The 230,686-nt window shown below is 54.2% G+C and carries 161 protein-coding genes and 3 tRNA genes; 66 read left to right on the top strand and 98 right to left on the bottom strand.

From position 1 onward, the window contains the following. The first annotated feature begins 537 nt into the window (after nucleotides 1-537). Complete coding sequence (locus tag PLIM_RS12955; RefSeq protein WP_013110771.1) at nucleotides 538-2,058, top strand: S41 family peptidase; 1,521 nt, start codon at nucleotides 538-540, stop codon at nucleotides 2,056-2,058. A gap of 49 nt (nucleotides 2,059-2,107) precedes the next feature. Then, nucleotides 2,108-3,250, top strand: a complete 1,143-nt coding sequence (tsaD, locus tag PLIM_RS12950; RefSeq protein WP_013110770.1) for a tRNA (adenosine(37)-N6)-threonylcarbamoyltransferase complex transferase subunit TsaD — start codon at nucleotides 2,108-2,110, stop codon at nucleotides 3,248-3,250. 67 nt (nucleotides 3,251-3,317) lie between these two features. Here tsaD and PLIM_RS12945 read toward each other — a convergent pair whose 3' ends face one another. Beyond that, nucleotides 3,318-4,499 (bottom strand): LptF/LptG family permease, encoded by a 1,182-nt coding sequence (locus tag PLIM_RS12945; protein WP_041401719.1) that lies wholly within the window; start codon nucleotides 4,497-4,499, stop codon nucleotides 3,318-3,320. 355 nt (nucleotides 4,500-4,854) lie between these two features. Here PLIM_RS12945 and PLIM_RS12935 point away from each other — a divergent pair, with 355 nt between their 5' ends. From PLIM_RS12935 to PLIM_RS12910, 6 genes are all read left to right on the top strand, one after another. Further along, nucleotides 4,855-5,085 carry a hypothetical protein gene (locus PLIM_RS12935; protein ID WP_013110768.1) on the top strand — a complete coding sequence of 77 codons (231 nt, stop codon included), beginning with the start codon at nucleotides 4,855-4,857 and terminating at the stop codon, nucleotides 5,083-5,085. A gap of 69 nt (nucleotides 5,086-5,154) precedes the next feature. Then, nucleotides 5,155-5,451 (top strand): Hpt domain-containing protein, encoded by a 297-nt coding sequence (locus PLIM_RS12930; protein ID WP_013110767.1) that lies wholly within the window; start codon nucleotides 5,155-5,157, stop codon nucleotides 5,449-5,451. Nucleotides 5,452-5,880: 429 nt separating this feature from the next. Then, nucleotides 5,881-6,384: a hypothetical protein gene (locus tag PLIM_RS12925; RefSeq protein ID WP_013110766.1), complete on the top strand. Its 504-nt coding sequence runs from the start codon at nucleotides 5,881-5,883 to the stop codon at nucleotides 6,382-6,384. A gap of 175 nt (nucleotides 6,385-6,559) precedes the next feature. Then, nucleotides 6,560-6,874: a hypothetical protein gene (locus PLIM_RS12920; RefSeq protein WP_013110765.1), complete on the top strand. Its 315-nt coding sequence runs from the start codon at nucleotides 6,560-6,562 to the stop codon at nucleotides 6,872-6,874. A 360-nt stretch (nucleotides 6,875-7,234) separates the two neighbouring features. Beyond that, a complete protein-coding gene (locus PLIM_RS12915; RefSeq protein WP_013110764.1) occupies nucleotides 7,235-9,739 on the top strand; it encodes a vWA domain-containing protein in 2,505 nt (834 codons plus the stop codon). A 56-nt stretch (nucleotides 9,740-9,795) separates the two neighbouring features. Beyond that, nucleotides 9,796-11,181: a hypothetical protein gene (locus PLIM_RS12910; protein ID WP_013110763.1), complete on the top strand. Its 1,386-nt coding sequence runs from the start codon at nucleotides 9,796-9,798 to the stop codon at nucleotides 11,179-11,181. Nucleotides 11,182-11,365: 184 nt separating this feature from the next. Here PLIM_RS12910 and pheS read toward each other — a convergent pair whose 3' ends face one another. The 6 genes from pheS to PLIM_RS12880 form a co-directional block, all read right to left on the bottom strand. After that, nucleotides 11,366-12,370, bottom strand: a complete 1,005-nt coding sequence (gene pheS, locus PLIM_RS12905; protein WP_013110762.1) for a phenylalanine--tRNA ligase subunit alpha — start codon at nucleotides 12,368-12,370, stop codon at nucleotides 11,366-11,368. 252 nt (nucleotides 12,371-12,622) lie between these two features. Then, nucleotides 12,623-13,015: a 50S ribosomal protein L20 gene (gene rplT, locus PLIM_RS12900; RefSeq protein WP_013110760.1), complete on the bottom strand. Its 393-nt coding sequence runs from the start codon at nucleotides 13,013-13,015 to the stop codon at nucleotides 12,623-12,625. 114 nt (nucleotides 13,016-13,129) lie between these two features. Then, nucleotides 13,130-13,330, bottom strand: coding sequence for a 50S ribosomal protein L35 (gene rpmI / locus PLIM_RS12895; RefSeq protein ID WP_013110759.1), 201 nt, complete (start codon nucleotides 13,328-13,330; stop codon nucleotides 13,130-13,132). A 308-nt stretch (nucleotides 13,331-13,638) separates the two neighbouring features. After that, a complete protein-coding gene (gene infC, locus PLIM_RS12890) occupies nucleotides 13,639-14,148 on the bottom strand; it encodes a translation initiation factor IF-3 (RefSeq protein ID WP_390416245.1) in 510 nt (169 codons plus the stop codon). A gap of 303 nt (nucleotides 14,149-14,451) precedes the next feature. Further along, nucleotides 14,452-15,579 (bottom strand): flagellar motor switch protein FliM, encoded by a 1,128-nt coding sequence (fliM, locus tag PLIM_RS12885; protein WP_013110757.1) that lies wholly within the window; start codon nucleotides 15,577-15,579, stop codon nucleotides 14,452-14,454. 137 nt (nucleotides 15,580-15,716) lie between these two features. Continuing rightward, on the bottom strand, nucleotides 15,717-16,973 hold the full coding sequence (locus PLIM_RS12880) for a glutamate-5-semialdehyde dehydrogenase (protein WP_013110756.1): 1,257 nt from the start codon (nucleotides 16,971-16,973) through the stop codon (nucleotides 15,717-15,719). Nucleotides 16,974-17,362: 389 nt separating this feature from the next. Here PLIM_RS12880 and PLIM_RS12870 point away from each other — a divergent pair, with 389 nt between their 5' ends. Continuing rightward, nucleotides 17,363-19,135 (top strand): proline--tRNA ligase, encoded by a 1,773-nt coding sequence (locus PLIM_RS12870; RefSeq protein ID WP_013110755.1) that lies wholly within the window; start codon nucleotides 17,363-17,365, stop codon nucleotides 19,133-19,135. 173 nt (nucleotides 19,136-19,308) lie between these two features. On the opposite strand, the gene PLIM_RS12865 is transcribed toward PLIM_RS12870, so the two are convergent. Next, entirely contained in the window at nucleotides 19,309-19,764 is a 456-nt protein-coding gene (locus PLIM_RS12865; RefSeq protein ID WP_041401712.1) for a hypothetical protein, read from the bottom strand. Between the two features lie 190 nt (nucleotides 19,765-19,954). Between PLIM_RS12865 and PLIM_RS22925 the strand changes: the two genes are divergently transcribed. Together PLIM_RS22925 and PLIM_RS12855 are read left to right on the top strand one after the other, a co-directional pair. After that, entirely contained in the window at nucleotides 19,955-20,599 is a 645-nt protein-coding gene (locus PLIM_RS22925; RefSeq protein WP_013110753.1) for a DUF4304 domain-containing protein, read from the top strand. Nucleotides 20,600-20,848: 249 nt separating this feature from the next. Further along, nucleotides 20,849-22,381: an RtcB family protein gene (locus PLIM_RS12855; RefSeq protein WP_230849302.1), complete on the top strand. Its 1,533-nt coding sequence runs from the start codon at nucleotides 20,849-20,851 to the stop codon at nucleotides 22,379-22,381. Between the two features lie 199 nt (nucleotides 22,382-22,580). Here PLIM_RS12855 and PLIM_RS12850 read toward each other — a convergent pair whose 3' ends face one another. Next, nucleotides 22,581-23,900: a DUF1552 domain-containing protein gene (locus tag PLIM_RS12850; RefSeq protein ID WP_013110751.1), complete on the bottom strand. Its 1,320-nt coding sequence runs from the start codon at nucleotides 23,898-23,900 to the stop codon at nucleotides 22,581-22,583. 444 nt (nucleotides 23,901-24,344) lie between these two features. On the opposite strand from PLIM_RS12850, the gene PLIM_RS12840 reads away from it, so the two are divergent. Beyond that, the gene (locus PLIM_RS12840) at nucleotides 24,345-27,110 is read left to right on the top strand and encodes a DUF2339 domain-containing protein (protein ID WP_013110750.1); all 2,766 of its coding nucleotides are present in this window, start codon (nucleotides 24,345-24,347) and stop codon (nucleotides 27,108-27,110) included. A 12-nt stretch (nucleotides 27,111-27,122) separates the two neighbouring features. On the opposite strand, the gene PLIM_RS22920 is transcribed toward PLIM_RS12840, so the two are convergent. The 3 genes from PLIM_RS22920 to PLIM_RS12825 are packed head-to-tail and all read right to left on the bottom strand — an operon-like array spanning nucleotide 27,123 to nucleotide 29,308. Beyond that, on the bottom strand, nucleotides 27,123-28,619 hold the full coding sequence (locus PLIM_RS22920) for a serine/threonine-protein kinase (RefSeq protein WP_052301573.1): 1,497 nt from the start codon (nucleotides 28,617-28,619) through the stop codon (nucleotides 27,123-27,125). Between the two features lie 54 nt (nucleotides 28,620-28,673). Next, entirely contained in the window at nucleotides 28,674-29,057 is a 384-nt protein-coding gene (locus tag PLIM_RS12830) for a type II toxin-antitoxin system RelE/ParE family toxin (protein WP_013110748.1), read from the bottom strand. Then, a complete protein-coding gene (locus tag PLIM_RS12825) occupies nucleotides 29,054-29,308 on the bottom strand; it encodes a ribbon-helix-helix domain-containing protein (protein ID WP_013110747.1) in 255 nt (84 codons plus the stop codon). The genes PLIM_RS12830 and PLIM_RS12825 overlap by 4 nt, the downstream gene beginning before the upstream one ends. 270 nt (nucleotides 29,309-29,578) lie before the next feature. Here PLIM_RS12825 and PLIM_RS12820 point away from each other — a divergent pair, with 270 nt between their 5' ends. Together PLIM_RS12820 and greA are read left to right on the top strand one after the other, a co-directional pair. Further along, nucleotides 29,579-30,715, top strand: coding sequence for a Gfo/Idh/MocA family protein (locus PLIM_RS12820; RefSeq protein ID WP_041403615.1), 1,137 nt, complete (start codon nucleotides 29,579-29,581; stop codon nucleotides 30,713-30,715). Between the two features lie 233 nt (nucleotides 30,716-30,948). Further along, nucleotides 30,949-31,434, top strand: a complete 486-nt coding sequence (gene greA, locus PLIM_RS12815) for a transcription elongation factor GreA (RefSeq protein WP_196349448.1) — start codon at nucleotides 30,949-30,951, stop codon at nucleotides 31,432-31,434. An 87-nt stretch (nucleotides 31,435-31,521) separates the two neighbouring features. On the opposite strand, the gene PLIM_RS12810 is transcribed toward greA, so the two are convergent. Together PLIM_RS12810 and PLIM_RS12805 are read right to left on the bottom strand one after the other, a co-directional pair. Further along, the gene (locus tag PLIM_RS12810) at nucleotides 31,522-32,991 is read right to left on the bottom strand and encodes a hypothetical protein (RefSeq protein WP_013110743.1); all 1,470 of its coding nucleotides are present in this window, start codon (nucleotides 32,989-32,991) and stop codon (nucleotides 31,522-31,524) included. A 331-nt stretch (nucleotides 32,992-33,322) separates the two neighbouring features. Then, complete coding sequence (locus tag PLIM_RS12805; RefSeq protein WP_196349447.1) at nucleotides 33,323-35,662, bottom strand: DUF1592 domain-containing protein; 2,340 nt, start codon at nucleotides 35,660-35,662, stop codon at nucleotides 33,323-33,325. A gap of 388 nt (nucleotides 35,663-36,050) precedes the next feature. Between PLIM_RS12805 and argC the strand changes: the two genes are divergently transcribed. Further along, nucleotides 36,051-37,058, top strand: coding sequence for an N-acetyl-gamma-glutamyl-phosphate reductase (gene argC / locus PLIM_RS12795; protein WP_013110741.1), 1,008 nt, complete (start codon nucleotides 36,051-36,053; stop codon nucleotides 37,056-37,058). Nucleotides 37,059-37,241: 183 nt separating this feature from the next. On the opposite strand, the gene PLIM_RS12790 is transcribed toward argC, so the two are convergent. From PLIM_RS12790 to PLIM_RS12775, 4 genes are all read right to left on the bottom strand, one after another. Continuing rightward, nucleotides 37,242-38,471: a GTPase family protein gene (locus PLIM_RS12790; protein WP_013110739.1), complete on the bottom strand. Its 1,230-nt coding sequence runs from the start codon at nucleotides 38,469-38,471 to the stop codon at nucleotides 37,242-37,244. Continuing rightward, a complete protein-coding gene (locus PLIM_RS12785) occupies nucleotides 38,471-39,052 on the bottom strand; it encodes an isochorismatase family protein (protein WP_013110738.1) in 582 nt (193 codons plus the stop codon). The genes PLIM_RS12790 and PLIM_RS12785 overlap by 1 nt, the downstream gene beginning before the upstream one ends. Nucleotides 39,053-39,065: 13 nt before the next feature. Beyond that, a complete protein-coding gene (locus tag PLIM_RS12780) occupies nucleotides 39,066-40,322 on the bottom strand; it encodes a M16 family metallopeptidase (protein ID WP_230849301.1) in 1,257 nt (418 codons plus the stop codon). An 82-nt stretch (nucleotides 40,323-40,404) separates the two neighbouring features. Next, nucleotides 40,405-41,646 carry a M16 family metallopeptidase gene (locus PLIM_RS12775; protein ID WP_013110736.1) on the bottom strand — a complete coding sequence of 414 codons (1,242 nt, stop codon included), beginning with the start codon at nucleotides 41,644-41,646 and terminating at the stop codon, nucleotides 40,405-40,407. A 394-nt stretch (nucleotides 41,647-42,040) separates the two neighbouring features. Here PLIM_RS12775 and PLIM_RS12760 point away from each other — a divergent pair, with 394 nt between their 5' ends. Further along, entirely contained in the window at nucleotides 42,041-42,592 is a 552-nt protein-coding gene (locus PLIM_RS12760; RefSeq protein ID WP_148227096.1) for a hypothetical protein, read from the top strand. 65 nt (nucleotides 42,593-42,657) lie between these two features. Here PLIM_RS12760 and PLIM_RS12755 read toward each other — a convergent pair whose 3' ends face one another. From PLIM_RS12755 to PLIM_RS12745, 3 genes are all read right to left on the bottom strand, one after another. Further along, nucleotides 42,658-43,794, bottom strand: a complete 1,137-nt coding sequence (locus PLIM_RS12755; RefSeq protein ID WP_148227095.1) for a dipeptidase — start codon at nucleotides 43,792-43,794, stop codon at nucleotides 42,658-42,660. A gap of 300 nt (nucleotides 43,795-44,094) precedes the next feature. After that, complete coding sequence (dps, locus tag PLIM_RS12750; protein WP_013110733.1) at nucleotides 44,095-44,571, bottom strand: DNA starvation/stationary phase protection protein Dps; 477 nt, start codon at nucleotides 44,569-44,571, stop codon at nucleotides 44,095-44,097. A gap of 173 nt (nucleotides 44,572-44,744) precedes the next feature. Then, on the bottom strand, nucleotides 44,745-46,082 hold the full coding sequence (locus PLIM_RS12745; protein ID WP_013110732.1) for a glycosyltransferase family 4 protein: 1,338 nt from the start codon (nucleotides 46,080-46,082) through the stop codon (nucleotides 44,745-44,747). Between the two features lie 264 nt (nucleotides 46,083-46,346). On the opposite strand from PLIM_RS12745, the gene PLIM_RS12740 reads away from it, so the two are divergent. Beyond that, nucleotides 46,347-48,986: a ComEC/Rec2 family competence protein gene (locus PLIM_RS12740; protein WP_013110731.1), complete on the top strand. Its 2,640-nt coding sequence runs from the start codon at nucleotides 46,347-46,349 to the stop codon at nucleotides 48,984-48,986. Nucleotides 48,987-49,488: 502 nt separating this feature from the next. Here the strand turns inward: PLIM_RS12740 and PLIM_RS12735 are convergent. Beyond that, the gene (locus PLIM_RS12735; protein WP_013110729.1) at nucleotides 49,489-50,304 is read right to left on the bottom strand and encodes an alpha/beta fold hydrolase; all 816 of its coding nucleotides are present in this window, start codon (nucleotides 50,302-50,304) and stop codon (nucleotides 49,489-49,491) included. A 1,004-nt stretch (nucleotides 50,305-51,308) separates the two neighbouring features. Between PLIM_RS12735 and PLIM_RS12725 the strand changes: the two genes are divergently transcribed. Then, on the top strand, nucleotides 51,309-52,325 hold the full coding sequence (locus PLIM_RS12725; protein WP_013110728.1) for a DUF1559 domain-containing protein: 1,017 nt from the start codon (nucleotides 51,309-51,311) through the stop codon (nucleotides 52,323-52,325). Between the two features lie 526 nt (nucleotides 52,326-52,851). Further along, nucleotides 52,852-53,217: a transthyretin-like family protein gene (locus tag PLIM_RS22915; RefSeq protein ID WP_013110726.1), complete on the top strand. Its 366-nt coding sequence runs from the start codon at nucleotides 52,852-52,854 to the stop codon at nucleotides 53,215-53,217. Nucleotides 53,218-53,483: 266 nt separating this feature from the next. On the opposite strand, the gene PLIM_RS12715 is transcribed toward PLIM_RS22915, so the two are convergent. After that, complete coding sequence (locus PLIM_RS12715; RefSeq protein WP_013110725.1) at nucleotides 53,484-54,527, bottom strand: DUF1573 domain-containing protein; 1,044 nt, start codon at nucleotides 54,525-54,527, stop codon at nucleotides 53,484-53,486. Between the two features lie 467 nt (nucleotides 54,528-54,994). On the opposite strand from PLIM_RS12715, the gene metH reads away from it, so the two are divergent. The 3 genes from metH (at nucleotide 54,995) to PLIM_RS12695 (ending at nucleotide 61,413) form a co-directional block, all read left to right on the top strand. Then, entirely contained in the window at nucleotides 54,995-58,780 is a 3,786-nt protein-coding gene (gene metH, locus PLIM_RS12705; protein WP_013110724.1) for a methionine synthase, read from the top strand. A gap of 175 nt (nucleotides 58,781-58,955) precedes the next feature. Continuing rightward, the gene (locus PLIM_RS12700) at nucleotides 58,956-59,942 is read left to right on the top strand and encodes a 3'-5' exoribonuclease YhaM family protein (protein WP_013110723.1); all 987 of its coding nucleotides are present in this window, start codon (nucleotides 58,956-58,958) and stop codon (nucleotides 59,940-59,942) included. Nucleotides 59,943-60,159: 217 nt separating this feature from the next. Beyond that, nucleotides 60,160-61,413, top strand: a complete 1,254-nt coding sequence (locus PLIM_RS12695) for an MFS transporter (protein ID WP_013110722.1) — start codon at nucleotides 60,160-60,162, stop codon at nucleotides 61,411-61,413. Nucleotides 61,414-61,624: 211 nt separating this feature from the next. Here the strand turns inward: PLIM_RS12695 and PLIM_RS12690 are convergent, their stop codons facing one another. Continuing rightward, nucleotides 61,625-62,323 carry a TIGR02117 family protein gene (locus PLIM_RS12690; protein ID WP_013110721.1) on the bottom strand — a complete coding sequence of 233 codons (699 nt, stop codon included), beginning with the start codon at nucleotides 62,321-62,323 and terminating at the stop codon, nucleotides 61,625-61,627. A 515-nt stretch (nucleotides 62,324-62,838) separates the two neighbouring features. Between PLIM_RS12690 and PLIM_RS12680 the strand changes: the two genes are divergently transcribed. Continuing rightward, nucleotides 62,839-65,301 (top strand): discoidin domain-containing protein, encoded by a 2,463-nt coding sequence (locus tag PLIM_RS12680; protein WP_013110719.1) that lies wholly within the window; start codon nucleotides 62,839-62,841, stop codon nucleotides 65,299-65,301. 122 nt (nucleotides 65,302-65,423) lie between these two features. Continuing rightward, on the top strand, nucleotides 65,424-66,731 hold the full coding sequence (locus PLIM_RS12675) for a thioredoxin domain-containing protein (RefSeq protein ID WP_013110718.1): 1,308 nt from the start codon (nucleotides 65,424-65,426) through the stop codon (nucleotides 66,729-66,731). A 199-nt stretch (nucleotides 66,732-66,930) separates the two neighbouring features. Here PLIM_RS12675 and PLIM_RS22910 read toward each other — a convergent pair whose 3' ends face one another. The 6 genes from PLIM_RS22910 to gcvT all read right to left on the bottom strand — a co-directional run bounded on the left by PLIM_RS22910 (nucleotide 66,931) and on the right by gcvT (nucleotide 71,764). Beyond that, the gene (locus PLIM_RS22910; protein ID WP_013110717.1) at nucleotides 66,931-67,398 is read right to left on the bottom strand and encodes a carboxypeptidase-like regulatory domain-containing protein; all 468 of its coding nucleotides are present in this window, start codon (nucleotides 67,396-67,398) and stop codon (nucleotides 66,931-66,933) included. A 1-nt stretch (nucleotide 67,399) separates the two neighbouring features. Next, a complete protein-coding gene (locus PLIM_RS12665; RefSeq protein ID WP_013110716.1) occupies nucleotides 67,400-68,416 on the bottom strand; it encodes a DUF1559 family PulG-like putative transporter in 1,017 nt (338 codons plus the stop codon). A gap of 568 nt (nucleotides 68,417-68,984) precedes the next feature. Next, nucleotides 68,985-69,524: an SMI1/KNR4 family protein gene (locus PLIM_RS12660; RefSeq protein WP_013110715.1), complete on the bottom strand. Its 540-nt coding sequence runs from the start codon at nucleotides 69,522-69,524 to the stop codon at nucleotides 68,985-68,987. 38 nt (nucleotides 69,525-69,562) lie between these two features. Further along, complete coding sequence (locus PLIM_RS12655) at nucleotides 69,563-69,976, bottom strand: hypothetical protein (RefSeq protein ID WP_148227094.1); 414 nt, start codon at nucleotides 69,974-69,976, stop codon at nucleotides 69,563-69,565. Nucleotides 69,977-70,113: 137 nt separating this feature from the next. Then, nucleotides 70,114-70,416 carry a hypothetical protein gene (locus tag PLIM_RS12650; RefSeq protein ID WP_013110713.1) on the bottom strand — a complete coding sequence of 101 codons (303 nt, stop codon included), beginning with the start codon at nucleotides 70,414-70,416 and terminating at the stop codon, nucleotides 70,114-70,116. A gap of 256 nt (nucleotides 70,417-70,672) precedes the next feature. Continuing rightward, nucleotides 70,673-71,764: a glycine cleavage system aminomethyltransferase GcvT gene (gcvT, locus tag PLIM_RS12645; RefSeq protein ID WP_013110712.1), complete on the bottom strand. Its 1,092-nt coding sequence runs from the start codon at nucleotides 71,762-71,764 to the stop codon at nucleotides 70,673-70,675. 262 nt (nucleotides 71,765-72,026) lie between these two features. Here gcvT and PLIM_RS12640 point away from each other — a divergent pair, with 262 nt between their 5' ends. Next, nucleotides 72,027-73,829, top strand: a complete 1,803-nt coding sequence (locus tag PLIM_RS12640) for an ArnT family glycosyltransferase (protein ID WP_013110711.1) — start codon at nucleotides 72,027-72,029, stop codon at nucleotides 73,827-73,829. Between the two features lie 213 nt (nucleotides 73,830-74,042). On the opposite strand, the gene PLIM_RS12635 is transcribed toward PLIM_RS12640, so the two are convergent. The 5 genes from PLIM_RS12635 to PLIM_RS12610 all read right to left on the bottom strand — a co-directional run bounded on the left by PLIM_RS12635 (nucleotide 74,043) and on the right by PLIM_RS12610 (nucleotide 81,360). Next, nucleotides 74,043-74,819, bottom strand: coding sequence for a succinate dehydrogenase/fumarate reductase iron-sulfur subunit (locus PLIM_RS12635; protein WP_013110710.1), 777 nt, complete (start codon nucleotides 74,817-74,819; stop codon nucleotides 74,043-74,045). Nucleotides 74,820-74,908: 89 nt separating this feature from the next. Then, nucleotides 74,909-76,843, bottom strand: a complete 1,935-nt coding sequence (locus PLIM_RS12630; RefSeq protein ID WP_013110709.1) for a fumarate reductase/succinate dehydrogenase flavoprotein subunit — start codon at nucleotides 76,841-76,843, stop codon at nucleotides 74,909-74,911. Nucleotides 76,844-76,972: 129 nt separating this feature from the next. After that, nucleotides 76,973-77,764 carry a succinate dehydrogenase cytochrome b subunit gene (locus PLIM_RS12625; RefSeq protein WP_013110708.1) on the bottom strand — a complete coding sequence of 264 codons (792 nt, stop codon included), beginning with the start codon at nucleotides 77,762-77,764 and terminating at the stop codon, nucleotides 76,973-76,975. Between the two features lie 552 nt (nucleotides 77,765-78,316). Next, on the bottom strand, nucleotides 78,317-80,743 hold the full coding sequence (gene rnr, locus PLIM_RS12615; RefSeq protein ID WP_013110706.1) for a ribonuclease R: 2,427 nt from the start codon (nucleotides 80,741-80,743) through the stop codon (nucleotides 78,317-78,319). 188 nt (nucleotides 80,744-80,931) lie between these two features. Then, complete coding sequence (locus PLIM_RS12610) at nucleotides 80,932-81,360, bottom strand: PEGA domain-containing protein (RefSeq protein WP_148227323.1); 429 nt, start codon at nucleotides 81,358-81,360, stop codon at nucleotides 80,932-80,934. A gap of 138 nt (nucleotides 81,361-81,498) precedes the next feature. On the opposite strand from PLIM_RS12610, the gene ispF reads away from it, so the two are divergent. Then, nucleotides 81,499-81,975 carry a 2-C-methyl-D-erythritol 2,4-cyclodiphosphate synthase gene (gene ispF / locus PLIM_RS12605; protein WP_013110704.1) on the top strand — a complete coding sequence of 159 codons (477 nt, stop codon included), beginning with the start codon at nucleotides 81,499-81,501 and terminating at the stop codon, nucleotides 81,973-81,975. A 48-nt stretch (nucleotides 81,976-82,023) separates the two neighbouring features. On the opposite strand, the gene ruvA is transcribed toward ispF, so the two are convergent. The 5 genes from ruvA to cysS form a co-directional block, all read right to left on the bottom strand. Continuing rightward, nucleotides 82,024-82,647 carry a Holliday junction branch migration protein RuvA gene (gene ruvA / locus PLIM_RS12600; RefSeq protein WP_013110703.1) on the bottom strand — a complete coding sequence of 208 codons (624 nt, stop codon included), beginning with the start codon at nucleotides 82,645-82,647 and terminating at the stop codon, nucleotides 82,024-82,026. 715 nt (nucleotides 82,648-83,362) lie between these two features. Continuing rightward, entirely contained in the window at nucleotides 83,363-86,053 is a 2,691-nt protein-coding gene (locus PLIM_RS22905; protein ID WP_013110702.1) for a bifunctional serine/threonine-protein kinase/formylglycine-generating enzyme family protein, read from the bottom strand. A 208-nt stretch (nucleotides 86,054-86,261) separates the two neighbouring features. Next, a complete protein-coding gene (gene ruvC / locus PLIM_RS12590) occupies nucleotides 86,262-86,774 on the bottom strand; it encodes a crossover junction endodeoxyribonuclease RuvC (protein ID WP_013110701.1) in 513 nt (170 codons plus the stop codon). 5 nt (nucleotides 86,775-86,779) lie between these two features. After that, entirely contained in the window at nucleotides 86,780-87,622 is an 843-nt protein-coding gene (locus PLIM_RS12585; protein ID WP_013110700.1) for a DUF4058 family protein, read from the bottom strand. Nucleotides 87,623-87,661: 39 nt separating this feature from the next. Next, nucleotides 87,662-89,215, bottom strand: coding sequence for a cysteine--tRNA ligase (gene cysS, locus PLIM_RS12580; protein ID WP_013110699.1), 1,554 nt, complete (start codon nucleotides 89,213-89,215; stop codon nucleotides 87,662-87,664). Between the two features lie 305 nt (nucleotides 89,216-89,520). Here cysS and PLIM_RS12575 point away from each other — a divergent pair, with 305 nt between their 5' ends. Further along, nucleotides 89,521-90,477, top strand: a complete 957-nt coding sequence (locus PLIM_RS12575; RefSeq protein ID WP_013110698.1) for a polyprenyl synthetase family protein — start codon at nucleotides 89,521-89,523, stop codon at nucleotides 90,475-90,477. Between the two features lie 225 nt (nucleotides 90,478-90,702). Continuing rightward, nucleotides 90,703-92,595 (top strand): 1-deoxy-D-xylulose-5-phosphate synthase, encoded by a 1,893-nt coding sequence (gene dxs / locus PLIM_RS12570; RefSeq protein ID WP_013110697.1) that lies wholly within the window; start codon nucleotides 90,703-90,705, stop codon nucleotides 92,593-92,595. A 386-nt stretch (nucleotides 92,596-92,981) separates the two neighbouring features. On the opposite strand, the gene PLIM_RS12565 is transcribed toward dxs, so the two are convergent. Together PLIM_RS12565 and PLIM_RS12560 are read right to left on the bottom strand one after the other, a co-directional pair. Continuing rightward, nucleotides 92,982-93,701, bottom strand: coding sequence for a DUF502 domain-containing protein (locus tag PLIM_RS12565; RefSeq protein ID WP_013110696.1), 720 nt, complete (start codon nucleotides 93,699-93,701; stop codon nucleotides 92,982-92,984). Between the two features lie 379 nt (nucleotides 93,702-94,080). Then, a complete protein-coding gene (locus PLIM_RS12560) occupies nucleotides 94,081-94,503 on the bottom strand; it encodes a tetratricopeptide repeat protein (RefSeq protein ID WP_013110695.1) in 423 nt (140 codons plus the stop codon). Nucleotides 94,504-95,301: 798 nt separating this feature from the next. Between PLIM_RS12560 and PLIM_RS12555 the strand changes: the two genes are divergently transcribed. The 9 genes from PLIM_RS12555 to PLIM_RS12515 all read left to right on the top strand — a co-directional run bounded on the left by PLIM_RS12555 (nucleotide 95,302) and on the right by PLIM_RS12515 (nucleotide 107,421). After that, nucleotides 95,302-96,615: an MraY family glycosyltransferase gene (locus PLIM_RS12555; RefSeq protein WP_013110694.1), complete on the top strand. Its 1,314-nt coding sequence runs from the start codon at nucleotides 95,302-95,304 to the stop codon at nucleotides 96,613-96,615. Continuing rightward, nucleotides 96,616-99,300: an O-antigen ligase family protein gene (locus tag PLIM_RS12550; RefSeq protein ID WP_013110693.1), complete on the top strand. Its 2,685-nt coding sequence runs from the start codon at nucleotides 96,616-96,618 to the stop codon at nucleotides 99,298-99,300. A 150-nt stretch (nucleotides 99,301-99,450) separates the two neighbouring features. Further along, nucleotides 99,451-100,602 (top strand): DUF1573 domain-containing protein, encoded by a 1,152-nt coding sequence (locus tag PLIM_RS12545; protein WP_013110692.1) that lies wholly within the window; start codon nucleotides 99,451-99,453, stop codon nucleotides 100,600-100,602. Between the two features lie 135 nt (nucleotides 100,603-100,737). After that, nucleotides 100,738-102,510: a multiheme c-type cytochrome gene (locus PLIM_RS12540; RefSeq protein ID WP_013110691.1), complete on the top strand. Its 1,773-nt coding sequence runs from the start codon at nucleotides 100,738-100,740 to the stop codon at nucleotides 102,508-102,510. A 118-nt stretch (nucleotides 102,511-102,628) separates the two neighbouring features. Beyond that, the gene (locus PLIM_RS24565; protein ID WP_013110690.1) at nucleotides 102,629-102,937 is read left to right on the top strand and encodes a DUF971 domain-containing protein; all 309 of its coding nucleotides are present in this window, start codon (nucleotides 102,629-102,631) and stop codon (nucleotides 102,935-102,937) included. Nucleotides 102,938-103,173: 236 nt separating this feature from the next. Further along, nucleotides 103,174-103,761 carry a class IV adenylate cyclase gene (gene cyaB / locus PLIM_RS12530; RefSeq protein WP_013110689.1) on the top strand — a complete coding sequence of 196 codons (588 nt, stop codon included), beginning with the start codon at nucleotides 103,174-103,176 and terminating at the stop codon, nucleotides 103,759-103,761. 293 nt (nucleotides 103,762-104,054) lie between these two features. Next, nucleotides 104,055-105,038 carry a DUF975 family protein gene (locus tag PLIM_RS22900; RefSeq protein ID WP_013110688.1) on the top strand — a complete coding sequence of 328 codons (984 nt, stop codon included), beginning with the start codon at nucleotides 104,055-104,057 and terminating at the stop codon, nucleotides 105,036-105,038. 221 nt (nucleotides 105,039-105,259) lie between these two features. Further along, nucleotides 105,260-106,309 (top strand): Holliday junction branch migration DNA helicase RuvB, encoded by a 1,050-nt coding sequence (ruvB, locus tag PLIM_RS12520; RefSeq protein ID WP_013110687.1) that lies wholly within the window; start codon nucleotides 105,260-105,262, stop codon nucleotides 106,307-106,309. Nucleotides 106,310-106,392: 83 nt separating this feature from the next. Continuing rightward, a complete protein-coding gene (locus PLIM_RS12515) occupies nucleotides 106,393-107,421 on the top strand; it encodes a hypothetical protein (RefSeq protein WP_148227093.1) in 1,029 nt (342 codons plus the stop codon). Between the two features lie 285 nt (nucleotides 107,422-107,706). Here PLIM_RS12515 and PLIM_RS12510 read toward each other — a convergent pair whose 3' ends face one another. The 4 genes from PLIM_RS12510 to PLIM_RS12495 all read right to left on the bottom strand — a co-directional run bounded on the left by PLIM_RS12510 (nucleotide 107,707) and on the right by PLIM_RS12495 (nucleotide 114,832). Then, on the bottom strand, nucleotides 107,707-108,729 hold the full coding sequence (locus PLIM_RS12510) for a hypothetical protein (RefSeq protein ID WP_013110685.1): 1,023 nt from the start codon (nucleotides 108,727-108,729) through the stop codon (nucleotides 107,707-107,709). 112 nt (nucleotides 108,730-108,841) lie between these two features. Beyond that, nucleotides 108,842-109,588 (bottom strand): type I methionyl aminopeptidase, encoded by a 747-nt coding sequence (gene map, locus PLIM_RS12505; protein ID WP_013110684.1) that lies wholly within the window; start codon nucleotides 109,586-109,588, stop codon nucleotides 108,842-108,844. A gap of 556 nt (nucleotides 109,589-110,144) precedes the next feature. Continuing rightward, nucleotides 110,145-114,323, bottom strand: coding sequence for a class I tRNA ligase family protein (locus tag PLIM_RS22895; protein WP_013110683.1), 4,179 nt, complete (start codon nucleotides 114,321-114,323; stop codon nucleotides 110,145-110,147). 68 nt (nucleotides 114,324-114,391) lie between these two features. Continuing rightward, nucleotides 114,392-114,832, bottom strand: a complete 441-nt coding sequence (locus tag PLIM_RS12495; RefSeq protein WP_013110682.1) for a Dabb family protein — start codon at nucleotides 114,830-114,832, stop codon at nucleotides 114,392-114,394. Between the two features lie 282 nt (nucleotides 114,833-115,114). Here PLIM_RS12495 and PLIM_RS12490 point away from each other — a divergent pair, with 282 nt between their 5' ends. Both PLIM_RS12490 and PLIM_RS12485 read left to right on the top strand, forming a co-directional pair. Next, nucleotides 115,115-115,720, top strand: a complete 606-nt coding sequence (locus tag PLIM_RS12490; protein WP_013110681.1) for a DUF447 domain-containing protein — start codon at nucleotides 115,115-115,117, stop codon at nucleotides 115,718-115,720. An 88-nt stretch (nucleotides 115,721-115,808) separates the two neighbouring features. Beyond that, the gene (locus tag PLIM_RS12485) at nucleotides 115,809-116,786 is read left to right on the top strand and encodes a GHMP family kinase ATP-binding protein (protein ID WP_013110680.1); all 978 of its coding nucleotides are present in this window, start codon (nucleotides 115,809-115,811) and stop codon (nucleotides 116,784-116,786) included. Nucleotides 116,787-116,978: 192 nt separating this feature from the next. Here PLIM_RS12485 and PLIM_RS24420 read toward each other — a convergent pair whose 3' ends face one another. The 4 genes from PLIM_RS24420 to PLIM_RS12470 all read right to left on the bottom strand — a co-directional run bounded on the left by PLIM_RS24420 (nucleotide 116,979) and on the right by PLIM_RS12470 (nucleotide 122,111). Further along, nucleotides 116,979-117,149: a hypothetical protein gene (locus PLIM_RS24420; RefSeq protein ID WP_013110679.1), complete on the bottom strand. Its 171-nt coding sequence runs from the start codon at nucleotides 117,147-117,149 to the stop codon at nucleotides 116,979-116,981. A gap of 117 nt (nucleotides 117,150-117,266) precedes the next feature. Further along, nucleotides 117,267-118,214 carry an alpha/beta hydrolase gene (locus PLIM_RS12480; protein WP_013110678.1) on the bottom strand — a complete coding sequence of 316 codons (948 nt, stop codon included), beginning with the start codon at nucleotides 118,212-118,214 and terminating at the stop codon, nucleotides 117,267-117,269. A 308-nt stretch (nucleotides 118,215-118,522) separates the two neighbouring features. Beyond that, nucleotides 118,523-121,246 (bottom strand): pyruvate, phosphate dikinase, encoded by a 2,724-nt coding sequence (ppdK, locus tag PLIM_RS12475; RefSeq protein WP_013110677.1) that lies wholly within the window; start codon nucleotides 121,244-121,246, stop codon nucleotides 118,523-118,525. A gap of 307 nt (nucleotides 121,247-121,553) precedes the next feature. Continuing rightward, the gene (locus PLIM_RS12470) at nucleotides 121,554-122,111 is read right to left on the bottom strand and encodes an HD domain-containing protein (RefSeq protein WP_013110676.1); all 558 of its coding nucleotides are present in this window, start codon (nucleotides 122,109-122,111) and stop codon (nucleotides 121,554-121,556) included. Between the two features lie 91 nt (nucleotides 122,112-122,202). Here PLIM_RS12470 and PLIM_RS12465 point away from each other — a divergent pair, with 91 nt between their 5' ends. Next, nucleotides 122,203-122,874 carry a DUF2306 domain-containing protein gene (locus PLIM_RS12465; RefSeq protein WP_013110675.1) on the top strand — a complete coding sequence of 224 codons (672 nt, stop codon included), beginning with the start codon at nucleotides 122,203-122,205 and terminating at the stop codon, nucleotides 122,872-122,874. A gap of 8 nt (nucleotides 122,875-122,882) precedes the next feature. Here the strand turns inward: PLIM_RS12465 and PLIM_RS12460 are convergent, their stop codons facing one another. Continuing rightward, a complete protein-coding gene (locus PLIM_RS12460) occupies nucleotides 122,883-123,620 on the bottom strand; it encodes a DUF1559 family PulG-like putative transporter (protein WP_013110674.1) in 738 nt (245 codons plus the stop codon). A gap of 90 nt (nucleotides 123,621-123,710) precedes the next feature. Then, a complete protein-coding gene (locus PLIM_RS12455) occupies nucleotides 123,711-124,691 on the bottom strand; it encodes an alpha/beta hydrolase family protein (RefSeq protein WP_013110673.1) in 981 nt (326 codons plus the stop codon). A 575-nt stretch (nucleotides 124,692-125,266) separates the two neighbouring features. On the opposite strand from PLIM_RS12455, the gene PLIM_RS22890 reads away from it, so the two are divergent. Then, nucleotides 125,267-127,699, top strand: coding sequence for a PAS domain-containing hybrid sensor histidine kinase/response regulator (locus tag PLIM_RS22890; RefSeq protein WP_013110672.1), 2,433 nt, complete (start codon nucleotides 125,267-125,269; stop codon nucleotides 127,697-127,699). A 320-nt stretch (nucleotides 127,700-128,019) separates the two neighbouring features. Here PLIM_RS22890 and PLIM_RS12445 read toward each other — a convergent pair whose 3' ends face one another. Together PLIM_RS12445 and PLIM_RS12440 are read right to left on the bottom strand one after the other, a co-directional pair. Further along, nucleotides 128,020-128,340, bottom strand: coding sequence for a hypothetical protein (locus tag PLIM_RS12445; RefSeq protein WP_148227092.1), 321 nt, complete (start codon nucleotides 128,338-128,340; stop codon nucleotides 128,020-128,022). A 425-nt stretch (nucleotides 128,341-128,765) separates the two neighbouring features. Further along, complete coding sequence (locus PLIM_RS12440) at nucleotides 128,766-130,976, bottom strand: Tex family protein (protein WP_013110670.1); 2,211 nt, start codon at nucleotides 130,974-130,976, stop codon at nucleotides 128,766-128,768. A gap of 551 nt (nucleotides 130,977-131,527) precedes the next feature. Between PLIM_RS12440 and PLIM_RS12435 the strand changes: the two genes are divergently transcribed. Beyond that, nucleotides 131,528-131,746 (top strand): hypothetical protein, encoded by a 219-nt coding sequence (locus PLIM_RS12435; protein ID WP_013110669.1) that lies wholly within the window; start codon nucleotides 131,528-131,530, stop codon nucleotides 131,744-131,746. Nucleotides 131,747-132,149: 403 nt separating this feature from the next. On the opposite strand, the gene PLIM_RS12425 is transcribed toward PLIM_RS12435, so the two are convergent. From PLIM_RS12425 to PLIM_RS12405, 5 genes are all read right to left on the bottom strand, one after another. Then, on the bottom strand, nucleotides 132,150-132,926 hold the full coding sequence (locus PLIM_RS12425; RefSeq protein ID WP_041401677.1) for a potassium channel family protein: 777 nt from the start codon (nucleotides 132,924-132,926) through the stop codon (nucleotides 132,150-132,152). A 142-nt stretch (nucleotides 132,927-133,068) separates the two neighbouring features. Beyond that, a complete protein-coding gene (locus tag PLIM_RS12420; RefSeq protein ID WP_013110667.1) occupies nucleotides 133,069-134,295 on the bottom strand; it encodes an FAD-dependent oxidoreductase in 1,227 nt (408 codons plus the stop codon). A gap of 391 nt (nucleotides 134,296-134,686) precedes the next feature. Beyond that, nucleotides 134,687-135,316 carry an SGNH/GDSL hydrolase family protein gene (locus tag PLIM_RS12415; RefSeq protein WP_013110666.1) on the bottom strand — a complete coding sequence of 210 codons (630 nt, stop codon included), beginning with the start codon at nucleotides 135,314-135,316 and terminating at the stop codon, nucleotides 134,687-134,689. A gap of 238 nt (nucleotides 135,317-135,554) precedes the next feature. Continuing rightward, on the bottom strand, nucleotides 135,555-136,040 hold the full coding sequence (locus tag PLIM_RS12410) for a 6-pyruvoyl trahydropterin synthase family protein (protein ID WP_013110665.1): 486 nt from the start codon (nucleotides 136,038-136,040) through the stop codon (nucleotides 135,555-135,557). Between the two features lie 186 nt (nucleotides 136,041-136,226). Then, nucleotides 136,227-137,255, bottom strand: coding sequence for a triphosphoribosyl-dephospho-CoA synthase (locus tag PLIM_RS12405; RefSeq protein WP_013110664.1), 1,029 nt, complete (start codon nucleotides 137,253-137,255; stop codon nucleotides 136,227-136,229). Nucleotides 137,256-137,541: 286 nt separating this feature from the next. Between PLIM_RS12405 and sucC the strand changes: the two genes are divergently transcribed. The 5 genes from sucC to ppk1 all read left to right on the top strand — a co-directional run bounded on the left by sucC (nucleotide 137,542) and on the right by ppk1 (nucleotide 144,971). After that, nucleotides 137,542-138,726, top strand: a complete 1,185-nt coding sequence (sucC, locus tag PLIM_RS12400; protein WP_013110663.1) for an ADP-forming succinate--CoA ligase subunit beta — start codon at nucleotides 137,542-137,544, stop codon at nucleotides 138,724-138,726. A gap of 82 nt (nucleotides 138,727-138,808) precedes the next feature. After that, on the top strand, nucleotides 138,809-139,711 hold the full coding sequence (sucD, locus tag PLIM_RS12395) for a succinate--CoA ligase subunit alpha (protein WP_013110662.1): 903 nt from the start codon (nucleotides 138,809-138,811) through the stop codon (nucleotides 139,709-139,711). A 262-nt stretch (nucleotides 139,712-139,973) separates the two neighbouring features. Further along, nucleotides 139,974-140,975: an ROK family protein gene (locus PLIM_RS12390; RefSeq protein ID WP_013110661.1), complete on the top strand. Its 1,002-nt coding sequence runs from the start codon at nucleotides 139,974-139,976 to the stop codon at nucleotides 140,973-140,975. A 124-nt stretch (nucleotides 140,976-141,099) separates the two neighbouring features. Then, nucleotides 141,100-142,701, top strand: a complete 1,602-nt coding sequence (locus PLIM_RS12385; protein ID WP_013110660.1) for a Ppx/GppA phosphatase family protein — start codon at nucleotides 141,100-141,102, stop codon at nucleotides 142,699-142,701. Nucleotides 142,702-142,808: 107 nt separating this feature from the next. Continuing rightward, the gene (gene ppk1 / locus PLIM_RS12380) at nucleotides 142,809-144,971 is read left to right on the top strand and encodes a polyphosphate kinase 1 (protein ID WP_013110659.1); all 2,163 of its coding nucleotides are present in this window, start codon (nucleotides 142,809-142,811) and stop codon (nucleotides 144,969-144,971) included. 475 nt (nucleotides 144,972-145,446) lie between these two features. Here the strand turns inward: ppk1 and PLIM_RS12375 are convergent, their stop codons facing one another. Continuing rightward, nucleotides 145,447-147,402, bottom strand: coding sequence for a c-type cytochrome domain-containing protein (locus PLIM_RS12375; RefSeq protein ID WP_013110658.1), 1,956 nt, complete (start codon nucleotides 147,400-147,402; stop codon nucleotides 145,447-145,449). 523 nt (nucleotides 147,403-147,925) lie between these two features. Continuing rightward, nucleotides 147,926-149,353, bottom strand: coding sequence for a nickel pincer cofactor biosynthesis protein LarC (larC, locus tag PLIM_RS12370; RefSeq protein ID WP_013110657.1), 1,428 nt, complete (start codon nucleotides 149,351-149,353; stop codon nucleotides 147,926-147,928). 181 nt (nucleotides 149,354-149,534) lie between these two features. Here larC and PLIM_RS22885 point away from each other — a divergent pair, with 181 nt between their 5' ends. Then, nucleotides 149,535-149,891 carry an STAS domain-containing protein gene (locus PLIM_RS22885; protein WP_013110656.1) on the top strand — a complete coding sequence of 119 codons (357 nt, stop codon included), beginning with the start codon at nucleotides 149,535-149,537 and terminating at the stop codon, nucleotides 149,889-149,891. Between the two features lie 281 nt (nucleotides 149,892-150,172). Here the strand turns inward: PLIM_RS22885 and PLIM_RS12360 are convergent, their stop codons facing one another. The 12 genes from PLIM_RS12360 to PLIM_RS12295 all read right to left on the bottom strand — a co-directional run bounded on the left by PLIM_RS12360 (nucleotide 150,173) and on the right by PLIM_RS12295 (nucleotide 165,261). Next, nucleotides 150,173-152,764: a zinc-dependent metalloprotease gene (locus tag PLIM_RS12360; protein WP_013110655.1), complete on the bottom strand. Its 2,592-nt coding sequence runs from the start codon at nucleotides 152,762-152,764 to the stop codon at nucleotides 150,173-150,175. 471 nt (nucleotides 152,765-153,235) lie between these two features. Continuing rightward, nucleotides 153,236-153,976 (bottom strand): PP2C family protein-serine/threonine phosphatase, encoded by a 741-nt coding sequence (locus PLIM_RS12350; RefSeq protein WP_013110654.1) that lies wholly within the window; start codon nucleotides 153,974-153,976, stop codon nucleotides 153,236-153,238. Nucleotides 153,977-154,370: 394 nt separating this feature from the next. After that, nucleotides 154,371-155,156 carry a PIG-L family deacetylase gene (locus PLIM_RS12345; protein ID WP_013110653.1) on the bottom strand — a complete coding sequence of 262 codons (786 nt, stop codon included), beginning with the start codon at nucleotides 155,154-155,156 and terminating at the stop codon, nucleotides 154,371-154,373. A gap of 132 nt (nucleotides 155,157-155,288) precedes the next feature. Next, nucleotides 155,289-155,996, bottom strand: a complete 708-nt coding sequence (locus PLIM_RS12340) for a PTS sugar transporter subunit IIA (protein WP_013110652.1) — start codon at nucleotides 155,994-155,996, stop codon at nucleotides 155,289-155,291. A 410-nt stretch (nucleotides 155,997-156,406) separates the two neighbouring features. After that, nucleotides 156,407-157,357 carry a sugar phosphate isomerase/epimerase family protein gene (locus tag PLIM_RS12335; RefSeq protein WP_013110651.1) on the bottom strand — a complete coding sequence of 317 codons (951 nt, stop codon included), beginning with the start codon at nucleotides 157,355-157,357 and terminating at the stop codon, nucleotides 156,407-156,409. A 341-nt stretch (nucleotides 157,358-157,698) separates the two neighbouring features. Beyond that, nucleotides 157,699-158,784, bottom strand: a complete 1,086-nt coding sequence (locus PLIM_RS12330; protein ID WP_013110650.1) for a DUF3500 domain-containing protein — start codon at nucleotides 158,782-158,784, stop codon at nucleotides 157,699-157,701. A 251-nt stretch (nucleotides 158,785-159,035) separates the two neighbouring features. Further along, entirely contained in the window at nucleotides 159,036-159,752 is a 717-nt protein-coding gene (locus PLIM_RS23695; protein WP_013110649.1) for an iron-sulfur cluster assembly protein, read from the bottom strand. 121 nt (nucleotides 159,753-159,873) lie between these two features. After that, on the bottom strand, nucleotides 159,874-161,241 hold the full coding sequence (sufD, locus tag PLIM_RS12315) for a Fe-S cluster assembly protein SufD (protein ID WP_013110648.1): 1,368 nt from the start codon (nucleotides 161,239-161,241) through the stop codon (nucleotides 159,874-159,876). Between the two features lie 106 nt (nucleotides 161,242-161,347). Continuing rightward, nucleotides 161,348-162,769: a Fe-S cluster assembly protein SufB gene (sufB, locus tag PLIM_RS12310; RefSeq protein ID WP_013110647.1), complete on the bottom strand. Its 1,422-nt coding sequence runs from the start codon at nucleotides 162,767-162,769 to the stop codon at nucleotides 161,348-161,350. Nucleotides 162,770-162,919: 150 nt separating this feature from the next. Beyond that, nucleotides 162,920-163,765 (bottom strand): Fe-S cluster assembly ATPase SufC, encoded by an 846-nt coding sequence (gene sufC / locus PLIM_RS12305; protein ID WP_013110646.1) that lies wholly within the window; start codon nucleotides 163,763-163,765, stop codon nucleotides 162,920-162,922. 69 nt (nucleotides 163,766-163,834) lie between these two features. Continuing rightward, nucleotides 163,835-164,512, bottom strand: coding sequence for an NADH-quinone oxidoreductase subunit B (locus PLIM_RS12300; RefSeq protein WP_013110645.1), 678 nt, complete (start codon nucleotides 164,510-164,512; stop codon nucleotides 163,835-163,837). Then, the gene (locus tag PLIM_RS12295; RefSeq protein WP_013110644.1) at nucleotides 164,509-165,261 is read right to left on the bottom strand and encodes a helix-turn-helix transcriptional regulator; all 753 of its coding nucleotides are present in this window, start codon (nucleotides 165,259-165,261) and stop codon (nucleotides 164,509-164,511) included. Before PLIM_RS12295 ends, PLIM_RS12300 begins: the two co-directional genes overlap by 4 nt. 457 nt (nucleotides 165,262-165,718) lie before the next feature. Here PLIM_RS12295 and PLIM_RS12290 point away from each other — a divergent pair, with 457 nt between their 5' ends. After that, the gene (locus PLIM_RS12290; protein WP_013110643.1) at nucleotides 165,719-166,045 is read left to right on the top strand and encodes a DUF971 domain-containing protein; all 327 of its coding nucleotides are present in this window, start codon (nucleotides 165,719-165,721) and stop codon (nucleotides 166,043-166,045) included. A gap of 835 nt (nucleotides 166,046-166,880) precedes the next feature. Here PLIM_RS12290 and PLIM_RS12280 read toward each other — a convergent pair. Beyond that, complete coding sequence (locus PLIM_RS12280) at nucleotides 166,881-167,534, bottom strand: 3-keto-disaccharide hydrolase (RefSeq protein ID WP_013110642.1); 654 nt, start codon at nucleotides 167,532-167,534, stop codon at nucleotides 166,881-166,883. Nucleotides 167,535-167,641: 107 nt separating this feature from the next. Then, entirely contained in the window at nucleotides 167,642-168,535 is an 894-nt protein-coding gene (locus PLIM_RS12275) for an alpha/beta hydrolase (RefSeq protein ID WP_013110641.1), read from the bottom strand. Nucleotides 168,536-168,750: 215 nt separating this feature from the next. On the opposite strand from PLIM_RS12275, the gene PLIM_RS12270 reads away from it, so the two are divergent. Then, nucleotides 168,751-170,217, top strand: coding sequence for an arylsulfatase (locus PLIM_RS12270; RefSeq protein ID WP_013110639.1), 1,467 nt, complete (start codon nucleotides 168,751-168,753; stop codon nucleotides 170,215-170,217). Between the two features lie 276 nt (nucleotides 170,218-170,493). Beyond that, nucleotides 170,494-171,984, top strand: a complete 1,491-nt coding sequence (locus PLIM_RS12265; RefSeq protein WP_013110638.1) for a flavin monoamine oxidase family protein — start codon at nucleotides 170,494-170,496, stop codon at nucleotides 171,982-171,984. Nucleotides 171,985-172,016: 32 nt separating this feature from the next. Here the strand turns inward: PLIM_RS12265 and PLIM_RS12260 are convergent, their stop codons facing one another. After that, nucleotides 172,017-172,559 carry a metal-dependent hydrolase gene (locus tag PLIM_RS12260; RefSeq protein WP_013110637.1) on the bottom strand — a complete coding sequence of 181 codons (543 nt, stop codon included), beginning with the start codon at nucleotides 172,557-172,559 and terminating at the stop codon, nucleotides 172,017-172,019. A 144-nt stretch (nucleotides 172,560-172,703) separates the two neighbouring features. On the opposite strand from PLIM_RS12260, the gene PLIM_RS12255 reads away from it, so the two are divergent. Together PLIM_RS12255 and PLIM_RS12250 are read left to right on the top strand one after the other, a co-directional pair. Continuing rightward, nucleotides 172,704-174,116, top strand: a complete 1,413-nt coding sequence (locus tag PLIM_RS12255; RefSeq protein ID WP_013110636.1) for a sulfatase — start codon at nucleotides 172,704-172,706, stop codon at nucleotides 174,114-174,116. A 138-nt stretch (nucleotides 174,117-174,254) separates the two neighbouring features. Further along, nucleotides 174,255-175,451, top strand: coding sequence for a YHYH protein (locus PLIM_RS12250; protein WP_013110635.1), 1,197 nt, complete (start codon nucleotides 174,255-174,257; stop codon nucleotides 175,449-175,451). Between the two features lie 131 nt (nucleotides 175,452-175,582). Here the strand turns inward: PLIM_RS12250 and PLIM_RS24415 are convergent, their stop codons facing one another. Then, the gene (locus tag PLIM_RS24415; RefSeq protein ID WP_155523248.1) at nucleotides 175,583-175,744 is read right to left on the bottom strand and encodes a hypothetical protein; all 162 of its coding nucleotides are present in this window, start codon (nucleotides 175,742-175,744) and stop codon (nucleotides 175,583-175,585) included. A 48-nt stretch (nucleotides 175,745-175,792) separates the two neighbouring features. Here PLIM_RS24415 and PLIM_RS12245 point away from each other — a divergent pair, with 48 nt between their 5' ends. Next, entirely contained in the window at nucleotides 175,793-177,103 is a 1,311-nt protein-coding gene (locus tag PLIM_RS12245) for an outer membrane protein assembly factor BamB family protein (protein WP_013110633.1), read from the top strand. Nucleotides 177,104-177,935: 832 nt separating this feature from the next. Here PLIM_RS12245 and PLIM_RS12235 read toward each other — a convergent pair. Genes PLIM_RS12235 through PLIM_RS12220 form a run of 4 tightly spaced genes read right to left on the bottom strand, consistent with a single transcriptional unit; the run spans nucleotide 177,936 to nucleotide 184,987 of the window. Beyond that, nucleotides 177,936-180,344: a sulfatase-like hydrolase/transferase gene (locus PLIM_RS12235; RefSeq protein WP_013110631.1), complete on the bottom strand. Its 2,409-nt coding sequence runs from the start codon at nucleotides 180,342-180,344 to the stop codon at nucleotides 177,936-177,938. Between the two features lie 30 nt (nucleotides 180,345-180,374). Continuing rightward, nucleotides 180,375-181,049, bottom strand: a complete 675-nt coding sequence (locus PLIM_RS12230; RefSeq protein WP_013110630.1) for a DUF502 domain-containing protein — start codon at nucleotides 181,047-181,049, stop codon at nucleotides 180,375-180,377. Between the two features lie 12 nt (nucleotides 181,050-181,061). After that, nucleotides 181,062-183,425: an arylsulfatase gene (locus PLIM_RS12225; protein ID WP_013110629.1), complete on the bottom strand. Its 2,364-nt coding sequence runs from the start codon at nucleotides 183,423-183,425 to the stop codon at nucleotides 181,062-181,064. A gap of 29 nt (nucleotides 183,426-183,454) precedes the next feature. Beyond that, on the bottom strand, nucleotides 183,455-184,987 hold the full coding sequence (locus PLIM_RS12220; protein ID WP_013110628.1) for an arylsulfatase: 1,533 nt from the start codon (nucleotides 184,985-184,987) through the stop codon (nucleotides 183,455-183,457). A gap of 189 nt (nucleotides 184,988-185,176) precedes the next feature. Here PLIM_RS12220 and PLIM_RS12215 point away from each other — a divergent pair, with 189 nt between their 5' ends. Continuing rightward, a complete protein-coding gene (locus PLIM_RS12215; protein ID WP_013110627.1) occupies nucleotides 185,177-186,706 on the top strand; it encodes a TolC family protein in 1,530 nt (509 codons plus the stop codon). Between the two features lie 193 nt (nucleotides 186,707-186,899). Here the strand turns inward: PLIM_RS12215 and PLIM_RS12210 are convergent. From PLIM_RS12210 to secA, 3 genes are all read right to left on the bottom strand, one after another. Then, nucleotides 186,900-186,972 (bottom strand) — tRNA-Ala (locus PLIM_RS12210). Nucleotides 186,973-187,228: 256 nt separating this feature from the next. Continuing rightward, nucleotides 187,229-190,786 (bottom strand): acyl-[ACP]--phospholipid O-acyltransferase, encoded by a 3,558-nt coding sequence (locus tag PLIM_RS12205; RefSeq protein WP_013110626.1) that lies wholly within the window; start codon nucleotides 190,784-190,786, stop codon nucleotides 187,229-187,231. A 280-nt stretch (nucleotides 190,787-191,066) separates the two neighbouring features. Beyond that, the gene (secA, locus tag PLIM_RS12200) at nucleotides 191,067-194,669 is read right to left on the bottom strand and encodes a preprotein translocase subunit SecA (protein WP_013110625.1); all 3,603 of its coding nucleotides are present in this window, start codon (nucleotides 194,667-194,669) and stop codon (nucleotides 191,067-191,069) included. A 590-nt stretch (nucleotides 194,670-195,259) separates the two neighbouring features. Here secA and PLIM_RS12195 point away from each other — a divergent pair. From PLIM_RS12195 to PLIM_RS12185, 3 genes are all read left to right on the top strand, one after another. Then, a complete protein-coding gene (locus PLIM_RS12195) occupies nucleotides 195,260-196,576 on the top strand; it encodes a chloride channel protein (RefSeq protein WP_013110624.1) in 1,317 nt (438 codons plus the stop codon). Nucleotides 196,577-196,705: 129 nt separating this feature from the next. After that, nucleotides 196,706-198,103, top strand: a complete 1,398-nt coding sequence (locus tag PLIM_RS12190; RefSeq protein ID WP_013110623.1) for a 3-deoxy-D-manno-octulosonic acid transferase — start codon at nucleotides 196,706-196,708, stop codon at nucleotides 198,101-198,103. Nucleotides 198,104-198,291: 188 nt separating this feature from the next. Next, on the top strand, nucleotides 198,292-201,615 hold the full coding sequence (locus tag PLIM_RS12185) for a BamA/OMP85 family outer membrane protein (RefSeq protein ID WP_013110622.1): 3,324 nt from the start codon (nucleotides 198,292-198,294) through the stop codon (nucleotides 201,613-201,615). A gap of 39 nt (nucleotides 201,616-201,654) precedes the next feature. On the opposite strand, the gene PLIM_RS12180 is transcribed toward PLIM_RS12185, so the two are convergent. The 3 genes from PLIM_RS12180 to PLIM_RS12170 all read right to left on the bottom strand — a co-directional run bounded on the left by PLIM_RS12180 (nucleotide 201,655) and on the right by PLIM_RS12170 (nucleotide 207,128). After that, on the bottom strand, nucleotides 201,655-202,587 hold the full coding sequence (locus PLIM_RS12180) for a hypothetical protein (RefSeq protein WP_013110621.1): 933 nt from the start codon (nucleotides 202,585-202,587) through the stop codon (nucleotides 201,655-201,657). A 272-nt stretch (nucleotides 202,588-202,859) separates the two neighbouring features. Then, nucleotides 202,860-203,723, bottom strand: a complete 864-nt coding sequence (locus PLIM_RS12175; RefSeq protein WP_013110619.1) for a hypothetical protein — start codon at nucleotides 203,721-203,723, stop codon at nucleotides 202,860-202,862. A gap of 63 nt (nucleotides 203,724-203,786) precedes the next feature. Next, the gene (locus PLIM_RS12170) at nucleotides 203,787-207,128 is read right to left on the bottom strand and encodes a PD-(D/E)XK nuclease family protein (protein WP_013110618.1); all 3,342 of its coding nucleotides are present in this window, start codon (nucleotides 207,126-207,128) and stop codon (nucleotides 203,787-203,789) included. A 196-nt stretch (nucleotides 207,129-207,324) separates the two neighbouring features. Here PLIM_RS12170 and lpxD point away from each other — a divergent pair, with 196 nt between their 5' ends. Together lpxD and PLIM_RS12160 are read left to right on the top strand one after the other, a co-directional pair. Then, nucleotides 207,325-208,425 carry a UDP-3-O-(3-hydroxymyristoyl)glucosamine N-acyltransferase gene (lpxD, locus tag PLIM_RS12165; RefSeq protein WP_013110617.1) on the top strand — a complete coding sequence of 367 codons (1,101 nt, stop codon included), beginning with the start codon at nucleotides 207,325-207,327 and terminating at the stop codon, nucleotides 208,423-208,425. A 77-nt stretch (nucleotides 208,426-208,502) separates the two neighbouring features. Continuing rightward, the gene (locus PLIM_RS12160) at nucleotides 208,503-209,387 is read left to right on the top strand and encodes an LpxI family protein (RefSeq protein ID WP_013110616.1); all 885 of its coding nucleotides are present in this window, start codon (nucleotides 208,503-208,505) and stop codon (nucleotides 209,385-209,387) included. A gap of 260 nt (nucleotides 209,388-209,647) precedes the next feature. Here PLIM_RS12160 and PLIM_RS12155 read toward each other — a convergent pair whose 3' ends face one another. The 6 genes from PLIM_RS12155 to PLIM_RS12130 all read right to left on the bottom strand — a co-directional run bounded on the left by PLIM_RS12155 (nucleotide 209,648) and on the right by PLIM_RS12130 (nucleotide 218,154). Further along, nucleotides 209,648-210,889 (bottom strand): tetratricopeptide repeat protein, encoded by a 1,242-nt coding sequence (locus PLIM_RS12155; RefSeq protein WP_196349446.1) that lies wholly within the window; start codon nucleotides 210,887-210,889, stop codon nucleotides 209,648-209,650. 456 nt (nucleotides 210,890-211,345) lie between these two features. Next, the gene (locus PLIM_RS12150) at nucleotides 211,346-212,707 is read right to left on the bottom strand and encodes a 3-keto-disaccharide hydrolase (protein ID WP_013110613.1); all 1,362 of its coding nucleotides are present in this window, start codon (nucleotides 212,705-212,707) and stop codon (nucleotides 211,346-211,348) included. A gap of 84 nt (nucleotides 212,708-212,791) precedes the next feature. Beyond that, nucleotides 212,792-213,274: a universal stress protein gene (locus PLIM_RS12145; RefSeq protein ID WP_052301569.1), complete on the bottom strand. Its 483-nt coding sequence runs from the start codon at nucleotides 213,272-213,274 to the stop codon at nucleotides 212,792-212,794. A gap of 160 nt (nucleotides 213,275-213,434) precedes the next feature. Next, nucleotides 213,435-214,554 (bottom strand): peptide chain release factor 2 gene (prfB, locus tag PLIM_RS12140; RefSeq protein WP_013110611.1). Its coding sequence is split into 2 segments (ribosomal slippage): nucleotides 213,435-214,484 and nucleotides 214,486-214,554, totalling 1,119 coding nucleotides; the frame shifts between segments, so codons are not numbered across the junction. A 211-nt stretch (nucleotides 214,555-214,765) separates the two neighbouring features. Next, nucleotides 214,766-217,165: a serine/threonine protein kinase gene (locus tag PLIM_RS12135; protein WP_013110610.1), complete on the bottom strand. Its 2,400-nt coding sequence runs from the start codon at nucleotides 217,163-217,165 to the stop codon at nucleotides 214,766-214,768. 56 nt (nucleotides 217,166-217,221) lie between these two features. Then, entirely contained in the window at nucleotides 217,222-218,154 is a 933-nt protein-coding gene (locus PLIM_RS12130) for an energy-coupling factor ABC transporter permease (protein WP_013110609.1), read from the bottom strand. A 203-nt stretch (nucleotides 218,155-218,357) separates the two neighbouring features. Between PLIM_RS12130 and PLIM_RS12125 the strand changes: the two genes are divergently transcribed. After that, complete coding sequence (locus PLIM_RS12125) at nucleotides 218,358-219,581, top strand: THUMP-like domain-containing protein (protein WP_013110608.1); 1,224 nt, start codon at nucleotides 218,358-218,360, stop codon at nucleotides 219,579-219,581. A 251-nt stretch (nucleotides 219,582-219,832) separates the two neighbouring features. Here PLIM_RS12125 and PLIM_RS12120 read toward each other — a convergent pair whose 3' ends face one another. Next, nucleotides 219,833-220,363, bottom strand: coding sequence for a hypothetical protein (locus PLIM_RS12120; RefSeq protein ID WP_013110607.1), 531 nt, complete (start codon nucleotides 220,361-220,363; stop codon nucleotides 219,833-219,835). A gap of 432 nt (nucleotides 220,364-220,795) precedes the next feature. Here PLIM_RS12120 and PLIM_RS12110 point away from each other — a divergent pair, with 432 nt between their 5' ends. Further along, the gene (locus PLIM_RS12110) at nucleotides 220,796-221,995 is read left to right on the top strand and encodes a Gfo/Idh/MocA family protein (RefSeq protein WP_013110605.1); all 1,200 of its coding nucleotides are present in this window, start codon (nucleotides 220,796-220,798) and stop codon (nucleotides 221,993-221,995) included. A 550-nt stretch (nucleotides 221,996-222,545) separates the two neighbouring features. Continuing rightward, nucleotides 222,546-224,555: a S1C family serine protease gene (locus PLIM_RS22880; protein WP_013110604.1), complete on the top strand. Its 2,010-nt coding sequence runs from the start codon at nucleotides 222,546-222,548 to the stop codon at nucleotides 224,553-224,555. A gap of 105 nt (nucleotides 224,556-224,660) precedes the next feature. Here the strand turns inward: PLIM_RS22880 and xerC are convergent, their stop codons facing one another. The 4 genes from xerC to PLIM_RS12085 form a co-directional block, all read right to left on the bottom strand. Continuing rightward, entirely contained in the window at nucleotides 224,661-225,569 is a 909-nt protein-coding gene (gene xerC / locus PLIM_RS12100; RefSeq protein WP_013110603.1) for a tyrosine recombinase XerC, read from the bottom strand. Between the two features lie 61 nt (nucleotides 225,570-225,630). Continuing rightward, nucleotides 225,631-225,870 carry a hypothetical protein gene (locus PLIM_RS12095; RefSeq protein ID WP_013110602.1) on the bottom strand — a complete coding sequence of 80 codons (240 nt, stop codon included), beginning with the start codon at nucleotides 225,868-225,870 and terminating at the stop codon, nucleotides 225,631-225,633. 202 nt (nucleotides 225,871-226,072) lie between these two features. Further along, complete coding sequence (locus PLIM_RS12090) at nucleotides 226,073-227,095, bottom strand: hypothetical protein (protein ID WP_013110601.1); 1,023 nt, start codon at nucleotides 227,093-227,095, stop codon at nucleotides 226,073-226,075. A gap of 223 nt (nucleotides 227,096-227,318) precedes the next feature. Beyond that, complete coding sequence (locus tag PLIM_RS12085; RefSeq protein ID WP_013110600.1) at nucleotides 227,319-228,452, bottom strand: methyl-accepting chemotaxis protein; 1,134 nt, start codon at nucleotides 228,450-228,452, stop codon at nucleotides 227,319-227,321. A gap of 348 nt (nucleotides 228,453-228,800) precedes the next feature. Here PLIM_RS12085 and PLIM_RS12080 point away from each other — a divergent pair, with 348 nt between their 5' ends. The 3 genes from PLIM_RS12080 (at nucleotide 228,801) to PLIM_RS12070 (ending at nucleotide 230,542) form a co-directional block, all read left to right on the top strand. After that, nucleotides 228,801-229,928: a Gfo/Idh/MocA family oxidoreductase gene (locus PLIM_RS12080; protein ID WP_013110599.1), complete on the top strand. Its 1,128-nt coding sequence runs from the start codon at nucleotides 228,801-228,803 to the stop codon at nucleotides 229,926-229,928. A gap of 282 nt (nucleotides 229,929-230,210) precedes the next feature. Beyond that, nucleotides 230,211-230,284 (top strand) — tRNA-Ile (locus tag PLIM_RS12075). 185 nt (nucleotides 230,285-230,469) lie between these two features. Beyond that, nucleotides 230,470-230,542: transfer RNA gene (locus PLIM_RS12070), tRNA-Ala, on the top strand. The last annotated feature ends 144 nt before the right edge of the window (nucleotides 230,543-230,686 follow it).

Here is a 230,686-nt window from a genome sequence, read left to right as displayed (position 1 = left end):
CTGTGATCAAATTTAGTCGCTCCACTTGTACTCCCTGGTGCGTTGGCTTGACGTGAGTGAAGTGTCGCAAGGTTTATAGAAGAATCGGCGTTGATATCAAGCGAATCGATCATTTGAGGTGTTTACGGTGATTGTTGTTAACTGTAATTTTTGGATGTTGGAATGGATCCCAATGCGGCTTACCCGATCCTGTTGAACCCTGATTGCTCATGGAAAGTCAGTGGGTTGTGGTTGTTGGTGCAAGAGCCAATTCATGAGAGCATTGAGTTCCAATCAGAGATTGTTTCCGTTCAGACATTTCTGAAGAAAAGGTTTGTAGCGACCATACTGTGAAATGACTAAGCTGTAAGATACTCGAATCGATGGTGAATGTGCTTAAGTGGCTGACGGCGCTACTCATCGGGAATCTGCTCGCTTGGATTGGGACAGCCGGTACAGTCAGTTGATTGCAGGCCACCTGATCACTTTAAACAACTCAGAAACAAAGTCAGCAAGGCACGAAAAAAACTGTTAAGCCTGTCACACAGGAGGAACCTTATGTTTTCAGCTCGGATGCAGTTTCTACCGCCGAATGCGGGATCACTTTCCCACACGGGCTGTGCCAGTCGGTGGTTACCAGGCGGCTGGTCTCGTGAGGTTTGGCTGGCTTTGTTCTGCGGCGCCGTTTTGCTGGCGATGGCACCGACATCGCTGGTGCTGGCAGACGAAGAAAAGGCCACACCTCCGGATGCTCGGGAGAAAGAATATTACGAGTTGATGAAACTGTTTGTCGATTCGTTTGAACAGGTCGAACGCAACTATGTGAAACCTGTGGATCGCAAGCAACTGCTGGAATCGGCCTTGAGGGGCATGCTGGCTGACCTGGATCCGTATTCGTCTTACATCGATTCATCGGGTCTGGCTGAATTCACTCAGCAGGTGGAGCAGGAGTTTGGCGGGATCGGCATTCAGGTTTCCCTCGATCCCAAAACGCGGCAGCTCGTCGTCATGACACCACTACCCGGGACACCGGCCTATAAAGCTGGAATTCGTGCCGGAGATCGAATTCTTTCGATCGCGGGAAAACCGACAGCCGAGTTCGCCGATGGTAAAGAACTCGAATCAGCCGTCGTGCTGATGAAAGGTAAACCCGGCGAGATCGTGAAGCTGAGTGTGCTTCACGAGACCGAATCGACACCCGTGGAGCTGGACGTCGAACGGGCCATTATTCGTACTCCTTCCGTGCTGGGTGATAAGTACAACGAGGACGGTAGCTGGTCGTTCTACCTCGATGGGCTCGACAAAGTGGCTTATGTCCGGCTCTCTCAGTTCGGCAGGAACAGTGCTGACGAAATCAAATCAACTCTGAAGGAGTTGGATCAGCAGGGGATGAAGGGCTTGATTCTCGATCTGCGATACAACCCGGGCGGGCTGTTGACGGCCGCCACTGAAATTGCCGACATGTTTCTTGATAGTGGTGTGATTGTGAGCACTCGTGGTCGCAATACCGAGGAACAGGTTTTCAAGGCAAAGAAGTCGGGGACGTTTCGCGATTTTCCTGTTGTTGTGCTGGTGAACCGCTTCAGTGCTTCCGCCAGTGAGATTTTAAGTGCCGCACTGCAGGATCATGATCGAGCGATCATTGTGGGTGAGAGATCGTGGGGGAAAGGGAGCGTACAGAATGTCATCAATGTCGATGGTGGCAAGAGCGCACTCAAGCTGACCACAGCCAGCTATCATCGCCCCAGTGGTAAGAACATTCATCGCTTCCCTAATTCGAAGGAAACCGATGAATGGGGTGTCAAACCCACCGAGGGCTATGAAGTGAAAATGACACCTGAGCAGATGCAGAAATATCTGGAATACCGTCGGCAGCGCGATGTCCTGCGGAAAGAAGCCGGAGCTTCGACGTTTGATGATCCTCAGTTGGCAAAGGCTGTGGAGTATCTGAAGTCCAAAATCTCGCCGGCTGCAGAAGCCAAGCCAGAAGAAGACAAAGATAAAGCCAAGGCTGAAACATCCCCGGCTGGGACTGCTCCTCAAGGTGATTCTGCTTCCAAAGAAAATTCTGCCAGGTAGAGACGGTAGATTTTCCTGATCCGAACTTTTGAGAGAATCTGGAATCCACTTGCTTCCATCTGATGTTGTTACGCCAGATTCTGCAGCGTCAGTGGCTGCAGAATCTTCTGAAAGTGGCTTTCTGCTGGCGATCGAATCTTCCTGTGATGAAACGGCCGCAGCAGTGATTGATCGCCAGCGGCGGGTGCTCTCGAATGTGGTGGCGAGCCAGTTTGAATTGCATACTCGCTTTGGTGGCGTGGTTCCCGAAATGGCGTCGCGGGCTCATGTGCAGAACATTCTGCCGGTGATCGATGAAGCGATCAGGCAGGCGGGGATTCGTCTTACAGATTTGACCGCCATTGCTGTCGCGACAACACCTGGACTGGTCGGTTCGTTACTCATTGGATTGACAGCTGCAAAAACCCTGGCATGGAGCCTGGGAGTGCCGCTGGTCGCGATTGATCACCTGCAGGCACACATTTACGCCTGCCAGTTGGCATTATGGTCGCAATCGGGTCAAGCCGCTGGGCAAAAGGGTCAGGCGGAGTCGATCTATCCCTGTGTGGGAATGGTCGTGAGTGGCGGACACTCGAACCTCTATGCGTGTGCTTCGCCGGTCGATTTTGAGCTCTTAGGGGCTACGACAGATGATGCTGCAGGTGAAGCCTTCGATAAAGTTGCCAAGGTCCTCGATTTAGGGTTTCCAGGTGGCCCGGCGATCGAGAAGTTTGCCAAAGCCGGCCGGGCGGATGCTTTTGCCTTTCCCCGGACTTTCATTCACGAAGATCGACTCGATTTCAGCTTTAGTGGCTTGAAGACTGCCGTGCTATATGCGGCTCATGGAATTCAAGGAGCTAAAGTTCAGCCCCCACCATTGGATGATGCCCGTCGAGCCGATCTGGCAGCGAGTTTTCAGGCGGCTGTCGTCGATGTTCTGGTTGCAAAAGCGGTTCAGGCTTTGAAAAAGACGAGATATTCCTCGCTCTGTGTGGGTGGTGGTGTGGCAGCCAATCAGGCTTTTCGGGAAAAGCTGGAGCAAGTGGCGAAAAAGCGAGGTTTCCGACTTCATGTCGCTCCGCGGGAATTGTGTACCGATAATGCAGCGATGGGAGGCCTGGGTTGGGAACTGGTCGAAAAAGGTCGATTGGCACCACTCGATCTGGATGTTTCCCCAGGGCTGATTCGCACGGCAGTCCCGCGGAAATCGTGATGAGGATCGTCTCAGGCGAGACTGAAGATTCGGGAATCTGGTCTCATCGTGCGGATGCCCGATCTGTTTAATTGCGGGCCAGTTGTCGAATGATGTAGAGGAATCCCAAGGTGAGAGCACCATTAGGGAGCCAGACCGCCCATGAGGGATCGACCTTGCCGACTTTGCTGAGATTTTGAGCCATCATGGAGAGTGGGTAATAGACCACCAGGATCGGAACAAAACAGAAGAGAAAACTGGTCAGAAACTGGTTCTTGGCCATATAGACGGCAAATGGTGCACCCACGAGCACGAAGAAAAAACAGCCAAACGCCATGGAAATGCGGTTGTGGAGTTCAGTGGTCAGTTTCATGCTGCGGTTGCGTTCTTCGTCGACCTGATAGCGACTGACAGCGAACTCTTTTTCCCCAAAGCGATCAAAATCGCCGGATGCCAGAATGAGAGCGGCCTCAATAGCCAGTTGGCGGGTGGCTGTGGCATCGCCTGTCGCCATCGCTCGCGTTTCTGCCAGAATTTCCCGGGATGTCATATCTCGGGATTTGGCCTTCTGACTGCGGTTGGGCAGGGGGAATTCGCGAGCATCATAGCGGAAGCGAACACGCGTATTGGCATCATCCGGAAGGCTGATGTAGCCATCTTTGAATTCCATGACAACGACATCACGGTCGAGATCAAAGCGGAGCCTGGCCTCTTTGGCCTGCACAGTGACCGGTTTATTGCCACGCATGTATCGGAACGTGGGCATGTAAAGCGTGCGGTCGCGGACATCCATGACGGTGATCGAGAGCCCTTGATCGCGTAGATTCAACTGGTTCTGGGCTTTGAGGACATCGAAAAAAATGTCTTCGACAGCCATTGCGATGGTTCGCTGGATACGCTTCATCGACCACGGAATCATCTGGTCGGTGATGACGAGCGTGAAGATGCTGAGAACCACACCCAGTAGAAAAGCCGGCCAGAGGACGGAGATGATATGAATGCCGGCTGCTTTCGCAGCGATGATTTCCTGATCACCCGATAATCGGCCGTAAACGACGCAAACCGTCAGGAGCAGTGCCGTTGGAATTGTGAAAGGGAGCAGTGTCGGGATGATGAAGGGGAGGATCTGCAGGATCTGCATAGGCCCCAGGCCATGTTCTTTGGCCTCAACATAAACCCCGGCAAAGACGAGCAAAAGCGTAAAGCCCGCAGCACTGACGGCGAACACCTTCAGTAAATCGACCAGGATGTATCGCTGCAGCAGCGGCATCACGGTCGCTGTACTCCTCTGGTGAAATGGCCATGCGGATGTCCTGAGGCATCCGGGGAATGAACTCAAGCAGGGTTTTCGAGAAAACCATGGAAATGGTCAAGGACGATTTTTCGCATCCCTGAGGCCGGTGGAGGCGTCAAGCCGAGCGGATACACCGGGATTAACGCGCGAGTTCACCTGATCCTTGAGGAATGAAGTTTTTGTATTGCAGTCGCTGGAGTGCAGAAGTCGATGGAAAACAGACATCGAAGTCAGTCATTTCGCTGGTAAGCGGCAAATGCAGGATCAGCTCCCATGAGCCGGTCAGATTTGTGCAACACCAGACATTTGCACCCTCCTGGCGAGGAAGATCATGGAAATTCTCAGGCACTTGATCGGTGATGACGCCACGGCTTTATTGCTGTGTGCTTCCGGGCTGGGCGCCGGGCTGGTATTGCTCAAGCTGGCTGGCTGGTTCCGTGCTGCTGAAGGACTGGATGCTCGTTCAGATGATGTCTGGCAATTGCCGGCGGATTTGCTTCCCAAGGTACCGAGTGAAGCGGTCCAGGTTCAAAATCATGGCTGGCAGGAAAAGGCCGCCTAACACAGGCTTCCACGCCGCTTCCTTTCGAGCCACCCAGCCGAAACTGTGTTGGAAACCAGGAATTGTTTGATGCAACCCGTTCGCTCTGAATATGCTTCTGATCCCGACTATGAAGAATTGATCGCTGATTTTGTGGCAGTGATGCCGGAGCGGATTTCTGAACTGGAACTGGTGCTGGGGCAAAAAGCCCACGATGAACTGAAGCGGAAGGCGCACCAGCTCAAAGGGGCTGGAGGTGGTTATGGATTCCCGGAGTTGAGCCTGCTGGCTGCTCAGGTGGAATCGGCCTGCCGGGAAAATCGGATGGATGACATTCTGGAGCTGACAGCCGAATTGATTTCCTACTTGCGGCGAATTTCAGTCTAACTTGAGGCTGGTCTTAACTTGTTTGTGGGTTATGGCTTACAATCTCTTTGAGCATGCGGATTTCCAGGTGGATGGCCTTGTTTTTCAGATTCCTCTTCATCGCGATGCCAGCGCGATCTCTCGTCTCAATCACTCCTGATGACGCGCATTTTCCCGGGATACCTTCCGGCGAAGTGATTCCTGAATCCGCGTGCTGAAGAAACAGGGACTTTTCCCCGGGGGATGCAGCAATTATGCTGTCAGGGAAGCCGTCTTGTGTGACCTAACACAGGAGATGACTTCCGGTCGGCACGAACGGCAAATTGAGTGCGGACCGACGAGTTGACTCCGCGAATGTGGAAAGTGCTCCTTAACAATCACACTTCCATGTGATTGGGCCGTATATTGCTGATTCGATATGCCCGTGGGATTTGAATTGAGGAAATGTAGATGCCGCCATCATTGAAGTTCGCTGGTGCTGTAAGCTGCCTGATTCTGGCTTTTGGTGCAGGGGTTAGCTGGCAGAAGGCCATGGTGCCACAAATCGCGGCTCAGGATGAGCAGTTTCAGGCTCCCTCAGAAGACACAGTCAAGAAGATTGTTGTTGCTTATGATTCATTGCGGGCCGCGATGGAAGGGCTCAAGCAGGAGCAACGATATGTTCCTGCGACAAAATCTCTGAATCCTTATGGTGTGATTGTCGGCGGGCTGGATGTGGTTTCCGATCTGGAATCAGGACGAGGCGTCGATCCTTACACGTTTGCAGCTCTGTATTCAGGCGATGCGACAGACGAAATTGCGACTCATCTGACGAAGGATGAGGAAGGTCGTTTGATGTACAAGAACCGCGTTATCCGCATGTATCCGATTTCCCGCTTCAAAAAGCTCGAAGGACAGCGGATCAGCCTCACCAGCGGAAAGGCTGCGGCGGCAGAAGCAGCTCCGGAGAATTAAGCGTCGATCGCGGATGGAATGGTCATCTCTTTCCGACCAGGTCAATGTTGTGCTGTTCACATGCAAACTGAGACCAGCCACGACATTTCCGTCGGTAGGGCGGGATCGTTTGCTGAAAGCTCAATACAGGTTGGGTTGCGATCTCCTGGGATGGAGAATTTAAGGAGCATCGACGATGTCTCAACCACCCAGTGTCTCGACGTACACCCTGGCATGCGTGCTGACATTCTTGACGTTATTTGAACTTCAAATCGTTCTGACTGTGCTGCGTTTCAGCGGTGTTGATCCTGGCGGAAATCGACCATGGGTGCGGGCCGGTTTAATGGTAGTGCCGCTCGCCATGATGGTTTTCTATATTTTCTGGGGCAGAACTGAGTTTGAAAAGGTGCGGCATCTGCGCGGCCGGTTCCAACTCACGACGATGCAGAGCTTGCTCGTGGTCGTCTGGATTTTAGGGGCGGTCGTTCTAGGAATGCAGGCGATTGGATAAGAATCAGGTTTCAATCGAACATTCGCTTTTTTGCGGGTATATTCTCATAGAGGCCGCAGTTTTGCGGCCTTTAAAATCATGTTCGGGTTATGCGGGTTGCAAGACTCATTCGCCTGTGAAGAACAGAAATCACGGTCATTGAGCGACTTCGCCGATCTTCCCGACGACCACCGATGAGACGGATTGCGCCGGGTAAGTGTGGTTTTTGCCAATTTGCACCCGAGAAGCGAGAAGATTTTTCTTCAAAGGTGTTGGTTCATGGCGGTAAACTTTGCGGATCAGGAAATCTGTCTGCTGTTGAAATGTTGATTCAGCAGCCCCATCTCGAAGATTCGGCCAGAAGTTCTGGAAAGCTCAAACATGCATTTCCTCTCTCAGCGTCAGTGGTCACGACTGGTGCTCTGCACACTCCTCAGCGGTTCGGTAGCGATTCCTCTCTCGTGGGCGGATGAGAAAGCCACCAGCCCTGCTGGAGCTGCCAATGCCCGCATTTCCCGGCCAGTCGCCACGACTGCTGGCGACCAGCAGGGAGTTCGCGCACAGGTCTTTCAGCAGGCAGATGCTGATGGGACGACTTACTCGGCAATTGCCTTGCGAGGGAAAAATCTTGCTCCGGTAGCGGGCCCGCAAGAACTGATTGTTCTGGTCGATACTTCCGCCAGCCAGGTGGGTGCCTATCGTCAGGGTAGCCTCGAACTGGTGAGCGAATTGCTCAAATCGCTTCCTCAAGAAGTCACAGTCAGGGTGGCTGCCGTCGATGTGGGTGTTGAATCCCTCATGGGGGAATTCGCATCCTCGACGACACCGGCTGCCGTTTCAGCTGTTCAACAGTTGAAGATGAGAACACCTCTGGGAGCCACCAATCTTCCAGCGGCTCTGGATGAAGTTTCAGGCTGGTTTACCCAAAAAGGGCCTCGACATATTCTTTACGTTGGTGATGGTCATAGCACTGCCGAGTATGTTTCGATCGAACGATTTCAGACCACTTTAAGCCAGTTGGAAAAGCAGCAGGTCGCTGTTCACAGCTATGTCCTCGGGCCTAAATTCAACGGCAAATTAATTGGTTCACTCGCTCAGCAGACGGGTGGAGCCTTGTGGTGCCTGCCTTCAGCCACACCGGCGGCTGATGCCCCACAAGTCGCTGCCTCAATTACCGCACCCATCCTGCGAGTGGAAGAGTTTCAGGTTGAGGGTGATGCCGCTTTTGAACTCATTCCTGCCCGTGGCCTGCCACTCAGGTCCGATCGCGAGACTGTTTATCTGGGCCGTGGAACAATTCATGGCGAAGAACTGACAATCCGTGGTGAAGTCGCCGGTCGGGCTGTCATCGAGAAATTCAACCTGGCTCCATCCTCTACCCATGCGGCATTCCTGCCCGCCTTTGTACGACAGGTGATTTCGGAAAAAGGGATCACCAATTCATTAGCAGGCCTGGAAGCTTTGGGCCTGGCCAGCAGTGAATTTGAAGAAGGTAGTCGATTACTGGCAGCCCGGGCTGAAAAGGCGTCACGCGAAGGTGATCGTCAGGTGCTCGCACAACTGGCTGCCCAGGCCAAAGTCCTTTCCGTTCAAAGTGCTGCCATCGAACGACTGGTCGCGGCTCCTCAGGAAGCACCCGCAGCCAGTGCACCCATGGTCGAACGAACTGTTCCAGGCCAAGGGCCATCACTGCTCGATGAGCGGGAACAACTGATTCGAGTTCAAGCCGAGAAGTTACGGCAGCAGGTCAGTTCGACAGTGCAGTTTGCCCGTTCAGCCGTTGATTCTGGCGCGGCACTCGATGAACTCAAACGATCACTCACCGCTGTTCGGTCTGCGATTGATATTAATGCTGAAGAGCGTGTGCGTCTCGAACGAGTCCTTGGCTCGGAAATTCTCGCCACGACAAATCGCATTGAAAAAGAAAACCTGGATCGCGTTCGCAATCTGGAACGCTCAGCCCAGCTTGAGGCTCAGCAGCGTCTTGTCGAACAATCGGTTCTGGATGATGAACGCCTCGCGAATCTGATTGACCGCATTCGTGCTCTGATGAATGCGGGATGGCATGGTGATGATGCCGCCTTCTCGGAAGCTGAGGCTGTGGCCCGAGTCGCGGTCGATCTGGAACCCAATAGTGGTGCAGCCGCAGCGGCTCTGTTCAATGCCGAAGCAGCCACACAGTTACGCCGGGTGTTCCGTTTGCGGGCTCGCCGAGCGGATATGTTCCTGGAAACACTTTACCAGGTTGAACTCTCGCACGTGCCATTCCCGGATGAACCTCCGATTGTCTTCCCACCGGCCGAAGTCTGGAAGGCATTGAGCGAACGACGCAAGCGTTACCAGTCGGTTGACCTGAGGCAGAACAGCCCCAATGAGCAGAAGATTCTGTCAGCGTTGGATCAGCCCACTGAAGTGGAATTCATTGATACCTCTCTGAAGGACGCTCTGGACTTCATCGAAGATCTCCATAAGATCGAGATCTGGATCAATGAAGCCAAGATCATGGAAGAGGGGATCGCAATCGATCAACCAGTGAATCTGCAGCTTTCAGGTGTCAGTTTGCGGAGTGCACTCCGACTGATGCTGGAACCTTTGCAGCTTACTTATGTGATTCGTAACGAAGTGATGGAGATCACTACGCTCACCGATGCTGAAACCGCACTTTCCACCCGAGTTTATCCTGTCGCTGACCTGGTGATCCCGATTCAATCGTTCTTTGGTGCCGGTGGTTTGGGTGGTGGTAACAATGGCCAGCAGAACGGTGGCCAGCAGAATGGTTTAGGCGGACAAGGTGGTCAGGGTGGACAGCAGGGCTTTGGTGGCGGTGGAGGCGGAAACTTCTTCAGTCTGCCTGCTGAGCAACTAAAAAAAAACCAGACCCGATAAACTCGACTCAGAGTTCTAAGTGCCTTAATGAAACTGCGGAGTTTGGGCAGGAGGTTTTGCCACCTGCCCCACTTCGCAGTTCTGTTTTTTCAAAGAGAACCTTCTGCCAGAAAAAAGACTCCGCACCGGCGGACATCACTTCCAAAACGGTGAGTTTCAAATCGCCAGAAGAATGGGATCGGTTTCTGGTAGAGAAATCACCCAAGCAAGATGTTGTCCGAGAGCTGATTACCGGATTTTCTTCATCAGGTCAGCATGCAGCAGCCATAGGTCTCATTGAGGCCTCAATCCGGGCTGGCCAGGTTCAGCCCTGGATGCACGAGGTGCTGGCGTTATCGATGGAGCTTGATAAACGCCCCAAAGCACAGATCGAGCGTGTCATGCTCTCGGGTGTCGATGTGGGTGCAAATGATCCCGCCTCATTGGCTTTTCTCGCCACCTACTTTTCTCGATTAGGGCGGCCCGAACGTGCACTGTCGTTACTAGACCAGGCGGTTCGGCAAGATCCAACGCGGGTGGAGTTGTATTTACTAGCCACCAAAATCGCGATGTCCAATAAAGCCTGGGATACCATTTTGTGGAGTGCTCCCGGGTTGGCACAGCATGCCTGGGGTGCTGATCGGGAAGAGATGCTCAAGCTGGCAGAAGCGGCCACAATCGAAGCGACCACGGCTTTCCGCCAGAAGGGCGAGACTGCAACAGCAGAAATGTTGACTAAACAATTTGAGCAATCCAAAGCTTGCGATCTCAGTGTCAAAGTCGAGTGGAACGGTGCGGGTGATGTCGATCTGCTGGTAGATGAGCCCGGCGGGTCGACTTGTTCGCATGAAACTCCGCGAACTCCCGCAGGTGGATTACTTTCTCGTGACGGCTTTGGGCCACGTCAGGAAAACTGCCAGGAAGAATATGTCTGCCCGTTCGCTTTCGATGGTGAGTATCGAATTCGGATTCGTCATGTGCAGGGTGATATTGTGGGTAAGCGGGTGGCTGTCACGATCACTCGCCGCAAAGGTCAGACAGATGCTGACGAGACGACCCGGACGATTATCCTAGGAAAGGATGATCAGGAGTTACGAGTTCTCATGCGAGGTGGACGTCGTCAAGCGGCTGCCCCAGTTCCCGATGCTTCATCGCGTAAAGCGACCAAGCCAACAACATCCGGGAATGTCGTCCTCTCGGCGCTGAGAGGGCATATGCCGGATGCTCGAAACTGGCCACCACTGGCTCAGGTGGGGCCAAATGCTGGAGGAGGTGGTGGTGTGGGTGTCGGGGTGGCGCTGCAGGCACCTCAGGTCACGTCGATTGCCGAGGGAGTTTCCATGGCAGCGCTGGCGGTGGTTTCGGGAGATCGCCGATACGTCAGGCTGACATTGCAGCCTAACTTTACGGCAATTCGAGATGTGCTCCAGTTCAGCACAGCTTCCGGCCCAATTGGACGATGACCGTCACTTGCTGAGGGCGCTCCGCTGACGAAATGCACAAAAAGACCACCGGCTGTGTGCCATGCTTGCAGCTCTGGGCAAGCATGTTTTCGCAAGCAGCAACTCGCCGTTATCTGGTGGGAAACGAATCAGTCATTCCAAAGCTGTTACCACCAGCCACTGATAAAGATCCACGCGATCAACTCTAAAATTGCTTCAGGAACCGCAGGTCGTTTTCATAGAAAAGTCGAATATCGTCGATGCCGTGGCGCAGCATACAGAAGCGGGCAATCCCTAATCCAAATGCAAAGCCAGTGATCGTTTCGGGATCGTAACCGACATTTTCGAGAACCTGTGGATCGACCATCCCTGCACCACCGAGTTCCAGCCAGCCGTCTCGCCAGCGGACATCGACTTCGACAGATGGTTCTGTGAACGGGAAGAATGAGGGGCGGAAGCGGATTTCGACATCTTCACCCAGATAAGCGGCCGCGAACATCTTGAGCACACTCTTGAGAGTGGCCATCGTGACCCCTTCGCCGACCATCAGTCCTTCCATCTGATGGAACATCTGGTGGTGGGTGCGATCGATTTCATCCGGACGATAAACGCGGCCCACAGAGACAATTCTGACGGGAGGCTTCGTTCGTTCCATCACGCGAATCTGGACAGTTGAGGTCTGGCTTCGCAGAAGGATGGGCTGCCCGTTCGCTGTTTTAGCAGCCGCCAGGTAGAAATTGTCGAGTGGATCCCGTGCGGGGTGATCCTTAGGGATATTGAGCGCATCGAAATTGTGATATTCGTCTTCCAGCTCAGGGCCATCATCGACAGTGAACCCAAAGCGACCGATGATCTCTTTGAATTCTTCAATCGTCTGAGTAATAGGATGTTCCCGTCCTAACCTCGGAAGATTTCCCGGCAACGTGACATCAAAGTCTCGAGGCTGGCTCTCCGGACGAGAAAGCACTTCCACCCGGGCATCAAACAATTGAGTGACCCGCAGTTTCATATCATTAAAGGCCTGACCAATGGCCGGTCTTTCTGCGGGAGTCGCTTTCCCCAGTTCACTTTGCAGGTCTTTCAATCGCCCTTTGCTTTTCCCGAGAAAGAGGATGCGTACCTGCTCAAGATCAGCCACATTTCGTGCCGCTTCAATCGCTGCGGTTGCCTCTTGTTCAAAGACCTGAAAGGCCTCGTAGGCTGTACTCATTCGATTCTCATCCGGTGATTTTGGGTAAGTGATGGAGACCCGTTTCGTGGCAGGTGTCGCTTTATCGGTGAGTCAATTGTCCTGAAAATTCAGCGTACAGAGGAGCTTCATATAAAAGAAAAGGGGGCTGTGGATACTCCACGCCCCCAGAGAGACTCTTCAAACATTTGAAGACTGGGCGATCTCCCATCGCCAGAACCATATCCTTAACTTCCTGAATCGCCTGAAAGGCAGCATTCAGGAAACAAATGATTAGACAGCAGCCAGCTTGCGACCAAAATTGACATTGTTCTTTTGCAGTGCAGCCTTCACGAGGTTGGCCACTTCGTCGAATACGGCTGGGTGATGAATTGCCAGCTCGCTGAGGGACTTGCGATTGAGCTTGATCCCTGCAAGATCCATTCCGTTGATGAATCGGCTGTAAGACAGACCACGCATTTGAGCAGCGGCTGTAATACGAGTGATCCACAACGAGCGGAAGTCACGCTTGCGGGCGCGCCGGTCACGGAAGGCGAAGCAGCGGTTACGAACCACTGTTTCTTTCACCAGACGAATCTGCTTACTACGACCACCAACCTGACCGCGAGCTTCGCGGAAAAGCCGTTTGTGAGATTTATGGCGGGCAACTGCAAAACTGATACGCATAATAACCTGTCGTAAACTTCAAAGGGCGGTATTCGTGTGATCGTTGATCAGCAAAGAACAAACGATATGAACGCGTTCCCAGCCACAGTGGTCATTAAAAAATAGGCCTGTCGATTAGAGAATTGGCCGGAGACCTTCAATAATATTCTTGGCATTCGGGCCTGTCACCACGTTATCAAGACGGAGGTGACGCTTACGATTGCCACTTTTGTGAGACAAAAGGTGCCCGCGGTATGCACTCCGGTGCTTGGCCTTGCCACTTGCTGTGACTTTGAACCGCTTGAGCATTCCCTTGTGGGTCTTTTGCTTAGTCATAACTCTTCTCAACTTTGGCTGCCAACATGTCGGCAGACTGTCTGTCGTGAAATGCAGTGAAATTGCTGCGGCTCAACAAAGTCTTTCATCAAAGGATCTGTTCCTCTGATCAAAAGCCATCAATTCAGGAACGGGGAGTATAGTTCAGTGGCCCGGTAAATTTCCAGCGATCGCGCTCAATCACTCAAGAACGCAGAATGATGAATGAGCCGATGGATGGAAAGCAGGCGAAGTGAGCCGGTGATCTCTCAGAATAATCACGTTTGTGATGCAATTCGACTGTTTGCATCTGCTGTTAAGTCAACGTGTTATGTCTTGGGAGCCAGTACGGCAATCATGTTGCGTCCACCTTCCAGTTTGGGCATTTGCTCAACTTTACAGTGCTCTGCCAACTGCTGGATAATGTTCGCGAGAATTTCTTTACCGCGATCGTGATGCGCATTTTCACGACCACGAAAGATGATATTCAGCTTCACTTTGTCTTTTTGCGACAGAAATTCCTTCGCCTGCTTCACCTTAAACTCGATGTCGTGTTCACCAGTTTTGGGGCGGAGACGGATTTCCTTAATCTGCACCTGATGCTGCTTGGCCGAATTTGCGTGTTTTTTCTTCTGTTCATACTTGAACTTGCCGTAATCCATGATTCGGCAGACCGGAGGGCGCTCGCCAGGAGCGACCTCAACGAGATCCATGCCAACTTCGAGCGCCACACGCATGGCTTCCGAGGTGGGGATCACTCCTAACATTTTCCCTTCGTGATCAACCACCCGAATTGGGGAAAGTCGAATCTGATCATTAATACGATGCGTCGTTTCGATTGCCGTAATCTCCAGTAAGGAAAGAAGTTATCTCAAATATCCAATGGCCGCAAACTGCATGGAATCAGCCGTGAGGTGGCGTCTGGCAAGCAATTGCCCTTCTCGACTGCACCTTGTCTCAACTGATTTATACCGGAAATCGTACTGAGTCAACAAGTTGCCGCAAATTGAAGTTTTTTTGACATCTATTTTCGGTGGATCAGTTAGTCACGTTCAGCATATCCGGCGGTGGATACAAATCAATACTCGTTAATGTATTTGATGGCATGACGTGCATTGGGGAACTTGCACCACAAATGTCAGTTAGGTCCGGGGCTTGGGTGGATTGGTTTTCGGTTCAGTGACAGCTGGCGCCGTTTTAGTGGTCGATGATTCTGCGGCCGCTTGCAGCTTTTCGCGCAGAATATCCCGGCTGTGGGCCACCATTCCCGTGACGCGAATGGCCTTTTTCCCTTTGACGGCACCGGGTTTCGCCATAAACATCGGGCAGCCCTCGACCACCACTTCCAACCCATCTTCTTTGGGGTGTTCAGTCATGATCACATCTCCCACAGCCAGATGAGCCAGGTCTCGCGCTGTGAGTCGAGTGTGTGCCAGATTCACAATCATTTTGACGGCGGCCTTGGAAAGCCCGTCTTCCAGAATCACTCGCTGTTTGGGATCAAGCCCCTTCTTCTGATAAGCCGACCATGTGTCCGACGAGAGTTTTCCGGAAAGTGGCTCGATCGTATTGAATGGAATACACAGGTTCATGATGCCGCGGACTTCACCCATCGTGATCTCAAAACTGACCAGCACAATCACTTCGTTCGGTGGCACAATCTGCACCAGTTGAGGGTTACTCTCGATCTGAGTTACCTTCAGGCCCAGGCTGCACACGTTATGCCATGCGTTTTCAAGCCCATTGATCACCAGTAATGTGATCCGCGACACCAGTTGCAGTTCAATCTCAGTGAGCGGCCGACTGGGAATGCTCGGGATGCTTTCTTTCCCACCACCTAAGAGACGATCCACAATCGGAAAAATGATCGAAGGACTCAAATCCAGGATCAGATGTCCTTCAAGACCTTTCGATTCGAGGAGGTTGAAGCAGGTGGGGTTCTCCAGGCTGAAGACAAACTCGCTGTACGTTAATTGATCCACGCTGATCAGTTTGACTTCGACAATCGCTCGCAGCATCCCCGAAAGTGCAGCGCCAAACTCCCGGCTGAAACCTTCGTGCAATGCCTGAAAGGCACGCATCTGTTCTTTACTGACGCGCTCGGGACGCTTGAAATCGTAAACACTGATCTGCGGCCCATTTTCTCGCCGACGGACTGGTGTCGAACTGGGTGCCGGGCCGCTCATGGCAGAACCAGCATTACTGCGTGGAGCCGGATCGAGTGCTGCCAGCAGTGTCTCTACTTCCGACTGGCTGAGTACATCGGCCATGTTGTCTCTCCACTTCCCTGTCGAGATAAATTCCGTCGAAATGAACTCAGTCGAAATTCTTTGTTTAGCTCAGATCACTGCCAATACGCTGCTCGTCTCTCATCCCTGCTGACAACTGGTAAGGCATTCTCTCTGGTTTAGCCACGGATTTGCCCAGCCCCACGAACAACATACTTGTAACTCGTCAATTCAGTCAGTCCACAAGGGCCACGGGCATGAAACTTATCAGTGCTGATGCCAATTTCTGCTCCCAGGCCCAGTTCTCCCCCATCATTGAACCGCGTACTGGCATTGACCATGACAGCCGCAGAATCGACCTCCTGCACAAACTGCTGAGCAGCAGAGTAATCATCGGTAATAATGCAGTCGGTATGGTGTGAACCATATGTCTCAATGTGTCCTATCGCCTGCTCGAGAGCATCGACGACTTTGCAGGAGATGATCATGTCCAGATACTCTGTGCGGTAATCGTTTTCCTCGGCTGCTTGAGCTTCTGGTAATAAAGAGCAAGTTTTCGAGCAGCCACGCACCTGGAGCCCGCGCCGGGACATGATTTCGCCCAGTCGGGGCAGAAACTTTTCGGCAATCGCTGCATGCACCAGCACACATTCAGCCGCATTGCAGACCCCGGTTCGCTGGCATTTGCTGTTTTCCAGAATCCGGCTGGCCATATCCAGATCAGCACTCGCGTCGATATAGACATGGCAAACGCCGTCGTAATGTTTAATGACCGGCATCGTCGCTTCTGACATCACCCGCTCAATCAGCGACTTCCCACCACGCGGGATCACCACATCAATCAAAGTGTTCAGTCGCAGCAGTTCTCCGACCACTTCCCGGGCTGGTGTATTGACAATCTGGACAAGGGCAGGGGGTAAACCCGCTTCAGCCACAGCCCCCTGCACAATTTCACCCAGGCACATGTTCGAGTGCATGGCCTCTTTGCCACCCCGTAAAATCACCGCATTCCCGCTCTTGAGGCATAAGGCGGCAGCGTCTGTGGTCACATTCGGACGGGATTCGTAAATGAACAGTACGACACCCAGTGGAACTCGAATTCGCTGCACCTGCAGCCCGTTTGGCCGAATCGAACCATCAATGACAGCTCCCACAGGATCAGGGAGTGCGGCTACTTCTTCGACGGCCCGCGCCATCGCCTCAATGCGGTCTGTCGAAAGTCGCAGTCGATCAATCGCCGCCGAGTTCAGTCCAAAGCCGGGGGCTGCTTCGATATCTTTCGCATTCGCAGCGAGAATCGCCGCCGACTGGCTGCGCAAGGCTCTGGCAATGGCCAGCACACCTTGAGTCTTGCGGGCCGGGGAAACATTCCGCAATGCCACGGAAGCATTTCGTGCCGCTTGACCAATATCTTGTGAGTACGCTTGCCAGGACATCGCGACAAATTTCCCAAACGAATACCGGAGTTCAACAATCGAGGTGGTCTTGGAATTCCTGCCCAGAACCTGTTCATTGCCTGATGAATCGAGAATTCAGGCCAGACGCGAAATCAGGGTGGCAGGTTCAAGTTCGCTCAAAGTTCAATGGGAATCATCCCGGAAACAGGGGAATCGGTCAATTCCGGCGTTTCTGGTCAATTCCTTAACTCGAAACTCAGAGCGAAGAGTGTCGTGAAAAAACGCAAGCCAAACTCCCGACAGGAGCCAGCGCTGCTGATGCCTGCGAACGAACCTCGCTTTCAAGAGCATCGTCTCTTCTTTACAATCCCTGCTCGCCATTCACGTTAAGCCCGGTTGCTATCTGCCATATTTCAAGGATGTTACTCGTGCGCTGGTCACAGTCTTTCATTCCCACGCTCAAAGAAAATCCTTCTGATGCCGAAATTCCCAGCCACCAGCTCATGCTGCGTGCCGGCTATGTGCGTCAATTGATGGCCGGTGCTTACACCTATTTGCCGCTGGGCTGGCGTTCGATCCGCAAAATTGAAGCCATCATCCGCGAAGAGATGGACGCCACCGGCGCGCTCGAAATGTTGATGCCCGCCCTCCAGCCCATCGATCTCTTCGAACGGACAGGCCGCAAAGAGGCCTTTGGCAACGTCCTTATCAACTTCAACATCCGCCGGCAGAATCATCAGGTCCATCTGGCACTGGGGCCGACTCACGAAGAAGTTGTGACTGATCTCATGTCGCGTCACATCAGCAGCTACCGCCAGTTACCCATGACGGTTTACCAGATTCAAACCAAATTCCGGAACGAAGAACGGCCTCGCTTTGGAGTCTTGCGCACCAGCGAATTCATCATGAAGGATGCGTACAGCTTCCACTCTTCGGTCGAATCGCTGTCGGAGACTTATCAGAAGATTTATCGCGCCTACTGCCGCATCTTCGCCCGCTGCGGTCTGGAATATCTTCCCGTCGAGGCCGAAAGTGGGCCCATTGGTGGCGATGCCTCTCACGAGTTCATGGCCCCCGCTGCCAATGGCGAAGACCAGATCGTCTTCTGCCGCAAGACACGCTACGCCGCCAATCTGGAGCGTGCCGAGACAGGTCGTGTCCGCAGCCAGGTCAAACCAGTTGATACGGCTCTTCCCGCATCGGAAAAACTGCATACTCCCAACGTGGGGAGTATCGATGCCCTGTGCCGCCTGCTGAACTGCCAGCCGACACAACTGATCAAGACCTTGATCTTTCTGGCCGATGGTGAGCCTGTGGCCGTCCTTTTGCGAGGCGATAACGAAGCGAACGAAGGAAAAATTCGCCGCGCTCTGGGCGCCAAAACTCTGGAAATGGCCGATGCCGCGACGGTTTTCAAGGTTTCCAGTGCTCCCATTGGCTTTGCCGGGCCTGTCGGTTTGAAGTGCCGCTTTGTGGCCGACCATGATATCCCTCAGGTCGTTCCCGCTGTCGTCGGTGCGAATGCCGAAGATTATCACCTCGCCAACGTCGTATTGGGGCGAGATTTCGATCTCCCCAGGACGGCTGAAGGTGAGTATGAAACTTTCGACCTGCGCAATGCGGCTGCCGGTGATCCCAGCCCGCGTGGTGAAGGGACTCTCGAACTCGTCCACGGGATCGAAGTGGGCCACGTCTTCAAACTCGGGACGAAATACAGCGTTTCGCTCAATGCCACCTACGACGACGAAGCCGCCACCCGGCAGCCACTCATCATGGGTTGCTACGGCATCGGTGTGAACCGGATTCTCGCTTCGATGGCTGAAACCAAATTTGATGACAATGGCCTCGTCTTACCATTGTCCATTGCTCCGTACTCCGTCGTCATTTCGACGATTGGCGTGAACGATCCCGAGGTCGATGAAGTCGTGAATCAGTTGGAAAAAGAACTGACAGCCGCTGGTGTCGATCTGCTGATCGACGACCGCGATCAAAGGCCGGGCGTCAAGTTCAAAGATGCCGACCTGATCGGCATTCCGCTCCGCGTCGTCATTGGTGGAAAGGGATTAAAGGAAGGCCAGGTCGAACTCAAATGGCGCCACCTTCCAGAAGCCACAAAAATCCCCGTCACCGGCGCCGCCCAAGCGATTCTCGACCAACTCGCCACCCGCCGAAAAGAAGAAGCCGCCCACGTGCCGGAGTAATCGATTTTGTTTGTCAATGCATGAAAAGAATAACCCGGCGTTTCGCAGAACGCCGGGTGTTCTTATTTGGGCGCCAAAGTAACGACGGAGTGAAGGTGTCTCGTTTAACGGTGCTACTTCAGCAGAGTGTGAAGTCTAAATCACAGGTACGGGGTAGAGATGTCGCCCGCCACCTAGTCCTCATCGTGGCACCAAAGCATTCCGATGTTTTGCGAATCCACTGCGATTACTCCAGTCTCGAATGTCGCGCCCGCTACGGAGTTACCACTCCATCCGTAATTGGTGAATGTTCCATTAGTGAAAAAACGCACCTTGTCATCAAACATTGCAAGGAACAAGTCACGAATTGCCATCGCTTCAGCTTCATCCATCTCTCGATAGCTACTGTATGCAAGGTCGAATTCGAGGATTCTGCAAATGATGGTGCCAGCTGTGGCTTCGTTGATTTCATCCCACCTCTCCCCTAATCCTTGAAATTTTATCCATTCTGGTTCGTTATCGTTTATGGATTCAACAAAACGATCGATTTCAGAAAAGAGGGTGCCTTCTAATAGCGTCCGGGGCCGAAATTCGAGTGTGTGACATCTTCCTTGAGCGTCAATTGCGGCCCGGATATGTTCGATGCTCATTCGCATGACTTTCTGATTGGTGAAACATGGCCATACAACATTGAAGTGATTGGATTCTGCCACATACTCAGGTATGTGTACATGAAGTCCTCGAAATGCACCGGCATAGTTTATAATTCGATAGCTCAAATGATTGGCTAATTCGTTATTTGTTTCACAATTATCGTAGCAGGAAAGTTCTTCGACACATATGTCACCTGGCAAGTCCCCGGCGGATGTCCTCTTCGACGAAATAGTAAAACGAGCGGTGACATCCGTCCTGAAGCCTCTCGGTTTCCGCAAGTCCGCGATGAACTTTCATCGTCGGCATGAAAAGGTCATTCAGGTCGTCAATCTTCAGCTCAGCCAAAGCTCGTCACACGACGAGAAGATATTCTATGTCAATGTCGGTGTCGCGTTTGATGAGATTTGCCAGCTGGCCAATCTTGAGATCCTTGAAAAACCGAATGAATACGAATGCGATTTTCGTGGTACACGGGATCGGCTCGAATGCCTCATTGATAACTTGCCGAAACAATGGTCAGTGCAAGCTGATCTCGATGTTGAACTCGTAGAAAGGCAATTGAAAGCAGCAATGGAGCAACTGGCCTTCGAATTTGCATCACTTGATGGCGTCGCGGCCTATCGAACGCATCGGTGGTTCGACCGTTTTCGCCCCAAACAGGAGAACGCGCAAGTTCTCTATATACTCGGCGACATGGACGGCGCGTTTCACGAAGTGAACCATTTATGTGAACTCTTCGCAGACAGGAAGACCATCAATCAGCCAAAGTGGTGGATTGACCAATTGGGTCTCTCGAAACTTTCCCACATCTTGGGCACACGATCTCCTTGAGATTAGCATTCACTGGATTCAACCAGATTGCTGATTTCGGGTGACATGCTGACAAGTGTTAACAACATTGTCGGCTTACACGTTATCTCGAACGAATAGAGTACAGCCCGTTCGTTCACCTCAAGGCAATCAATGGCGTATCACTGATTCAAGCCATTTTGTTCAAATAACACGCTGGGTGAACCTTTTTCTTCCAGTCTTGTCTAGGAGTCGCTTGTTGATGTAATTCCCAATGATGTGGGCGCCATCTTGACCATTGATCCTCGTTTGACACGTCTGGATGCCACGCGTTTGCGTGTGAACAACGCTCGTGGCGTCGATGCGGTGTTGTTTGCCAACGAGCAGGTGCCGGTCGAAGGGGCTGCGGTCACGGAGTTGATCGAGTTTCTCGGTCTGCAGCAGACTGTCGAACGTGTCGCGGAGGCTTCGCCGGGAAGCTTCGATGAACCTCCGGGCATCACGCAGGTGGCCATAACTCCCGACTTCCACAAGGCCAAAGGGATCCCCGTCGGCACGGTGCTGCAGACCAGGGGATTCGTCGTCCCGCAGGCCATCGGGAATGACATCAATTGTGGCATGCGGCTGCATGTCACATCCCTCCGGGCAGAGCAAGTCACCGGCAAACTGGATGAACTGGAGACGGCCTGTCGCCGCATTTACTTCGAAGGGGGCCGCAACATTCCCATGTCGCGTGGACAGCGGGAAGCGTTGTTCAAAAACGGCCTGAGCGGCCTGCTGGAGTCAGTGCCAAAGTCGCAAACTGAGGGACTCTGGGGGCTGTTCCATGATCTCGACATTGGTCGCGAACTCGATCGCGTCGACCAGCGTGGCAGCTTGAAGTCGAACCGGACTCTTGGCTTGAACGATTTCCTCGGGCCGGACGACCGGGTCAGCCGGGATGGGCAGATTGGCAGCATTGGAGGCGGGAACCACTTTGTGGAAATCCAGCGGATCGACAAGATCCACGACAAGGCCGTCGCCCACGCCTGGGGTCTGAAACCGGGGATGGTCACGGTCATGGTCCACACCGGATCGGTCTCCATCGGCCACTTCTGCGGCGGCTACTATCGCGACAAGGTGCGGGCGATCCATCCCGCCGGGCTCAAGCATCCCGACAACGGCATCTTCATCCTGCCGACCGGCGAGGCTCACCGCGAAACAGCCGAACTCTTCTGGGACACGCTCAATAACGCCGCCAACTTCGCCTTCGCCAACCGCATGTTCCTGGCGATCATGGCGCTCGATTGCCTGCGCCAAGTGGTGGGCAAAGCCGATTTCCCGCTCCTCTACGACGCCCCGCACAATCTGGTCTGGAAGGAGGAGCGCGACGGAGCCGAGGTCGTGCTGCACCGCAAAGGGGCTTGTCCGGCGCGAGGGTTCGAGGCGATGGAGGGGACGCCGTTCGCGTATCAGGGGGAACCAGTGCTGGTGCCGGGATCGATGGGGGCGAACAGCTTCATCCTCGTAGGGCAGGGGAATGCCGCCTCGCTGTCCAGTGCCAGCCATGGCGCAGGCCGCACGCTCTCACGCGGCGACGCGATGAAGGGGCATCATGCCGAGTTCGAAGCCTTTCTGAAGGCGTTCCGCATTGTCACACCGGTCGACCTGCGGCGCCCCGAAATCCGCCAGCGCCGCGATATCCTCGAAGCCAAGCTCGCCGACATCAAACAAGAAGCCCCCTTCGCCTTCAAAGGGATTGCTCCCGTCGTGGAAACCCTCACCGCCGCCGGTATCGCCAGGCCCGTGGCAGAAGTGATACCGCTGATGACGGTCAAGGGGTGATGGGCATCGATTGAACCTGAGAGGGGGTAATGCTGTTTGTCTACTCAAGTTCTACTGCTGTGTTGAGACGAAAAAAAGGACTGACTGATCATTGATCAGCCAGTCCTTTTTTAATTCATGCAGCTTGCGAGGTAGTTGAACCAAGACTGGTGCATTTCGAGGACTTCATGCACCCTACCTGAAGAGCGGGCGGCAGACTCTATGCAATGCCCGTCAATGGCCCGTCTTTGCAGTAGTCGGGGTTGCCGAAGCGGTCGAGGTGGTGGCCGAAGGCGTGGGCGATCGAGAGCAGCAGCCGGTTGTGCGGCACGCGGTCGAACTTGAGCGACTGGCCCATCTTGAAGCCGGGGGCGTTGCCGATCATCACAAAGGGAATGTTATCCAGCGTGTGACTGTTCCCCTGGCCCAGTTCGTTTGTCCAGACGACGAGCGTATTATCGAGCAGGCTCCCGCTGCCGTCAGCTTCCGGTGTGTTGGCCAGTTGCTGGCACAGGTAAGCAATCTGCTCGCAGTACCACTTGTTGATCTTCGTCAGCTTTTCCTGAGCTGATTCGTTGCTGTCAGGCTCGTGGGAAAGCTCGTGATGACCTTCTTCCACACCGGCCCATCGCATCTTGGCTCCACCGACTGAGTTGGTGAACTGGAATGTGGCAATGCGATTGAAATCAGCCGCGAAACTATGCACCAGCAGATCGGTCTGCTGCTTTGTGAGTTGTGGCATCTGGTCATTTTCATGACGCAGGCCCGGCTCAAGAACAGGGATGGCATGACCCATCTCCATGTTCTTCGAAGATTCGATTTCCTGCTCCATGGCCCGCACAAACGACGCGTGCTCTTCGATCAACTGACGATCACGCGGGCTGACGTTCGCTTCCAGCCGCTTGAGATCGTCGAGCACATCATCGAGGATGCTCCCCAGATTGGCCTGATCTTTCATGCGGCCGTAAAGTTTATGGAACATCTGGTAAGGATCGTCAATCGGCGCGATGGGTTTATTGCCGGCGGCGTAGACCATGCGAGTCCACGTATCGGCCCGCTCGGGAACCATCACCCCAAATTCGAGTGAGCCAAATCGAGTACGCGTTTCGGGCCGCGATTGCAGGAAGGTTTTGATCTCCTGATCGACCGAAATTCCGCTCGCCCAACCAGCAGGTGTATGCGAGCCACCCTGAATGTTGCCCGGGAAGAGTTCGATCCCTGTCAGGAGACAACCGATGCCGCGCATGTGGTTATCACCGTCGCCACCAATGCGGTCGGAAACACCCTTCAGGAACAGCAGGCGATCTTTGAAAGGAGCCAGCGGAGCGACGCTTTCCGGCAGTTCAAACTCGGCGCCTGTCTCTTTAGGCCAGAATGTTTTTGGAACGATGCCGTTAGGGCTGAAGATCACCACCAGCCGTTGTTTGCGGGTTGTGGAATTGGCCAGAGCGAGGCTGGGCAGATTCAAAGCAAATGGGAGTGCGGCAGCAGAGACACCCAGGTCGCGAAGGAAACGACGGCGGCTGGCAGGGCTGAACATGGCGGGCTCCGATCGGGCAGGCGGGACGGATCAGCAGGCATTGATTCTTTATAGTAATCGATCGACAACTTCTTTTGCCACTCTCTTTTTCCATCGAATTCTGGCAGAAAAATGGGGAGATCTAAGGCATCTGCCACAGGTCGATGTGGACATTTTTATACATGCATCCGACGATAAGTGCGGAATTCGCCTGGTGTCACTTGGCTATGGGGTCGTTGGAGAGGGAAGAGTCAGCAAGAACCGACTCTTCTTTTCGTCTTTTCGAGGTTGTAGCGGACCTCGAGTCATCATGAGCAGCAGTCGTATTCCATACTTTGCATAGTTTGAGGTTGCTCTTCAGAAAATGACCGGGCCGACAGCACTCGCATATCTCGCGAGAGAGATCATTTCGATCAATGCTGAAACGGACGCGCTCATCGGGGATTGGCGAAAAGGAAGCTGGTCATGGAAGTATTCTACGGTCTGATCGGCATTCTGTTTTTGGGCATGATGCTGATTATGCCGTTTGTGATGGTGGGCATGCTGGCCAAGCTGAAGGAGGAAATGCTCACACAGATGAGCCGGTTGCTCACCCGCACAGAACAGCTCCGCGACTTACTCAACGCTCAGGGACGCGAGATCGATCGCATTGCGACGCTCGCTTCCAGGCCTGAAGCAACGATCTCCAGATCCAGCGCTCCCCAGCCAACGGCAGACGTCGATCCACCGGCAGCCTCCGTTCCTGTTGTTCCTAAACAGGTGGTCAGCGAGTCACCACTGGTGGCAGCTCCAACTGCTGATTCACCGCCATCGACCATCCCTGCGGAAGTGACGCCGAACATTCAGAAACCTCTCAGTGTCACCCAGCCAGTCGTTGTTGCTGAATTGGAGGACTTCATCGACGAACCGGAAGTGGCAGCGGCTGTGCCTTGGACGGCGAAAGAGAAAACGCGTGAGGCCACGCGTGAAGCTCGGCTGGAGAGTCTCCATCGAAGTCACAGCCAGGCCCAGGCTACCTCTGCAGCCAAACCAGAAGTGAAGCCTGTTTCTGAAGCGGTTCCTGCAACAACCGAAATGTCGGAATTCGAGACGCAGGCCTATGACGTCCTGAAGAAAATTCGCAACTGGATCTTTATTGGCGAAGATCAGATTCCGAAAGGTGTTTCGCTCGAATATGCCATCGCCAGCCAGTGGTTAATGCGTATTGGCATTCTGGTGTTGATCCTGGGCGTGGGGTTCTTCCTGCAGTATTCGATTGAGAAAGGCCTCATTTCTCCTTTCGCACGGCTGATGATGGCGGTTGTCACAGGTGTGGGGCTGGTTGGTGGCGGGATCTGGTTACTCCCCGGGAAGTTCCGCCTGCTGGGGCATGCCCTCATGGGAGGCGGTGTCACCACGCTCTATTTCTGTATCTATGCCGCCATGTTCCTGCTCAAACTTATCGACGAGCCCACGGGTTTCGGATTGATGATCGCGATGACCATCACGAGTGGCGTTCTGGCAGTCGGGTTCCGCTCTCAGTTAATTGCCGTGATTGGAACGCTGGGTGGCTACGCGACACCATTTCTAATTAGTGGAAATGGAAATGTGATTTCGCTCTATATTTACCTGCTGATATTAGGAGCAGGCATCTTTCTGATGTCGCTCCGAGTCTACTGGCCGCTGATCCATACGATCAATATCCTGGGAACATATGGCATTGTGATTCTCTCATTGCCAGTCGATCAGCCGGAAAAGATCGTACAGGCCGCATGGCTGCTGGCAGGCATGTTCTCGCTTTTCTCCTGTATGACATTCATGTATCAGATTGTCTGGAAAAAGCGTTCCAATGCCCTGGATATCCTGCTGCTGCTCATCAATGTGGCTGTCTTCTTTACTCAGGTCTACCAACTGATTGAACCTGTTTATGGCCAGAGGATGATGGCGGTCATATCCATAGGTTTGTCTGTCTTTTACACACTGCATGCCTTTGCTCTCTTGCAGCGTCAACTGGTGGATCGTCCTCTGTCGATTGCGTTTACCGCTCTATCGTTAATTTTTCTAGTCATTGCTATTCCGCTGGCCGTTTCCGAGAAGTGGATTACTGTTGTCTGGGCAGCCGTTGCGATCACTCTGGCCTGGATGGGGAAGAAAATTGGCAGTGAACTCCTGCGATTGTCGGGTTCGCTGGTCTGCCTGCTGGTGATGATCCGGCTGGTCGGCTTTGATTTTCCACTTGGATTTTCATCGAACCTGGCGTCAACAATGCCGGTGAAACTCGTGATTCTCCAGTTCCTGGAACGTCTGGTTCAGTTCGGGATTCCTGTCGCGGGTCTCTGGATTGTGGGTTACTTCCAGCGGCAACCGCTGGATTCAGTCGGTATCGAAAGTGAATTCCGGCAGCTTCGTCAGGCGAACGACCTGGCTCCACTATCGTTTGCACAGCAGTTGGCAGGTGTTCTGAATGTAGCCAGCTATGTCTTGCTGTTTATTTATCTCAATGCCGAATGTGTTAGAACATTGGGCTACTTTGATGAGCGTCTGAGATATCTGGCCATCACAGCAATCTGGGCGGGCTATACCCTGGGCCTGTTGCTGGCCTCGAATCGTCGGCAATCGCCCATTCAGCTCGCCTTAAGCCTCATGATGATGATTGCCCTGTTAGGAAAACTGGTCTTTGTTGATCTGAATCCGATGAGCGAGATTGGAATTCAATACACCTTGCCGTACGCATGGCTGGACTCAGAGATCGAAGTTTCAAACATTCAAATCTGGGTTAATGCGGTTTATCGCCTGATCAACGTCGCAATGGTGTTATTAACACTGGTGGCGAGTGCTGTGATTGCAGGGAAGCGAGGCGAAGATCGTCTGATGCTGCAGCGGTTGTACTCGATCACCGCACTGCTGTTACTGTTTGGCTGGTTGACAGCAGAAATCTACGAACTGTGCCGCGTGTTCAGCCCGGGTTTGCGAGATGGCGCGGTCTCGATGCTCTGGTCGGTCTTTGCTCTGGGAATGTTGCTATATGGTATTACGCGTCATGCGAAAGAGTGGCGTTATGTGGCTCTCGGACTCTTTGGGGTCGTGGCCATCAAGGTCTTTATGATCGACCTGGCCGAGCTGGATTCGTTCTATCGAATTGTGGCCTTTATCGTCCTGGGAATCGTAATTCTCGGTGGATCGGCGCTTTATCTGAAGAATCGAGAGAGTTTTGAAACGGGAGTTGATGAGAATAGTCAGGATTTACAATGATCGACTGGTTATTTACATTTTGCGTTTGAGTAAAGACTCTCGATTCAAATAGAGCGTGACTGCCGCAATAACCGCGAGCCAGAGGATTAATCGAGTCCAGAAGCCTGATGAGGGTTGTTCGGGTTCATTTTTGATGGCATTGGCGAACTCACTGGCCTGATAGCGGACATCCTGTTCGGGATCGGCTTTTTGAAGTCGCAGGGCGATCTCAGCAAAGCGTGAGGATTGTGGCCAGGGTTTTCCCAAAAGCTTCAGACCCGCTTTACGGGCTTCTGGTTCCGGGCGGTCAAGGAGTTGACCAGCGGCTGTCGCTGTTTTCTGGCCGAGTTGATCGAACGAAAGCAGAGTGGCGACAGCTTGTTGTCGTTCACCAGAGTCTGTTCCAGTAAGCTTTTCGCGCCATGCGGCCTCGATTTTTTCCAGGCGAAAACTCGCCGTGCGGTAGGCAAAACAGGCTTCAATCAACAGTATTGAGAGGATGACGACGCCGATGATTAGCGATTGTTGTGTTCTTAAGGTTCCTGCAGGTGCTGTAGCAATCTCTTCGTCTGAATCCATGCGGACGGTCGATTGAATCGCGGGCCCATGAGTCACTGCTGGTAGACTTCCAAGAGCCGCCTTCAGGAAAAAGTTGTCCGACGAAGGTGTCACAGCCTGGTGATCAACATCAGCGGCAGTCCCGCGTGAAGGGAGCGCAATGGCTTCCAGACGCTTGGCGACTATGGCAGCCGAGGCGGGGCGCGCCTCGGGATTTTTTGCCAATAGATCGACAATCAGCGCATCGAGTGCAGCGGGGCAATCGAGCATGCGTGTGGCCACATGCGGGATCGGTGCGTCGACATGTTTCTGCAAAGTTTCCGCCGGGTGATTTCCCATATACGGGGGATTGCCCGTCAGCAATTCGAACAGAACACAGCCGAGGGCATAGAGATCGGTGCGGGCAGAAACGGGAGGCTTGCCACGAATCTGCTCCGGGGCCATATAGTAAAAAGTACCGACCGTTTTGCCCGCTTTCGTGATCTTCTGCCCCGAGGTGATCGTTGCCAGGCCAAAATCGGCCAGCTTCAGTTGACCGTTTTTCCCAATGAGGAAGTTTCCTGGTTTGACGTCGCGGTGGATGACGCCTTGCTCATGAGCATAGCCCAGCCCGGCACACATCTGCATGCCCATTTCGATCACTTTGTCCCATGAATATCGCCCTTTCTTGCGAAGTTCATCAGCCAGTGTGCCGCCTTCGACAAGTTCCATCGCGTAGAAACGCTGCTTCGTTTTGCAGACACCACCAAAGCAGTGCACCACGTTCGGGTGGCGTAACTGTTTGAGAACCTCCATTTCCCGCTCGAATCGGGCAAGAATGGTCGCATTCTGAGCGACATCATCCGGCAACAGTTTCAGTGCGACTTCGCGATCATTACCGACATATCTCGCCCGGTAAACGACACCCATGCCCCCTTCGCCGAGTTTTTCAGTAAGTTCAAAGGGCCAGATCCATCGCGATTCGGTGGTCATGAGGAGAGCTTTCATCCCACGTGGAATACATGATGCGAATTCAGTGCGGGAGAATTATATCTGGTCTGCGGAAGGCTCGCGAAATCGATGATGAAGGAGGTCAATTTCATTCTTTAACCCAGGCACAAGTTCGCTGAGCCTGGCCGGGATATCACGAGCTGTGTGTATGACTGTCAGGACTACCACCGATTGTTGGTAAGTATCACAAACAATCAGATGCTTATTGACTCGGTAAAATCGTAAAAATTCGTGCAGATCATTTATCTGCTCAAGCAGGTCTGAGTTTTCTCGCAGCTGATCCAGACCTTGCTGAAGTTCATCCAGATACTTCTCGGCAACATGTTCTCCCCATCGAAGTACGGATTCATCATAGATGTTCTGAAGATCGAGCAGCGCTTGCCGCGTCAATTGGATGAATTGACGTTGCCGAGACGTCATGAGGGATTTCTCTTCATGAGAGCCCTTAAATCACCCTCATAAGGTACGACATGACCATCGATCGCGTCGTTGTAGCCCGCAACAATCGATTCGCGAACCTGTGCTGCTTCATCCTGCAGTTTACGCTGCCACAACAGGTGTTCGACAAACTCACTCGGATTCGTGAAATTCGTACCATCGCCACTGTTAGCATCAACAAAAGCTTGTAATTCGTCCGTTAGTCGGAGAGTCAGAGGATGAACTTTTGCCATACAGTTTTCCTTCATTCACTCCATAATACTACAAAAACTCCGATTGCCGGGTAATCCCAATCACCGCAGAACAATCGAATCGTTTTGATTCTCAACCTCTTGTGAATTTGCGAGTCACCTGCGGTTTGAATCAAAAACGTCTTCAAATTCTCAGGAAAGATGGCCGGGGCGCAGCGAACGCATCAAACCTTGGTTATTATCGCCTGCTGAACGAGGTTTGGCCAGATGGTGGTCGCCCGCATTCCATTCATTTCTCCAATGAACGTCATCATGAAGAATCTGAATATTGGCATGATTGGCTACGGCTTTATGGGCCGGACTCACTCCAACGCGTACTCACAGGTCAATCACTTTTTTCCATTGAAATACAAGCCGGTGCTGAAGGCGGTTTGTGCCCGCGATGCGGAAAAGGTGCGGTCATTCGCTGATCAGTGGGGTTACGAGTCAGTCGAAACCGACTGGCGAAAGGTTGTTGAGCGGAAAGATATCGACGCGATCGATATCTGTACTCCCAATAACCTGCACAAGGAAATTGCGCTGGCGGCGGCAGCCAATGGCAAAATGGTGCTGTGTGAAAAACCACTCTCGATGAACACTGCCGAAGGTGAAGAGATGGTGGCCGCCATTGAACGTGCCGGCGTTCCTAACACCGTCTGGTACAACTACCGCCGGGCACCCGCCGTGACGTTGGCCAAACAACTGATTGACTCTGGCAAGCTGGGCCGCATTTTCCATTACCGGGCGAACTTCCTGCAGGATTGGACGATTTCCGCAGATCTGCCACAGGGCGGAGCTGCTCTCTGGAGACTCGATGCCGCCGCCGCTGGTTCGGGTGTGACTGGCGACCTGCTGGCCCACTGTATTGATACAGCACTCTGGCTGAATGGATCGATCACCGATGTCAGTGCGATGACTGAGACATTCATCAAGGAACGTAAGCACACACTCACCGGGCAGATCGAGAAAGTCAGCATCGACGATGCTTGTACGTTCTTCTGTCACTTCAAGAATGGATCGTTAGGGTTATTTGAATCGACCCGGTACGCCCGCGGCCATAAGGCTCTCTATACACTGGAAGTGAATGGCGAGCACGCCTCCCTCAAGTGGGATCTGCATGATCTCCACCGTTTGCAGTGGTTCGATCATGGCGACGAAGGGATTGTCCGTGGGTGGCGTTCGGTGCACGTTTCCGACGGCGATCAGCCTTACATGAAGAACTGGTGGGTTCCTGGTCTGCAGATTGGCTACGAACACACATTTATTCATCAGGTGGCCGATTTCTTGAAGGCTCTTGAAGAAGGTAAGCCTTGCTCGCCAACATTCCGCGAAGCTTTGGAAACACAGAAGGTTTGCGACGCGGTGATCTCCAGTGCTAAAGAGCGAACCTGGAAGACGATTGCGTCGTAACTGTAGTTTGCACAAGAGGTTATGATTCGCGAATCTGCCAAGGCAGGTCCGGCGGTGGAAACTGGGCAGGCTTTTTGTTACGCTTATATTAAGGAAGGCGGGCTGTTGAACGACAGCCCTGCCTTTTTCGTTTCCAATGCCGGTCTTTCAGCATGGCAACTCGATCGAGTGGCCATGCATTTTTCATGATATGAAGCTTATTTGCCTGTGAATTCACAGGCCGTGTGGAGTCTGTGATGGAACTGCAACCAATCTCTCGCGAGGGTTACGACAAGCTCAAGGAAGAAATCCGCAAGCTTGAGCACGACGACATGCCCAAAATCGCTGAGGCGATTGCCGAGGCGCGCGCTGAGGGGGATCTGAAAGAAAACGCCGAATATCACGGCCAGCGCGAAGAGCAGGGGCGTTTGCAGGCGCGGATTAACTCTCTCAAGTCGAAGCTGGCGAGCTGCTACATCGTCGACAAATCCACCCTTCCTAAAGGGGTTGTCGCATTCGGAACACGTGTCACCGTCAAAAATACCGACGATGGCGATATCGAAAAGTACGAGTTCGTGGGGCCGGGTGAAGAAGACTACATGAGCGATGTCATGAAGATTCTCACGACCAGCCCATTGGCCAGTGCTCTGTTGGGCAAGAAGGTTAACGACAAAGTCTCGATTCAGGTTCCTCGCGGTACCATCAACTACGAGATCACCGAGATCGAAGAACTCGCGTAATCGTTTCGTCCATGGCAGGGTACTGAACGATCAATACCCTGCATTTGAGCTCTGCTTTCATCGCAGCATTTCGATTCTTCAGACGGCTCATGGAACCGCGAGTGTCGGCGCACCAGAGCCTGCCGCAGGGACACCAAAGCTCAGACCTTCGACGAACTCCAGGTCTTCCTTGCCGAACTTCTCCAGAAGCGAAGAATCGAGCGAGAACAGAAGCGAAGTCTGGCGCCCCGTACGCTCGGCCACGAGGAAGTAGATCCACGTCAGAGCCTGCTCTTTTTGAATCCCCTGGGCTACCACGCGGTAAACGAATCGTCCATTGGCGGCCGGTATGACCTCTTTCTTCGGCATCGTCCGGAATCGCTCACCCAGAGCGGTCCGAATATCAGATTCGAACTCGGCTTCGGGAAGGTGACTTCCCGGCTGGGCATTGGGAAGTGGTGAGATATTGCACTGGGCAATCAGTTGGCCATCCTTCATCTTACGGAAGATCGCCACCTGTGGTGTTTCATGATACAGGTGCCACAAGCGACCATGCAGGATGGTCAGACCCCACGGAGCATCGAACCGCACGCGCATTTGCCTGGTGGTGGGCAGGACAGTGGCTTCATCGACATATTTGGTTTCGCCCACACGGCCGGGAATCTGCGCAGGTCGGCGACGCAGCCGCAATCGAGCCGTAATATCGAGCCCGGGGCTGATCGCACCGATCGAGCGTTTTTCCACTTGGGAAAGTTCGACTTCGGCGATCGATTTTGAAGTGAGGTCGTAATCCAGATTTCCGGAGATTGTGACTTTTGTCGTCGCTCCTTCAATGGCCCCATTCAGCTCGCCTTCGAAGGAAATTCGAGCCATATTCCCCGTGATTCCCACGAATGTGCAGGTCAGCTTCTGATCGACCACAGCCTCGACAGCCACGAACATGGGCAACACCCAGTAATCCGGATTCCAGGTCTCTCCCGGCTTGACGGCTTTTCCTGGCAGAAGTGCAATCAGTGAGAGCGTGTCGCCAGGGGTCTGGAGCAGTTCCATTTCGTCGGTCGTCATCGGGCCGCCCAGGCTATAGAGCTCGATCCCTTCCAGACGGCCCTGAGCGACAATCAGCCGGAGTGTCTCAGCGAGTTGCCTTCGGGAGGCTTCGCCAGCGACAACGATATCGGCTGTTGTCTGTTCGTATTCGCGAATGGAACGCAATGCTTCCGCATCTCGGCCCGGGCCCAGCAGACGGCGTTCACGAAAAGAAATTCCGGCATTGAGTTTCAGTGGCAGCGATTTGGCCTGAGCTTTCTCGTCTTGTGTCTGCACCTGGCCAATCACTTCGATACGTGCACCAATCCCGAACACGCGGAAGTCATCAGCCGGCTCTTCCAGCGTGTAGACCGCATCCTCCTCAGCATGAAGCGGTGTCGGCCCATGCCCCAGGCAAGCCCCGGCAGCCAGCGTGAGGCAAGCTGTAAGTGCTTCTCTGCGATTGATTTCGAGTCGTAATTCCTGTTGCTGTGAGCCGGTCTGTGGTGAGGCCGTCTGTGGTACGATTGATGTATTCAGATCCTGGCGCATATCGACCGCTTCCCATCAGAGCATTCAACCATCCTTGTCATGCGAAACCGCCCGCATCCGGAAAGAATCGCCAACTTCCGCCATCATGGCAACCCCGTCTTTGCCGGTTCAGTATTGGATTCATCTGCTAGAGCGAGGTAGCCGGGTGGCTCATCCAACTTGTGCCCAATTCGCCTGCCCCGGGTTGTCGTGCAGAGCCACGTCAACAAGCAGCCGCGGCATGCGTATGACCACTCTCACAGCATTATTGAGCCCGCACACATTTCACGGACAAGTCGGTTTTTGATGGGAAGGTGCTGAGACTTCTGCCAATTCACGCATCATGCAGTGTTCACTTCGCAGCCGTTTCGGCAGTCTCTGGAACGCGGGCTGTCGCGACAGCAATGGCCACGGCCAGCTCGCGGATATTCAGGTTTGAAGCCGCAAACTTCTGATCAAGTTGTGTCAGGAGATCTTTACTGTAAGCCGGCCACGCCTGTTTCACGAGATTCTGGAAGAGCTGCTGAGTGAAAGCGGCTCGCGTTTCCGCGCTGGTCGCGAGGAACTCGGCCAATGCCCGGCTCCCCGCAAACTTCTCTTCCACACCAGTTCGCGTGAGGTATTGTCCAGTCGCATCGACAGGCTTACCCTTTTCTTCAGCACGGAAGCGGCCCACAGCATCAAACGATTCCAGTGGAAAGCCCAGTGGATTGATCAGGTTGTGGCAGGTGCGGCACATCTCGGCTTTAGTCTGTAAATCGACACGTTCACGCGTTGAAAGATTGGGATGCAAATCGGCTGGCTCGGGAGAAACAGCAATCGGCGGCATCTTGAGTGAGCGGCCCAGCACACTGCGAGTGACAAACACGCCGCGGTGAATCGGAGATGTCGTCGAAGTATAAGCAAAGCCCGCCATCAGGAAGGGATGAGTCAGCACGCCGGCCCGCTGGCCATTATCGATACGCACTTTCTGGAAATCTGCATTCTCAGGTAGGTCGGCTCCATAAAATTTCGCGAGGCGACCATTCATCCAGATGTGATCTTCGAGAAGAAGCTGCTTGAGGCTCGCTTCATTACTCTGCAGAACTTCATCAACAAACAGTTCGAGTGACGTTCGCAAATCGCTGACAATCGCTGGTGTAAACTCGGGATATTGCTGGGAATCTTTAGCAATATCGTGCAAATGCTCAACACGCACCCAGTTCAATAGAAAGGTCTTCAGCTTGGCTTTGCCCGCATCTGTTCGAACCAGGCGTTCCGCCTGTCGCTGAAGCTGATCAGGCTTTTGCAGTTCATTTTTAGCAGCCGCATCTCGCAACTGCTGATCGGGAATGGTGTCGCAGAGCGTGAACGAGAGTCGCGAGGCGACATTCCAGGGGTCATTGGGCGAACCGACGATCTCACGATACAGAAATCGCGGCGATTTGAGTGTCAGCAGCACAATGCGTTGCACGGCTGTTTCGAGGTCTTCGGTGGCATCGAGCCAGCGATCGACCATGTGGGTCTTTTCGTCGTCCGAAAGTGGCCTGCGGTGGGCTCGTTCGACAAAGCGAATGCAGAACTCGCGAACTTTTCGCTTCTTCTCTTCCGGATTTGCATCGCGGCCGTAACCCGCCAGGTCTTTGAGTTTCTTTGCGACGTAAGCTGCCGTTTCAATGGCGGCATCGGTCGTCGATTGTTCCCATTCTTTCGAGATGCTGTTGCCTCGCTCGTAGCCGGCACTGCGATCATCGGGCGGGAAGGGGGTGTTGACAATAAAGACTTCGGGTGTCCAGGCAGGGAGCAGATAACGCGTAGGGATCAGCTCTTCCGTTTTGTGGGGTGGTCGCCACCACAGGGCAATCGCAGCGGTCTTTTCTTTGGCATTTTTCGATTTGAACATCTGCAGGCGCAGTCGATACCTGCGGCCACCGAGCAGGTTGATTCGCTCGCGCCATTCGACATCGTTCCCTGAGCGAACTCGGCCATCGATGAGAATTTTTGATTCATCATTGAGCCAGAATTCCACACCATTGGCAGTCTTGATGATGATTTCGTATTCGCCAGTTTCCGGCGCAATGAGTGAGCCCGTCCAGTGAATCGAGAATTCATCGCTGGCCATTTCGACATCTGGCAGTGGCTTCCCTTCACCAAAATCAAACTGCACGACTGGATCAATCCGTTCGAGCTTTTTGTCTTCTTTACGGAAGCGACGCCCATCAAAATAGGTCGCTTTCAAGCCGAACTCGTTGGTGTTCTCGTAGCCTCCACGAAAACTGCCGAGCAAATCGGTCACTGCCTGCTGGTATTGCCTGACCGTAAGGCGGGAAAGTTCGATGCGGGAGGGGGAATTTCGAATCTGGGCATCGGGAGAATAGAAGGCGTCGTAGATGTATCGAGCCACATCTTCGGATTGAGCTTTGTCGAGTTGTTCGGGCTCACCTTCGGGCATGGTGGCATCGATGATGCGGGTCAACTCGACAATTGAGGCATCACCGATCAATGGCGTCTTGTAGCTATCGGTTCCTCCTTGGCCAGCCGCACCGTGGCAACTGGCACACTTCTGGGCAAAGAGAGCCTGTCCACGAACTTTCGCTGCCTGATGCGGGTCTTCCTCACCAGAGACAGAGGAATTCATCCAGGGACAGCCGAGGAGCACCACACAGACGGTGAGGTTCTTCAAAAACCAGAACTTGGAGGTGTGGGGCATCATATCCTCTCGACTTGGCGGAAGGTGTCTGGCGTTGACCAGTCTGGGGAAGGCCATTCAGCGGGCGTAAGCCCATGCAGGCGGGTTGTCACTTGAACTTGGCAGGATCTCTACAGAACTTATCGACATTCTTTGATGGTACGGTTGTGGGTGGCTGGCGTCAAATTTCTACTGCGGCAAAGAGTGTTGATGAAATGTGCAGCTTCACCGACTGTGGTGGCTGTTCGGCTGGCTCTTTTCTCGTCAAACTCTGGCTAAACAGAATTTCTGCCCGCTGAAAATGCAGGGCGGGTCGTTTTGTTCAGTAGATGACAAGGTCGATGTCGATGGGCCAGTTTTCGAGGCTTATCGATACTTCTTCGGGCCAGTAAGTATCAGGGAAAGCAGGCACATGACACGCGTCGCCATACTTGGTGGAACAGGGTACACCGCTCTGGAACTGCTCAAGATTCTCGCCCGGCATTCGAGCGCGAAAGTAACGGCTATCACCAGCCGCACGGAAACCAGCCCCATTCGCGAGATTCACCCGTCATTAGCGGGGCGATTTGATCTGTCATTAGAGAATCTTTCACCACAACAACTCAAAGAGCGGGCCGATGTCGTCTTCTGCTGCCTGCCACATGTGGCCAGTATGGAGGCTGTTCCCGGCCTTCTCGAAGTCGGGTTAAAAGTGATTGACCTGAGTGCGGATTACCGCCTGAAAGATCCCGAAGTTTATGCCAAATGGTACGGGCATGCTCATACCGACGCGGGTCGATTGAGTTCGGCTGTGTATGGTTTGCCAGAGCTTTATCGCGATCGCATTCGAGGTACCAATCTCATTGCCAACCCGGGTTGTTACACCAGCACATCGATCCTGGCATTAGCCCCCTTGATTCAACAAGGGCTGGTGGAGCCGACGGGGATTATCATCGATGCCAAGAGCGGTGTTTCTGGTGCGGGGCGAACACCCAAACAGAACATTCTGTTTGCGGAGTGCAACGAAAGTTTCGGTGCGTACTCGGTGGGTAATCATCGCCATCAACCCGAGATTGAACAGATCCTCTCGGAGTCCAGCGGCCGCAACGTTGATGTGATCTTCACTCCTCACCTGACACCGATGGATCGAGGGATCGAAGCCACCATTTATGCAGTTCCAAAGGCCAAAGCGACACAACAGGAACTGCTGGAAGTCTGCCGGGCGTTTTATCAAAACAGCCCTTTTGTACGGGTGGTTGATCGAATTCCGACCACCAAAGATTCGGCCTATACCAACTTTTTTGATATGACGATTCGCATCGTCAAGGATCGCGTCGTGATCCTGGCTTGCCTCGATAATCTCATTAAAGGGGCCAGTGGAGTGGCGATTCAGAACTTCAACCTGATGTATGGCTATGCGGAGACCGACGGCCTGCTGTAACTATTGATTGGCAGGCTTGTTTCGCGCGAAGTCGCGAAGAGTGCGAAGGAAATGGAGAGAGTTCAGGAGTTTATGCATGAGTGCCATGCTTACGGCTCGGAGCAAGCATGCTGAATCGACTCTGTACACGCCATTGATTTCTGGGTTGGGCAAAAGGTCTTTTCAACAGGATTTTGCGACGAATTAGCCGGGCATCCTATCCGACGATGAATTCTCAGGAGGAGATCTTTTCCTCCAGATTTCTCCTGCCAGGCTGGCCTGATTTTTGAGGTGCTCACGAAATTCCTGAGTGGATGGAAACTGGCCTGATCGTTCGCGCTCAATGGCCCAGATGATGGTCTGGCCGAGCCCGTAAGTTGTGGCAAATGCCAGCGCCGACGACGTGACAGAGCCGACATAAGGAATGATCTTGAGGAGCTCGCGCAGACCCTGACGGGCAATCATCTGGCCGGAGACTGCCGAAACCAGTTGTGCAATCCGCGAACCCGAATATTGATAGCGATATTCATTCGAGATCTGCCAGGCCAGTGCTGCTTGTAATCCCACCACAACAGGAAGATCAAACCACGGGGCGGGAATGGCACCAGCCACTGCTGCAGCACTGCTGTAAATCCAGAGTGTGCGCTGCAGCCGGGTGGTGAGATTGGCGGGCAATCCGGCCTGAGCACGCTGAAACTGCTGCAGTTGCGAGAGTTGTACCATGGCGGCATCGGGCAAAAGCGAGCAGATATCGCGGGTCAGTTCTTGAGCCCCCAGAAATGGGTTCGTAAAGCCGTCTTCGGGTTGTGTGAAATCAATGGTCGCGTGCCCATGGATGAACTGGCCGAAGGTCATCAGTTGCTGCTCGATCGATCGCGCCAGTGCTGATGGCCAGGGAGGCATCTGTGGGGTGATGTTCGACTTCTCGGCTGCCAGCATTTCTGCCGGATGATCCTGTCCCGGATAAGCCTCATGCAGATGAGTCAGTACGAGCAGGATGGGGATTTGTGACGATTGCTTACGAATCTGCTGTAGCAGGGCGACCATTTCGGCTTGTGCATGATCCATGGCCCGCACAACGAGCAGAATGAGATGGGCCTGTGTTGCCAGCGAAGCCACATCGGGCTCGTGGTCGTAACCAGCTTCACCCAATCCGCGTGTATCCAGAAAGGTCAGCAGGGGCTTCTCGACAGATGGAAAGTCATATCGATTCGTGCACTTTGTTTGCGGCCTGAAGCCATTCCCGATCTCGGCAGTGGTTGATTCCGTAAGATAGCGGATAATCGAGGTTTTCCCACTGCCGGTTTTTCCCAACAGCCAGAGGACTGGAGTGGGAAAATCGACGGGTGGTCGATCTGATTTCGTCGCACCAGCCGCTGTGCCACCGATGCTCGCGACGGGATCTTTCTTCCAGAAATTCCAGAAGGGAGCCATCAGTCACCTCGTGTCGATTTAATGAGCTGGCTGATCGTCTTGAACTGTGGTGCCTTCGAAGACTGGCACCATTCGAACAGAACAGATTCGGTCGAAACGATGGTGGCACCCGCCTGCATCATTCGCTGAAGTGCCCACTGGACATCTTCGGGGCGATAGCTGCCGGTGGCATCGTAAGGGACAAAGACCTGATAGCCCTGGGCCAGCAGGTCGAGTGCTGTCTGGAGAATGCAGATATGCGATTCAATCCCGCACAAGACGATTTGGGTTCGTTCCACCGCCGAATCGTGAGCAGGCTTCCAATTGAGGGCCGACCAGCCACTGAATTCGAACTTGGGAAGCACTTGAGTGCATGAGCTTTGCAGGCTTTCGATGGTTGAGCCCAGCTTTTCCGGGTACTGCTCCGTGGCGATGATGGGGATGGGCCAGCTGGCAGCGGCCTGTACCAGAACTTCGACCCGACGAACGATTCGTTCCGATTGATGAATGACTGGTAACAATCTGGTTTGCAGATCGCAGACAATCAGCGTCGATAAACTCGCCTCGAGTGACAAAGGGGGCTTGCGAATTGTCTCGACCATGGAAGCGGCCTCCTTAAAGTGTAGCCGTGTTAGGACCGACAGAGACTGTGGATGTCAAACGGAGTGGAAATTCGCGAATGACATTCTGCAGATCAGCCATCGTCACCTGATCGAGTGCCTCTAGTTCATCGTCGAGAGAACGGTATTCCATGCGGGAGTGCCAGTTCTGGCCAATGGCCAGCATGCGGTGCATCGGTTGCTCGCCGCGCGAAACCAGCCTTGTTGCCAGCAGATTGCGCGCCTGCTCCATCTCCTCCACAGTGAATGATTTGGTGTTAAGTTCATCGAGCACTTTGCGAACGGCCTGCCAGTTGTCTTCGGCAGCTTCCGGGTCACAGCAGAGATACGTGAGCCACGTACCACAGCCTTGATAGTCGCTGTAAGAAATCTCGGCGATATCTGTTAAGCCCGGGTCAACCAGTTCCCAATAGAGGCGGCTGTTCGAATCGTCTCCGACAATAATCGAGACCATCTCGGCGGCATATCGAAGTCGATGGCACGAATCCGGTGCCGGAGAGATCGACATGATGTGCTGCTGCTGGAGAGCCGGTTTTGCGATAACGACTGTTTGTGCTGCTGGAGCAGCACAGCGACATGGATGTGCGGTTTCCCCAGCGGGCCAGTGACCGCACTCTTTCGAAGCCAATTCCAGAACCTGATCCCAGTCGAAATTCCCGGCAACAACGAGCGCGATGTTCCCTGCGAGGTAATGCTCGCGATGGTAGGTCTTCATCTGCTCAGCCGTCAAAGACTGAATGCTCTGCGGAGTGCCAAGGATCGGTTGACCCAGGGGATGCTCGCGGAAATGAAGCTGCATGACATGGTCATAGGCGACGTAAACCGGTTGATCGGCATACTCGGCGATTTCTTCCAGAATCACCTGTTTCTCAGTGGTAAAGTCGTCTTCGCGCAGGCTCGGGTAGAGAATGGCCGCCTGTAACGGGAAGACCGTTTCGAAGTATTCTGGCAGGACGGCAGCATAGAAGGTGGTGACTTCTTCACCGGTGGAGGCATTGTAGTTGCAGCCAAGATCGTCAAAGAGTCGGTTGACCATCTCGGCGGGAAGCTTGTCGGTCCCTTTGAAGACCATGTGCTCGAGAAAGTGGCTGACACCACTTTCGCAGGCATGATTTTCGTCGCGGGCACCGGTGTGGACAAAGAAGCCAAAGGCAACACTCTGGGCACTGGGGCGATGCTCGCCCAGAATTGTCAGACCATTGGGAAGTTTGGCTTGCTGGAGCATGGGCTTCTGCCGGTTAAACGTAGCCATAGAAAAACGTCTATATTCAAAACTTGGGTGCAGGCACAGATTGAAGGGAAGTCCGGGTGGTTCGCCATCCGTTAGAAACTTGTCATTGAGCCATGTTGTTAACCAGCGGTTGGGGGCCAACCGTCAGGATCTGCAGGTTCGCCAATGGCCAGCGATCGAGATAGGCAAGAAGATCAGGAACTGTCAGATCTTCGATCTGCTGCTTGAGGCTTTGCAAAGTGCGGACATAACCCAGTTGATACCAATCCCGTGCAATCGACGCAGCCCGGGACGATGTTGAATCTTGTGCCATCACAAGTGAACTCTTGGCGAGGGCCTTGCACCGGGACAGTTCTTCCTCGGCAATACCCAGCTTGAGTCGCTGCAGCTCAATCAGGAGGACATCGAGTGTTTCCTGAGCCCGCTCATTCTGACTGCTGGCCGAGCAGATCACCCGGGCGGCCCCTTTGAGTGAATGCAGATTGGCACTGACCGAATAGCAGAGACCTCGCTTCTCGCGAACTTCGGTAAATAACCGCGAACTCATCCCCCCGCTCAAAATACTGACAATCGCCCACGCTTTGAGATAATCCGGGTGAGTAGAGTCTGCAGCCGGGTAGGCAATGCCGATCTGTGTCTGCTGGGACTCATGCGTTAAATGCTCGTAACCACCTGTGGTCGGAGGAAGTGGTGGTGCTGTGATCTCGCCAGGTTGCCAGTCGCCCAGCAGCTTTTCGAGCGTGGGGAGCAAGTCGCTCATTGCCAATGAGCTGGCAACACTGAAGATCGCCTGGTGCGGCTGCAGAGAACTCTTGGCCAACTGGCGGACATCTTCCATGTCAATTGCGGGAAGGTCGGCTAGTTCTCCATCAGCAGGAATGCCCCAGGGCGCAGGATACGTCCGGCGGCGGAGTTCCAGCGTGAGCTTCTGGCGCGGGTCGTCTTCGTTCGATGCGAGGGTCATTTCAAGCCCGGAGCGGGCCGCGTCGAATTCTTCTTCGGGAAGGTGCGGCCGGCGGAGAATATCGGCATAGACGGGCAAGGTCTCGACCAGATTGCGGGCTTGCGTCACTCCCGAAAGGACCAGATGAGCGGGAGTGATTGACTCTTCGTTCTGCACACCCAGCAGACTGAGTTGGCCCAAAAGTTCTCGGCCTGATCGTTGGCCCGCACCGCGGAAGAGAAGATCGGCCAGAATGGTCGATGTTCCCGCTTTACCGGGCTGCTGGTAAACGCTGCCACCGGGCAACAGCCAGCAGAACGCTGCGGCTCGTGTATCGGGCATTCTTTCGGAAACAATCGCCAGCCCATTGGGCAGAACGATCGATTCAATCTGTTGTTGCATGTCGCCTCAAGTCTGTCGTGATGATCGCCCAGCAGATCCGCTGCTTCAGTCCTCTCGTCGTGTCGAACAAAGGGTGTGGTCGTCGAAACGATCGCTACTGGAACAACTGACGAACACTGGACTTACAGCAGTATTGACGATTGGCGGGAGCGAGGCAAACCTGCTGAGTCAGTTCGCGGAACATTTTTGCGTCGCTGGAAAAGAGGGTCACACGGACTGCGATTCGCCTTAATGGAGAATATGAGTCATTTTTGCGATAATAAGTGGCTACGATGGAGTGATGGCTTTGGTGAAAATCGGCTGGTAGAAAAGAATTTGAATCCATTTCTCAATTGAGTGTGTGACTAATATGTCATCTATCGTCGAAGCCTCGTCTGCAGCAGCATTAAATTCCGTGTCGACTCCAGAGTCGCCCGGAACATCCGCCCAGATTGTGCTGGTGCGGGCTGGTCGCATGCCCGAAGTGGAGCGAGCTGTTGTCAGTGAAGGTCTCACTGTCCAGCGGGGCGATGTCGTGATTCTTGAAACACCACGCGGCCCACTCACGGGCCGGGTGCTTGAAGATATTTCGAAAACATGGCGACTCATGTCGCATGAAGCTCTGCCTGCGATCACTGTTCAGCGGTTTCCCACAGAAGATGACAAGGTCACAATCCGCGAGCTCGAATCGCTGTCAGCCCAGGAGTTCATGCCGTGGATCATGCGTATTCGGAGCTGGGATCTGGATCTGGAGTTGGTCGATCTGGAGAAAACTCTGGATGGTGAAAAGTGGATCCTCTACGTTCTGGCGGGCCGCGGCCCCGACTGTACTAAACTGGCCCTTCAGGCTGCGGCGGCTGGTTTAGGAATCATTGAAGTTCAGCCCATTCAGGCCGCAGGAACACGCCCGAAAGAGGAAGCGAAAGGTTGTGGAACAGGTGGCGGAGGCTGTGGTTGTGGTTCTTGAAGTGACATCTTCCAGCATTACCCCCAGAGCAGCCTGAGTATAGCTATTTTTGCCTGCAGTTGAACTTATGGCTGTTTCGAGTTTTTCGCGACTTGTTCCGCTTCTTTGAGGACTCTCAAGATATTGCCGCCGAGGATGGCGTGGATCTGGGGCTTGGTGAAACCTCGGCGAATGAGTTCCTTTGTCAGATCCGGATACTTTGAGACATCTTCGAGTCCCCGGGGAAGCTGGCGGACTCCGTCGAAATCGCTGCCGATCCCCACATGTTCGACACCGGCCACTTTGGCAATGTGGACAATATGATCGACGACATCGTCAAGAGTACCGACATCTTTGGGATTGGCTTTGAGCCTTTCTGTTGGCACGATGTAGCCAGACATGAAATTGACCATGACGATGCCGCGATTGGCGGTGACGCGTTTGAGGACCACATCGGAGACATTGCGCGGGTGATTGCAGATCGCTTTGGCAGAGGAATGCGAGAAGATCACGGGGGCTGTAGTGATGTCGAGTGCATCGAGCATCGTCTCTTCGGAAACATGCGAAAGATCGACGAGCATCCCCAGTCGATTCATCTCGCGCACGACTTCTTCGCCAAACGGAGTCAGACCACCATGTTGCGGTTGATCAGTGGCGGAATCGGCCCATTCGATCGTTTTCGAATGGGTTAACGTCATATAGCGAACTCCCTCACGATAAAGCTGCTGCAAAATGGGGATCGAGCATTGAATGGAATAGCCTCCTTCCGCTCCCATGAGTGAGGCAATTTTCCCTTGCGCGACAATCCGTTCAATATCGGCTGAAGAGTCGGCCAGTTCGAGTTGATCGGGATACTTCTGGGCCAGCTTCCGGACGATCTGGATCTGTTCGAGAGTTTGAGTCAGAGATATGCCTTGCTGGTAAGTATCGGCGGGGACATAGACCGACCAGAACTGTGCCTTTAACCCTGACTGTTTCAGTTTCGGGAAATCGGTATGAAGCAACGGTTGCGGCACCGTGAGATCGAGCCGATCGACAGAGCCTTTGGCAAGTTTATGGATCTGCCAGGGGAGATCGTTATGTCCGTCGAAAAGCATGCCCGAAAAATGAATCTCGCGGGTCAGAGCATCGAGTTCTGCTTCGCTGAGAGTCCTGGCAACTGATGCTGAGTCTGATGAGGCTTGGGGACCCAGAGAAACCTCGCTGGCAACTAGATCAGTCATGACAAGACTGAGGATAGCCAGAACGAGTCGCGAAGACGTGTGAATCGGTGTGCCTCTTCTCCGGGAAGATGTCTGACGATGGATCATTTCGCTTGGGGCCTGAAATTGTTCGTAGTCAAATTCATGACAAATGTAACGATGAAAATGCTGGCAATGGTTCTGGTGCGAGCGGCCACCCAAATCTTCTCGAATCTATAGAATTCCACTCGAAAAACGAAGTAAAAAAGCCAGCAGCATGACCAGCAATTGTTTGGTCATGCGGCTGTTGATTTTGATCTTGTTCTTGCGGGTCAACTGCAACTACCCGATCAAATGTGATTCGAGGAACCAGAGTTGCTTATCGGTTTCACGGGAGATGCCTGTGAAAAGGTCGGCCGTATCGGCATCGCCCGCTTCATCCGCAGTCTCGATGGCTGCTCGGGCTGCTTTGCCGAAGTAGGCAAAGGCAGTCACCAGAGCCTGCAGATGATCCTTGCCCGAAGTAATACTCGTCGAATATTCGGGAAGTGTGGTGGCTTTGGCGACGTTTTGAGTTGTCCCATAGGCGGTACCACCTAAAGCCACGGCCCGCTCAGCAATGTCATCGACAAAGCCATCTACAAGATCGCGCAGTCCATCGAAGAAGAGATGCAACTGCATGAAATGCGGCCCCTTCACATTCCAGTGGGCCTGCTTGGTCTGCAGTGCGAGGTCGATCGAGAGTGCCAGTTGTGTGTTGAGCAGTTCGACCATAGCAAAACGGACATGTTCGGGTAGGTTGTTCTTGGTGGGATGCATGGATAAACCTTTTCTGATGGATCAAACACTGATTTTGCAGGATTCACGGATTGTTGAATCGCTCGAATGCAAACGAAAGCGAAATCTGTGCCTGATGGAATTACCCGGATCTTGTCAGGTTTCTAACAGAATTCGGCCTGTGTGAGCTGATTTCTCGCATAGAAACCTCAAGTTTAAGTGGCAGAAGTTTGTCCAGACTGGTGTTTGAGCAACCAGCCAGAGAGGAGTTCTTCAGTCGCCTGGCCGAGAGCTGTCAGATCGTGGTGATGATGAAGTTTCGCAAAACCGGCAGCACCCATTTGCATTCGCATTTCGGGTGAGAGGAGAAGTTGTTCAAGCTGATCAGCGAGATCAACAGGGTTATCAGGCGAAAAAAGCAGCCCGCCCGCTTGCGAATAATCGTCAGCAGGAACGATTTCAGGAAATGCGCCATGAGCCGGTTGAACGACCGGCAGGCGATGAGCCCAAGCTTCGAGTAGAAAAATCCCTTTGGGCTCACGATAGGTCGTCGGAACAGAAAAGAGATCGATCGCACGGAGAAAGGCATTCTTTCCGTGGATCGAAGGGGGGCTTCCTTCGTATCGAAAGCGGTCTTTCAGAGGATTGGCGCGATGCTGGACTGCCTGAAGATAATCTCGCTGCGAAGGGGGCAGATAGCCGGCGGCACGAATCTCGAAATCAAGCCCACGTTTGGCAAGAATCAGGCCTGCTTCAATCAGTTGATGGAGGCCTTTTTCAGGACAGATCCGGGCAAAATATCCAATGACAGGGCGCTGACTGCGAGAAGGTAAAGTTGAGTCGAGTTGCACATCTTCCATCAGGCGTGAGGTATCGACGGCTAAGGGGAGCCGGGCGAACTTCTGCAGATCGAGGTTGAGCATGCTCGACATGTGCCGGGCGTAGTAATCGCTCTGGGTAATATAGCCATCAAACAGGCTGGCATTGGCAGTGATCTGCTCGATCGCTTGTTCGCGATACTCCGGGAGGAGGCCATCGAGGAAGATGTCGTCTCCTTGCAGCATGCAGAAGATCGGCCCGCGAAAGCGGCTCCGCAGATTAACCAGCGGCCCGCTCATCAGGGCGTTGCTGAAGAAAACAGCGTCCGGGCGATACTCATTAACGATAAAGCTGGCGAGTTCTTCAAAGCTCTTCGTATGTGGCCCATGGGCACCACGCAGCATCGAGAGAGCGAGTTCTCCAAGTTCTTTCGCCTCATTACTGACAGAAAAACGCGAGGCAAACGAGAGAATCTGTGGATGATCGAGCCACTTGCGTGTCCAGCCCGGGAGCCTGCTGATTAAAGGATACTTCTGTTCGAGATAAAGATTAATACCCCCGATGAAGATACGAGAGGTTGTCGGCGGTTCGTCGTCGAGAGTGAGTGGAGTGTAGCAGGGAATCAGCGTGGCTTCGTGCCCGCGTGCCAGCATCGATTTGGCCCAGGTGCTGTCGTGCAGGCAGGAGCCGCAGAACATGCCTGCGCCACCAGCAGTGATCATCGCCAGACGCATGGTCTCTCCATCATGTGATGTAGTCGTGGCATAAGGTGTTGACAGCGATCATTTTCATTCTGGAGGCCGGGCAACTGATTCTGCGGAACAAATGTTCCTTTGACCAGACTCCTCTGAGTATAGTCGGAACGCACATATATTCTTACAGGATTGTGAGGGAACTTGGCTCAGCCGTCATGTTCACACGCCTAGGGCATCCCCTGTATTAGTGGCATTGAGTCAAGCAGAATAGGCAGAGTCGTACAGTAAGTGCAGGAAGATTTTGTGATTGAACAGCAGGCCAGATCATTGAACCCTGCGGAGGATGAGCCCTCATCGCGTCGGCCACCAGTGTTATGGGGCCGGGTTCCTGCTTTGGCAGCGGCAGGAGCTATGGCCTCGGGGATCGTGCTGCAGGAAATCTTCGGCCTCGGAGTTTGTTTTGCTGGTGCTCTTGGTGTTCTCGTTTGTCTGATCGCCTGGCGAGTAAGCCTTCAGCGGAAGCATGTCGCCTTTGGAGGTGATCTGTCTGGGTTTGGGCCCGGCTTTTTCGTCACAGGTGCGCTGCTGGCACTCGCGAGTGCGGCTGGCTTGTGGCACGAGGCGACATGGAACTGGACGAGCCGGGATTCGTTGAGCCGCCTGGCGGATTTGCGTTCGCAAGGTGTTTGCCTTGAAGGGATTTGTCGCTCGACAGTTCTGGTTGAGCGCATGCACTCTTCGTTTGCGAAATCTTCGCCCGTCGCGATGGTGGCGTCAGGTTCTACACCTGCAGAAGCAACGAACGATGGGCCAGGATCAGATCGGGTGGCGAATGGAGAAGCTGCCGGTCAACGCGTGATTTCGCGATTCGTGTTCTCTGTTGAGAGGCTTGTTGTAGGGCCTGAGCATCGCCAAGTAAGTGGAGATGTACAGGTCGATGTGGAAGGTGAAACGCGCATTTTTCAGCCGGGAGATCGCCTGCGGATCTATGGCAAGTTAAGTCGTCCTGCACCGCCAATGAATCCGGGGGAGTTCAATTACGCGGACTGGCTTTACGCTCAGGGGATCGTCGGGCATGTGAGAGTCAAACATCCTGAGGCGGTCGTACAGACCAGCGACAGGATTCCGGTCAGCTGGAGGCTGCGCCGCTGGATGTCGTGGCTCCGTCAACGGGGAGAACGCAGTCTTGAGCAGGTGATTGTACGTTCGTCACCCGAACTGGCCAGCAGCATATTGCTGGGTGGACGCCAGCGTCTGGATGCCGATCTGCGGGAATCGTTTGTACGAAGCGGATTGCTCCATATTCTGGCCGTTTCGGGCATGAATGTGGGGTTGGTGGTCTTATTGATGATGACCCTTTCCAAGGGGATTATCCGGCATCCCTGGAAATTGGCCGCCTGTGGATTGGGAACGATTGCGCTGTTTCTGATGCTGGCCGAGAATGATCCGCCTGTTGTAAGAGCGGCTTTCTTTGGAAGTGCCTGGATTCTCGGCAGCCGCTGGGCAGGGGTGGTTGAACCTTTGAACGTCCTGGGGCTGACGGCGGTGACTTTGATGATTCTGAGCCCGCACGACTTGTTGCAGTTAGGTTTTCAACTTTCGTTTCTGGCGGTGGCCACGCTGCTGATTGTGGCACGCACAATGGGAAAACCACAGGTCATTCAAAGTCAGTCTGAAGGGGCCATGGCTGCTTCCGGCTGGCGAGCGATCCGGGGGCATAGGTGGCTGGCAATCCTTTGGCAGTTGATGATTGCCACCTTCGTGATCTGGTGTCTGACGACACCATTGATTGCCGCGACCTCGGGAGTGATCTCGCCTGTCGGTCTGATTCTAAATATCGCTCTGGCACCGCTGGTGCCCATTATTCTCTGGAGTGGCTATATCACGTTGCTCCTGGGGATGATTCATCCGTGGCTGGCGATCCCTTCGGGAGGGATTTTCGACTGGTCACTCTATTGGCTGATCGACGTGGTCGATCAGGCGGCTGGATGGAGATACGGTCATTTTGTGCTTTCACCACTCCCAGTGGAATATGCTTTGATCTTTTACTCAGCCGTGGCGGGCATGCTGCTCTTCCGGGTGCATCGAGTTCGCGTGGTCATGCTGACGCTGGGCCTGGGAGTGATCTGGCTGGCGGTAGGATACTGGCCCCAGGAGCGGCCTTTGCGTTTGACTTTCCTGTCGGTGGGGCATGGATTGGCCGTACTGGTCGAGACTCCCGACCAGAAAATGTGGCTATATGATGCGGGTTCTTTAGGGCAGGATCGACGGGCCGCACGAGTCATTGGCCAGGCCATTCGACATTACGGATCGATCCAGCTCGATGCTGTGACGATCTCTCATGCCGATGCTGATCACGCCAATGCCATTCCTCGATTGACGCGCGATGTGACCATTCGCTGGCTGGGAATGCCGAAAAGTGCGGCCGATCCTGACCAGCGAGTGATTGGTGAAGCTGTGGCGGCTGTGGCTTCGCAAGGGGGCGTCATTCGACTGGTGCAAGGTGGGCAGAAGTTCTGTCTGTCTCAAGATGTGGAGATCGAGTTTTTGTGGCCTCTATTCAAGAAAGAGGAGACGCTGCTTTCACGAAAGACGACCGATAATTCGGAAAGTCTGGTGGCGAGAATTACCTACCAGAACCGGGTGATTCTGCTGACCGGCGATCTCGAAGGCGAGGGGCTTGTCCACTTGCTGGAGACGCCACCAGGCATGGTCGATGTGCTGCTCGCTCCGCATCATGGGGGAAAACGCAGCAATGTCGCTGCATTAAACCACTGGGCCCGACCACAGCATGTGATCTCCAGTCAGGGGCCCGGCGATGTGACGACAGGCCTCGAGCAGACATTTGTCGATTCGAAGATCTGGGTTACATCCAAGCAGGGGGCGATTGTGGTGGAGATTGACCGCGCGGGAGTTGTGACCGTTCGGTCTCAGCTGCCTTGAATAAATACTCGTCTCATACGGATCCCAAAAGATCATCGCGACGAGTGTGCCATGCTTGCGGCTCGACAGGTGGCCCGGCCAACTCGTGGCTGGGTGGTCGTGCAAAGCCACGACAACAAGAAGCCGCGCCATACGCATGTCATGCCACCGCTGTTGACCTGGTCTCGGATGGCTCGCGAAAGGGCTTGGTCGTTACGCTTTTCAATGTCACATAGGATTTAAGAATGGGTGGCAAGGGTCGGATGTCTTCATCCGCCCCTTGGCCAATCAAGGTCACCAGCACGAATGCATCCGAATCATGCACTTACGACTTCCAAGCCAATTCGTTAAGAATGATCAATGTCCCATAACCTGGGGGCAAACGAGGACGTTTGACCCCAGCCACGCAGTCTCCAGCCAAAGCGCAGATCAATAGGCATACAAAGTTGTGTGTAAAAGACAGCGGCTCGGAGCAAGCATGCTTGATCGACACGCCAGACGCATTTGATTTCTGGGATCGGTATCAGACAGCCTGCTCAAATCGTTTGATGATTGGAGCAATCATGGCTTCGACGAAGACTCGATTGACACAACTCAGATGGCCACCGGTGTGAAACCAGCGGGTAAACGACCAGTCATAGGCGATCTGGTGGAAGGGAGCACCATCTCCCTGGCGGGCGGAAGGATGTTGAAAGCCCAGCATGCCACTGCAGGGGGAGTATTTGCCGTCGAAGGTTCCCAGGAGAATTGTGCCGGCACCCACAAAAAAGACATCCAGCGGCGAATAGAAGTGCCAGATCCCATGCATCACGCCTTGACGAGCCCTGGTGAGGTCGTACTGAGTGGAGACTGCGGGGGCGATGAGAACTGCGGCCGAGATGCGGGATTGAGGCCCGAGGAGTTCGAGAATCCGTAAGGCCATGCCACCGCCACCCGAATGGCCCACGAGTGTGACAGGTCTGCCGGGGTAGCGGGATTGATAGTTGCGGATCTCATCCGCGATAAACTGCGCCACTCTCCAGTTACGACGATCTCCCCGGAGATGATACAGGAACAGAAAATCCCAGCCGGTGGTCCAGTCGATAGTGCGAATGGCCGAGCGGACTCCACCGTCGAGGAGGCCGCAAGCCGTGCCGAGATTCAGAAAGCTGAAGCTGTCGATCCCCGGGAGGATAATGACAAGCCCATGTTCGAGTCGATCCGCCGAGGTGTGATTAGCGAAGCGACGCGGGACAAATTTTCCCAGTGGGGAAATCAAAAAGGTGAACGCACAAAGCGTCCCCCGCAGCCAGGCTCCCGGCTTGGGTTGTTGAGCCCAGTGAGGCATACGGGTGTTCATGGGGAGTGGTTTCGCAGGCGTGTTTAACTCGCAGGCCGAAGTGTCAGTGGTGACTTTCTGACCCCGCTCTGAGAGTCGGTGTATGAGCAGATTGTTTCAAAAGAATTTAGCAGCTCACGACCTTAGGGGCGATGAATTCCTTTTTGATGTGGACAGAGTTCATTGGGCTTAGCTGGATGCACGAAAAACCGGGCTGGAACCTACGCCTTGGGCGGAGAAAGGAATTCCCTATCAGCGTGTGAGAAGAGTTGTAAGACACAAAAGGTATAAGAGTGGCTATGGATTTTGTGAGCAAAAGCTGCAATTGCAAACAGAATTCATTTGTTGATGGGGTAGGGACTTACGAAGAGTATTCAATCGATTGTTGAGACAGATGTTGCTGTGGCTTGTGATTCTTGTGGCGACGTATGTTGGTAGTTGCACTTATTCCGTGCAGGGTCGCAACGGGATTGTGCGATTTTGTGTGATTGACTAGCACGTCAAGCAGCGAAGAGTGCAATTATGAGTGTGCCAGCTGTCTGGAATGATCAGGATTCTTGATCTCAATTTGGTCTTTGAAGTCAATACCGCTGATGAAAAGTAACAGAGGATGCTTCGTGGTTCGTGTCGACAAACCAATGTTTCATCGAGCTTTCGTACAGCCAGAAAAGTTCCGCAAAAACTCGAAATTCTTGCGAAATTCACAGAGATTTTAGCCTTGCGAGCAACATGCCCGACCCTGGCTTTTCTTCGAAGCGTGTCAAGATCAAATGCCTCTGGTTTTGCGATCCGAGTGTTGCGGTACCAAGTGACCCGAAAATTCATTCCTGAGTCGTCACGAGGCGCAAATTCCCGGCTCAGGAATTTGCCGGACGTCATGGCATGGTAATTGCCTAGGTGGCGAGTTGTGCTGCATTCTTCTGCAGCTCTCACTTCTGTAACGCCCTGTATGCCGCTGCTGTTCAAAAGCAGCCGGTCGGTTCTCTCATTTCGTTTCTTTTCTTTAGCCTGTTGGGAGTGGTCTTATGGTTTTCTCTCGTTCCGGTTTTCCCGGTGTTTCGCAAGCTCGAAGAGGTTTTACGCTGATTGAATTGCTGGTGGTGATTGCCATCATCGCAGTGCTGATTGCACTGTTACTACCAGCTGTTCAGCAGGCCCGTGAGTCTGCCCGAAGAACACAATGCAGGAATAACCTCAAGCAGCTCGCGCTTGCGGTTCATAACTTCGAGAGTACCTACGGGCGTCTTCCAAGTGGTCCCTTGAACGATGCGGGAACCCCTGCACTGGCTCACCCACCTTCCACTGCCTCAAGGGTCAGCACACTCGTCCATTTACTGCCTTATATGGATCAGGCTCCGTTGTTTAATACGATTGATCCTAATCAACTCAATCCGGACATCCTGCCACCCAATCAGACTAACTGGTTTTGGGATGCGGGATGCAATCGCGCGGCAGCCACTTTGATTCCGGGATTTATCTGCCCGTCGGATTCGATGGCAAATCAGGATCCTACCGCCCAAGTGGTGATCGGTCTTTCCTGGATTCAGACATCAGGTGGCGGGTCACGCAGTCTTTCGTTCTTCTCTCCCACGACTGTTCCAACCACCGCAACAGGGTTACCAGCGAGCAGTTTCAAGCGTAGTAATTATGCGATGTTTGCTGGGGTCTACGGTGATGTCTCCGGTTGGGGGTTGTATAAAGGAATTGCGTGCAACCGCAGCAAAAAGCGGATGAGAGATATTTCCGACGGTACGTCGAACGTGATGATGTTCGGTGAGCAGATTGGGGGCATCACTACGCAAGGTTCGCTCGCAAGTAGCATGAGCTGGATGGGTGCCAGCGCGAAACTCACTTTTCCAGGTATGTTCCTTGCCAACCCAGCCACAGCTGATGCATGGCGTTTCTCCAGCCCTCATGATGGGATGATGCACGTCGCGATGTGTGATGGTTCAGTTCGTGTGCTCAATGCGAACATGAACACAACGGTCTTCCAGTACTACCTGGCTGGTGCCTCAGATGGAAATAACGTTGGGGAATTCTAAGGTTCCTATATTTTTCTTAAATGTGGAGTCTCATAGATCATAGGGATTAGTATGAATCATTGCTGGATTGTAGCGCTCGGCGTTGTGCTGATGGTTTCTGTGGTTGGTTGTGGTTCGTCGCCTCCCCCGCCGGTTCCATCGAGCGGGCCGGCCGTAACGGAGAGCCCCCAGGAGGCTAAAGCAGAGGCCGATTCACCTGGCCCACTTCCCGAATAGTGGGAATAATTTCAGAAGGAACAATTAAGCCTTGCATGTTGGCAGCCTAGACAGTGTTTTTCGCCGTCTAGGCTGCTTTGCGTATTGGCTCTCGTACTTCAGTTTTATGGCGAGTCATCATTGGCGGACATTCGCTTATCCTCTTCTGTGAATAGAAAATATGACCAAGCCTTGCACTCTAGAGAAAAATCTTCGGAATGTATCTTCGCTTGACAGGTTGTGCGATGCTCTCAGTCTCTACACGCGACGACTGGCCGTCTTGATCTTCTTGTTGGGGCTGACATCCATAGGATGCTGGTCTGGAAGCGGTATGTCACCAGTCGAAGGTATTGTGCAGCAGAATGGACAGCCCGTTCCTGCTGCGTTCGTATTCTTCAGGCCCGAGAAAGGGAAATCCTCAGCCGCGACAACGGATGCCAATGGACGATATATCCTTTCGTCTGTTTCGGGAGAAATGCAGGGTGCGGTTTTGGGGTCACATCAGGTGACGATTACGCTTGGCATTTCGCCAGAACCGGTTTCTGACGGTAAGACGGTTACGAATGACGGTGCGTTAAAACTTAGTCAATATGTGCTCCCGGAACCTGTGATCGTGAAGTCGGGTGGCAACAATATCCTGCTGGTTATCCCAAGCGAAACGTCTACATCCCCTTCGGAGCCAACTCCTGAAAAGTGAATTTAAGGCGGTATGTCAGCCCCGGCACTTGTTTAATGATCAAGTGGTTCAGGCTTCACAAGTGACCACAATATGACCCATGGGATTATGCCCTGTTATAGCCCCAAAGACGTTAGAGCATTCCAGTATTTTCGGGCCTTTATGGCTGTGATGACTGGGAGCTTTTGTTGTTAACGATCCTGTTGTCAACTTTTCGGTGCGATCGCTTGAGATCCCCGCAAAAGATTCAGGAGGCGTGGTTGAAAATGGCGTGAGTCGTGAGGTTGCTATTTTCGCAAGCCGTGAGATTGGTGCATGTCCTTCGGCCTTTCAACATTCCGGCCCTGGATCATTACGGGGACTTTCAGAAAGCGTGTTTCGGGATCAGTCGTTTCGATTTCAATCAGGGCGTGGTGGCGGCCGGGGGGGAGTTCGGCAACGACGGTGATGTACACAATCTTCTCGTTGGGCTGGTGAGCTTCTTCCGTCACAAAAGGATCGGAATGACCGGCTGATGGCCGTCTCTGTGACCGGTTTTTGCCTGCTGTGGTTTCGGGAAGTGGCTCTGTTTCCGGGATGGGAGTCAGCGAAGGTTTGACTGGCGGGTTGATATTCGCCGGGGTCAAGGCGGAGACAGCTTGTGCCGCTTCCTTCGATTTTTGAGCAGGTTGGATCTGTTCAAGTGAAAAGCCTTCCGGAGGAGTCAGCGAAGCTTTCACAAAGGGGGAACCTGTGCGCAGGCTCAAGATTTCGACCTGGTGGCCCCGGCTGTCGTGAACAAACAGAGGCTGTGTCGTCGGCTGGTTGCTGAGCTGATAGACAATCAGCGCTGGTGGGCGGACACTTAATCGCTGTTCCGGGAGATGGAGGCGGAAAGTGAGCCGGTCCGTTCGCGTCTGTGTATCGCGATAGACGACATCGCAGAAGAATTCTTTCTCACCGGGCGTTTCGTTAGCGGGCTGCATGCGAAGATTGATCTGTCCGGCTTCGCCGGGGGCATAGACCTGTTTATCGAGGCGAGGCATCAGGCAGCCGCAACTGGGGATCAGTTCTTGAATGGTCACCGGGACAGTGCTGGTATTGCGAAAGCGAAACGTGGCACGGAGTTCGTCGGCCGGCCGCACCTTGCCCAGATCGACGGCATATTGCGAGAAGGCGAGTGCCGGGCCTGCTGGTAAGGCCTGCTTCCAAGGAGTGGGCTGGCTCCAGAAAGGGGCCGCCCAGGCCAGTGCTGGGGGCGCCATCACGATCAGGCACAGAACCACAGCCAAGGGCAGGTTCCCGCGAGTCGAAGTGGTTCTGGATGCTGGTGGTATGGAAGCTTGTGACATGGGAGGAATCACTCAGGCAAAAGTACGTGGCAAAGGTACGGGGCGAAGGTTGTGGGGGTGATCGCTTTGACCTCCTGAAGGCATCGCTGAGGCCGAAAAACTGACGATGGAATAGCTGGAAATGGCTTTTTGGTGAAGATCATTCGGGAGAGAGAGGCGGGTTTCCAAAGAATCTTGAGGGATGATTGGTTCCGAAAACTCGCTTTGAATCGATCTGTGCAGGCAGGTTGGGAGTGCCAGAAAAACAGAGTATTCGCTAAAATGCGGTATGGACAGCACTTGGAGGCAGGTGCTGACCGGTTGGCAGCAGGGGAAGTTCGATCGCTGACTCCCTGGCATTTTCTGGACTGAAAGTTTGTCGTAACATCTAAGGATGTTAAGTGTTGCGGCGAAATTCGGTGTTGAAATTGGCACTGCTGCCCACGAAAACTTTCGGTAATACTCATTGAGACTGGCTGACCTGACGCATGGTTGATATTTCCCGCCCCGGACTGTTTGAGTCGCTTCTGGATGATCGCATTCTGATTCTCGACGGGGCGATGGGTTCGATGATCCATCGGTTCGAGCCGACTGAGGCCGATTATCGGGGTGAGCGATTCAAGTCGCACTCAATCGACTTGAAGAATGCCTCGGATGTGCTGGTGCTGACTCAGCCCCAAATGATCCAGTCGATCCATCGGCAATACCTCGAAGCCGGTGCAGATATCATCGAGACCAATACGTTTGGTGCGACAGAACTCATGCTCGATGAGTTTCATCTGGGGCATCTGACTCATGAGATGAATATCGCAGCGGCGACCCTGGCACGCGATGTCTGCGACGAGTTCACGAAAAAAAATCCTGCCAAACCTCGATTTGTGGCAGGTAGTATCGGGCCGACGAAGTTCCAGCTTTCGTTCAATGCCGATAAGCCGGGTTATCGGCCCGTCACCTTTGAACAACTGGCGGCTTCGTACGCAGGGCAGGTGCGGGCCTTGCTGGATGGTGGCGTCGATCTACTGCTGCCGGAGACATCATTCGACACGCTGAACATGAAGGCTTGCCTGTATGCCATCGAACAGGTCTTTGCGGAACGCGGCGTTCGCATTCCTGTGATGGTGAGTGGCACCATTTTCCAGGGTGGCGTGACGCTCACCGGGCAGACGATGGAGGCCTTCTGGGCAGCCGTCTCGCACAATCCCATGACCAGCGTGGGTTTGAACTGCGCACTCGGCCCTAAGCAGATGCGGCAGTATGTCGAGACGCTCGCGAACACTGCGACCAGATACATCAGTTGTTATCCCAATGCGGGCATGCCCGACGGCATGGGGGGCTTTGATTCCACACCCAGCGAGTTTTCGGGTGTCATTCGCGAGTTCGCTGAAAATGGCTGGGTGAATATTGTCGGTGGGTGCTGTGGCACGACCCCTGAGTTTATTCACGCCGTCGCAAATGTTGTGAAGGGGGTCGCTCCGCGCAAGGTGCCCCACGAGAATCACTGGTCGGTTTACAGCGGGTCGGATGTCCTCAAGATTCCGGCTGCCGATGCTGTGTTCGACGAAGGCCAGTCGGCACCGAACCGATCGTTCCTGATGATTGGTGAGCGGACGAACGTGACGGGTTCGAAGAAGTTCGCCCGACTCATTCGCGAAAAAAAATACGAAGAAGCTCTCACCATTGCTGCCCAGCAGGTTGAGAACGGCGCGAACATGATCGACGTCAACATGGACGAAGGTCTGCTCGACAGCAAAGCGGAGATGGTTCATTTTCTGAATCTGATCTCCGACGATCCGGCGATCAGCAAAGTGCCGGTGATGGTGGACAGCTCGAAGTTCGATGTCATTGAGGCGGGGTTGAAATGTCTGTCTGGTAAAGGGGTTGTGAATTCGATCAGCCTCAAAGAAGGGGAAGAAAAGTTCCTCGAACATGCCGGGATCATCCGCAAGTACGGCGCAGCAGTCGTGGTGATGGCGTTCGATGAAGAAGGTCAGGCGGCGGATCAGGTGAACAAAGTGCGGATCTGTCAGCGGGCGTACAAGCTTTTGACAGAGAAGGCCGGGTTCCCGCCGGAAGATATCATCTTCGATTGCAATATCCTCACGGTGGGTACGGGGATGGAAGAGCATGCGAACTATGCTGTCGAGTTCATCGAAGCCGTTCGCGAGATCAAGGCGACCTGCCCTTATGCCCGAACTTCCGGCGGTGTGAGTAATGTCTCGTTCTCCTTCCGCGGGAATGAGCATGTTCGCGAAGCGATGAATGCCGCCTTCCTGTATCACGCGATCAATGCCGGTCTCGATATGGGTATTGTCAACGCCGGGCAACTGGCCGTTTATGACGAGATCGAGAAGGAGCTGTTGACCTACGTCGAAGACGTGCTGCTGAATCGTCGGCCAGATGCGACGGAGCGTTTGATTGCGTATTCGGAAGAACTCAAGGCGCGCGAAACACGAACGGATGACAGTGGCCCGGTTGTCGAAGCGTGGCGCAGTGAATCGGTCGAAGAGCGGCTCAAGCATGCTTTGCTCAAAGGGATTGCCGACTTTATCGACGAAGATACCGAAGAAGCCCGACTCAAGTATAGCCGACCGCTGAATGTCATTCAGGGGCCGCTGATGGACGGCATGAATGTCGTGGGCAAGCTCTTTGGCGAAGGAAAGATGTTTCTGCCGCAGGTCGTGAAGAGCGCCCGCGTCATGAAGAAGTCTGTGGCCTATCTGCAGCCCTTTATGGAAGCGGAGAAAGAAGCTCTGGCTGCCAGTTCTGAGGCTGCCGGTGAAACAACAGTGGCAGCACAACCGACATCGACAAGCCGGGGCAAAATTCTGATTGCCACCGTGAAGGGGGATGTGCACGACATTGGCAAAAACATTGTGGCTGTGGTTTTGCGCTGCAATAACTTCGAAGTGCTCGATTTAGGGGTGATGGTTCCCTGCGATAAGATTCTGGACACCGCGATTGCGGAAGGTTGCCAGATTATCGGTCTGTCGGGATTGATCACGCCATCGCTGGATGAAATGACCACTGTCGCCAAAGAAATGGAACGGCGCGGGTTCAAGATTCCCCTCCTGATTGGTGGGGCGACCACGAGTGCGAAGCATACCGCAGTCAAGATTGCTCCCCATTACTCGGCACCGACAGTTCATATTGTCGATGCCTCGCTCTCTGTTCCTGTCGTCGAGAACCTGCTGGATGATGAGCGGCGTGATGAATACTTGAAACAATTGGCAGCCAATCAACAGCGTGATCGAGATACCTACGGGCATCTGCAGAAGCGCACGCTGGTTCCGTTTGAAGAAGCGTGTCGCCGCCGGTTTGAGACCGATTGGAAGACCGTGAAGATCGACACTCCCGACTTCTGGGGCGCGAAAGTGCTGGATGATTTCCCGCTCGAGAAACTGGTGCCATACATTGACTGGTCACCGTTTTTCATGACCTGGGAGTTACGCGGGAAATATCCGAAAATCCTCCATGATCCAGTCGTTGGTGAAGAAGCCAGCCGGGTCTTTAGTGATGCACAAAAGCTGCTCGACCGGATTCTGAAAGAAAAACTCCTCCAGGCCAAGGGTGTGTACGGTTTCTGGCCGGCACAGGCTGATGGTGAAGATATCGTGTTGTACTCGCCAGAGAGTGTGGCGGCTGGAAAACCAGAGATCATCCAACGCTTTCCGATGCTGCGTCAGCAGTGGGAACGAGTGGGCCAGAAAGAATTTCGGTCATTGGCGGATTACATCGCACCGATTGAAAGTGGGCGGATGGATTCGCTGGGGGCTTTTGCTGTGACCACAGGGATTGGCTGTGATGAACTCGCGGATGAATTTCTCCACAAACAGCATGATGACTATCTTTCGATCATGACGAAGGCTTTGGCCGATCGACTGGCCGAAGCTTTTGCCGAATATCTGCATCATGAAGCCCGTCAACATTGGGGCTTTGGCAAAGAGGAATCGCTCTCGAAAGAAGAGATGATCGAAGAAAAGTACCGTGGGATTCGGCCTGCCTACGGCTATCCCGCCTGTCCGGATCATACGGAAAAAGTTCCGCTGTTCGAACTGCTGGATGTTGAGAAAAATACAGGCATCAAGTTGACGGAAAGCTATGCGATGCACCCGGGGGCGGCTGTGAGCGGTTTGTATTTCGCTCATCCAGAATCCCGCTACTTCTCGGTCGATAAAGTGACCAAAGATCAAATTGAAGACTATGCACGACGCAAAGAGATGTCGGTTGCAGAAATCGAAAAATGGCTCATGCCCAACCTTGGCTACGACAACTGATGGATCGTAAAAAGGGTGGCGGAAGTCGAGAAATCGTGGAGTTAGACTTGTGATGTGCGGGCCAACCCGCCATCTTCGACAAGGCAATCGAGATGCTTACCTGATGATGACTGCGATGTTCAGTTGGGCCGTGAGGGACTGAACGGCCCCCGAATTTTGCTGCGATAGGAGTTCCATGGCCAGGCGGCTCATACTTGAACTGAAAGATGGCGATAACGTTGATGAGACGTTTCTGGTGGCAGATCGGCAATTGCGTGCCAATCGCAATGCAGCGCTGTATCTGAATGTCGATCTCCGCGATAAATCGGGGGTAATCAATGGCCGCATGTGGAACGTCTCGGAAGAATCGGTCGCACACATTCAGGCCGGTCAGTATGTGCGTGTGCGGGGAAAAGTGCAGCTTTTTCAGGGCGTCTTGCAATTGATCCTGACGGGAGCACACCCAATCGATGCAGCGACGATTGATCCGCTCGACTTTCTGCCGGAAACGACAGCAAATATCGAGCAGTTGATGTCCCGCTTGCGGGAACATCTGCTGAAAATCGAGTCGGTCCCACTGAGAACGTTGTGTGAGTGCTGCCTGCTCGATGAAGAGCTGATGGAAAAGTATGCCAAGGCACCCGCCGGCATCAAGGCTCATCATGCCTACCATGGGGGATTACTGGAACACGTCGTCACGCTGATGGATCTGGCCCGCAAGGTGGTTGAGGTTTATCCGACCCTGGATGCAGATCTGCTGGTCTCCGGGGTCTTCTGGCACGATATCGGCAAGATTCGCGAACTGAGTTATGAAACGTCCTTTGCCTATACGGATGAAGGACAGTTGATTGGGCATCTGCAGATTGGTGTCGAGATGCTTTCCGAGCGGATCCGCGAAACGGAACAGCTATCGGGAGAAAGGTTTCCTGAAGAATTGTCGTGGCGTCTCAAACATTTGATTCTGAGTCATCATGGAAGCTATGAGTTTGGCAGCCCGCGTCTACCGATGACACCCGAAGCAATGGCGCTCCATTTACTAGATAACCTCGATGCCAAGTTGCATGAGTTCATGCGGGCGATTTCTGAAGACCCGCATGGCGAATCGCACTGGACGCTGTTTTTACCGAGGCTGGATCGCAAGCTTTATAAAACACCCACGGATGCTTCAAAGCGACTGGAGTAACGTTTTGTCGCAGTGTGTCGGATCGATGGGTGTGGCAAGACCCTGATGGCCCCAAAATCACAACACTGCGAAAGGGCCTGGTCTTTGTCTTGTGAGATTCATGTTCACGCCCTTCGGAAGACCTCAGGGACGTGCCACATGACTTTCTATATAACGTGATGTAGATATCATTGTGAGAAATGATCGAAACAAGACGGCCGGTGTGGGTCGAGTTTAGATGAATCCTGCGAAGACTCCAGCAATCCCGAGCCTCTCTGAAACCCAGCACAACATCTATGACCGGGTCTTCTGGCTGGCGTACCTGGCAAACATTCTGGCTGTTATGGCCAATGCACTTACGTTTCGATTTGCCGAACTGGTTCACTATCTCGGCGGGAACGAGCAGACCACGGGCAATATCGTCAGTGTGGGTTTGATTGTCGCTGTGCTCGCGCGGCTCGTGCTCTCCAGCAGCATTGATTATTACGGCACCCGGCTCGTCTGGACGCTCTGTTCGGCTTTATTCACGGGAGGGAGCCTTGTCTTTCTCTTAGCCACAGGGCTGGGCTGGCCACTTTATGTCGCCAGAGCCGCGTTTTATACCGGGTTGACGGGGATGTTCGCCTGCTCGATGACACACATCCAGAACCATGTGCCACTCAGCCGCAGAACTGAGGTGATCGGCAATCTGGGAAGTAGCGGGTTTGTGGGGATGATCATCGGCTCGAACATTGCTGATCAGGTGGTGCGCTGGATCCCTGATCTCCATGAACAGTTTTATGCCCTCTTTGGCGGGGCGGCGGCGATCGGTCTGGTCTATTTATTGCTCATCCGGCAATTCCCACAGACGGGGCATCATGAGCCGATGACGGAGCCGCAGTCGGCGGTCCGATTGCTTTATCGATACTGGCCGGGAGCGGTGGTGCTGGCTGCCATGATGATGGGACTGGGGCAGACGGTGACGACGGTTTTTCTGACTCGCTTTGCGACAGAGCGCGGGCTGAACGGGATTGCGATTTTCTTTTCGGCCTATGCCATCAGTGCGTTCTGCTTCCGGATCAGTGTGCGGAACTGGGGTTGGACAATTGGTCGGCGGTGGATGCTCTTTCGTGGCTTGATGGGCCAGACAGCAGGCCATCTCATGATCCCATTCGTGACAGAGGACTGGCAGCTCCTGATACCCGCGATCATCTGTGGCTTTGGGCATGCAATTTTATTTCCGGCTGTCGTATCGCTGGGAGCAGGTGCTTTTCCCGTGTCGGCCCGAGGGACAGGGACGGCCATCATCCTGGGGATGACCGATCTTGGCGGTCTCGTCTTCGCCCCGTTTCTGGGCTGGATCATCGACGAAGCCGGCTTCTTCTGGATGTTCGCGACCAGCGCGGCCAGCGCCTTTCTGGTGGGTTGTTTATACCTTGTCGTCGCCAGTCGGCATCCCGATGAAGAGTCGCGGCATGGGCGGGTAGCGAGTGGTGTCGGCACAGCACCCTGATCGAGTTGAGACTTACCTGCTCTTATCGTGAGCTAACTGCTTAACGGTATTCTATAGCTACTGATACCAAATCTAGACTTAATCGCGTTCCTTGGAATGGGATGGCTGGGGCCAAACGTCGTCGCGTACCCCCAGTTCGTGCCGAAAATCGCTGGGGGTTCGAAGACTCAACCCCAGCCACCCGCCACGCAGTTGTTTATTGGAATCGGCATTAATTCGGTAAATAAAGTGTGGGTGTGTGCGGGAGTGTTGATTGCCATGGCGTGCGGACACCGGCTTTTCGAAGAGCCAGGCCCACCCAGGAGTTGCAGGTGTTGAAGAGATGGTAGCTCCCATGGGCTTCGAAGAAAGTGTCTGTCTGGCTATATGAGTAGCCTGGAATAGGAATGATTCGGCCCTGGTGGTCTCGCTGGAACGTGGACTTGATAAATTGCGTCAGTTCGCGGTACTGATCCCGGGAAAGCTTGACTGAGACCGCAGTGGTATAGTACTCGGGCTGTGTCAAATCGACGTGGAGGCAGGTGCGGGAAGGCCAGAAGAGGGCATTGATCACCGTTGAAAGTTTGAGATCTGCCCAGGTTCGGGTATCAAGGAAAAAGCCACGATCACCCCAGCCTATGGCCACATGGGAATAGCGACTGATATCTCCTGGAAACCAGGCAGGATCAAATTCCTCTGACCAGTCGACTAACTCGTGCGAAACGGGAACGATCAGATCGGCATGCACTTCCGTGGAAACGACAAAAATTTCGACTCCCTCTGGTGAGGGTTTGAAGTCATTGTTCACCGGGAAGAGGCCGATGACGATCAGGGCGGCATACGCAAGCGCGCCAAAGAACGTCCACTTCCCCAGTCGCCAGGCCCAGCGGGTGAATCTTGAAAACCAGGTGGCAGGAATCGTGGAACTCATACTGGTTTCAAAGTTTGGGGTAAGGGTTCTCTTTCCGGTCAGAAGACAAAACCCGTCGCATCAAGACCGATGAGCAAATGAGTGTACACCTTATGGTCTTGTTGTGTCGTGGAAATCTGTCGAGCGATCTGCATATTGAGCTTACGGCATTTCGTGAACATAGCCGACGAGGGCCGATGGATCTGATCTTCTGGAAAGTGAGATGCATGCACCCGAAGGCTCAGATTCTTGAAGCAACACAACCTTAACGATGTCGAGAGAGTCTCAAGAAGTGTTTGCACTGAAGGTCAATGTGCTGTACTGTAAGCACAAGGAAATGCTCTTTTGTTTCTGAAGATTCATGATTGAAGAGCGTTTGCTGAGGTGAATGCTGGTTTCAAAGTTTTCAGTTCGAAAGCTGGTATTGATCAGGTCCTCGAAGCGATCGCTCGCGTGAATAATCGATGGCTGTGTGCCTTGGGGGATCAAGCCATACAACCCCTGTTGAAAACGCATTTTGGCTTTGGAAAATACCTATGTCTCAAAAGTTGCCGCCAGCACCTCGCCCGAAAAAGAATGGCCACGGCCAGGCTCCACAGGTGCGTCGAGGTGCATCTTCATCCTCGGCCAGGAAGAGTGTCAAATCGACAGGGAATAACTCCAACCTGCTCGCCATTAGTCTGGGTCTGGGAGGTGCAGGACTGCTGGCCGTGATCGTCGCATTGATTTTTTTGACGCGACCTGCTTCAACGTCCGCCGAAGGAGCTTCGACTGCGGCTGTGGTTCCTGTGATTAATGGGAATACTGGTGCTGAGGCCTCGACCACTGGAACGACCGTGGCTGTTTCCAGCAGTCCGAGTGACGCTAAAGCGGCAAGTAACACGATTCAGGATAGCACAGAGAGTAGTCACTCTTCCCATGTGGTTACGGCAAAACTGGTGGAGCCGATTGATCCCGCCGTCGATTTGTGGCTGAGTGATTTTCCTGCACAATCGTCAGCATTGCGAGGAAAGATTCAAGCATTAGAGGCCAGCAATCTTACAGCCAGGTTACGAGAACCAGCACTTCGGCGGGAACTGGTTCGCCATGAGATTCTGCGTCAGTTCTCGCCTAAAGAGTTGCTGGTTTTTTTGAAGTCGCCCAGCGAACAGGCTTTCCTTAAGGAGTTTTTCTCGCAGACATTATGGATGGAAGAGTTTGTCGGTTCTGGCAGCTTTAAGAATCCCGTCACCGGATTACTGGCTCTGGCGGCCATGGCTGAGTTCGACCCCGAAATTCGAAAGCCATCTCTGGAACAGAAAATCGCGACAAGTGTCGCATTGGAAACGGCGATGTCGGATCAGACACCGGTCAATGCCGTGCAGATCTACCGTTATTATCGAGATCGCAACCGACAAGGAAAGCTCCATCCCGGCTTTGTTCAGCTCGATATCTGGGAGATGCGGTTTGCAGTGGCAGCGACTGTCACCTTTGATGAATTGACATGGATCGGAAATCGCGCCAGTTTTTCACCGACCGAAGCCAGGTCGGCGGCATGGCAGGTTCACTATTTAGGGGATAGTCCGTTTGGCGATTCTATCCAGTCGGCCTGGTACTATATGCCCTGGAGCGAAAGGCTGAACTATACGCAAAAGACGGTCCGAGTGGGTGGCGTTTGTGGATCACTCAGTACCACTGGAGCATTGTCAGCTAAAGCGGATGGAATTCCAGCGACGACGATGGGAGAACCGGGGCATTGCGCTTTTGCCGTCCGCCCGGAACGAGGAAAGTGGGTCGATGGCAACAGTGTCGATGGGAATCATCGGACCCCCCATCGGAATTATTTTGAGGCCAATTGGGCGGACCTCTTTGCAGGTGATGCCGCCTGGATGCATCCGAATTTGCGAGAGGCGCAGTATCTGGCCTGGGCCGCCGAAGTTTTGCCGCAAGAAGAGACGAATGTACGAACACAAATCTACAAGCAGGCAACCATAGCCAATCCGTTCCATTATGGATTTCAGGCGAAATACTTTGATTTGCTACAACAGCAGAATGCACCGATAGCAGTGAAGAGTGAAGCCGCTCAATTGGCTGTAACGACTTTTCAACGAACTCCCGAGACAAGCTGGCTCCTGATCAAGCGGTTTTGCCAGGGGGCAACTTCAAGTAGCGATCGTGTGGCTTTGCAGAAGATCTGGCTGGCCGGTTACGAAAAGCCGGTGGAAAATCTGGTCATGCAAATGCCTCTGGATCGAATCGTCGAAGAGATGGGTAAACAGCGAGATCAGGCGGCAAAGCCTGGCCTGTTTGGAGATGTCCTTCAGACGACGATTTCGAACGATAAGATTTTTGCTCGCTTTCTGGATGCCTGCCAGAAGATGGCCGCTCAAGATGTTTCATTGAAAGAAGGGCTTCTGGCGGGGTTAGCTGCAGCCGCCACAAGCACTGCAAGTAATAGTGAAGATGCGTTGAAGAGTCTGTGTCGGCAGGGAATCTTGCTGGCCGAGCAGACAGCAGATAAATCGGCTTTTTATGCACTTTCTGAATTGGGCGCGAAATTTATTAAACCGAACTACAAGACGGCTCATAAGCCCTATAGTGGTGTGCTGCTGAGTGAAGGGGGTATCCCTGCGATCTCGACAACCTGCCGCTGGGATGAACCTCTGGAGCATGCGGGGATTCTCAAGGAATCGGGAGGGCGGTTTCATACCGATCAGGAAGCGAATCCCGCCCTTGTCGTAGAGTTAGGGAAGCAGGGAAATATCAGTGGGATCGCCATTGTTAATATTGATGGTGGAAACTCTGCCCGGGCTGTTCCATTTAAGGTGGCTGTCTCAATTGACGGGAAGAACTGGCAACAGGTCTATAAAGCGAACAAGAATGAGAAGGTCTGGCAGATTGACCTGACTTCACGCCGGCCACTTGCCAAATATGTGCGAATTGAAGGGGATTACCCAGACGGTCGCAAAGACTTTCTCCATCTCAATGGTGTGTACGTCTACGGGAAGCCTGCTCAGTAGTTAGGTGGCTATTATATATAGCGTATTGAAGTGACGATATTGATCTCCGTGGATCAGCGTCATTACTGATACTTCCCCAGGAATATTGAGACGGTGTTTGTTGCCGTTCTTGATGAGAGCTCATGATGTCCGTGATACGAAATCTGGTTATGTTGCTGGTGGTGATTGTCTCTCTTTCAGCAGGCGTGATGGCTGCCGAGACAAGAACTGCGCCGACGTTGAGTGATGCCCTGGAAATGGCGAAAGCTGTGCCGGGCGATATTGTCGTGCTGGTGACGGGAAGTGACTGGCATCCTGGTTCGATGAAGTTTCTCAGGGATGTCTTCGAGACGTCGGCCTTCCGCAATGCGCTGGGCGAGAACGTGATTCTCGTCCACGTTGACCATACCGAAGCAGAAGCCGCCAAGCCTAAGCAGGAGCGCGACAAGAAGAACAATCTCAATCGCTATCTGTTTCAGGTACCACTCATCGGCCTGTACGATGCACAGGGCCGGGATATTGGTCAGTTGACGGAAAATCTGGAACAGACCCCTGTGGATGGTGTGGCCGCCCAGATTCAGGAGCTTCTCGCAAAACGTAAAGAGCGGGATGAACTCTGGGAGAAGGCAACTAAAGTCCAGGGGAAGGCCCGGGCTGATCTTCTGGGGAAAAGCCTCGAACTGATGAATGTCGGCTGGGGGATCAATGAGACCTATCGGCCGAAAATTGATGGCTATAAGCCCGTATTGGCCGAGTTGAAGGCCAGCGATCCTCAAGATCAACTAGGCTGGCAGGCCAGGTATGAATTTCAGCCCTATAAGCTACTCGAAGAAGTGACCGGACTCGCAGAAAAAGGGCAGCACAACAAAGCGATCGCCACGATTGATAACGTGCTTGAGAACAAGCAGATTACCGTCGAATACCGGCAACGGGCACTGGCTGCCAAGTATGCTGTGTACCGCAGGTGGAAAAATCATGAGAAAGAGTCGCTGAAGGTTCTGGAGGAGATTCAGAAGCTGGATCCGAATTCTTTAATGGGCCTGGGGGCTCAAGGGTATGCCGAGTTCTTTACCGGGCCGGTCGACCTCAAGTATGGCTGGCGACCGCATCACGTCCAGCAGGAGATTTCGACCTGGGAAGTCGATATCACTTCAGAAGTCGGCGAAGCCGGGTTTTATCGTCTGGAACTCAATCGTTACTGGAACGTCGGACGCCATAACATCAAAGTCAAGTCGCTCACGATTCTGATGAACGGTGAAAAGGTGTGGTCGGCGGATAAGCCCATGAAGCCGAAGATCGAAGAGATTGTCGAGCTTCCGCAGGCGAAGGGACGCCAGGTTCTCCTGAGAATTGAAGCCCAGGGCGATGGCGGAACCGACTCGGCAGGCACGATTTCGATGAAGGCCTATTATCTTCCCGGCGGCAATCACTCAGGTAAGGCCTCCGAATGAGGCAACGCGGCACGAGCAGTGGAATGTGAAGACAAACTCCGCTCCCCAATTCAATAAGCCGAAAAATCGAGTCTCACCCAGCGGGTTTTGAGCAGGTGAGCTGCGCAAAGCCTTCACCGCATCCTACGCCTGCTGAGGGCCATCCTCTCGTGCCGCTGGCACAGGTGCTGAATGCTCGCCCCCAGGCTGCGGTGGTGAATCACTTTGCCTGGTCGTCGAAGCGGGGCAGCCGGATGGTGAGGCGGTGAGGGCCGGTGGCTGGAATTGTGACTTCCAGTTCGGATGTCCGATAGTCGGCGAGCCTCGAAGAGAGCCTGCGCGGGGCTGCTGAGTGGGTTCGATGTGTTGCCAGAACTGAGGCGCCTGCGTAAGGGCTGATGGGCGGCAGAACAATCACACGATGCACTCCGGGCACTGCACCATCGCCGGTGGCGAACGTCGAAAGCTGAAACTCCCCTTTGGCGTTCAATTCGCCACGGGCGTTGATGCCGCCAGTTTGAGACTCCAGTTCGACCAGCCCGCCTGAGATCGGCGAGCCATCGAAGTCCATGACGATGCCGGACACAGGGATTGTCGTGGGTGTCGTTGGCCCACACCCTGAGATCAAACCCAGAATCAGGCCAATCGGTGTTATCCCCATCAGTAAAGTTCGTCGATCCCGTCTCATCTTAATTCTCTGCCGCTGGGGCCGCGTCTTGTCGGTGGGCCAGATGACCGAGCACAGAGGTCGACATGTGATATGACAGGCTGCGGACACTTCCATCCGCAAGGGCGAAGTTCACGGTCTCGTGATGCCAGCTGCCAAAGCGGTAGGTTCCAATCGTGTAGGATGCTTCAATTCCATCCGGGCGCTGTAAAGGTGCCCCCGGTCCAGCAATCCGGGCATAGGCCGAGAAATGGTCACCGTTATAGGCGGCACCGTTATGGGGAGGAACGTTGAGCTTTCCTCGTGGAATGTGCATTTCTCCCACCAGTAATGTATTCGATGATCCATCCTGCAGTTTGGTGAAGCTGATACGATCAATCCAGCCGAGCGGCTTTAGTAAGTCGCAAACGCCACGGCTATTGATGAGCACACCGGTTCCGTTCCCGCCCCAATAGAAGTCGTTTACGGAGTAGTTCGCTCCGGGGGAGAGATCTCCCAGATTGCCAGCGTAGTCGGAGGTTGCCCCGGCGGGCAGGACAATATCGAATCCACAGCCGCAAGGAGCAGCCAGGAGAACTTGCTGTGCTTCGGAAACGGCATTGTCAGGGCCCCTGCGAGAAGGGCAGAGATAGTGTGGGACCGCGCGTCGCCGGACTTCTTCCGAATGGTTCATGAAGGGTGCAGAGACATCCCATTCGGCGTATTGCTGACTCCTCTCCAGATACGGCAAGAGTCGAATCAACCAGGTTGCTTCAGAACTTCCGCAGATTTGGCTCTGGTCACCGTCGGGACGTGGTTTGATGCTGGCGGGTGGGAAAGCCTGGTGGACATCATGAAACTGATGGAGAGCCAAAGCGATCTGCCGCAAGTTGTTCTTGCATTGAGTGGCCCTCATCGCTTCTCTCGATTGCTGCACTGCGGGGAGGAGAAGTGCAAGCAATACCCCAATGATGGTCAGTACGACCATCAGTTCGATCAAGGTGAAGCCGGCGGCACCACCACGAGAGGTCTGGTGCAGTTTGGGATCGTGATAACGCACAGGGACGCCTTTGCAATAAGTATGCAAAAGTATGGAGCGTGTCTCCAGGCTGTGTCAATGTCGGTCACCAGATGAGCGGGGCTTCTGCTGAATCTGGCAGGTTTTGGCCACGGAAGGTGATCGGCGGGCGAAATTCCTTGCAATCCGCGTAATTGCACCTGGTTTGCAAGTCCGGCGCAAGCCCACGGGTGGAGCGCTGATTCTGGGCTGCCTGGCACAGATTACCCGTTGGCGAGCGACGAGTGACCAGTGGCCAGGGAGGTTGTGGTGCCAGAGTGACTGACTTGAGAGACTCGAAGGTCTTGAGTGGAGCTTGGCCAGAACGGAAGGGCGGCGGGATGCCTTCTGTGGCTTGACCATCCCGGTAGAAATTGGAAATTCAACCGGAGGCACCCTGTGTTGGAGATTCAGGTTGGGCGCTTTTCGGTGAAGACCGTGAAGAGGAATGCCGGGCCGTGGTCGTTCCCGAGATCTCCGATCAACAGAGCCGTGTTTTTCAGGTGGTGGGTTGCGCAAAGCCTTAACCGCACCCTACGTTTGAAACGGTAAAGCTGTGAAGTGACACGGCCTAGTCGGTTGATCGATACAGCTTATTCAGAAACTCAGGAAAGCTGTCGGCAATATGGTAGCAGCACTCGTAACCCCATGGACGCTCAGGCAGTTCACCTTCGTCTCGCAGTCGAAAAAACTCGATGATTGAAGGATCGAGAGCGGGATAGCATGCAAGTGTTTCGTCATCCCAGTAATACCGCATCTCCGTATCGAGGGAAAAGACTTGTCCGTGATCCAGCCCCGCGATAGATAAGCAGGTTGTCATGCCAAAGTGGCCGCAGCCGATGCAGATCATATTGCGAGGAGTGATTGTTGAGTCCAACAGGCCCAAGACATCATCAATGGAATGCAAAACGGTGATGTTGTGTTCGCCGAACGGTGTTGGGCTGGTGCACTTCGCTAGACCGTCTCGCAAGTAGCCCCCTCCATCCGTCAGGAGGAAATCACGGTAGGCTGAAGGCAAGGTGACACCGATCGCGGTTTCCAGGTTGGCAATTGACGAGGCGTCAGCCGGTGCACCGTGCAGAGAGTATTCGAGTTCGACTTTCCAGTTCATGAAGTGAAATCCTGTTTCATGTGCGGCTGGCGTGCAACTCAGGTTCGAGACTCATAGTTGACGAAGGCAATGTGAAAATCGGGATCAATGGTCACGGTGATTGTGACTGAGAATGGAAAGCGAGTCTTGTCGAAAACATCGCCCGCTTCTAGATACCAGAACCGATTCGGGGCGACGATGCAATCTTCGAATTCCAGGTATCGGCCACGGTCATCATCGATCAGCCGAACTTCGCCTCGCACGTAGGCGGCCCAGGTCGATAATGCCTTTTCTGAAGACAATCGGAACAAGGATGCCTGAATTACACTCTCCATTTCCCAGACCGTGAAGAGCAAACGCAGTCCGTTCCTTTCGGCCTCGTAGTTGTAGGAAGCGGCATAGTAATCTTCGAGGATGGGTGCTACCGGAAAGAATTCAAGAAAGTCCAGTTCATTCCACTTGAAGTCTGGCATTGGCTGATTCATTCGTTGGCGAAGTGACGGTGTCTTTCGACAGTCAATACCCGGGCGGGAATTTGCCGCATAGTATCCCTACGAAGTTGGTGCATTGCGTCGAAACTTCATGCACCCTACGAGATAGCCGGTTTTTATTACGTTGCGGGTGGTTTGGGGGGGGCGGGTTTTTGGATTTTTCCCGCTTGGATGTCTTTCACCACCTCGGCCAGGATCGCGGCGTCGTCTGAGGCGACGACGTGGGCGATGCGGGAGGCTGGGACGCCCATGCGGGTCATGATCTCTTGAGCCGTCGCCCAGAGCTTGGCCTTCTTTTTGCCCTCCGTCAGGTAGAGGTCGGCAACAAGTTCGCTCAGCCTCTGCTGGTCGCTGGTGTCGCGGTTGTCGTAGAAGGCTTTGATGACTTTGGACTGGTAACGCGAGTATTCACGATCGGCCATGATGTGAACTCCGGGGTTGTGGGTTGATGGTTGATGGTTGATGGTTGATGGTTGATGGTTGATCGTTGGTGAATACGAAGAGCCCTCACCCGGCCTGCGGCCACCCTCTCCCATGCGGACATGGGCGAGGGTTGAGGTGGTGGGTTGCGCAAGGGCTTAACCCACCCTACGCCTAAGCGAGGGTTGAGTTGGTGCATTCCGAGGACTTCATGCACCCTACCGAATTCTGCACCTGCTGAAAAACGCTACAGGAACGTTAGGAGTTCCGCTTGTAAAAGGGAAGGGGGACGACGGTGGCGGATTCCCGTTTCCCGCGGATATCGACTTCCAGCCGGGTGCCAGGTTCGGCAAAAGCTGCATCCACATAGGCCATGGCGATCGACTTCTGGAAGGTGGGGGAGAATGTGCCGGAAGTCACTTCACCAATGATGTTTTCGCCAGACACGACCGGGGTTTTTTCGCGGGCAATGCGTTTGCCGTCGAGTGTCAGACCCACACGCGGGCGGGGAATGGGGCCTGTGGCGATTTTTTCCAGTGCGGTTTTTCCAATAAAGTTCGCTGGCTTCGAGAGCTTGATGGCAAAGGAGAGCCCGGCTGTTAACGGGTCGATTTCTTCCGAGAGTTCGTGGCCGTAAAGGGGCATGGCGGCTTCGAGGCGCAGCGTGTCTCGGCAGCCCAGGCCGCTGGGGAGAATCCCGACCGATTCACCCGCAGCCAGGACAGCCTGCCAGAGAGCCAAAGCAGAGCCGCTATCGATAATGAGTTCGACGCCGTCTTCGCCCGTGTAGCCTGTGCGGCTGACGAGGACGGGTTCGTTCGACCAGGTCATGGGCTTGCCGGTGTAATACTTGAGCTGGCGGACTTCATCGCCAAGTAGCTGTGCGGCAATATCGATGGCGTGGGGGCCTTGAACAGCGAGCATCACCCTGGTGAGGGTGAGATCTTCAATCGAGACGGCATAGCGCGTAGCGAGAGGAGTCATCCATGCGAGGAGCTTTTCGCGGTTGGAGGCGTTCACCACCAGTTGAGGGGCATCGGGCCAGTCGTAAACGAGGATATCGTCGAGAATGCCGCCTGATTCATTGAGCATGAAGCCATAACGAATCTGGCCGGTTTTGAGTTTGGAGAGATCGACGGTCTGCACTTCGTCGAGAAATTCGCGGGCATCGGGGCCGGTAAAGCGAAGACGACCCATGTGAGAGATATCAAAGAGGCCGGCCGCCGTGCGGACGGCGTTGTGTTCGTCGACGATCCCTTTGTACTGGACGGGCATGTTCCAGCCTGCAAAATCGACCATTCGGCCGCCATGGGTGCTGTGCCAGTCGCAAAGAGGAGTTGCCAGAGTCATGTTCGTTTCGTTCCATCCGGGAAAAGTGTGTTACTGCGATTTGTGTATTGTGTAGAGGAACAATCCGATTGAGCAAATGATCGGAGTGATTTTGCGGTCTGAATGCTCAGGACATTCGTGTGTGCTGATGGATTGTCGAAAGCCGGGGGGACATGGATCGCGGGAACTCGATCATTGTGGAATCTGCCCGGCGAACCGATGATCTACCTGTTTTATCGTCGTCGAGACAATTCGATCGTGCGCAGGTGAAGGTCGCTGTTGCATGGCTTCTAACAAACATCATGGGAACAAGGAGCGTGGTCGCAAGGCGGCTGCGATGGCATCGGCGAGTGACGAAGCGCAGCGAGTCGATGCCGAGACGAAGCCGCATGCGGGCGTAGAAGTCTCTCGCAGCGATGACTCGACACGGCGTGGGCTGCGCTGGTTCTGGCCAATCGTGGGTGGATTGTTGCTGGTGCAGGCTTTCCTGGCGGCGGATTGTGCGAGGCGATGGTCACCGACGCATGATGAATACTGGCATCTGCCGATCGGGGTCTTTTACTGGCAGACCGCCGATTGGCGAGTGGATCCGATCAATCCTCCGCTGGTGCGGATGTGGGCGAGTTTGCCGCTGGTTGTCGGAGGAGTGGGGCTGGAGCTGCCAGAGAAAAGTGGCTGGCCAGATCGCGTCCCTATGGCTGAAGAAGTGGGAGATGCGTTCCATGACCAGCATGCCGAGAGCTATCGCCAGCATTTCTTTCTTGCTCGCCTGATGATGATTCCACTCGGGACAATGGCTGGTTTACTACTGGTGATCTGGGCACGGCAATGGTTTGGTGAGTCTGCCGGTTTACTGGCCGCCATGTTATGGGTCACATGTCCGACCGTTCTGGCTCATAGCAGTCTGGTGGCCCATGATTTACCAGCAACCTTGGGAGCGTTCGCAACAGTCGCCGCGTGTGTCTACTGGCAAAGCCGACCCACCTGGAAACGGGCCTGCCTGTGGGGAACTATGCTCGGGCTGGCACTGCTGACGAAGTTGACGGTGGCGTTTATCCTGCCGGTGTGCATCGCAATCTGGGTGATTCTGCCGAAGTCGGTATTTATCACGAAGCGAAAGGAGATCGTCTGGCAGATCTTCGCGGGATTGTTCATGACATGGCTGGTTTTGAGTCTGCAGTTCTTTGCCTTAGGGGTCTTACCCGCACCATATCTGGCGGAATGGGAAGCGTTGCGCGAGGTCCTGACTGTTAAACATCCGGTGTTTCTGAATGGTGAGTGGAATAGCGAAGGATTTCGCAGTTACTACCTGTGGGCGTTCATCTGGAAGCTGCCTCTGGCAATGCTGGTGTGCCTCATGCTGGCGATGGCTTTCGTCGTGAGGAAGAGTCGGATTGTGGGCGAGGGGGAAGGGAAAAACCTGTTGTGGCGACGAAATCTGTTACTCATGACGGGAGTGGCAGTGTTTGTGATCCCTGCAAGTTTATCCGGGAATCAGCTGGGGATCCGATATGTTTTGCCAGCCTTTCCATTTCTGATGCTGTTTGCAGCTCAGGCAGCCGGCTGGTGGCAAAAGATTTCTCCGCAGTGGATGAATGTCGTAGGGGTGATCTTGATCGCTTGTATGCCGCTCTCGTTAAGGCAACATCCCGATCATCTCGCTTACTTTAATCTGCTGGCCGGTGGATCGACCGGTGGGCTTGACCGGCTCTCTGATTCGAATCTGGATTGGGGGCAGGATCTTTACCGGCTGCAGGAATATCTGGATGCCAACGAGATTGAGCTATCGACTTTGGCCTACTTTGGAAGTGTGAGGCCCTGGAAGATCGGATTAACTCAGGACGCACCTGCGGCCTATACTCCCGCAGCAGGCTGGCATGCGGTGAGTGCGAACTATGTCCAGGGCCGACCACATGCACTGCGATTGCCAGATGGCAGTTATCGAGCAGTGAATCTGGACGAGTTTGGATATTTTCGATTCTTCGAGCCAGTGGAGAAAATCGGCGGTTCGATGTTTTTGTATCAGCTCAGTGAGGAGGATGTGGAGCGGTATGTTGAGGTGCGGGAGAGGATGAGGGGAAGTTAGAAGTTGGAAGTTGGAAGTTGGAAGTTGGAAGTTGGAAGTTGGAAGTTGGGTGAATACATGATAGGACGAAATTGAGAATTGAAGTTGGACGATGGTGCATTTCGTAGGAACTGCATGCACCCTACGCATGAATATAAATCAAGAGACGATGCGCTGTTGCATGCAGGGCATCGTCTCTTTTTAATGTGATATTGAGATGGCTAGGTACTCAAATCAGCTCTGGTCGGAGGCGAGGAGAGCGCGGATGTACTCGCGATTGAGGCGAGCAATGCTGGCCAGCGGAATCCCGGCGGGACATGAGGCGGCACATTCGCCTGTGTTTGTGCAGTTGCCGAAGCCTTCGGCATCCATACGGGCCACCATCTTCAAAACGCGTTCATTGCGTTCGGCAGCACCTTGTGGCAAATGTGACAGGTGAGCCACCTTGGCCGAGGTAAAGAGCATGGCGGAGGCGTTCTTGCAAGAAGCGACGCAGGCACCACAGCCAATACAGGCTGCGTTTTCCATCGCTTTTTCCTGCATTGTCCCGGGAACAGGGATTGCATTTCCATCCGGGGCATTTCCGGTATTGATCGAGACATACCCGCCGGAGGCAATGATCCGGTCGAAGGCCGCACGGTCAACGACGAGATCCTTAATGACCGGGAAAGCATTCGCCCGCCAGGGTTCAAGAATCAGCGTATCGCCGTTTTTGAAGCGTCGCATGTGGAGCTGGCAGGTAGTGGTGTTGTTATCCGGGCCGTGCGGTTGGCCATTGATCATGATGCCGCAAGTTCCACAAATGCCTTCGCGGCAATCGTGGTCGAAGGCAATGGGCTCTTCGCCCTTGAGAATCAGTTGCTCGTTGAGGACGTCGAGCATTTCGAGGAACGACATGTCTGGCGAGATGTTAGCGATTTCGTAGGTCGCGAGATGGCCGGGCTTATCGGTCGCGGGCTGGCGCCAGACTTTGACAGTCAGTTTCATACTGTCGCTATTGTGAGCAATCATGGAATTAGTGCCTGCTTCAATAGGGATTGCCGCTGATACGTGCTGGCAATGAATGAGGGATGCTGCAAGTAAAAAATGCGTGATTCAGACTATTTGTAGCTTCTTGTGGCGAGGGGGATTTCCTCGAATTTAAGGGGTTCTTTCCAGAGCCCGGGTTCAATACCGACCCCTTTAAACTCCCAGGCTCCGACATAGCAGAAGTCTTCGTCGTTACGTTTGGCTTCGCCTTCTTCGGTCTGATATTCCTCTCGGAAATGGCCGCCGCAAGACTCTTCCCGGTGGAGGGCGTCGATGGCGAGAAGTTCAGCGAACTCCATGAAGTCAGCCACACGGCCCGCATATTCGAGGTTCTGGTTCAGCGTGTCGGCTGTCCCGGGAACCTTGACGTTTTCGTGGAATTCGTCTCGCAGGGCGCGAATCTGTTCGACGGCAGTCTGTAGGCTGGCTGATGTCCGAGCCATACCGACATGATCCCACATGATGTGGCCCAGTGAGCGGTGGAAATCCTGAACCGTGCGGCTGCCGTTTGTCGCGAGAAGCGTTTCGATACGATTTCGTGATTCGATCAACGCTTCTTTAACCGCGGGATGATCGTTGGAGACCTTAGGCAGTTTTGTCGATGCGAGATGATTGCCAATCGTGTAGGGGATCACGAAGTAGCCATCGGCGAGTCCCTGCATCAGAGCACTGGCTCCCAGTCGGTTGGCTCCGTGATCGGAGAAGTTGGCTTCGCCGAGCACAAAAAGCCCGGGGATATTGCTTTGCAGATTGTAATCGACCCACAGCCCACCCATTGTGTAATGGAGGGCGGGGTAGATTCGCATCGGCTGCTTGTATGGGTTTTCAGCCGTGATTCGCTCGTACATATGAAAGAGGTTTTCATATTTACTGCGAATCACTTTTTCGCCATCTCGCTGGATCGCATCGCGGAAATCCAAATAGACAGAAAGGCCATTAGGACCAACGCCATAACCTGCATCACAGCGTTCTTTGGCAGCCCGGCTGGAGACGTCGCGTGGGGCGAGGTTGCCGAATGACGGGTAGCGACGTTCGAGATAATAATCTCGTTCATCTTCCGGAATCTGCTCTGGCGAACGGGTGTCTCCCTTTTTCGTTGGAACCCACACGCGGCCATCGTTTCTCAAGCTTTCACTCATCAAAGTAAGCTTGGATTGATGGTCACCTGAGACCGGAATACAGGTCGGGTGAATTTGAGTGTAGCAGGGGTTAGCAAATAGAGCCCCGCGTTTATGGCAACGCCAGGCGGCTGTGACGTTACAGCTTTTGGCGTTCGTGGAAAGGTAATAGACGTTGCTGTAGCCACCTGTGCAGAGGACGACGGCATCGCCGAGGTAGCATTCAAAGGCCCCTGTCCGCAGATTGCGAGTCACTATCCCGCGAGCGACGCCATCAATGACGATGAGGTCACTCATTTCCTGCCAGGTGTGAAGTTTCACCCTACCGGCTTCGACCTGTCGCATCATGGCCTGATAAGCGCCAAGCAGAAGTTGCTGGCCAGTCTGGCCTTTGCAATAAAAGGTGCGTGAAACCTGTGCTCCACCAAAAGAGCGATTGGTGAGAGTGCCACCATATTCACGGGCGAAGGGAACACCCTGGGCGACGCATTGATCAATAATGTTGGTACTGATCGATGCGAGACGATAGACGTTCGATTCACGGGCGCGGAAATCGCCGCCTTTGACTGTGTCATAAAAGAGGCGCCAGACGCTGTCACCATCGTTCTGATAGTTCTTGGCAGCGTTGATCCCGCCCTGAGCTGCAATACTGTGTGCCCGTCGGGGAGAATCCTGCACACAGAATGAGTGAACGTTGTAGCCAAGTTCGGCCAGCGAGGCAGCGGCTGAGCCACCTGCCAAGCCTGTACCCACCACTAGGATGGTATATTTCCGTTTGTTGGCAGGATTGACGAGCTTCATATCCTGTTTGTGCTTCGGCCAGCGATCTGCAATCGGACCGGTGGGACACTTTCCGTCAAGAATGCCAACTTCAGTTGCCAAAGACATCAAATGGCCTCTTCAAAACGATATAGAAATGTTGGTGAACAATTCCTGGATGCTGCGACTGTATTTATCGATTGCGGTTGGTACCAGGTTGAGCAGACGAACGAGATCGAAGACTCAACCTAGCTGATTTTAGTCATGAGCAGGGAGATCGACTGCTACTGCTGGTGCGGGTGCAGTACTCGTCGTACTGGCTGGTTTGGCTGAGCGATTTGCCATGCCGGGAACCAGAATGGGGAGGCTGGCAAATCCAGCACCAATTGCGATCCCGAAGACAATCGACAACTTATAAATCAGCCCTGAGTATTTGGGATGAGTGAGCCCGAGCGACTGGAAAGCACTGGCAAAACCGTGTGCCAGGTGAAAGCCAAGGATGATTGGACCCACGATGTAGGCAATGCGGCCAATGGGGTTGGAGATGGCCTGCATGGTGTTGGCGTACGCTGAATCGGTGTAGACAAAATCTGGACGGATGCCGATGCGAAGATCGACAAGATGCAGCAGGAGAAAGCCAAGAATGATCGAGCCCGAAATGAACATCCAATTATGGGCAGGGATCGGCAAGGTCAGGTCGTATTGTTTCGATTCTTTGACGACATACCTTTGTTGACGGGCTTTGCGGTTTTCAAAGGTGGTGACGAATGCGAGGTAAATGTGAGCCAGAAACAATAGCAGCAGGCCCAGTTCAATGAGCGGGAGAAGCTTCTGATGGTGAATCCACTCCGCATACTCGTTGAAGTCTTTCTCACCCTTGAAGAGTAGAAAGTTTCCAGCGAGGTGGCCGACCAGGAAGCCACAGAGCAAAAGCCCAGTGATTCCCATGATGAATTTGCGGCCGATCGAAGAGGTGATTAATCGATGCAACCACTTGAGATTGATCTGACGAGCCAGATTGCTGGAGGCTGGCGATGGTGCCGGATCCATTTCGCTTGAGTCCTTCGTCTGATATCTGCGTTGGAACGATTCTGTGAATGTCTTTGAGGTTTATTGGTAACCATCAAGCCTGGTCGAGCTGTTGGAAACCAATTTGTTGCTCAGAAGACCATATGTTTTCCTGAGGCTGATTGAATCAAAAGATAATTGAAGCCATGTGAACAGGGGCCAGTCGAACCCACTCCACTCTAACCTAGCCGAACGCAAAATTCCCTGAGCAAGATCTTTCTCTGACCCGTTGTCAGGAGAAATCGGTTGGAGCGTGGCTGACTGAGTCAGAAAAAGCTCCAGATTCTGCCGAATGAGGAGAATTATCGCGTGAGAGTGGCGGTCAGTATTGAACGTGATGCCAAGCCAATTGATCATTTTTTACAATGTTCTGGATCTGAGGATCGGCCCTGATAGCCAACATTCGATATCCGAATTCCCAGTCTTTGCTCTCTAACGAATCATAGCCACGTTCCATGGGTCTGTCATCCTGTGGGGGACACAACCGTGTTGTCTGACGATTAAAACAGAACTCGTTGCGGAAAAGAGATCCGGTCAGCGAGGCTTCTTGCGAGTTTTTTTGGGGCTGGAGCTCTGTTTTTTCTGGCGGAACCCACCCTTGGCAGAAGCGTTTGAGCGGTCTCCCGGAAAACGTGGTTGGGATCGTCGTCTGGGACTGCTGGATGATTTATCGGAAGCGGAGCGAGATCGATCATCCCCGGGAGTTTCCCGAGAGAATTCACCTTCTGAAAGAGTATCATCCTGGCCGGATCGCCCGACAATGCGAAAGTTGAGTTCTCGCTTCGCAGGATCAACACTGGATACCTGAACACGCACAGGATCACCCAGGCGGAATACCCGGCCAGATCGCCGACCAATGACGGCATGGGCAATCTGATCGACGTCGTAGTAATCACCAGGCAGGTCGGAAAGATGCACAAGGCCTTCTGCGGGAAGTTCAATTCCCTGGCAGAAGAGGCCAAAGCGTTCCACGCCGGTAATTGTCGCGTTGAGTTCGAGGCCCACCTTGTCCGCCAGATAACGAATGAGGCGGATTTTTATCAGTTCCCGCTCGGCTTTCTCGGCTCGACGTTCGGTGAGTGAGCATTGCTTGCCCAACTGTCTCAAGTCGGCTTCCGAGAGAAGATCGGCTCGTGAAGATTTCGACTTTTTGCGATCACTCGCTGTGTTTAATGACTCGGCGGCTGGAACACTGTGCGTGAAGGATGCATCGGCGATCACATGTTCCAGCAGGCGGTGAATGGTGAGATCGGGATAGCGGCGGATGGGACTGGTAAAGTGGGCGTAATTGTCGACTGCCAGGGCGTAATGGCCAATCTTTTCGGGAGAGTATTCGGCCTGCTTCAGACTCCGCAAAAGTGCGTAATTCAGCGGGAAAGCCTCAGGCTGGCCGGCGACTTCATTAAGCAGTGCCTGAATCGCCTGACGATCCTGTGCGCGCGGTAAATCGTAACCGAGAGTGGCGACGAATTTGGCAAAGTTCTGCATGCGGAGTTCATCGGGGCTGTCGTGAACCCGGCGAAGGAAAAACCAGCCGCGGCGATCAAATTCTTCGGCCACAGCGACGTTGGCCGCCAGCATAAACTCTTCAATAATCTGGTGGCTGGCGTCGTGCAGAGCTCGGTGTGCCCCGGTGACATTGCCATCGTCATTGCAATCGAGTTCGACTTCGCCGAGCGAGAGTTCGAGGGCACCGCGAGAAAAGCGGCGTTTGCGAAGAATCATGGCCAGTTCGTACATGCGTTCGAGAAGCTGGCAGATTTCTTCGGGAACTGTTTCACCTTCGGGAGCCGGATGTTCGCCCGGAGATTGCCGGTTTAACAAAAGTGGCATGACCTGTTCGTAAGCGAAGCGTCTGCGGACCTTAATGGCGGCATTGGCAAAGCTGGTGTGCTTCACCATGCCATCAGGGGAGTATTCGATGAAAGCACTTTTGACAAAGCGGACTTTATCCTGCTGAAGGCTCGCGAGTGCATTGGAGAGCACTTCGGGGAGCATGGGAAGCACTTTGCCGGGAAGGTAAACGCTGTTGCCTCGTCGAATGGCCTCTTTGTCGAGTTCTGTGCCGGGCCGCACAAAGTGAGCCACATCGGCAATGTGGACGCCGAGAGTCCACGAACCATCTTCGTGCCGCTTGAGAGAAATGGCGTCGTCAAAATCCCGGGCTGTGAGGGGATCGATGGTAATGATCAGTTCGTCGCGAAGATCAAGGCGGTCACCGATATCGTCTTCGGAGAAAAGCTGTGCCTGCAGTCGCGATTCTTCGAGCACACTTTCGGGAAATTCATCAGGCAGGCCGAACTCATAGATGATCGATTGTAAATCGACGCCCGGTTCACCCCGTTTCCCCAGGACTTTGAGCAGCACCGCTTCTCCCGGAGTTGAAAACTCGGGGAAGTGCACCATTTCGATAACGACCTGATCACCAGGGCGGACACCTTTCGCACCGGGGTCGCCGACATCGATTGGCCGTTCAAAGCGGCTGTTATCGACAGTGACATATCCTTTGCCGCGGGATTCGTGGTATTCGCCCACGAACTGAGTGGTGGCACGTTCGAGGATATCGATCACGCGGACGGCGATCTTTCCATTGGGGCCCCGCTTTTTGAGGATGATGGCTGAGACTTTATCGCCTGTGAGCGCCGAGCCGGCATCTTCGGCAGCAACTGTATAAGGTTCGATATGCGGTTGATTGGCGAGTGATTCGGGAGTGAACCAGGCGTGGCCGCGCGCTGCGCGTTTGATGGTGCCGATGATGTGCTCGCGTGCGACAGGGACTTTGATCAGCCCGCCGGAAGTGCGATGCAGCCGCTTGCCTTCGATGAGTTCTTCGAGCGAGCGGCGGAACTTCGTCCAGTCGTGTTTCTGGGCGCCGACTTCTTTGGCCAACTGCTGCCATTTGAGTGGTGTGTACGCTGGGTGCGTGACGACACTCAAGATTTGTGGTTGCCAGTCGGCCATGAAAGTTCCCTTTACGCGTAATGAAGCCCAGAGTGGAGCACTCTGTGATCATCTAAGGTAAGGGACAGGGTGGGAAAGTGCGAGCGGCAGCCGGTGATCCCTTATTGGTTCCCATGGATCAGGGAGAGATCGAAACAGTCTGCTGCCTTAGTCATCGCAGCCAGCGGGGCTGTTGCCAGGTGTGGGCTTCAGGGACCCAGGCGAGATTCGTTACGGAGCTGGTCAGCCCTCTGCAGTAGATCTTCGCTGGGCGGGATCTGTTTGGGCTGCATGCTGTAGCTCAGCCTGCGGCGATCTGTCACACGGTGGGGGAGCAGGTTATCGGAAAAGAAATCGATGCCGGGCCACTGGTACCACGGTGCGGGAACGGGCTGCATGACTTTGAGAGTCTCGTAACCATCCTTAATCAGCGTGATTTCGCGCGTGCCATAGTAGGTGAAGTCGACAGCCACCGGGGTGTAGCCGACTTCTTCGCCTTCGAGGAGGACGAGAGCCCCTGGAGGATTGGACTGCACCATCAGCCGGCGGCTGACGCACCCCGTCTGCAGGAGGCATAAGCCAGCCAGCAAGATCCAGAGACAACGGGTATGGCCGAGGCGGGAGACCACAAACAGCATCCATGCCAGGAGTGGGAAACCTTCACGATTTGGCGTACTATAGTCGAGAGGACAAAGTGCGCGAAGAGGTGCTGTTGTTGATGCGCAACATGTTTTATGGTAATGGTTTGCGATTTGTCGCTGGAGAGGGATGTCGGTATGCAACGGATTGGCATGGGGCATGACCGGCATCGTCTGGTCGCGGGGAAGCCCTTGTGGCTGGGTGGTGTGTCGATCCCGTTTGAACTGGGGCTGGATGGTCACAGCGATGCGGATGTGGTGCTGCATGCCCTGACGGACGCATTGCTCGGGTCTTTGGCACTGGGAGATATCGGCGATTGGTTCCCCAATACGGACGAGCAGTGGAAGGGGGCCTCTTCAGACCGGTTTGTGGTGGCAGCCATGGCGGCTGTGCGCGAGCGCGGGTGGGAAGTGTGCAATGTCGATGCGACCATCCACGCCGAGCGACCCAAACTCTCGGCATATAAATCAGCGATTGCGGCCCGTATGGCGGAACTCCTGGGCGTTGAGACTGACCAGGTGAGCGTGAAGGCCAAAACCGGTGAAAAAGTCGGCCCTGTGGGACGCGGCGAGTGCATCGATGCCGATGTGATTGTGCTGGTGCGGAAGGTATGAGTTCGGGCGTTGCGAGGTGGGAGGTGGAATTGTTCTTCAACTACAACCTCAGGGGCGGCTTTGGAGGTAGATTTCTGTGAGGACGTCCTGGACGTCTTTGAATTTTTTCTTCTGGCTGGCGACCTGGTCGATTTTGTCGCGGGCCTCGATCGAGGAGTGGCCTAACGCCATCAGGGCTTCATAAGCTTCTGTGAGGACGTTGCGGTCGACATCGGCTTCACGGGGAACTTCGCGAGCGACCATCAGGGCGAACTTGGTCATTTTGCGGCGGAGCTTGGCCACAATCCGTTCGGCCATGGCGGGGCCGACGCCAGGGAGGAGTGTCAGTTCCTTGATGCTCTGCTCTTCGATGGCTTCGGCGATTTCACGGACAGGTCGAACCATCGCGCGCAAGGTCTTTTTGACACCCATGCCATCGACGGAGCAGATCATTTCGAAGAATTCGAGCTCGGTTTCGCTGAGAAAGCCGGCCAAGCGCGGCACCAGGCGGCCCTGCTGCGGATTGCCATCGAGATAGTCGATCGTGCAGAGACTGACGACTTCGCCCAGTTTAGGCTGGAGCTGACGACGGACGAATTCCGGAACAAGAACTTCGTATTCGAATGCACCAATTTCCAGGCGGACGATGTCTTCGCTCAGCCGAACAAGTTTTCCAGTAATGCGAGTGATCAAGAGAGGCCTTTCGACTTGAGCGAGTCACTTTTCCGAAATCATCAACGTTGCACTCGGAGATATGAAAAGCATGTCGGCTCGAAGCCGCAAGCATGGCACACCAATTGCGTTTGAGTTTCATGATCTTCAGTGGCGTTTGTGGTGCCGCGAGATGACTTCAGTCTGAGATGATCCATGGATCGCGCCTAGGGAAGATCTCGAAGCCTTGAACGCTGCGCTTCGTGAACTCCCGGTCGTCCGTCATGATGAACGGATATGTTTTCGAGAAAGCAATAGCGGTTTGTGGGTTGTGAAAACATGCTTGCCCAGATCTGCTGTCCAATACACACAACTTTGTTTGTCTATTGATGTGCAGTCTGGCAGGAGACTGCGTGGCTGGGGTCAAACGTCTTCGTTTGCCCCCAGGTCATTAGACTCTTATGAATTCAGCACGAAAGTGCTCGAAAGTTATGAAGGCTTGTTCCGGACGCATTTGCGTTGGTGAAGCCGATTGACCAGGGGGCGAATGAAGACATTCGACCCCTGCCACCCGACGTCCGTCATGATGAACGGAAATGTTTTCGAGAAAACAATAGCGGTTTGTGGGTTGTGAAAACATGCTTGCCCAGAGCTGCAAGCATGGCACACAGAGGGTTCTTATCTCAGGGAAAGCGTATGAGCAGGGGAGTCGGGCGGATGATCAGGGAAAGAGCGAATACGAGAGCCGCTGTCCTGGTTATGTTTTGGGCTTTACGACAATCGGCAGCACGACTCGACCAAATCCGGTAAATGGCGAAGTATGAAATGCTTCTTTTTGGCGAGTCACACTGTTGTTGTAGATCGGATCGGCACCACCACCGGCAAACTCACTGCCACCTCGCGCGACACCCTCGTACTTTCCCGGCTGGGTAAACGGGTCGACGACATCATTGGTCGGATAGGGCATAAAACGATCAAAGCACCATTCTGTGCTGCCCCCATAAAGGTCGAGGATGCCAAAAGGATTAGGGATTGCCGCTTCGCCACGGCTGTAAGTTTCGTATGCACGGATGACTTCCGGATTTGAGGCAATCTGGCGGTCATCACCAAAGTTCCACAATCCGGTGGTGCCGGCCCGACAGGCATATTCCCATTCGGCTTCGGTGGGAAGTCGATAGCCATCTGCGTCCATGATCCGTTGTGTAAAGTCCTCTTCCATCTGGAATGCCGGACTCTTCCCTTCGAGTTCACTCAGCGAATTGCAGAAGCGCGTGGCATCAAGGAGACTCACATTGGCCATGACTGCAGTTTCTGGCTTCTGGGGATCATTTTTCTCTGGAAGAGTCCCCATGAACTTCTGGTAGATCCCGTTGTTGACTTCGTGCGTCTGCAGGTAGAACGGGCGGGTGATTTTCACACGATGTGGAGGTGTTGACGTAGCAAGCATTTGACGCTGGATGGCAGCAATACCTCGGTCGAAGTCGAGTTTGATCAAATCAATATCTTCCTCAGTGCAACCCATGGTGAACTCGCCTGGCGGGATCAACCGAAACTTCATGCCAACTGAGTTGGTAAATTCAACCGGTATGCCCAGATAGGCGGCCCAGTCTTCCTGGTGTTTTCTGGCTTGGGAAGAATCGAACGGTGCAATTGCCAATGGTGGCCCGGATGTCTCTGAACCTGGTGCGATGGACGCTACCGGAGTTTCGACCGCCATGGAGGCTGGTGGTGTTGAGGCAACCGGTGTATCGACCGGCATATTGGCTGGCGTATTGGCCGGTGCGTTACCTGTGGAGGAAGTGGTCAGCCCATGCTGTTTGACGGCTTGCCGGGCAATGACTTTTTCTCCGCCGTTGATGACAAGATGGTCGCCTACTAACTCGGCCTTAACGCGGAACTCTTTGCCTTTATTGATCGCGAAAGACTCTGTCTCGAAAGTCAAATCGCCACGAGTGACCACCAGTTTCTTCTCACCAGTCTTCAGTGAGACGGGATCAAGGTCCGGGCTATGAAATGAAAGTTGAGTCCCTTTGACATGCATCTCGACTGTAGGGTCCAGAATTTCCACTCGCAGCGTGCCGGTGGGTGTCTGGAAGAAAAAGACAACAGCCATTAACAACATGATCATCGCTACTGTTCCACTGCCGATTTGAACGCGCCGGTCTTGAATCCAGGAGGTGGATTTCGCCTTTTGAACCTTTGGACCACGAAAACGTTGAGTCTCGTGCTCTCTTCTCTGAGAGATTGTCTCATCCATCGATGTAAGAGTCGCTTGCGACCGCGCGACAGTTCGCGTGCCCGCACCCGCGGGATGAGAACGCTTGCCACGCGGGCCATCGGTGGGAGAGTCGATCTGGTGCAGGAAATCCTGAAACTCGTCGAGATCTGTCCCGGCTTCGGCGACGGTGACGGCTTTGAGAGTAGCCCCTGTCCGGCAGGCCTGCAGATCGACAATTAACTCTGTTGCCGTCTGGTAACGGTCGTCTGGTTTCTTGGCCACGAGTTTCGCAAAGACATGATCGAGGGATTCGGAGACCTCTGGTCGAACCGTCCTTAGGCTGGGAATGGGTTGGTCGCGATGAGCGAGCAGCCGGGCCATTAATGAGTCACCCTCGTAGGCCGCTTTGCCAGTCAGTAAATACCATAACGAGATTCCGAGGCTATACAGATCGCTGCGGGCGTCGGCGTGTTTGGTACTCAGTGCCTGCTCTGGCGCCATGTAGTCGACAGTCCCCATCACAGTCCCGGTGCCTGTCAAATCGGCCTGAGTCGCGACATCCTCTGACTCAATGCGTGCCAGGCCCATATCGAGGATTTTGACGACGCCTTTGGTATCGAGCAGCAGGTTTGCGGGTTTGATATCGCGATGGATCACTCCCTGTGCGTGTGCAAACTCCAGGCCTCTGGCTGCCTGTACGATGCAGTCGATGGCCTGATCGATGGAAAACGGGCCCTTTTTCTTCACGATTGTCGCAAGGTCGTCGCCCGGTACGTACTCCATGACGAGGAATGGCGAACCGTTGGTTTCTCCGGCATCAAACGCGCCGACAATATTGGGATGTGTCAGTCGTGCCGCTGCCTGGACTTCGCGCTGAAACCGCTGTGCCAGTTCTTTGGTCTTCGTGACGGAAGGGGATAGCACCTTGATGGCGACCAGTCGCATCATCATCCGGTGCTCGGCCTTGAGCACCATTCCCATGCCGCCCTGGCCGAGTTTATCCAGAACGGTGTAGCTCCCCATGGTCAGCGACTTACCCTTGCCTGAATAGACAACCTGGGCCTGGTAGGCGCTAATTTTCTTTTGTTTTACGAGGGATTTCGCAAGTTGCTCGCCATTCCCAGGCTGTTCTGCGGAAGGGAGTCTATCGATGAAGGCTCGTAAATCGGGTTCCGAAATGACTCCGCTATCGATCAGCTGTTTGGCAAACTGTTCCGTCGAGACAGCCATAGTGAAAGATTTTTGGTGGTGAACGGTTGTGGAGACTTTTCACATGGCTGCATCATGACGGTCGTGCAAACAAATTGCTATAGCCTACTGGGATGGATTTATGTCGCACGATGGAATGAGTCGAGATAGATCGTCTACCAAATTAATATGTTAGACATAAGACTATGAGACTCGTTGGAGAGGGCTGATGACGAGTGAGAGCTGCGCTTCAGGGTTTTGGCAGTGGTTGATTGAGGCGGCTGGCGAAGGCGTGGCAGACGGCAATGGCGGCGGCGTCGGCGACATCGTTGGGTTCGAGAATCGACGGGAGCTTCAATTCGAGTTGTACTGCTCGCTGCACCTGTTCTTTACTTGCTTTGCCACTCCCTGTGAGGAGACTTTTGATCTGCCGGGGCATGTAGTGAACAATCGGGATGTTGGCTTCGCTGGCTGCATAGAGAATGGCGCCGCGGGCGTGCGCCATGAGAATTGCCGTTTTGGGAAAACTGGTATGTGAAAAGACCTGTTCGATCGCGATTGCGCGGAGTTCATGGCCTGCGGACTGATAGTCGGCCAGAACTTCACGGAGTCCACGACCGATCTCAGTCACACGGCTGGCAAGAGAGCAACCCTTGGTGGAGCGAATGACGCCCGCTTCGTGGAGTACCAGTTGGCGACCATGGCAGGCGAGAACGGCATAGCCTGTGGTGTTGAGGCCGGGATCGATACCGATAATGAACATCGCCGCTACCTGGCTTTCTGATCGGCATCGCTGGGTGATCGGTAGATACCGGCAGCGGTCAGGCGGTTCATGACCCAGGTATTTTCTTCGGCACTATAGGAAGGCAAAGGTGCTCGTTCGTAATCGCTCGTGGAATAGGCGGCTTTTTCGAAGGCTTCACTGACAAGTGGCTGGATCTCGAGCGCTACGTCTTGATCCGTCGGACGAAGTGGAATGGCAATTGTCGGGAGAGGTTCGGACAGTTTGACCTCGTAGCATTCCGCTTCGTCGGGAAGTTCAGCTCGTACGACGATGATGCGATAGGGGTTGCGGCAAACTTGTGGAACAAAATCCTCGTCAGGAAACATCGTCCATTCACCTGCACGCACGAGGTCGATCTCGACCAGGTTCACACCAGCATCAAGCAGTTCTTCCTGCCTCTCATGAAAAACAAGCCTTCGGCGTGTATTGGACTTATACTCTGGGCAGATGAATTCGATGGTTGTAATGAGACGGTCGGTCGGTCGTTCAATGACCGAAATTCGTCGAAAGAGGTTCTTGGGTTGAAAATTAACTACATGGGGTTTGGCTGTTGAAAGGCGAATATCAGCAGTCTGAGTGACTGAAGAGTTGGTTGCAAATTCACTCTCAGTAATCTGTACATTCGGATGATAAACAGCCGATGCTGCTATGCGGCCAGTCACTTCATCTTCAGGAAGAGTCAGTTGAACTTGCTCTTCGAGCCGGGCCCGCAGGTCGTGTGGGAGCTTGGTTTGAAGCTGGTCTCTCGTATAGGTGCAAAGACTGGTGTGGGCATCACTCCACGATGATTCGAGGAGTGGATCCATTCCTGGAAAAATACTTTTCATGTTGTTCTCCCAGTTGCCTGAGAACTGGCGGTCCGTCGATCAAGCTTTTTTCCAGAGGGTGCCGTCGGGACGATCCTCCAGTATGAGCTTCAGTTCAGTCAGCTTGTTGCGAATGAGGTCGGCCACAGCAAAATTTTTGGATTTTCGAGCATCGGCACGAATCTGAATGATGAGCTGCATGAGACCATCGAGCAGGCCGTCGTCTGCGGAGGATTCCTTTGCACGTGGTTCGCGGAAGACGCCCAGCAGCAGGCCGAGTTCACGCACGAGAGTCATGGCGTCGGTCAGTAACTGCAGATCAGCGGCTGAACCAGCCCCTGTTTCGAGCTTCTTTTCAGAGATAAAGCCATTGATGACACGTCGCATTTCAAAAAGGAGACCGACGGCACCACCTGTGTTGAAATCGTCGTCCATCGCATCGAGGTAGCGATCTTTCAGCCCGTTGAGTTCAGTCGCGAAGGCTTGCTGATCAGGAGTCTCGGCCGTGATGGGTTTTGAGTCACTTCGTTTTGCTGCGGGGATGAGCGAGTAGAAGTTCTTCTTCGTTAATCGTTCGTAAAGTTCGAACAGTCGGAAAAAGCCCTCGAGGCTCTTGCCGGTTTCGGCAATGCGTTCGAGGCTGAAATCGATGGGACTGCGGTAGTGGGTGGCCAAGAGGAAGAAGCGAACGGTCTCCGGGTGATGGTGGGCAAAGACGGCTGTTTTGACAGATTCTGCCCCTTGTGAGCCTGCGAGTTTACCGGCGATCTGGGATTCAGCGTCCCCTTTTTTGTCGTGTTGGCCGCCGACTTTGCCGGCCTGGCCGCTGGCCTGCATGAGGCCGTTGTGCATCCAGTAGCGGGCGAAGGGATGGCCCGTGCAGCTTTCACTCTGGGCGAGTTCGTTCTCGTGGTGCGGGAACATCAGATCGAGCCCGCCGCCGTGGATGTCGATCGAATCTCCCAGAATCTTCTTGCTCATGGCGGAGCATTCAATGTGCCAGCCGGGCCGACCTTTTCCCCAGGGGCTGTCCCAGGCGGGTTCACCAGGTTTGGAGCCTTTCCACAGGGCAAAGTCGGCAGGGGATTCTTTCCCACCCATCGATTCGGCCCGTGTGCCAGTGAGCATTTCTTCGAGACTGCGGCGGCTCAACTTGCCGTAATCTTCGTCTTTGGTGCAGCGGAAGTAGACATCGCCGTTGAGCGGGTAGGCGTAACCCTTTTCGACCAGTTTGCCGATCATGTCGAGCATGTCGCCAATGTGGTCTGTGGCGTAAGGGAAGTGATCGATGGAGTCGACGCCCATGAGCTTCAAATTATCGAAATAGTCGTCGGTCATCTGTTTGGCGAGGGCTTCGACAGTCATTCCCTTTTCGTTGGCTTTGTTGATGAGCTTGTCGTCGACATCGGTAATGTTGACGACGAAGGTGACGTCATAGCCGGAGTAGGCGAGGTAGCGCTTGACGGTGTCAAAGATGACGGGGCCGACCATGTGGCCGATGTGAGCGGGCTTATAGACAGTGGGGCCGCAGAGGTACATTTTGACCTTGCCGGGCTCGACGGTCTGAAAAGTTTCCTTTTGGCGAGAAAGTGTGCTGTAGACGCGGAGAGGCATCGCATCAATCCGTGATGAATGGAGGGGTTGGCGTAATCCGTAAAGCCAGAAATCGTGGCTGCTTCGGTAGAATAGCAGCCCGGGGACTGCGCGCGAACAGCAGCCGCCTAGCGAAGCGGGCTTTGGTTGACGGGTTTCTTGGGATTCTGAGGAAAAACTGGAAACTTAGAGGCTTTCGGATCGCGGAAATTTGCTGTAGTTTGTGATGATCAATGGACATGTAGGTTTCTTTTCAGCACGCTTTGATTGGAAAACCTGCTATTCACCAGCTTAACTTAGAAGTTCCAGTACCGCAGGGATGCGATATGTCGGCTGCTCATGTTCCTGCATCGCGATCACCCGTGGCCACGAATTTGTCCAGTGGCGCGGTTGAGTTCACTCAGCATTTGAGGGAATTGCAGAAGCAGATCGAAATGGCCATGGACACTGCCCTGAGTGCGACGCCTGACGTTACCCGATTCGTTCCACCGTCGCTGTTTGAATCGATGAGATACAGTGCCCTGGGGGGAGGAAAGCGGCTAAGGCCGGTTCTGGTATTGCTGGCGAGCGAAGCTTGCGGAGCCGATCCGCTGCAGGCGATGCCCGCTGCAGTTGCGCTGGAGATGATACATTGTTATTCGCTGATCCATGACGATTTGCCGGCCATGGACGATGATGATCTGCGTCGCGGACGGCCCACGAATCATATCGTTTATGGTGAAGCGACAGCGATTCTGGCGGGTGATGGCCTGCTGACGAGGGCATTTGAAGTCCTGGCGACGGAGATTTCGAACAAAGAACTGGCATTGGCCTGTGTGGCGGATCTGGCATCAGCCGCAGGTTGGTGCGGCATGGTGGGTGGACAGGCGGCTGATCTGGCTGCCGAGACGACACCCGTGACCACTCTGGCCGAACTGGAGCAGATTCATCATCGCAAGACCGGGCGATTGCTGGCATGTGCCTTGACGATGGGTGGCCGGTTGGGTGGAGCTTCGGTCCAGCAACTGGAATCGCTGGCCCGTTATGGGTTTGCCATTGGCTTGGCGTTTCAGATTGCTGATGACCTGCTGGATGTCGAAGGTTCATCGGAAAAGCTGGGGAAGCAGACGCAAAAGGATGCTCAGGCCGGGAAGGCGACTTACCCTGGTTTTCTGGGTGTCGAAGCCAGCCGTGAGCGAGCGGCAGATCTGGTGAAGCAGGCCTGTCGAGAACTGGAAGTATTCGGGCCACGAGGCCAGTGGTTGAGCGATCTGGCACTGTACATTATTGAACGTGATCACTAAGTCTGTCGGCAAGACGGAAGGGATTTCGGGGCAAAGTCGAGGCGCCGTTGAGAAGGTTAATCGGGAGAGTCTGGCTGCGGTCTAAGAATGAGTTTGTCGAAGCGAAAGCTGCTCCGGGATGCTCTCAGCCTGGTTTTCAACATGAATTGCGAATGGAATCGAGTTAATTTCTTGAAAGATTTTACTCTTTCGAGAGCCACGAACTGACTGGTCAGGAACACGATCATGCAGATGGAACATCTTCCGAGGATTACTTCTCCCAAGGATTTGGAGAAATTGAATCCTTCTCAGTTGATTCAGCTGGCCGATGAAATTCGGGAGGCGCTCTGCGGGGTGGTTTCGGATCGAACGGCTCACTTTGCCAGCAATCTGGGTGTGGTCGAGTTGTGCCTGGCACTCCATCTGGAGTTTGATTTTTCCCGCGATCGATTGATCTGGGATACGGGACATCAGATCTATCCTCACAAGTTGATCACCGGTCGGTTTGCCTCTTTCCCGACAATCCGGCAGCGTGGCGGGCTGATGGGTTTTCCTAACCCTCAGGAAAGCGACTACGACCTGTTTATGACAGGCCATGCCGGTGCAAGTGTCTCGACTGTCCTCGGATTAAAGGCGGGTGATGACCTGGCGGGTGAAGATCGCAAGTCGGTCGCAGTGATTGGTGACGGAGCACTCCCTTCGGGTGTGGTCTTCGAAGCCATGAACAACGCGGCAGAGCTTAAGAAAGACATGCTGGTCATTCTGAATGACAACAAAATGGGGATCTGTCCGCGCGTGGGAGGCCTGGCTCAATATCTGGATAAAGCCCGCAGTGCGCCGATGTACGATGGGCTGAAGCGGGATATTACGCGGTTCTTGAAGTCTGTTCCTGTCGTTGGTGAAAGTGCGAAGCAGACACTTTCACAGATCAAGGATGCCGTCAAAGGGATGCTGCACGGCGGTATGCTCTTCGAAGAGATGGGCTTCAAATACATTGGCCCGATTGACGGTCATGATCTGCCGACACTCCGGAAGTATCTGGCCATGGTCAAGAAGATGAAGGGGCCAGTGCTCCTGCATGTGTTTACCAACAAGGGACATGGCTTCCGTCCGGCTTGTGATGATCCGGTGACGTTCCATGCACCACCTCCGTTCCAGAGGGATGCGTATGGACAGATCGTCCAGATGAAATCGACATCGAGCCGGGCGTATACGAATGCCGTCAGCGATGCGCTGTACAAATCGATGGAGAAAGATTCCCGGGTTTGTGTGCTGACAGCGGCAATGTGTGAAGGAAATAAACTGAGCCGCATTCGGCAGGATTTCCCTGACCGATTCTTTGATACCGGGATTTGTGAAGCTCATACCGTGGCGTTTGCGGGAGGGATGGCAAAAGCTGGAATGCGGCCTGTGGTCGATATCTACAGTACGTTCCTGCAACGGGCGTTTGACCATATTTTTCAGGAAGTCTGTCTGCAGAATCTGCCTGTAGTATTTGCGATGGATCGCGCGGGGATTGCAGGACCGGATGGGCCGACGCATCACGGGGTGTACGACATATCGTATACGCGCATTTTCCCGCACATGATCTGTATGGCTCCTGGTGATGAAAGCGATGTCGCGCCGATGATGGATCTTGCGCTGTCGCTCGATCGACCTGTCGCGATCCGCTATCCGAAAGCCAACGTCGAGACGATTCCCCGCACGATGACTCCTGTCGAGTTAGGGAAGGCGGAGGTTATTAGTGAAGGACAGGATGGGACGCTGGTGGCCTATGGTTCGTTGCTGACCAGTTGTGTGAAAGCAGCTGAGATTCTGCGTGAAGAACATGGCCTCGATGTCGGGATTATCAATGCCCGCTTTGCCAAACCTCTCGATGAAGAATGCCTTCTGGGGGTGCTGGAGCAGGGCTTTGTGATCACGATTGAAGAGCATGTTCTGGCCGGTGGATTTGGTTCTGCGGTTCTGGAGGCGGCATCCCAACGAGGTGTCTCTTGTGATCGACTGAAAATTCTCGCTCTGCCAGACCGATTCGTGGAACATGGTGAACGCGACGAGCTGCTGGCCGAGTGTGGTTTGAGTGTGTCTGGGATTGTTGCGACGGCACTGGAGATGGCTGGGAGAGAAGTGGAGATCTGATTTTCCACTGGAACTGCTGATCCGCTGTTTCAGAGTGTGCTGGTGTGTGCAGTTACTGCAGGCCAGTCAGCAGGGTCGCCAAGCTGCGGGGCCAGCCTCGTGTCATCAAGTCACCAGAGCGTGGTGAGCCAAGTTTTCAAAGCCCGATAAAGGCCAGAGAGTTGAGCACGCCACAAGATTTCCGTTGGTCTGCGGCCAGCCCCAGAATGATGTCGAGCTTGATTGAGGGCGGGAAGATGGCGAGGACGGTCTGAATCCAGACACCGATTCAACTCAGTCAAGAAGGCATTTTTACTGCTTTCTGGCAATAATCAATAGGCATGATCCGGTGTGTCCCGGGTGATGAATGTGCTGAACCGGTTTTCTATCGCGAGAACCTCTGCGCTTCATGATTTTTCAAGTGGGGCAGCAGGCTCTGGCCCCGTGGGAGAAGCGGGTTTGCTGAGGCTTTTGGGGGCTGTGACTCCCATGGAGACGTAAATGCCAACGAGGTCTTCGAGGCTGCAATTGGCGGGTTTGACCCAAGCCTGTTTGACGCAGAGCAAAGCTCCGCCAAAGGGGACAGGGGCTGTGGGCAAAATGACGATGTGGTAGGCTTCGCCTCCAAAATGAACGAGTTCGGAAGTGGGCATCAGTGCCGGAGTTCCGATATCACTGCCATCTCCAAAAAAGCACATGACGGGCGTCATGGATTGGAGTGAATCTTTTTTTCGATCGAACAGACTGGTGACATGTTTCGAGGCATCGTAGATCGTTCCAAGGGCCGGTATACGTCGCAACCCTTGATCCAGCATGCGTTGCCAGCCTCCACCCATGCCATTTTCCACGAGTGCTCCCATGCCATAAATGGCGAGGACCACTCCGAGGATGCCAATCAGGTAAGCCGTGGTTTCGCAAGCCACGAGGGGCATGCCAATGGACATGAGGGCTTTGCCGAAAGGGCTGAGAGGCCCAAACAGGTCGTGGATTAACCTCACGACCCAGACCAGAACAGCCAATGTTAACGCCAGAGGCAGGAGACCAATTAACCCTGTGACAAAAGTGATGCCCACACGTTCCGGATAAGTGCGGGAAGTTTGTGCTGTGGGTGCGGGGCTATTGGCCATGTGGATCAACTCTTGATTGGCTATGAACACGAGACAAGACGAATTCTCTCGCAGAATGTGTTTTCGCTATTCTGGTCTGAGTTCGCGTGTGGCTGCAATCGCGTGGGGCCTTAATACGTTTCCCAGAAGTTACCAGCGACTTGTTGGTTGCGAAAACATGCTTGCCCAGTATTTACTCAAGGCAGGCTGCAAGCATGGCACCCATCTGCAATCGGGTGGAGCCTCAGAATGTGGTGCTGACGCGATAAGGTGTGGTCATGAATGCACAAAGCCCGGCATCTTTTTTGATGCCGGGCTTTGAATGATGCGTGTGATGGGAATTGACTCGCGAGGTGAATCTTTGAAGTTGTTCCCTCGATGTGCGATTCAGGGAGCTCTCTTATCGCTGGATTTGCCGGACTTGATTGCCCAGGACGGCCGTAAAGATCGGCTGCATGACGACCTGCACGATCACTCCCGGCTGGCCTTGAGAAGCATCTTCAGTCTGGCTGGCGACCAGAGCTTCATTCGCCAGCGAATCCTGGCCGGTGGAGGCGTAGCATTTCGAAAGACTGGCCCAGGCCCGGCGATTCATGGGGGCAGGGAACAGGTCGGCAGCTTTCTTCAGGGGCTCAATCGCTTCGTCGAACTGGCTGAGACCTGTGAGAGCTTCGCCTCGCAGCAACTGCTCGATGGCATTGAAAGGGCCGGCATCGTCGATTCGATTGAGTTCGGAAAGAGCTGCCTGTGGCAGTTCAAGTTCCAGATATCCCTCAGCAGCGGCCAGTCGTTTGACGACTTTGTATGAAATCTCGTGATTCATGATCAGCCCCTTCACTTTCGAGGATGCCTGGCACTTTCAAGGATGTCTGGTGACAAGTGTCGCCTGGTGGTGCGATGTTCGCAAAAGTGTCGAATCACACCAATTCAATCAATTATGTTGCAAGTTATGTGCCCTGAATTCGAAATCGGCAAAGCCATGATCTTTATGCCGATTCTCATCAGGAATTCTCGTTAAAAGTGGCATGGCTGTTACGTCAGTCTCGTCGATGGGCTGTCCAGTGGGTGAGATGACCTGTGTCCTGTTTGGCAGGCTTGCTGTCAAAATGACAACCCTTTGGATTTGTGTCGAAACCTGAGGCGGAGCTGACAGTTTCCAGAGCATGGAAAATCAGGGGTGATCCCTGAGTTTCCGGCAGCAGAAGTTTCATTCGACTGAAGTCATCGTGAAAACCGGCAGTCCGCCATAATGCAAAACAAGAACCTCATGGACTGTAAGTATCTGATTTGACGCGGATGCATGATTCCAGGTTCACTTGTCGTTCCTGCTGGAAGCATTCGATGCTGCTCATGCAGTCGTCTCTATAAGAATTACTACGAGAAAGGCGAAAGCTTTCGGGGAGAAATGACTGTCTCTGCCAACGTTTTTTCGAGTTTTTCTGCAACAGCGAAAAGGGGCCATGAGTCTCAGAATAGAACAACCTCAAGGCACGCCATCGAGGCCGGTCGGCAGGAGTTCAAGGAGCCACTTTGACCGCATGGTGGGCCTGTCTGTGAGTTGCACACTTGCGGGGGAGTGTCGCGATGCGGGAGAATAATCTGTTATCGTGTCGATCACTCAATGGAGATTGCCGGGCCAGTGCATGGACTCACTGGTGTGGTGACTCTCACGTCGCAAAGTGCCCTTCGCATGTTGCTGTTTGTCTGTGCCTGTGTACTTCCCTCATTCTGGGTTTCATTCGCGGCCGTCGGTGCGATGCGCTGGATTGCTCCCCAGCTGGGTCTGATCGATAAGCCTGCTGCTCGCAAAGTTCATTTAGTTCCCAAGCCCATGGGGGGCGGGATTGGTCTGTGGTGTGGTGTGCTGATTCCACTGACCGGAGCATTGCTGATTGTCTTTTTTGCACCGGAACTGTTGCCCGTCAAAATTCCCGGGAAGACGATCTCGGCTGATGGCAGTGTGCTGTACCGTCTGCCTCAGCTATTGGCTGTGACTCTGGGAGCGTTGGCCATGGGCCTGGTGGGGTTGGCTGATGATTTTCGTCCTTTGCCATGGCAGCCCAGGCTCTTTCTGCAATTTCTGATTTCCGCCATTGTGGTGGCTTGTGGAGTGCGGGCGACTTTTTTCGTCGAGAGTTTCTGGCTGGGGGCGATTGCCAGTGTGTTGTGGTTTGTGGTGCTCGTGAACTCGATCAACTTTCTGGACAACATGGATGGGCTGGCGGGTGGGATTGGCTTCATCGTTTCGGGTGTGTTTGCCTGTATGATGCTTTCGAGAGCTGATGATCCCCGTTGGATGGTCGGAGGCTATTTTCTGCTGTTGTGCGGCTCGCTGCTGGGTTTTTTGTGCCACAACTGGTCACCAGCCCGCATTTTTATGGGAGATGCCGGTAGCTATTTTCTGGGCTTTTCGCTGGCGAGCATGACGATCCTGGGGACGTTCTACACTGTAGAAGATGGCCGGACGCATACGATTCTGGCACCACTTTGCGTGCTGGCTGTGCCACTTTACGATCTGCTGTCGGTAATCAGTATTCGTTTGAAGGAAGGGCGCAGTCCTTTTCAGCCGGACAAGAAGCACTTTTCGCATCGACTTGTGGCGCTGGGGCTGAAACCTGTCCATGCCGTACTGACGGTGCATCTTGCGACATTGACGACGGGGCTGGCTGGTCTTTTGCTGTGCTCGGTCGATTCATGGGGTGCGGCGCTATTATGCCTGGGGATTGTGGTTTGCATTCTCGCGATGATTGCCATTCTTGAATCGGCACCAAGGCCTGCGATCGCTGGTTCATCCTTGGGAACAATCCCTGTGGTGGCGATGTCGGCGTCTGCTGGGCCTGCACAAAGCGTGACTGAAGTTTCAGCGAGTGGCCGCGAATTGAATGCGCACGCTTCGGATCGGACTTCGACCGATGTTTCGGCAAGGAACTGGTAAATGCCTTCTTTGCGAACGATGGCGTTTTCGATCCAGAGTCTGTTGTTCGGGGAGCAGGCGATTCCTGTTCGCTCAGATCTGGAAAAGGGGCGTCCTCCGGGATGGTTGTGGATGTCTGCGAGAGGAAAGAAACCTGTTGTTGAAACCCGGCGGGCTGGAACTTCGACAGGTCAGCGAATGGTGCAGGATGCGGGTGGGCTGGCTGAGCCTTCGCGATCGCAAGAGCGCGTGGCGGGTTGGCTGGTCGTGCTGCTCGCCAGTCTTTTTTTTGCGAGGTTCTGGACACCTCCTGAAGCCGCAGTGATGGGGGAATCCCTCTGGCTGGCGATTCTGTCGATGGCCACATCGGCGCTGCTGCTGATCCTGTTGCCTAAAACAGAGCTTGCTTCGCGTGCCTGGCGTTCAGGGTTTGTCTGGGGATTGCTGCTGCTGACTGCTGGTCAGGTGGCTGGGACAATTCACGTCTGGCTGGCTCAGGGAGATCGACGAGCGGCTGCCAATCTGCTGATTGAGTTTTTTTCTCTGGCCATGGGAGCCTGCGTGCTGTGGCGTCTGGCACCTCGATTGCCGGAACGACCGGGCCACGTGATCAGCCTGAGTGCGATCTGGCCGTTTGTGATCACGACATTACTGTCAATGTCTGTACTGGGGCTGTATCAGCATGAGATTGGCCTGCCTGCGATCTCCGGTCGATATATCAAAGCGATACAGGAACTGGATCGACTGGAGGGTCTGCAGGAGCGATCCGCAGAAGATGAGTCAAAGATTTCACAGCTCAGGCAAAAGCTGGAAAGCGATGGCATCCCGACAGAACTGCATGCTCGCAGAGCGTTCTTTCAACGATTGACCAGCAGTGAACCTTATGGCTTTTGCGCTTTGGCGAATACATTTGCGGCTATCCTACTGGTTCTGCTGGTATTGAGTCTGTTTGCCTGGCCAGAGGTGACTCAGCAGCGCACGATGTGGTCCTGGCCAGATCTTTCCCGCCCGTTCACCTGGATTCTGCTGTCGGCATGGCTATTGGGAGGCTGGACCTTGCTGCTGACGAAATCCCGTACGGCAGTGCTGGCACTGGCTGTCACGATGCTGCTGCTGGCTGTGCGGCCACTTGTCAGCCAGTGGAAAGCTGTGGGCGAGCTGCGTGTTTCGTCAAGATCGTGGTTGTGGATCTTCGGTGCTGGAACAGGATCCATGCTTCTGCTGGTCGGCCTGGTGGTCTGGAGAGGCGGGCTGGATCTGGAGGTGATCACAGAAGCCCCGAAATCACTGCGATATCGGCTGGAATACTGGGTCGCGACATTGCAGATGCTGGCAGATCACCCCTGGTTGGGTGTGGGCCCCGGAAACTTTCGCAGCGTTTATTTGTCGTACAAACTCCCGAGTTCGAGCGAAGAGATCGCTGACCCTCATAACATGGTTCTTGAAGCGTGGAGTTCGGGAGGAGTTTTGTCGCTCGCGGGGTTGCTGGTGCTCGCGGGAACTGGGTTATTCGCTTTGGGGAAAGGGTTATTGAACTCGTCGCCAGTGGTGAATGATCAAACTTCGTCGGAAAGACTTTTCATTCAGTATTCTCGAGCTATCCACCTTCCTTCAAATTGGCCACTGTGGGCTGGTGCTGGCAGTCTGGCGATTGCCTGGTGGGGCCGGTTTCTGCTGGATGGGGTCTTTGACGATGCGCTCATTGTGTTTGGTGTCTTCTGGACTGGGCTGTATCTGATCATCGACCGGTGGCGATTGAACTCATCGATGAAGTCAGAGACGGCCGATGAATCGCCTGCTGCCCCGCAGGAATTGAGGGCCGATCGGGATGCTCGTGGCTTCGCTCACAGTTGGGGAGATCTGGCATTTCCAGCTGCGGCGTTCGCTCTGGGAGTGAATCTCCTGGCGGCTGGTGGGTTTGGCATGGCGGCCATCCTGGGATTATGGCTGCTGTTGATTACTTTATCGACATGGCCGGTAGGTGCCGTTGTTACACAGATGAGAGAACCCGGAGAATTTCAGGCTGTCAAAGCTGGTTTCGGCGAGGCTCTGATCTCGTCGATTTTCAGGTGGGGAAGTCGATTACTCCCCGGGGCGATGGTGCTGGTGATGGTCCTTTCGATCTGGGGAGCATGGCCAGTCTGGATGGTCTCACAGGGGCGCATCCAGATGTCAGCTCGACCAGCCTCGACGCGAGGTGCTGCCATACGGGAAATGGTGAAATTGGCTGAATTGGATGAGTGGTCTCCCAGCCTGGCCGAGACGGCTGGCATGGCGTGGTTTTCGAATGCCGAAAGTTCGACGGATTGGGCGAACGGTGAAAAATGGATGAAATCTGCCAGTCAACGCGATTTTCACAGTTACCGGCCTCATGAGCAGTTGGCGCGTGCCTATTTTGAAAGAGCTGTGAGCAGTCCTGCTGAGCGACAAAATTTTGCCGAGAAGGCTGTGGAATCTTTTGAGGAAGCGAATCGCAGATATCGCAGTTCGAGTCGACTTCTGGCTGGGGCTGCGGAAGCGTTGGCATTGGCAGGGAAGCGAAAAGAGGCCTCAATTGAAGCGAATCTGGCTTTGAAGCAGAATGAATTGAATCGGCAATTGGGCCACTCGGATCGTGTGCTTCCTGAAGAAGTTGTCGAGCGACTCAAGCGACTGCAAGCAGAAAAGCTGGATGAAGATCCTTTGAACAATGGGCGAGTCCAGTGACTCTCTCCAGCATTTCCGATTAGACTGTCGTATATCGCTGCGGAAGCGTGTTGAAATTGCCTGCTGAGCTGGGCGGTTCTACAGAAGATATTCTGCAAACGAAACTTATGACGAGATCAACACAGGCCCGGATTGCTGGAGAGGATCGCTATGAAGCCTGCTGCCATGGCTGTTTGTGCATTTTTGACGGTGATGACGTTAGCAGCGATTGCGTTTTTCGGCCGTGGAACTGCGACGTTACCGGTCAACGTGGCTCAGCCTGTGCCAGAAACTGAAATTGGCCCTAAAGTGGCCAAAGAAGGGCCACAGCCCAAAGCGGTGATTCCTGAAGTGGAGTACGACTTCGGGAAAATGGAAATGGGCGACGAAGGATCGCATGTCTTTATCATTAAAAATGAAGGCGAAGCACCGCTGGAGATCCTGGCCCGTAAGGAAGAAACCACCTGCAGTTGCACCGTGGGGAATGTGGCGGGTGATGGTAAGCTGGCACCCGGTCAGCAGACGGAAGTCACTTTGAACTGGAAGATCAAGCTCGCAAATCCCAGCTTCCGGCATCATGCGGTCATTCGTACTAATGATCCTGGTAATCGCCGAATCGAACTGACGGTGGTCGGGAAAGTGGAAAACGGCCTGCAGCTCAAACCCGAAGGGGAATGGGCGATGGGGCAATTGAAAATTGGAGCACCATCGGAAGCGACGGGTTCGATCTACAGCCCGCTGTTCGACAAGTTCGAAATTACGGAAGTCAAAACGGATCTTCCCACCACACAGATCACCTGGGTGCCTCTGACTGAAGAACAATTGGGCGAACGCGGTGCGAAATCTGGTTATCTGCTGAAGGCGACTGTTTCCGGTGATGTCCCGGTCGGCAGCTATTCTGACCGGGTCGTTTTACAGACCAGTCTGGAAAAGCATAAGGAAGTCAGCTTTACCATCAAGGCGACTCGCCCCGGGCCGATCGATGTCATAGGACGGGGCTGGGCCAATGAATCGACCGCTCTGATCTTAGGCGATTTTCCGGCCAAAGACGGGAAGACGGCCGAGTTGTCGCTCTTTGTGAGGGAATTGGAAGGGGATCTGGAGCTTAAAAGCTACGAGACCGCTCACAATGCGGTGGAAGTCGCCTTGCGAAAGGACGACAAGTACATGGGCAAAGGGGTGCAGCGATACTTTCTGACAGTCAAGGTTTTGCCTGGTCTCCCTGCCGACCGGCAGTTCAAGAAATCCGAGAAAGTGATTCTCAAGTTGAATCATCCACTCATCCCGGAGTACAAGTTCTTTGTCAGCTATCTATCGCTGTAATTGACAGTTGATATTGGATTGTCGAGAACTGCACAGGCACTGCCACCAGGGGTGTTTCAAGGTCGAAAATTTTGTGCAATGGCGTTGGATGAACCAGATTTCTGGTTTTTGCATGCCTCGCCAGGGATGTCTGCTATGCCTCGTCATCGTCGTCAGCGTGCTATTTCCTGTCCTCTGGGTGGTCAAAATCGCCCCGCGCAGTCCACTTCACCTAAATTGGGCCGGGTGCTCTGGCCCTGTCTTCTGGGACTGGCTTGCCTGACAACTCTGCTCACTGGAGGGGCGTGGGTCACGCGACTTGTTCCCAGCGATGCACAACTGGCAAGCCGAACTTCAACACAAGCTGTCTCCAGCTCTTCTTTGCCGTTACAGAACTCTGTATTGTCCGTCATCCCCTGGAATACGACCCTTGCACAGGCGGCTCAAGTGCCAGCCGGGCAGCTTCCTTCGGATACCAAATCATCAGAAGCCACATCCCAGTCCACCAGCCATACCAGTGAACCGCCTGTGGCGGAAGACTGGCCTCGCCCGCAAGCGGTCCTCATGCTCTCGGCAGAAACGAATGGCTATCTCGAACCTTGCGGTTGCTCATTAACCCAATCGGGTGGGATGTCGCGCAGGCTCGATCTTTTCCAGCGGCTTACCAAAAGAGGTTGGCCCGTCGCGGGGCTGGATGCCGGGGGATTCGTCAAGCGTTCCCGCCGCCAGGATCAGATCAAGTACGAAGCGATTCTGACGGCTTTGCGATCACTCAACTATCAGGTGATTGGCCTGGGGCCTGCGGATCTCCGTCTGGGGGCCGACTTCCTGCTGACACAACAGGTCGCTGATCCTGAGGAAGTGCAGAAGTCGCTCGCTATTTCTGGAGCGAATGTCACTTTCTTTGAATCACCCGATCTTGGCACTCCACTGCGTACAAAGACCTTCAAGATTGGCGAAGTGAAAGCCTGTGTGGTTTCAGTCCTTGGGAAAAGCCGAAGAGATGATGTCGCACCGGCCGGTGTGGCCAACAACATCACCTTCAGCGATCCCGATGAAGAGATTCGTAAAGCAATTGAGCAGTTCAAAGGTGAGAAGCCGCATCTGCTGATTCTGTTGAATAATGGGACTGTCGATGAAGCGAAAGAGTTCGCCCGCAAGTTCCCTGCGTTTCAGTTGATTGTCACGACGGGAGGGCCGGAAGATCCTCAATCGAAACCTGTGATGGAAGGTCGCTCGTGGATCATTCAGCCTGGCCAGAAGGGTAAGTATGTTTCGCTGGTGGGCTATTTTCCGGATGATGTAAAGACTCCATTCCGTTACGAACTGATCGATCTCGACAATCGCCGGTTCAAAGCGACGAAGCCGATGGAAAACCTCATGGCCGACTATCAGAAGCGGCTGGAGCTTGAACAAATCTCTTTAACACCAGAACTGGTCATTCCTCACCCGAGTGGACGCAAATTTGTAGGTTCTAAAGTGTGTGGCGATTGCCACACGAAAGCGTATGAAAAGTGGGAAGAAACCGGCCACGCCAAAGCGACTAAAAGTATCATCCATGGTCGTGGGGGGATTGAAGGGGAGTATATTTCGCGCATTTACGACCCGGAATGTATTAACTGCCACACCACAGGGTGGGAAGCACAGCAGGTTTTGCGGTATGACTCCGGCTACCGCGATCTGGAAACATCGGCCCATCTTTTCGGAAATGGCTGCGAAAACTGTCACTCTCCCGGGAGTGAGCATGTGCGGATTGAAAATGGTGGCAAAGCGACTGAAGAAGAGCAGGCCGCCGCTCGGCTGGCCATGCGTGTGACACTCGATCAGGCGAAAAAGACAACCTGCTATCAATGCCACGATGGAGATAACAGCCCAGGGTTTGAATTCGACAAATACTGGAAAGAAATCGCTCATCCCTGGAGAGATTGATCGATGGCTTTCGGAGTTGGGTGTTTGGTATTTGGTGTTTGAATACCGGCGGCTTACTCTCGACTTATCTCTCCAAGATCCAACACGCAACACCCAACACCCAACATCAAATTTTCCCATGCCGACTGATGCTCCCGAGATCATCCGTGCTCACCGTGAGACCGGGCTGTTTGAACTCAAATGGCCTGGGGAGAGCGAACTATTTGTTCGCTTTTTTGATGTTCGCTGCGGCTGCAGTTGTGCTGTGTGTGTGGATGAATTCACGGGCGAGCTACTGCTTGATCCTGCAAAAATCCCGGCTGAGATTGCCCCCGCTGGGCTTGATCTTGTGGGGCAGTATGCGATTCGCATTCGCTGGAACGACGGTCACAATACCGGGCTTTATACCTGGGAACGTCTACAACAACTGGCTCATGCTGATCGTTAATAGATCCCCAGGCATACCCTTCTTGATGTAGGGTGCAAGAAGTTCCGACGGATTGCACCATCTTCGCTTTCGCAAAAACCAACCGACCTGACTGATCAATCTTCTCCCGGCGAATTTCTCTGCTGTTCGGGATGCTCGCTTTTCATAAAAACGAGCGAAGGGTACATGATTGTTGGTCTCAAATCGGATATCCCCCGAATCACAAACGTCTTCCTTTTACAGATCGCTGAGCAGGCATGGCTGATATCGAAGTGGAAATTAAGTTTTCTTTGAACGATGTCGAAGCGTTTCGTGGCGTTCTGCTGGAGCACGAGGCGATTTGTGCCGGGCCCGCCATGACGGAAAGTGATGAGTACTTCGCACATCCTGCACGCGATTTCGCGACAACCGGGGAAGCGTTACGGGTCCGTTCGACGCCGCTGGAGACCATTCTCACTTACAAAGGCCCCAGGCTCGATCAACTCACGAAAACACGTCATGAGATTGAGGCCCCGCTGGTGGGTTCGACGGGGCCATTGGCTGCAGACAAGTCACCCCTGGCGATCTGTCAGATCCTCTTGGCGTTAGGGTTTCGCTCTGTTCGAAAAGTTGTCAAGAGTCGGCAGTTCTGGACTCTTCCTGATGAAGAGTATGTGCTGGTCTGCACGATCGATCATGTACCGGAACTCGGCCACTTTGCCGAACTCGAAATCATCACTGAGGAACAGGCCTGGCAACCCGCGCGGGATCGCCTGCTGGAATGGGCTGCTCGTTTGAAGTTAGACCAACCCGAAAACAGGTCTTATCTGGAACTTCTGCTCGATGATGAGCAAAGGCCGTCATGAGCCTGGGCCGTCATGAGCCCGGGCTTTCGTGAATGATAAACTGTCCATGAAGGGCTTTGCTCATTTTCTGAAAGACCCTCTTCAGTTCACAGCGAACACTTGTTAACTTCTTCGCGTCATCAGTTCTGCAATGATCGAATTGAAGTAATCCATCGGAATTGTCGCTTCGTAAGCATGGCCCGAAGTACTTGCCCACTTCAAGCGGGAGCGGGGATTGCCAAGTGCCAAGTGTTCTGCGTTCTTCGTGAGTTTTTGCCTTTCCTATCGTTCTCCATCGTCAAGGTAACCAATCCGTGGCCATTGAATTCAACTGTCCGCACTGTGATAAATCACTCAGCACCTCTGAGGATCGGGCTGGACGTAAAGCGAAATGTCCTGGTTGTGGCGAAGTTGTCACTGTGCCGGGGCTGGATCAACCGGCTGCCGAAGATGACTTTGAAGAGGGTCTTCCGCCTCCGCCACCTGTGGGGAAAATGCGTGACACGCGAGCGAAAGTCGCCTGCCCCATGTGCGGTGGCGAAGTCCTGGCGGCTGCTAAGCGGTGCAAACATTGCGGTGAAGATCTCTCTCCTGAAGGGGGTGGTGAGGCATCTTCGGGAGCCACGGGAGAACTGACAAAGATCGAAGCTGGGGAAGTCATTGGCAGCGCGTGGAAGGTTTACTTGAAAAACCTCGCCCCGTGTCTGGTGGGAAGTTTTCTCGTCAACCTGTTGTCGCAACTGGCCACCATTCCACAGCAGATCATCCCTGGTCTCGTGATGGGTGACGGTGAAGATCCGACCGGTGTGATGGTCGGGCTGGCCATGCTCTTAGGCTTCATGGCCATGTCGTTCTGTGTCGGTGCATTTTTGCAGATCGGGCTTTGCCAGCTCTTTTTGAAAGCTGCCCGCGGCGAAGATCCTCAAATTGGCGATATCTTCAGCGGTGGCAAATTTTTCCTGCGCTACGCCATTTCGCTGGTGTTGTTCAGCATCGCATTTGGGATTGGCATGGTGCTGTGTATCATTCCCGGGATTCTTGTGAGTTGCATGTTCTATCCGTTTGCCTATGTGATTGTGGCTGAAAACTCTAAGGGGATTGATTGCTTTTCGAGATCACAGGAAATAACCAAAGGGAATCTGCTGCAGATTTTCGTGCTGATGCTGGCTGGAGCCGGGATTAATCTGCTGGGGATTCTGGCGTTGTGCGTCGGGGCGATCTTTACTCTGCCACTCACGCTGTTATTCACCGCCGTCGCTTATCTGAAGATGACTGGGCAGGAAGTGGTTGAAGTCTGATTCTCGTGCAGAATTTCCTGAATCTGCATTTCAAATCCGGCGCTGATCAGTTCGAAAAGAGTTTGCGAGAAAGGTTTTCTCGTCCGTGACCCTGGCGCGGACGAGAAAATCGGAATTTGCCCAGCCTGCGAGCCAGTTTACATCGCAGGGAATGGTGAGATCGGCTAATCTCCGTTTGTATTTCAGGAGTTGCCCGTTTCGACATTCCCACGGAGAGGGGTATGGCTCGCGAAAAGATCTTCACTGGCCCGGCTGATGGAGCGGTCGCCAGTACTGTTCGTTCCAGTGCTGCGGGGGCTCCTGCAGCGAATGCGTTCGATGACCGTGCGCTCGACGAAGAGTTACGTCCTTCGCGGCTGGCCGATGTTGTCGGTCAGCGAAAGGTCGTCGAACGTCTGGAAATCATGCTCGCTGCGACGAGGATGCGCACTGAGCCACTCAGCCATATTCTGCTCGATGGTCCGCCTGGTCTGGGCAAAACGACCCTCGCTTTGGCACTGGCCAAAGAACTCGATGTCGAATGCCAGATCACCTCGGGCCCGGCCCTGGCGGCCCCGAAAGATCTGCTGCCTTATCTGACAAACGCGAGTGGCAATTCGATTCTCTTCATCGATGAGATCCATCGTCTGCCGGCCGCCGTCGAAGAGTTTATCTATCCCGTGATGGAAGACTTCCGTGTTGATATTGTCCTCGGGGAAGGGCTCAACGCGCGGACCATCAATATGAAACTCAAGCCATTCACCATTGTGGGGGCCACGACGCGTTCTGGCATGCTCACTGCTCCTTTGCGGGATCGCTTCACGTTTCGTGAGCATCTGGAGTTCTACGAAGAGGCTGATCTGGCAGAAATCGTTCGCCGTAATGCGATCAAATTGCGGACCAAAATCGACGATTCCTCAGCTCTTGAGATTGCCCGCCGCAGCCGGGGAACACCTCGTAAATCGAACAATCTATTGCGCTGGGCGAGAGACTTTGCGACTGTCAAGCAGAAGGAGGGTCTCATTACTAATGAGATTGCCCGACAGGCTCTCGCGATGCTGGAAATCGATGTGCTGGGTCTCGAAGAGCAGGATCGCAAGTATCTACGTACGATTGTGAATGTCTTTGGTGGCGGCCCGGCTGGTCTGGCGGCGATTGCCCACACGATGAACTGCCCCCCCGATACACTCGAGGATGAGGTCGAACCATTTCTGTTGCGCTGCGGCTTTATCCAGAGAACACCGCGCGGCCGGATCGTGACGGCTTCTGGGTTGAATCATCTCTCGGGGTAGCATGCCCACTTTGTTCATGATCTTCTTGTGCAGCTTCTCGATTAGATCGATCGATTCACATGCCAGCCAGGGGCCATTCGCTCATGAGTCAGGCGGCAACAATGGATGACAGCACTTCCGGCGATGGCCCGATCTGCCTGGCGATTACGTTTTTCCTGTTAGGGATTGGCTACGCATTGCCAGTCGTAATGTGGCCGACGATTGATCCTTCCCTGGAAGTCAAAAGTACTGGCACGATGAATCTTTACACGCTCACTGCCTGGGGTGGGCTGGCTCACTTTTTCTATGCGTGGCGCGGGCAGAATCTGGCTCTTGGCGTTTCATCTGCAGCGACAGGTTCATGGGCCTGGAGTTGGCGGCCCATGTTTTTAGGAATTCTGGCTTTGATCTTGGGGGTGACGGCTCTGGGGAGGTGGTTCATTCCGGTGAGAATTTTTGATGGGGTTGTCTGGGTCTACTTCATTCCGCATTTTCTGAAAGCGGAAGGGATCTTTCAGAAACGAGCGGCACCCCTTCGCCGTGACAATACCCTGCTGCTGATGAGCTTTGCCTACTTTTCAATTGTGATTTTAGCCCACGAATTCTGGGCTGAGCATCAGGTGCTCGCTTTCAGTCTGGGTGTGGCGATGATTCTGGCCATTGGCTATTGGGGCGGCCTGGCGGCTTTGAGAAGTAAAGATCGGATGCCTGTCACTCTCATGTCGGCATTTCTGGTGGGTGAAACACTCGTCTGGAGTGAGTATGCACCCTATATGTCTCCCACGTTTGCCGATGGTGTCTATGGTTTTCATGTCGCGGGTGCCAGTTTCTATCACTACACGCGGGCTTATGCTTTTGGAATTGCGAGACAGTCGACGGGCAGTCTGAAACTCACCGATCTGTGGCTTTCGATCCCGCGTATACTGATTGTGCAGATGATGGTTATTGTGCTCGGTATTCTGATTGGCTACGCATGGCCTGTGAAGCTGATGTCACGTTCATCTCCTGAGCTGCTGGCACTGCTCTTGAGTGGGATCTGGGCACCACAGTTCTTTACCGTCTGGGTTGGCTGGCATCTTCTGAGTAGTGATGCTTTCCCCTATTACCGCCGCTGGCTGGCACGATGGTCGTAGATGTTCGTTTGAAGGGATAAGGCTGATGTCTATCGCCCGGTCTTAATGAGCAGCGGATGGTCTGCTTCACTGTACCAGAGAGGTTTTCTGGCAATAGAACCACTGCGTGATGGGCACACAGGTACGTCGTATATGGCTTGGATTTGTGGCCTACTCGTTTAATTATTGCTGTGATGCAGGAGCACTGCTGGGCAAGCCAGCAGTGGCACACCTGGCTATCTTGTTTCTCTTGATTTGGCTCAAGATAGTTCAATAATCCAAGAGTGTAGATGTTTATCGAGCTGGTTAGTCATCCAGCATGAGTTCTGGGGCGAGCAACTCATCTGCAGCAGTTACCTTGGCATTACGAACAGTGTATCGTACTTCATAATCAAAGCCTGTTTTCTTCCGAATCTGCTCATTGATCGACTTCTCGGCTTCGACAAGTAGTCCGGTGATTTCAATGGGCTCCTTATACAAGCGGGCGTTTCCCTCGATGAGTTCTTCCAGTCCTTCCACTTGCAGCACATTGTCACGGTAGCTGAAAAGCCATTCCCCTTGCTTGGTGTACGCGATCCCCCGGAGTGCCACCTCACGCCCAACCTGATCTTCGAGAAGAGTGAGCCGGGCCCGTCCTTTCTCGACGCGGAAAATGTCACTTTCGTCTGTGGCACGAACCACTCCAAACACCTCAGCCTGTTTTCCTTCCTCTGCTTCGGACCATTTTCTTAAATCGGTTAATATCAATTTCCATTCGGGGGTACGGATGGTGGCAACATCGCCTTCATTCTCCGCCGTTCCGGAGAGAAGGGCGGTAGTTCCGATAAAGTCGATGGGCTTCCATTCGACGGCATTGGTTTTCTCCATAGGAAATACAGTCAACGAGTTGCGAAAATAGAATCCCGTCGTCTGGATCGGTATTCCCCCAGCCTTATAGGCCTCAGACGGAATTCCAACGAACCCCCCCGTCTCATAGGCCAGCATGCTGTATGTACTTCCATTGACGATTTCAAATGGCTTCTTTCGACGACTTCTGCTCTTCCCCTGAAAGTCGTAAAAGTAGGGAGTCATGGGGATGCGGATGTGCCGCTGCGTCGGTTTGCCATTGATCATTTGGACTAGCAGATTCGGTCCGCCCTCATAGCCCTTTTCAGGCCCTTCGATCGCGACTCCTCTGACGGTTGCTAACTCTCCCAGTGGGATTCCCAGTTTTCCAATCAGCTCAAATCGATCTCCTGGATCGTTGATGGGTACGGGGATTCGGGCCTCCTGGCCAAATCCAAGAGAGGCGAGGCATATCCAACAAATAGAAACTGCTAATTGTTTCATCTGGTCCGATCTCTCTCATTGTTAATCGCATCCGGTAAACGCTGGGGAGCACTGTCGTTGTGTGGAACAAAAGTGACTTTAATCAGTCGCTGAGTTGGACGAGTTTTCTCGATTACCAACCCGTTACAACAATCGGCATTCCTTTGGTGATGATCATCGTGTGCTCGTACTGGGCCGATAAATTGCCGCGTGCTCCCACCAGTGTCCAGCCGTCGGGTTGCTCCTTGACCAGTCGGCTTCTGGTGGAAAGGAATGGCTCAATGGTGATGACCATCCCCTCTTTCAATCGCCTGCGGTCGGTCGGATCGTAGTAGCCGGCGATATGCTCGGGGGCTTCATGCAGCGCCCGGCCAATTCCGTGGCTGCCCAGGTTTTCGAACACCTGGAAGCCATGCCTTTCTGCTGTTCGCTGGATCGCTGCGCCGATCCCATGGATCGGCTGCCCGGCAGTGGCTCGCTGCATGGCTGCTTCCAGAGCCTTGCGAGTCGCCTCGCACAACCGCGTCTTCTGCGGATTAGTGGGCGGCAACACCTTCGTCCCCCCGGTGTCGGCGAAGTAGCCATCCAGCTCGGCGGAGACATCGATGTTCAAGACATCGCCCGGTTGGATCACCCGCTCACCCGGAATTCCGTGAGCCGCTTCTTCGTTGATGCTGATGCAGGTGGCACCAGGGAAGTTGTAGGCGAGGCGCGGTGCTGATCGGGCGCCATAACGCTCCAGTAATCTCTCACCGATCGCGTCCAGTTCCCGCGTCGTCATTCCCGGTACTGCGGCCGCCAGCATCTCTCGTAATACGTTGGCGACAATTCCACCGATCCGTTTGAGCGCGGCGACATCGTCTTCCGATTCAATCGTCATGAGTGTTTCCCTGCGAAAAATGGCATATCGCTAGCGGCAGGTTTGCGACTTCATCGACCCAGCCGGATTTGTAGGCCTCGTCGATCGTAAAGTCGAGGCTTTCGGTGGTGTGATACAGATCCGGGAGTTTCTGGCGATCCAGTCGAATGGTGAAATTCGGTTTCAATGTGATCGACGATCAGGATGGTGCATTTCGTCGGAACTTCATGCACCCTACTTGAATGCGGTGGGTTGCGCTTTGCTTAACCCACCCTACGTTTGAGACTACGTTTGAGACGGAAGGACGGCAGGGCGGGGGCCTGCCCTACGGTTTCCGATCAAAATGTTATTCGGCATGCTTGCTCAGAGCCGCAAACATGGCACGAAGAGTGTTGTTGTTTTGTGGATGTGGGTTGCTGGTTGGTTGCTGTTTGTGGTGCATTTCGTCGGAACTTCATGCACCCTACTTGAATGCGGTGGGTTGCGCTTTGCTTAACCCACCCTACGTTAAATACTACGTTAAAAACGGAAGGAAGGCAGGCGGGGGCCTGCCCTACGGGAATGTGTCAAGACAGTGTTATTTGATTGTTATGATAACCTCGGCTGCGCCGACTTGTACGGGTTTTCCAGAGAGACCCGACGCGGGGGTGATCTCGTTGGCGAGGGTTTCGCTAGAGATCAGGTCGGACCACTCCTTGAGCATTTCTGCCACAATCGGTTCGCTGGTCTGGTAGTTGACGGTGATGCGTTGCTGGATTTCCAGGTTGGCGTCTTTTCGGGCCTGCTGGATGTGGCGGATGAAGTCGCGGGCCATCCCTTCCATGACAAGTTCTGGAGTGAGGGTCGTGGAGAGGGCGACCTGGATGCCGGATTCATCGCCGGCGACCCAGCCTTCGGCCTGATCGGCTCCGATGAGAACATCGTCCGGGCCAATGATGACTGCTTCGCCGCCAACCGTCGCGTTGATCGTCTGGCCACGACGGAGCGATTCCAGCAGGTTGCCCGGGAGCTTGGGAAGTTCTTCGCGGAAGGCATTGAGGAGCTTGCCGTATTTCGGGCCGAGGGTTTTGAGGTTCGGTTTGTAGGTGTACTTGACGATATCGCCCAATGATTCAAAGCCGCTGACGGCTTTGACGTTGAGTTCGTCGGCGATGACGTCTTTCAATGAGCTGATCGAAGTGAGGTCGTCGCTGCTGAGTGTGGCGAAACGGAGTTCGGCCAAAGGCTGACGCACGCGTTGATCGGCGACTTCCCGCAGCTTGTGAGCGACGCGTACGACCGTTTGAGCCAGTGACATCCGCCTGTTGAGTGAGGTATCCAGCAGCGATTCGTCGGCAGTGGGGTAGTCGCAAAGATGGACCGATTCGGGGGCGTCGGGCTGGCCCGAGGTGAGGTTGCCGTACATCCGTTCGGCGAGGAACGGCGTCATCGGTGCCATCAGTTTCGTGAGGGTGAGGAGAGTTTCGTAGAGTGTCTGATAGGCTGCACGCTTGTCGAGATCGCCGGTATCTTTGGAACGCCAGAAGCGGCGGCGATTGCGGCGGATATACCAGTTGGAGAGATCATCAATGAAGCGGGCGAGGGCTGCACAGGCGGCGGGTGTGTCGAACGCTTCGAAGCCAGCGCGGACCTGCTGAATGAGGGCTTGCAGGTTCGAGAGCAGCCAGCGGTCGATCTCGGGGCGTTCGGCCACCGGGACGATCGCCGCATTCGGGTCGAACTCGTCCAGCCGGGCGTAGTTGACGAAGAAGGCGTAGGAGTTCCACAGCGGGATGAGGACCTGGCGGCGGACTTCGTCGGCGGGGCCGCTGGTGACTTTGCAGGTGGGAACACCATCGATGGTGGTGTTGGTCGGGCCATTGACCGTTTCGAGAGTGACCTTTTCATCGGGATGGCGGGTGCCGAAGCGCAGGTCGGAAGCGGGGTTCTGCTGGAGATACATCCAGCGCATGGCGTCGACACCGATCTGTTCGGCGGCTTCTTCAAACCAGATGGCCGTGCCATCGGATTTGTGCATGGGTTGGCCTTGCTCGTTCATGACGAGGCGGTGGCCGAGGAGGGTTTTGAAGGGCGGCGTGCCATCCATCATGGTGGCCATGGAGAGGAGGGAGTAGAACCAGTTGCGGAACTGGCCGGGGAAACATTCGGTGACGAGGTCGGCGGGGTACCACTTCTTCCACATGTCGGGATGGGTGTTGTAGCCCATGGTGGAGAAGGAGACGATGCCGGCGTCGAGCCAGGGGTTGCCGACGTCTTCCACGCGGGTCATGAGGTTGCCCGTTTTAGGATTGCGGATCTTGACGCCGTCGATCCAGGGTTTGTGGGGCGTGTGGCCCTGGAAGTCGTTCCAGCCTTCGCCACCATCGAGGGCGCGCTCTTTAAGTTCGGCGAGAGAGCCGATGACTTCGAAGTCGCCGGTAAGTTCATCGACCCAGATGGGGAGGGCGAGGCCCCAGTAGCGTTTCTTGGAGATCATCCAGTCGCGCATGTTGGTGAGCCATTCGACTTCGCGTTCCTGGCCCTGAATGCTGTCGGGAAGCCAGTTGATCTGCCTGGTGACGCCCATGATTTCGTCGCGCCAGTCCATGTTGATGAACCATTCATCGACGAGACGGAAGACAAGTTCATCGCCGGTACGCCAGCAGAAGGGATAGATGTGCGGGTACTTCTCTTCGGCGACGAGCAGGCCTTTCTCCTTGAGGCTGTCGATGACGAGTTGCACGGTGTCGGGATGGACGGCGTTCTTGCCGGTGAAGGGGCCGAAGCCTTCGAGGAAGTTGCCGTCTGGGCCGAGCGGTGCGATCGTGGGGAGACCGTTGGCGAGGCCGATCTGATGATCGACATCACCACAGCCTGGCGCACTATGGACAATGCCTGTCCCTTCGCCTTCCTTGACGTTAGGTGCCCCTTTGAAGTCGCGACCACCGTCGATGACCCGATGGCATTCAACAGCAGATCGCCTTGCCAATCCCTGCAATTCTGTGTCCAGTTGAAGCACTAGTGTCGAGTGTAGTCTCGCAATAAGTGACGTTGAATCGTTACAGAACAAGCCTTCGGAAAATAATAAATTGCCTTCAAACAATAAGTCCTCGTGCTGAATCATTCTCTCATTATCGAACTCTTCCCTTTCGTCGTGATTTTCAAATTCTTCGATCAACAATGATACTTCTTCGAGTGTTAACCAGCATTCAGATTTTAGAAAACTGGTCGAACCGAGGCGAACTAGTAAATCCTTGATCTCACGTAGCGTCATTGATGGGTTAAGTTCTGCGGAGAAGAACCCCAGGTTTTTGTGCTTTTTAAGAATTGCTCGAATGTTTCGGAGTAAATGCAAAACCTGGGAACGGATGATTGCGAACCTTATTGCTACAAATGATGCGGCAAGTTCATTCTTCTTGTCTATCGATAGGTCCACCATGACATTATAAATGTCGGCATCGTCTGTTTTGTATTTGTCGAGTGCCTCATTGATTTTTAGAACTTCACTATTGTACGTCGCCTTCAATGAATCTGCAAAAGCGTCGTTTTGCAGTGTTGGTCCATAAAAGTCATTAAGGAGAAGATCTTCGAGATTTCCTCGCGATGACGTATAGGCGCTTGAGCGTGGGGCACCTCCTGCAGAGTTCTGCGCGTCGAGTTCATCAAATGGGCCGCGATATTTGCGGCCGACGAGGGCTTCGCCCTTGACGGTCTCCAGCACTTCGTAGCCGCCGGATTCCTTGAAGATCTGCGAGAGGGTTTTGAGCTTGGGGGTGCCTTTGGGCCATTGCCATTCGGGGCGGCCGAAGCCTTCCTTGAACTCTTTGGCGAGGCGCTGGAATTCGAGGTTGTCTTTGGCGAAGTAGTAGACGAGGCCGTCCTTTTTGGACTGGAGTTTCACATACTCGAGTTCGGGGTTGATCATGGCGGCGACGTTGCTGGTGAGCGTCCAGGGAGTCGTCGTCCAGATGAGGAGGTTTTCCTTGGTTTCCTGTCCGGCGTCATCAAGGAGTGGAAAGCGGACGAAGAGGGCGCGGTGGGTGGTGAGTTTGCGTCCGTCGGCGACTTCCATCTGGCTGTAGGCACTGCCGCCGCGACCGGACCAGGGCATGACGTCGTGGCCGCGATAGACCTTGCCGCGTTCGAAGCATTTTTTGAGGAATGTCCAGATGGTTTCGTTGTTTTCGGTCGAGAAGGTGAAATAGCTGCCGCCCCAATCGGGGTTGCCGAGGCGTGAGACGAGTTGTTCGGCTGGTGCGGTCTCGGTGATGCCTTTGGGGGTGGTGAGGGTGACGGGGGTTTCGCTGCCAATGGCTGAGGCCAGTTTGCGGAGTTCTTCCGGGCGATCCCATTCCATCCAGTAGCCGAGGCGGACGGATTGTTCGGTCTGGATGGCGGCGTACTTCAGCACGCGGCGTTTACACTCCTGCACGAACTTATCGATGCCGAACTCTTCGATGGCACTTTTGGCACCGAGGCCGAGTTGCTTTTCGACTTCGACTTCGACCCAGAGGCCCTGGCAGTCGAATCCGTTCTGGTAACGGAGGTCGCGGCCGTTCATGGCCCAGTAGCGTTGGAAGGAATCTTTGTAGGTGCGGCCCCAGGCGTGGTGGACACCCATGGGATTGTTGGCAGTGATCGGGCCGTCCAAAAAACTCCAGGGCTGTTTGCCGGCGTTTTTGGCCCGGAGTTTCTGGAAGATGTGGCGTTCGTTCCAGAACTTGAGGACGGTGTGCTCACCCGTGATGAATTCGGCGTCGTTGACTTTGGAGAACATAGGTGGTGGAGACTTTGGAAGTTTGAAGTTTGAAGTTGGAAGTTGGAAGTACGGAGCTGGGAGTTGGGTTATTTCCAGTAGTCGAAGACGAGGACTTTTTCGCGTTTATCTTTGACGACGTTGACGTAGGCGAGGTGTGCGGGGTGTGTCAGGTAGGTTTGCAGGTCGGCTTCGGAGCGGAAGCTGACGACGAAGGCCTGGGTCATCCCTTCGGACTTGCCTTCCTGGCTGACGTTGGAGCCGCACTCGAAATCGGCGATTTGTGGAATCTGTTTGGGGAGAGCCGAGAAGGTGTCGATCACTTCCTGGACTTGAGCTGGCGTGGTGGTCTCTTTGAACTTGTAGAGCACGATATGCCTTAAAAGTTTCTCGGGAGCCCGGGCTTCCGCACCTCGCAGATTTCCCTCGCCGGAATGAAGAACCAGCGAGGAAACGATGGCCGCAAGCAGCGCCACGCTGGCGATGGTCTTGATGTTCAAGCGGCTGGTGGGGAAGAGGTTGGTGTTCATGAGAGGCTCCAGTCGATGTCTGTTGTTCAGGAGAGTGGCGACATGTCGCAGGCAGGCTCCCGCTTATATGTCAGTTGTAACGATTTCTGCATTTTTCGGCACGGGTAGAAGGTGCCCACCGCATGCAGAAACGGATTTTGCAGTGGCAGGAATGACAACCTCTCGCTCCGTTCCGTTCGGTCGCAAAGTTGCGTAAGCTGCCCAGATGCAGTTTTGTGCGTGAAGTTGAAATCTGCCAGAGTGTTACCGGCTTTTGCCTGCTTATTTTTTTGAGGGGCCCCTGTGATTCTGGAAGGTTTATTGCTCACGACGAACGCCACGGGTCAACTGAATCTGGCTCCGATGGGCCCGATTGTCGAATCACTCGAACAATCGTCAACAGAGCTCACACGTTTCACTTTGAGGCCGTTTTATCCTTCGACCACGCTGGCGAATCTGCAGGCTGTTCCCCAGGCGACTTTTCACACCACAGATGATGTTCTGCTGCTGGCGCGGGCTGCACTGAAAGAATCGTTGCCAGAGCCATTCGCGCTGCCGCCAATCATGCCTCTCGATGCTCCTTCGACGGGTTATCGGCTGGTGGATTGCTGCCAGTGGTGGAGTCTGGAAGTTCTTTCGATCGACGCTGGATCGCAGAGGGCGACGATTATCATGCAGGCTGCCAGTTCAGGAATTGTCAGGCCCTTCGTGGGCTTTCATCGCGCCCGGCACGCCGTCCTGGAAGCGATCATTCTGGCGACGCGGACATCGATTCTCGAACCGGCAGTGATCTGGGAAGAGATCAGGCGTTGGCAGCCTCTGGTCGATAAGACAGGTGGCCCTCGCGAACGGGAAGCGTGGGAGCTGGTGATGTCCATCATCGAACAGCGTCTGGCGAACAGACCGTAATCGAGTTAAGGTTTTGGAGTCCGTGAGAATGACATGTCATTGATGGGCTCGAAACGAGCCTTTGCTCAAAACCTGCCAGCAGATGCTCATGAATGCTGAAATGATTGTGGAAACCGGTTGCCGACTGCACTTTGGGCTCCTCTCCACAGACCCTGCCCACGATCGCTCGTTTGGCGGGCTGGGTGTGATGCTGGAATCTCCTGGTTGGTCAATTCATTTTGCGGCAGCAGCGCAGGACAGCGATAGCGTTGTGGCGGATGGCGAGACTCAAGCCCGCATTCAGCGGCTTCTGGCACTATTACGCGTTAATGAACCCTTTGCGGGCCAGCCACCATTGGCGGTGACAGTTCGACGACCGCTGGCTCATCATGCCGGCCTGGGTTCTGGGACTCAACTGGCGATGGCGGTGGTCGATGGGTGGGCCCGATTTCTGGGCCTCACGCTGGCCAACGACGAGGTTTTTCGCCTCTCGCGACGCGGGGCGCGTTCGTCGATTGGTCAATTCGGCTATTTTTCCGGCGGTTTTCTGGTCGATGCGGGGCACAATCGTCCCACGGATCAGGCGGTTCACAAGCGGGATTCCATCGTCGTTCGGATGGATTTTCCAGAGCAGTGGAATTGGTGGCTCATCTCTCCACAGAATTCGACGGGGTTATCGGGCGAGGCCGAGCTGAAGGCGTTTCGTGAGATGTCGCCAATCCCGCAGGCGATGACCGATCGGTTGGCTGCGCTGACGCTGCTTTCGATCTTGCCGGGGCTGAAGTCGCGAAATTTCGGGGAGTTTGCTACGGGGCTGCATGAGTATGGTCGGCTGGTGGGCGAGCATTTTGCGGCAGTGCAGGGGAGTGTGTTTTCGTCGCCACTTATGGGAGATCTGGCGAAGCATTTGATGGGAGCAGGGTTGCCGTGTGTGGTGCAATCGTCGTGGGGGCCGACGGTGGCGGTGCCTGTGACAACAGAGATCGAGGAAGAATTTGAAGCTGCCTGGAAGAAGTGGCCGCCGCATGAAAGATGCGATCGATTGAGAACGAAAGCGATGAATCGCCGGGCTGTGATCCGTCGATGATTGTGCGGAGAAGCTTCAACGTGTGAGTCAGGCTTTTTCTAATAAGATCATAGCGCTCTGTTGAATGCGAAGCCATGCTTGTCCAAGGCTACAAGCATGGCACAAAGCTGTTCTGGCGCAATGCATCTACTGGCAATGAATTCTATATATAAGCCAAATGAACTGCCTCTGTCATCAATCACCAAAAACAAATTAATCGGTCCATTCTTCACCGGTTTGTAGTGATCGTAAGCAGAGCAGACGGCGCGTGGTATTTGCTCGAAGGGAAATCTTCAGTCCTGCGGTTTCACAGATGATCTCACGCGCACGCCTTTGGCGAATGAGGCGGCGGGCCATCTCAGGATCATTAATGATGGTGGTCATTTTCTTCTCCTTGCTACGTCTCGCCAACTCATGGGGACGTGGATCGTACGAATGGATCTATCGCCATGCTCAGGTGGCGGCAAGATGGGCGTCTGATTCCTGTTCTTCCCGATCTGGCTAGTTAGAACTCTCTGGAGGGGTTATGGGCTGCGCTATGTTGGCCCGCAGTTTTTGAATTTCCCGCCTGAGTGTTTCTTCGGGCACTCCATTATGGCTACCTTCGGGGATCGTGACGAACTGCTTCGCTACCTGAGAGGCTGATCGTTCAGGGGCAGCAGCGAAGAGTCGTTCGGCTTCGAAATAGGGCGTGATGCGGTCGGCGGTCCCATGAAACTGCAGGATCGGCGAGGTCACTTTCCCAATTCGATCAATCGAAGGGAATGGATCCCAGACGAAGAGTGATAAGAGGGGCAGATATGGGTAGTGATAGCGAGCGGTTGCGGGGATGGATGAGTAGGTTGATTTGAGAATCAAGGCCGCCGGTGGGCTCTTGGCTTCAGAGAGTTCGGCTGCCAGTCGAGTGGCCACACCGCCTCCCATCGATTCCCCAAAGAGTGTGATCTTTTCGGGCGAATAGCCGAGTTGTGTGGTTGCGAATTTCCAGATCGCTTGAGCATCGCTGGCGAAGTGCTGCTCCGAAGGTGATCCCTGGTTCTCGGCATAGCCTTGATAGTCGAAGATCAGAATGTTGTAACCCAGTCTCAACAGATCGAGGCAGATCTCCTGCCGGTCACTGCGGGTGCCCGAGTTGCCGGGAAAGTAGATTAACAGTTGCCTGGCGGGAGTCTCGGCTGTGGCAGGCCGCTCGTAATACCAGCCGTGGAGAGTGAGTTCATCGCTGATTTTAATCTTCACATCCTGCACATCGATCAGGCCAGCACCTGCCAGGTGACCTGAAAGCGGGGCTGTTTTTGTGGGTTGAAAGATCAACTGCCGCTGAAAAGTGATGAGGAGCAGATGCACCAACACATAGGGCACGAGCAGCCAGATCAATAGACGGCGGCCATACAGCCAGAGGAGATTCGTGCGGCGAAATGGTTCTCGTGGAGGAAGTTCAAGCGGCATCTGATGATGTCCTTTGCGCTCCAGGATTTCTGGCAAGAACGTTTTGTGACCCGCCAAAGTCTACCATGAACTTCTTGCAGATCATCTCGGAACTCATTGTTCGTCTGCCAAATGATGATGAGTGGGCATGATCTGGATGTCATGCCCAGGCAATTCCATGGAGGTGCAAACGGGAAGAGATGGCTCTGGGAATACTGGCTGTAGAAAACAGCATGGCCGGTGTCAGGCGAAGCTGACACCGGCCATGAATAATTCTTGATACACAACCCGGTGAGCGAACTCATGAGTCGAGGATCTGCACCTTCCGTTTACTTGGCATCGGCCAGAGCGGCCTGTGCGGCTGCGAGGCGGGCGATGGGTACTCGGAAGGGGCTGCAGCTGACGTAGTCGAGGCCAATCTTATGGCAGAAGACGACGCTGGATGGCTCGCCGCCGTGCTCGCCGCAGATACCGATCTTGAGACCTGGGCGGCCCGAGCGACCCTTTTCGACACCCATCTTCATGAGTGTGCCGACGCCGGCCTGATCGATCATCTGGAACGGATCGTTCGGGACGATGTCGTTTTCCTTGTAGTGGTTGATGAACCCACCGTAGTCGTCGCGGCTGATGCCGAGAGTTGTCTGAGTCAGATCGTTGGTACCGAAGCTGAAGAACTCAGCGGCACCAGCAATCTGATCGGCTGTGGCACAGGCACGTGGAACTTCGACCATGGTACCGACGAGGTATTCGACGCTTTCGCCAGTTTCCGCGAAGACCTTCTCGGCCTGTTCGCGAACGACCTTTTCCTGATTCTTGAATTCAGCGACGTATCCGACGAGCGGAATCATCACTTCAGGAATCACAGTCAGGCCTTCCTTCTTCAGCTTGCAAGCGGCTTCGAAGATGGCCCGGGCCTGCATCGCGGTGATCTCTGGGTAAACAATCCCCAGGCGGCAGCCGCGGTGACCGAGCATCGGGTTCGACTCGTGCAGTTCATGCACGCGGCGAGAGATGTAATCGGCTGGAATGCCGATCTTCGCAGCCAGATCGGCCTGCGAGGCATGATCGTGTGGCAGGAACTCGTGGAGTGGTGGATCCAGGAGACGAATCGTCACTGGCAGACCATTCATGGCCTTGAAGAGGCCGTAGAAGTCTTCACGCTGGAAGGGGAGCAGCTTGGCCAGTGCCTTCTCGCGAGATGGCAGATCGCCAGCCAGAATCATTTCGCGGAATTCATCGACATGATCGAAGAACATATGCTCGGTACGGCACAGGCCGATCCCTTCGGCACCGAACGAAACAGCCTGTGTGGCCTGCTTGGGCTCGTCGGCGTTGGTGCGAACCTTGAGAGTGCGGTACTTATCAGCCCAGCTCATCAGCTTGGCAAATCGCTGATAGGTTTCCGATTCTTCGGGCTTCATCGTCTTGCTGATGAGGACCTGAATGACTTCGCTGGGCTTGGTATCGACCTTGCCTTCGAAGACTTCGCCAGTGAAACCATCAATCGAGATGAAATCCCCTTCCTTAAGGGTCTTGCCACCCACGGTGACGGTGGCCTTTTCGTAGTCGATGTTCAGCTCGGAAGCACCGACCACGCAAACCTTACCCATCTGGCGGCTGACGAGTGCGGCGTGTGAGCTGGCACCACCGAAAGCTGTCAGAATACCCTTGGCAACCTTCATCCCGCGAAGATCTTCAGGAGTGGTTTCGCGGCGAACGAGAACCAGCTCGGCCTTAGGATTCTTGAGGAAGATTGCTTCAGCATCATCAGCGTGGAAGACGATCTGTCCGAAGGCAGCGCCAGGGCCGGCATTGATCCCCTTGGTGAGGAGTTTTCCGCCTGCTTGTGCGGCCTTCTTGCCAGCGAGGTCGAAGACGGGCTGCAGCAACTGATTCAGGTCGTCTGCAGGGATACGCTTGGGCGAAATCGCTTCCTTATCGGTGATCTTGCCTTCTTCGACGAGATCGACCGCAATACGAACGGCAGCAAAACCAGTTCGCTTGGCGTTACGGGTCTGGAGCATCCAGACCTTGCCCTTCTCGACTGTGAACTCGATATCCTGAACGTCCTTGTAGTGACCTTCCAGAATCTTGCCGATGGAGTCGAGTTCTTCGAAGGCCTTGGGCATATCCTTGGCCAGAGTTTCTTCAATTCGCAGCGGGGTGCGGATACCGGCCACCACGTCTTCACCCTGAGCGTTGATCAGGTAATCACCGCAGTAGCCGGGTGTACCCAGAGCACCATCGCGGGTGAGTGCCACGCCTGTCGCGCAGTCATCGCCCAGGTTGCCGAAGACCATCGCCTGCACGTTAACAGCGGTACCCCATTCGTGAGGAATACCATAGGTGCGGCGGTAAACGATCGCTCGGTCATTCATCCAGGAGCTGAACACGGCTCCCACAGCACCCCAGACCTGCTTCTTAGGATCGGTCGGGAAGTCGAGGCCGGTCTTGGCCTTGATGGCGGCCTTGAATTCTGCCACGAGTTCCTTGAGCTGAGCGACGCTCAGTTCGTTATCGAAGTGGACGCCCGCTGCGTGTTTTTTCTTTTCGAGCAGTTCTTCGAACGGATCGATATCGGTCTTCTTTTCGGGCTTGAGACCCATGACGACGTCGCCGTACATCTGGACGAAGCGGCGGTAGCTATCCCAGGCGAAACGTTCGTTGCCGGAAGCCTTGGTGAGAGCTTCGACAGTGACGTCGTTCAAGCCGATGTTGAGCACGGTATCCATCATGCCGGGCATCGATTCGCGAGCACCGGAGCGGCAGGAAACGAGCAGGGGATCGGTGGTGTCGCCGAACTTTTTGCCCATGGCCTTTTCGACCTGAGCCATGGCGGCATCGACCTGAGCTTCGAGTTCCGGCGGATAGGTCTTTTCGTGAGCGTAATAGTAGGTGCAGACTTCAGTGCTGATGGTGAAGCCAGCAGGGACTGGAAGGCCAATGTTGGTCATTTCCGCGAGGTTGGCCCCTTTGCCACCCAGCTCGTTTTTCATTTTGGCGTTACCGTCCGCCTTGCCAGCTCCGAAGAAATAGACGTACTTCGTCGACATACCGTAATCCCTAGCCTCTCATGCGAAGGTATGGCAGCAGGCTGTGCCGCCAGCGGATCAGACCGAGAAAAACACTGTAAACCAAGGTGAGAAAGCACCCTGGAAACGAAACGACACTTCTTAGAATGTCGATTTCACGTTTGAACCGTAGCAGCCAAGGACCGGAAGTTCAACCATCCAGACGAATTGCAACGATTCGGCCTTCGCCAAACCCTCACAAACCGGCTACCCGGCGCCGATTTTTGGCTGCCGATTCGTTTTGCGAATGACTTAGTGCAACCTGTCAAAGCATTGCTTATCAAAAAACTCAGCCCCTGATTCGCCGCACATCGATACCCCAGTTTTTTTGAATTAATTCTGGAATGAATCTCATGCTGGCGCGGCCATCGGCCCAGAGGATCGTTTCTTTTAATTTGGCGTGGCTGGTGTTGAGATAGTTTGGGTGCGGGGTGATGCCGACGCGTCCGAGATCTAGACGATCAGCATCCCAGCAGGTCTGAATGGTGACGTCGGGATGGTGCTTCTCGTGGGTATGGCCACGGCAGGCGGTTTTCAGAAGTTCCAACTCGCCGGCATCAAGTTGAAACACCTGGCCTTGAAGGCCCTCGGCAAAGAGAGCTGCTCGTGGGCCGTGAGCAGGGTCGGAACATTCGTTGATCCGCTGCGAATCATGAAGCACGGCGAAGAGGGAGACGACCCGCAGGTTCGCGCCGGCGTGTCGACCGACCAATAAGCCGTTTTCCAGCACACGGGCCCAATGGATGATGCCGTGATCACCCGTCAGCGGGAGTTCGTAATCTTTGAGGACGGCTTCCAGCACGGGCTTGAGATCGAGATTCTCATGGGGATGGGGGTTTGTGGTCATGGTATGCTTTTGAGGAGTACAACATTCTGAATCGTGTGCACTGATTATCTTCTGTGCCAAATGGTCAACGCCCGGTGAGTCTATGCCGGTTATGTCAGAACCTCGACTTTACATCCTGCTGCTATTACTGCGTGCGACGGTCGTGTTGCTCATTTTGCGAGTGACGATCGGGATTGTCAGCAATTATCCCGATTACCTGCCCCCTGATTTCGACGCCGAGTTTTTGCGGAATCGAGAGGGGTACTTTTTTGGAGTCTATGCCTGGGCTTTTTATACCCATATTGTGAGTGGGCCATTAGCGATTGTGTTCGGGCTGGTACTGCTCAGTGGGAAGATCCGCAGCCGGTGGCCTGTGTTTCATCGCTGGCTGGGCCGAGTGCAGGTCTTGATGGTGGTGGGAGTGCTGACGCCGAGCGGCCTGGTGATGTCGTACTGGGCGGCCTCCGGGCCGATCGGCGGGTTTTCGCTGGCGACACTGTCGATCCTGACGAGCCTTTGCATCCTCCAGGGCTGGCGAGCGGCTGTGCGGCGGCAATACGCTCGGCACCGCCGGTGGATGGAACGCACGATGATCCTGCTCTGCTCGGCGATTACTTTGAGGCTGATTGTGGGGACAGCGCTGGTGACTCACGCGCAAATTTCGTGGATCGATCCCGAGATGTTTGATCCGGTGGCCAACTGGCTCAGTTGGGTGGTGCCACTTTTGATTTACGAGAGCTGGTCTCGAAACTGGCGGCAGAAGGGGGCTTTCCCGCAACACTGAAGGCGATGCTAAAAGTCGTCCTTCAAGAGTGGGGCGTCGATGGAGAGGAGGCTTTTGAGTGTTTCCTGGGGGAGATCTTTGCTCACGAAATAGACACGCTCATTAGCCAGCAGTGAATTGAATCCACCAGTGTGGACGGTTTTTCTATCGGCCGGAGGTGTGAGGAGTTCGGCGGCTGTGCCATCTTCGGGAGACATCCAGTGAACCGCCCGTTGGTCGTCCCGCTCGAAAATCGCGATCAGTTGAAAGGTCTTATCGGGTGGAAACTCAGAGAGTTTCCGGGGATGGTTGGGTGAAAAGAAGTTCTGTTCTCCCACAACACCCACATAGGTTGTCATGCCCGCAGGGAGCATACTGCTTCGGCACCTGTAGCAGGCCAATGCGGTTTCTTTCGCGTGAGCATTGGCGGGATCATCCCATGGTTTCGAGAGATCAATGGAGTCGTAGAGGGCTGCCTGATCGAGATAAGGCAAGATCAGCGTGCGCCAGCTATGGAGAGGTTTTCCTGCTGCATCGACTGTAAATGCCGGTGGGAAGACGCCGTGCTGATCGTGATAGTTATGTAATGCCAGGCCAATCTGTTTGAGATTGTTGCGGCATTGCGTTCGCCTTGCAGCTTCTCGCCCTCGCCTTGTGGCGGGCATGAGAAACAGCACCAGTGCTACGATTACGCCGAGGGCGACGATCAGTTCCAGGGCAGTGAAGCCACGTCGAGTGCTGCGTTGATCAAGTGATGTGCTCTTCATCGTGTCGCTCCCGTGGCCTGTGCGAGAATTCACTCTCTCGATCATGCTCGATATCGGGGAAGCGTGCCAGCACATTTTTACGAACGGCGGCTATTGCTTCAGCCAGCTTTTCTTAACGAATTCGACGATAGGTGTGGAATCGGTCAGTCCGTGGGGGTGATGTTTGACGCCGGGCTTGGGAATGAGGGTGATCTCGCCACCCAGGGCCTTGTACCTGGTGGCGAGTACTCCCGTGTTTTCATCCCAGGGTACGACTTCGTCGGCATCGCCATAGACATGGAGCAGGGGGATGTTTGCCTTGGCCAGGGGTTCGAGTTGATCGATCGGGCTTAAGCCGGCTTTGGCGATCTCGGCATCGCTGGCGATCCCGGCTATTTCCTTGAGTGCTTTCCAATTGGGAGCGCTGCCTGGCCCTTTGTATTGGGCGTTGACAGGTTGACCAGCGGGCCAGCTCAGGATATCACACACCGGGGCGTCGCCGTAAATGCAGCAGACTTTGTCGGGATGCCGGGAGGCCCAGTTGTAAACGTATAAGCCACCCCGGCTGATGCCGACGAGTGCGGGTTGCTGGTCAAAGCCATAGTCGCGCGTGAGACGGTCATAGAATTCTTCCCACGCTTTCATGGCGGGGGCTAATCCGAACTGATTGGGAGTGGGTAAATAGACAATGGCGAACCCTTCCCGCAGCATGCGGGTTTCAAAGTCATTGAGCACATGGGGGAACTCGCCAATCCAGACCCAGGGCTTGCCGCGGCCTTCGGGAATGTTGTGTGCCATCTTGGGCATGACAATCATGGCCTGTCTGCCACCACTTTCGAGCTGATGGACGGGAAAGCCCTGCCATTGGGCGAGGCTGGGTGGTAGCTCCTTCAGCTTCGAAGAGATTTCCGAGAGGGAGAAGACTTCGGTGGCGTTTGCCGTCTGTTCCAGGGGTGGATCGGAGGCCTGACAGGCAGCGGAATTCCCATCACATACCATGAAGGCCAGAGAACCTAGAAGCCATGTCATTCGGGCGTGTTTGAGGAGTCGGTGAATGGCTGCGGCACATTCGGAGAGCTGTTTTGGCTGCATGATGTGAATCTCTCTTTGCAGAGGTGAGTTTGGTACGCTTTCCAGAGATCAACGGCGAGATGAGAGATACCGACAAACAGGCTTGCTGTCTTTTGTGACAAATTTGTGTGAGCACTGATTTCAATGTGTGGCTGAAGACTGGTCAGACGTCGTGGTTTGTCCACAGGTGACGGACGCTGATTGTGTATGGCGAATATGCTGTCACGTCGGCAAAACATATCGCGGAAGCGTTTGAGCTGGCAACACTTTGTGGCCGGGAGGCGGAGTAGGAGATCTGAATCCGGCCATTCGGTGGTACACCACAATGTGATGTTGAGGAGTGGAAAGACCACGCCCTTTCGCAAAGCCTTCAGGGTCGTGCCACCCAAGGCTGTGCCACCCGTTGAATGCTTGATTATGTTCTGACTCTTTCGCCAATGCCACCTTTTCCAAGTGTAGCGTGAGTGGAAACACTGTTCGGGCTGATGATGAGAGTGGTGAACTGATTCAGGAAGTCTGTCAGTGGCGAAGAATTTCATAAGGGCTATGCCGAAATCGACTGAATTCTTTGCGTAACAATTTCCTGGAGCCGTACGGTGCCGCCTAGTCCGCCAGACAACCCTCGAGTTTCGAGGTGTGCCCGCGATCCGCGCTGGATTGCGGGAGCCGTCGCTCTCTCGTTTCTCGGCCTGATTCTCTGGGATCGATCCTGCTCGCTCAATTCTGAACGCGATTCTCTGCTTCCCTCATCGAGCGTGAACCCTAGCGACTCGCCGCCACTGGCATCGTGTCCGAAATTTATCCAGACGGCTCATCTGGCCAGTACCCATGAGATGTGCCCGCTTCCGGCCTCTGCTTTCGGTGTGCCGGTTTCTGCGATATCGCCGGTCAATCGACTCGATCATGCACCGTCGCGGACTGGTGCATCGATTGTCGATTTCTTCACTGGTGGCGGCTATTACATGCCCCGCACACATTGTCTGCTCACATCTGAGGGGACAAGTGATTGGCCGTGGATCATCGCGCTGCTGGTGCTGAATGCCGCGGTGATTGTGGCCTATCTACGAATTTTTATTTTCTGGATGAGATCGTACTTCGACGAGCGGGCTGAGGATCGCAATCAGCAGTTGTTCGATCTGGCCGCGATTTTTCTCTTCTGCGCGATCTGCGGCTATGCCATGTCGATGCTGATGTTTGTGTGGCCCGCCTACCGGCTGCTGGCATTCTTCCTTTTGGCACTCAATATCTTTTCCTGGCGATTCTGTACCAATCTCGCATCGTTCGGGAAGGTGTTTGCATCGAAGAGGTTGGAGCGCCAGTTGCGTGAGGCGGTTGAGTCGAGGGCCGTCGAACTGGAGCGGCAGGTGAGGAACCGCACCTCCGAGGTGAACCGTCTAGCGGAGATCGCCCGCCGCACAGCGAATGGTGTGGTGATCACCGATCGCAAGGGCCGTGTCGAATGGATCAATGAAGGGTTCACCCGTATCTGCGGTTATACGATTGAAGACCTTCGCGGGAAGAAACCGGGAGACGTTCTGCAAGGTCCCAATACCAACCCCATGGCGATCCAACGAATTGGTGATGCGATCCGCCAGGGGCTTCCCGTCACGGAAGAAGTCGTGAACTACTCCAAGAACGGGCGAGAATACTATATTCGCATTGAAATCGATCCACTGCGTGATGAACGTGGCGAGATCTCGGGTTTTATGGCGATTGAAAGTGATATCACTGAGCAGCATCAACATCAGGAGGAACTCAAACGCCACGCTGAGGAAATGGAGCGTCTCAGGAATGCCGCCGAATCGGCCAACCGTGCCAAGACCGATTTTCTCGCGAATATGAGTCATGAAATCCGCACGCCGATGACCGCGATTCTGGGCTATACGGAACTCCTGGCCGAGAATAGTGATCCGGCCGGGACGACTTCGGCTGAGCGTATCGAGTGCATTGAGACGATTCGCCGCAACGGAGACCATCTTCTGGAGATCATTAACGATATCCTCGATCTCTCGAAGATCGAAGCTGGCATGATGACTGTCGAGAAGATTCCCACGGATCTCGCGTATCTAGTTAAAGATGTCGAATCCCTGATGCAGTTCAAGGCGACTCGCAAGGGGATCAATCTCCGTTTGAACCTTGTGGAACCACTGCCCACGATCATCCATACGGATCCTGTGCGGCTGAAGCAGATTCTCGTGAATCTGCTGGGGAATGCCATCAAGTTTACCGAGCATGGCGAAGTCTCGATGAAGGTGCATACCGATGCGAATACCTTTCCGGGCTTAATCGTGATCGATGTTGTTGATACTGGTATCGGGATGACTCCGCAGCAGATGAGTCAACTCTTCGGCGCTTTTGTGCAGGCCGATACCAGCACCACGCGCAAGTTTGGCGGCACTGGTCTTGGACTGCGCATCAGCAAAAGTCTGGCTCAACTTCTGGGTGGAAACATCACGATCAGCAGCGAGCCAGGAAAGGGGAGTGTCTTTCAACTCACTATTTCAACGGGGCTGGCTGAAGCGCCACATGAAGTCGTCACAGAGGTCAAGCCCGAGAGTTCCACGAAACGACTGGTGAAAGAAGAGTTGGCAGTGGAGATTGTCAAACAGCTCCCGCTGGATGGCTTGAACATCGCTCTCGTTGAGGATGGATTGGATAATCAGCGACTCATTGCTTTTCATCTTCGTAAGGCGGGCGCAGATGTCGCGGTGTTTGACAACGGGAAACTGGCACTCGAAGCGATGACATCCGACGGAACGATTCAAGGTTCTCTGAAGAATGTCGGTCTGTTTGATCTCATTGTGACCGATATGCAGATGCCTGAAATGGATGGCTATACCCTGGCACGCTCATTGCGGACGAAAGGATTCACTCACCCCATTATTGCCTTAACGGCGCATGCTATGGAATGGGACAAGAAACGCTGCCTCGATTCAGGATGTGACTACTATATTTCCAAGCCGGTGGATCGTGCGGCACTGATTGATACTTGCCGTAATGCGGTAGCGGCATCGATCAATACAAATTGATACGAATTCCAGCTACAAGCAGCGGTCATCGGCAAAAACTGGGGGTTCGCGAAGACGCTCAACCCCAGCCACCCGGTCGAAGATCGCTGGGGGGTTCGAAGACTCAACCCCAGCCACCCGGTCGAAGATCGCTGGGGGTTAGAAGACTCAACCCCAGCCACCCAATGCGCACTCGTTATTGGAATCCATATAGAAAAATGGGCCTATTTGGAGGTGAGATCACCGCGTTTTCTTTATTCAAAAAGGAAAAAACCGCCGAATGGAAGAACTTGAAAAAGTTACTTTCCATCCGGCGGATATCGTTATATGAGTTGGTTCGCTTATGGCTTCATTTCTTCGAGTTGATCGGCTTTCTTTTCGCCAGCCTTCTCGACGGCATCGGCCTTCCGCTCACCAATCTTCTCAATGTAGTCAGCCGTGTCTTCCGCGACGCCGGACTTTGATTCACCCGTAATGGTCTTTCCCGTCTGATTGCGAATCGCTTCGGCTGCGCTATTCGCTTCGTTACGGCTATCATTGGACACACGCTTTGTTTCGTGCCGGATCATATCAGCCTGCGGCTGCATCGGGCTTTCGCTGCATCCCACCAAGCCGGCAATCAACGTCATCGCCACGGCACCGCTCATTAAACTCTTCATCATGTTTCTCCTCAAAAGGGTCGTGCGAATTCAGCAGTCATGAAGCAAATCTCGGTGGGGCGACCTTGAAAAGCCTCGCTAAAATTCGGGGATAGCGTGCAAGCCTGAGATCTAATACGTTTCCCAGGAAATCACAGCGCGTTGTTGGTTGTGAAAACATGCTTGCCCAGAGCTGCAAGCATGGCACAAAGATCGCCCTTATTTTATGGAAAGCGTATCAATCACCCGTTCATCCCCGACTGACGTGGATGTAACATTAAGCAAGTGGTGTGCCGACTTCGTTTCGCTCAGGTTTCAGCGAGTGATCACGGAAAATCGACAAAAGAATGGTCGTTCAGCGATCACATCGACTCCTGGCAACACGCAGAAGTGAGCGATTGAACCTTCGGCTCTCGTGGCTTACGGCCTAAATTCGCTCAGGGCGATCGTTACAGAGAGGGTTGAGGTCGTATCAGGCTCAATCCGACCCGTCGACGTTCCTTGTCAATGTCCGCGACCCAGACGGTGACGCGGTCTCCCACCGAGACAATTTCGTGCGGGTTGCGAATGAACTGATTCGACATTTTGGAAACGTGGATCAGAGCGCTGTCCTTTAAGCCAATGTCAACAAATGCACCAAAGTCGACCACATTGAGGATGGTCCCTTCCAGTTCGACACCTTCCGCGAGGTCTTCAAATCGCAGAATGTCCTGCCTGAAGACCGGCTTGGGCAGGTCGAGGCGCGGATCGCGCCCGGGCCTTAGCAGCGAGTCGAGGATATCGCGCAAAGTTTCCATGCCGACATGCACATCGCTGGCCAGACGTTCCAGTTCGGTGGGTTGCTGTTTGATCTGTTCGGCCTGCTGCAGCAACTGGCTCCGCCATAGATTGGTGGAGTTTTCGCCGGTTAATTCGACGAGTGGAACCTGCAGCTTTTCCAGCAGGGTTTTGGTGGCTGGGTAGCTCTCCGGGTGAATCCACGTGCCGTCCAGTGGTTCACTCCCGGCGACTTTCAAAAAGCCCGCTGCCTGAGTGAAGATCGTGGGGCCGATCCCCTGGACTTCGAGCAGTTCGGCCCGATTTCGAAATGGCCCACGAACTTTGCGTCGATCGACAATTCGCTTGGCGAGGAGTTGATTCAGCCCCGAGACATACCGCAGTAACGAGGCACTCGCCGTATTGAGATCGACACCTACATAGTTCACACACGATTCAACCACACCATCGAGAGCCGACTTCAATTGTTTGGGCGGAATGTCGTGCTGATACATGCCGACACCTAAGTGTTGAGGTTCGATCTTGACGAGTTCACTGAGGGGATCCAGCAAGCGGCGGGCAATGGAAATTGTCCCTCGAGCGGTGGCATCCAGCTCGGGGAATTCTTCGCGGGCAATGGTGCTGGCGGAGTAAATGCTCGCCCCGGCCTCATTGACGATAATGTAATGCACATCGGGCAGTTCATCGCGAATAGCCTGTGCCACGAGTTCTTCCGTTTCGCGGCAGGCCGTTCCGTTGCCAATCGCGATGGTTTTGATGCCATGCTCGCGAACCAGCTGGACAATCTTGTTGCGTGCCTCGAGTTGCCGGTCGGCATTGCCGGTGATGTAGACCACATCGAGTGCGAGGACATCGCCGGTTTCGTTCAGCACAGCCAGCTTGCAACCCGTTCGTAAACCAGGATCGATGGCCAGCACCCGCTGGGGTGATAACGGAGGTTGGAGCAAAAGGTTGCGAAGATTTCTGGCGAAGACATCAATCGCGTGTTTCTCGGCTTTGAGTGTGACGTCTTTGCGTAGTTCCCGGTCGAGCGAAGGGAGCAGATGCCGTTCGAGTGCTTCTGCAATCGCCTCGTTCATGAACTGGTTGTAGCAGCGGGCATCGACATTCAGAATTTTGCCAGTGACAAACTGTGCGCGATGTTTATCCCACGAAACCTTGATGCGCAAAACCTCTTCGCGCTCACCTCGATTGAGTGCGAGCAGCCGATGAGGAGGGATTTTCATGATCATGTCGGAGAAGTCGAGGTAGTCGCGGTACTCGGCCTGCATCTGGGGTGTCGCTTTTTCGATCCCCGTGGATTGCAGTCGACCTGTCTGACGGAGAACCTGTCGGCACGCCTCGCGAACTGCTGAGTTCTCACTGATCCACTCGACGATGATATCCTGAGCACCACTCAAAACTTCTTCGACGCTGTTCAACCCCTGTTCGGTGGAGATGAAACTCTTCGCGGCCTGCTGCAAATCTCCCAATGTCCGATCATCATGCAGAATGCGTGTGGCCAGCGGTTCCAGCCCACGTTGCCTGGCAATTGTGGCCCGGGTTTTTCGCTTGGGGCGAAATGGAAGGTAGAGGTCTTCGAGTTGTTTGAGTGATGTCGCCCCGCGAATGGAGGCTTCCAGTTCTGGCGTGAGCTGCTGTTGCTGCTGAAGCAAGCGGGTAATGGCCGATGCCCGTTCTTCCAGTTGACGCCCGGACGTGAGCTCTTCGCTGATAAGCCGCAGTTTCTCTTCATCGAGATTGCCGGTGGCTTCTTTGCGATACCTGGTGATGAACGGGATCGTGTTCCCTTCATCGAGCAAACGAACGGCTGCTTCGACCTGGGCAGGTCGAAGTTGCAGAGCTTGAGCGATTCGATCCGTTAATGGTGCGGGAGACGGCATCCGTGATGTCTCGATGGATCAGGAAAGTGGTATCAGAAAATTGGAAAGTCGGTCTCTCATGAAACAAATCAACGATTGGCCTGGGCAAACTTTGCACACGCTTGCGTGTCCACACATCGTGGCGTGTGAACAACTTAAGTGCCAGTGCGTGCCATGGTCTGTCGAAACAGTACCGACAATAGCGATTCTTTCAATTGTTCTCATCGGTCTGGCTGCGAATTGTGATCTTCGGCTGCAATTGCCGATCGTGGTGCAGTCACTGGAGAGTGATTGCCGATTCTGCCTGAACAACTGGCCTAACGCTAAATCCATGGGACGGATTAGCGTAAGCCTCATGTCAGGCATCGCTGGAAGAGCATGCTTGCCATGATTAACTGACGCTTGCGGCTTGATCCCACTTTTCGGAACAAATTGATTGATTTCGGCGGCTCTCGCCGGTCGATCACATGAAACAGCTCAGATGGAAGATTGAACTTCGGGTTCGATTTCGATGCGAGTTGTAACCGGGAGTGGTTACTGGAAATCAGGTCGCTGCCTTTCAAGGAGGAATCATGCGACACCGACTTCGACTTTATACGGGTGATGACAGCGAGTGCCTGGCTCAGGATAACCGAGTCCCTGTCCGGCTGAGCGAAATCCGTCGTGCTCTGGCTGATGCGTCACGATTTAATCGTGCGTGGCTCAACGACTTCGAAGACGAAGAAGTGGCCATTTCCCCAGACCTGTACGACGTGCTGTCGGCATATCTTCACATGCGTCCGGGTGCCTGAGCTGCCTTCGCGGTTCAACCTGATTCTGGCCGTCGAAGCGCTGAATCGACTTCAACAGTTGGCCCTTGCTCCCGTTCTGATGGGAGCGGGGGACGTTGAGTTTCGCCAATCTCAATGGCGGCTGGGTTGGAGATCGATGAGATGGTTGGGGGTTAAACATCTTCGTTTGCCCCCAGATCATTAAACTTTGTGCGTCTGTGGCGAACTTTCTCAACGGTCATGAAGCATGTGTTCAGATGCATTTGCGCTGGTGAAGCCGAATGACCAGGGGGCGGATGAAGACATCCGACCCCTGCCACCCGAAGCGAAGACATGCTTGCCCAGTATTAACACTGGCAGGCTGCAAGCATGGCACACAGATCGCTTTTTTTTCATGGAAAGCGTTTGACTCATTTCGTGGGATTTACTCTGCGTCTGGATGTGCGGGTGCTGTCTTCGGCTCATGCGGCGGTAAGGTCGAATAGACGGAAACCAGCCGCGACACGAGAATCGCCATGTAGAAGACGCCCGTAATCGCTTCGATCATGGCCAGCATGCGTGCCAGTGGTGAGATGGGAATAATATCGCCATAGCCGGCTGTTGTCAGAGTGATGAAGCTGAAGTAGAGGGCATTGAACGCATGCATCCGGTGGTCGGGTTCGCTCGGTGTGCTGAACTGAAAGGCGACGCCACTGATCGCCAGATCATCTGCGAGCATGTAGAGCGGGATCCAGGCCATGCCGAGCATGAGATAGCCACAAATGGCTGCGCAGACGACGCGCTGGTCGACCTGAGGTGCTCTCACGATGTACTTCAGCAATTGGGCAATCACGTACAGAAAGAAAATCGTGGTCGTGACCAGATGAATTTCCGGGCCGAGGAGTCGGGGCGAAAAGTGATTGATCCACTTCATAGCCAGCGTCGGGATGGCCAGTGATAAGGCCACAATCAATGCCGATTTCTTTTCGGAGACGGCAATGATGGCCATGGTCATCACGAGTGTGATGAGTACGGATTCAATCAGATCTTTCTGTGGCATGCGTTCGAGAAATGGCGCTGCCAGAAAGAGCAGTATGAGCGAGCCCAGCAGTTCGAAAGTCGAATAACGAATCGGCAAAGCTCTGGGTTTCGATGGGGAGCCTGAATTTTGCCTTGCAGGACTGGCTGCGAGAACTTCAGGGGGATGGGAGGTTGTGCTCATCGGCCGATCTATCAAAGAGTTTCCTGTTTGTGTGGCCATGGCCCATGCTCTGCTGCTGGTCGATCTAACTCACGATTGGCAGATCATTAAGGCGTGACCTGCGACTCATGTCGAACCTCGGGGTTGATCGTGAAGCTCGGCTTCATGAGTGGTATTCGGCAGTTTCGATGTGTTCTGGCAAGGGGCCCAGGCCGATCATGCGGGCCATGCGTCGGCGCACGGGATTCGCCATGAAGAAGATCATCCAGCGGAAGATCCACATGCCCACCCCTTTGGCGCGAAAACCTTCATTGGGGTTGAAGATTTTCGCATGAGCGAAAGCCTGGATTTTCTGGATAAACTTCACGGGCTTCTCACGGCGCAGTTGCACCAGATGCAGATCGTCCAGTGTCACTTTCCCTTCGCGGAGCTTTTCTCCCAGCAGGTTTGATGTCGCCACGGCATCCTGAATGGCCATGTTCACACCGACGCCACCGGCTGGCGACATGGCGTGGGCGGAATCTCCAATACAAAGGAAGCCAGGTCTGGCCCACTCATCGAGCCGATTGATCTGGACGGAGAGCAGTTTGACCTGATCCCAGCTCTTGATCGATCTCGTGGCTTCTTCCAGAAATGGGGCCAGTTGCACCACCTTCTCGCGGAAAGCTTCCAGGCCATCGGCCTGAATCTGGTTCAGCTTGCCTTTACCAATCACTGTGCCGCACTGGAAGTAATCTCCACGATCAATCGTGACCATCATCTGGCCGTTGCCCACTCGACCGAGGACATGGCCTTGCGGGTCCTCCATGGTTTTAGGCAGGTGGTACCACAAGACGTCGATGGGGACACCGATTTCCTGCACGCTCAAGTCGGCCTGGGTACGTAATCGCGAGCCGCGACCATCGGCAGCGACTACGAGATCGGCACGGATTTCATACTCTTCGCCGTCGTGGATCGCTTTCACTCCCACGATCTCCCCATTCTCGAACACCAGGTCTTTCGCTTCGGTGTTCATCATCAGTTGGAAGGTCTCAAATTTCGAGGCGTATTCGGCCAGGAAGTTGAGAAAATCCCACTGGGGAGCAATTGCCATGAACTTACAATGTGTCGGCAAGGTGGTGAAATCAGGCCCATCAAAGACGTGGCCATCGAGTACCACCTTGAGACTCGGGTACTCCTGGTGAGGAACCTGGGAGCGGAACGCATCCAGTTGCCCCAGTTCGTAGAGGAGTTCGAGAGTGGAAGGATGGATGGTATCTCCCCGGAAATCCCGGAAGAAATCGCCATGCTTTTCCAGCACGATGACTTTGACTCCTGAGCGTGCCAGCAGGCAGCCCAGCATCAGGCCGGCCGGCCCGCCACCCACCACGCAGCATTGCGTCTGAATCATCTTCGTCCTCTTCCAGCTTGGCGATTGGGGTGGGCAACCCACTGTTTCCGGGCGCGGCGATCAGTCAACCTGTAGGGCAGGCTCCCGCCTGCCGATGCCGCAAAATGGGCATATCACGTCCATCGACCATCACAGTGCACGCGCATGCACGAACTTCGTGATGTGTGCAAGCATGGTGTATTCCGAAGACTCCATGCAGCGTGGATTCAAGACGACACCATCGGCAGGCGGGAGCCTGCCCTACGGAGTTGGAAGAGTCGGCTCTACCGTTGGAATCAGCCTGTTGAGAAACGTCGGCAAGGCCGGTGCATTCCGAGGATTCTTTCACCCAAGACTTGGGGGCCGAAAGTGGCAGGCGGGAGCCTGCCCTACGGAACTTTTTAAGGTAAATCTAGGAGTAAATCACGGTTCTACCCAGTGAGAAATCATGGCTGCGTAGAATCAAAGCGATCGCACGGGCAATTTTTGATCCTCCGATCTCTGATGGTTCGATCGGGGAGATGGAAGAGTAGTCACGATCTTCGTCGCAGATCAGCCGCAGGTCGAGCACTGGAAATCCCGCCAAGACCGCCTCGCGAACGATGATATCGTTGAACAGAGACAATCCCATCCGATCCGTGTCCGGCAAACCCGGGATGGCGTCATAGATCGTGCAGACGACAATGTTCGAAATGCGGTGAGCCAGCAGACGAAGTAGCTGGCGGTATTCCGATTGAAACTGTCGCTGCATTTCCGCCAGGTCATCAAGGAGTGCTGGCAGATCCGCTCCGCTGGCACGGAAGAGTGGGGCACTTTCGAGAGCGTTGTTGCCTCCGGCACTGAGTACCAGATGGGTAGTCCCATCAGGAATGGCTTGCAATTGCCGGGGAACATTCTCCACGACGGCTCCATCGCGGGCGAGAAGTGTGGCCTGCCAGTCTGTCGGCGACCTTTTCCGTAAGTGCTCAATCACCGGCGAACCTTCGGCCACGTAAGCCGCATTATCGAAAATCGAATCGCCAAGCAGCACGGCATGGGGCATGAGAGAGGCTCGCGAATTTTGGCTCAACTTCAGGGAACATTCCAAAAATCGATAACGAGTTGCTATGTATTTTCCAAGGCACCATCTTTGGCTGATCAACGCAAGGATGGTGCATTCCGAGGACTCCTTGCACCCTACGTTTGGACGGTCGTCATCGGCAGGCGGGAGCCTGCCCTACGGAACTGCGCGACGAAACTCTGGCTTCTTCCCTTCCCACCTTCTTCCCTTTTTCCCACGCCTACACCTCGACCTTGCAAATCCCCCATTGGCCGAAGTTTTCTTCGACTTCTGCCTGTACGTACTTCACCTGCTGGCCCGGCCATGCGCGGACGACTTCGCACAAGTGCTTTGCGAACCAGTCGGCGAGAAGTTCGGCCGTCGTGTTGGCGATTGGGAGCAGGGCGCAGTCTTCCAGCGGGAAGACCCAGCGGCGATCCTCGAACTTCGCTTCGACTTCTTTCGGACCAACTTCGACTTTGATGGTCGGATGCTGGAGCGGCAAAAGGACTTTGTGATCCAGCTCGTGGACGAGCTTCTGCGTCGCATCCCGGAGTGCAATAAAATCGAAGACATAGCTGTTTTCATCGAGCGGGCCAGTCAATTCGACGGCGACTCGCCAGTTGTGGCCGTGGAGCCGCTCGCAGATGTTGCCGTTGAAGGTGATGAAGTGGGCCGCACTGAAAACGAGATGATCTTTGGTCACGCGAACGCGGAATTCGGGCATGGTGGGGGTTCTTTGAAGTTTGAAGTTTGAAGTTTGAAGTTGGTTGTGAAGTAGGGTCCGCTGTGCGGACCATGTTGGACTCGAAATAGTTTTTGGTTCGTCAGAAATCCAGTTGATTCACGGAGGTTTGTGAGGTGGCTTGTTGATTGTGGTCCGCACAGCGGACCCTACTACGGAGATAAAATCCTACGGAGATAAAACCATGCGAAGGTAAACGAACCAGGTGGCGGCGATGATGTCGGCGGTGGTGCCTGGGTTGCGTTGGTGGCCGTCTGCCCGCAGCCATTGGTCAAAAGTATGATAGAGCTGCCAGCCAGTGGCAGTATAGGGCCAGTCGGCTTCCAGGATCTTTTGGGCCTGTAGGGAAACCTCGGAATGGAACTCAGGCCCCAGTTTGCGAGCAATCAGAGAATCGCCGTGGTGTGCCAGCAGTTCCAGTTGTAATCCGATGGTGGCGACTTCCCACGCAGCGGGTGGAAACTCCCAGCTTGAGGTCAGACAGCAGGATTCCGCATTCGCTTTGCTCAGCTCATCGATCCACTGGCTTAAGCGTGGCAACCAATGCTGGAACAGGCTGGCGAAACCGTCGTCATAGCAGGCGGCAATCTGATCACGATCCCGAGCGAGATGCATGGCCTCCTGGAGTGTCACGGTGGGAGTTTCTCTCACATCCTGTGTGGCACTTTTTCCGAGCCCGCCGGGTTTGGCTGCCATAATTGCCCGGTACATGGCGGCTGCATCGGCGGTGGTTGATGTGGCGATTAAGCGGGCAACAGCCTCCTGCCAGTTCGTCAGTGTTGTATCAGTTCGCGGGGTCATGCCAGTTCGCCAGGTCATGGCCAAGGGAGCGATCAGCAGGACGATCCCGAGGTTCACATTGGATGTCGAGGAACTGTGCGATGCAGCCACGGCCTGTTCAATCCACGTTCCGAGTGAGCCGGGGGTTTCCTGGCTCGGCTGGGGATTTAGCGCAAGCTGGCTACCGAACTTTGCCAGTGATTCGCCTGCATGGCAGAAATCGACGTAGGAAAGGTCGTCAAATGATGCCCAGGGATGCACATTCCCGGCTTTGCGTGAGGTCGCCTCGATGAGGCACGCCAGTTGTATGGCCTCGCCGAGGAGAAGGGTCTGGTTCTCAACGGCTTTTTCGATCTTTCTGGCCTGTTTCTGGTGCCAGCGAGAAAGAGTTTCCGTGATCTCTTGAAAAACTTGCATCAAAAAAGCATTTCCTGTGGGTGCCTGCCGGTGGCCAGATTTCGTATTTTCTGCTGGAGAGATGTCGAAAACGAGGTGAGTGAGAGGACTTTCGTCAAAGTGAAAGCCTCTCGATCTTTAGAATTTTGCCAATTCGCCAGAGTCTGTTGGAAGCTCACTCTCCGCCCCGATATCATCTCAGACGCTGCAAGGGCACAATAGCCCATGGGATCACGTCAGGGAAACTGGTTGTCGACCTGTTTCAGAGTGTGCTGAGACAGGGCCCACCGAAGTAACGGAACAATGCATGAAGATTCACGAGTTTCAGGCAAAAGAACTTCTGGCCAAAGCCGGAGTGGCTGTACCACGCGGAATTGTCGCCAAGACACCTGAAGAGGCTCAGGCCGCTTACGGTCAACTGGGAACAGCAGTCGCTGTCGTTAAATCGCAGATTCATGCGGGTGGTCGAGGGAAGGGTCGGTTTAAAGAGCAGCCCGAGCAGCCCGGGGTGGTGCTGGTGAAGTCGGCTGAGGATGCAGCTGCCAATGCCAGTCGCATGCTGGGCAATACCCTCGTGACGATCCAGACGGGTGAAGAGGGTAAGAAAGTTCAGACGCTGCTGGTCGAGCAGGGTCTGAAGATTGCACGCGAGATCTACGCCGCCTGTGTGGTTGATCGCGAAGTGGCCGGCCCTGTCATCATTGTCTCTTCGGAAGGGGGCATGGATATCGAAGAGGTGGCGGCCCATCATCCGGAGAAGATTCTCACCGAAGCGTTTGATCCCGTCTATGGTCTGGAAGGCTATCAGGCCCGCAAGCTGGCTTTTGCTCTGGGGCTGGAAGGGAATGCTCTCAAGAATGCCGAAAAGTTCTTCCGGCAGCTTTCGAAGTTCTTCCTCGATAACGATTGCAGCATGGCGGAAATCAATCCGCTGGTCGTGACGGAAGAAGGTGAACTGCTGGCTCTCGATGCCAAGGTGACGTTTGACGACAACGCACTTTTCCGCCATCAGAACGTGCTGGCTTATCGAGATCTGGCCGAAGAAGAGCCTTCGGAAATCGAAGCTCAGAAGTGGGGACTGAGCTACGTCAAGCTTGACGGCAATCTTGGTTGCCTCGTGAATGGTGCCGGGCTGGCGATGTCGACCATGGATTTGATCAAGCTGCACGGCGGTGAGCCAGCCAACTTCCTCGATGTGGGTGGTGGTGCCAATGTGGATCAGGTGACGGAAGCCTTCCGCATTATCCTCGCTGATAAGAACGTCAAAGGGATTCTGGTCAATATCTTCGGTGGCATTATGAAGTGCGACACGATTGTGACAGCACTTTTGACGGCCTACGACAAGATTGGCATTCAGGTGCCGCTGGTGGTTCGGCTCGAAGGAACCAATGTGGAACTGGCCCGCAAGATGTTGGCGGAAAGTGGCAAGAAGATCACGGCAGGTCTGGATCTGACTGACGCTGCCAAAAAGGCCGTCGCTTCGATTGCGTAATCAGACGCTTTCACACAACAGGTTTTGAACCTCTTCATTTTCCGAACATCACGTATCTATCGTCGTAGAAAGAATTCTCGAAATGTCGATCCTTGTGGATAAGAATACCAAGATCATTTGCCAGGGGATTACTGGCAAAGCCGGGCTGTTTCATAGTCAGCAGTGCCGGGCCTATGCCAAAGAGCATCGTCCTGGTGAAAATGTGTTTGTCGGCGGCGTGACTCCTGGTAAAGGGGGCACAACAGTCGATGATTTTCCGGTCTTTAATACAGTTGCTGAGGCCTGTGCCAAGACGGGTGCCAACTGCTCGCTGATTTTCGTACCACCACCCTTTGCAGCCGATTCCATTCTGGAAGCGGCTGATGCCGGGATCGAGCTGATTGTCTGTATTACTGAAGGAATTCCCGTGCTTGATATGGCGCGGGTGAAGAAGGCGTTGGCTTTCTATCCCAAATCGCGTCTGATCGGGCCGAACTGCCCGGGTGTGATCACTCCCGGTGTGGCGAAGATTGGCATTATGCCCGGCTACATTCATAAGCCTGGGACTGTGGGGCTGATCAGCAAGAGCGGTACGCTCACCTATGAAGCCACATGGCAACTGGGAAATCTGGGGTTAGGGCAATCGACAGCTGTCGGTATTGGTGGGGATCCCATCATCGGGACACCTTACATCGAGCTGCTCGAAATGTTCCAGAACGATCCGGGGACCGAAGCGATCATGATGATTGGCGAAATTGGTGGAAATGCCGAAATCAAGGCGGCGGAGTACATCAAGGCCCACGTGACCAAGCCAGTGGCGGCATTCATTGCTGGTCAGACCGCACCTCCTGGCAAGCGCATGGGTCATGCGGGGGCGATTATCTCGGGTGGTGCAGGGACAGCCGAAGAAAAGATGGCGGCTCTGGAAGCTGCGGGTGTGGTTGTGGCACGCAGCCCAGGCGAAATGGGTGTGGCTTTGAAGAAAGCGATCGACAATCGCAAGTAGACTTTCCTTTGTGGGAGAGTCATGCTGGCGAAGGATGCAACGACTCTTTGGAGACCCCGCCGGAGCAGGGGATTTGCCCAGTTCCGGTGGGGTCGATGATGTCGAGTGTCGTTGAGAATCCGCTGATTGATTGAAACTGGTGATTCAGACTAAGTCATATCAAGATGGCGATGGGAAGATCGTGCGAGTGCACTTTGCCTCGTGTGGTCTGGCGACAGCCTCCTCGAATCGGTGAGTCCATCCTCCACAGGAAGACCCTTGCATGATTGCAGCCTCGCATGATGATGGATACTGGCTGGGGTTTGATTTAGGCGGCACAAAAATGCATGCCGGTCTGTTTGACCGCAAGCTGCAACCTGTGGGCCACCGGAGAAAGAAAACCCGCGGGCATGAAGGTGCCGAAGCGGGTGTGGAGCGAATTTGCAACAGCATTGAAAAGCTGCTTGTGGAACTGGATGTCTCAGTTTCTCAATTGCGCGGGATCGCAGTAGGCTGCCCGGGGCCGTTGGATCTCGACAAGGGAATCATTGTCGAGTCTCCGAATCTGGGTTGGAAGAATGTGCCACTGAAGGACATTCTGGAAAAGCGATTTGGTTGCGAGGCCACCATTCTCAATGATGTTGACGCCGGTGTGTATGGCGAGCATCGCTTTGGAGCAGGTTCCGGTGCCCGCACGACTTTGGGAGTTTTTCCTGGGACAGGGATCGGTGCAGGTCTCGTCTATGAGGGTCGAATTTACCGCGGTCGCAAGTCGTCTTGTCTGGAATTGGGGCACATTCCGGTGGTGCCCAATGGGGCCATGTGCGGTTGTGGCCGCCGAGGATGCCTGGAAACGGTCGCGAGTCGACTGGCGATGTCGGCAGAGATTGCCAAGGCGGCCTATCGAGGGCAGGCCCCCCATCTGATGAGGGTTGCAGGAACGGACCTGGCGAACATTCGCAGTGGAACATTGGCCGAGGCCATCAGCGATGGTGATACAGTGGTGGAGAAGATTGTTCGCGATGGCGCCCACCATCTGGGCGTAGCGATTGCAGGAACTGTCAACCTGCTGCTTCCCGATGTGATTGTATTGGGCGGGGGGTTGGTGGAGGCATTGCCCAAGCTCTTCCTGGAAGAAGTTCAAAATGCATTGGGATCTCATATCATGCCCGCCTACGAAGGGGCTGTCGAAGTTAAAGTTGCCAAGCTGGGAGATGATGCCGGTGCACTGGGTGCTGCCGCCTGGATTCGTCATCTCGTCGAAGAGAAAACTGCCAAGAATTGATGTCTTGAAGAGCCAGGATATTGTTCGAGTGACCGGCGAGTCGCCCTTGAAAGACGTTGCGTTTCGATCCCTTCCCTGGCATGAATCTGTGGATTGATACCGGGGCAGCATGGAGGAGGCCGGCATGTTGATAGGTCTGAGAGGATTAGAGGGCGTCGAGAGTGGTGGAGGCCATCGATCTCCACCCCATGTTCGACCGGTGGCTGTGATTGATATCGGTGCCACGTCGATTCGCATGGCGATTGCTGAACTTCACGAATCGGGAGAGGTGCATCTGCTCAGCACCCTATCGCAAGCTGTGCATCTGGGGCGGGATGTTTTTTCGAAGGGTGTGATCGACAAAGCGACCATTGAAGAATGTGTGCGTGTGCTGCGGAGTTATCGGCGTGTCCTGGCGGAGTATGAACTATCCCGGCCCGACCAGATTCGTGTGGTAGCGACAAGTGCCGTTCGCGAATCGATGAACAAACTGGCCTTTCAGGATCGAATTTATACAGCCACCGGATTGCAGGTCGAAGTGATCGACGAGGCGGAAGTCAGTCGGATCACTTACCTGGGTGTTCAGCCACTGCTGAAATCCGACAAGCAGTTTGCCGAATGGGGAACGCTTGTTGTCGAAGTGGGTGGGGGAAGTACGGAAATTCTGGTGCTCCAGAATTGTGATGTGCAGTTTTCACAGACCTATCGGCTGGGCTCATTGAGACTGCGGGAAACGATCGAAGCGTATCAGTCTTCCCGTGTCACGATTCGGCACATTCTGGAAACGCAGATGCGGCGTGTGATCGAGCAGGTCTCGCAGCATGTCAATCGTTCAGAGATCCGCAATATGGTTGCACTGGGTGGCGACATGCGGTTTGCCGCCCATCAACTGGGTGGGGAAGTGGGCCACGATGGCATGCTCAAGCTGAAAGTGAATGAACTCGAAAAGTTGACGAATACGATTCTCGACCTGAATGAAGACAAGATCGTCCATAAGTATCACATTTCATTTCCGGATGCGGGGACATTAGGGCCGGCACTGCTGGCTTACGTCCAGATGGCGAAGTCATTCCAACTCGATGAGATTCACGTGGCGAACGTCAATCTGCGCGATGGCATGCTGACGGATATGGCCTCGCATGGGGCTCTCAATGAAGATTTTCGCAATCAGGTGGTGCGTTCGGCGATTGAGCTCGGGAGGAAGTTTAACTTTGCTGAAGCTCATGCTCGGCATGTGGCTAAACTCTGCAAAATCCTCTTTCAAGGTTTACGAGAAGAGCATCATCTGGAACCCCGGTTCGAACTGCTGCTGACTGTCGCTGCACTCCTGCACGAAATCGGCCTGTATATTGGCCCGAGTGGCTATCATAAGCATTCGATGTATCTCATTCTGAACAGCGAGCTTTTCGGTCTCAGCCGGACGGATGTGATGCTGATTGGCCTGACGGCCCGGTACCATCGCAAGACATCCCCTAAGCCGACGCATACCGGCTTTACGCAACTGGATCGCGACCAGCGAATTGCGGTCGTCAAAATGGCGGCATTATTACGGCTGGCCGATGCCCTCGATGCTTCGCACAGCCAGCGACTGCACGAATTGTGGTTTGCCCGGGAAGGTTCGAGGCTGGTGATCAGTCTGCCTCAAGTCGAAGATCTGGCTCTTGAACAACTGGCACTCAAACAGACAGGGGCACTTTTTGAGGAAACCTACGGAATGTCGGTTCTGCTTCGAAAACTGAGGCAGTAAGCCATACGGTTGTTGAGCCAGTGGCTATCAGCCATCGAGCCGGACATGACAGAGATATCTATTGATCGCGATCGATCACTCGCCGTTCATTGTTGAAGAAGTCGCCTATGAATTCCAAAACCAGCCAGCCTGCTCAACCTGCTGTTTCACAGTCTGCGGAGAGTCGTTTTTTCAATCGCGAGTTGAGCTGGCTCGAATTCAATCAGCGGGTGCTCGATGAAGCACTCGATGCGACATCGCCGCTGTTAGAACGACTCAAGTTTCTGGCGATTACCGCTTCGAATCTTGACGAATTCTTTATGGTGCGGGTGGGCAGTTTGCAGATGTTGAGGCGACAGCAGAACACGTCGCGCGATCCTGCCGGTCTGACTGCGATCGAACAACTGGAGGCGATCAGCCAGCGAACACATCAGATGGTGAGGGAACAGTATCGCTGCCTGCTCAAAGAGATCGAACCTGCCCTGCAGGCCGATCAACTCCGTCGAGTCACCAAAGATGAGCTTTCGGATCGCCAACATACGGTCATCCGGCAGGTCTTCGAGCAGAAGATCTATCCGATTCTCACTCCGATTCGAGTGACAGGGCATGATGATTTTCCACAACTCGTCAATCAGACGATGAATCTGTGTGTGCGATTAAAAGGTGAGAGCGATGACAAACCCAAGTTTGCGGTGATTCCCTTTGGCAGGGGACGTGAACGCATTGTGACTTTGCCTCATGAGGCGGGTGGTTACTCATATATCCTGTTGGAAAACCTGCTGGAAATCTGCATCGGCAGCTTCTTTGCCGGTGAGATGGTTCTGGAATGTGTCCCTTTCCGCATGACTCGCAATGCCGATATGGAACTGCGCGAAGATGGTGCGAGCGATCTCTTAAAGGAAATGGTGGAGGCACTCGATGCCCGCCGCGAAGGGGATTGTGTCCGGTTGGAAGTGGCTTCCACGGTTTCTACAGAAACTTTGAGCTTTCTGATGCAGGTGACAGAGGTCTCCGAGCAGGATGTTTATCTGCTCGACGGGCCGCTGGATCTGACCGTGATGATGCGGGTGTTTGAGATTCAAGGGTTTGACCAGCATCGCGATAAGCCGTGGCCCTCTCGCAATTCGCCGCGGATTGATGCGACTCAAAGCATCTTTCAGGAGATCGCCAAGGGGGACATATTGCTGTATCACCCTTACGAAAGTTTCGATCCCGTCGTGCGGTTTATCGAAGAGGCGGCTGTTGATCCTGATGTGCTGGCTATTAAGCAGACGTTATACCGCACCAGCCGCAACAGTCCGATTGTATCGGCTCTCAAGCGGGCGGCACAGAATGGCAAGTATGTGACGGCTGTCCTGGAACTCAAGGCCCGCTTTGATGAGGCACGCAATATCGAGTGGGCACGCGATCTGGAACGATCCGAAGTTCAAGTGATTTATGGCGTCAAGGGTCTCAAGACGCATGCCAAAGTCTGCCTGGTGGTCCGCAGAGAGCCGCATGGCATTCAGCGGTACATGCACTTTGGAACAGGCAACTACAATGAAATGACATCGAGGCTGTATGTCGATGCCAGTCTCTTTACTTGCGATGAAGATTTAGGGTCGGATGCAACGGCGCTGTTTCATGCGGTGACGGGCTACAGTCAGCCTCAGCGTTTTCGCAGGCTGGAAGCAGCACCCTTAGGGTTACGCGAAAAACTGCTCGAATTGATTGATGCCGAGATCGACCGCAAGAAGCATGGCCAGAAAGCGATGATTCATGCCAAGCTCAATGCGCTGGTTGATGAACAGATGATTGAGGCGCTCTACCGTGCGTCTCAGGCGGGTGTCAAAATCCGGCTCAATGTTCGTGGTGTCTGCTGCCTGAAACCGGGCATTGAAGGATTAAGCGAGAACATCATAGTCACCAGTATTGTGGATCGATTTCTGGAACACAGCCGGGTTCTGTACTTTCATCATGGGGGCGACGAGCTGGTTTTCATTTCCAGTGCCGACTGGATGCCGCGAAACCTGGATCGACGGATTGAACTCCTGGTTCCGGTGAATGCACCAGCTGCCAAATCGAGGCTGCTCAGTATTTTGAAGACCCATTTCATGGATACTGCCAAAGCTCGAAAACTCATGTCTGACGGGCGTTATGTCCGCAGTGCTGTTCCTGCAGGGACAGAGCCATTTCGCAGTCAGGCTCAGCTCTATGCGAGAATTTCCGAGGAAGCTCAGGAAGCAGAGCAGATGCGGCCCACCATGTTGGAACCACACCTCCCCTCCGATGTGGAGAAACTGAGTCGCTGATCTTTGTTGAGGCAGTACATTTCGCAGGAGATAACTTCGCAGGAGATAACAGCGAAGTGTTGGTGCTCAAGGCATGCTTGCTCCGAGCCGCAAGCATGGCACATTGCGCGAGACACTGTTCTGTCATCGGGCAATTCTCAGGACAGTGGCACGCGACAGGGTGGCAGGGGTCGGATGTCTTCATCCGCCCCCTGGTCATAAACGTTCGCAAGCACGATTGCACCGGTAACGTTCCTTCCCATAATAATTGCCATGAACTTTAACGCACCATGACCTGGGGGCAAACGAGGACGTTTGACCCCAGCCACCCCGTCGCTCTCTATGACACACATCTGTCACACAAGTGTGGCCCGGCCAACTTGTGGAAGGGTTGTCGTGATTTTTCACGACAACAAGAAGCCGCGCCATGTGCATGCCCTGCCACCACAAGTGACTTTATGCGTTAGGTGGCACGCTTTTGTGTGGCACGCGATGATTACCGGGGCTGATTCAGCCACTCGATCGGCTTTGCCTCGCTGTCAGTCGCTTTGCTCTCTTTCGATAACCCTTTGGCATCGAAGCGTACCATGCGGCCATGTTGATCGCCTGCCAGCAGATCGCCTGTGGTTCCATCAAACGCCAGTGAAAGAGCCACTGCAGGAAGTTTCAGTCGGTTTGTAATAGATCGCTTTTCGGGATCACCGCCAATGAGCACGATCTGCTGATCGCGAAGTGCGATAGCGAGGCATTCTTCGATCCCGGCAGCGGAGTTTTGAGGGCGGTAGGCCAGGCGAACAGGAACTGCGGGGAGCTTCACTTTCTGTACGACTTTGCCATCCGCAATACTCCAGATCAGAAGTTGTGCTTCCTGAGCGATACTGGCGGCCTGCTTCTCTGAAAGACAAACGACATCACTGATCGAGCTCGTATGAGATGAAAAAGTCAGTTCAATATTGCCAGTTCGGGCCGAGGCCACTTTGATCGTTTTGTCTCGACTGGCAGAGAGCAGTCGCTGGCTGTCAGGTGTCCAGACCAGAGCGGTGATCCAGTCGGAATGATCTTCGGAGAGTCGATACTCGATGAGCGATTGTCTTTCATACCAGCGGATGGCCCGATCCGTTCCGCCGGTTGCCAGCCATTTGCCATCGGGTGAAAAACGAACTGCTGTGGCTTCATCGACCGTCATGGCGATGGTTCGATAGGTTGGTGATGTTGCCGACGAGAGTGGCCAGGGAGCAATGCTGATGGCACCCCATCGGCCGGGCTTCCCGGAAGCGATGGCAAGCGTCTGGCCATCGGGCGAAAAACTCAGCGATAAGACTCGTTCACATGGCAATTGCAGGCGGTGCGAGAGCTGTGCGGCTCGATCCCAGGCAAGTACTTCCCGATAGCCAGATGTGACAATCTCGCCGGAGGAAGGATGCATGGCCAGCGCTGTGACGGCTACCGGGCGAGTGACAGTCGTTGTGGAGTTTACCGCCGGATTAGTGCTGGCTGCTCCAACCATAGTCACAATCGATGTTTGCTCGTGGAGACCGATACCCGGCGAGGCACCTTGTTCAATCCAGTGCCGGAGCAACGCGAGCTGAAGATCAGAGAGTGAAGGCTGATCTTTGGGCATTAAGCCTTCGCGGCAATCAGTATAAAGTGATGATTCTTCGGGGCGGGAAGGGATAAGAACTGCTCCGGATTCTCCACCACGCTGCAGGCTCGCCCAGTTCTCCAGATTGAGGCTGCCTCCAGCCACCCGGCTGTTATGGCAGGCATAGCAATGTTCGACCAGCAGGGGGGCAATGTGCCTGGCGAAGGTCAATTTTCCATCACCCCATCGACCGTTTTTCAGATCTTCGTCCCGGGGTGCCTGACGAACTTCTGCGGCTTGAAGCCATGCCGTGAGGCGGGTGTCCGCGACACGATGATCAAAGCGTCGAGCTTCCTCTTCGATGGTCAAAACTTCGAACGCTTCGCGGGCTTGATCGACGGCTTGGCGGAGTGCTTTCAGTTCGGGTTCCGCTTGTTGAAGTTGCTCCTGCAGTGGTTCCTGACGCTGCTTCAGCTCGATGACTTTTCGCTGTAGAGCAGCCTCTTTTTCTGAAGGGTAGGGGGCTCCGGGCAGTTCATCGTCTTTTACGGTCGACTTGGCGAACTTCTCGCGAAGCTCGCGGATCTCTTTCTGGCTGGCGTCCATCTCACGACGGATTTCGCCCAGTTGGTCGTGTACGGGATCAAGTGGCTTGGCTGCACGCCTTAGTTGATTCTGGGCATTCAGCAAGACCTCTTCCGCAGCGAGCCGGCGCGAGGTCGCCGACTTCCAGACTTCTGAAGTTCGAGCGACAGCGGCAGTCAATTCCTCGGGCGGACGAGTTTCTTCTGCCCATGAGGTCGTGGAACAAATCAGACCGCAGGCGATCGCACAGGCGAAGCCAGAGAGGATGGTGATTGCGATCGACATCCTGTGAGGGATGCTATGGGGAATGACAGAAAGCCAGGCGAAATGAGAGGGTCTCTGCATGGCGGGCGGGTGTCTTCTGTACAGTTTGATCTAGGCAGGGGGGCAAGTCTCCACACATGCGGAGGCCATTTCAACCCATCAAACTACACAGATCTGTCGTGTTATTCGAGAGGATTTTTTCGTGCAGATCGTTCTTTGAAATTGGCAAGATTCAATGCAAACAGACCATGAGACGCCAGTTGGGAACTGGTGTGACATGGTCTGGAAGAATGCATGTGGCTGACCCAGTCGCATGTGTGACTGCATAAGCTCAATGTTTTCAATTACTTACGATGACGAATTCGAGCCCGCATCTTTCGCTTTTTGCGACCAATCTTGCGGCGGCCCCGCCCAGTTTTCTTAACACCCATGACCTTAACGCTCCGTTGTTTCAGCGTCCGCGAAGTAATTTATTCCGTCAGAAGTGATGAAGGTTAGCAGCAACTCGACGTTCCTTCAAGCAACTGCTCGGGAATCCATCACTTCAAGGCTGCTTGTGCTCTCCTCGCCCATGGTCATGAGAGTGGTCATGAGAGCGGTCGTGGGAATGGTCATGGGAATGGTCATGGGAGTGATCATGGGAGTGATCGTGGGAATGATCGTGGGAATGATCGTGGGAATGATCGTGGGAATGATCGTGGGAATGATCGTGGGAATGATCGTGGGAATGATCGTGGGAATGATCGTGGGAATGTCGTGTGGCGATCTTTTCCGGTGCGATGACCTGCTGGGGCTGCGTTCCACTCACGAGAAAGGCGGCTTCGGCGGCCCGATAGATCTCACGAATCGGGCGGCCCGCCAATTCGGCCACCTGGCGACAGCTTTCAAACTCAGGTGCAAACGATGGTGCCAGTTGGGTCCCCAGCCCGAGTTTGCCTTCCACGGGGCCAAACTCGGTCTCAACGATCACCGATTGTCGTGTGCGTTTGGATCGTCGCATGATCGAGCGGCGGATTCCCAGCGTGCCGGTTTCAGAAAACAATATCGCTTCCAGTTTCGGGCCGTCAGCCGGGTGGCACAGGAGACTCAGCAGCACTCCAGGGCGGTTTTTCTTCATATCAATCGAAGTTAACCACACATCAAAAGCCCCACTCCCCATGAGCTTTTCTCTGACATAGCCAATCACTTCTCCACTGACATCATCCAGATTTGTCTCCATGAGCAGAACGGTGTCGCTCTCGGGGTCGGCAATGGCCTCACCGACAAACAGCCGCAGAATGTTTGCCCGTTCGGGCATGTCGCGAGTTCCCGCGCCATGTCCAACTTTTTCAATCACCATTTCCGGAACACCCAGCGTGAACCGGTTGACCAGCACCCGCAGAATGGCAGCCCCTGTGGGGGTTGTCAGCTCATAAGGGAGATCTTCCTGCGCGAGGGGAATCCCTTTGAGCAGTTCGGCTGTCCCTGGCGTGGGAATCCGGCAGCGGCCATGAGCAATCATGACATCCCCACGACCGGTCGGGGTCGGGCTGGCCAGAATTTCATCCACTCCCAGGAGATCAAACCCTACGGCTGCTGCTGTGATGTCCACAATCGAGTCGATGGCTCCGACTTCATGGAAGTGGATTTTTTCCATGGTCGAGCCATGCACATGAGCCTCGGCAATGGCTATTTCCTGGAATATCCGCTTGGCCAGAAGCCTTTGCCGGATGGTCAATTCATCAGCACGATCAAGGATTTCGTAGATATCGGCAAGATAGCGGTGGGCATGCTGTTCGGGATGATGAACTTTCATGTGTCGGGCTCGAAAGCCACCCCGCATCACGGTTTCAAATTCGATCCGAACTCCCGGCAAACGCAACGAGTTGATCGCGGCTTCGATCGCGAGCTCATCGACACCGGCATCAACCAGTGCCGCTACGGTCATATCTCCACTGATTCCACTGGCGCAATCGAGGTACGCAATTCTCATGCTGCTTCATTCCCTGGCCATGTTGCCCATTTGTTTCAAAAATCAATTGGCCCAGAGATTGACGTTTTTCGGGCAGGTTTGGCAAGTGCGAGAGAAGTCGGCACAATACAACCTCATCGCCGCCAGTGAATTCACTGACCGGTATTCAGTTTGAGCCAGTCGTATAACAGGAATGGCGTTTATGGCCGACATCCGTGTCACTCACGAAGCGCAGGTGACCGTGATTTCGTTTCCAGCAGTCTTTCAGAGATTGCGTGAAACCGAAGTTGAACAGATTGCCTCCACATTTCTCGCTGCGATGCAAGGGGCGCAGCCGAGGAAAGTTCTCATTGATCTTGAAGGTGTGGAGTTCTTCGGCTCATCGTTTATCGAATTGCTGGTTCGTGGCTGGAAGCGAATTAAGGAAGATCAGCAAGGGGTCTTTGCCCTGTGCAGTGTCTCGCCTTATTGCGTGGAAGTGCTCCAGGTGACTCACATTGATGAAGTCTGGCCACGCTACAGCACGAAGCAGGAAGCGCTTTTAGCTATGGCTTCCTGAATCAGCCGAAGATGTCAATCGCTCCATGAATCATTGGTGCGCTGAGGTTGCATAAAGCATGCTTGCTCAGGGCCGCAAGCATGGCACAAAACCGCTGTTGAATCGTGGAATCCGTATAGCTCGTTTTTTCGTCTCAAAGAAAAACCCCTGCCACTGAGTTGTGAAACTGAGTGACAGGGGTTTTTTATTAATCAACTCTCTGGCAGCGTAAGCCTCAATCGTCTTTTGAACGACTTGCCCACATACGCTGCCCCAAAGCCCGCGAGGGCCCCGTGAGGGCATTAGTCGACGGAGCTGATGGAGAGTTGGGCTTTCTCGACCAGTTCGATTTTCGATTTGAGGTCGGCCAGGTGTGCAGCGGTGTAAGGATCGAGTTTGACGCCGTCCTTCTTCTGGGCTGCTTCGATCTTGGCCTTGATCGCATCGAGGTGAGTGCGAGCCAGGACGCGGGCATCATCTGGTGCACCCGTAGGTCGGGTGGCCATTGAGCCGAGTGCCTTGATGATAGCCCGCTGCAGGTTGCGGCGGTAGCTGTCGACCAGTGGCTTGCGAGCGGTGTAGTCGCCAGCGGCTGGATCGTTCAGTTCGCTGAAGACCGGCACAACGATCAGATCCATATGCTCGGCGAGTGTGTAGGCATCATCATCAGCACCCACCTTGCGCTCGTTATCTTGAATGCGCGAGAGTGTGAGCGATGACATCAGCTGGCTGAGCAGCTTGAGTTGCTGTGTTTCGACGAGCTGATGCAATGCCAGATCCTGTCGTGTTGGTGTCGTGGTTCCCCAGTGCGACCACTTATTGGTTGCCAGGAAGTTGACCAGATTAGGGTCGAGCTTGGGTGCAGCGAAGGCCATTTCAGCCAGAAGCTGAGTGGCGGCCCGCTGTTGTTTGGCATCCATGACACGGAACGGTGCCCGGGCATTGGCATCGCCCTTATGATCTCGAGCGACCTGCAAACCACCCGGCAGACGAGCAGCAAAGTTAGCCGTCTCCCAGTATTCGCCCAGCAGGTGGTTGAACGCGAGCCGGACATTCTGATAGCCATCCCCTTCGACAGCGATCTTTTCCACGACCTTGGGCAGCAGTTCATTGACGAGAGTCATCTGACGTTTGGCAAAGGCCGAAATATCATTCCCCATGTCGAAGCGGTTCGAATAGGGGTCTGCATCGCTGGGGCGGGTGTCTTCATCGGTCGAGTAATCAAGACCAGGTTCAGCGGAGCGGCTGGCAATCTTCTTCAGCTCGGCAGGTTCGTCGCCACTGATCGGTTTATAGCCAAATTCGATCGCCCAGTAATCGTATGGCCCGATCGTCTTGGTGTAGTAAGCACCTTGTGGTTTGCCGGGCAGGGCAATACTCACTGGGCAGTAATCCATGACTGAAGCGACAGTGGCTTCGTTGGCTTTGGCGGGGTCTTCAATATCCGCGAGTGATTTCCACGCACTGGCTTTGAAGTTATGCCTCAGTCCGAGTGTATGGCCCACTTCGTGCATGACGACTTCCTTGAGTGCCTGCTCGATGTATTCTTCGGGAAGTTTGCCGTCTTTCGTCATGTCGCCGCGTGCGAAGAGAGCGGCTGCCGCCACACCCATCTGCCGCTGCATCCCTGTGGTCAACTGGCACAGACGGTCATTGCCTGGCATCGCCACAGTGGCTTCGGGTTTGGCCTGAAGATCGAACAATCCGTTGGCTTTATCGCTGGGAGTAGCGAACAGGTTGTAATCCCGTGCCCACGACCTGAGGAAGCCGGCATCGAAGAGAATGTCGGCGTCGAGAATCTGACCTGTGAGTGGATTCACACGCGATGGTCCAATCGCAAAGCCGGCATCAGCGGTGATCCAGCGGAACGTGTTGTAACGCACGTCTTCCGGATCCCAGTCGTCGTCGTCACGCTGCTGGCGAACTTCGATGGCGTTGGCAAAACCGACTTTCTCGAAGGCTTTGTTCCACTCTTCAATCCCGGCACGAACGACAGGCCGCAGATTGATAGGAATGGTCTTTTCCATGTAGAAAATGATGGGATCTTTAGGTGGCGAGAGTCGGGCGGAAGGATCAGCCTTCTGCAGATCCCAACGGGTAATGTATCGCACAAAGTGCTGAGGATCGGCGTTGTCGGAGAAATCCTTGGTGGCTGTGAGGAAGTAACCCACTCGATCATCGGCTTTGCGAGGCTTGTAACCCGTTGATGGAAGCTGGCTGATGCTGTAATGCACACCGACTTGAACACCACGGGAATCGGGCACGGTCTCGATGGACATCGAGCTGGAATAAACCGCATTGACGGCGATTTCCATGTTCTTGGGGAAGCCTTTGACCTTGTTGATCGTGGATCGATCCATCACAAAGCTGCCACCAAAATTGCGGCCAATCTGCTCGTCATCGCTCAGGAAAACACGCGTCATATCGACGAGAATGCCACTTCCCGATTCTGCGACCACGGGGAGGGCATACATGATGCTGTCGCTGTAAGCGAGTTGGACGGCTGTTGCTTCAGGGCTGCCGGGTTTGGCTTTGAAGCGGACATTCTTTTTCAGCAGATGAACTTTTTCGCCCACCTTGCGGAATGTCCAGATGACGTCATCACCCCAGCTCATGCCGCTGGAGAGGAATCCACCTCCCACACCACTGACGCCGCGTGCCAGCGACGAAAGCATGAGGTATTCCTGCTGCAGTTGAGCAGGTTTGAATTCGACCAGCACCTGCTGATCTTTGAAATAGATGGTCCAGAGACCTTCGACCTTTTTGGCACCTTTTGTTGCCAGAGCAAACTTGTCGGGTGCAGCTTCCTGGGCCTGGCAGGAGGATGTGGCCCAGTCCCCCGTAACTGCCGAGGCAACAATGAGTAAGGCCCCAAGCCACCACGTTCTACGCATAGATCATCCTTTGGAACTGATTTGTCGTGCTAATTGATGCAATCGATACAGATCGCCCAGGTTCTTCACCTTCGCTACAAGATTCTAGCTGATGTTGAAGCGTGTGGAATGGATCAGTTCGCTAGATCGATCGCATTCGTGAAAATCATCGCACCCTCGATTTCCCGAAAATGCGGGTTCGGAGGTCTGTACCAGAGAATCTACGACAACTTGGCAGGCAGTGTGGGAGGAAGATTTCACAGGGCGAAATGGTCTCTTGTGCACTTTCGGTGAAGTTATAGCGCCCTGTGTGCCATGCTTGCAGCACTGGGCAAGCATGTCTTCGCAAGCAAAACATCGCTTTTGTTTTCAGAGAAACATCTCAGCGCCATTGGCAGTTCGCAAGGGGCCTTCATAAGGCGAGCATTCCTTAAGTGAAATGCGTGGAACTTGGCACAGACAGCGTGTCTGGGAGCTTGTGAACGACTAGATTCAGGCGTCGACAAGGACCACAATCACCGTGATATTGTCCTTCGAACCACCATCTTCCGCAGCTTTGACAATGATCTCGGCGATCTTTTGGGGATCGTCGCCACTGGCCAGAAGTTGCTGAAGCTGAGGATCTGGAATCCCCCCCGTGGCTCCATCCGAGCAGAGCAGAATGCGATCGCCGGGCTGAAGTGGATAAGGCTTGGCACCGCTTCCCTGCGAACCATCTTTGGCCCCCAGATACCGATAGAGCACATTGCGATATCGATGGGTAAGGGCTTCTTCCGGAGTTAAAGTCCCCGCGTCCACCAGAGCCTGGGTGAGCGAATGATCGGTTGTCAGTTGCCGAAAATCATGCTTTCTCAACAGATAAGTACGGCTATCTCCCACTCCTCCTGCGAACATCACGTTATTGACGATGACGGCAAAAGTGACCGTCGTGCCCATGTTGTGCAGTTTGGAATCGAGTTCGCCAAGAGCCATGATTTCGCTGTTAGCCAGCGCAATGGCGTCGTCGATCACCTTGACCACATGCTCGTTTGTCGAGCTCGAAAATTGAATCTGGCTGGCTATTTTTTTGGGGATCACTTCCATCGCCAGAGCACTGGCACGCTCACCAGCCGATTGCCCACCCATGCCATCAGCGACAAGAAAGAATCGATTCTGAGCATCCACAAAGAGCGCGTCTTCGTTGTTATCACGAAAGTTGCCCTTAATACTTGTGGAACCGACTCGAAACTTCATGATCTCGACACTCACTGGAATTCATTGAATCAGGCAGGCAAAAAGATCCTTGCTCCCTCTGAGAAACCCGTCAGATCGAGGGATTCCACAGGCTCTTTGCATTGCCGGATTTATGGCACTCTGTCAATTTCGGCGTATGTCAATTTCTGCGTCTGTCAACATCTGTGTTCGTCAACTCGACAGCTCATTTCATCCTAGCTGAACAGCCTCACTCACAACAGTATTTCATGGCTCTTCAGGGACAATTGTGAAAACATCAAAGCCTTCGCGTAACTTTTTTACCGAAAACCCGAATTCTCCAGCAGTTGAGCAGCAAAACCTGTGAATTTTCTGGAGACAGAATCCAATCGTGAACATCATGTCGGAAATTTGAATCACTGCGCGATCGTTTGACTCACTGACTTTTTTCGCTCGTGCCGGGTGCCGATTTCTGGCGTGATGGCAAAAAGGCCTCCAGCGGGTCGCTGACACCCAGGGTTGTCACTGAGAAAAGAACTTCACCCGCTTCAAATCCGCAACTGGCCCCGGCACATCGCGAAGTTCCTTCGATCAGACGGAAGACGCGATCTTTCGTGGGCGGAAACTGTGACTCGTAGGCCCGTACCGAGGCGATCTTCTGGGATAAAGTGGCCGAGATATCCATCACAAAGGAGTTCGGCCCACTGAGAGAATCCAGCGAACTCAGGCTCAGCGAATACCAGAATTGTTTTGAAACCGTGTGGACTGGTAAGTCGCCAAACTCGTCATCCCACTTGGAAAGTCGGCTGTAAAAAACAGCGGCATCGGTAATCTGAGCTGCCTGCCAGTGATCGGGCGAGGCCATAGGTGTTTTGCCTGCAATCCCCAGGACAATTCGCGGACGATACTTACGAAAGATTCTTGCCAAAGCCACTCGCTGCCCGAAACCGTCAAACAACGTTCGGTTCGTGATCAGGAGATTGTGGCGCATGTGAATCCCCAGTGCCTCGGCAGCAAGGCGGGATTCTTCCAATCGGCTTTCACGGCCGGAGCTTAATGGTGTCGGCTCACCATCTGTCAAATCGACAATGCCCACTCGATAGCCGAGTTGTACGAAAGCCGCGAGACTTCCACCGCAGCCAATCTCCACATCATCCGGATGAGCACCGACGGCAATCACATCCAGTTCATCGTGAGTCGAGGTCAAAATATCGCGCGACATGCAGCGGTATTCCGTGGGTCAAGGAGTCCGGTTTTTGAATCAATCAGCAGGCATCTTGGCCATGTAAGCTGCCAGATCAGGCTGGGAAATTCCATCCCGAGAGACGAAATCATTCTTTGGCAGAAACGAGATCTATCCAGCCGTCAGTTCTGCATCGGCTCGGCAAATCAGGTCGTAACTGGTGTCACTATCCGGAGCGAGTCGCAATTCATCGACAAACCCAGGCTTTTGCAATAAACGACCCAGGCGAGCGAGAACATGCAGATGCGTGCGAGAATCCCGGCACAGTACCAGAAAGAAGATATCTGTCAGGCCGCGATTCGGTGCTCCAAACGGAATTCCCGAGGGAGTACGCCCCATGGCGATCAAAGATTGCCCCAAGGCATCCGGGACGGGATTTCGCGGATGAGGAATCGCCACACCCATATCGAAAGCCGTCGATAGCACCGATTCCCGCTCTTGAATTGCCGCGAGTAGTGCAGCGGGTTGCCAGATTTGCCACGTCCTTCCGGCAACTTCCAGCATAGATTCCAGCACAGATCGCTTAGTGCGTGCTTCCAATGGAACCTGAATTGTCTCACGGCTCAATAGGACCGCAATGGGTGAAGCGGTGGCATGTTCAACCGTCCGATGGCTCTGCTCGATAATGGCCAGTTCCCGGTCGGTGTATTCCCGCATCTCCTGTTCGAGCCAATGCGTGATTTCCGTCGGGTGGAACTGCCAATCTCCAGCCACTTTACGACCCGGAATTCGCCCGCGATTCACGAGTTTTTCAATCTCGCGGCGGTCTCGGCCCAGATGTCGAGCCAGTTCATCGAGGCTGTACCAGTCGCGCGACATTCCTCTGGCCAGGTCAGGAGGTTTCAGCAGATGGAATCCGTAGCAGCCGGCTCTGCAGATCGTCTGCTAATAACATGCAAATAAACCAGACAAATTGTCTGAAAAAACACCAAAAATGGATTTCACCAAGAGTGGCGGGCTTAAACAATCTTCACGAGACAGAACCTGAGTTTTTTTTCGCGATTTGCGCCAGTTCTGTCTCCCTGGGGCAGGTTCTCTGCCGTTGCAGTTCACAAAAGCCGCATCATCGCTGACGAAAAGGTCGGCAACTCGGTCAAAAGAAGTGAACTTAACATCTGTTGTTCTTGAGAGTCACAGCCGGATGAATCGCTCCAACCTCTACAGATCCAATTGTGTGATGAGAGGCCCTGAGTGAATCAGGCGGCAACTGTGATTAAAGTCGACTGAGTTCACGCGGGAGAATCATTACGGAATTGACGCGCCCAATGTCCCCAGGCGGCCGGCCAGACTCGACCCAGCGATTCCCTCACGTTCGCAAACAAACGGCGGGACGGAAGTTCCCAAAGTTTCTCTGACCAGACGTGAACTTCAAACTTGCCTTCAAAACCACCGATCACAAATTCTTCCAGAATAGCCCGAACGGGGAGAATGCCATCACCCGGCAGACACATCTCGTATTCAGTCGAATTTGGACAAGGAAGATCATTCACAAAGACCAGCGAGGTATGCGGCGCGATCGTTCGGAGCGATTTCTTCCAGTCAGCTTCGAGGCCGCAATGATATAGATCAATCGCCAGTCCCACATTCGGACACTGAATCTGATCGAGGATGCCGATCGTCTCATCGCAGGTGTTGAGAAACGACCAGGTATGGTGGAACGTTTTGCGCATGGGCCGCAAAGCCAGTTGCACTCCCAGTTGCTCGGCGCGTTCCGAAAGAGTGCGAATGCCATCCACCACATTTCGCCGCGCATGCTTCGTGATATGTCCATTGAGACCACCGGCCACCAGAACGACGGTTTCGGCACCAACGATCGCGGCCTGCTTTAGCGCATCGAATCCATCGTGGATTGCTTCGGTATACCGATAGCCATGCGAGCCCGTAAAACCACCGGCAAAGCTCAGTGAAGAGACGGACATCCCTGCATCCTGTAACAGGATGGCCGCTCGATCTTCACCAAAATCAGCCAGCCTGGGACGCCACAGCCCGATCGACCTGAAGCCCTCGGAACGAAAGTTCAACACCGCTTCCTCGAAAGGCATGCGCATCAGCGTTAACTGACTCAATGCCAGTCGAGGAAATTCCCGTTCTCCCGGAGAAGAGAACGAACCCAATCCCTGAGGGATGGGCTGTGCCAGAGGTGGCGGTTGTATCTGTGACCAGAGATGCTGAGTATCCACTCGTCATTCACCATCAGGTAACGATTTGCATCAATCAACAACAATCGTCTTGATCGATGATCAAACAATTGCCAGTCGAGGAAGTCCGTCGCCCTGTCCTTCCACATTGTCAGTTCATTCAGGTCACTGACTCTGACGGCCACAGGTCTCGCTGGTTACTATGAGCCTCCAGCAAACTTCCGACAAGTCCATTTCCTGAAGACAACCAAATCTCTTTCAGTCGTCTCGCGGAAGTTTTGCATCATAGGCATCGCGTACCGGCAAGTCATCCGTCAGAGACAGGGAATTTTCTGAAGCTCATTCCCTGTCTCTGACTGGCTTAACTTACGCAATTCTAAAGACTACCCCCGCGTAGTGATGGCATATTTGGAAGTGTCGGCGATGTTCACCCAGACATGCACATGCGGTGCACCTCGATAATGCCACACAAATGCCGGCCCTTCGATGCGCCAGTTATCCCACACGCCATCATTCCCCAGATCGTTCGATCGATAGAACGTCAGTCGGCACTGATCCAACCCGCCCTGTGCCGCCAGACACTTCATCACTTCCTCGCGATCAATCTGCCGATAAGGCTCCACTAAAGTCGCCAGGATGTCAGCCGCAAAAGCCTGTTGATCTTTCGACATCTCCGAGACAAGCAAGCCGACCGGGGCTTTCTGGCTGCCAAAATTCACCTGGGCTTCTGGCGGTGCCTGAGGTGCCAAAGCCTGCTCGCGCTGTTTGCCATCGAGCATTGTGTACAGGCTGTTGGCTTTCAGTGCCTGTGGCCAGAAAACATTCCCTTTGTGGCTGGGTTCTTCGTTGAACGCTTCGGCTGCATGACCATAGAAAATCGGCCCGCCAAAGCAGGCATGAGGTGTGGTGTCTCCATCGCAGCGAATGGTCAGATGCCGACCTGTCATCACCAGTTCAAACGGCCCTTTTTCGGGATCACCAAAAATCGCAATCGACTGATGTTTCCCATATCCACCCGCATCATCCTTCAACTGCTTTCGAATGCGGTCATGCCAGTCCGGGTGATACAAACCCCAGAACATCGCTTCGATCATCTCCTGCTGATCTTTTGTAAAGAGCTTGCTCCCGATGTTCGCATCCGAGATCTGCCAGTTGTTTGAAACATGCGTTCGCAGCACCCCTCGATCGTCTTTGTAATCCCAGTCGTAACAAACCTCTTCCCTCTGTTCAGGAGTCAGCGATTGAAAGAGCGTTTTGACCAGGTTTTCAGAAGTCGGGGTGGTGGCGGCTTTGTCTTCTGCGAGCAATAGAGACGAACTCGAGTGGGCGAGCATGGTGGCGGCAGAGGCCAGAGCCGCTGTCTTGACGAAGATTCTTCGCGAAGGTGCCGCAGGCGTTTGTTCAATAGGGTTCTGGCAGCAATCGTTGATTAACGATGCTTTCCCGACGGGGTGTTCACTGGGGTTCATGTTCATGTCCTCGAGCGCAGGGGTCTTCCATCACGTTGCCGGCATACCGCCAAACAATCAGTATCTGGTTCATCCCCCAAAAAGGCAAAGAGATTTCGCCTCGGATGAGTTGAGAGATTCTGCTGCCTGTTCGAGGTGGTCTTTAGCTGCAAACAACAGCAGCCTGGCTCGTCAGCGTAAAGCTGACTGAGCCAGGCTGTTTGAAATCAAGTTGTGCCAAAGAAAACAACCGATTATTGGTCTGCTGTCTGTTAGAAAATCCCCAGATGATCACGAGCTTCATCGGTCATCCGGTCAGGTGTCCATGGGGGCGACATCGTCAGCTTGATGGTCGCTGTTTCCACCGATTCCAGTCGTTCCAGTGCCATGCGTGCCTGATGCACAATCTGTGGCCCGGCGGGGCAGGCAGGGCTCGTTAAAGTCATTTCCACTTCGACCTGACCACCATCGAGTGCCGTCACTCCATAAATCAGACCCAGATCCACGATGTTGACCATCAGTTCCGGATCGATCACTTCGCGCAGCGCTGTCAGATACTCATCCTGTGCAGCAGCTTCCGCCATTGCGGTCTGAGCAGCCGTCTCTTCAGAAGCCGCAACGGGAGCCAACCTTTCGCTGGTAACGGGCTCAGTCACCGTGGCTTTGGCTGGTGCTGTCGCTGGTTCATCAGAAACAAAAATCTCGTCATGGCGTATTTCGACTGCGAAGGTTCGCACACCTCGCGTGGCGGGCATGCACATCGCTTTGCCTGTGGCTAAATCAAACCGTGCGCCATGACGTGGGCACTTGATTTCCTGCCCCACCAGCGGCCCATCAGTTAATGGTTGACCATCATGCGTGCAAAGATCTTCAATGGCGTAAAAGAACTCGCCCAGCCGGATGAGCAAGGCAGGGGTTTCATCCACTTCAATTGAAAGCCGGCCGCCGTCTGGAAGCTCCGCAACACTGGCAACTCGTTCAAACCCCATCACAAAACCTCAAAATTCCTGGTCGCATTTCGCAAAAGTTGTCAGTTCATTCGGTCCGGCCTGCCAGGGGATTCAGCCATCTTTCTCGACTTCACCATGGCAACCCGGCGGGATTTACTCGCTACGTATCTCTTCCCAATCCCAGCTTGCGCTCGACCGCCTGGCTCAATGTCTCCTGCACCGCAGGAACCGGAATGCGGTCATAAACCTGCTGGAAGAAACCTTCGACAATCATGTGCATGGCTTCATGACGCGAAAGGCCTCGGCACATGCAGTACAAAATCTGATCCTGATCCACTTCACCCACTGTCGCACCGTGTGTGCAACGGACATCATCCGTCTCGATTTCGAGGCCAGGGATGGCATCCGCACGGGCTGTTGTCGAAAGCAGCAGACTGTCATTTCGCTGATAACCGTCCGTCCGGGGTGCCCCTTTTTCGACATCGATCATCCCGCGCCAGATCACTCGCGATTCATCCCGCAGCACGTCTTTATACAAAAGATCGCTGCGTGTATCCGGTGCCCGGTGTGTCTGCTGAGTGTAGTACGAAATGACCTGACGATTGATCGCAAACGTCACTCCATTCACTTGAGCCACCGCGCCGCGTCCATCCAGCGAAACATCCTGATGAGTATGTGCCAGACGGCTTCCCAATCCACCCACTGTCCACTGCAGGAAACCATCTTTTTCCACATGCCCGGCCTGCGTCGCCAGATGCCAGGTCCGATGATTCCAGTTCTGAAGCTGCACATATCGCAAACGGGCTTCCTGTCCCAGAAGCAGCTCCACACCGCCCACATGCAGCCCGGCATGGGTCGCATGCAACGAGGTCGTTTCTTCTAAGAGAGTGGCTTCGGCACCATCTTCGAGAATCACAATTGTGTGGCTGAAGTCAGCCGCTTTATCCTTCGCGAGTGCCACCAGTCCATAGAGCGGGGCTTCCACTCTGACATTTCGCGGAACATACAGCACTGTTCCACCCGTCCAGAAAGCAGCATGCCAGGCACTCATCCGGTCCTGATCATGCTTGACTGCCTTCTGCATCAGGTAAGGCTTCAGCAGTTCGCCATGTGTTTGAATCAACTGGGTCAGACTGCCAAACACCACGCCGCGGGCCGCCAGTTCTTCGGAAAGCTCAGAAATCACTGATTGACCATCCACATGAATCACACGCCCGGCAAACTCCGCCCGATCGGCCAGCAAAGTGCCAATGGCCGGATCCGAATTGGCTTCCAGTCCACTGGCGGCATTTGCTTCTGCCGCAGCTTGTGTCGTGACCAGATGAAATTGCGAAGGCTTCAGCGCCCGCAAGTCAATCCGCTTCCATTCCTCGGGATCGAGCGGCTGCTCAAGAAATTCCGTGTACTTGGCAAAAGCCTCGCGGCGAAGTTCACTCACCCAGGCCGGCTCATGGCGGCTGGAGAGAAATTGCTCGAAAACTTCCTGAGAGAAGCCGGCAGCAGAACTGGAAGCGATGGCAGTCGACATAACCTGAGTCACTCAAACTACGAAGATAAGCGGATCTGTCGATTCTGCAATCTGGGCAGAAACAACCGTAAAAATTCATGTCGCTAAGCAGATGTTATTCCACGAATCAGCCAACGCTGCCTTCCATCTGCAACTCGATCAGTCGATTCATTTCGACGGCATATTCCATGGGCAACTCTTTGACCAGAGGCTCAATAAACCCGGTCACAATCATGGCCGAGGCTTCGGCTTCCGTCAGGCCGCGGCTCATCAGATACAGCAGCTGTTCTTCAGCAATCTTCGAAACCGAAGCTTCGTGCTCGATCGCCACATGCTCCTGCTCGATTTCAATATACGGATAGGTATCACTGCGGCTGTCCGCATCGAGAATCAGGGCGTCACACACCACATTCGATTTGCAATTTGTGGCGTGTGGTTCCACTTTGACAAGCCCGCGATAACTGGCTCGACCACCCGCCTTCGAAATGCTCTTGGAAACAATCCGACTCGAAGTATTCGGTGCGCAGTGCACCATCTTGGCACCCGCATCCTGATGCTGACCCTTACCGGCAAAGGCAATCGAAAGTGTCTCGCCGCGAGCACCCGGTTCCATCAGGTAGATCGCAGGATACTTCATCGTCAGTTGAGAACCCAGATTGCCATCTACCCACTCCATGAGTGCATTGCCATAGGCCATGGCCCGCTTGGTCACCAGGTTGTAGACATTGTTCGACCAGTTCTGAATCGTCGTGTACCGGCAACGGGCATTTCGCTTGACGATTATTTCGACCACAGCCGAGTGCAGACTTTCGCTGCTGTAAGTAGGAGCCGTACAGCCTTCGACATAATGGACGGAGGCTCCTTCATCCACAATGATCAGCGTTCGCTCAAACTGGCCCATATTCTCGGAGTTAATGCGGAAATAGGCCTGAAGTGGAAACTCGATCTCGACCCCTTTGGGGACATAAATAAACGAACCACCCGACCACACCGCTGAGTTGAGAGCAGCAAACTTGTTGTCGAATGACGGAATGACCGTACCAAAGTGTTCCCGCACCAGCTCAGGATAATCCCGAATGGCCGAGTCAGTATCAGTGAAGACCACACCCTTCTTGGCTAGATCTTCCTGCAGACTGCCGTACACCACTTCCGATTCGTACTGCGCCTTCACACCAGCGAGATACTTCTTCTCGGCTTCAGGAATACCCAGTCGATCGTAGGTCTTGCGGATGTCGTCGGGAACGTCATCCCACGACTGTTCCTGCCGGTCAGATGCTTTCATGTAATAATGAATGTCCTGGAAGTTGAGATGCGAGAGATCACCACCCCAGGTCGGCATCGGCTTGGAAAGGAAGATGTCGTAAGCTTCCAGGCGGAAGTCACGCATCCATGCCGGTTCTTTCTTCATTGCGGAAATCTGCTCGACGATCTCACGATCCAGCCCTTTGCGGCTCTTGAACGTGTAATTGTCAGTAGAGTCATGAAACCCGTACTGATATTCGCCGATCCCCAGGTCATCGCTGGTCGAACTGCTGAGATCTGTGGCCATTGCTATCCCCTTAATCTGTCATGCCAGCCCATAGTCCGGAGCGAAGATCGTCCGGAGCGAACATGGGCCAGAGCGAACAGGTCTGTTTTCTAACGTCAAATCCATTTTCATCTGCGATTGGCATCGCATCGGTACTTCAAGCCAAAACAACTAGACGCTGGCGGGCTCCGCAGTGAGGTTTGCTTCTGACGAACGACCACTGGCACGGGCCGCTTCTTCAGCAGCTTCTTCCGGATGGCGCAGCCTGACTTTGGAATAACCTTCGTTATGAAGCTCGCGAGCCAGTGAAGCATCGCCAGTTTCGACAATCTTTCCAGCCAGCATCACATGTGTGAATTGGGGAACGTTGTATTCGAGCAGCCGTTCGTGGTGCGTAATGATCAGCACGCCCATCTGTGGGCCGGAGAGCTTTCGCAAACCTTCGCTCACCACGCGAACCGCATCGCTGTCGAGACCCGAATCCGTTTCATCCAGCACAGCAAATCGTGGCTTGAGCATCGCCAGTTGCAGAATTTCCATCCGCTTCTTTTCACCACCCGAGAAACCTTCATTGAGGTATCTGCGGGCAAATTCGCTATCCATACCCAACTCATCCATCATCGACTTGAGTTCCTTGCGGAACTCCCGCATGGGGATGAGCCCTTCGCCTTCCTTGCGGTCAGGATTACGGATGTTCGTAATCGCATGACGCAGAAAGTCAGCCACTTTCACACCCGGAATCACAATCGGATACTGGAATGCCAGAAACAATCCCAGTCGGGCTCGCTCGCAGGCATCCAGCTCATTGAGAGGCTTGCCATCGATCTCAATCGAACCCTGTGTAATTTCATACTTGGGATGACCCACCAGCGTATAAGCCAGTGTGCTTTTGCCCGAGCCGTTCGGTCCCATCAGAGCATGGATTTCACCCTGGCGAACTTCGAGGCTCACGCCGCGAAGAATAGGGAGTCCTTCCACCGAAACATGCAGGTCTTGAATCTTGAGCGAGGCAACCATGAAACTCTCTTTTCCACTCTCGACAGAAAACAATGGAGGATCAAAATTCGCTGAAACAGCGAGATCAATTTATGTGCTGACAAACTCAGTTGTATTGTTGCTGGTTACTGGCGCAGTCACCGACGGAATCGAGACCACAGGGGCCAGCTTCCCATATCCCGAACGATGCGGCACAGGGAGTTGAGACACCGTATTACGGCCCAGCTTTCGGGCACGAATTTTATCCTGAATCCGCATCACCCCTTCGAGTAATGCCTCAGGGCGAGGTGGGCAACCGGGAATGTAAACATCCACAGGAACCACCAGATCGACACCTTTCACCACATGGTAGCCGTATTTGAAATACGGCCCACCACCAATGGTGCAGGCACCCATCGCGATCACGTATTTCGGATCTGGCATCTGGTCATAGAGCCGCCTGATACGACTGGCCATCTTGTAAGTGACAGTCCCCGCGACAATCATCAGGTCGGCTTGCCGAGGCGTGGCACGAAATGCTCCCGAACCAAATCGATCCAGATCGTATTTGCTCATCCCTGTGGCCATCATCTCCATGGCGCAGCAGGCGATCCCAAATGTCAGCGGCCAGACACTCGAAAGCTGACCCCAGTTCATGGCCTGTTCAAGCGTGGTGACAATCAGATTCTCTTCAAATCGCCCTTCAATCCACGGGCTGCCAGCACTCGGCAGAGGATTATTGTTGAAGTCGATTCCCGCAGCAGAGGACGGTGTTTGTTCGCGATTCATGATGTGGCCTCCACCGCATTGCGACTCTGTAATGCCAGTGCTGCTACATCAGGATTGTCCAGACGAACATCCTGTCGGATGGAAGCTTCAACCATGGCTGTTGGAGCCGGAAATGCCTCGATCGGATGGAACTCACAGTGACCATCGCCATTGCGGCATCGATGTGTCATCGTCAGTGGTACGCCCAGCACCTTCTCAAAGACCTGCTGTTCCAGATCGCAGATCGATTCGTCGCTCGCCGCCAGTTCATGATAGGGGCAGTTGTTTTCCCGCAGCACAGGCAGACTTCGTGGCCCGTCAGTGGTTACATCAACTGCATGCACGCTGAAGCCGCTACTTTCAAGGAGTGCCGCTAGTTGCTGCATCCGCTCTCGCAACTCAGGAGCATTAACCGATTTCGAGTATTGCTCAACCAGCGCATCTCGGATGCGACCTTCGAGAATCTTGCGAATGCCCGCATCAGGAATATTTCGCAGTTCCCGCCACAGAATCTGAGCCAGGTCGGCATAGTTATCCCCCAGCTCTCTCAAACCAGCGGGGGAAACCGTGTAAGAATGATAGGGTCGGCCGCGATGCGCCTTAACTGTCTGCCGCAGAATCCAGCCACCAGAAAGCAGCCGGTTCAGGCGTTGACGCACAGCGGTTTGCGTGACTTTCACTGAGTCACATAAATCCTGAATGGTGACGGCACCCAAAGGCTGCATCCGCTCAAGGAACTCACGGTCCCCGGGATCCAGTATTGGTTTCATCACTCGTTCTCCTGATCGATTCAAATCGCCAAGCTGAAAAATCAAGTTCGACCGAACTCTTTCTCAGGCAAATTCACTCCAGCATTACCCGATCCAACCCGGCTTTATCGCTCGTTCCCATCAGCAGTCCGCAAGCCATTCTGTCAGGCCAGCAGACGGAATGACGTAACTCACTCGCAAGATTAGAGTTGCGAAGCTCAGGAACTTTGCCAAAGTGGTCACTGATCGCAGGAGTCCGTAGGCTCCTAAAGTGCCCTCACTTGCTATGCTAGACATGCCAAAAGGTTTTGACAATGAATTGTGCGAAAAATAATAAGTTGAGACTGAATCTCAACTTAGAGCCGGCTAGTCACAGCCGACCATTGGCAACTCTGGTGTTTACAGTTCACCATTACCAGGTGTGCCCACACTCGTCATCACTGCCATGCTGCAAGCCGGGAAATTGAAGGAAATCGTTATGGAAGCTTTGTCGTTGGAGCGGGTGGCCAATACCGGAGAGACTCTGGAACTCGTCTGGGCTGATGGGTTGGTGCAGCACATCACCTGGAGCGATCTTCGCCGAAAATGTCCTTGCGCTGTCTGTCAGGTCGAGCGAGAAAAGCCTACGCCCGTCGAACCGCTCAAACCTGCCAGCTTATTGGCAGTGATTGATCGAGCGGAAACACTCCCCATCAAACCCACCTCATTTCGCGCCGTTGGCAACTACGCCTACGCCATTTCCTTCAGCGATGGACATTCCTCAGGGATCTATTCTCTCTCCACACTCCGGCAGATCGGCAACTAGTTTCACCATGATTGTCCGGCGTCCTTTCCTGGTTTATACGCTTTCCATGAAGTAATAGCGCTCTGTGTGCCATGCTTGCAGCTCTGGGCAAGCATGTTTTCGCAACCAACAAAGCGCCGTTATTCTCCGGGAAATGTATTCCACATCCAGGCCGCACTCTCTCAACATGACTCCCTCTCCAAACAAAAAACCCGGCAGCAACTGTCACCAGTCACTACCGGGCTTATGGAAATAGAAGTTGACAAACACATCCGCAACAGAATCGGAGCGCAACCAGAGAGTCAGCCCGCGAAGTCACCTTCGGGAATTCAACGTGCTGTTTGCATGCACCTGGCCCACCAGTCTCTTCAACCTGAACTATGACTGGCAAATCACTTGATGATCACCAGCCACCACAGTCAGGCACGTCTGATTCTCAGGCTTGCCGATTGATCAAAAGTCACCTTTCCATCAGTCAGCCAGCCAGCAGGAATCGAAACAGAGATCAGCATCGGTCTCTCGAATTCGAGATGAGAGCGCAACCACGCTCTCATACTGGAGTTTGTTTTTCGACATCCTCCAGCGTTACGGCTCCGAATCAGCCGCAGATGGAAAAGCATCTTCCGGATCGCAGGTGAAATCACACATCTCACCCGCGAGGCGCGCCGAGCGATGCTCTTCTACCCTAAAGCCTTTTGTTGCGCAGAAACGATCTTCAGCCTCTGAAACCCTCGCCCACGTCTTCGTGGGAGAGGGAAGGGTGAGGGTCTTCTCTCTGATCTTAAGTAGGGTGCATGAAGTTCTTACGGAATGCACCAGCTCCACGTTGACCTGACAAACTGGAGTCCACACGCCATTAAGGCAACTCTTCGATGAAAATGTCCTTAAAGCGTATCTCCGCCACTCCGCCACCATGAATCTGCAGCGCCAGTCGTCCTGCGAGTGGGATCTTGGCGTCTTCTTCGGTGTAGTCGATTGTTTCGACACCATTGAGCCACAGACGAATTCGCGGGCCTTCACATCGAATGCGGTAATCGTTCCATTCACCTTTCTTCAATGAATTGGCCAGAACTTCAGCCGTCGGCTTAGCCAGCATTTTGTTCCGCCGACTCTCGTCATAAAGAGCCCCGTCATACCCCTGTCCAATATCGGCCTGATAGCCAATCATCTCGTGATGATCCGGAATCCGCTCCGAGCGAATCTGCACGCCACCATTTACGAATCCTTCCTCTCCCTCAAGTTTGTACTTCAGCCGCAATTCAAAGTTCCCGTAACTTTTTTTCGAGGCCAGAAACTCGTTACGGGGAACCTTTTCTTTGAGCGAGCCACCCACAATCACGCCATCGATGACCCGCCATGTTTTTGTCGTGTCACCTTCCCACCCTGCGAACGATTTCCCATCAAACAATGAGACCGGATCAGCCGCATGGGCTGTTGATAAATTTCCTCCGCACCAGGCAAAAACTCCACAGAGCATTCCCGTCCAACAAACCCATCGTTGCCACATCATTGAATTCCTCTTGGGGGGCTATTTGTCATGATCATTACAGTCAAATCGACGAACTCACTCTGTCTAGTAAATATCTCTTTCCAGAAGATATCCCTGTCCAGAAGATATCACAGTGCATCCGCGTAAGAACTGGGAGCAGGTTTGGCTCCGGTCCTTTCAAGAGCACTGAAAAACTCTTCCAAAGTTGCCAGATAACGTGCCGTGATCCAGTCGTTATGTCCCACTTCGTCCAGCAGAATAAACCGGGCTTGAGCGTGAGCTTTCGCTACCAGCTTCCGGATCGATTTCCAGCGAATCAGTCGATCCTGAGCTCCATGGCTGATCAGGATCGGGCAGTGAATCTCGCCAATCGCTCGCCAGGAGTTGAGTTTCGATGCCGGGATCACCCAGGCCAGTGGGCCATAATTTTGCCAGGCCACATTCTGTAACGAGCGAAATGAACTCTGCACAATCAACGCCCGCGGAGTGATCATGCGTGCCAGTTGAATCGCAATCGCACCACCCAGAGACTCACCCATCAGCACCACATCGGCTTCATTCACACCAGCCAGTTCCGCCACTCGCGTGCGGGCCGCTTGACTGTCTTCAATCACACCTTCAATGGTCGGCACACCTTCACTGCGGCCATATCCACGATAATCAATCATCAGCGTGGTCACTCGAAACTGCTGCTGCAGAATCGTCAGCCATTCCGTGCGATAAGCAATGTTTCCCGCATTCCCATGCGTAATCAGAATCACCGCTCGCGGGTTCTCACAGGGGCAGTACCACGCGTGCAGCTTCGTACCATCTTTCGATTCAATCCACACATCCTGCTTGACGAGCCCCGGCGGATTCCAGCGGCCTACCGGATACTTCACGGGATAGAACAGCATCCATTCGTAAATTCGCGGCCGCTTCGATTTTGGCTGCGGATGAGAGGAATTCGAGCGATGACCAATCAGCGGCAGATGTCGAATTGTCAGCCGTACCGCTCGCCTGATCTCGCGGTAAAGTCCCATGATCCATCCCCGTCGTCACAATCTCAACCAGAAACTTCTCTGTCATAAATCGCGATCATACCACAGCACCCGACTTTCCACTGGCACAATGTGAGGCTCTTTTTCTCCAGCTCAATTGCCGGTTGTCCATCCCCGCTGAAAATGATGTACTCTCTACCAGAAAAAACAAATCTCAAATCCATGCCGATCCACTGCTGAACTCCCGGAGTACTCTGATGCCCAACCCCAAGAATTTCGCATTTTTACTGGCGTTGATGATCTTCATCTTCCTTAGGCAGCCGGTGCATGCCCAGGAACTAGTGGCCAAAGCGGGCAGCAAACGCCCACCCAATCTCATCTGGATCATGGCCGATGATCTCGGATATGGCGAACTCGGCTGCTATGGGCAGAAAGTCATTGCCACGCCTCACATCGATCAGATGGCGCGGGAAGGGATGCGCTTCACGCAGTTCTATGCCGGTGCGACTGTCTGTGCCCCATCTCGCAGTGTGCTCATGACTGGCCAGCACCACGGACACACCCGTGTCCGCGGCAATGCGGGAGACAAAAACCCAGCCGCCCAGGCCCTGCGAGAGCACGATATCACCGTGGCCAAAATGCTTCAGCAGGCGGGCTATCACACGGCACTCGTAGGCAAATGGGGGCTCGGCGATCAAGGGGCAGCCTCGACCGGAATTCCCGCAAAACAAGGCTTTGATGAGTTCTACGGATATCTCAATCAGGTGCATGCCCACAATCATTACCCCGATTTTCTCTGGAGAAATGAATCACGCGTCACCTTGCCCAACAAGGTTGTTCCCGTGGGTCAGAAGGGTGGGGGATATGCGACAGAGCCTCTCGCCTTTAGTGATGATCTCTTCGCTGATGAAGCCGTCCGTTATGTGGAAAATCATCGGGAGAAGCCATTTTTTCTCTACTGGAGCATGGTGGTTCCCCACGCCAACAACGAACGTAACGGCGCATTGAAAAATGGCACGGAGGTCCCCGATCTTGGTGACTACGCCAGACAGGAGTGGCCAGCCGCCGATCAAGGCCATGCCGCCATGATCACCCGGATGGATAGCTATGTGGGCCGCCTTCTCAAGGTTCTTAAGGAGAACGACCTCGCTGAGAACACATTGGTCATCTTCACCAGCGATAATGGCCCGCATAACGAAAGCAATCACAACCTGAGCCGCTTCCAGCCCAGCGGCCCATACAGCGGTATCAAACGCAGCCTGACGGATGGTGGGATTCGTGTCCCTTTCATTGCGTGGTGGCCGGGAAAAATTTCTCCCGATTCCACCAGTGGCCACGTCGGCTATTTTGGCGATTGGATGGCGACTGCCGCCGACCTGGCGGGCACATCCATACCACCAAACTGTGATTCCATCAGTCTGGTTCCCACGCTCCTCCGCCAGCCTGAAAAGCAGCAGTCGCACGAATTTCTTTATTGGGAGTTCCATGAAGGAGGCTTCCGCCAGGCGGCTCTCTATCAAGGTCGCTGGAAAGGAATTCGACAAGGTGGCCCGGATCAACCCCTGCGTCTGTACGATCAACAGCACGATCCCGCTGAAAAAACCAACGTCGCTGCAGAGCATCCCGAAATCGCAGCAAAAATCTCGGCCTATCTCGCCACCGCCCGCACCGAATCTGCCGATTGGCCCGCAAACTGGCAGCCAACAGCCAGAAAAGGGAAGTAACCCATCAGGCAGCTTCAATAGTTTCCGTATACAAGAGAAGTTTTTCGGCAGGGAAGTTTTTGGGCTGAGTTGAAACCCTCAACCCGTCCGATTCTTTCGCCCAGTTCACTTCCACCACTGAGCAACCTTACGGGTTTGTCACGTACTGACGAGGCCTCGATTCGCGGTGAAGATTCCAGTTCGACATGCCGAACTGGACAGATGGGGCATTTCCCAATGCTCCAGGAGCGCTCAACCGACCATTTCACCATTCTCGAATAGACAGGCGGGCCAGCTTTGGAACGGACACGCGCGAATCAGCTCAATCGGCGTCGTTTTCTGGCTCAGGCTGGTCTTGTGGGTGGCGTCGGAGCCGTCGCGACTCAACCCGGTTCCTCTCAGGCTCTGGCCGCCAGCAACTTGGCATCGAGTTCAAAGCCCAGCCGTGTTCTGGTCCTCGGTGCCGGAATGTCGGGCCTGACAGCCGCACTGGCACTCCACCGACGGGGCCACGATGTCCAGGTTCTTGAGTACCAGAATCGAATTGGCGGCAGGCTGATCTCCGTCCCACTCAAAAATGGACAGACAACCGAAGGGGGCGGTGGTCACTTCCGCACCAACATGCCCCTCGTTTGTGGCTACATCAGCAGGTTTCGCTTACCACTCATTGCCATGAATGACGGCTGCCCCAGGTTCCATGTCGCCGGGCAGATCGGTGACGCCAATCTCATGCAGCCCTGGCCGTGGGAGCTTCAACCGGGCGAACGCAACGTCTCTCTCCCCTCATTGCTTGCCAATGCCTTGGTCAAAGTCGGCATCAATCTCAATACCGTTCTCGAACCACATTGGCCCAATCCACAGGTTCTTAAGCAACTTGACCCTCTGACTCTCAAAAGTCTGCTGCAATCGACGGGAGCATCGGAAGCTTTGATTCGTCTGATCGATGCCTACGCCGCCGAAGCGACAGTCGATACTGCCGTCCTCGCACTTTTGCCAGATTTTGCCTATCACTTTGCCGATCGAAATCTCTTTCGCATTGCCGGTGGCAACGAGCGTCTACCTCAAGCCATGGCACAGGTTTTGGGGAACCGGGTTCATCTGGGAGTACCAGCCGTCTCGATCCGGCAAACGGCTAACGAGATTTCAGTCGTGACCAAAGACGGCCGCACATGGACAGCCGATTCCGTGATCAGCACCATCCCGTTTACCATTTTACGGGAGATGGAAATCACACCCCGCCTCTTACCCAGAAAGCAGGCTCTCGTCGATCAACTGGAGTGGTCGCCCGTCGTGAAAGTTTATGTTCAGACTCGCACACCATTGTGGCTTAAAAATGGCGTGCATGGCTGGCCGATGGCCGCCTCCGATCGTCCCTGGGAACGCGTGATTGATATCACGGGCAACGAGCCGGGAGGTTATGGCAACATCTTCTTTTACCTCACTGGCAAGAATGCCGAGAACTTCCTCAAACGCCCGAAAGAAACCCGCGCCATGGAAGTTGTCAATCAGTTTCGGGCCGACCTGCCCGGCCTCATCGACGAGGTTGTGACCGTGGGTGAATTTTCCTGGCCCGATCAACCGTGGATCAAAGCCGCTTTTGCCAACCTGCCACTGGGGGCTGGCTGGATGATTCAGGAATGGCAGATCCCCGAAGGCCGACTCCACTTCGCCGGCGATTTCACCACGCTCAAATCGGGCTGGGTCGAAGGAGCGATTGAATCCGGGTTACGTGCCGCCCGCCAGATCGATCCCCAGGCCAGACCCGAGTTTGAGATTGAGCTGAGTTAGCAATGACCACGTCATTGGCTTGATCAGGCAACTCACAGAAGTGGGCGAGTCTCACCCACCTTTGCTCTCGGCAAGGCCGTTCTGATCATCCATCGACCAACGTAAAGCAGCATCCCCGCTAGCGCCGTGATGATGCAGAACCAGTGAAGCGTGCCCACATCTACCAGCCCCACAAAAGGGTTCCATCGGCTGATCGGCACAAACGGTTCCACATCCCGGTGCATCACAGCGTCCAGCAGGAGATGGCTGTAGGTGCCAAAGAACGCACTCCACCAGATCACGTTCCACCGCACAGGGATGAATTGCGACTGCCCGAGGAGACGGAGTCCCAGATGTGTCAGCGGCCTCCCGAACGCACCGGCCAGCACACCAATGACAGTGGCTCCCAATAGCGTGTGCGAGATGCCATGCAGATGGCCCGGCACACCGAGAAAATCTTTTCCGGTTTTGAGGACATACAGTGGCTCAAGATCAATCAACACCTGTGCCAGGCCAAAGGTGATCAGCGAAAGCCCCGCAGGCTGAAGCCCCTTCCACAATAGACCCGGCCCCATATGAAAAGGTGTGAATGGCATGCTCTTCTCAGACGATGGCCACAATCCATATTTCAACGCCCACTTGCGAGTCTTGCACAATCTCTTGGCTTTGTCACTATGAATGATTCTGATAGCTGCCCAAGCGTCGATTGCCACCACCTGACTCAATCATTGAAGTGAACGATGCGATATCCGATTTACTTTGCGCTGTTGTTGTTTATGGGCGCGCCGTTCTTCCCGGTTGAAGCGAAGGAAATGGCGGACAAACCCAATGTCCTGCTGATCTTCATCGACGATCTCGGCAAAACCGACATTGGCATTGAGGGCTCCTCGTTTTACGAAACACCACGCATCGATGCTCTCGCAAAATCCGGGGCACGCTTTACACAGTTTTACTCGGCACATCCTGTCTGCTCGCCAACTCGGGCCGCTTTGATGACTGGAAAAATGCCTCAGCGTTTGGGCATTACCGACTGGATTCGCCCCGAGAGCGACGTCGCTCTGCCGCAATCCGAAGTCACCATCGGGCAGGCTTTTCAGGAAGCTGGCTATCACACCGCGTACCTTGGCAAATGGCACCTCGGGCACAAACCACAACAGCATCCTGCAGCCCGAGGCTTCGATTGGACGAAAGGCGTCAATCACGGTGGCCAGCCCTCCAGCTATTATTTCCCGTACAAAAATCCCCAGAAACCCGATGCGCCGAATAACGTCCCCGATTTTGAAAAATGCCAGCCAGAGGACTACCTGACCGATGTCTTGACCTCCAGTGCCATTGAGCATCTGCAGCAGCGCGATCGCACACGTCCGTTCTTTCTGTGTTTAGCTCATTACGCAGTCCATACACCCATTCAGCCACCTAAAAATCTGGTCGAAAAGTATCAGGTCAAATTGGCCACACAGAAGAATCCAAAATCTCCAGGCGAGGGGATTCAAGAAGGTTCGGCCATCTCTCGCAGCCAGCAGGATCATCCCGCATACGCAGCCATGGTCGAGAATCTCGATACGCAGGTGGGCCGTCTGCTCGATGAGCTCAAAACTCAAGGAATTCTGGATCAGACGATTGTCGTCTTCACTTCAGATAATGGCGGTCTGTGTACGTTAAATGGTAAATCGCCAGGGCCGACCTGCAATCTTCCTTTACGAGCCGGCAAAGGCTGGACTTATGAAGGGGGCATTCGCATCCCCACGTACATTTCCTGGCCCGGGAAGATCTCGCCTCAGGTGCTCGATATCCCAGCTTACACTTGTGATATTTATCCGACACTTTTAAGCCTGTGCCAGATACCACCCAGGCCCACTCAGCATGTCGATGGAATCTCACTCGCCGGTTTGCTCACGAAGTCGTCAAGTTTGCCAGAGAGCGAACGAACTCTCGTCTGGTATTACCCTCATACGCACGGCTCAGGCCACAAACCCTCAGCCGCCATTCGACAAGGCCCCTGGAAGCTGATTCATTTTCTCGAAACAGACCGTATTGAACTCTACCATCTCGAAGACGATCCTGGCGAAAGTCGCAACCTCGCATCGAAGCATCCCGAACGAGCCCTCCAACTTCAGAAGGAGTTGCAGAAAATCATCGAGTCTTCCAGTTAACCGGAACGAATCACGGTGCGGGGCTTCATGCAGCCTTCAGGTTGTACCAGGTATGCTGATGACTTCAGTCCGAGCAGTTTGGAAAAATGGCACATCGTGCACACCGACTCCACCATGTTTCTTACAGGGGTTTCTCGCATGTTGCGATCTCTTCACACCATGATGATCTTTGTCGGTCTAACAGGCTGGTTTGCCGCTGCTGCTGATACCTCAGCGAGTGAACTGCCGACCGATCTCCAGCCCATTGGTGGTCACTGGTTTCTCAAAACCACTCCCAAATCTGATAAGGCAAGTTCCGACAGGCCCATCTATTTCTATCGTGATGGTGAGCAATTTGTGGACTTGTTTTCCTATCACACGAAAGATTCCAATCAGGATGGCATCGATAATCTTCGCCTGAGCCACGACGAAAAATTTCTGATCATCGAGAGCCAGGGATATCCCAATCATCCCACAGCGATCTTCCCGAATTCAGGCAACCCGAACTCGATCCGAGTCCAATCGTTCAAGTTCCGCCTGCCTCTCCGGCCCCAACTGGCTAAGAGCATCACTCGCTTGCCGCGTGGCCCCATTGGCATGGCGCTCAATGGCGTCGTCTTTTTTAACCCCTTCGAAATGGAAGGCCAGAATGCTGTGGCCGGATATTCGGAGGTATGGCTCGATTCGTGTTGTGGCCACCCTCAGCAAACGGGTGTTTACCACTATCATAAATATCCCACATGCGTAAAAAGCCCTTTCCGTGAAAATGGAAAGCAGCATTCACCGATCATTGGTTTTGCGTGGGATGGCTTCCCGGTCTATGGCCCGTTCGAATCTGCCGGAGTGAAGGCGATGGATCTCCAGGGCCAGCAGGCACTCGATGTCTGCAATGGTCATACCGATGAGCTTCGCGGATACCACTATCATGTGACACCAGGACGCTTCCCTTACATCCTGGGGGGATATGCCGGTGTGGTGGAAACCAGCAACAGCCGTGACCTCAGGCGGCCGCAGCAGGGGGCCATCGAAGACAATACTCAACCAGGAACTCGCATGGAGGATGTCGTTGTTTCTGTCAGGCCAGGAACTGCTTCGCGAGGGAAAACACATCAGATCCAGTTGGTTCTGAAGCCCGAAAACGCCCGCCGCCGGATCCCGGACGGTACTCCTTCATGGATTCAAGTGGGCCCGTATGAAGCGGCAAAGATCACACGTCAAGGGAATCTCGTGACCGCCGATCTCACCATCCCTGACGACGCTGCTGTCGATGTTATGCTCGATGTTCATGTCGAATTTGGCGGTAACCGAAATCCTCTCGCCTATAAACGCAACGATGCCTTTCGAGTGGTGGAATGATACAACGATTAAAGGTTTGCGACGAACAGCTCAAAAGCCTGCTCAGTCTTTCAACCTGTTGTCAGCCAGCCTTGGGTATCACGATTCTGCGTGGCACGACCTCGGGTGGCACGCCCTGAAGCCCCTAAAAATCAAAACAGTGCGGAAGGGCGTGGTCTTTCTCGGCGTGCGAGGGGCCGGATGTCTTCATACGCTCCCCGGTCAATCGAGTTCACCAGCACGAATGCATCCCAGGCATGCTCGATAAACTCTCCACGCGCCATGGATTTCTGGAATGGGTACGATGCTGGCATCCATTGACTGAATCTTCAGATTCCGATCTCCCGCTCAAGGAGCACAAAATGCGAATTCGCCGCAGCTGTCATGGTACGCTTCTCTTCTTGGCACTCATGTGCACCATTTCATCAGCGACCGCCGCAGACTGGGCTCAATTCCGCGGTGCCGGAGCGAGCGGTGTGAGCACTCAATCCAAGCTCCCCATCCGCTTTGGTGAAAACGAAAACCTCTTGTGGAAAGTGGCACTTCCGGGTGCCGGTTCTTCGAGCCCTGTTGTCTTTGGGAAAAAGGTCTTCGTCACCTGCTACTCCGGCTACGGACAATCGAAATCGGAAGAGGGAGATATCAATTCGCTGCAAAGACATCTCGTTTGCGTGGACTGCGAAAGTGGCCACGTGCTCTGGACGAAAACCATCGCGGGAGAGCAACCTGAGGATAAATATCAGGGCTATCTCACCGATCACGGCTATGCGAGCAATACACCTGTCACCGATGGTGAACGGGTCTATTGCTTCTTTGGCAAAAGCGGGGTGCTTGCGTTTGACTTCTCGGGAAAACAGCTCTGGCAGACGAATGTCGGCAAAGAGTCCAGCAGTCGCCGATGGGGTTCAGGTGCCAGTCTGATTCTTTACAAAGATGCTGTCATCGTGAATGCGTCGGAAGAAAGCCAGTCCATTCGCGCACTCCATAAACTGACTGGGGAACTCCTCTGGAATGAGACCGCGTCGGCCTTGAATCTGGCTTACGGCACCCCTTCAGTGATTACTGTCGATGATAAACGCAGCGATCTGGTGATTGCCGTCCCGGGTGAAGTGTGGGGCCTGAATCCTGATACGGGCCGCTTGCGCTGGAACGCCGAGCACAACCTCACGGGCAATATCTGTCCCAGCGTCTTTTCTCAAGGCGATGAAGTGTTCATCTTTGGTGGATTTCGATCGGCGGGGAGCTTGTGCCTGAAGGCGGGCGGGCAGGGAGACGTCACCTCTTCTGTCATCAAATGGACCAGCCGCAACAGTTCGTATGTCGCCACACCGGTCCTTTACGAGGGGCGACTCTACTGGATTGATGATCGCGGGCAGGCATTCTGTGCGGATGCCAAAAATGGTGAGCTGGTTTATCGAGAGCGTCTGGAAGATCTCAGCTCCGGTGGTCGGCCCGTCTATGCATCACCTGTTGTCGCCCAGGGGCTGATCTATGTTCCCACCCGGTGGGACGGTATCCTGGTCTATTCGGCCAAAGAAAAGTTCGAGATTCTGGCATTGAACAAGTTGCCGTCCGATCAAAGTGACTTCAACGCCACGCCGGCGATCAGCAACAACCAGTTGTTCCTCAGGTCAGATCGATTTCTGTATTGCTTCGCCGAGAAGCATCCGTGACCACTGCTTCCGTGATTGATCGTCCCATTCTGCGATAACATCTGGCAGGATCTCCCAGTTCCAGCTCTGCCACGCCACCGGCTGGTTCCTTGCCGCCTGACTGAGGCTGTATCACGCCTGCAATACGCTTTGGCGGATCCAGTACAGTCGAGTCCGCTCTGGAAAGAGCAAGTCGGGAAAGAGCCTTCACCCAAGCCCTTGCGAATTGACCCACCGCTCAACAAATCGTGAGCGGGCTGAGAAGCTGCAAACGAAAAAGGCCCTTAAACCTGTTGGTTTAAGGGCCTTTGAAGTGGAGGCAAGAGGACATCGATAGAACTTTTTTCGGAAGGGGTATCGTCGTGGAATCAAGAAACCACGTCGCTACTCGTGTCTCTTCCGATTTCGCAAATCTTGACGGTGTGAGACGTTCGGCCGGGGCGATGCTTACCGCAACCAGCAAGGGGCGATTGTCGGAAATCTCCCCAAAGCTGTCTCAACTCGATTAAAGGATTCGTAGACCGAGGCACCATGCACATCAATAGGTTGCGTCGATCTTTGATCATCACGATTTGCACATCCGCAACCCCGTTCGATCTGATCCGCTCTATCTGGCCGGGTACTACCAGTCCCTGTTCGACTCCGACAAGTTCAATTGCAGGGCGACTTTGGCCCGTTTTCTTTGCCTCAGTCGGGCACCGGTACCCCAAGTTCTCAACAGAATCAAGTCATGCGACTCCTGTCCGATAACAACTTTCAAAGAGAAGCTTTCAGCCTCATGAATTGAACTCATGTTCAAACTCAGTACTGCCTTTCGCACTGGCGAATCGCTCTGCGCTGTAGACTTTCGAATTCACTCCAATGCCACGTTTACCTTGCTGATCTTTCCATCGAACTTAAACGGACGCCGTTCAAAGTAGTCGCGGGAGACCGTTGAGCCAAGATCAATGCCAACATCGAAACTTTCGCTGGCGGTGAATGCGGCGGGCACAGTCATCTTCGCCGTGGTGCGACCGACTTCCTTGCCGTCCACAGTGAGCACGATGTCGGCTGGCGCACCGGGTTTGGCGGCCCTGAGTGCGGTGTTCACGACAATGGTGTGCTTGCCGGGGGCGATCTTTTCCGCCGACTTCGCAATGGATCGGTCTATGATCATGAGATTGTATTCAAAGATCAGATAGCCCTTGTCCATGTAGCAGGTCAAGCCGCCGCCCGAGCCGCCCATCGCATAGAGCACGCCGCTGGCTTCCTTGCCGCAATCAAGATCGATAGTGACGATGTTGTTGTGGTTGCCTAACGCGGGCGCTGTGAACTCTGGCATGCGGGTGGTGGTGTCATCGAAAACCCAGCTCGTGTAGGGTGATTTGATCCGGTCTTCGGGATGGATTCGCAGCCAGATGCCAGCCCCGATGGGGAATGCTTTGTTTTCCTCAGCCTGTGCCAGAAAGAGCTTCTTCATTTCCTCGACTTTCTCCGGATGCTCTTTCGCGAGGTCGTGCATCTGCGAAAAGTCCTTGGTGAGGTCATACAGCTCCCAGACGGCTTTCGAGGAATCCCATTGATCGAGTCCGGGCTGGGCATTCAGCCAGGGGCTGAGCGGCCCAAATGTGCAGGCATACCAGCCATCCTTGTAAATGCCGTCGCTGCCGTTGTTGTCGAAATACTGGACGTGTTTATTCTCTGGTGCCTTCGGGTCGGCAAAGCTGGCGGCCATGCTGACGCCGTCGATGGGGTCCTGCGGGAACCCGTTCACTTCGTTCGGGGCCTTGATGCCGATCACGTCATAGAGCGTCGGAACGATGTCGTTGACATGATAGAACTGAGAGCGTGGAGTCTTATCGGCCTTGATTCTCTTCGGCCAAGATACGACGAGCGGGTTACGTGTGCCGCCAAAATGAGCCGCGACGAGTTTCGTAGAACGGAAGGGAGTGCTCCCAGCCCAGGCCCAGCTCGCATGATAGATGTTGTCGGTCAATGGTCCGCCCAGCGCCTTCAGGCCGCCCAGTCCCTCAAGCGCCTTGATCTGCTGTGCGATGGTGTTGGGGATCTGGTTCTGCGCGAGGAGTTCGCTAATAGAGTCGTTCTGACCTTCGGCCGACGAGCCGTTGTCGCCCCAAAGGTAGAGGATGATCGTGTTGTCGCGCTGACCAGATTCATCGAGGAAATCGACCAGCTTGCCGACCTGAGCATCTGTATGTTCGCAGAAACCAGCATAGAGTTCCATCAGCCGCGTTTGGAAAGCCCGTTCCGCTTCAGGGATGTCCCCCCAGGCGGGCATAGTCGCGTCTCGCGGTGTGAGTTCAGCGCTGGCGGGTATCCAGCCAAGCGTCTTCTGGCGGGCGAAGACTTCCTCGCGCAGCTTGTCCCAACCTTGATCGAACTTTCCCTTGTATTTGTCAGCCCAGGATGCGGTGACGTGGTGCGGGCCGTGGACGCCGCCGGGAGCCCAGTACATGAGGAACGGCTTATCCGGGGAAAACGCGCGATGCTTCTTCAGCCAGGTGATTCCCTTGTCAGCCATGTCCTCAGTCAGGTGGTAGTTCTCATCGTGCGGCGGCTCGATGGCTGTCGTGTTCTCGACAAGGCGCGGCTCCCATTGCGAAGTTTCTCCGGCCAGGAAGCCGTAGAAGTATTCGAAGCCATAGCCCGTGGGCCAATAGTTGAACGGCCCCATCGCGGTGGTTTGGTCGGCGGGCGTGTTATGCCATTTGCCGAAGGCAGATGTCTTGTAACCGTAGTTCTTCAGCACCTCTGCCATCGTCGCGGCTGTCTTCGGCATGATGCCGGTGTAACCGTCCCAATCCACCGCACGCTCGGCGATGGTGCCATTTCCAACTCGCTGGTGATTACGACCGGTGAGCAAAGCAGCACGGGTCGGCGAGCAGATCGATGTGGTATGGAAGCGGTTGTAACTGATGCCCTCGTCACGCAATCTCGACAGCGTCGGCGTGTGCGCGAAACCACCGAAGGTGTCCGGCACGCCGAACCCGGCGTCGTCGATGAGTACGATCAGCACGTTCGGCGCGCCTTTCGGCAACCGATTCGGCTCGATGCGACGCTTATGGATGGATTCTTGCAGCGTTGGCCCCGCCTTACTGGCAGTCGGAGCCGGCGGAAACGGCAGGACAGTACCTTCTACCTGCGCTGGACGCGCCTTGTTTTGACCAAGTACGTCGGTGAGTGTGCCGCACATCCCCAGGCCGCTCCCAAGCATGCCGCAGATGAGGGCGACCACGGTGTTGGTCATTGTTCGCTGTCGCATAATGGCTTTCCCAGTCATCGAACAGATCGTCTAGTTTGACACCTTGGACACAGACGCCTTCAAGGAATCAGGCGAGCTATCAAACGCGGCTATTTCGCCCAACTCCAGGGCATCAAGCAGCGAACTGGATTGACGTCCCAGGCGTTCGCTGATGCCGATCATTTGGGAAAATGGCAAATTAATCGGTCGTACTTGTGCTCCCTCGACCAAAGCCATTGAACCGGTCCAGGCATCGGGGGCACCAGGGAAGTAAATCACGACGTGTCCTGAAGCCAATCGATCCGCTTCAAACGCCAAGAGGAGAAGGCCTTCTTTCCGCACCAGTACGGGACGCAACGACGGCACGTTGTCATCTCCACCGAGTTTTCCAGCGAGCAGATCTTTATAAATCGCGTATTTCGGATAGACCTTGATCAGCTGCTGCTCAATTGTCCGCGTGAAATGACGTCCAATGGCCCGTTGTGCGAGGAGTCCGAACACAAAGCAGGTCAACAAAAGTGCCACGGTCGCCAAACAGAACACGAGCGCGACGCCGGTTGCCTTGTCGAACGGGATCCACGGCTTCACATGGTGGTAGCTGCCCGCCGCAATGCTGTACACGTAACCCAGCGCGATACCGATGACGATAATCGGTACCAGGAACAAGAGACCGCCCAAGGCGGTCGTCTTGACTGCTGCATATGAATGACTGAGTTTGTCTCGCATCACATTCCGGTACTATTTCTTGGGATAGGCGATCTTCGTGGCGCCGATCGTGCCATTGAACTTGAACGGTGCCTGGTCGAAGTAATCGAGCGAGACCGGGGAGTCCAAGTCTGCGCCGATGTCGAAAGTCGCATTCGACGTGAAGTGCAGGGACATCGCGGCTGGCACACGGCCTTGTGCCACGTCTTTGCCATTCACCCTGAGCGTGACATCCATCGGCCCGCCGATTTTGGCCGCCAACTTGGATTCGACTTCAATTTTCACCTTGCCCGTCGGGAGTTTGTCTTTGGACTTGAGCTTGGTGCGCTGAATCTCAAACAGATTGAACTCGTAGCACAGGAAGCCGTCTTTCAGGTAGCAGGTGATGCCGCCGGAAAAGCCTGCCAGGGCATAGAGCACGCCGTTTGCATTTTCTGGCACGTCCACCTCCATGCTCACCAGGCTGTCCTGCTTGCCGAGCTTGGGCGCAGCGGACTCTGGCATCCGGGTGATCGGGGCATCGAATGTCCATTCCGTGAGCGCGGAAGCAGGCGAGTCTTCGGGATGGAACAGCGCGGTGGACCACAAGCCACCACCGATGGGCAGATTCTTGTTCTTCGTGGACTCGAGCAAGAAGAGCAGTTTCAGCTCTTCGAGTTTCTTCGGATTCGTTGCGGCGAGATCGTTCGCCTGGCTCCAGTCTTCATCAAGGTTGTAAAGCTCCCACTTGTCCGTCAGTGGTGACCACTCCTTGATTCCCTTTGGGAGCCCACCCACCCAGGGTTCACGCGGTCCCGGTGCGCTGGCAAACCAACCGTCGTGGTAAATACCGCGGCTGGCCATGATGTCGAAGAACTGTGTCTTCCGCGTTCCCGGTGCCTGGGCGTCGCCCAATGCATAGGCCATGCTGACTCCGTCAATCGAATCTTGCTCGAACCCGTTCACAACTTTTGGCGGCGTGATCCTGGTCAGTTCGTAAATCGTCGGCACAATGTCGATGACGTGGTGGAACTGTGATCGCGCTGTCGGGTCCGCCTTTATGCGCTTCGGCCAGGCGACGGCCATCGGCTGTCGGGTGCCTCCGAAGTGCGCACCAACGAGCTTGGTGGATTTGTAGGGAGTGCTGCCCGCCCAGGCCCAGCCCGCGTGATACATGTTGTCGGTTTTCGGGCCGCCCAGCGCGTCGAGACCACCGAGTTCCTCCAGCGCCTCAAGGTGCTGTGAAATCTTGGTCGGGATACCATTCTGTGCGAGTTGCTCGCTGATCGTGCCATACAGCCCTTCAGCGGAAGAGCCGTTATCGCCCCAAATGTAGAAGATAAGCGTGTTATCGAGCTTGCCCTGGCGTTCGATTTCATCAATCACGCGGCCTGCATTGAAGTCGGCGTGCTCAGTGAAACCGGCGAAGACTTCCATCAATCGACGCTGGAACGGCTTTTCCTCATCGGGGATCGAATCCCACGAAGCCATCGACTCTGGGCGCGGCGTGAGTTGTGCCGTCTGCGGAATCCAGCCCTTGGCCTTGGCCCTCGCGAAGACGCGCTCTCGATACTTGTCCCAGCCGTCATCGAACTTCCCCTTGTACTTGTCAGCCCACTCCTTCATCACCTGATGCGGACCGTGCGAGGCACCGGGCGCCCAGTACATGAAGAACGGCTTGTCCGGCGCATACGCCTTCTGTTCCCGCAGCCAGGTGATCGCGTCCTGCGCGATGTCATCCGTGAAGTGGTAGCCTTGGGGGAGATGCTCGGTAACTGGCGAAGTATTGCGGGTCAGCGTCGGCTCGTACTGCGAAGCCTCGCCCGCGAGAAAACCATAGAAATACTCGAAGCCATAGCCGGTGGGCCAATACTCGAACGGTCCTTTGGAGGTGATCTGTTCCTCCGGTGTGTTGTGCCATTTCCCCCAGGCACCTGTGTTATAGCCATAGTTCTTGAGTACTTCGGCGACTGTGGCAGAGGACTTCGGGATTGTGCCGTTGAAACCGTCGAAGTCGTTGGCAATGGCCGCGATCTGACCGTTGCCGACGCGGGTGTGATTGCGCCCGGTGAGCAGTGCCGCCCGCGTAGGCGAGCACATGGCCGTGGAGTGGAAGCGATTGAACGAAACACCCAGCTTCGCCACGCGTTCAAGCGTCGGCGTGTTGATCTCACCGCCATAGGTTGAGGCTGTCCCCGGGCCCACATCGTCCATAAGGATGATGAGGATGTTCGGCACATTTTCGGCCAGCCGCTTCGGCTCGACGCGTTTCTTGTAGGTGGAATCCTGGATCGTCAGCCCGGGAGTGGAGCCGGACGGCGCGGGGGGGAAAGGCAAAATCTCTTGAGAGTCTGCCGTTGACGCGAACCCGACTCCCAGCGCGAGGCTGAGAACGGCCAATAGCGATCTGATGTTCATGGAACGAATTCTTCAGCTTCGGGAATCGATTAGTTATTCGGCTTGAGTTTCAAGATCTGCGACTGGATACCTTCGAGCGTCTTCGCCATCTGGGCACTCAGCCCAAGCTGGCGGACGGGAAAGTCACGAAAGGTCGTCAAGTGTTTCTCCGCGATGCCAACGATCGGCGTGAGCACCCAGGTCTTGTGTTCCGCATACTGGCGGTTCACGTCTCCGGTTTGTCGCTCAAAGGGGTCCATCCGCAGGTTGGTGATCATCGGTCGGCCGAGGCCGACCAGCGGGTCATCCCAATGTCCGCCCTCCTTGATGGAAAAGGTAACCTTGAATGATTCGTAGCGGATGGCTGTGAGCACGGTCTCGTCGTAGTAGAAGACGAATTTGCGAGCGGACTTGTCGCTCTTGCCGGTAAAGAGGGCCGTCTGATCGTAGCCATCGAGATGCACCTTGTAGTTCTTGCCGCCGTAGTCGGCACCCTTTTTCAGCTTTTCGACGGCGTCAGTCTCGCCAGCGGCAGATGCCAGTGTGGGCAAGAGATCCGTCATGTCCACGATCTCGCTGCTAACGCGACCACCGACCGCTCCGGGCCAGCGGACCATGCACGGGGCGCGAACGCCGCCCTCCCAAGTCGTCCCCTTATCGCCGCGGAAAGGACTGGTGCCGCCTTCGGGCCACATGTATTGATAGGCCCCGTTATCGGTCACATAAACGACGATGGTGTTCTTATCGAGGCCTGTGGCCTCCAGCTTCGCCAGAAGTTGACCGATATGGCCGTCGTGTTCGGCAAGAGCATCGCCGTAAACATCTTCGCGACCGGCTCGCGACTTCCCGCGAACGCCTTCTTTGAAGTGAAAGAACACATGCAGGCGGGCGGAGCAGTGCCAGAGGAAAAATGGTTTCTGATCCTTGGCCTTGCGGTCGAGAAAATCGAGTGATTTGGCGACGATCTCATCGTCAAAGGTTTCCATCCGCTTGGTCGTCAATGGACCCTCATCCTTCGTCGGGCCATCGGCCGTGCCGGAAACGACTCCGCGCGGATCGAACTTCTTGCGGAACTCGGGATCGGTCGGCCGGTCCGGATCTTCCAGATCCTCATTGCCGTTGAGATGGTAAAGGTTGCCGAAGTACTCGTCGAAGCCGTGCCGGTGTGGCAGATGCTCTTCGAGGTCACCGAGGTGATTCTTGCCGAACTGGGCAGTCGAATAGCCCTTCGTCTTGAGAATCTCCGCGAGCGTGATGTCTTCCTTTTGCAATCCGGCCGGGGAACCGGGTGTGCCGACGGTTGTCAATCCAGTCCGCACAGGAAGCTGGCCGGTCAGGAATGCCGCTCGTCCGGCTGTACAACTTGGTTGCGCATAGAACGACGTGAAGCGAATGCCCTCCTGGCCGATGCGGTCTATGTTCGGCGTGCGAATACCCATGATGTCGCCGCCGTAGGAAGAGACGTTCATCCATCCGACGTCGTCCGCCATGATCACGAGAATATTTGGCTTGTCTGCGGCGGACGCGGATAAGCAGAATCCGGCAATGAAGAGGCATGTCAGCCAAAATCGAGAAGCCATCATCGAATTCCTCAAAATCAATTCGTCTCATACGAGCGAATCAAAGGAGGACGACGTCGGCCAACTCTGATTGTCGAGAACTTTGTTCCGCAGCCTGTTCGAACCCCATACTCAGGGCAACATCACTTTTTCAAAGGGTTTGCAATTTCTGATAATACAGGCCAAGGAACTGGCCATGTAGCGAGTGATCTTTTGGCCGTTGAGGACAGATTCGAGAATCGACAGCCACCACAGGAATCTTCCGCCGCCGCTGCATCAATAAGCGAAGGCATTGAGAGCAGCGAACCACTCAGCGACGAACCAATCAGCGATACCACCTATGTGACACTCGCCTCCAGTGAAAAAACTTCCGTCGATGAAATCCCGCCCGGCTACAACGATGCCACGCTCGCGACTGAGGAACAGGCGGGACGTTTCAATACAGCGCCTTCAGCGAGTGCATATCAGTTGAGCCTGGGGAACATTCTCTACCTCGCCGATGTTCAGAACCCGAACATCGCGTTGGCACGGGAGCGAATCAACGAGGCTTATGCCCGTGTCGAACAGGCCGATACCTTGTGGCTCCCATCGATTCGCTCGGGGTTGAATTACAATCATCATGACGGGGCGATCCAGGATGTCGCCGGGCGAGTCTTCAACACCAGCCGCAGTTCATTCTATGGCGGCATGGGGGCCGGAGCAGTGGGTGCCGGTTCGCCCATAGCACCAGGCCTTTTGGCTCAATTTCATTTGACTGATGCCATTTTCCAGCCACGCATTGCCACTCATCAGGCCAGTTCCCGGCAATATGGCGCGGCAGCCACCCGCAACGACTCGTTGCGTGATGCCGCTTTCGCCTATCTGGAGCTTGTGCGAGCCGAACAGGATCGGGCCATTGCCCAGCAGGCGCTCTTCCACACAGAAGAGCTTTCTTCAGTGACGACCGCATACGCCCGGACAGGTCAGGGCCTGCAATCCGATAACGAGCGAGTTTTGGCAGAGGTCGCCGTCAGACGAGATGAAGTCGTCCAGAGCGAAGAGGCGGTGGTCACTGCATCCGCACGGCTGGCCGCTCTATTGCATACCGATCCTTCGATGACGATTACCAGCGGAGAACCCGTGGTGATTCCGTTGGAAATCCTGACTGTGCAGGGAACAGCGGGGGAGTACGTCGCCACTGGTCTTTCCCGCAGGCCGGAACTTGCTGAGCAGCAGCAGCTCGTTTGTGAAGCCATCGAACGCATGAAGCGGGAACGCTATGCCCCGCTGATCCCCAGTGTGTTGCTCGGCGTCAGCTACGGCGGCTTTGGTGGCGGCTTTGGCAGTGATATCACCAACAGCAACGGCCGCCTCGATGCCGATGCCATGGCTTACTGGGAAGTCCGCAATCTGGGCTTCGGGGAGAAAGCCGCCCGCGAACAGACATCGTCTGCAGTTCGTCAGGCCCAATGGCGCAACGTGTCTCTGATGGATACTGTCGCCAGGGAAGTTGTTGACGCTCACACGCAGGTGATCAAACGCCGCGAGCGCATTGAGATCTGTCGTCTGGGTGTGATTGCCGCGAGGCGTTCGTTTGATCTCAACCTCGACCGGATCCGCAATGCTCAAGGCTTGCCGATCGAAGTGTTGCAGTCGATCCAGGCTCTCCGCGTGGCCCAGCGCACCTTTCTCAACGCAGTCGTCGACTACAACCAATCCCAGTTCCAGCTCTGCCACGCCACCGGCTGGTTCCTTGCCGCCTGATTGAGCTTGTATCAGACCTGCAACAGGCTTGGGCGTATCCAGCGCAGTCGAGGCCGCCCTCGAAAGTACAAGTCTGGAACAGACCTTCACCCAAGCCCTTGCGAATTGAGCCGCCGCTCAACAAATCGTGAGTGGGCTGAGAAGCTGCAAACGAAAAAGGCCCTTAAACCTGTTGGTTTAAGGGCCTTTCAAGTGGAGGATAGCGGGATTGAACCGCTGACCTCTTGCATGCCATGCAAGCGCTCTCCCAGCTGAGCTAATCCCCCATGTTTCCATAGTCACACTGGGTCAGTGACTTGATGGATTCAATTCACCGTTTCCAGCGAATCGCGTTCGTCATTTCCTCTGACACACTACATCGGCGTCAGGTTCGTAACGACTTGAAGAATGTTAGTCGTTGATCACTCCCCTTGCAACTGTGCGGGTTATCCGGATTGGGTGAAGTTTCGGCAACTTTTGCCGCTCGGGTTCTTCTGCTGGCATTGATCATGTCCAGATGCGCATGCTCATGAGCGCATTGCACTATGCCTTGGGGCCGAAGCGAGCCAGTGCACAGTCTTTAATCCCCTTCAGATCGAGCTTGCCAGTCCCCAGAATCGGGACAGCTTCGACTTCGATAAAGCTGTCAGACCCAGGAATCCAGAGGTTGGGAATCCCTGTTTCGCCCAGTTTACGCAGTATTTCGGCAACCGGCTGAGCCAAAGGACGATGCACCACAACCAGCCGTTCTCCACGCTGTGCGTCAGGAACAGCCGTCACCGCCAGGGGCAGGGCTCCTTCATCGTCCGAGGTCTTGACGATTTCCAGCAGCAGCTCTTCCACGCGGAGGTGCGGCACCATCTCGCCACCGACCTTCGAAAATCGCGAAAGGCGGCCCGTAATCGTCAGAAAACCCTCGTCGTCCAGCACTCCCAGATCGCCCGTGTCATACCAGCCATCCTGCAGAACTTCGCTGGTCTTCTCGGGATTCTTCCAGTAGCCCGCCATCACGTTGCCACCCTTGAGCTGGACGCGCCCCTGGATGTTCACACCCACTTCCTGACCATTCTCCGGATCCAGAATTCGCACGGCAAAGCCTGGCAATGGTCGGCCCACGGTTCCCAGCTTGGTTCCCTTTTGCGAGGTCAACTCGCAACGATGATCAGGCACGTTGACGAATGCCGGGCCCGTGGTTTCTGTCGCGCCATAACCTTCTGAAGGTAAGACGCCAAACTTCTCCTTGAACTCGTTCGCCAGTTCATTCGGAAGCTTTTCTGCTCCCACCACCACCAGGTCGAGTTTGGAGAACTGTGCCGGTTCACAACGTTTGAGGTACGACCGCAAAAAGGTGGGCGTGGCCAGCAGAATCGTGGCGCCATATTTTTCAGCGAGCTGCCCGACCACGCGCGCATCGAGCGGATTGACGTGATACACCACACGCGGCGGAAGGCACAGGGGCAACCATAAGGTAATGCTGTACCCGAGACTATGGAAAAAGGGCAGCACTCCCAGAACCGTATCATCGGCTTCAAGCCGGGCAATATGGTCGGCGGCGTCGATAGTGATCTTCAGATTGTTGTGGGTGAGCATCACCCCTTTCGGCTGGCCAGTCGATCCTGAAGTAAAGATCAACGTCAGGAGTTCATCAGTGCCGCGGGTGGGGCGGCCCAGCCAGGTCAGCAATAACGAAGCTGGCATGGTGTAAGCAGCCAGGGCAGCACAGAACTTGTCAAAAGTCGAGATCTGCGGCTTCAAGTCTTCAAGGAGCAGGAACTTCGTATTGAGTTGGAAGTTTCTCTTCTCCAGCACTTTGCGGCTGGTAATGACCGTCTTGATATCGCCCTGTTCGAGGCACGCATTGAGCTGTGCATCGGAAAGGGTGTAATTCAAATTAGCAGTCACTTTGCCCGCCAGGGAAAGTGCCACATTCGCGAGGACTCCACCCACTGTCGGTGGGAGGAGGATCCCGACCACCTGCTCATTGCCCGGAATCTCTCGGCGGAACAACCGGTTAAATGCCAGCGTGGCAATCAGCAGTTTGGTCCCTGTCAGTTCCATGCCGCCAGAATCAGCCACCTTAATGCGGCTACCGGCACTCCGGCAGGTCTTGATAAATCCCGCCAGCAAGGAAGGCTCTTTCGATTTAAGCTTTTGCACGGATTCGACTCCCAGAAGTTGGACTGCTGAGCGAACCTGATGAACAGTTTTGGGTTCGTGAATGGGCTGACCGTAGAGGATATTGACGGGAAGGAGTAGACGCTTTGGCCATTTCCAGAAAAATTTTCCGCCCTTAAAGCTGAAAATACTCCCCCACAAACCATCGAGATAGACCGGTATCACCGGGGCATTGGTCCCCTGAATGATCTTGAGAAAACCAGGTTGAAAAGGCTGCATCTGGCCGGTGCGGGTCAAACCCCCTTCGGCAAAGATACAGACCACATGTCCTTCTTCAATGGCTTTGCGGGCTGTCCTTAACGATTCAATGAGAGCTTTCGGCCCACCATCCGCCTTAATGGGGATGACCTCAAAAATTCGTGCCAGCCATTTCAGCCACGGATTATTCACATAGTCGGCATAGGCAATGAACCGCACAGGTCGTGGAGTCATCGTCATCAGCAGAATGCCATCGACCCACGTGACGTGATTCGAGACGAGCAGCGCTCCCCCTTTTTCGGGGATATTGACTTCACCATAGCGGCGAATTCGATAGAACGAATGTGTAAAGATAAAGAATAGAAATCGAAACATGGCACCTGGTATCAAGAACATGACGTAGATGGCGACGGGGACTGTCCCAATCCCGCAGACGAGAAATACCGCAGCCGGGCTGAGTTGCAAAACGGCGAGTAAGAAATAAAAGATCCCCGCTGCAGCCAAAGCTCCGGAGAATGCCAGAAAGTTCGTCGCTGCCAGAATTTTTCCCAGCACTTTGGGCTCGCTGCGATGCTGCAAATAAGCTTCCAGTGGAACATCAAATAACCCGGCAAATACACCCAGGAAAAACAGACCAGCCACCGAAAGTTCAAAGGCAATCAGACGGTGATCGTCATTCACAATGCCAGCGAGATACAACACGACAGAGCAGATAGCAATACCCATGGCGCCAATTGGCACCAATCCCAATTCGACATGGCCACCCGAGAGATAACCCGCCAGCAGGCTGCCGATGCCGACACCCAGCACCAGCACCATGCCAAAAACACCCACCTGCCACTGCTTGAGTTGCAGATCATGACCGGCAAACGTGTCGATGTTGAGTTGCGCCATCGAGGCCAGCAGCCAGAAGAAGGCAATACCTAACGCTGTCCGGGCGAGAAAAACATCACTCGAAAGGAGCTTCAGGCTTTGCCAGGTATCGACTGGAAAATTCCACGGAAAGCGGCACTCCGGATCACCAGCCGGCACCCTGCGAATCCCCAGGCTGACTACCCAGCCCAGCACGGCAATCGACATGATCACCACAAACGCCGTACTGAGCGATTGCCACGAAATGGAGTCACTTTCGCCCGGTTGAGCGAGTGTCGCCAGCAGGTTTCCTAAAAGAAAACCCAGCGCACAGGGGACAACGTTCATCAGCCCCATCAACCCGTTGGCACGCGAGAGCGAACCATCGTGGACAAGTTCCGGGATGCTCCCTTGCCTCGCTGGAGCAAACAGGGCATTCATCACACCCGTAAGTGCCACCACGATGAAAAGCAGTGGGATGTTGCTGAAGCCCAAAGCCGCAAAGCCCGCCAGCATGATGAGAATTTCCGCCAGCTTGCACCAGGTAATGACCTTGGCCTTGCTGAAGCGGTCTGCGAGATAACCCGCCGGCGCTGCCAGAAAGAGAAATGGCAACGTGAAGGCGGCCAGCCCGAGAGCCAGCATCGAAGCATCTTCTGCCAGAGAAACTTTCCCGGGTGTATGGCGGAAAAGGCGTTTGGCCAGAGGAACCACCAGCCAGCGGAATGTATGATCATTCAGCACCGTCAAAAACTGAACGGCCAGAAGACTGACGAAGCTGATGGACGAAAGACGATCATGCAGGTCGGCGGGGCGGGGAGATTCCGTCGATTCATCAGTCCGTAGGTTGGAATTAGCCTCCGAGAGCGTCTGCATACCCGAATTGTCCAGTCGTTCTCGCAATCAATGGGGTCGATTCTCTGTTCGCTGGCAGTTACCTCGTCTTCCAGCAGGCTGCTGTGAGCAGTTTCTGGTGAGCCCACAGGTTGAGCAGCGTGTGAGAATGATAGCCGATCCGAATTTTTCTGCCTTACTCGAAGCCTGAGCGATTCTGCCAATTTTGATGGTTTCGATTTTGATGGCTTATTGTGCAGTGAATCCCTCAATCCATACGAATTGTCTCTTGACTGACGGCTCAGGCACGAGGACTAAGCCCTTATTGACCACAGCACTTCTTGAACTTCTTACCACTGCCACAAGGGCAGGGGTCGTTACGCCCCACACGCTGGCTGCTGTTGCGAATGGTTTCTACCACCGGGCTGCCATTGGCACCTTCACCGCGGTGAGCCACCATGTTGGAGCTACCGTCCTCCGACAGATCAGCCACAGATCCCGGAGCGGCATGCGTTTCTGAAGTCACACTCCACAAAGAGCCAACGAAGTCCGGGCTGACATCCTCAATGCGGAAAATGGCACCCGTCACCTGATCGCCAATTCGATCCCACATCTGCTCGAAGGCGCGCATCCCCTCGCGGCGGTACTCGACCTTCGGATCTTTCTGGGCATAACCCACCAGTCCGATGTTCGATCGCAAGTGATCCATGTAATACAGATGATCTTTCCAGGCCCCGTCGAGGCATTCCAGAATGAGCATCCGCTCAGCAGTATGCAGTTCCGGTCGATAGCGCCGGGTGAACTGCTCAATCAGATAATCGCGCGCCTTGGTGACATCTTTATCTTCGAAATCATCGGCTTCGAGTTCCGATCCAAACCGATCATTCGACCATTGAGCCAGACGATGTGCCGCCTCGGGGCTGATCGGACGGAATGGAGCTTTGGGCGTTTTCGCTGTTGTTTTCGCACTCGCCTTATTAGGGTCGAGATCACGATCTTCAGGAACTTCGCCACAGGTTTGAATCACCAGTTGCTGGATTTCTTCGAGAATTCCGGCTGGTGGCGCAAACTGCTCACTCTTCAGAATCAAAGCCGACTCGATACTTGCTCGAGAGAGATTATCGAACTGATCCGGTGAAAAGCGTGTATGGAAACGAGCATTCGACCACGCGACCAGACCACTGCGATCATAGCGCTCTGTCGATTGACCACCCGTTTCCGCCAGGAATTGCGACATCCCCACCGATACGGGGAAGGTGATCTCTTTACGTGTGTAATGATCCAGAATCCGGCTGCGAATATGAACTACCGCTGCCGGTGGTTCGAGACCTTCGAACTCTTGTGGCGGAATATCCAGCCCGAACTGATGCTGGATCCACCCAGCCAATGAGCGGCGTCCCCAGTCTTCAGACAAATATTCAGTCAATGGTTCAAACTCATATCGTCCAATGGCATCTTTCGCCCGCTGGTAGAGATAAATCTGCAGCTCATCGATACCGATTTTACGCAGTTCGCGATCATTGGTATTGATGCCGAAGTGGTTGTTGACCCACCGGCTCATCGCCGACCAGTTGCGTTCGCGATCATCCAGATCAGCTGGCAGATTTTCCTCCATCTGCTCGCGGATCTGATCTTCCGCCTGCCGCTCGGCCTGATCACGCAGGTAATCAACCATCCGGTCGTAGTCCATATCCCGGACATCACTGGCATCAACCTGAACACCAAATTTCTGTCCCGCCCAGTTAGCAGCAGTTTCCCAGCGATACTGCGGACTCAGGAAGGTCTTCGTCCACCGGTTCAACTGCCGGTCGATCATATTCAGGATCAGTGGGCGGCAAATGGCCCCATCGAGAATTGATTGCCGATAGCCATAAACGCGTTTGCGCTGCTCATCCATGACTTCGTCATACTCGAGCAGATGCTTACGCGATTCGAAGTGTCGCTCTTCGACCTTCTTCTGGGCAGCTTCAATACGAGAAGTGACCATACCGCTTTCAATACGCTCACCTTCCTGCATCCCCATGGCCGTGAGCCAGTCCTTCACCCACTCGCCACCGAACTTTCGCATCAGGTCGTCTTCGAGCGACAGGAAGAACCGGCTGGAACCCGGGTCGCCTTGCCGACCCGCACGACCGCGTAACTGCAGGTCGATTCGCCGGCTGTCATGCCGCTCGGTACCGACCACATGCAGGCCACCCAGCTCGGCAACTTTTTTTCCTTCGCTGTCCATTCCTTCACGGACAGCAATACGCTTTGTTGTTTCATTCCAGACCGATTTCGGGACATCAAGTCGCGAAACATAAGTGTTCTTTAGCTCATCCCAAGCCAGGTATTCAGGGTTACCGCCCAGAATAATATCCGTACCACGACCGGCCATATTGGTCGAAATCGTCACTGCACCCAACCGGCCTGCCTGAGCAATAATCTCAGCTTCCCGCTCGTGATACTTGGCGTTGAGCATGTTGTGCTTCACACCTTGCTGTGTCAGCTTGCGGCTCAAATGCTCCGAGTTCTCGATAGAGACCGTTCCCACAAGGACTGGTCTTCCTGTCGCGTGAACTTCCTTCACTTCTTCGATGACCGCATCCCATTTCTCTTTAACGGTGCGGTAGATCGCATCAGGGTAGTTAATGCGCTGTGTCGGTCTGTTTGTAGGGACGGCGACCACATCGAGTTTATAGATCTTCCAGAACTCGTTGGCTTCCGTCATGGCGGTACCGGTCATACCGCTCAGCTTAGGATACAGCTTGAAGAAGTTTTGTAATGTCACCGTAGCGAAGGTCTGTGTATCTTCTTTAATACGAACGTTTTCTTTCGCCTGCACAGCCTGATGCAGGCCATCACTCCACTGACGGCCTTCCATCTTACGGCCAGTATGTTCATCAATAATGATGATCTCATCATTCTCGACAATATAGTTGACATCCCGCTTGTAGAGATGAATCGCCCGCAGTGAGTTATCAATCAAATGCGGCCATTCCATATTGCCCGCTGTATAGAAACTCTCCACTCCTGCCAGTTCTTCAGCGTAGCGAATCCCTTCATCGGTCAGATGGCAGGTATGTTCTTTTTCTTTGACTTCAAAGTGAATATCCCGCTTGAGCTGCAGACCGATACGGTGAGCTTTGGGATACTTCGTGACATCGTCGTGAGCCGGCCCTGAGATAATGAGCGGGGTTCTGGCTTCGTCGATCAGAATGTTATCAATTTCGTCGATAATCGCGTATTGGCGGCGCTTTTGAACCTGCAGGTCTTTACGCGGCTTCATGTTATCGCGCAGATAATCGAAGCCAAACTCGTTGTTCGTGCCATAGGTAATATCACAGGCGTAGGCCTTCTGACGCTCAGGCTCGCGCATGTTGGATTGAATGGCACCGACAGTCAGGCCTAGTCCCGTATAGAGAGGGGCCATCCATTCCATATCTCGCAGTGCCAGATAGTCGTTCACCGTGATGACATGCACACTTCCCGCCAGCCCATTGAGAAAGGCCGGCAAAGTCGCAACCAGCGTCTTACCTTCCCCCGTCATCATTTCGGCAATCATGCCTTTGTGAAGGATAAAGCCCCCCACCATCTGCACGTCGTAATGACGCATTCGCATGAAACGCTTGCCACCTTCGCGTACCGCAGCGAAGGCTTCCGGCAGTATGTCATCGAGTGTCTGACCCGCACTCAATTTGGCTCTGAGCCTGGAAGTGGTCTGCTTCAGCTCGTCATCCGTTAGCTTTTCCATGACGGGTTCAAGCTGATTGATCTGATCCAGCGTGGATCCCGGAGTGATCGTTGTGGCCCCCTGGCGATCGCGCACAAAGCCAATCTGCCGCACACGCCGCTCGTTCGATGAGCCGAACAACCGGGTGAGAGTCCGTTCCACACCGCTGATGACCGCATTTGTCGCATCACCAATTTTGTCAATCAATTCCATCAGACATCCATCCGTGTTTGCCAGTCTGCCATCACGCACAACTGGCAGTGGAGTAATGGGTTGCTCGTTAACGCTCATCAATTCGAGTTCAGAAGAACCACGAAAGATTCGTCAACCAGCTCAATCGTTTCCCCGAGACCATTGTGACTGCCAAGTCAAATCAACGTAAACTCTTACAGCAAAAAGTTTAGGCGTTCTGCCAAAGAGGGTCAATCTCGCTCATGATGAACAATCCGCAACTTAAGTGCCAGCTCGCCGTTCAAACTCGATAACCCGCCACAAGTTGTTCATCTCAAAATGGTTGTGGAGAATGTCAATATTTCCATGCGGAAGCAGTCAGTGCCAGCTTGGCAGTCGCAATCAGGCATGGCGTTTTTGGCAGTCGAGGTTGTCTTCCCGATTGGTTTTCCTGTATCAGCAGCAGTTCGACTCAGTTTGAGACCTTAAGAATTACTCAAAAGGTTCGGACGGAACGCCAGTCATGAACTTCACGCAGCCACTTGCTCGCTTCGTGGAGAAACAGGCTTGTTATAAGTCTCATCGAACAGGGAGCTCCAGGCTGAATCTGCAGTTTTTCCAGGATATTTGCTTTGAACAAGCGGCGTGATTTCATCAATGAGCATGCACTGCTGCTCCTTCGCTGGCTGCTGACAAGTGCCATGCTCAGCGTAACAGTCGGGAGTGCGAGCGCACTTTTCCTCTGGCTCCTCGATCTCGCCACGAGAACCCAGCAGAGCTCCCCGTACTGGCTCTGGTCGCTGCCATTCTGGGGAGCGATTTCTGCCTGGCTGTACCTGTTTTTCGGGCGAGAAGCCGGGCAGGGAAATAACCTGGTCATCGCGGAAATTCAGCACCCGATGAAAGGGTTACCCTGGTTTATGGCACCATTGATTGTGCTTGCCACCATTCTCACGCATCTCGGTGGTGGTTCGGCAGGTCGCGAAGGAACTGCCGTCCAGATGGGAGCTGGTTTGGCAGGCATCTGGGCCCGCTGGACGAAACCGTGGCTGGGTGAAGACTATCGCGAGATCCTGTTAATGGGGGTGGCCGCTGGCTTTGGTGGCGTTTTTGGAACACCAGTCGCCGGTGCGATCTTTGCTGCGGAAGTCCTTTCGGTCGGAAGGCTGCCGACCTCTGCGATCCTGCCGTGCCTGCTCGCTTCCTGCGGAGCCGATTTTGTCTGCACGACGGTCGGGGGAACTCATCTGCATTATCCTGTGGACTGGGCAGAACTGAATCCATCAGGTTGGCTGCATCGTCTGGGAATCGTAGGGCTGATCATACTCCTGGGAGCTGTTGCCGGGTTGGTTGCCAAAGGGTTCTCTGAAGGATTGCATCTGGCCGGTCGCTGGTATGCCAAACTTTTACCTGATCCTATTCGCCGAATTGCCGTGGGAAGTCTGGTCGTCGTCTTCGTGGCCGAGTTCGTGGTGGGCAGAGATTATCTGGGATTGGGGACGACAAACCTCAATCCTCATGCGGTCACAATTGGCAGTTGTTTTCGAGCGGGTGGTGCTCACGACTGGAGCTGGCTCTGCAAACTCCTCCTCACCATTCTCACCTTGGCCTGCGGCCTCAAAGGGGGCGAAGTGACGCCTTTGTTTTTCATTGGGGCCGCACTGGGGAATGTGCTTGCAGTCAAGACGGGGCTATTACCTGTCGATGTCGCTGCCGCTCTCGGGTTTGTGGCCGTGTTCTCGGCAGCAACCAATGCGCCTCTGGCCAGTAGTGTACTCGCCATCGAACTCTTCGGGCCTGATCGGATCGAGTACGTCTTCGCAGCCTGTTTTTCGGCCTGGCTGGTGGCTGGAGGTTCGAGCATTTATTCGACCCAGCATCCAGGTTGGGGCAAAATGCTGAAAGAAACTGCAGGAAATCATCCGCTCGACACAAACACATCCACCTGAGTGGACATTACCCTTTAATCAACCGCGCGACTTCCGATTGACGCTTCTGACCGATTCGATTGCAATCGCCGGTTTGACTGCGGTATCGCCGGCAAACCTGTTCAGCATGCAGCGGAATCGAGAATCGACATGGAATGGTTGGTCAGCCGGTCTTTGAATCTCGGTTATCTGGCACTACTGCTGGTCGCCAGCCCGTGGATTCTCTGGAATCGACTGGTGCATGGAAAGTACCGCGAAGGGTTTCGCGAAAAAGTTCTGGGCGATCTCCGTCTTTCGCAAAGGGTGGATGCGTCTCCGGACAACGGGCGGCCTCTCTGGCTGCATGCCGTCAGTGTGGGGGAAGTTCTCCTCCTCAAACCATTGATCGCGGATTGGATTCGCTTCTACCCGCAGGTTCCAGTTGTGCTGACTGTCACCACACAGACGGGCCGGGGTGTCGCCGAGAAAATGATTCGCGATCTGGGGGCGAAACAGATCGAGGTACGTTACTTCCCGCTCGATTTCTCATGGAGTGTCAACCGGGCGATCAGGCAACTGCAACCACTGGCTATTGTTCTCGTTGAACTGGAAATCTGGCCTAATCTGGTTCTGGCTGCTCGCCAGCAAGCCGTCCCTGTCATGGTGATTAACGGTCGTTTAAGCGAACGGAGCTTTCGGGGCTATCACCGCTTTGTCGGATTTTTCCGCTGGCTGCTGAAAGAGATTTCCTGCGTCGGAGCCCAGACAAAAGAGTATGCCGCACGATTTGAGAAACTTGGAGTTCCGGCCTCACGCGTTGTTGTGACTGGAAATCTCAAATATGACCGCATTGAAACCTGCCGACAGAATCCCAGAACGATTGCTTTACGGGAGCACTTCGGCTTTCATTCCAAGGATATCGTCTGGATTGCGGGCAGCACACAACATCCGGAAGAAGCCTTGGCAATCGATGCCTGGTTATCACTCAGAAAAGAATTTCCTTGCCTGCAGTTGATGATTGTCCCCAGGCATCGGGAACGCTTTGAAGAAGTGGCTCAACTGATTCTCGCAAAAGGTTGTCAGCCACTGCGGAGAACATCACCCACTCCGCACAACTCCCCGCATAATGAGCTCCCTCCCATTCGTTTGTTGGATACACTTGGGGAATTGGGAGCCGCCTGGGGATTGGCTGATCTGGCTTTTGTGGGTGGCAGCCTGACCAATCGCGGCGGGCAAAATATGATTGAGCCGGCCGGTTATGGCGCAGCACTATTTTTTGGCCCCAACACCCAGAACTTCAAGCAGACAGTGGACTTACTCCTGGCCAACCAGGCAGCAAGTGTGGTTTCCAGCGGTGCCGATCTCGCAACTTTCGTCAGAAAATTGCTGGAGAACCCTCAGCAGCGAATTCTCCAGGGTCAGGCGGCTCAGCAACTCGTTCTTGATCAAAGTGGAGCTGTTGAAAAAACACTTGAGCTCATCACCACCCACTCAAAGATTCTGAAAACAGGAAGTGCTGGCGGTTTGGGCAATCTGGGTGCAGGGGTGATCCATGATCATGCAGCGTAATCTGCCGGTACTATCGATGTCTCGGCTGAGGATCTCGCCTTGTTCGGATTTCTCGAATCAATTATTCCTCACCAGCCGCGATCAATGCCTGTCTCAATAATTTCACGTCGCGCGACTCATGGATGAAAGCGAACCGCATGATGCGGCAGCCAATCGCACCTGTTTTCCGGGCCAGAGGCCTTACAGCAGTGTTCACACTGTTGTGGGCGATTTTCTGGGCAGGAACTGCTGTGCATGGCCAGTCCGCACCATCAGGCTCACCGGTACCCGCCAAAGCTGACCGCAATTCACTCTCGACACCGCTTTTCGTGCCACCAGCAGCTTTCACTTCGGGATCACGCTCGCCGGTTGCTCGTGGACAGAATGGAGATGATCTTGAACCCTGGATGCTCGACGAACCAGGTCAGGCCACATCACCCACCGTCAAGACGGTCAGCAGCACCAAGTCCGACCAGGAAACAGGCCGTGCTCGCCTCGAAGAAGATCGACCAGTTCTGCCAGGTGGATTCTCGAAACCACAGGTGACGCCCGCAGGTGGTACAACTCCCCAGCGAAAAACGCTGGCACAGGTCATGCATCCCGAGGACGAACTTCTCCTCGATGAAAAAGATCGCGACAGTGGCAACTTCCCGAAGTTTGACCCGATGAAGAAAAAACCTGGGCAAATCTTGCGAACTTCAGCCGAAGAGCAGGCCCCGGCCGAAGTCGACTTCAATTCCCAGGTTGTCGAAGTTCGTGTCGAAGGGAACGACACCATCCAGGTGCGAGAAATCGAAAAGCATATTAAGGTCCGCCCCAATCGCACTGTTAACGAACGCCTGATCAAACAGGATGTGGACGCTCTGGTACGCACTCGCTGGTTCACCACCGTCGAACCCTACGTTCGACAAACCGACGAAGGTCTCGTCGTCATCTACCGTGTCCTGGAGCGGCCGATCGTTCGCGATGTGCAGTATATTGGCAACCAGAAGATCAAAACATCCGTCTTCGAAGGGCTCACCAACTTAAAGCCCGGCAGCCCTTACGATATCAGCGCCAATCGTGAATGTGCTCGCCGAATTGAAGCTCACTACAAAGACAAAGGCTATTCGTTTGCGACTTGTACGCTGGAAAAGGGCGATTCCCGCGACGAACGAGAGGTTGTCTTCCGCATTCATGAAGGCCCCAAAGTGGGTGTGGATGCCATTCGCTTCGAAGGAAATGAGTTCTTCAGCGACAGCCTGCTCAAAACCAAGAAAGTTTCCAAAACCCGGGTTCTCAGGCTCTTCGGTGGTAAATATGACGAATCGACCATTCCGGATGATAAAGAAAGTCTGCGGCAGTACTATCACAGCCTTGGCTTCTTTGAAGTCGAAATTACTCATCGAGTCGACTTTAACGAGAGCAAGTCAAGTGCTACCTATGTCTATGTGATTAAGGAAGGCCCTCGATACAAGATTCGCAATATTTCCGTGGAAGGGAACAACGTTCTTACTGAGGCCGAAATTCGTCAGTACATTAACTTCAAGACGGGCGATCCTTATAGTGCCCGCGACATTGCGACAGATGTTGACAAGATTCGTTCCCGGTATGGTGAACAGGGACGACTCTTTGCGACGGTCGATGCGATCCCACAGTTTCTGGAAACACCCGGTGAGCTCGATCTGATTATCCGTATCAATGAAGACAAGATCTACGTCGTCCGCGAGTTCCGCGTGCATATTGAAGGCGATTACCCTCATACGAGGCATAACCTGCCCCGGAACATCTCGCGAATTCACCCGGGTGATCTCGCCGATCCTAAACTGATTAAAAAATCGGAACGACAACTTGCTGGATCTGAATATTTTGAGGGTGGGCCTCAGAATGGACCTCGGCTAGAAATTTCGCGAGTCTCCGAGATCGCCTGGCTGCAGGATCGGAGTCAACTGGCTGAAGGTGGCGATTCCAAGGCACTCGGTCAGTCAGAGTTTCTTTCGCCAAAACCGGATTTTCTGTCAGAAGCGAATTGTCTGCCAACTCAAAATAGTTCGACTTCTGGTTCATCAGCAGGGCGAGTCCAATCACGATCTGCTTCGAATGGGGCAGGTGCTGGAAGTCCATCCGTGCAGCAGGAACCGGAAGGACGCAGCTATCTGAATGGCAGCGGATTTTCTCAACCTTCAGTACCAACGCCATCGCGGACCGTCGGAAAAGCTCCCAGTAGCCAGCCATCCTCGAAAAAGACCGAGCCAGATTCCGGGGCAGACGATCCCGACGGGATCTATTTCATGCCCGGCTCGATGTTGAAAGTCGAGCAGCCTCAAAGTGTCGATGCCTCTGATCCACACGTCAGCGTTGTTCGCGGGCAGACGCGTGACATGCGTGCTCCTCAAAACTATGAATATGATAACAGCCCCCAGGGAGATCCCTACGGCAATCCTCGTCGCTTTGACCAGAATATCTATGATAACTCGGTTCCACCAGAATTTATTGATATCGATGCGTATTTGAAGGAAGCTCGCACCGGGCGGCTGATGTTCGGCGTCGGTGTGAACAGTGATGCCGGTGTGATTGGTAACATTGTTCTCAGTGAATCGAATTTTGATATCTTCCGCCCACCCACCAGCTTTGAAGATATCGTCAATGGCACGGCCTGGCGTGGAGCTGGTCAGCGATTTCGCTTGGAAGCGGCACCAGGTAGTGAGGTCAGTCGCTACACCGTCGACTGGTCAGATCCCTATTTCATGGATAGTGACTACAATATCGGTGTCAGTGGTTTCTACTACACTCGATTTCTCGAGTTCTGGCAGGAACAACGCTTAGGTGTGCGGCCACGTGTTGGTCGGCAGTTGACGCCTGAGTGGTCAGTTTCCGGAGCGATTCGTATTGAAGATGTCCAAGTAGATAATCCTGTCTTTCCACAACCGGAGAGTCTAACGGAAGTGGTCGGAAGTAATTTCCTGACGACAGGCCGCATTGGTCTGGCACATGATACGCGCGATGCCCCGTTTAATCCTTCGGAAGGACATTTTATTGAAATGTCCTACGAACAGGCCTTTGGTGATTTTGTCTATCCCAAGCTGGAGTTAAATGCCTGGCAGTACTTTACGACTTATCGCCGTCCCGATGGTTTCGGTAAACATATTCTCTCTCTCCATGCCGATGTGGGTTGGACAGGGAGCGATACACCGATCTTCGAAAACTTCTATGCTGGTGGTTTCCAATCGTTCCGCGGCTTCCGGTTCCGTGGTGTCAGCCCCGTGAATACCGGCGTTCGTACCGGTGGTAACTGGATGTTCCTCGGTGGTGCCGAGTATCAAATGCCAGTCACCGCCAACGAAATGCTGCATCTGGTGGCATTCACTGACTTCGGTACAGTCACCGAAGATGTGACACTCAATAACTTCCGTCTGTCAGTTGGTGGTGGCTTGAGAATCACTCTGCCAGCGATGGGGCCCGCACCCATTGCTCTCGACTGGGCTGTTCCCATCATGAAGGAAGAATTCGACCGGACACAACTCTTCAGCTTCTACATCGGCTTTACTCGATAACATCCGCGATGGGTTCTGGTTGTCTAGTAAAACGGGAAGTCAGTCTTCTGCAGTCGTCTGGCTGGCCTGTTCTTTAGCCAGTTTCGCTGCCTGTTGTTGACGGATGATTTCCATCGGGCTGAGTGGTTTCGCTACGGGCAGAGGATCTATCATTTCCTGAGGATTCACTGGTGATTCCGGCTTTTGAACCTCTGCCTGAGCCCGCTTTTGTTGTTCACGAATCAGTTCGATCGGGCTTTTTGCCGCTTGTGGAGCAACGGTTTCGCTGAGCTTTTCTTCAGCTGCCAGTGGCGAGCCACTTTTAGCTGCGTTCGTCGCTGGGTCTGCTTTTGCACGTGCCGCCTGCTGTGCACGAATCATCTCGATGGGCGATAGTTTTTGGGGGATCGCTGTGACAACGGCAGGGGCCATCGGCTCTTCTGGAGTCGCTGGCAGTTCCTCTTTCGGCGGAACCTGAGGAGTTGATGCTTCTAACGATTTGGATTTCGCCTGCTGTGCCCGAATCATTTCAATCGGCGACAGAGGCTTGGCGGGAACCGGTGGAGAAGTTAATGTCGGTGATGAAGACGCCGTCGGCTTCGTGAGCGGAGCAGTGCCCTCTGAGTGGCTCTGATTTGCCGATTTCGCCTGCTGAGCACGGATCATTTCGATCGGAGAGAGCCTTTTGGTCGTTTCTGGCGGTGCCGCAGTGACCGGCGGTTGAGGGACTGCCGCCGGGATAGGTGGAGTTGTCGCGACCGGTTCAACGACCTTCGGTGCTTCCACGCGAATCACATGCGCGGGGTCAATGTCGTACCACGAAATATCGACCGTCTGCTGGAATTCCACGAGCAGGCGACAGTTCATATTCACTGTCTTCACGCAGCCCGTGAGTCCGCGAAAACGAGTCAGCGCAGGGATCCCTTCGCGCACTTGAACGTACTGATCCGTCCAGGTCCGCTTCAATCGTTCGGCTTGATCAATCAAAGACATGAACCTGGCTTTCAAAGACGCAGGGCTTGCGACCATCGAGATTCATAATACCGATTCCAGAATTTACGATCACTTTCGTGCGTGCCTGTTTCTGGCGCGCTTGCCAAGTTTGCGGCGTTCGTGCCATGCTTGCGGCTCTGAGCAAGCATGCGATCTGGATCCGCTCACCCCGTCATTTTGAGCGAATCCACCCCGATTGACCAGTCACAAGTTCACCAGTCAGAGGAATTCTCAACCGACTGCCAGATGGGAATCTGCTGTTACTTCGGTCGTTACGACTGACGGATCGCCAAACTGGTGTTCAAAGGAAATGCCAGCTTGGAGACGACGCGATCTGCTCCCTGATTGAAGAGATATTGACGAGTTGAGTCATCATGCCAGGCCGTCAGTGCGACAACTTCCGTAGACTCAGCCAGGAGTTCGCCCGCGAGCAGGGCAGCATACTCTTTGAATGTTGCCCGAGCACTGATCGATCGAGAATCGCTCGTCTGCTGGCAGATCCAGGCATCCGCATCGACCAGCCAGATGTTCTTCGACGCTTCCTTCTCGGCACAATTCTGAAGTTTTCCATTTGCCGGCGTGAGCAGCAACTGCATCGATTCCCGCCAGATCGCATCGGGCGAGAGCACTTTCCAACCGGCGGTATTCATCGCATGGCTGGTGCAGGTTTTCGGCAAGATCCAGCGCATGACTTCTTCTCGTGAAGCGGTCCACGGGAGTGCAATGTCACGATTTCGAAGTGCATCGAGAATCTGTTGGATCCAACGATCCGCCCAGACTTGAGGGCATCGCAGGGCCGGGGGCCAGATATTCCGAGTCCGCCCATCCCCTTCACACCAGGGGCCGTAAATCACCACCACCTGACAGGCCTGCACAGCCGCTAAAAATTCGTCGGCCTCTGCAGGTTCAAATTCATCCGATGTCGTTTGTTCAATAACGATCAGTTCCACCACTTGTGATTCGGAGAGCTTGATCTTTCCTAGCCAGTAATCAATGGCTTCCGAGAGTGAGTGGACCTTGATCCATTCCAGATTCTCTTGGACACCCCAGGCAGTGAAACGTTGATATAGATTCGAAGCCTCCTCCGGAGAGACCCACAGGCCCGTGATCTTTCGATTCGCATGATTGTCAGGCATTGAGAAGAGTCTTCGAGAAGTATCGGTTGGAGTCATCCAGTCCGCAGATCATCGTCGGGCAGCTCAGGAGGCTGGACTTTCGACAGGGCTGGTCGCCCGCGGCGCATCCAGTGCTGGCCGAATTTTATGGAGCTGTTTCGCGAGGCCGACCTGCTGTTTCACCCGGCACACTGTCGCGGTCGGACATTGACTGCTGCAAGGGCTGGGTTTCAATTTGGTCGCTCCATCGACCATGAATTCACCATTGCGAATACTGATGGCCAGATCAATCACACTTTGCTGGACAGCCTCTTCAAGCCGGTGGACAGAATCTTCATCGAGGCGATTCCATTCTTTGGACTTCCTCCCGGCTTTCAAACCTGCCACGAGGCCTTCTTTTCGCAATCCCCAGAAGCCCGCCTGCCATGCTTCAGCATCATCTCCCGCCATTCTCAATCGTTTTACAGCCAGCAGATAGACCACCAGCTGCAGGCTCAATCCCTGCTGCACAGCCTTTTCGTCGAACCGGTATTGGCTCGCCCCGCCCGATTTGTAATCGATAATCGAAAAGAACTGCTCACCAGTAGGAAGTTTGTGAGCATCAATCCGGTCGATCTTGCCACCCAGCCGTACCAGATGCCCGCCTCGCGAAATCTCCAGGGCAGGGTACGGCCCGTGAATCAACTCCCCGTGATCATCGTAAACCTGTCCAAAGGCAACTTCCGGCAATGTGGTTTCGGGCATGCCTCCCCAGGCACTGACCATCGTTTCCAGATACTCTCTTTGTGACGCAGCAAATTGTTCGCTCCACGCACTGACAATCTGGGAATCCAGCCGGGCCATGGCTTCTGCCAGCGGAGAACCTTTCGCCCGGCGCTGCATTTCGACAGCCACATGTTCGGCAAAAATCCGGCTCAATTCCGCTTCATCAGCCAATGCCAGCCGGCCACTTCCCAATAGGGACGCTAAGGCACTATGAAGAGCAGTCCCTCTCATGAGGTAATTCGTCGAGAGTTGCTTTGTCTCACGTGGCGCGAGTCCCAGCACCTCTTCGATCCAGAATCGAAACGGACAATTGGCATAAAGTTCTAATCTCGTCACGCTGAATTGATGCTCTGGCCCATATTGGCGCGCAAACTCCTCGCGAAGAGCAGGTTCGTTGAGCATTCCCTCGTACTCAGTAAAGCCTTCTGTTCGATATCGAGCCTGCAGCATGGGGAGACCGCGAGCCATATTCCGATAGGCCTGACCCTCGGTCGTGTCCAGCAAACCCGTCTTCCACCAGCCCGCATGGCCTGTCATCGCCTGCTCAAACGCCACAATGCGCAAGTCCCGGCGGGTATGAATCTCTTCCCGCTCCGGCATGACATGGATCGATCCCACATGCCGGGGCAACTGCACGTCTTTTGTGAATAGGTCGCAGGCCGCCAGCACAAATGGGCTGGGAAAAAGCTCCTGTCCTTTGGCATTGATCGCGGGATAGGTGATCAGCAGATTCTCCGTGGCCATGGAGACCAGTTGCCAGAAAAGCAGCGTCTCTTCGGAAGAATGATCCTCTTCCCGTACCAGCCGAAGACCCGCTGCAATCAGGCTTTGACGCTCGGCATGACTGTAAAGGCAATTGGTATGATCTGCCGCCGGGTAAGCCTGTTCGGTCGCACCCACAATCACGACGCACCGCGCTGAATCGAGAAATCGTGCCTGGGCCGGATCAATCAGCGAAATCATTCCTGGGGATGGAGCCGGAGGCAAACTGCGTTCCACACTCAGGCAGGCTTCGACTTCGCTCCACCACGCCTGCAGACTGAGTCGTTCGGAAGGCTCTTGCCATGTCCCCCGGCAGCGAGAAACCCGGCGGAGAATCCTTTGCAGAAGTTCCCAATCCGCACGATCTGCCCTATCGTTTGATGAATCCGGCAAGAAGGGTGTCCATTGACTGATGATCGCCGCCCACAGATCAATCCACCCTTCAAAGCTGTGCGATGTACTGAGTTTCTCGGTCACACGCAGCAGTGTTTCCAACCCCTGACTGACCAGCGTGTGATTGATCTCTTTCTCAGTTGTCAATGCGCTGGGATCTGCCGCCCGTTCGCGGGCTTTCAAGCTAAGAATTTTGCGGCTCGAAGCGGGTGATTTCGCCAGCCACGCCAATAAGGCCCGCTTGGCTTTGGAGGGAAACTGGGCAGGGCGAAAAAATGTCGATGAGACGACCAGACGCAGGTCGTGGCTCGTCCAGTCATTCAATTCCAGTTTGACCAGTTGAGCCATCCAGCGCACGACGGGACAGCTTTCCAGCGATGAGGCCTGAGGAGCATAAGCCGGTATCCCCGCCAATTCGAAATGATCCAGCCAGCGCGAGGCTTCACTCGCCAGGCCTCGAACCACAACCACGATCTCTTCGGCCAAAAAACCACTCGAACGCCACTTCTTGATCTGATGACTGACCGCCTCCAGCTCGCGATGCGGCCCACCCGCAGCAATCGCATCAAACCCGGCAGCCGTTGAACATCGGCTGACAATTCGCGGGTTACCAAAAAGATTCCGTGCAAGTTGTTCGATTCCCGTAGGAACAGCTCCATGATCTGGATTTGTCGATATCGAGTGGACTCGAATCTCTTGCAGGGGTTTGATTCGCGACTTCAGAATCTCAAGTGTTCGGCGAGGAATCGCAAACAGTTCGCTTCGATCAAAAGACGTATTCCGCTGGCTGGCGAATTCATCGGGCAAGGTGATGACAATGTCGGCGTTCCATCTCGCAAATTGCTCGAGTAACTCGTACTGAATCCACGTGAAGTCGACGAAACCATCGCAGACCACAAGCCGCACCTGATCGAAAGGTGCCCTGGCTCCCTGGGAGACGGCTGCCCGAGCTAACCACGATCGACCTTCCTGATCGTACCAGCCGCGTGCATTGAGCAATGCCTGGTATTCGTGATAAATCGCCGCCAGTGCCAGATCCTTGCCTGTCGCGCCCCCTTTTTGCTGCTGGCAGCTTTTGAGAAATTCCTCAGGCCACGTTTCATCCCGCTTAAGCTCGGCAATCCAGTCACTGACGATTTTTGTCAAACCCCGAGTCTCGATGACAGCGCTGAACTCCTCGCAGTCGCCCCGCTGATAGACGGTCTGGATCGCGTGTGACAGCAGCAGAAACTGCGTGGATGGCGTAATGGGAGTCGCTGCCGCAGACCCATGACTCAGAATGATCTCAGAGAACGACTCAAACGTATGCAGGTTGGGGGCGGCAATCTTGCCCTTCAGTAATTCCAGCAAAGCCTGATAAGTCTTCGAGTGCGTGCGTGCCGAGGGTGTGAGCCACAGGCCAGTCCCCAATTGACCGTCTGCGAGACCCTGACCAAGATGACTGGCATAGCGCGCCAGTGCCTCCTGATGACGTGCGGCACCAGTGCCAGTCAAAATCTCAAGCATCAAGACGCCTTAGTAGGTGCAGTGAGGATGGGAATGTGTTTGCCAGGGCGACATTCTCTGGTTTCACTGAGTTTGCCAGATTGTCACACGAATCGACCTTGTCGGCACAGGGGATTTTTCGGTACAACCAGATTTTGTAAATTCTACTTGAGATTTCTCAAGTCTTTAAAGATCACCACCCGGAAAGGATGCCGGAATGGCTCATACCATCGAGTCCATCGCCTCTTTGATTGGCGCCCGTATTGTCACGCTTGACGGATGCGTGGCCACTCCTCAGGAACCTGTGACCGGTGCCGCAGCGATTGAACAGGCCAAGTCTGGTGAGCTGACCTTCCTTTCCGAAGACCGTCATATCAGCCGGTTGAAGGAAACCAGTGCGTCTGCGGTGGTCATTCACCCCTCACAATCCGCCCGCGTCAATGCGGATTATCCTCGACTTGTACTTCTTGAAGTGGAAGATCCTCAGGCCGCTTTTCTCCAGGTGCTGCCACTCTTCCGTATCATTCGCAGTCGCTTGAAGCGAGGCATTTCTCCTTCGGCCTTTATCAGTTCCACAGCCCGGATTGGCGAAAACTGTGCCATTGGGCCTGGTGCCTATATTGGTGAAGACGTCATCATTGGCGATGACTGCGATATCCATCCAGGTGCCAGTATTGGAGCCGGTTCGCGTCTGGGGCGAGATTGCCAGATCTATTCGAACGCTGTGCTTTATCATGAAGTTTCGCTGGGCGATCGCGTCATCATTCATGCGAATGCGGTCCTGGGTGCCGATGGTTTTGGCTATCGTTTTGAGCAGGGTCGATTTATCAAGGTGCCACAACTGGGTGGTGTGATTATCGAAAGTGATGTGGAAATTGGAGCTGGCGCGACGATCGACCGAGGTGCTGTCGATGCCACTGTCATCGGTGCTGGTACCAAGATCGACAACATGGTCATGATTGGTCACAACTGCCGCGTGGGCCGGAACAACGTCTTTGCTGCTCAAGTGGGTCTCGCAGGTTCCTGCAGCACGGGCGATTATGTCCGGCTGGGTGGCCAGGTGGGTGTGAAAGATCACACACACATGGGCACAGGTTGCATGGTTGGTGCCAAGGCCGGTGTGCATCGCAATGTGCCCGACGGTGAAACCTGGATTGGTTACCCCGCGAGCCCGGAAGCCGAACAGAAGCGACTCGTCTTCACGCTCAAGCGAGTTCCCGAAATGCGGGAAGAAATGCGGGCCATGGCCAAGAGGTTGGCTGAACTTGAAAAATTGATGGCCGAGGGCGCCGGCAATCCTCTCAAGGCCGCTGGTTAAATCAGAAGCTGGTTTTCTTGAGTAAGCTCAATAACTGGCAGTGAATCACAAACTTTCGAACAGGATGTTCGTTCGTCATGATGAGCATGGATGTTCCAGGATCCGCGCAAAGAGTGGGCCTGCTGGCAGGTGCTGGCAGGTTTCCGATTTCCTTTGCGGAAGCTGCCAAAAAGCAGGGGATCAAAGTCGTTTGTGTCGGTGTTGCCGGCATGGCTTCTCCCGAGCTGGCAGAGCATTGCCACATCTATCAGGAAGGGCCACTGGCTCGATTTGGCTACGCCATGAAGGTCTTCAAGCGGCATCGCGTTGATCGACTGATCATGGCGGGAAAGATCGAAAAAACCGTCCTGTTTCAGTCGTGGAGAATCTTTCGGCTGCTCCCCGACTTCCGGACACTCCGCATGTGGTACAGCTTTGCCACATCCAACCGCAAAGATGACACCATCTTACTGGCGGTGATCCGCGAGTTTGAGCGTGATAACTTCCATTTCGATTCCGCCCTTGATTATTGCCCGGAGTTGCTTGTGAAACATGGATTTCTCACCCGGCGAAAACCCACCGATGCCCAATGGCGCGACATTCGCTTTGGTTGGAGTCTGGCCAAGGAAATGGGGCGGCTCGATGTCGGCCAGTCAGTCGTGGTGAATGACATGGCAGTCATTGCCGTCGAGGCCATCGAGGGAACCGATCGCTGTATTCGCCGTGCTGCCGAACTCTGCCGTCGCGGCGGATTCACAGTCGTCAAGGTGGCCAAGCCCAATCAGGATCGCCGCTTTGATGTCCCGACAATCGGGATTCAAACGATCCGCACGATGCACGAAGCGGGTGGCCGCGTACTGGCTGTCGAGGCCGGGCAAACGATCATCATCGATGAACCCGAAGCGGTCGAACTGGCCGATAAGCTGGGAATCGCCATTGTCTCCCTCAACGCCGACGAAGTCGAACAGCACATCGCCGCCTGATTCGGTTTCCAGATCGTTCGAATACCAGGGTATATTCGCCGAGAGTGCCATGCTTGCGGCTCCGAGCAAGCATGTTGAACAGCCGTGTTAGTCTACTAACTGACCGATATTCACCTCCCGCGCCGGGTGAAGGCAAGCAGAACTTTTGCGAACTCCCCGGAGATGGCGACTTTTCGCAGGTACGGATGGGTGGCGTCTGGCAAAGGCATCGGGACGTTCAACGTCGCGTGGAACCACGCCTCCACCAGCTTGCGGCGGGTTCATGGGGAGGGCTTTGACTGGGAGCCGTCGAGTTTTCGCAACTCGTGGCGGGCCATGTCGTACGCAACGAAGGTTTTTGTGCCATTGTCATCCACCCACTGGAAGCGGGTCCGGGCTTCGTCGGGGCGGTTGTCGAGGAGAGCATCTAGACCGATGTAGCACTCGGCATCGGTCCGCTTGTCCTGATCGACGGCCAGTTGCAGCAATTCGTCGGCTGTCAGTTCCCGCTGGAGGTAGCGCACAATGGGTTGCGGCCACTCGTTCTTGAGCTTCGAGGCAGATGCCAGGAATTTCGCGGCTGCGGCAGGCTGGTCAACCCGCCGGGCGGCCAGGTTCCCGAGAATGATGGCGTAGGCCGAATATTCGCCAACACCTTTCTCCAGTTCGAGAAGTTTATCACAGTCGGTGAGAGCTTTGGAGTGGCCTTGCACAAAATGGCTCGCTCCTCGGCTGTAGTAGGCATGTATGTTTCTCGGGTTGAGTCGGATAGCCTCGTTGTAATCTGCCATCGCTTGATCGAGATCGCCCTTCGCTTCCCACGTGTAGCCACGGGCGAAGTAGGTTTCGGCTCTGGAGTCTGTCAGCTGGGAGGAATCGCCGCCAGTTCGTTCATCAGAGTTCAAAACTTTTATTCTTTCCGAGGTTGGTGTGAGTCGCAAGGCCTCTGTGTAGTCGGCCAGGGCTTTGTCGAGCTCCCCCTTTAACCGCCATGAATTACCACGGTTGGAATATGCTTGAAAAATCTTCGGATTTAGCCGAATGGCCTCATTGAAATCCGAAATGGCCTGTTCCTCATTTCCTTTATTTCGCCACAATAGCCCACGATTGTTGTGCCACGCATCAACCCCCGGGCTGCGTTGTATTGCCTCGTTCATATCCGCCAGAGCGATGTCGAGTTCCCCCTTCATTCGCCAGATCTGGGCACGGTTCCAATAGGCATTGGCCGTGGGATTCGCCGCGATTTGGCGGGTGTAGTGATCGATGGCGTCGGTGAAGGGAATGACATCACGCTGCAGCAGATACGCCTGCTGGGAGGGGATCCACAACCAGGGGGGGGACACTTTGCCCACGGTGAAAATCGAGCATTCCGGCACGGTGCCCGCCGGTTTACCGGAGACCTGCAGTTCGGATTTCTCGGCGATCACGACGACCCGCGTTCCCTCGCGAATCTCCTCAGCCCGCGTACTGTGCGCGTCGGCAAGCAATGCGATCACCACGACCAGCCCCAATGCCCGTTGCATAATGGCATTCCCCACTTGGCACTCATTCGAAAACATTTGACCACCTGTCCGTCGCCGCTGATATTCACCTCCCGCGCCGGGGGAAGGCAAGCAGAACTTTTGCAATCGCACGGGGAAGTTTCTACGGCGCAGGGGTCGCCCCGGTTGAAATTCTGGTTTCTATCGAAATGTTGAAACCACAGGAGGGGACTGGGAACGCGAAAACTTTAACGTTGTTCCATCTGAACTGTTGAGAAATTCGCTTGGCATTTCATCAGGCAACGAAACCGCCCCTGTCTCCAGCAGGCAGATCGACGAGCCGGAAGCGTCAGCGACGGGGACTCTCATCTTCCGCAAGAACCATGGCAAGTCGATTTGATAGCTAAACTTGATAGTCGAAAAAAATGAAAATGCCCGTCGCTGACGCTTCCGGCTCGTATAGCTCGTGATCCTTCCTTGCAAGTAGCCAGGCGAAACTCAAGGGAGTGGCGCCAGTTGGATTGATTTGAAATCGAACTGAGTCGTGGGGTCATGCCCCTGCAAACTAATGTGCCCCGCTTCTAATCGCAGTCCTTCACGGGGATTGACGTTCGGCTGTCGGCTGTCGGTCCAGTCCACCATTTGAATGCCATTCACCCACGTCGAAAAGTGTGGTCCATCCGCGATGAGTGTGCCTGTCAGCCATGCGTTATCGTTAGCGACAATGCGACGAGCAGAAACCCGGCGGAAGATCGCACCCGTTCCGTGATCCAGTGGCTGATTGCGGTCGCCATTTTTGAACCCGTTATGAATCTGAAACTCATAACCATGGGATGGGGCTTTCTCGGTCCCTTCCATCGCTCGGAAGAAGATGCCGCCATTGAGATTGTCAGCCAGAGTCCGCGCCGTGAACTGCAGAATGAAATTGTCAGCCTTGGTTTCGGTTTCGAGAAACCCGCGACCACCCGCAACATGCAGCAACTTTTCCTTGACTTCAAATGTCCCGACACTCCCGGGCACCACCCGCCAGCCTGAAAGATCCTGGCCATTCCACAGGGATTGAAAACCGAGGGGTTTGAGGTAAATGTTTCGAAATCGAGCCGGCCCACCATTCTGCTGCAGACCAATAAAGCCCGTCTTGAGGGGATTGGCCGTTTCATCTTTGTAAGTTGCCATCACCTGACCATCGAGTTTCACGGTCACGTCCGGGCCAGCCACGGTCGCTTCATAAGTGTGCCAGCCACCTGCTGTCGGCACTGTCTGGGAAGGTTTGGCTCTCGCCACAAGACTGCCACTGGTAAAGCCGGCAGGGTGCTGATCGCAGATGTTCAACTCGTAGCAATCGACAGCCGGATTGGTGGGCTTGAGTGGAGTCCGCAGGAAGATGCCACTGTTGGATGTCGTATCAATCCAGGCATCGCAACGCAGTTCAAAATCAGCAAAGCGGGTGGTGGTGCACAATAACCCTTTGGGACCCTCGGGAATCTGGATTTCACCATTAGAAACGATCCATTCGGCTTCAGAGTTGGGCTGCCAGCCGAAGAGTGTGTGGCCATCAAAAAGCTTGATCCAACCCGCTTCAACATCTTCGGCTGAAAGCTGGTTATTTCCATCAGCCGAGGGAACTTCGAGTGCGGGAGTAGGAGCCGCCGTTGAGGTGGCAGGTGCTGCCGCCTGGCTTGTCGATGGCGTGGGATTCTCAGCCGCCAAGTTTGCCTGAGCTTCCACTGCGACATCACTGGTCGGCGTCGCTACCGGCTCAAATTCGTTGTAAAGGCAACCACTCAGAAGTAATGTTCCGCACAGCAGGCTGTTGAATGAAACCGGCCTGTTGAGAAGTGGCAAGGCGATTCGAGGCATGACGATTTCCACGATTTTCGGAGAGACAACGTTCGGAGATGATGCGACTTGAGGTATTTCGTAGACCGAATGAATGCAGATGAGTTACGCCTCACTCTGGGCAGCATGAGCTTTCAGCGCCTGAGGTCGGACTGTCAGGACAGGGCATGGCGATTTGCGGGTAATACGCTCGGCAGTGCTCCCGAGCAGCACATGGGCTAAGCCCGTGCGGCCGTGAGTTCCCAGCACAATCAGGTCGATCGCCTGCTCTTCGGCATATTGCAGGATTTCCAGAAATGGCACTCCCGATCGAACGGCTGTCACCACTTGCAGGCCAGTATCCTGCAGAGGTTTCGCCAGAGAATTCAGATTTTCCTGAGTCGCAGCCATCAATTCGGGCAACTGACCCGTGGGGAGCAAAAATGGCGATGCGGGATCGGGAGAGATCATCTCGATATCTTGAACCACATTGAGCAGGTGCAAGGTGCTTCCCAGCCGGTTCGCCAGTTCGGCGGCATATTGCTGGGCAGGTAAGGCAAAATCGCTGAAATCTGTCGGGAACAGAATGCGTTCCAGGCGAATCATCATGGCTCTCCTCAAGAGTTCAGACGGCCGAAATTCTGTGTGATTCTTTACTCAATCAGATCAATCTGCAAATGCTACTGTGTTGATAGAAAACATGCTGTCAAAAAAAGAGCACGCGTGTTTGGCGCGTGCTCCTTTTTCATCAGAATGAAAGCCTGATGGCTTACGCCGATTCGGCCATATCCCAGCGTAAGTAGGCTTCCAGAAACTCGTCAATGCGTCCGTCGAGGACGGGCATGGGTGTGCCAACTTTCAGATTGGTGCGAGTATCTTTAACAAACTGCTCCGGGTTGAGGACATAGTTACGAATCGTTTCGCCACCAAAGCCAATTTTGGACTTTTGCCCTCGCTTGTGAGCCGCTTCGTTTTCCCGTTTGACAGTTTCAAGCTGCAGCAGCTTGGCCACCAGCATTTTGCGGCACCACGAGCGATTCTTATGCTGACTGCGTTCGTTCTGGCATTGAACCACGGTATTCGTGGGCAAGTGAGTCAAGCGAATGGCCGAGGATGTTTTATTCACATGCTGACCACCCGCACCACTGGCGCGAAAGATATCTTCGCGGATGATCTTAGGATCTTCCCAGTTGATATCGATATCAATCGTGTCATCCGGTTCCGGGATCACATCAACAGCCGCAAAAGATGTCTGACGACGACCGGCTCCATCGAACGGGCTGATGCGAATCAAGCGGTGAACTCCCGTTTCACCTCTTAGCAGACCGTAAACGTACTCTCCACGAATGGCGAGTGTGGCATTGCGAATACCGGCTTCTTCCGCCTCGGAAATTTCAATCAGTTCCGTCTCAAAGCCACGGTCTTCGGCCCAGCGGGTGTACATTCGCAACAGCATGGCCGCCCAGTCGGAGGCATCTGTTCCCCCTTCGCCCGCTTGAATCTGCAGATAAGCCGAACAGGGGTCTTCGGGACGACTCATCATCGCCTTGAGTTCGACCTGCTGGAATTTTTCCTGCAAGGAAGCGAGCAGGCCGACCATTTCGTCACGTGATTCTGACGAGTCATCTTCCGCCAGAAATTCCCGCAAGACAGCCAGTTCTTCAGTACCGTCAATGAGTTCCTGAAGTGGTTTCAAAGACCCATTCACATTGCGCAGCTCGGTCACCAGTGCTTGCGCCTTCTCCTGGTGATCCCAGAAATCGGGTGCAGACATGGCTTCGTTGATCTCGGCAACTCGTGCCTGCCACTGATCGTAGTCAAAGAGAGTCTCGGAGCTGGAGGATGCGAGATGTCAGCTCTTTGGATTGTGCAATCAGTTCGTTATCCATGTCGTCTTCAGTCAATCCCTGTCAAACGGACGAGTCGGGCAGTTGTAGATCTTCTGCCATCAGACAAAGAGTAGTCGACCATACGCAGTCAGAAAAGCGTGACGGAGTTTCTCAATAACGAATTGAGTACGTCTCACTTCACAAAAGCACGATTTTTCAAGAAAGCGGATGGCACTCCCGATGCTCCACTTTCCCCATCAATCACAGGGATTCATCTCTGTAAGGCTGTGGCTCTCCGAAACTGCTGAGCATCAATCCCGGGTAGCTGAGCCGAGAAGAGCGGGGCCGTGGTGTCGACCAGTTGTGAATCGGCAGGGTCTTCCGAAGCTGGCCCGGCAAATGTGACTTCACCGAACAGGACTCCCTGAATTGATGTGGGTTCCTCTTGAAGCAATCGAGGAGCCTGGCCAGCTAATGCATCCCAAAGACAGATCGCCGGGTGCCCGACCAGGATCGTCCCTTCGCCAGAAATCCGCACCGCATTTTTCCAATCAGCGCGCAATTCTGAGGCTGTTCGCCAGCGGAGGATGGCTGCATGTTCATGGGCAGGTAACCAGACGGTATCGATCGCTTCAATCTCGATGGGTGTAGAACCCGCCTGACTGGCCAATTCGCCCTGACAATCAAGCCAACTGGTGGTGCCTCTCAAGGTGCAGCGATTCAGTTGCAACAGGAATTCGCTGCGACGTGTCGATTTTCCCAGTGAGACCAGCCCTGCAGACTCACTCTGTAATACCTGCGAGCAAACGACCTTTCGAGGTGTTTCCGCCGCATAAAGCAGAGTCGCCGAGCCCGATTGCAGCACCCGTTCAAACTGGGCCACACCACCGGTGGCATCTTTTTGCTCGGGTGGTCTCCAGGCAATGGCCGCACGGGCTGGCCCCGCAGGATCTTTCGGCAAGATGAATTCACAATCGGTGACCGTGAGATTGCGAGCACGCAACGTCATGAGTAATCGGGAAGCGGCTTCCTGCGAAACATCTGGTTTGAAAAGAAAACGAATTCCTCGCAGATGCAGCGTATCTGCCGTGATCTTGAGTGGTTCGTGACCGATGACGATCTGTGGTGTTACGCCTGGAGCCGCCTCAAGAGTGAGATCCCCGACAAACGAAATCTCGGCCACTTCATAGCTCGTCGATTCATTGAGCAGCAGGCTCCCTGTCGACGACGGGACAGGAAGAGGTTTGCCCGGGATAATCGCCGTGTGTGCTGAGAGCCGGAGAAACGTTTGCTGTTGACCAGACGTTATCGGGACAACAGCTGTTGTTTCCGGGGAAGCAGATGTGGCCGCCTGTTGTTGAACAGCTTTGGCCTTGGCAGGAATGGCCAGTAGCCAGAGATGATCCCACTGGTTGCGGGTCGCTGTGAAGAACACGCCGACCGCGACCAGCAACACCGCTGCCGCCCACAATCCGCGTGATACGGTCGGTCTGGGTTGATTCTGATCAAAATGGGGGACTGTTTCCCGAAACGATCTTTCGAACTGACTGAGGATACTTGCATGACCCGGGCCCCACAGTTCGACTGCTTCTCGAATCGAAGCGGGCCGGTCAGCAGGATTCTTTTGCGTCAACAATGCAATCGCCTGAGCCTGTTGGGGCAGAACTTCAGGAGCAATCTCGGCAATATCAGGTATGGCTCGCTGCCGATGAGCCGCCACGCGCTGATAGAGATCTCCCATCAGAAAGGGCGGTCGTCCCGCCAGAAGTTGCCAGCAGAGACAACCAACGGCATAGAGATCGCTTTGAGCAGAAGGCGCTGCCTGATGAGAGAATCGCTCCGGTGCCGCGAGGTCCAGGACGGCCGGGTGCGGAGTATCGTGCAGATTCAGCACCGGAGTCAGGATTCCCCCGATCGCTGGATCGACGAGGACGATCTTCCTGCTGGAAGAAGAGAGACGGAGATTTTCCAGGCGAAGGGCACCCTCCGAAAACCCCAGGCTTTCCAAGGTCGCCAGTGCTTGGAACAGCTGCTGGCCAATCGCTTGCACAACGGCTGCAGGAAAGCGGCCACGACGGACCAGAAGTTCCGTCAAAGGTCTGCCCTCCACGAAAGGGCTAACGACCGCTAGTCCCGAGGAGTGCCCCAGAGTTGCCGGGGTTGTTCCAACTAAAGGAGGAGCTGCTGAACCCCAGTCACCCATCCGAAAAACTTCTTGCGGGCAGGCGATTGTCGAAGGATCGATAGTGAATTTTGCAGGCTGTTGCCGGGAACTCGTCAGCGAAGCCAGAGCTGCGACGAGTCGCTGCAAAGCCTGTTCGATACGTTGAAGTTCATTGCGATCAGCATGGATCATGCGGAGGGCGACTCGCGCACCATCTGTGATGCGGTGCGCCTCAAAGACTTTGGGGAAACGATGCTGCCCCAGAGGACGCCTGAGAAGATAACTTCCCACGAACAACGAATCGGTTTGTTTGGCTTCGATGCGCTCGGCCTGCCAGGCCGTCAGCAGCTTTCGACGCACGAACTCATTGAGATACAGGCCATCAAATGCCGGGAGGTCGTCTGACAGGCGTTGCATCACTCGACGCGAGATTGCCAGAGCACTGGCTGGGGTAATTCCCAGCCGCTCAAGCTGCATCAGGAGATCGCTGGATGGCGGTTCCCGCACGAGGTGGATTCCTTTCCACAACTCAACCTGTCGATCAATTGAAATCTAACTGGTGGTCAAGACTCCAGCGGCTGACGAGTTGATTTTTGGCCGATCACTATCATTTCGGCCAGCAGAAGCAGGGCAGATGCTGTGGCTGCAAGTCCCACTAGACCTGCCAGTGCTGTTGACCAGTAGTGAGTCACTAGCCCTGGTATGGTGTAATCCGGCAGCCATGATTCCCATGTTTGGGCATTCGCGAGAAAGCCGACCACTTCGCCAGTCGCCTCTAAGCCATCGGGCAGGATCGAAGCCGCGGGAGTCAAAGGCAGGATGCACAGAGCCAGCACAAACAGAATCCGGACTCGAACTGTGGCTTCGTAAGGCAGCACGATGGCAGCCAGTAAGGTTGTGATGAGCCCTTCACTAAGAGCGATGGGAACATGAGTCTGTAAGAGCAGGAGAGCAGTTTGTGTCCCGTCGATCGTGGCTGTCGCACCCAGAGCCAGTTGCACACCCAGTGCCATGACAGCTGCCATCACACTGAGAGCTGACACCGAGAACCAGGTCAAAGCACGCAGAGCCAGCGATCCTGTGGCGGATGCTGGGAGCTTCTTCAGCAAGAAGGCTGTGATGGCCGCAGGGATCACTCCCATGTTGAGAATGTTGATCCCCAGTGCTGAGAGTCCGCCATCTCCAAAGAGGCTGGCCTGAATCGTTAGAATGACGGCCATGATCACACAGGCCGCCCAGGGGCCCAAAAGAATCGTTGCCAGGGCTCCGCCCATCAGATGGCCGGAAAAACCCTGGCCGGGGATTGCGAAGTTGCACATCTGCATGGCAAAGATCGCACAGCCCACACCTGCTGCCTGCAGGACGGACGGAGTCGCTGTTGGTTGACGGAGAAGTTCATTCCGCCAGTTCCATAAACTGAAGGCGACTGCAGCACTCGCGAGGGGAGCAGTGCTCAGGCACAGCACAGGAGACAGGACACCATCTGGAACATGCATCGCGAATTGATCCGTCTGAAAGAATGTCAGGCTTCTGATGAATTCTCATCAACCAGGCTATTACGTGATTACGACGACTAGAAGATATCACGAAGCTTAGAACTCTGGAAGCACTCCCTATGCTGGAAGCCACTGCCCGGGATCAGCATACTGTGCATGGAGGCTATCGAGGATTGATGCACCATCACATGGAGTAGGCACGTTTGAATTTCACGGCTGACGAACAGATCGAGTGGGAACGCTGGCGGCGGCTGAAAGAATTGCCCGAGATTTTTCAACGTCTGGCTGAAATCGAAGGGCCCGAGTTTCGACGTCAGGAACTTCTGCGGAGAGAGTACCCTGCCGAACTGGTGACGTTAGTCATGCTGGTGGCTGATCTGCGGCAACGGGCTCAGGGACGTTTTGAATATGCCTCCAGGCTCTGGTTTGACCGGAAATCCCTCGAACAAACCACAACGGAAGCGATTGCCAGGCATAAAGCCAGGCGATTTCCTGTGGGTGAAACCGTCGTCGATTTATGCAGTGGTGCCGGCGGAGATGCGATCGCGTTAGCAGCACGTGGCCCCATTGTGGCTGTCGATTCCAATCCTCTCCAGCTGGTTCGACTCCAGTGGAATGCCGAGGTCTATGGCGTCGACCAAAAGATCGAATTTCAGCAGGGGCTGGCAGAGACCATCGACATCTCGAACAAGTGGGTTCACATTGACCCGGACCGTCGGCCCGATCTGTTGACGAAAGGTCTCAGTGGACGAATTCAGCGAATTGAGGATCTCGCACCACCACTCGAAGTACTGCAAAATATCATGCAGCAATCGCGTGGAGGTGCCATCAAGCTTTCACCAGCCAGCAACTTTGGTGGTAAATTCCCCGATGCCGAAATTGAACTGATCAGCCTGAGTGGAGAATGCAAAGAAGCCACGGTCTGGTTTGGGGAGTTAGCCGGAGAAGCCCCATTTCGCGCGACCATATTGCCCGAAGGTGCCAGCCTGGCCGGTCACCCGTTAAGTGTGATGACTCGGGTCGAACCACCAGGACGCTACATTTTTGATCCGGATCCGGCCATCGTGCGATCTGGATTAGTCGATGTGATGGCAGATCAGTTGGATCTGTGGCGATTGGATGACGCCGAGGAGTATCTGACGGGATCTGAGCCTACGTTAAGCCCGTTTGTACAAACATTTGAAATTGAGCAGATCGTCAGTGGAAACGAGCGAGAGTTGAAAGCGGCTATTCGAGAGCGTGGTTATCGCGAACTGGAGATTAAATGCCGCCATGTTCGCGTGGATGCCAATCAGCTGCGGAAAAAGCTCCCTTTGGGGAATGGGCCCGCCGGTGTGCTCTTCGTCGCTCGCATTGCCGGGAAGACCAGCCATGTTCTGGCGCGTCGCTTGAGTTATCGCAGCCAGTCTGCTGTCTCGAAGATGTAACACGGCTTCCAATAAAGAACTGCGATCCTTGGTATAGGGTGGCTGGGCTTGAGCGTCTTCGCGAACCCCCAGTTCGCGCCGAAAATCGCTGGGGGTTCGAAGACTCAACCCCAGCCACCCACCTGCAGTCAGCCTGATGTCTCAAACATGTAACAAGTTCAGTGGCCAAAAAACAGCGACGCTGCAGTCTGGTAATCCATGGCTGCAGCGTCGGAAGCTTGTGCAACAAAGTTCAGGACATCTAGCGAAAGCTATTCCTGGGGAGCGACATCGCGGAAGCTGAAGAAAGCAAATGGCTGCAGTGTCGTGGGTGGCAATGGCTTGGGCGCGAGTTGGAACGGATAGCGATAGGCGACAACTTTTCCGGTCGTCATTTCACCAATGTAGACAACACCCGTCGAAATCTGAGGCCCACCCCGTGTGGTGAGATTTCCGTCGCCAGACATGATGACGAACTGAGGCTTGGCAGCCGGGTCGAGACCAAAGTCGGCGGCAATGCTGCGGAAGTAAAAGTTCGTGAATTGTGCCGACTGCTGATTCAACAACGCGCCGACGAGTCGGCCAGTCAAAAAATCGAGCACGAAGATGGTATCCGGGTTCTGAAAGCCGGTGGTGGCTGTCGTGATGGCGAATTTATCGGTGCGGTCTGTCCCTCGAGCCTGCACCTGTTCAGCAGGCCAGAATGAAGAGATCGCAATTCCCAGAAAAATTCCCGCAACCAGCCAGGGGAGTTTGTTGGAGGCAGCAGGGCGGGATGGGGCAGAATCATTGAACATCATCATATTGAGAGGACTCCGAAGTGAGAGGTTATGCCGAGAACTCAACTGAGAAATGACAAAGGCAATATACTCACAACATGGTCGAGCTGGAAACTATGAATCTGCATGGAATTCTGGGGCTTTTGGAGGACTAGGCAGAATTCACGGCCGCCAGAGAAGCGATCTTTTGCCTAACGAACGATCCAGCTCTTATCGCGGTTCGAGCAATCCGCGATGGTGGTTCATTCAAGGCAAGTCCGCACGAGTCAGGCTGACCTGTGGCGATTGCTCTCGCTGAGAGATATTCTGCGAGAAGTTCTGTAAGTTCCATTCCCTCGATCGATTGATGGACAATTTCAAGAAATGAATCGAAAGTCGGTCGTGGAGTGGGTGCAGGGCCTGAAGGCATTTTGATTCTCCCGGTTTTGATTCTCTCAGCACGGAAAGACCAGAAACATGGACACCACGAATGGCAGCTTGAATCGTAAACTCCGGATGGCCCTGGTGGGCGGGGGTTCGGGATCATTTATCGGTCGTGTGCATGCAACAGCTGCTGTCCTCGACAATAGGGCTGCTCTTGTGGCAGGAGCTTTGTCTTCAGACCCCGTCCGTGCAAAATCTTCGGCAGCAGGATATGACATTCCTTTGGATCGGGCTTATGCATCCTATCAAGAGTTAATCGAAAGTGAACTGGCCAAACCAGCCACTGAACGCATTGACTTCCTGACGATTGCGACACCGAATCACATGCACTTTCCAGTCGCCAAGGCTGCTGTCGAAGCGGGCTTCAATGTCGTCTGCGACAAGCCGATGACATTCGATCTGGCTCAGGCCGAAGAGCTACAGAAGCTTGTGGAAAAATCGGGTGTAGTCTTTGCTGTGACCCATAATTACACGGGGTATCCGCTGGTGAGGCTGGCCCGTGAAATGGTGCAGAATGGTGAGTTGGGCGAGATTCAATGCATTCGCTCCAACTACATTCAGGGCTGGTTGCGAACCCGGCTGGAAGCTTCCGATCAGAAGCAGGCCGCCTGGCGGACTGACCCCACACGATCAGGGGCTGCTGGCTGCTTTGGCGATATCGGTACTCATGCTTACAATCTGGGTCGATATATTTCGGGGTTATTGCCCAAACAGATTTCTTGCCACCTGAGAACCTTTGAAACAGGGCGCGCTCTCGACGATTACGGTCACGCGGTGATTCAGTTTGAAAATGGTGCTTTGGGGACAGTCACAGCCAGCCAGGTGACCCATGGACGTGAAAATGATGTGACGATTGAAGTTGACGGAACCAAAGGTGCGATTCAGTGGCGGCAGGAAAACCCCAATGAATTGATTGTCCGTCGCAACGGGTCGGCACACCAGATCTACACCCGAGATCCGAATGCTCCGTATTTCCTGCCCCTGGCAAAGTCCTCCTGCCGACTCCCTAGTGGGCATCCCGAAGCCTTTTTCGAGGCTTTTGCCAATATCTATCGTGCGGCATTCGATGCCATGATTCTGCGAATCGAAGGCAAATCTTTTGAGACGAAAAACACGATCTACCCGAACGTTTACGACGGGGTCGAAGGGATGTATTTCATTCAGCAAAGTGTGGCCAGCAGCCGGGAAAATGGCGCCTGGCTACCTTTGCAGCATCAGGCTGCCCGCAAGTAAGGCACCCCAAGCCGACAGTTGTCAGGCTATGTGAGGTCGGCAGACACTCATCGAAATGCAGAACATCATAGCCGCCTGTGCGACAAACCCGTTGCACAGGCGGCTTTTGTTATTTGGAACGCGGAGAAAGGAATCGCATTCAATTTTCAGAACAAATGCTGAACTCAGAATCTGATGTTCACTGGCATGGATTTCGCCTCATTTAATTAGGGTTGGGGTGAAAGGCGATTCTTTGTGTGATTTTGTCAACCAGTCATTCGTTTTGCACAGAAGCTGCGGGGTAATGGCTGATTGGGCGATTGACTGAGAGTGTCAGTCCTCAGGCTTCTGTGAACCTGAGACCATCGAAACGAGTCACGTAACTCTTGCGACTGAACCTTTGATGCCTTGCGTATTCGTTGATTAAAATTTTAGTGCGAATGTGTACAGATTTTGATTGAAAACCTGGAGCCAGGTTGGCAGATTACTGAACTCAGAAATCGATCGTATTGCGGTTTGTTTGGTTGTCTTACGATTTTTTTGAAATTCATTGAGGTATGGGGATTGGGCTATGAAAGTCCGTGTGACCTGTCAGTCATGTTTTCAACCCTTTATGGTTGCTGAAGAAAAACTGGGAAAGAAAGTTCGCTGCTCGCAATGCAATGAAGTGACAATTGCCAGTGCCAGCGGTCGTTCAAGTGGGAAATCCTCGGGAGGTAACGGCGTTCCGGTTCCTGTTGTGGTTGGTGGCGGTGTCGCTCTGGTGGTCGTGGCTGCCGTTGCTGTGCTGGCACTTCGCGCCAATCCAGTTCCAGTGAATCCTGCACCAGCAGCCGTTGTTTCGACACCCGCTCCGGCAACGGCTGGATCCGCTGTGCCGATTGTCGCTTCATCGGGGGGAACTTCTCCAGTTGCTGTGACAACGACTCCCGCAAGTGCATCAACCTCCGCCGGGGGCACTCCGGCAGTCACAACTCCTGTGGCCGAAACGACCGCCATGGCGAGTGGCTCCACGACTCCGCCGGCTCATACACAGTCTGCTCCTGCAGCCACTTCACCCACACCGATGCCAGCGCCAGCCGGTGAAGCGGGGTCTGGAGGTAACGCGGCCGTGGCAGATGCGGCTCCGAGTAGTGCCGCCACTGGGGGTAGTGCCGCCACTGGGGGTAGTGCTGAAAAACCGGCAGTCGCCTCGGCCTCTGGCACACCGGCTGCAACTGGCAGCTCGGGCGGAGATGCCTCGACAGATGCGAAAGCCAAGATCCGTAAGTCGGATTTCGATTTACCATCAGTCACCAAACTGGAACTTCCCGAGCTGATCAAACGAGTCGAACCCTCTGTCGTTGTGATTACCACCAGTGGTAAAGATGGTGGGGGGCAGGGGAGTGGTTTTGTCATCGATAAAGAAGGGACTGTCGTTACCAATGTCCATGTGATTCAGGGCGCGAGCAAGGCCACTGTCCGTCTGGCCGATGGAACTAAAGGAGAAGTCACTGGGGTCAAGCTGTTGATTCCCACAAAAGACATTGCCATTGTGACTGTCAACCTGCCCGTCGATAAGCTCCATCCCCTGCCAGTCAGTAAATTGATCCCTGACAAAGGGATTTCGACGGCGGCTTTTGGTGCTCCCATTGGTCTCTCGTTTACGGCTTCTGAAGGGATTATCAGCAGCATCCGTAAAGCGGATGAACTTGATTCCAGCACGAAAACTGAAGGGATGTGGCTCCAGACGACTTCGCCAATCTCTCCAGGGAACAGCGGTGGTCCGCTGGTTGATATGTTTGGCAGTGTGGTCGGGATGAATACGATGCAGTATTCGGTCGGCCAAAACCTGAACTTCGCCATCTCGTCCAAAGACATTTACGAGGCGATGGATGCAGCACCTGATAAGAGTAAGCCTCTCGATGCAGTCCCTGAACTCCAGGAAAAGCCATCGATCGCCCAGCAGCGTCTGGCTGCGAAGAATGAGATTGGCACAGCTCGTGGTGCCAGGCTCTTTGCGAACGTAACGGAAATCTTCCCCATCAATATGGCTCGCTACCGGGCTGTGATCCTCGATCCGACGGGAAATATCTGGGGGCGAATTGTTCAACGATCAGAATCAATTGTTGAGAAGTGCGGCATCGATCTTTCGTTCGTCGATGATCCCTCCGACGATGCCTCGGTCATGCTCGTGCATCTCGATTTAAGGCGTTCTCGCAAAGGGGGAACAAATTCCGGGACACAAGAATTGTTTGTACGGGCCGAGTTGATCGTGTTCGATCAGGAAGCTGAACGTCGGGTGGATAAGCTCAACGTCGTGTGGAAAAACGAGATGTCTTTGGGAACGATCAGCGCCCAGGCACTCGCCACAGGCAACTTCCCGCGTGGGGCGAATGAAAATCTCACGAAGTTCTTCGCGACATTCCAGACGGCTTATCAGAAAGCTCAAAGAGATGCCAAGAAAGCTGAAGAGGAAAAGCCCGGAGAAAAGTCAGATGAAAAATCGGGGGAAAAATCAGGCGAGAAATCAGGGGAGAAATCGTCCAGTGACGACAAGTCATCTGCAGAAACAAAGCCCGAAGTGAAACAGGATTCTTGAAGCGATAAGCCGTCATTGACTGAAAAACGGCATCACCGCTTGGAACTGCTTTTCCAAGCGGTGATCTCATTATCTGAATGTCTCTTGGAGACTTTCCAGAGCCGTTTAGTCTTGAACTTTGGCGTGAGGATGTGCCTGCTGATAGGTATCCTTCAAACGTTGAGTACTCACGTGAGTGTAAATCTGCGTGGTTGTCAGACTTTTGTGCCCCAGCATCTCCTGAACCGATCTCAGGTCGGCACCACCGTCGAGCAGATGTGTGGCAAAGGTATGTCGGAGTGTATGAGGCGAAATCAACTGATCGAGTCCGGTCAATTGAATATACTTTTCGAGCATCCGGCCCACACTGCGGGTCGTGAGTCTGGTTCCAAACCGATTGAGAAAGAGAGCATTTTTCAATTGTGGGGGAGCAGCCTCTTCTGGTTTGCGGACAGCCACCCACTTTTCGAGGGCTTTTGTCGCGTGCTTACCTAAAGGTGCAATCCGTTCCTTTTTGCCCTTACCAAACACATGAAGAATCTGGGCATCCTGATCCCAGTCGTCGAGATTCAACCCGACGAGTTCTGCCACACGAAGGCCGGCTGAATAGAAGGTTTCCAGAATAGCGCGGTCTCGCAGTCCATCAACCTCATTGGCCGGCGGCGCTTCGAGGAGTTTGACAATCTGCTCGGTTGTCAAAAACTTGGGCAGCTTGCGGCCCACTCGAGGTGTACGCAGAGCTTTGGCGGGATTTCCTTCGACTAACTGCTCACGCTGGCAAAAGCGGAAGAACGATCTGAGCGAAGCCAACCTTCGCGCAATGGTCGTTTTGGCATAGCCGCACTCGTTCAGGTAAGCGACATACCCCCGCAGCTCGGAGATACCCAACTGTCCAGGTTCTGTGATGTGGCCCACCCGTTCGGTGAGATAGTCATGCAGACTGCCGAAATCTTCTGCATACGATTTCAATGTCAGCTCAGAAGCATTTCGTTCGATCTGCAGGTACCGCAGAAATCGGTCTTCAGCCGCATGCATAGGGCGTCTCAACAAGAAGTTGACCACAGGCACCTGTCAGTTGACCTGACGAACTCGGGTGCTATTCGGTCATATGTTTTGACCAGCGGTGGGTCGCGGTGTGTGGCCCTTTGAGTGTTGTCTGCTGGCCTCGTACCTTTTCAGCCAGAATGGCGGCGTCGTACCAGGTGAAATCCAGATCAGGGTCACTGGCGTACTTGCCAAGCTGGTCAATTAACTGCTCAATGCTCTGCGGGTCGTATAGAAACACATAGCGTTCATCCCCTTTGACCATGGCCAGAACATGCAGTGATTTCGACATTCCTTGAGCTTTCGCGGAAGGTGCAGCGATCACAAGAAGGACACAAAATCGAACGGTCTGTTCGAAATACCCCTTCTGTCCTATCGGCGAATCAGCTCGGGGGATATTGGAGATTTCAAGAGTTTCAACCAGTTTTATGTAGTAAAACTCAGGCTATCCCGTGACTCAGCTCAACAGGTTTCTCGAAGCGAAATACCTTGATTTATTTGTACTTACGCTTTTTGACCACGATCCGTCGGCGGGCTTCTCCGCCGTGCAGTTGCAGCATTTCGACAATCATCAGGTACGATGTGAAGCGAATGAAATCATCGCTGCGCTGCAGATAGGCTTCCCAGCCACCGGCTCTGAGGTCGCCACTCAATTCGACATAATCCCGAAGATTGGCAACCACCCGGCTGTCGGCTCCGTCGAACAATCGCGTGTAGGACATCAGTGGTCGCGTGGGATCAAACGTCGGCAGACTGACAGGCATTTGCGAAGCGTAGGACATGTCGTTGCTGAGTTGGGACTCCGGGGATTGTCCTCGTATTTGAGGTTCCAGAGTTGATGCAGGGGCAGGGGCTGGCATTGTCGGTGGAACTGGCTCGCAGGTTTCGCTCTCACTCCATGGCCAGAAGGATGATTTTCCCGACTTTTTGCTTTCTTTAAGAGCTTTGCGTTCGGCTTTCTGGGCATCGAGAACGGCCTTACGAGCCGATGGATCAACCGGTGGGCCAGGTTCGAAAGTCCATGGTTTCGCCGAGTACCAGGAAACTTGCAGGCCGACTCGAGGCGGGTAATAAGGCGAATAATCGGTCACAGCGCCTACGACAACGGCATCCACATGCAGCAGTTCACTGAGCTTCAGGACGTCGAGGGGGCTATCCATTTCGAGGCGATTCTGGCGGATGGCCTGTTCGGTGATCCCGACAGGCACGACCTGAAAGCCGGGGGTTTTCTGCAGTTCTGCATAGTAGGCGAGTGCAAATTGTCGCCCATCAACGACAGGTTCCTGACTCACGTTGAAAAAGGGAGCAATCGCCACAGTGGTCAGCCCCACGATGGGATTGGTGACCCCCACTTCAATCATCACACAACCAGCGGCAGGAAGAGCCATCATCCCTAACAGCCATTCGCGGCGAGTCAGGCTCAAACCACGATCTGGCGGAAGGCACGAATGCGGTGAAACGGTCATGCTCAGATGAGCTGCCTCAGCCGTTTGGGAATCGATGGGTTCTTTTGCCACTCTGCCAGCACTCCTTGGCAGGAGAATCGGCATATTCGTTACAGCCCCATCAATCCTGCTCGGGATTTGCCAGCTTCCATGACGAGAAACTTGAGAAATCGGCAAAGTCAGCCGTCAGGCGGAATCAGAAAAAACCTTTGGTAGGCTTTCCGGGAGTCTATGGGCAGTGGTAATCCCGTATGCGTTGAGTGACTGAACGTAGATTTCGGCCATCAGGCTGGGTTTAAACAAGGTCGTCCAGACGGTGCATGATGACGCATTTCCAACCCGTCGCGTAGGTTTCGAAACCACGGGATGTAGAAAAAGCCAGTAGCGTGCGTTCGCCATCAATCTGGAATTCCTGGAACCCGCGCGATCGACTGAGGAATTCCCTACCGGCCAACAAATTCAGGGGTTCACCGACTGACTGCCGCCTGGAATCTGCCAGAATCATGTCGTTCTGGTCAATCAGCAGACATCGGGTTCTCTGCATCTCGTCATGATCCAGCGGCAGATCTTCCACAAGTTTCTGGCCCAGCGACTCCCAATCAAACAGGGCACCAAGCACGCCCAGAGGTTTACCATTCAATTGGCCGTCCTCTCTGACAACCCCGGCGTAAACCAGCACTTTTCGATTCGATACCAAATGGGAATGATGCACAGATTCAAAGGCAAATTCAGTGGCATCCCGTGTTTCGATGGCACGTCGGAACCAGGGTGATTGCCTGCAGATCATCCCCTGAGAACAGAACTGGGCAGGCCGACCATGGGCCACAACTTGTCCAGAAAGATCACATAGAACCAGATCAATGTAGACTGTATAGGAGTCAAGAATCACCCCCAGTCGCCGACTGGCATGGGTAAATCCCTGCTGCGAGGACTGACCAAAGGCATTGACGAGACTCTCATCAGCGGCCCACCAGCGGCAATCGCAAGTTCGCTCGTACAAATTGCGGTCGATCACATCGATAATATGGTCGGCAATGCTGGTCAGTTTTTCCCCCTGCATTTTCGTGCCCAGGCAAGTACTGATGCGTGCCAGTTCACTCAGTGCAGCCCCGGTACGTTCAGAAAGAGTGCGGGCCACGGTCGTGGTTTTGCCAGAAAGGTCCTGAATCGCCTGGGCTACAACTCCGAATGCAGCTCCAATGCGGCCCCCCGCACGAGCGGCTTCAATTCGGGCATTGATTGACAGAAATCGAGTTTCATCATTCAGAGTGGCGATTTCTTGCGACGCATTTCCCAGATGCCCGAGAATTTCCTGTGCTAATTCGGCAATTCGGCTGGGGCTGGAAATTTCGTTGGCTGGAGAATCACTCGACAAATTTTCCAGCGTGGTTGTCTGGAACTGCGTTGATGAGGCAAGGCTTGTGTACATTTGGATTCACTCGAGCTTGTCTCTAAATAAATGGTCCAAAGACATGCAGTGATTTCGCTGCACATGGGAAAATGTCGGCAGAAAGTGCTGGTTCTCTTCAAGTCTTGCCTAATCTGTGGCTGAGTTTTGAAAGGAAGATGACAGTGAACAGGGTTTTAGCGGTCGCAACGAATGACCCTGATCCGATTTGTTGACTCAGACGTTTTGTTTGCGTGCTTAAAGAAATCTAAAGCTGGTGTTTACCGTGCGTTGCACGCATAATTGCAATTCAGCAAAGGTTTGCGCCGTCTTCCGCCACGGGCCGGGGGATGAAAGAAGTGAGTTTCAGTCGGGAGAACAGAGCCACCCATGACGTCCAGGCCTCGTCGAGGAACGATCTCAGTGGCCCTCGTCGGGATCGGTGAACTCTGGGAAAGCCGAGTGAAACCAGCGATCCAGGAATTTCGGGATCGTGTGAAAATTGCCGGCGTTTTTGATGAAGTGCGCTCGAGGTCTGTCGCCGTCGCCTCGGAATTCAAAGCCGATTGTCTTCCCTCCATCACTGCTCTCTCAGAGCGACCAGACATCGATGGCGTGATTATCTGTGATGCTGGCTGGATGAAATCCAGCATCATTGAATTGCTGACCATGCGGAGAAAAGATTGCCTGATCTTTGACTGGGAACGGTTAAGTGAGGCCGAACTTCAGCGAATCGCAGAACTGGCCGACGATGTTGGCACCACTTTGATGGTCGATTTTGAAGCCCGTTTTCAGCCCGTTCTCCGCCGTTTAAGAGAGCTTTCAGCGACCGAACTGGGGCCCGCCCGGCACATCGAGATCTTTCTCCCCGCACTTTCATCACATCTTGAGGCTCGGCACCAATATCTGGCTGAACGCGAATTGATCGAATGGCTCGATGCCTCGCAGGTGCTGTTTGGCAGAACGCCTCACGCACTTGTCGCCAGACCCGAGACTTCCATCTTGTGGAAAAGTCCATCCGCTGAATCACAACTCTTTAGTGAAGCGATATCTTCGCAGAAAGCCCTCTGGTGGCCTTGGTGGGGCAGGGAAGGCAGCCACTTATCAGCGATGTTTCGGCCTGCAGCGCCATCATCGAAACCAGTCAGGGATGCTGGTGAGGAAGCTGGAAAAACGCTATCGCCTCTGAGTCTGACGTTTCAGAGAGAGGTTGTAACATCATCTGGCGAATCATCTTGCGACGAAAAAAGACGACCCGAGATTCGCGCCCGGCTGACATTTGCCCATGGCGTTTCCCACTTTTCCTCAACGACAGAATTGACTTGGACTCCGCAGAATGGGGTTTCGAATTGTGAGGATCTGAGCGGCGAGCGCCCGGCACATGTCCTGATGCTTGATCAGTTTATCCGCAGATCGATTGGGGGATTGCTCCCCGTCCCGGAGTTAAGCCAGATTCTGCGTTTCCGGCAACTTCTCAGAAATCTCTCTTGGGAACCCCAAGAATCACCGAACCACTAACTACCAAGTGCTTTCCAGTCTTTCCGCGTAAAGAAAGCTGTCCCACATGTGGTTTTTCAAAGCGATTTGGCAGGAATGATTGAGCAGGGAAGGGTGAATAATCATTTTTTCCGGCACACTCATTAAGAGAAGTCGCACAAACGCATACGGCATGATCCGCAGTAGGTTTTGCCGGGAAATCGCAAAACTTGGCTGTACGCTGGACAGTCGGGGGAGCAGTCAGCAAAATGCGAGAGTCCGAAGAGAACATTCACGGAAGATGACGCCGGTGAATTGAAATTCGGGCGTGTAGCTCAGTTGGTTAGAGCGCAGCCCTGATAAGGCTGAGGTCCGTGGTTCGAATCCACGCACGCCCATCAGAGGTTATTTCGGTAACTTCTGAATCAGATTTGATCGAGCAGACTGCCCGGTTAAGTCGAAATTGAATTGAGTCCGAATTGAATTGAGTTCAGTTTGGACAAGGGTTGTGCTTCCGGCCTGAGAATCCTAATCTGATGAGTTGGATTAGATCTTTGGTTCAGATGCAAAACAGTGTTACTCAGGGGATGTAGCTCAATTGGGAGAGCGCCGGCTTTGCAAGCCGGAGGTTGCCGGTTCGATCCCGGTCGTCTCCACTGGATTTTTGGTGTTTGGGTAAGTGACGGGTGCGTAGAATTCGCGCTGCTTGAATCAAGTGGCTGGGTTCAATTCAGTGTTCTTTTGGTGGTCTTGGCAGCGACTCAGACGTCAAAAACAAGACTCAAAAAAAAACGGCCCAG

The organism is Planctopirus limnophila DSM 3776 (genome assembly GCF_000092105.1).
GTDB lineage: Bacteria > Planctomycetota > Planctomycetia > Planctomycetales > Planctomycetaceae > Planctopirus > Planctopirus limnophila.
The sequence above is the reverse complement of the archived record's forward strand: the minus strand, read 5'-3'. Positions and strand labels throughout refer to the sequence as shown.

Excerpts from the sequence above, each read along its gene's own strand:
- PLIM_RS22905 (WP_013110702.1), bottom strand. The coding sequence starts at position 86,053 with ATGGCTGTCTCGACGGAACAGTTTGCCAAACAGCTGATCGATAGCGGA.
- PLIM_RS12655 (WP_148227094.1), bottom strand. The coding sequence starts at position 69,976 with ATGCCAGACTTCAAGTGGAATGAACTGGACTTTCTTGAATTCTTTCCG.
- PLIM_RS12175 (WP_013110619.1), bottom strand. The coding sequence starts at position 203,723 with ATGCCTGACAATCATGCGAATCGAAAGATCACGGGCCTGTGGGTCTCT.
- PLIM_RS12445 (WP_148227092.1), bottom strand. The coding sequence starts at position 128,340 with ATGATGAAGAGTTTAATGAGCGGTGCCGTGGCGATGACGTTGATTGCC.
- PLIM_RS12205 (WP_013110626.1), bottom strand. The coding sequence starts at position 190,786 with ATGCAGACGCTCTCGGAGGCTAATTCCAACCTACGGACTGATGAATCG.
- PLIM_RS12480 (WP_013110678.1), bottom strand. The coding sequence starts at position 118,214 with ATGCCGCTTGAACTTCCTCCACGAGAACCATTTCGCCGCACGAATCTC.
- sufB (WP_013110647.1), bottom strand. The coding sequence starts at position 162,769 with ATGGCCACAGATCTCAGCAGTTCGACCAGCGATGACCTGGGGATCGGC.
- PLIM_RS12945 (WP_041401719.1), bottom strand. The coding sequence starts at position 4,499 with ATGCCGCTGCTGCAGCGATACATCCTGGTCGATTTACTGAAGGTGTTC.
- larC (WP_013110657.1), bottom strand. The coding sequence starts at position 149,353 with ATGAGAATTGCGTACCTCGATTGCGCCAGTGGAATCAGTGGAGATATG.
- dxs (WP_013110697.1), top strand. The coding sequence starts at position 90,703 with ATGCAGATGGAACATCTTCCGAGGATTACTTCTCCCAAGGATTTGGAG.
- PLIM_RS12545 (WP_013110692.1), top strand. The coding sequence starts at position 99,451 with ATGAAGCCTGCTGCCATGGCTGTTTGTGCATTTTTGACGGTGATGACG.
- PLIM_RS12735 (WP_013110729.1), bottom strand. The coding sequence starts at position 50,304 with ATGAACACCCGTATGCCTCACTGGGCTCAACAACCCAAGCCGGGAGCC.
- PLIM_RS12435 (WP_013110669.1), top strand. The coding sequence starts at position 131,528 with ATGCGACACCGACTTCGACTTTATACGGGTGATGACAGCGAGTGCCTG.
- PLIM_RS12155 (WP_196349446.1), bottom strand. The coding sequence starts at position 210,889 with ATGCAACGGGCATTGGGGCTGGTCGTGGTGATCGCATTGCTTGCCGAC.
- rpmI (WP_013110759.1), bottom strand. The coding sequence starts at position 13,330 with ATGACTAAGCAAAAGACCCACAAGGGAATGCTCAAGCGGTTCAAAGTC.
- secA (WP_013110625.1), bottom strand. The coding sequence starts at position 194,669 with ATGGAATTGATTGACAAAATTGGTGATGCGACAAATGCGGTCATCAGC.
- PLIM_RS12805 (WP_196349447.1), bottom strand. The coding sequence starts at position 35,662 with ATGATGCCCCACACCTCCAAGTTCTGGTTTTTGAAGAACCTCACCGTC.
- sucC (WP_013110663.1), top strand. The coding sequence starts at position 137,542 with ATGAAGATTCACGAGTTTCAGGCAAAAGAACTTCTGGCCAAAGCCGGA.
- PLIM_RS12110 (WP_013110605.1), top strand. The coding sequence starts at position 220,796 with ATGGACACCACGAATGGCAGCTTGAATCGTAAACTCCGGATGGCCCTG.
- PLIM_RS12625 (WP_013110708.1), bottom strand. The coding sequence starts at position 77,764 with ATGGATCCGGCACCATCGCCAGCCTCCAGCAATCTGGCTCGTCAGATC.
- PLIM_RS12785 (WP_013110738.1), bottom strand. The coding sequence starts at position 39,052 with ATGGTCGAGACAATTCGCAAGCCCCCTTTGTCACTCGAGGCGAGTTTA.
- PLIM_RS12080 (WP_013110599.1), top strand. The coding sequence starts at position 228,801 with ATGACGTCCAGGCCTCGTCGAGGAACGATCTCAGTGGCCCTCGTCGGG.
- lpxD (WP_013110617.1), top strand. The coding sequence starts at position 207,325 with ATGGCTCATACCATCGAGTCCATCGCCTCTTTGATTGGCGCCCGTATT.
- PLIM_RS12245 (WP_013110633.1), top strand. The coding sequence starts at position 175,793 with ATGCGAATTCGCCGCAGCTGTCATGGTACGCTTCTCTTCTTGGCACTC.
- PLIM_RS12515 (WP_148227093.1), top strand. The coding sequence starts at position 106,393 with ATGAGTCAGGCGGCAACAATGGATGACAGCACTTCCGGCGATGGCCCG.
- PLIM_RS12390 (WP_013110661.1), top strand. The coding sequence starts at position 139,974 with ATGATTGCAGCCTCGCATGATGATGGATACTGGCTGGGGTTTGATTTA.
- PLIM_RS12630 (WP_013110709.1), bottom strand. The coding sequence starts at position 76,843 with ATGTCTTTGGCAACTGAAGTTGGCATTCTTGACGGAAAGTGTCCCACC.
- PLIM_RS22920 (WP_052301573.1), bottom strand. The coding sequence starts at position 28,619 with ATGACCACCGAATCGCGATGGATCTGGCCCTTTGAACTTACTGAAAAA.
- dps (WP_013110733.1), bottom strand. The coding sequence starts at position 44,571 with ATGCATCCCACCAAGAACAACCTACCCGAACATGTCCGTTTTGCTATG.
- cyaB (WP_013110689.1), top strand. The coding sequence starts at position 103,174 with ATGGCTGATATCGAAGTGGAAATTAAGTTTTCTTTGAACGATGTCGAA.
- PLIM_RS12440 (WP_013110670.1), bottom strand. The coding sequence starts at position 130,976 with ATGCCGTCTCCCGCACCATTAACGGATCGAATCGCTCAAGCTCTGCAA.
- PLIM_RS12865 (WP_041401712.1), bottom strand. The coding sequence starts at position 19,764 with ATGAGCATCGAACATATCCGGGCCGCAATTGACGCTCAAGGAAGATGT.
- sufC (WP_013110646.1), bottom strand. The coding sequence starts at position 163,765 with ATGGTTGCCTCGCTCAAGATTCAAGACCTGCATGTTTCGGTGGAAGGA.
- PLIM_RS12345 (WP_013110653.1), bottom strand. The coding sequence starts at position 155,156 with ATGTCGCGCGATATTTTGACCTCGACTCACGATGAACTGGATGTGATT.
- rplT (WP_013110760.1), bottom strand. The coding sequence starts at position 13,015 with ATGCGTATCAGTTTTGCAGTTGCCCGCCATAAATCTCACAAACGGCTT.
- cysS (WP_013110699.1), bottom strand. The coding sequence starts at position 89,215 with ATGCCTCTCCGCGTCTACAGCACACTTTCTCGCCAAAAGGAAACTTTT.
- PLIM_RS12360 (WP_013110655.1), bottom strand. The coding sequence starts at position 152,764 with ATGCGTAGAACGTGGTGGCTTGGGGCCTTACTCATTGTTGCCTCGGCA.
- PLIM_RS22895 (WP_013110683.1), bottom strand. The coding sequence starts at position 114,323 with ATGTTCTCCAAAGTCAACGACGCCGAATTCATCACGGGTGAGCACACC.
- PLIM_RS12170 (WP_013110618.1), bottom strand. The coding sequence starts at position 207,128 with ATGCTTGAGATTTTGACTGGCACTGGTGCCGCACGTCATCAGGAGGCA.
- PLIM_RS12790 (WP_013110739.1), bottom strand. The coding sequence starts at position 38,471 with ATGGCTCCCTTCTGGAATTTCTGGAAGAAAGATCCCGTCGCGAGCATC.
- PLIM_RS12610 (WP_148227323.1), bottom strand. The coding sequence starts at position 81,360 with ATGCTGTTTGTGGTCTCCCGCCTCGGCCATACCCGTTGTCTCTGGATC.
- PLIM_RS12130 (WP_013110609.1), bottom strand. The coding sequence starts at position 218,154 with ATGCATGTTCCAGATGGTGTCCTGTCTCCTGTGCTGTGCCTGAGCACT.
- PLIM_RS12690 (WP_013110721.1), bottom strand. The coding sequence starts at position 62,323 with ATGAGTTCCACGATTCCTGCCACCTGGTTTTCAAGATTCACCCGCTGG.
- PLIM_RS12550 (WP_013110693.1), top strand. The coding sequence starts at position 96,616 with ATGCCTTCTTTGCGAACGATGGCGTTTTCGATCCAGAGTCTGTTGTTC.
- PLIM_RS12250 (WP_013110635.1), top strand. The coding sequence starts at position 174,255 with ATGTTGCGATCTCTTCACACCATGATGATCTTTGTCGGTCTAACAGGC.
- PLIM_RS12650 (WP_013110713.1), bottom strand. The coding sequence starts at position 70,416 with ATGGCCGATCGTGAATACTCGCGTTACCAGTCCAAAGTCATCAAAGCC.
- PLIM_RS12405 (WP_013110664.1), bottom strand. The coding sequence starts at position 137,255 with ATGCAAGTTTTTCAAGAGATCACGGAAACTCTTTCTCGCTGGCACCAG.
- PLIM_RS12830 (WP_013110748.1), bottom strand. The coding sequence starts at position 29,057 with ATGACGTCTCGGCAACGTCAATTCATCCAATTGACGCGGCAAGCGCTG.
- PLIM_RS12955 (WP_013110771.1), top strand. The coding sequence starts at position 538 with ATGTTTTCAGCTCGGATGCAGTTTCTACCGCCGAATGCGGGATCACTT.
- PLIM_RS12850 (WP_013110751.1), bottom strand. The coding sequence starts at position 23,900 with ATGTTCAGCCCTGCCAGCCGCCGTCGTTTCCTTCGCGACCTGGGTGTC.
- PLIM_RS12675 (WP_013110718.1), top strand. The coding sequence starts at position 65,424 with ATGATGTCCGTGATACGAAATCTGGTTATGTTGCTGGTGGTGATTGTC.
- PLIM_RS12540 (WP_013110691.1), top strand. The coding sequence starts at position 100,738 with ATGCCTCGTCATCGTCGTCAGCGTGCTATTTCCTGTCCTCTGGGTGGT.
- metH (WP_013110724.1), top strand. The coding sequence starts at position 54,995 with ATGGTTGATATTTCCCGCCCCGGACTGTTTGAGTCGCTTCTGGATGAT.
- PLIM_RS12160 (WP_013110616.1), top strand. The coding sequence starts at position 208,503 with ATGATGAGCATGGATGTTCCAGGATCCGCGCAAAGAGTGGGCCTGCTG.
- rnr (WP_013110706.1), bottom strand. The coding sequence starts at position 80,743 with ATGGCCGACTGGCAACCACAAATCTTGAGTGTCGTCACGCACCCAGCG.
- PLIM_RS12810 (WP_013110743.1), bottom strand. The coding sequence starts at position 32,991 with ATGCGCCAGGATCTGAATACATCAATCGTACCACAGACGGCCTCACCA.
- PLIM_RS12460 (WP_013110674.1), bottom strand. The coding sequence starts at position 123,620 with ATGAAGAGCACATCACTTGATCAACGCAGCACTCGACGTGGCTTCACT.
- PLIM_RS12700 (WP_013110723.1), top strand. The coding sequence starts at position 58,956 with ATGGCCAGGCGGCTCATACTTGAACTGAAAGATGGCGATAACGTTGAT.
- PLIM_RS12725 (WP_013110728.1), top strand. The coding sequence starts at position 51,309 with ATGGTTTTCTCTCGTTCCGGTTTTCCCGGTGTTTCGCAAGCTCGAAGA.
- PLIM_RS12095 (WP_013110602.1), bottom strand. The coding sequence starts at position 225,870 with ATGTCGAAATCACTGCATGTTCTGGCCATGGTCAAAGGGGATGAACGC.
- PLIM_RS12925 (WP_013110766.1), top strand. The coding sequence starts at position 5,881 with ATGCCGCCATCATTGAAGTTCGCTGGTGCTGTAAGCTGCCTGATTCTG.
- ppdK (WP_013110677.1), bottom strand. The coding sequence starts at position 121,246 with ATGTCGACGAAGTACGTCTATTTCTTCGGAGCTGGCAAGGCGGACGGT.
- PLIM_RS12425 (WP_041401677.1), bottom strand. The coding sequence starts at position 132,926 with ATGAGCACAACCTCCCATCCCCCTGAAGTTCTCGCAGCCAGTCCTGCA.
- PLIM_RS22915 (WP_013110726.1), top strand. The coding sequence starts at position 52,852 with ATGTCACCAGTCGAAGGTATTGTGCAGCAGAATGGACAGCCCGTTCCT.
- xerC (WP_013110603.1), bottom strand. The coding sequence starts at position 225,569 with ATGCATGCGGCTGAAGACCGATTTCTGCGGTACCTGCAGATCGAACGA.
- PLIM_RS12565 (WP_013110696.1), bottom strand. The coding sequence starts at position 93,701 with ATGGCCAATAGCCCCGCACCCACAGCACAAACTTCCCGCACTTATCCG.
- PLIM_RS12560 (WP_013110695.1), bottom strand. The coding sequence starts at position 94,503 with ATGAATCACGAGATTTCATACAAAGTCGTCAAACGACTGGCCGCTGCT.
- PLIM_RS12470 (WP_013110676.1), bottom strand. The coding sequence starts at position 122,111 with ATGACCACAAACCCCCATCCCCATGAGAATCTCGATCTCAAGCCCGTG.
- PLIM_RS12680 (WP_013110719.1), top strand. The coding sequence starts at position 62,839 with ATGTCTCAAAAGTTGCCGCCAGCACCTCGCCCGAAAAAGAATGGCCAC.
- PLIM_RS12465 (WP_013110675.1), top strand. The coding sequence starts at position 122,203 with ATGTCAGAACCTCGACTTTACATCCTGCTGCTATTACTGCGTGCGACG.
- PLIM_RS12780 (WP_230849301.1), bottom strand. The coding sequence starts at position 40,322 with ATGGCTACGTTTAACCGGCAGAAGCCCATGCTCCAGCAAGCCAAACTT.
- PLIM_RS12880 (WP_013110756.1), bottom strand. The coding sequence starts at position 16,973 with ATGTCCTGGCAAGCGTACTCACAAGATATTGGTCAAGCGGCACGAAAT.
- PLIM_RS24415 (WP_155523248.1), bottom strand. The coding sequence starts at position 175,744 with ATGCCAGCATCGTACCCATTCCAGAAATCCATGGCGCGTGGAGAGTTT.
- PLIM_RS12230 (WP_013110630.1), bottom strand. The coding sequence starts at position 181,049 with ATGCGAGACAAACTCAGTCATTCATATGCAGCAGTCAAGACGACCGCC.
- PLIM_RS12150 (WP_013110613.1), bottom strand. The coding sequence starts at position 212,707 with ATGCCTCGAATCGCCTTGCCACTTCTCAACAGGCCGGTTTCATTCAAC.
- ppk1 (WP_013110659.1), top strand. The coding sequence starts at position 142,809 with ATGAATTCCAAAACCAGCCAGCCTGCTCAACCTGCTGTTTCACAGTCT.
- gcvT (WP_013110712.1), bottom strand. The coding sequence starts at position 71,764 with ATGACTCTGGCAACTCCTCTTTGCGACTGGCACAGCACCCATGGCGGC.
- PLIM_RS22925 (WP_013110753.1), top strand. The coding sequence starts at position 19,955 with ATGTCACCTGGCAAGTCCCCGGCGGATGTCCTCTTCGACGAAATAGTA.
- PLIM_RS12555 (WP_013110694.1), top strand. The coding sequence starts at position 95,302 with ATGGAGATTGCCGGGCCAGTGCATGGACTCACTGGTGTGGTGACTCTC.
- PLIM_RS12120 (WP_013110607.1), bottom strand. The coding sequence starts at position 220,363 with ATGATGATGTTCAATGATTCTGCCCCATCCCGCCCTGCTGCCTCCAAC.
- PLIM_RS12640 (WP_013110711.1), top strand. The coding sequence starts at position 72,027 with ATGGCTTCTAACAAACATCATGGGAACAAGGAGCGTGGTCGCAAGGCG.
- pheS (WP_013110762.1), bottom strand. The coding sequence starts at position 12,370 with ATGAGTACAGCCTACGAGGCCTTTCAGGTCTTTGAACAAGAGGCAACC.
- PLIM_RS12180 (WP_013110621.1), bottom strand. The coding sequence starts at position 202,587 with ATGTCTTTGATTGATCAAGCCGAACGATTGAAGCGGACCTGGACGGAT.
- PLIM_RS12220 (WP_013110628.1), bottom strand. The coding sequence starts at position 184,987 with ATGATGGCTTCTCGATTTTGGCTGACATGCCTCTTCATTGCCGGATTC.
- PLIM_RS12410 (WP_013110665.1), bottom strand. The coding sequence starts at position 136,040 with ATGCCCGAATTCCGCGTTCGCGTGACCAAAGATCATCTCGTTTTCAGT.
- PLIM_RS12585 (WP_013110700.1), bottom strand. The coding sequence starts at position 87,622 with ATGAAAAGTATTTTTCCAGGAATGGATCCACTCCTCGAATCATCGTGG.
- PLIM_RS22910 (WP_013110717.1), bottom strand. The coding sequence starts at position 67,398 with ATGAGACGGGATCGACGAACTTTACTGATGGGGATAACACCGATTGGC.
- PLIM_RS12660 (WP_013110715.1), bottom strand. The coding sequence starts at position 69,524 with ATGAACTGGAAAGTCGAACTCGAATACTCTCTGCACGGTGCACCGGCT.
- PLIM_RS12225 (WP_013110629.1), bottom strand. The coding sequence starts at position 183,425 with ATGAACATCAGATCGCTATTGGCCGTTCTCAGCCTCGCGCTGGGAGTC.
- PLIM_RS12510 (WP_013110685.1), bottom strand. The coding sequence starts at position 108,729 with ATGAAACAATTAGCAGTTTCTATTTGTTGGATATGCCTCGCCTCTCTT.
- PLIM_RS12715 (WP_013110725.1), bottom strand. The coding sequence starts at position 54,527 with ATGTCACAAGCTTCCATACCACCAGCATCCAGAACCACTTCGACTCGC.
- ruvB (WP_013110687.1), top strand. The coding sequence starts at position 105,260 with ATGGCTCGCGAAAAGATCTTCACTGGCCCGGCTGATGGAGCGGTCGCC.
- PLIM_RS12270 (WP_013110639.1), top strand. The coding sequence starts at position 168,751 with ATGCCCAACCCCAAGAATTTCGCATTTTTACTGGCGTTGATGATCTTC.
- PLIM_RS12085 (WP_013110600.1), bottom strand. The coding sequence starts at position 228,452 with ATGTACACAAGCCTTGCCTCATCAACGCAGTTCCAGACAACCACGCTG.
- PLIM_RS22885 (WP_013110656.1), top strand. The coding sequence starts at position 149,535 with ATGGCCGACATCCGTGTCACTCACGAAGCGCAGGTGACCGTGATTTCG.
- argC (WP_013110741.1), top strand. The coding sequence starts at position 36,051 with ATGACACGCGTCGCCATACTTGGTGGAACAGGGTACACCGCTCTGGAA.
- PLIM_RS12825 (WP_013110747.1), bottom strand. The coding sequence starts at position 29,308 with ATGGCAAAAGTTCATCCTCTGACTCTCCGACTAACGGACGAATTACAA.
- PLIM_RS12455 (WP_013110673.1), bottom strand. The coding sequence starts at position 124,691 with ATGCAGCCAAAACAGCTCTCCGAATGTGCCGCAGCCATTCACCGACTC.
- PLIM_RS12775 (WP_013110736.1), bottom strand. The coding sequence starts at position 41,646 with ATGCAACAACAGATTGAATCGATCGTTCTGCCCAATGGGCTGGCGATT.
- PLIM_RS12820 (WP_041403615.1), top strand. The coding sequence starts at position 29,579 with ATGAAGAATCTGAATATTGGCATGATTGGCTACGGCTTTATGGGCCGG.
- map (WP_013110684.1), bottom strand. The coding sequence starts at position 109,588 with ATGACGATTGAATCGGAAGACGATGTCGCCGCGCTCAAACGGATCGGT.
- PLIM_RS12190 (WP_013110623.1), top strand. The coding sequence starts at position 196,706 with ATGGAATGGTTGGTCAGCCGGTCTTTGAATCTCGGTTATCTGGCACTA.
- PLIM_RS12420 (WP_013110667.1), bottom strand. The coding sequence starts at position 134,295 with ATGATTCAGACGCAATGCTGCGTGGTGGGTGGCGGGCCGGCCGGCCTG.
- PLIM_RS12275 (WP_013110641.1), bottom strand. The coding sequence starts at position 168,535 with ATGGGACTTTACCGCGAGATCAGGCGAGCGGTACGGCTGACAATTCGA.
- PLIM_RS12350 (WP_013110654.1), bottom strand. The coding sequence starts at position 153,976 with ATGAAGTTTCGAGTCGGTTCCACAAGTATTAAGGGCAACTTTCGTGAT.
- PLIM_RS12385 (WP_013110660.1), top strand. The coding sequence starts at position 141,100 with ATGTTGATAGGTCTGAGAGGATTAGAGGGCGTCGAGAGTGGTGGAGGC.
- PLIM_RS12755 (WP_148227095.1), bottom strand. The coding sequence starts at position 43,794 with ATGACTGATCTAGTTGCCAGCGAGGTTTCTCTGGGTCCCCAAGCCTCA.
- PLIM_RS22880 (WP_013110604.1), top strand. The coding sequence starts at position 222,546 with ATGAAAGTCCGTGTGACCTGTCAGTCATGTTTTCAACCCTTTATGGTT.
- PLIM_RS12575 (WP_013110698.1), top strand. The coding sequence starts at position 89,521 with ATGTCGGCTGCTCATGTTCCTGCATCGCGATCACCCGTGGCCACGAAT.
- sufD (WP_013110648.1), bottom strand. The coding sequence starts at position 161,241 with ATGTCGACTGCCATCGCTTCCAGTTCTGCTGCCGGCTTCTCTCAGGAA.
- PLIM_RS12935 (WP_013110768.1), top strand. The coding sequence starts at position 4,855 with ATGGAAATTCTCAGGCACTTGATCGGTGATGACGCCACGGCTTTATTG.
- PLIM_RS24420 (WP_013110679.1), bottom strand. The coding sequence starts at position 117,149 with ATGACCACCATCATTAATGATCCTGAGATGGCCCGCCGCCTCATTCGC.
- PLIM_RS12295 (WP_013110644.1), bottom strand. The coding sequence starts at position 165,261 with ATGAAACCAATACTGGATCCCGGGGACCGTGAGTTCCTTGAGCGGATG.
- ruvC (WP_013110701.1), bottom strand. The coding sequence starts at position 86,774 with ATGTTCATTATCGGTATCGATCCCGGCCTCAACACCACAGGCTATGCC.
- sucD (WP_013110662.1), top strand. The coding sequence starts at position 138,809 with ATGTCGATCCTTGTGGATAAGAATACCAAGATCATTTGCCAGGGGATT.
- PLIM_RS12635 (WP_013110710.1), bottom strand. The coding sequence starts at position 74,819 with ATGATTGCTCACAATAGCGACAGTATGAAACTGACTGTCAAAGTCTGG.
- PLIM_RS12920 (WP_013110765.1), top strand. The coding sequence starts at position 6,560 with ATGTCTCAACCACCCAGTGTCTCGACGTACACCCTGGCATGCGTGCTG.
- PLIM_RS12235 (WP_013110631.1), bottom strand. The coding sequence starts at position 180,344 with ATGCGACAGCGAACAATGACCAACACCGTGGTCGCCCTCATCTGCGGC.
- PLIM_RS12485 (WP_013110680.1), top strand. The coding sequence starts at position 115,809 with ATGAATGCTGAAATGATTGTGGAAACCGGTTGCCGACTGCACTTTGGG.
- PLIM_RS12255 (WP_013110636.1), top strand. The coding sequence starts at position 172,704 with ATGCGATATCCGATTTACTTTGCGCTGTTGTTGTTTATGGGCGCGCCG.
- PLIM_RS12340 (WP_013110652.1), bottom strand. The coding sequence starts at position 155,996 with ATGTCGCGCGACTGGTACAGCCTCGATGAACTGGCTCGACATCTGGGC.
- PLIM_RS12840 (WP_013110750.1), top strand. The coding sequence starts at position 24,345 with ATGGAAGTATTCTACGGTCTGATCGGCATTCTGTTTTTGGGCATGATG.
- PLIM_RS12930 (WP_013110767.1), top strand. The coding sequence starts at position 5,155 with ATGCAACCCGTTCGCTCTGAATATGCTTCTGATCCCGACTATGAAGAA.
- PLIM_RS12375 (WP_013110658.1), bottom strand. The coding sequence starts at position 147,402 with ATGTCGATCGCAATCACCATCCTCTCTGGCTTCGCCTGTGCGATCGCC.
- PLIM_RS12745 (WP_013110732.1), bottom strand. The coding sequence starts at position 46,082 with ATGCGTCTGGCGATGATCACTGCTGGTGGCGCAGGCATGTTCTGCGGC.
- PLIM_RS12695 (WP_013110722.1), top strand. The coding sequence starts at position 60,160 with ATGAATCCTGCGAAGACTCCAGCAATCCCGAGCCTCTCTGAAACCCAG.
- PLIM_RS12260 (WP_013110637.1), bottom strand. The coding sequence starts at position 172,559 with ATGCCATTCACACCTTTTCATATGGGGCCGGGTCTATTGTGGAAGGGG.
- PLIM_RS12280 (WP_013110642.1), bottom strand. The coding sequence starts at position 167,534 with ATGATGTGGCAACGATGGGTTTGTTGGACGGGAATGCTCTGTGGAGTT.
- PLIM_RS12330 (WP_013110650.1), bottom strand. The coding sequence starts at position 158,784 with ATGAACCCCAGTGAACACCCCGTCGGGAAAGCATCGTTAATCAACGAT.
- fliM (WP_013110757.1), bottom strand. The coding sequence starts at position 15,579 with ATGGCCGATGTACTCAGCCAGTCGGAAGTAGAGACACTGCTGGCAGCA.
- PLIM_RS12915 (WP_013110764.1), top strand. The coding sequence starts at position 7,235 with ATGCATTTCCTCTCTCAGCGTCAGTGGTCACGACTGGTGCTCTGCACA.
- PLIM_RS12495 (WP_013110682.1), bottom strand. The coding sequence starts at position 114,832 with ATGAACACCAACCTCTTCCCCACCAGCCGCTTGAACATCAAGACCATC.
- PLIM_RS24565 (WP_013110690.1), top strand. The coding sequence starts at position 102,629 with ATGCCGACTGATGCTCCCGAGATCATCCGTGCTCACCGTGAGACCGGG.
- PLIM_RS12415 (WP_013110666.1), bottom strand. The coding sequence starts at position 135,316 with ATGCCCCATGCCGTGCTGCTTGGCGATTCGATTTTCGATAATGCGGCT.
- ispF (WP_013110704.1), top strand. The coding sequence starts at position 81,499 with ATGCAACGGATTGGCATGGGGCATGACCGGCATCGTCTGGTCGCGGGG.
- PLIM_RS12145 (WP_052301569.1), bottom strand. The coding sequence starts at position 213,274 with ATGATGATTCGCCTGGAACGCATTCTGTTCCCGACAGATTTCAGCGAT.
- PLIM_RS12300 (WP_013110645.1), bottom strand. The coding sequence starts at position 164,512 with ATGAATCGCGAACAAACACCGTCCTCTGCTGCGGGAATCGACTTCAAC.
- PLIM_RS23695 (WP_013110649.1), bottom strand. The coding sequence starts at position 159,752 with ATGGGGTTTGAACGAGTTGCCAGTGTTGCGGAGCTTCCAGACGGCGGC.
- PLIM_RS12290 (WP_013110643.1), top strand. The coding sequence starts at position 165,719 with ATGGAAGCTTTGTCGTTGGAGCGGGTGGCCAATACCGGAGAGACTCTG.